The sequence below is a fragment of the Streptomyces sp. NBC_01446 genome, from assembly GCF_026340095.1.
In the GTDB taxonomy this organism is placed as follows: domain Bacteria; phylum Actinomycetota; class Actinomycetes; order Streptomycetales; family Streptomycetaceae; genus Streptomyces; species Streptomyces aureus.
In genome coordinates this window covers 6648358-6876585 of sequence record NZ_JAPEPO010000001.1, presented here as the reverse complement: position 1 = coordinate 6876585, position 228228 = coordinate 6648358, and the positions used below count along the sequence as shown (strand labels likewise).

The 228228-nt window shown below is 71.4% G+C and carries 207 protein-coding genes, 7 tRNA genes, 3 pseudogenes and 1 riboswitch (2 of these 218 cut by a window edge); of the genes and pseudogenes, 62 read left to right on the top strand and 155 right to left on the bottom strand.

Translation table 11 applies throughout. The annotated features are described in order from the left end of the window. Nucleotides 1-1829, bottom strand: partial view of a nitrate- and nitrite sensing domain-containing protein gene (locus OG456_RS30930; RefSeq protein ID WP_266566732.1) — the 5' portion only. Its footprint begins 1042 nt before the window's first position; 1829 of the gene's 2871 nt are visible here — the first part of the coding sequence; its start codon is at nt 1827-1829; its stop codon lies off the left edge, out of view. 414 nt (nt 1830-2243) lie between these two features. Between OG456_RS30930 and OG456_RS30925 the strand changes: the two genes are divergently transcribed. Next, nucleotides 2244-2681, top strand: coding sequence for a hypothetical protein (locus OG456_RS30925; protein ID WP_266569491.1), 438 nt, complete (start codon nt 2244-2246; stop codon nt 2679-2681). 141 nt (nt 2682-2822) lie between these two features. Here the strand turns inward: OG456_RS30925 and OG456_RS30920 are convergent, their stop codons facing one another. After that, nucleotides 2823-4010 (bottom strand): NAD(P)/FAD-dependent oxidoreductase, encoded by a 1188-nt coding sequence (locus OG456_RS30920; protein WP_266566730.1) that lies wholly within the window; start codon nt 4008-4010, stop codon nt 2823-2825. A gap of 32 nt (nt 4011-4042) precedes the next feature. Continuing rightward, a complete protein-coding gene (locus OG456_RS30915; protein ID WP_266566724.1) occupies nt 4043-4363 on the bottom strand; it encodes a bifunctional 3-phenylpropionate/cinnamic acid dioxygenase ferredoxin subunit in 321 nt (106 codons plus the stop codon). A 175-nt stretch (nt 4364-4538) separates the two neighbouring features. Here OG456_RS30915 and OG456_RS30910 point away from each other — a divergent pair, with 175 nt between their 5' ends. From OG456_RS30910 to OG456_RS30870, 9 genes and pseudogenes are all read left to right on the top strand, one after another. Next, a complete protein-coding gene (locus OG456_RS30910; RefSeq protein ID WP_266566716.1) occupies nt 4539-5357 on the top strand; it encodes an IclR family transcriptional regulator in 819 nt (272 codons plus the stop codon). Between the two features lie 203 nt (nt 5358-5560). Then, nucleotides 5561-6646, top strand: a complete 1086-nt coding sequence (locus tag OG456_RS30905) for an S-(hydroxymethyl)mycothiol dehydrogenase (RefSeq protein WP_266566714.1) — start codon at nt 5561-5563, stop codon at nt 6644-6646. Further along, nucleotides 6643-7263, top strand: coding sequence for an MBL fold metallo-hydrolase (locus OG456_RS30900; RefSeq protein ID WP_266566712.1), 621 nt, complete (start codon nt 6643-6645; stop codon nt 7261-7263). The genes OG456_RS30905 and OG456_RS30900 overlap by 4 nt, the downstream gene beginning before the upstream one ends. 33 nt (nt 7264-7296) lie before the next feature. After that, the gene (locus tag OG456_RS30895; RefSeq protein ID WP_266566710.1) at nt 7297-9765 is read left to right on the top strand and encodes an FAD-dependent oxidoreductase; all 2469 of its coding nucleotides are present in this window, start codon (nt 7297-7299) and stop codon (nt 9763-9765) included. Nucleotides 9766-9782: 17 nt separating this feature from the next. Continuing rightward, nucleotides 9783-10043, top strand: a pseudogene (locus OG456_RS30890) (N-methyltryptophan oxidase); the annotation flags it as partial. Between the two features lie 257 nt (nt 10044-10300). Then, nucleotides 10301-11401, top strand: a complete 1101-nt coding sequence (locus OG456_RS30885) for an aromatic ring-hydroxylating dioxygenase subunit alpha (protein WP_266569490.1) — start codon at nt 10301-10303, stop codon at nt 11399-11401. Then, complete coding sequence (locus OG456_RS30880; protein WP_266566708.1) at nt 11394-12896, top strand: aldehyde dehydrogenase family protein; 1503 nt, start codon at nt 11394-11396, stop codon at nt 12894-12896. The genes OG456_RS30885 and OG456_RS30880 overlap by 8 nt, the downstream gene beginning before the upstream one ends. Beyond that, nucleotides 12893-14464, top strand: coding sequence for an APC family permease (locus OG456_RS30875; RefSeq protein WP_266566706.1), 1572 nt, complete (start codon nt 12893-12895; stop codon nt 14462-14464). The genes OG456_RS30880 and OG456_RS30875 overlap by 4 nt, the downstream gene beginning before the upstream one ends. Before the next feature lie 8 nt (nt 14465-14472). Further along, entirely contained in the window at nt 14473-16023 is a 1551-nt protein-coding gene (locus OG456_RS30870) for a GMC family oxidoreductase (protein ID WP_266569489.1), read from the top strand. Between the two features lie 61 nt (nt 16024-16084). Here the strand turns inward: OG456_RS30870 and OG456_RS30865 are convergent, their stop codons facing one another. The 4 genes from OG456_RS30865 to OG456_RS30850 all read right to left on the bottom strand — a co-directional run bounded on the left by OG456_RS30865 (nt 16085) and on the right by OG456_RS30850 (nt 24202). Continuing rightward, the gene (locus OG456_RS30865; protein WP_266566704.1) at nt 16085-20782 is read right to left on the bottom strand and encodes a hypothetical protein; all 4698 of its coding nucleotides are present in this window, start codon (nt 20780-20782) and stop codon (nt 16085-16087) included. A gap of 66 nt (nt 20783-20848) precedes the next feature. Then, nucleotides 20849-21742 carry a hypothetical protein gene (locus OG456_RS30860; RefSeq protein ID WP_266566702.1) on the bottom strand — a complete coding sequence of 298 codons (894 nt, stop codon included), beginning with the start codon at nt 21740-21742 and terminating at the stop codon, nt 20849-20851. A 91-nt stretch (nt 21743-21833) separates the two neighbouring features. Then, complete coding sequence (locus tag OG456_RS30855; protein ID WP_266566700.1) at nt 21834-23360, bottom strand: hypothetical protein; 1527 nt, start codon at nt 23358-23360, stop codon at nt 21834-21836. Nucleotides 23361-23497: 137 nt separating this feature from the next. Then, the gene (locus tag OG456_RS30850) at nt 23498-24202 is read right to left on the bottom strand and encodes a GntR family transcriptional regulator (RefSeq protein WP_266566698.1); all 705 of its coding nucleotides are present in this window, start codon (nt 24200-24202) and stop codon (nt 23498-23500) included. An 84-nt stretch (nt 24203-24286) separates the two neighbouring features. On the opposite strand from OG456_RS30850, the pseudogene OG456_RS30845 reads away from it, so the two are divergent. Next, nucleotides 24287-24736, top strand: a pseudogene (locus OG456_RS30845) (allophanate hydrolase subunit 2 family protein); the annotation flags it as partial. Here the strand turns inward: OG456_RS30845 and OG456_RS30840 are convergent. From OG456_RS30840 to OG456_RS30820, 5 genes are all read right to left on the bottom strand, one after another. Beyond that, nucleotides 24726-25583 carry an SGNH/GDSL hydrolase family protein gene (locus OG456_RS30840; RefSeq protein WP_266566696.1) on the bottom strand — a complete coding sequence of 286 codons (858 nt, stop codon included), beginning with the start codon at nt 25581-25583 and terminating at the stop codon, nt 24726-24728. The pseudogene OG456_RS30845 and the gene OG456_RS30840 overlap by 11 nt on opposite strands. Further along, nucleotides 25580-26821 carry a glycosyltransferase gene (locus OG456_RS30835; protein WP_266566694.1) on the bottom strand — a complete coding sequence of 414 codons (1242 nt, stop codon included), beginning with the start codon at nt 26819-26821 and terminating at the stop codon, nt 25580-25582. Before OG456_RS30835 ends, OG456_RS30840 begins: the two co-directional genes overlap by 4 nt. Further along, the gene (locus OG456_RS30830; protein WP_266566692.1) at nt 26818-27942 is read right to left on the bottom strand and encodes a glycosyltransferase family 1 protein; all 1125 of its coding nucleotides are present in this window, start codon (nt 27940-27942) and stop codon (nt 26818-26820) included. Before OG456_RS30830 ends, OG456_RS30835 begins: the two co-directional genes overlap by 4 nt. Before the next feature lie 141 nt (nt 27943-28083). Next, complete coding sequence (locus OG456_RS30825; RefSeq protein ID WP_266566690.1) at nt 28084-29502, bottom strand: HEAT repeat domain-containing protein; 1419 nt, start codon at nt 29500-29502, stop codon at nt 28084-28086. A 278-nt stretch (nt 29503-29780) separates the two neighbouring features. Further along, nucleotides 29781-30173 carry an ankyrin repeat domain-containing protein gene (locus OG456_RS30820; RefSeq protein WP_266566688.1) on the bottom strand — a complete coding sequence of 131 codons (393 nt, stop codon included), beginning with the start codon at nt 30171-30173 and terminating at the stop codon, nt 29781-29783. A gap of 282 nt (nt 30174-30455) precedes the next feature. On the opposite strand from OG456_RS30820, the gene OG456_RS30815 reads away from it, so the two are divergent. Together OG456_RS30815 and OG456_RS30810 are read left to right on the top strand one after the other, a co-directional pair. Further along, nucleotides 30456-30650: a hypothetical protein gene (locus tag OG456_RS30815; RefSeq protein ID WP_266566686.1), complete on the top strand. Its 195-nt coding sequence runs from the start codon at nt 30456-30458 to the stop codon at nt 30648-30650. Nucleotides 30651-30685: 35 nt separating this feature from the next. Then, nucleotides 30686-32308: a hypothetical protein gene (locus tag OG456_RS30810; protein WP_266566684.1), complete on the top strand. Its 1623-nt coding sequence runs from the start codon at nt 30686-30688 to the stop codon at nt 32306-32308. Nucleotides 32309-32327: 19 nt separating this feature from the next. Here OG456_RS30810 and OG456_RS30805 read toward each other — a convergent pair whose 3' ends face one another. Continuing rightward, on the bottom strand, nt 32328-33827 hold the full coding sequence (locus OG456_RS30805; RefSeq protein WP_266566682.1) for a PLP-dependent aminotransferase family protein: 1500 nt from the start codon (nt 33825-33827) through the stop codon (nt 32328-32330). 99 nt (nt 33828-33926) lie between these two features. Here OG456_RS30805 and OG456_RS30800 point away from each other — a divergent pair, with 99 nt between their 5' ends. The 4 genes from OG456_RS30800 (at nt 33927) to OG456_RS30785 (ending at nt 37393) form a co-directional block, all read left to right on the top strand. After that, nucleotides 33927-34592 carry a YitT family protein gene (locus tag OG456_RS30800; protein WP_266566680.1) on the top strand — a complete coding sequence of 222 codons (666 nt, stop codon included), beginning with the start codon at nt 33927-33929 and terminating at the stop codon, nt 34590-34592. Beyond that, nucleotides 34592-35359: a glycerophosphodiester phosphodiesterase gene (locus OG456_RS30795; RefSeq protein ID WP_266566679.1), complete on the top strand. Its 768-nt coding sequence runs from the start codon at nt 34592-34594 to the stop codon at nt 35357-35359. Before OG456_RS30800 ends, OG456_RS30795 begins: the two co-directional genes overlap by 1 nt. A gap of 46 nt (nt 35360-35405) precedes the next feature. Beyond that, nucleotides 35406-36764 carry an MFS transporter gene (locus tag OG456_RS30790; RefSeq protein ID WP_266566677.1) on the top strand — a complete coding sequence of 453 codons (1359 nt, stop codon included), beginning with the start codon at nt 35406-35408 and terminating at the stop codon, nt 36762-36764. A 254-nt stretch (nt 36765-37018) separates the two neighbouring features. Then, nucleotides 37019-37393 carry an RNA polymerase-binding protein RbpA gene (locus OG456_RS30785; protein WP_164314920.1) on the top strand — a complete coding sequence of 125 codons (375 nt, stop codon included), beginning with the start codon at nt 37019-37021 and terminating at the stop codon, nt 37391-37393. Nucleotides 37394-37546: 153 nt separating this feature from the next. Here the strand turns inward: OG456_RS30785 and fxsA are convergent, their stop codons facing one another. The 4 genes from fxsA to OG456_RS30765 form a co-directional block, all read right to left on the bottom strand. Continuing rightward, nucleotides 37547-38134, bottom strand: a complete 588-nt coding sequence (gene fxsA / locus OG456_RS30780) for an FxsA family membrane protein (protein ID WP_266566675.1) — start codon at nt 38132-38134, stop codon at nt 37547-37549. A 69-nt stretch (nt 38135-38203) separates the two neighbouring features. Beyond that, a complete protein-coding gene (locus OG456_RS30775; RefSeq protein WP_266566673.1) occupies nt 38204-38971 on the bottom strand; it encodes a polyprenol monophosphomannose synthase in 768 nt (255 codons plus the stop codon). A 518-nt stretch (nt 38972-39489) separates the two neighbouring features. After that, on the bottom strand, nt 39490-41124 hold the full coding sequence (locus OG456_RS30770; protein WP_266566671.1) for an amidohydrolase: 1635 nt from the start codon (nt 41122-41124) through the stop codon (nt 39490-39492). A 69-nt stretch (nt 41125-41193) separates the two neighbouring features. Next, on the bottom strand, nt 41194-41634 hold the full coding sequence (locus tag OG456_RS30765) for an Lrp/AsnC family transcriptional regulator (protein WP_100597468.1): 441 nt from the start codon (nt 41632-41634) through the stop codon (nt 41194-41196). A 224-nt stretch (nt 41635-41858) separates the two neighbouring features. On the opposite strand from OG456_RS30765, the gene OG456_RS30760 reads away from it, so the two are divergent. After that, nucleotides 41859-42299, top strand: a complete 441-nt coding sequence (locus OG456_RS30760) for a hypothetical protein (RefSeq protein WP_266566669.1) — start codon at nt 41859-41861, stop codon at nt 42297-42299. 7 nt (nt 42300-42306) lie between these two features. Here OG456_RS30760 and OG456_RS30755 read toward each other — a convergent pair whose 3' ends face one another. From OG456_RS30755 to OG456_RS30745, 3 genes are all read right to left on the bottom strand, one after another. Beyond that, entirely contained in the window at nt 42307-43401 is a 1095-nt protein-coding gene (locus tag OG456_RS30755) for a phosphotransferase family protein (RefSeq protein WP_266566667.1), read from the bottom strand. 12 nt (nt 43402-43413) lie between these two features. Then, nucleotides 43414-44538 (bottom strand): hypothetical protein, encoded by a 1125-nt coding sequence (locus tag OG456_RS30750; RefSeq protein WP_266566665.1) that lies wholly within the window; start codon nt 44536-44538, stop codon nt 43414-43416. Nucleotides 44539-45007: 469 nt separating this feature from the next. Continuing rightward, entirely contained in the window at nt 45008-46180 is a 1173-nt protein-coding gene (locus tag OG456_RS30745) for an acyl-CoA dehydrogenase family protein (protein ID WP_266566663.1), read from the bottom strand. A 464-nt stretch (nt 46181-46644) separates the two neighbouring features. On the opposite strand from OG456_RS30745, the gene OG456_RS30740 reads away from it, so the two are divergent. Further along, nucleotides 46645-47886, top strand: coding sequence for a glycoside hydrolase family 18 protein (locus OG456_RS30740; protein WP_266566662.1), 1242 nt, complete (start codon nt 46645-46647; stop codon nt 47884-47886). A 194-nt stretch (nt 47887-48080) separates the two neighbouring features. Here the strand turns inward: OG456_RS30740 and OG456_RS30735 are convergent, their stop codons facing one another. Together OG456_RS30735 and OG456_RS30730 are read right to left on the bottom strand one after the other, a co-directional pair. Then, on the bottom strand, nt 48081-48227 hold the full coding sequence (locus tag OG456_RS30735) for an SCO1431 family membrane protein (protein ID WP_266566660.1): 147 nt from the start codon (nt 48225-48227) through the stop codon (nt 48081-48083). A gap of 281 nt (nt 48228-48508) precedes the next feature. Beyond that, nucleotides 48509-49876 (bottom strand): peptidase C39 family protein, encoded by a 1368-nt coding sequence (locus OG456_RS30730; protein WP_266566659.1) that lies wholly within the window; start codon nt 49874-49876, stop codon nt 48509-48511. Between the two features lie 201 nt (nt 49877-50077). Between OG456_RS30730 and OG456_RS30725 the strand changes: the two genes are divergently transcribed. Both OG456_RS30725 and OG456_RS30720 read left to right on the top strand, forming a co-directional pair. Further along, entirely contained in the window at nt 50078-50719 is a 642-nt protein-coding gene (locus OG456_RS30725; protein WP_266566658.1) for a uridine kinase, read from the top strand. Between the two features lie 433 nt (nt 50720-51152). After that, nucleotides 51153-53027, top strand: a complete 1875-nt coding sequence (locus OG456_RS30720) for an AAA family ATPase (protein ID WP_266566656.1) — start codon at nt 51153-51155, stop codon at nt 53025-53027. 54 nt (nt 53028-53081) lie between these two features. On the opposite strand, the gene OG456_RS30715 is transcribed toward OG456_RS30720, so the two are convergent. From OG456_RS30715 to OG456_RS30675, 9 genes are all read right to left on the bottom strand, one after another. Further along, the gene (locus tag OG456_RS30715) at nt 53082-54179 is read right to left on the bottom strand and encodes a hemolysin family protein (RefSeq protein WP_266566654.1); all 1098 of its coding nucleotides are present in this window, start codon (nt 54177-54179) and stop codon (nt 53082-53084) included. Further along, nucleotides 54176-55510 (bottom strand): hemolysin family protein, encoded by a 1335-nt coding sequence (locus OG456_RS30710; RefSeq protein ID WP_266566652.1) that lies wholly within the window; start codon nt 55508-55510, stop codon nt 54176-54178. Before OG456_RS30710 ends, OG456_RS30715 begins: the two co-directional genes overlap by 4 nt. A gap of 231 nt (nt 55511-55741) precedes the next feature. Beyond that, nucleotides 55742-56194: a PH domain-containing protein gene (locus OG456_RS30705; RefSeq protein WP_266566650.1), complete on the bottom strand. Its 453-nt coding sequence runs from the start codon at nt 56192-56194 to the stop codon at nt 55742-55744. 11 nt (nt 56195-56205) lie between these two features. Then, complete coding sequence (gene hisG, locus OG456_RS30700) at nt 56206-57054, bottom strand: ATP phosphoribosyltransferase (protein ID WP_266566648.1); 849 nt, start codon at nt 57052-57054, stop codon at nt 56206-56208. A gap of 62 nt (nt 57055-57116) precedes the next feature. Continuing rightward, nucleotides 57117-57389 carry a phosphoribosyl-ATP diphosphatase gene (locus OG456_RS30695; protein ID WP_100597453.1) on the bottom strand — a complete coding sequence of 91 codons (273 nt, stop codon included), beginning with the start codon at nt 57387-57389 and terminating at the stop codon, nt 57117-57119. 35 nt (nt 57390-57424) lie between these two features. Then, entirely contained in the window at nt 57425-57910 is a 486-nt protein-coding gene (ribH, locus tag OG456_RS30690) for a 6,7-dimethyl-8-ribityllumazine synthase (RefSeq protein ID WP_100597452.1), read from the bottom strand. A gap of 67 nt (nt 57911-57977) precedes the next feature. Next, the gene (locus tag OG456_RS30685) at nt 57978-59276 is read right to left on the bottom strand and encodes a bifunctional 3,4-dihydroxy-2-butanone-4-phosphate synthase/GTP cyclohydrolase II (RefSeq protein ID WP_266566645.1); all 1299 of its coding nucleotides are present in this window, start codon (nt 59274-59276) and stop codon (nt 57978-57980) included. Further along, nucleotides 59273-59917: a nicotinamide mononucleotide transporter family protein gene (locus OG456_RS30680; protein ID WP_266569488.1), complete on the bottom strand. Its 645-nt coding sequence runs from the start codon at nt 59915-59917 to the stop codon at nt 59273-59275. The genes OG456_RS30685 and OG456_RS30680 overlap by 4 nt, the downstream gene beginning before the upstream one ends. A 2-nt stretch (nt 59918-59919) precedes the next feature. Next, on the bottom strand, nt 59920-60528 hold the full coding sequence (locus tag OG456_RS30675; RefSeq protein WP_100597450.1) for a riboflavin synthase: 609 nt from the start codon (nt 60526-60528) through the stop codon (nt 59920-59922). A gap of 303 nt (nt 60529-60831) precedes the next feature. After that, nucleotides 60832-60962: riboswitch (FMN riboswitch) on the bottom strand. A gap of 130 nt (nt 60963-61092) precedes the next feature. Between OG456_RS30675 and OG456_RS30670 the strand changes: the two genes are divergently transcribed. Beyond that, entirely contained in the window at nt 61093-61974 is an 882-nt protein-coding gene (locus OG456_RS30670) for an RNA polymerase sigma-70 factor (RefSeq protein ID WP_266566643.1), read from the top strand. Nucleotides 61975-62077: 103 nt separating this feature from the next. Further along, nucleotides 62078-62824 (top strand): SDR family oxidoreductase, encoded by a 747-nt coding sequence (locus OG456_RS30665; RefSeq protein ID WP_266566641.1) that lies wholly within the window; start codon nt 62078-62080, stop codon nt 62822-62824. Nucleotides 62825-62844: 20 nt separating this feature from the next. Here OG456_RS30665 and OG456_RS30660 read toward each other — a convergent pair whose 3' ends face one another. Continuing rightward, nucleotides 62845-64035 carry an ROK family transcriptional regulator gene (locus OG456_RS30660; RefSeq protein ID WP_266566639.1) on the bottom strand — a complete coding sequence of 397 codons (1191 nt, stop codon included), beginning with the start codon at nt 64033-64035 and terminating at the stop codon, nt 62845-62847. A 141-nt stretch (nt 64036-64176) separates the two neighbouring features. Between OG456_RS30660 and OG456_RS30655 the strand changes: the two genes are divergently transcribed. After that, the gene (locus OG456_RS30655; RefSeq protein WP_266566637.1) at nt 64177-65397 is read left to right on the top strand and encodes an MFS transporter; all 1221 of its coding nucleotides are present in this window, start codon (nt 64177-64179) and stop codon (nt 65395-65397) included. Here OG456_RS30655 and OG456_RS30650 read toward each other — a convergent pair. Both OG456_RS30650 and OG456_RS30645 read right to left on the bottom strand, forming a co-directional pair. Beyond that, the gene (locus OG456_RS30650) at nt 65357-65815 is read right to left on the bottom strand and encodes a thioesterase family protein (RefSeq protein ID WP_266566635.1); all 459 of its coding nucleotides are present in this window, start codon (nt 65813-65815) and stop codon (nt 65357-65359) included. The two genes, OG456_RS30655 and OG456_RS30650, sit on opposite strands and share 41 nt — an antisense overlap. 98 nt (nt 65816-65913) lie before the next feature. Beyond that, nucleotides 65914-67194 (bottom strand): alginate lyase family protein, encoded by a 1281-nt coding sequence (locus OG456_RS30645; RefSeq protein ID WP_266566633.1) that lies wholly within the window; start codon nt 67192-67194, stop codon nt 65914-65916. Nucleotides 67195-67398: 204 nt separating this feature from the next. Here OG456_RS30645 and OG456_RS30640 point away from each other — a divergent pair, with 204 nt between their 5' ends. Further along, nucleotides 67399-68808: a uracil-xanthine permease family protein gene (locus tag OG456_RS30640; RefSeq protein ID WP_266566631.1), complete on the top strand. Its 1410-nt coding sequence runs from the start codon at nt 67399-67401 to the stop codon at nt 68806-68808. Here OG456_RS30640 and OG456_RS30635 read toward each other — a convergent pair. Continuing rightward, a complete protein-coding gene (locus OG456_RS30635) occupies nt 68790-69914 on the bottom strand; it encodes a glycoside hydrolase family 6 protein (RefSeq protein WP_266569487.1) in 1125 nt (374 codons plus the stop codon). The genes OG456_RS30640 and OG456_RS30635 overlap by 19 nt on opposite strands. A 180-nt stretch (nt 69915-70094) precedes the next feature. Between OG456_RS30635 and OG456_RS30630 the strand changes: the two genes are divergently transcribed. Continuing rightward, nucleotides 70095-70799 (top strand): DUF5995 family protein, encoded by a 705-nt coding sequence (locus OG456_RS30630; protein ID WP_266566629.1) that lies wholly within the window; start codon nt 70095-70097, stop codon nt 70797-70799. 104 nt (nt 70800-70903) lie between these two features. After that, nucleotides 70904-71833: an LLM class F420-dependent oxidoreductase gene (locus OG456_RS30625; RefSeq protein ID WP_266566627.1), complete on the top strand. Its 930-nt coding sequence runs from the start codon at nt 70904-70906 to the stop codon at nt 71831-71833. A 40-nt stretch (nt 71834-71873) separates the two neighbouring features. On the opposite strand, the gene OG456_RS30620 is transcribed toward OG456_RS30625, so the two are convergent. The 11 genes from OG456_RS30620 to fmt form a co-directional block, all read right to left on the bottom strand. Next, nucleotides 71874-73592 (bottom strand): NAD(P)/FAD-dependent oxidoreductase, encoded by a 1719-nt coding sequence (locus OG456_RS30620; RefSeq protein WP_266566626.1) that lies wholly within the window; start codon nt 73590-73592, stop codon nt 71874-71876. Between the two features lie 59 nt (nt 73593-73651). Continuing rightward, nucleotides 73652-74449 (bottom strand): carbon-nitrogen hydrolase family protein, encoded by a 798-nt coding sequence (locus OG456_RS30615; protein ID WP_266566625.1) that lies wholly within the window; start codon nt 74447-74449, stop codon nt 73652-73654. A 388-nt stretch (nt 74450-74837) separates the two neighbouring features. Continuing rightward, nucleotides 74838-75290 carry an Lrp/AsnC family transcriptional regulator gene (locus OG456_RS30610; protein WP_127828554.1) on the bottom strand — a complete coding sequence of 151 codons (453 nt, stop codon included), beginning with the start codon at nt 75288-75290 and terminating at the stop codon, nt 74838-74840. Between the two features lie 10 nt (nt 75291-75300). Beyond that, nucleotides 75301-76797, bottom strand: coding sequence for an amino acid permease (locus OG456_RS30605; protein ID WP_266566622.1), 1497 nt, complete (start codon nt 76795-76797; stop codon nt 75301-75303). A gap of 335 nt (nt 76798-77132) precedes the next feature. Continuing rightward, a complete protein-coding gene (locus OG456_RS30600; protein WP_266566620.1) occupies nt 77133-78578 on the bottom strand; it encodes a GuaB1 family IMP dehydrogenase-related protein in 1446 nt (481 codons plus the stop codon). Between the two features lie 109 nt (nt 78579-78687). Further along, on the bottom strand, nt 78688-79044 hold the full coding sequence (locus tag OG456_RS30595) for a barstar family protein (protein ID WP_227293621.1): 357 nt from the start codon (nt 79042-79044) through the stop codon (nt 78688-78690). After that, on the bottom strand, nt 79041-79469 hold the full coding sequence (locus OG456_RS30590) for a ribonuclease domain-containing protein (protein WP_266569486.1): 429 nt from the start codon (nt 79467-79469) through the stop codon (nt 79041-79043). Before OG456_RS30590 ends, OG456_RS30595 begins: the two co-directional genes overlap by 4 nt. A gap of 69 nt (nt 79470-79538) precedes the next feature. Beyond that, on the bottom strand, nt 79539-80582 hold the full coding sequence (locus OG456_RS30585; protein WP_266566616.1) for a sugar-binding transcriptional regulator: 1044 nt from the start codon (nt 80580-80582) through the stop codon (nt 79539-79541). 78 nt (nt 80583-80660) lie between these two features. Beyond that, on the bottom strand, nt 80661-81347 hold the full coding sequence (rpe, locus tag OG456_RS30580; protein WP_100597433.1) for a ribulose-phosphate 3-epimerase: 687 nt from the start codon (nt 81345-81347) through the stop codon (nt 80661-80663). Between the two features lie 80 nt (nt 81348-81427). Continuing rightward, nucleotides 81428-82894: an RsmB/NOP family class I SAM-dependent RNA methyltransferase gene (locus OG456_RS30575; protein WP_266566612.1), complete on the bottom strand. Its 1467-nt coding sequence runs from the start codon at nt 82892-82894 to the stop codon at nt 81428-81430. 34 nt (nt 82895-82928) lie between these two features. Then, nucleotides 82929-83873 carry a methionyl-tRNA formyltransferase gene (gene fmt / locus OG456_RS30570; protein ID WP_266566610.1) on the bottom strand — a complete coding sequence of 315 codons (945 nt, stop codon included), beginning with the start codon at nt 83871-83873 and terminating at the stop codon, nt 82929-82931. A gap of 261 nt (nt 83874-84134) precedes the next feature. Between fmt and OG456_RS30565 the strand changes: the two genes are divergently transcribed. Next, nucleotides 84135-84674 carry a hypothetical protein gene (locus tag OG456_RS30565; protein WP_266566608.1) on the top strand — a complete coding sequence of 180 codons (540 nt, stop codon included), beginning with the start codon at nt 84135-84137 and terminating at the stop codon, nt 84672-84674. A gap of 141 nt (nt 84675-84815) precedes the next feature. Here OG456_RS30565 and OG456_RS30560 read toward each other — a convergent pair whose 3' ends face one another. From OG456_RS30560 to pyrR, 14 genes are all read right to left on the bottom strand, one after another. After that, a complete protein-coding gene (locus OG456_RS30560) occupies nt 84816-86966 on the bottom strand; it encodes a primosomal protein N' (RefSeq protein ID WP_266566606.1) in 2151 nt (716 codons plus the stop codon). A 125-nt stretch (nt 86967-87091) separates the two neighbouring features. Continuing rightward, nucleotides 87092-88300, bottom strand: coding sequence for a methionine adenosyltransferase (gene metK, locus OG456_RS30555; RefSeq protein WP_266566604.1), 1209 nt, complete (start codon nt 88298-88300; stop codon nt 87092-87094). Nucleotides 88301-88549: 249 nt separating this feature from the next. Then, the gene (coaBC, locus tag OG456_RS30550) at nt 88550-89800 is read right to left on the bottom strand and encodes a bifunctional phosphopantothenoylcysteine decarboxylase/phosphopantothenate--cysteine ligase CoaBC (protein WP_266566602.1); all 1251 of its coding nucleotides are present in this window, start codon (nt 89798-89800) and stop codon (nt 88550-88552) included. A gap of 131 nt (nt 89801-89931) precedes the next feature. Then, the gene (rpoZ, locus tag OG456_RS30545) at nt 89932-90204 is read right to left on the bottom strand and encodes a DNA-directed RNA polymerase subunit omega (protein WP_005319902.1); all 273 of its coding nucleotides are present in this window, start codon (nt 90202-90204) and stop codon (nt 89932-89934) included. 91 nt (nt 90205-90295) lie between these two features. Further along, nucleotides 90296-90853 carry a guanylate kinase gene (gmk, locus tag OG456_RS30540; protein ID WP_266566600.1) on the bottom strand — a complete coding sequence of 186 codons (558 nt, stop codon included), beginning with the start codon at nt 90851-90853 and terminating at the stop codon, nt 90296-90298. A 58-nt stretch (nt 90854-90911) separates the two neighbouring features. Further along, complete coding sequence (locus tag OG456_RS30535) at nt 90912-91235, bottom strand: integration host factor (protein ID WP_026246651.1); 324 nt, start codon at nt 91233-91235, stop codon at nt 90912-90914. Between the two features lie 480 nt (nt 91236-91715). Continuing rightward, nucleotides 91716-92561: an orotidine-5'-phosphate decarboxylase gene (pyrF, locus tag OG456_RS30530; RefSeq protein ID WP_266566598.1), complete on the bottom strand. Its 846-nt coding sequence runs from the start codon at nt 92559-92561 to the stop codon at nt 91716-91718. Then, complete coding sequence (locus OG456_RS30525; protein ID WP_266566596.1) at nt 92558-93667, bottom strand: quinone-dependent dihydroorotate dehydrogenase; 1110 nt, start codon at nt 93665-93667, stop codon at nt 92558-92560. Before OG456_RS30525 ends, pyrF begins: the two co-directional genes overlap by 4 nt. Nucleotides 93668-93724: 57 nt before the next feature. Beyond that, on the bottom strand, nt 93725-97033 hold the full coding sequence (gene carB / locus OG456_RS30520; protein ID WP_266566594.1) for a carbamoyl-phosphate synthase large subunit: 3309 nt from the start codon (nt 97031-97033) through the stop codon (nt 93725-93727). Next, nucleotides 97026-98177, bottom strand: a complete 1152-nt coding sequence (carA, locus tag OG456_RS30515; RefSeq protein ID WP_266566592.1) for a glutamine-hydrolyzing carbamoyl-phosphate synthase small subunit — start codon at nt 98175-98177, stop codon at nt 97026-97028. The genes carB and carA overlap by 8 nt, the downstream gene beginning before the upstream one ends. Further along, complete coding sequence (locus OG456_RS30510; RefSeq protein WP_266566590.1) at nt 98174-98803, bottom strand: hypothetical protein; 630 nt, start codon at nt 98801-98803, stop codon at nt 98174-98176. Before OG456_RS30510 ends, carA begins: the two co-directional genes overlap by 4 nt. Continuing rightward, nucleotides 98800-100086, bottom strand: coding sequence for a dihydroorotase (locus OG456_RS30505; RefSeq protein ID WP_116503419.1), 1287 nt, complete (start codon nt 100084-100086; stop codon nt 98800-98802). Before OG456_RS30505 ends, OG456_RS30510 begins: the two co-directional genes overlap by 4 nt. Nucleotides 100087-100091: 5 nt before the next feature. Then, on the bottom strand, nt 100092-101069 hold the full coding sequence (locus tag OG456_RS30500) for an aspartate carbamoyltransferase catalytic subunit (RefSeq protein ID WP_100597419.1): 978 nt from the start codon (nt 101067-101069) through the stop codon (nt 100092-100094). Nucleotides 101070-101150: 81 nt separating this feature from the next. Next, a complete protein-coding gene (gene pyrR / locus OG456_RS30495) occupies nt 101151-101726 on the bottom strand; it encodes a bifunctional pyr operon transcriptional regulator/uracil phosphoribosyltransferase PyrR (protein WP_266566587.1) in 576 nt (191 codons plus the stop codon). Nucleotides 101727-101969: 243 nt separating this feature from the next. Here pyrR and bldD point away from each other — a divergent pair, with 243 nt between their 5' ends. Next, nucleotides 101970-102470, top strand: coding sequence for a transcriptional regulator BldD (gene bldD / locus OG456_RS30490; protein WP_100597417.1), 501 nt, complete (start codon nt 101970-101972; stop codon nt 102468-102470). Between the two features lie 297 nt (nt 102471-102767). On the opposite strand, the gene nusB is transcribed toward bldD, so the two are convergent. From nusB to OG456_RS30425, 13 genes are all read right to left on the bottom strand, one after another. Further along, on the bottom strand, nt 102768-103202 hold the full coding sequence (nusB, locus tag OG456_RS30485) for a transcription antitermination factor NusB (protein WP_100597416.1): 435 nt from the start codon (nt 103200-103202) through the stop codon (nt 102768-102770). Nucleotides 103203-103204: 2 nt separating this feature from the next. Further along, nucleotides 103205-103771, bottom strand: a complete 567-nt coding sequence (gene efp, locus OG456_RS30480) for an elongation factor P (RefSeq protein ID WP_266566568.1) — start codon at nt 103769-103771, stop codon at nt 103205-103207. A 51-nt stretch (nt 103772-103822) separates the two neighbouring features. Further along, complete coding sequence (locus OG456_RS30475; RefSeq protein ID WP_266566566.1) at nt 103823-104941, bottom strand: aminopeptidase P family protein; 1119 nt, start codon at nt 104939-104941, stop codon at nt 103823-103825. 102 nt (nt 104942-105043) lie between these two features. Next, nucleotides 105044-106000 (bottom strand): Pro-rich N-terminal domain-containing protein, encoded by a 957-nt coding sequence (locus OG456_RS30470; protein WP_266566564.1) that lies wholly within the window; start codon nt 105998-106000, stop codon nt 105044-105046. Between the two features lie 123 nt (nt 106001-106123). After that, a complete protein-coding gene (gene aroB, locus OG456_RS30465) occupies nt 106124-107218 on the bottom strand; it encodes a 3-dehydroquinate synthase (RefSeq protein WP_266566562.1) in 1095 nt (364 codons plus the stop codon). Beyond that, nucleotides 107215-107697 (bottom strand): shikimate kinase, encoded by a 483-nt coding sequence (locus OG456_RS30460; protein ID WP_323136413.1) that lies wholly within the window; start codon nt 107695-107697, stop codon nt 107215-107217. The genes aroB and OG456_RS30460 overlap by 4 nt, the downstream gene beginning before the upstream one ends. Before the next feature lie 29 nt (nt 107698-107726). After that, the gene (gene aroC / locus OG456_RS30455) at nt 107727-108911 is read right to left on the bottom strand and encodes a chorismate synthase (protein WP_266566558.1); all 1185 of its coding nucleotides are present in this window, start codon (nt 108909-108911) and stop codon (nt 107727-107729) included. Between the two features lie 144 nt (nt 108912-109055). Continuing rightward, nucleotides 109056-109880: a shikimate dehydrogenase gene (locus tag OG456_RS30450; RefSeq protein ID WP_266566556.1), complete on the bottom strand. Its 825-nt coding sequence runs from the start codon at nt 109878-109880 to the stop codon at nt 109056-109058. Continuing rightward, nucleotides 109880-111538, bottom strand: a complete 1659-nt coding sequence (mltG, locus tag OG456_RS30445) for an endolytic transglycosylase MltG (protein WP_266566554.1) — start codon at nt 111536-111538, stop codon at nt 109880-109882. The genes OG456_RS30450 and mltG overlap by 1 nt, the downstream gene beginning before the upstream one ends. Nucleotides 111539-111661: 123 nt before the next feature. Beyond that, complete coding sequence (gene ruvX / locus OG456_RS30440; RefSeq protein ID WP_266566552.1) at nt 111662-112126, bottom strand: Holliday junction resolvase RuvX; 465 nt, start codon at nt 112124-112126, stop codon at nt 111662-111664. After that, the gene (gene alaS, locus OG456_RS30435; RefSeq protein WP_266566550.1) at nt 112126-114795 is read right to left on the bottom strand and encodes an alanine--tRNA ligase; all 2670 of its coding nucleotides are present in this window, start codon (nt 114793-114795) and stop codon (nt 112126-112128) included. Before alaS ends, ruvX begins: the two co-directional genes overlap by 1 nt. Then, entirely contained in the window at nt 114795-115154 is a 360-nt protein-coding gene (locus OG456_RS30430) for a DUF6167 family protein (RefSeq protein WP_266566548.1), read from the bottom strand. Before OG456_RS30430 ends, alaS begins: the two co-directional genes overlap by 1 nt. Nucleotides 115155-115161: 7 nt before the next feature. Further along, nucleotides 115162-115632, bottom strand: coding sequence for a DUF948 domain-containing protein (locus OG456_RS30425; RefSeq protein ID WP_266566546.1), 471 nt, complete (start codon nt 115630-115632; stop codon nt 115162-115164). Between the two features lie 147 nt (nt 115633-115779). Between OG456_RS30425 and OG456_RS30420 the strand changes: the two genes are divergently transcribed. Continuing rightward, nucleotides 115780-117984: a regulator gene (locus OG456_RS30420; protein WP_266566544.1), complete on the top strand. Its 2205-nt coding sequence runs from the start codon at nt 115780-115782 to the stop codon at nt 117982-117984. 30 nt (nt 117985-118014) lie between these two features. Here OG456_RS30420 and rpsD read toward each other — a convergent pair whose 3' ends face one another. The 5 genes from rpsD to OG456_RS30395 all read right to left on the bottom strand — a co-directional run bounded on the left by rpsD (nt 118015) and on the right by OG456_RS30395 (nt 123296). Continuing rightward, the gene (gene rpsD, locus OG456_RS30415; protein ID WP_100597404.1) at nt 118015-118629 is read right to left on the bottom strand and encodes a 30S ribosomal protein S4; all 615 of its coding nucleotides are present in this window, start codon (nt 118627-118629) and stop codon (nt 118015-118017) included. Nucleotides 118630-119008: 379 nt separating this feature from the next. Beyond that, on the bottom strand, nt 119009-120379 hold the full coding sequence (locus OG456_RS30410; RefSeq protein WP_266566540.1) for a replication-associated recombination protein A: 1371 nt from the start codon (nt 120377-120379) through the stop codon (nt 119009-119011). A gap of 69 nt (nt 120380-120448) precedes the next feature. Further along, nucleotides 120449-121093 carry a vitamin K epoxide reductase family protein gene (locus tag OG456_RS30405; protein ID WP_266566538.1) on the bottom strand — a complete coding sequence of 215 codons (645 nt, stop codon included), beginning with the start codon at nt 121091-121093 and terminating at the stop codon, nt 120449-120451. Between the two features lie 217 nt (nt 121094-121310). Beyond that, nucleotides 121311-122573, bottom strand: a complete 1263-nt coding sequence (hisS, locus tag OG456_RS30400; RefSeq protein WP_266566536.1) for a histidine--tRNA ligase — start codon at nt 122571-122573, stop codon at nt 121311-121313. A gap of 12 nt (nt 122574-122585) precedes the next feature. Then, a complete protein-coding gene (locus OG456_RS30395; protein ID WP_266566534.1) occupies nt 122586-123296 on the bottom strand; it encodes an MBL fold metallo-hydrolase in 711 nt (236 codons plus the stop codon). A 216-nt stretch (nt 123297-123512) separates the two neighbouring features. Here OG456_RS30395 and OG456_RS30390 point away from each other — a divergent pair, with 216 nt between their 5' ends. Together OG456_RS30390 and OG456_RS30385 are read left to right on the top strand one after the other, a co-directional pair. Next, nucleotides 123513-124325: a peptidylprolyl isomerase gene (locus OG456_RS30390; RefSeq protein WP_266566532.1), complete on the top strand. Its 813-nt coding sequence runs from the start codon at nt 123513-123515 to the stop codon at nt 124323-124325. 134 nt (nt 124326-124459) lie between these two features. Then, the gene (locus OG456_RS30385; protein ID WP_266566530.1) at nt 124460-125692 is read left to right on the top strand and encodes a DUF349 domain-containing protein; all 1233 of its coding nucleotides are present in this window, start codon (nt 124460-124462) and stop codon (nt 125690-125692) included. A 63-nt stretch (nt 125693-125755) separates the two neighbouring features. On the opposite strand, the gene OG456_RS30380 is transcribed toward OG456_RS30385, so the two are convergent. The 15 genes from OG456_RS30380 to pgsA form a co-directional block, all read right to left on the bottom strand. After that, entirely contained in the window at nt 125756-128353 is a 2598-nt protein-coding gene (locus tag OG456_RS30380; protein ID WP_266566528.1) for a bifunctional (p)ppGpp synthetase/guanosine-3',5'-bis(diphosphate) 3'-pyrophosphohydrolase, read from the bottom strand. 169 nt (nt 128354-128522) lie between these two features. Continuing rightward, nucleotides 128523-129071, bottom strand: a complete 549-nt coding sequence (locus OG456_RS30375; protein WP_266566526.1) for an adenine phosphoribosyltransferase — start codon at nt 129069-129071, stop codon at nt 128523-128525. Beyond that, a complete protein-coding gene (gene secF / locus OG456_RS30370; RefSeq protein WP_266566524.1) occupies nt 129068-130195 on the bottom strand; it encodes a protein translocase subunit SecF in 1128 nt (375 codons plus the stop codon). The genes OG456_RS30375 and secF overlap by 4 nt, the downstream gene beginning before the upstream one ends. A gap of 1 nt (nt 130196) precedes the next feature. After that, entirely contained in the window at nt 130197-131978 is a 1782-nt protein-coding gene (secD, locus tag OG456_RS30365; RefSeq protein WP_266566522.1) for a protein translocase subunit SecD, read from the bottom strand. A gap of 139 nt (nt 131979-132117) precedes the next feature. Next, a complete protein-coding gene (yajC, locus tag OG456_RS30360; RefSeq protein WP_266566520.1) occupies nt 132118-132618 on the bottom strand; it encodes a preprotein translocase subunit YajC in 501 nt (166 codons plus the stop codon). 165 nt (nt 132619-132783) lie between these two features. After that, on the bottom strand, nt 132784-133857 hold the full coding sequence (gene ruvB / locus OG456_RS30355) for a Holliday junction branch migration DNA helicase RuvB (RefSeq protein WP_266566518.1): 1074 nt from the start codon (nt 133855-133857) through the stop codon (nt 132784-132786). 52 nt (nt 133858-133909) lie between these two features. Continuing rightward, nucleotides 133910-134518, bottom strand: coding sequence for a Holliday junction branch migration protein RuvA (gene ruvA / locus OG456_RS30350; protein ID WP_266566516.1), 609 nt, complete (start codon nt 134516-134518; stop codon nt 133910-133912). Then, the gene (gene ruvC, locus OG456_RS30345) at nt 134515-135063 is read right to left on the bottom strand and encodes a crossover junction endodeoxyribonuclease RuvC (protein ID WP_266566514.1); all 549 of its coding nucleotides are present in this window, start codon (nt 135061-135063) and stop codon (nt 134515-134517) included. Before ruvC ends, ruvA begins: the two co-directional genes overlap by 4 nt. 105 nt (nt 135064-135168) lie before the next feature. Further along, nucleotides 135169-135921 carry a YebC/PmpR family DNA-binding transcriptional regulator gene (locus OG456_RS30340; RefSeq protein WP_266566512.1) on the bottom strand — a complete coding sequence of 251 codons (753 nt, stop codon included), beginning with the start codon at nt 135919-135921 and terminating at the stop codon, nt 135169-135171. Nucleotides 135922-135996: 75 nt separating this feature from the next. Further along, nucleotides 135997-136602, bottom strand: coding sequence for a pyridoxal 5'-phosphate synthase glutaminase subunit PdxT (pdxT, locus tag OG456_RS30335; RefSeq protein ID WP_266566510.1), 606 nt, complete (start codon nt 136600-136602; stop codon nt 135997-135999). Next, nucleotides 136602-137507 (bottom strand): pyridoxal 5'-phosphate synthase lyase subunit PdxS, encoded by a 906-nt coding sequence (gene pdxS, locus OG456_RS30330; protein WP_266566508.1) that lies wholly within the window; start codon nt 137505-137507, stop codon nt 136602-136604. The genes pdxT and pdxS overlap by 1 nt, the downstream gene beginning before the upstream one ends. A 179-nt stretch (nt 137508-137686) precedes the next feature. Beyond that, nucleotides 137687-138232 carry a hypothetical protein gene (locus OG456_RS30325; protein WP_266566506.1) on the bottom strand — a complete coding sequence of 182 codons (546 nt, stop codon included), beginning with the start codon at nt 138230-138232 and terminating at the stop codon, nt 137687-137689. Nucleotides 138233-138332: 100 nt separating this feature from the next. Then, nucleotides 138333-139493 (bottom strand): glycosyltransferase family 4 protein, encoded by a 1161-nt coding sequence (locus tag OG456_RS30320; protein WP_266566504.1) that lies wholly within the window; start codon nt 139491-139493, stop codon nt 138333-138335. Then, nucleotides 139490-140395 (bottom strand): phosphatidylinositol mannoside acyltransferase, encoded by a 906-nt coding sequence (locus tag OG456_RS30315; protein ID WP_266566503.1) that lies wholly within the window; start codon nt 140393-140395, stop codon nt 139490-139492. Before OG456_RS30315 ends, OG456_RS30320 begins: the two co-directional genes overlap by 4 nt. Beyond that, entirely contained in the window at nt 140392-141066 is a 675-nt protein-coding gene (gene pgsA, locus OG456_RS30310; RefSeq protein WP_266566502.1) for a phosphatidylinositol phosphate synthase, read from the bottom strand. The genes OG456_RS30315 and pgsA overlap by 4 nt, the downstream gene beginning before the upstream one ends. Nucleotides 141067-141335: 269 nt before the next feature. Between pgsA and OG456_RS30305 the strand changes: the two genes are divergently transcribed. Then, nucleotides 141336-143543 (top strand): elongation factor G-like protein EF-G2, encoded by a 2208-nt coding sequence (locus tag OG456_RS30305; protein WP_266566500.1) that lies wholly within the window; start codon nt 141336-141338, stop codon nt 143541-143543. Nucleotides 143544-143733: 190 nt separating this feature from the next. Further along, nucleotides 143734-145401 carry a hypothetical protein gene (locus OG456_RS30300; protein ID WP_266566498.1) on the top strand — a complete coding sequence of 556 codons (1668 nt, stop codon included), beginning with the start codon at nt 143734-143736 and terminating at the stop codon, nt 145399-145401. A gap of 53 nt (nt 145402-145454) precedes the next feature. On the opposite strand, the gene OG456_RS30295 is transcribed toward OG456_RS30300, so the two are convergent. Continuing rightward, complete coding sequence (locus OG456_RS30295) at nt 145455-146021, bottom strand: HIT domain-containing protein (RefSeq protein ID WP_266566496.1); 567 nt, start codon at nt 146019-146021, stop codon at nt 145455-145457. Between the two features lie 66 nt (nt 146022-146087). Between OG456_RS30295 and OG456_RS30290 the strand changes: the two genes are divergently transcribed. Then, entirely contained in the window at nt 146088-146756 is a 669-nt protein-coding gene (locus OG456_RS30290) for a potassium channel family protein (RefSeq protein WP_266566494.1), read from the top strand. A gap of 31 nt (nt 146757-146787) precedes the next feature. On the opposite strand, the gene thrS is transcribed toward OG456_RS30290, so the two are convergent. The 3 genes from thrS to OG456_RS30275 form a co-directional block, all read right to left on the bottom strand. Then, nucleotides 146788-148764, bottom strand: a complete 1977-nt coding sequence (thrS, locus tag OG456_RS30285; RefSeq protein ID WP_266566492.1) for a threonine--tRNA ligase — start codon at nt 148762-148764, stop codon at nt 146788-146790. A gap of 163 nt (nt 148765-148927) precedes the next feature. Further along, nucleotides 148928-150145 (bottom strand): hypothetical protein, encoded by a 1218-nt coding sequence (locus tag OG456_RS30280; RefSeq protein WP_266566490.1) that lies wholly within the window; start codon nt 150143-150145, stop codon nt 148928-148930. A gap of 63 nt (nt 150146-150208) precedes the next feature. Continuing rightward, nucleotides 150209-150775 (bottom strand): DUF4365 domain-containing protein, encoded by a 567-nt coding sequence (locus OG456_RS30275; protein WP_266566488.1) that lies wholly within the window; start codon nt 150773-150775, stop codon nt 150209-150211. Nucleotides 150776-150944: 169 nt separating this feature from the next. On the opposite strand from OG456_RS30275, the gene OG456_RS30270 reads away from it, so the two are divergent. Beyond that, nucleotides 150945-151670 (top strand): 3'-5' exonuclease, encoded by a 726-nt coding sequence (locus OG456_RS30270; protein ID WP_116503337.1) that lies wholly within the window; start codon nt 150945-150947, stop codon nt 151668-151670. A 75-nt stretch (nt 151671-151745) separates the two neighbouring features. Here the strand turns inward: OG456_RS30270 and OG456_RS30265 are convergent. From OG456_RS30265 to OG456_RS30250, 4 genes are all read right to left on the bottom strand, one after another. Beyond that, a tRNA-Val gene (locus tag OG456_RS30265) sits at nt 151746-151817 on the bottom strand. 53 nt (nt 151818-151870) lie between these two features. Further along, nucleotides 151871-152317 (bottom strand): SRPBCC family protein, encoded by a 447-nt coding sequence (locus tag OG456_RS30260; RefSeq protein WP_266566480.1) that lies wholly within the window; start codon nt 152315-152317, stop codon nt 151871-151873. 327 nt (nt 152318-152644) lie between these two features. Beyond that, nucleotides 152645-152716: transfer RNA gene (locus OG456_RS30255), tRNA-Val, on the bottom strand. A gap of 85 nt (nt 152717-152801) precedes the next feature. Next, nucleotides 152802-153248 carry a TIGR02611 family protein gene (locus OG456_RS30250; protein ID WP_266566478.1) on the bottom strand — a complete coding sequence of 149 codons (447 nt, stop codon included), beginning with the start codon at nt 153246-153248 and terminating at the stop codon, nt 152802-152804. Between the two features lie 190 nt (nt 153249-153438). On the opposite strand from OG456_RS30250, the gene OG456_RS30245 reads away from it, so the two are divergent. Beyond that, nucleotides 153439-153852 carry an SsgA family sporulation/cell division regulator gene (locus OG456_RS30245; protein WP_003959770.1) on the top strand — a complete coding sequence of 138 codons (414 nt, stop codon included), beginning with the start codon at nt 153439-153441 and terminating at the stop codon, nt 153850-153852. Between the two features lie 253 nt (nt 153853-154105). Beyond that, nucleotides 154106-154666, top strand: a complete 561-nt coding sequence (locus tag OG456_RS30240; RefSeq protein ID WP_116503331.1) for a CGNR zinc finger domain-containing protein — start codon at nt 154106-154108, stop codon at nt 154664-154666. A gap of 13 nt (nt 154667-154679) precedes the next feature. Here OG456_RS30240 and OG456_RS30235 read toward each other — a convergent pair whose 3' ends face one another. Together OG456_RS30235 and OG456_RS30230 are read right to left on the bottom strand one after the other, a co-directional pair. After that, complete coding sequence (locus OG456_RS30235) at nt 154680-154859, bottom strand: hypothetical protein (protein ID WP_266566474.1); 180 nt, start codon at nt 154857-154859, stop codon at nt 154680-154682. A gap of 168 nt (nt 154860-155027) precedes the next feature. Then, nucleotides 155028-155465 (bottom strand): hypothetical protein, encoded by a 438-nt coding sequence (locus OG456_RS30230; RefSeq protein ID WP_266566471.1) that lies wholly within the window; start codon nt 155463-155465, stop codon nt 155028-155030. Between the two features lie 229 nt (nt 155466-155694). Between OG456_RS30230 and OG456_RS30225 the strand changes: the two genes are divergently transcribed. After that, nucleotides 155695-156216 carry a DsbA family protein gene (locus OG456_RS30225; RefSeq protein ID WP_266566469.1) on the top strand — a complete coding sequence of 174 codons (522 nt, stop codon included), beginning with the start codon at nt 155695-155697 and terminating at the stop codon, nt 156214-156216. A 19-nt stretch (nt 156217-156235) separates the two neighbouring features. On the opposite strand, the gene OG456_RS30220 is transcribed toward OG456_RS30225, so the two are convergent. From OG456_RS30220 to OG456_RS30210, 3 genes are read right to left on the bottom strand one after another with little or no spacing between them, the layout of a single operon-like run. Continuing rightward, nucleotides 156236-157060 carry a GNAT family N-acetyltransferase gene (locus OG456_RS30220; protein ID WP_266566468.1) on the bottom strand — a complete coding sequence of 275 codons (825 nt, stop codon included), beginning with the start codon at nt 157058-157060 and terminating at the stop codon, nt 156236-156238. 58 nt (nt 157061-157118) lie between these two features. After that, the gene (locus OG456_RS30215) at nt 157119-157940 is read right to left on the bottom strand and encodes an aminotransferase class IV (RefSeq protein ID WP_266566466.1); all 822 of its coding nucleotides are present in this window, start codon (nt 157938-157940) and stop codon (nt 157119-157121) included. Beyond that, a complete protein-coding gene (locus OG456_RS30210) occupies nt 157937-158992 on the bottom strand; it encodes a chorismate-binding protein (RefSeq protein WP_266566464.1) in 1056 nt (351 codons plus the stop codon). The genes OG456_RS30215 and OG456_RS30210 overlap by 4 nt, the downstream gene beginning before the upstream one ends. Before the next feature lie 145 nt (nt 158993-159137). Here OG456_RS30210 and OG456_RS30205 point away from each other — a divergent pair. The 5 genes from OG456_RS30205 to OG456_RS30185 all read left to right on the top strand — a co-directional run bounded on the left by OG456_RS30205 (nt 159138) and on the right by OG456_RS30185 (nt 159623). Continuing rightward, nucleotides 159138-159210 (top strand) — tRNA-Gly (locus OG456_RS30205). 37 nt (nt 159211-159247) lie between these two features. Then, a tRNA-Cys gene (locus OG456_RS30200) sits at nt 159248-159321 on the top strand. 1 nt (nt 159322) lies between these two features. After that, nucleotides 159323-159394, top strand: a tRNA-Val gene (locus tag OG456_RS30195). A 43-nt stretch (nt 159395-159437) separates the two neighbouring features. Then, a tRNA-Val gene (locus OG456_RS30190) sits at nt 159438-159509 on the top strand. Nucleotides 159510-159551: 42 nt separating this feature from the next. Next, a tRNA-Val gene (locus tag OG456_RS30185) sits at nt 159552-159623 on the top strand. Nucleotides 159624-159677: 54 nt separating this feature from the next. On the opposite strand, the gene OG456_RS30180 is transcribed toward OG456_RS30185, so the two are convergent. From OG456_RS30180 to OG456_RS30165, 4 genes are all read right to left on the bottom strand, one after another. Continuing rightward, on the bottom strand, nt 159678-159965 hold the full coding sequence (locus OG456_RS30180; RefSeq protein WP_266566462.1) for a zf-TFIIB domain-containing protein: 288 nt from the start codon (nt 159963-159965) through the stop codon (nt 159678-159680). A 69-nt stretch (nt 159966-160034) separates the two neighbouring features. Next, nucleotides 160035-160982 (bottom strand): phosphotransferase family protein, encoded by a 948-nt coding sequence (locus tag OG456_RS30175; RefSeq protein WP_266566460.1) that lies wholly within the window; start codon nt 160980-160982, stop codon nt 160035-160037. Nucleotides 160983-161182: 200 nt separating this feature from the next. Then, nucleotides 161183-161389 carry a hypothetical protein gene (locus tag OG456_RS30170; protein ID WP_116503303.1) on the bottom strand — a complete coding sequence of 69 codons (207 nt, stop codon included), beginning with the start codon at nt 161387-161389 and terminating at the stop codon, nt 161183-161185. Between the two features lie 209 nt (nt 161390-161598). After that, the gene (locus OG456_RS30165) at nt 161599-161874 is read right to left on the bottom strand and encodes a hypothetical protein (protein WP_266566457.1); all 276 of its coding nucleotides are present in this window, start codon (nt 161872-161874) and stop codon (nt 161599-161601) included. Nucleotides 161875-162070: 196 nt separating this feature from the next. Here OG456_RS30165 and OG456_RS30160 point away from each other — a divergent pair, with 196 nt between their 5' ends. Further along, on the top strand, nt 162071-163336 hold the full coding sequence (locus OG456_RS30160) for a serine/threonine-protein kinase (RefSeq protein ID WP_266566455.1): 1266 nt from the start codon (nt 162071-162073) through the stop codon (nt 163334-163336). A gap of 7 nt (nt 163337-163343) precedes the next feature. Here the strand turns inward: OG456_RS30160 and OG456_RS30155 are convergent, their stop codons facing one another. The 9 genes from OG456_RS30155 to OG456_RS30115 all read right to left on the bottom strand — a co-directional run bounded on the left by OG456_RS30155 (nt 163344) and on the right by OG456_RS30115 (nt 175106). Then, a complete protein-coding gene (locus OG456_RS30155) occupies nt 163344-164171 on the bottom strand; it encodes an RNA methyltransferase (RefSeq protein ID WP_266566453.1) in 828 nt (275 codons plus the stop codon). Between the two features lie 88 nt (nt 164172-164259). Next, entirely contained in the window at nt 164260-165495 is a 1236-nt protein-coding gene (cobA, locus tag OG456_RS30150; RefSeq protein ID WP_266566451.1) for a uroporphyrinogen-III C-methyltransferase, read from the bottom strand. Nucleotides 165496-165662: 167 nt separating this feature from the next. After that, a complete protein-coding gene (cobT, locus tag OG456_RS30145; RefSeq protein WP_266566449.1) occupies nt 165663-169157 on the bottom strand; it encodes a nicotinate-nucleotide--dimethylbenzimidazole phosphoribosyltransferase in 3495 nt (1164 codons plus the stop codon). A gap of 355 nt (nt 169158-169512) precedes the next feature. Next, entirely contained in the window at nt 169513-170724 is a 1212-nt protein-coding gene (gene cbiE, locus OG456_RS30140) for a precorrin-6y C5,15-methyltransferase (decarboxylating) subunit CbiE (RefSeq protein WP_266566447.1), read from the bottom strand. An 81-nt stretch (nt 170725-170805) separates the two neighbouring features. Then, nucleotides 170806-171453, bottom strand: coding sequence for a GNAT family N-acetyltransferase (locus OG456_RS30135; RefSeq protein ID WP_116503288.1), 648 nt, complete (start codon nt 171451-171453; stop codon nt 170806-170808). Between the two features lie 130 nt (nt 171454-171583). Beyond that, nucleotides 171584-172417, bottom strand: a complete 834-nt coding sequence (locus OG456_RS30130) for a MetQ/NlpA family ABC transporter substrate-binding protein (RefSeq protein ID WP_266566443.1) — start codon at nt 172415-172417, stop codon at nt 171584-171586. 22 nt (nt 172418-172439) lie between these two features. Beyond that, nucleotides 172440-173270, bottom strand: a complete 831-nt coding sequence (locus tag OG456_RS30125) for a MetQ/NlpA family ABC transporter substrate-binding protein (protein WP_266566441.1) — start codon at nt 173268-173270, stop codon at nt 172440-172442. A gap of 58 nt (nt 173271-173328) precedes the next feature. After that, nucleotides 173329-174072: a methionine ABC transporter permease gene (locus OG456_RS30120; protein WP_266566439.1), complete on the bottom strand. Its 744-nt coding sequence runs from the start codon at nt 174070-174072 to the stop codon at nt 173329-173331. Next, the gene (locus tag OG456_RS30115; protein ID WP_266566437.1) at nt 174069-175106 is read right to left on the bottom strand and encodes a methionine ABC transporter ATP-binding protein; all 1038 of its coding nucleotides are present in this window, start codon (nt 175104-175106) and stop codon (nt 174069-174071) included. The genes OG456_RS30120 and OG456_RS30115 overlap by 4 nt, the downstream gene beginning before the upstream one ends. 540 nt (nt 175107-175646) lie before the next feature. Between OG456_RS30115 and OG456_RS30110 the strand changes: the two genes are divergently transcribed. Beyond that, nucleotides 175647-176006, top strand: coding sequence for a hypothetical protein (locus OG456_RS30110; RefSeq protein ID WP_266566435.1), 360 nt, complete (start codon nt 175647-175649; stop codon nt 176004-176006). A 1-nt stretch (nt 176007) separates the two neighbouring features. Continuing rightward, nucleotides 176008-176439 (top strand): hypothetical protein, encoded by a 432-nt coding sequence (locus OG456_RS30105; RefSeq protein WP_266566433.1) that lies wholly within the window; start codon nt 176008-176010, stop codon nt 176437-176439. Between the two features lie 59 nt (nt 176440-176498). Here the strand turns inward: OG456_RS30105 and OG456_RS30100 are convergent, their stop codons facing one another. The 4 genes from OG456_RS30100 to OG456_RS30085 form a co-directional block, all read right to left on the bottom strand. Continuing rightward, nucleotides 176499-178079 (bottom strand): IS1182 family transposase, encoded by a 1581-nt coding sequence (locus tag OG456_RS30100; protein WP_266557237.1) that lies wholly within the window; start codon nt 178077-178079, stop codon nt 176499-176501. 115 nt (nt 178080-178194) lie between these two features. Continuing rightward, nucleotides 178195-178692, bottom strand: a complete 498-nt coding sequence (locus OG456_RS30095) for a GNAT family N-acetyltransferase (RefSeq protein ID WP_266566431.1) — start codon at nt 178690-178692, stop codon at nt 178195-178197. 37 nt (nt 178693-178729) lie between these two features. Beyond that, on the bottom strand, nt 178730-179248 hold the full coding sequence (locus tag OG456_RS30090) for an RNA polymerase sigma factor (protein ID WP_266566429.1): 519 nt from the start codon (nt 179246-179248) through the stop codon (nt 178730-178732). 102 nt (nt 179249-179350) lie between these two features. Further along, nucleotides 179351-180532, bottom strand: a complete 1182-nt coding sequence (locus OG456_RS30085) for a glycerophosphodiester phosphodiesterase (protein ID WP_266566427.1) — start codon at nt 180530-180532, stop codon at nt 179351-179353. A gap of 184 nt (nt 180533-180716) precedes the next feature. Between OG456_RS30085 and OG456_RS30080 the strand changes: the two genes are divergently transcribed. Continuing rightward, a complete protein-coding gene (locus OG456_RS30080; protein WP_266566425.1) occupies nt 180717-181490 on the top strand; it encodes a 1-acyl-sn-glycerol-3-phosphate acyltransferase in 774 nt (257 codons plus the stop codon). Nucleotides 181491-181623: 133 nt separating this feature from the next. Here OG456_RS30080 and OG456_RS30075 read toward each other — a convergent pair whose 3' ends face one another. From OG456_RS30075 to argH, 4 genes and pseudogenes are all read right to left on the bottom strand, one after another. Beyond that, nucleotides 181624-183174, bottom strand: coding sequence for an MFS transporter (locus OG456_RS30075; RefSeq protein WP_266566423.1), 1551 nt, complete (start codon nt 183172-183174; stop codon nt 181624-181626). Next, nucleotides 183171-183722 (bottom strand): TetR/AcrR family transcriptional regulator, encoded by a 552-nt coding sequence (locus OG456_RS30070; RefSeq protein ID WP_266566421.1) that lies wholly within the window; start codon nt 183720-183722, stop codon nt 183171-183173. Before OG456_RS30070 ends, OG456_RS30075 begins: the two co-directional genes overlap by 4 nt. Before the next feature lie 565 nt (nt 183723-184287). Beyond that, nucleotides 184288-186057: pseudogene (locus OG456_RS30065) on the bottom strand (DUF5682 family protein); the annotation flags it as partial. Nucleotides 186058-186142: 85 nt separating this feature from the next. Next, nucleotides 186143-187570, bottom strand: coding sequence for an argininosuccinate lyase (gene argH, locus OG456_RS30060; protein ID WP_266566419.1), 1428 nt, complete (start codon nt 187568-187570; stop codon nt 186143-186145). A gap of 243 nt (nt 187571-187813) precedes the next feature. Here argH and OG456_RS30055 point away from each other — a divergent pair, with 243 nt between their 5' ends. After that, nucleotides 187814-188401 (top strand): pyridoxamine 5'-phosphate oxidase family protein, encoded by a 588-nt coding sequence (locus tag OG456_RS30055; protein WP_266566417.1) that lies wholly within the window; start codon nt 187814-187816, stop codon nt 188399-188401. Nucleotides 188402-188404: 3 nt separating this feature from the next. Then, nucleotides 188405-189115 (top strand): L,D-transpeptidase family protein, encoded by a 711-nt coding sequence (locus OG456_RS30050; RefSeq protein WP_266566415.1) that lies wholly within the window; start codon nt 188405-188407, stop codon nt 189113-189115. Here the strand turns inward: OG456_RS30050 and OG456_RS30045 are convergent. Together OG456_RS30045 and OG456_RS30040 are read right to left on the bottom strand one after the other, a co-directional pair. Further along, nucleotides 189109-190578 (bottom strand): cell wall metabolism sensor histidine kinase WalK, encoded by a 1470-nt coding sequence (locus OG456_RS30045; protein WP_266566413.1) that lies wholly within the window; start codon nt 190576-190578, stop codon nt 189109-189111. The genes OG456_RS30050 and OG456_RS30045 overlap by 7 nt on opposite strands. Beyond that, nucleotides 190575-191303, bottom strand: a complete 729-nt coding sequence (locus OG456_RS30040; RefSeq protein WP_266566411.1) for a response regulator transcription factor — start codon at nt 191301-191303, stop codon at nt 190575-190577. The genes OG456_RS30045 and OG456_RS30040 overlap by 4 nt, the downstream gene beginning before the upstream one ends. Nucleotides 191304-191448: 145 nt before the next feature. Here OG456_RS30040 and OG456_RS30035 point away from each other — a divergent pair, with 145 nt between their 5' ends. The 4 genes from OG456_RS30035 (at nt 191449) to OG456_RS30020 (ending at nt 195081) form a co-directional block, all read left to right on the top strand. Beyond that, entirely contained in the window at nt 191449-192816 is a 1368-nt protein-coding gene (locus OG456_RS30035) for a ferredoxin reductase family protein (RefSeq protein ID WP_266566409.1), read from the top strand. A gap of 8 nt (nt 192817-192824) precedes the next feature. Then, nucleotides 192825-193289 carry an FMN-binding protein gene (locus tag OG456_RS30030; protein ID WP_266566407.1) on the top strand — a complete coding sequence of 155 codons (465 nt, stop codon included), beginning with the start codon at nt 192825-192827 and terminating at the stop codon, nt 193287-193289. Nucleotides 193290-193320: 31 nt separating this feature from the next. Beyond that, a complete protein-coding gene (locus OG456_RS30025; protein WP_266569485.1) occupies nt 193321-194013 on the top strand; it encodes an FAD:protein FMN transferase in 693 nt (230 codons plus the stop codon). Between the two features lie 96 nt (nt 194014-194109). Further along, complete coding sequence (locus OG456_RS30020; RefSeq protein WP_266566405.1) at nt 194110-195081, top strand: bile acid:sodium symporter family protein; 972 nt, start codon at nt 194110-194112, stop codon at nt 195079-195081. Nucleotides 195082-195155: 74 nt separating this feature from the next. On the opposite strand, the gene OG456_RS30015 is transcribed toward OG456_RS30020, so the two are convergent. The 6 genes from OG456_RS30015 to OG456_RS29990 all read right to left on the bottom strand — a co-directional run bounded on the left by OG456_RS30015 (nt 195156) and on the right by OG456_RS29990 (nt 200565). Continuing rightward, nucleotides 195156-195692, bottom strand: coding sequence for an arginine repressor (locus tag OG456_RS30015; protein ID WP_266566403.1), 537 nt, complete (start codon nt 195690-195692; stop codon nt 195156-195158). Nucleotides 195693-195709: 17 nt separating this feature from the next. Continuing rightward, entirely contained in the window at nt 195710-196912 is a 1203-nt protein-coding gene (locus OG456_RS30010; protein WP_266566401.1) for an acetylornithine transaminase, read from the bottom strand. Beyond that, on the bottom strand, nt 196909-197844 hold the full coding sequence (gene argB / locus OG456_RS30005; protein ID WP_266566399.1) for an acetylglutamate kinase: 936 nt from the start codon (nt 197842-197844) through the stop codon (nt 196909-196911). Before argB ends, OG456_RS30010 begins: the two co-directional genes overlap by 4 nt. Continuing rightward, nucleotides 197841-198992 (bottom strand): bifunctional glutamate N-acetyltransferase/amino-acid acetyltransferase ArgJ, encoded by a 1152-nt coding sequence (gene argJ, locus OG456_RS30000; protein ID WP_266566397.1) that lies wholly within the window; start codon nt 198990-198992, stop codon nt 197841-197843. Before argJ ends, argB begins: the two co-directional genes overlap by 4 nt. Before the next feature lie 88 nt (nt 198993-199080). Then, nucleotides 199081-200109: an N-acetyl-gamma-glutamyl-phosphate reductase gene (argC, locus tag OG456_RS29995; protein ID WP_266566395.1), complete on the bottom strand. Its 1029-nt coding sequence runs from the start codon at nt 200107-200109 to the stop codon at nt 199081-199083. A 135-nt stretch (nt 200110-200244) separates the two neighbouring features. Continuing rightward, nucleotides 200245-200565, bottom strand: a complete 321-nt coding sequence (locus OG456_RS29990; RefSeq protein WP_266566393.1) for a hypothetical protein — start codon at nt 200563-200565, stop codon at nt 200245-200247. A 168-nt stretch (nt 200566-200733) separates the two neighbouring features. On the opposite strand from OG456_RS29990, the gene OG456_RS29985 reads away from it, so the two are divergent. Next, on the top strand, nt 200734-201180 hold the full coding sequence (locus OG456_RS29985) for a DUF6314 family protein (RefSeq protein WP_266566391.1): 447 nt from the start codon (nt 200734-200736) through the stop codon (nt 201178-201180). Between the two features lies 1 nt (nt 201181). Here OG456_RS29985 and OG456_RS29980 read toward each other — a convergent pair whose 3' ends face one another. The 3 genes from OG456_RS29980 to OG456_RS29970 form a co-directional block, all read right to left on the bottom strand. Then, nucleotides 201182-201757: a histidine phosphatase family protein gene (locus OG456_RS29980; RefSeq protein WP_266566389.1), complete on the bottom strand. Its 576-nt coding sequence runs from the start codon at nt 201755-201757 to the stop codon at nt 201182-201184. Between the two features lie 79 nt (nt 201758-201836). Further along, nucleotides 201837-202286: a GNAT family N-acetyltransferase gene (locus OG456_RS29975; RefSeq protein ID WP_266566387.1), complete on the bottom strand. Its 450-nt coding sequence runs from the start codon at nt 202284-202286 to the stop codon at nt 201837-201839. Between the two features lie 67 nt (nt 202287-202353). Next, entirely contained in the window at nt 202354-203790 is a 1437-nt protein-coding gene (locus tag OG456_RS29970; protein WP_266566385.1) for a PLP-dependent aminotransferase family protein, read from the bottom strand. Between OG456_RS29970 and OG456_RS29965 the strand changes: the two genes are divergently transcribed. After that, nucleotides 203789-204766, top strand: coding sequence for a DMT family transporter (locus tag OG456_RS29965; RefSeq protein ID WP_266566383.1), 978 nt, complete (start codon nt 203789-203791; stop codon nt 204764-204766). The two genes, OG456_RS29970 and OG456_RS29965, sit on opposite strands and share 2 nt — an antisense overlap. 71 nt (nt 204767-204837) lie before the next feature. Then, nucleotides 204838-205032, top strand: a complete 195-nt coding sequence (locus tag OG456_RS29960) for a DUF1918 domain-containing protein (RefSeq protein ID WP_266566381.1) — start codon at nt 204838-204840, stop codon at nt 205030-205032. Nucleotides 205033-205047: 15 nt separating this feature from the next. On the opposite strand, the gene OG456_RS29955 is transcribed toward OG456_RS29960, so the two are convergent. Further along, the gene (locus OG456_RS29955) at nt 205048-206256 is read right to left on the bottom strand and encodes a glycoside hydrolase family 10 protein (protein WP_266566379.1); all 1209 of its coding nucleotides are present in this window, start codon (nt 206254-206256) and stop codon (nt 205048-205050) included. Between the two features lie 175 nt (nt 206257-206431). Here OG456_RS29955 and OG456_RS29950 point away from each other — a divergent pair, with 175 nt between their 5' ends. Further along, entirely contained in the window at nt 206432-207292 is an 861-nt protein-coding gene (locus tag OG456_RS29950; RefSeq protein ID WP_266566377.1) for a 3-hydroxybutyryl-CoA dehydrogenase, read from the top strand. Nucleotides 207293-207500: 208 nt separating this feature from the next. Then, the gene (locus OG456_RS29945; protein WP_266566376.1) at nt 207501-207758 is read left to right on the top strand and encodes a hypothetical protein; all 258 of its coding nucleotides are present in this window, start codon (nt 207501-207503) and stop codon (nt 207756-207758) included. 15 nt (nt 207759-207773) lie between these two features. Here the strand turns inward: OG456_RS29945 and OG456_RS29940 are convergent, their stop codons facing one another. The 10 genes from OG456_RS29940 to infC form a co-directional block, all read right to left on the bottom strand. Continuing rightward, nucleotides 207774-208319, bottom strand: a complete 546-nt coding sequence (locus OG456_RS29940) for an NUDIX domain-containing protein (RefSeq protein WP_266566374.1) — start codon at nt 208317-208319, stop codon at nt 207774-207776. Between the two features lie 74 nt (nt 208320-208393). After that, nucleotides 208394-209734 (bottom strand): transcriptional regulator, encoded by a 1341-nt coding sequence (locus OG456_RS29935; protein WP_266566372.1) that lies wholly within the window; start codon nt 209732-209734, stop codon nt 208394-208396. 284 nt (nt 209735-210018) lie between these two features. Next, nucleotides 210019-211152 carry a PP2C family protein-serine/threonine phosphatase gene (locus OG456_RS29930; RefSeq protein ID WP_266566370.1) on the bottom strand — a complete coding sequence of 378 codons (1134 nt, stop codon included), beginning with the start codon at nt 211150-211152 and terminating at the stop codon, nt 210019-210021. A gap of 170 nt (nt 211153-211322) precedes the next feature. Further along, nucleotides 211323-213833 (bottom strand): phenylalanine--tRNA ligase subunit beta, encoded by a 2511-nt coding sequence (pheT, locus tag OG456_RS29925; protein WP_266566368.1) that lies wholly within the window; start codon nt 213831-213833, stop codon nt 211323-211325. Further along, on the bottom strand, nt 213833-214957 hold the full coding sequence (gene pheS / locus OG456_RS29920) for a phenylalanine--tRNA ligase subunit alpha (protein WP_266566366.1): 1125 nt from the start codon (nt 214955-214957) through the stop codon (nt 213833-213835). The genes pheT and pheS overlap by 1 nt, the downstream gene beginning before the upstream one ends. Nucleotides 214958-215097: 140 nt before the next feature. After that, nucleotides 215098-216252: an ATP-binding protein gene (locus OG456_RS29915; RefSeq protein ID WP_266566364.1), complete on the bottom strand. Its 1155-nt coding sequence runs from the start codon at nt 216250-216252 to the stop codon at nt 215098-215100. A gap of 55 nt (nt 216253-216307) precedes the next feature. After that, nucleotides 216308-217150: an RNA methyltransferase gene (locus OG456_RS29910; RefSeq protein ID WP_266566362.1), complete on the bottom strand. Its 843-nt coding sequence runs from the start codon at nt 217148-217150 to the stop codon at nt 216308-216310. A gap of 172 nt (nt 217151-217322) precedes the next feature. After that, the gene (rplT, locus tag OG456_RS29905) at nt 217323-217706 is read right to left on the bottom strand and encodes a 50S ribosomal protein L20 (protein ID WP_266566360.1); all 384 of its coding nucleotides are present in this window, start codon (nt 217704-217706) and stop codon (nt 217323-217325) included. Between the two features lie 97 nt (nt 217707-217803). Further along, nucleotides 217804-217998 carry a 50S ribosomal protein L35 gene (gene rpmI / locus OG456_RS29900; protein WP_100597076.1) on the bottom strand — a complete coding sequence of 65 codons (195 nt, stop codon included), beginning with the start codon at nt 217996-217998 and terminating at the stop codon, nt 217804-217806. A gap of 116 nt (nt 217999-218114) precedes the next feature. Beyond that, a complete protein-coding gene (gene infC / locus OG456_RS29895) occupies nt 218115-218846 on the bottom strand; it encodes a translation initiation factor IF-3 (protein ID WP_266569484.1) in 732 nt (243 codons plus the stop codon). A 349-nt stretch (nt 218847-219195) separates the two neighbouring features. On the opposite strand from infC, the gene OG456_RS29890 reads away from it, so the two are divergent. Further along, complete coding sequence (locus OG456_RS29890) at nt 219196-219567, top strand: DUF1844 domain-containing protein (protein ID WP_266566358.1); 372 nt, start codon at nt 219196-219198, stop codon at nt 219565-219567. A gap of 13 nt (nt 219568-219580) precedes the next feature. On the opposite strand, the gene OG456_RS29885 is transcribed toward OG456_RS29890, so the two are convergent. Then, on the bottom strand, nt 219581-220312 hold the full coding sequence (locus OG456_RS29885; protein WP_266566356.1) for an SseB family protein: 732 nt from the start codon (nt 220310-220312) through the stop codon (nt 219581-219583). A gap of 95 nt (nt 220313-220407) precedes the next feature. On the opposite strand from OG456_RS29885, the gene OG456_RS29880 reads away from it, so the two are divergent. After that, nucleotides 220408-221376, top strand: coding sequence for a serine hydrolase (locus OG456_RS29880; protein ID WP_266566354.1), 969 nt, complete (start codon nt 220408-220410; stop codon nt 221374-221376). Nucleotides 221377-221387: 11 nt separating this feature from the next. Here the strand turns inward: OG456_RS29880 and mycP are convergent, their stop codons facing one another. Further along, a complete protein-coding gene (gene mycP / locus OG456_RS29875; protein WP_266566352.1) occupies nt 221388-222557 on the bottom strand; it encodes a type VII secretion-associated serine protease mycosin in 1170 nt (389 codons plus the stop codon). Beyond that, nucleotides 222554-223909 (bottom strand): hypothetical protein, encoded by a 1356-nt coding sequence (locus OG456_RS29870; RefSeq protein WP_266566350.1) that lies wholly within the window; start codon nt 223907-223909, stop codon nt 222554-222556. The genes mycP and OG456_RS29870 overlap by 4 nt, the downstream gene beginning before the upstream one ends. A 148-nt stretch (nt 223910-224057) precedes the next feature. Here OG456_RS29870 and OG456_RS29865 point away from each other — a divergent pair, with 148 nt between their 5' ends. Beyond that, nucleotides 224058-225260, top strand: a complete 1203-nt coding sequence (locus OG456_RS29865; protein ID WP_266566348.1) for an amino acid deaminase/aldolase — start codon at nt 224058-224060, stop codon at nt 225258-225260. Between the two features lie 13 nt (nt 225261-225273). Here the strand turns inward: OG456_RS29865 and OG456_RS29860 are convergent, their stop codons facing one another. The 3 genes in view from OG456_RS29860 to OG456_RS29850 are tightly spaced (at most 33 nt apart) and all read right to left on the bottom strand, a layout consistent with a single transcriptional unit that may run on beyond the window. Further along, nucleotides 225274-226233 carry a DUF2510 domain-containing protein gene (locus tag OG456_RS29860; RefSeq protein WP_323136365.1) on the bottom strand — a complete coding sequence of 320 codons (960 nt, stop codon included), beginning with the start codon at nt 226231-226233 and terminating at the stop codon, nt 225274-225276. A 28-nt stretch (nt 226234-226261) separates the two neighbouring features. Continuing rightward, nucleotides 226262-227551: a haloacid dehalogenase-like hydrolase gene (locus tag OG456_RS29855; protein ID WP_266566346.1), complete on the bottom strand. Its 1290-nt coding sequence runs from the start codon at nt 227549-227551 to the stop codon at nt 226262-226264. 33 nt (nt 227552-227584) lie between these two features. Continuing rightward, nucleotides 227585-228228, bottom strand: partial view of a 3-oxoacyl-ACP reductase gene (locus OG456_RS29850; protein ID WP_266566344.1) — the 3' portion only. It continues 136 nt past the right edge of the window; only the last 644 of its 780 coding nucleotides appear in the window; the start codon falls outside the window, past its right edge; the stop codon is at nt 227585-227587.

The window sequence follows — 228228 nt, the reverse complement described above, 5'->3', positions numbered from 1 at the left end:
GGCTGGAGCGAGACGCGGACGTTCTGGCGCTGGGCGAGCCGGCTGACCACGAAGAGGCCGAGCCGGTCGGTGTCGGAGAGTTCGAACTCGGGCGTCTCGGCGAGCCGCAGATTGGCGTCGAGGAGCGCGTCGGCCGCCATGCCGAGGCCCCTGTCGTGGATCTCCAGGGTGAAGCCGTTCGCGACACGCTCGCCGATGACGTGCACGGCGGTGTGCGGCGGCGAGAACACCGTGGCGTTCTCCAGGAGTTCGGCCACGAGGTGGGTGAGGTCGGCGACGGCGGGGCCGGTGACCGCGATGCGCGGCAGGCGCCGGACCTCGATGCGCTCGTAGTCCTCCACCTCGGCGACGGAGGCCCGGACGATGTCCATGAGCTGGACGGGCCTGCGCCACTGCCGGGAGGGGGCGGCCCCGGAGAGGATCACCAGGCCCTCCGCGTGACGCCGCATACGCGTGGTCAGGTGATCGAGGCGGAACAGGTCGGCGAGTTCGTCGGTGTCCTCGGTCCTGCGCTCCATCGTGTCGAGCAGGGTGAGCTGCTTGTGGAGGAGCACCTGGCTGCGCCGGGCGAGGTTGACGAAGACCTCGGAGACGCCGTGGCGCAGTTCGGCCTGTTTCACGGCCGCCTCCACGGCCGAGCGCTGAAGGGTGTTGAGCGCCTGACCGACCTGCCCGATCTCGTTCTTGTCGTACTCCAGGCGGGGGGCCTCGGTCTCCACATCGACGCGTTCGCCGGCCGCGAGGCGGCGCATCACGCTGGGCAGCCGGACACCGGAGGCCTCGTGGGCCTCCAGGCGCAGCCGCCGCAGGTCGCGGACGAGGCCGCGGCCGATGCGTACGGACAGGAACAGCGAGAGGAGCACCGCGAGCAGGCCGAGCACACCGGCGGCTCCGGCCTGCAGGAAGACATTGATCGCGACGGGGCGCGCCCGGTCCTGATAGCGCTCCGTGGCGGCGGTGTCGCGCTTGACCAGCTCGTCGAGCACCTGGCCCGAAGCATCGTTCCAGGCGCGTGCGGTGACGCCCCTGGGGGTGCCGGCCGTGGAGTCGGCGAGTGTGTTCTCCGCCGTGCGCAGGGTCGCCGTGTCGGCGCTTTTCCAGTAGCGCTCGAACTCGGCGCGGTCGTCGTCGGGGAGCAGCGCGAGGCTGGTGTCGTACAGAATGCCGCGCTGGGCGACGAGGTCGGACACCTGACGCAGTTCCTTGTGCGTGATCCTGCGGGCGACGAGCGCCGAGCCGACCAACGCGTCCTCGCGGGACAGCAGTTCACGCGCGCGCAGCACGCCGATGACGGCGCGGCCCTGGCGGTCCATCGTCGAGTTGTCGAAGGAGCTGAGCGTGAGCAGGAAGTCGTACGTCGGGTCGATGAGGCGGTTGTAGAAGTCGAGGGCCTGCTCGCGGGTGACGGTTCCTTCGTCGACGTTGCGGCGCAGGGACTCGATGCCGTCGAATCCCTCGACGACGGTGGAGATGCGGCGCCGGGAGTCGTCGCTCATGTCGTCGCGGATCCCGGAGTTCTCGGCCTTCGCCTTGATCTGGGCCATCGCCTCGTCGGAGGCGCTGCGGCGGCTGCGCAGCTTGGAGAGGGCGTCCGAGGCCCGGGGATCGGCCAGATAGACAAGGGTCTGGCGGCGCTCTTCCTGAAGGGTCCGGCCGGCGTCGGCGATCGGGTAGCCGATCTCGTCCGCGACCCTCCCCGACGACAGCAGTTGCGTCGCGGCGCGGCCCGTGATCACCGTGGAGAAAGCCCAGATGGCGGTCAGGGATACCAGCGGCACCAGGAGCAACGCCACGATCTTCCGGCGGATGGACTTCCCGCGAAAGCGCATGGCCTCCCCCAGATCGACCCCTGCGGTCAGGGGTACACATGTGCGGCAACAAACGGCGCGAGCCTACTACTGACGCAGGAGCAACTCGAAGGGCTGTCCGGATGCTGTCCGGTGGCAGGTGGAGTGGGACGTCAGCATGTGTCCGGGCATTGCGGGAGATTGCATCCCGCAAAGTGACGCTCGGAATCCGGCATCATCCGGCCTGGCGCGGGCGGCAGTTGGCCGGAATCGATCGATCTTCGGCGGGGCGGAAGTGACCGCCGCAATCCGGGGGAATCTTTCGACGCCGCCGTACGTCCTTCCTTACGGGTCATACGTGATGAGGCCCGCACGGGGTGAGCGGGCAGCGTAAAGCGGCGCAATCCGGGCAGCCATTGAAGAGCCCCGGTGCGGGAGCACTCAGGGCGGCGGGCTGTGACGGCGGTGGGGAGTGACGAACTGATGGGCACGGCAGAGCGGCGCGGGGAGTTGTGGGTCGAGGAGCCGGCGGGCCGGCGTCGGCTGCCTGATCCGGTGCGGACGGCGGCGGTACGGGCGGTGCTCATCGTCGCGCTGACCCTGATACAGGCGGTGATCGCGTTCCTGTGCACATTCGCCGACTCATGGCTGGCGTTCCCGATGGTGCTGAGCAGCGTGGGGAGCACGGTCGTGGCGACCTGGGGCGTGCTGGACGTCTGGGTGACCCGACAGGTGTGGAACCAGCGCAACGGCGTGGTGTCCGCGCCCAACAGCACGGCACGGCAGTTGCGCAGGGAGCGTCGCCAGGCCCGCCGGCAGGCACGCGCGCAGGGCCGTCCGGCCCCGGAACGCATACGGAGGCGTGGCAGGGCCGGACAGTTGACGCATACGTAGGTGCGTATAGATGGCGCGTCAGCAGTCAGGTGCGCCCGCGTGCGTCTGCGTAGGTACGTGGGAGCGGGATCGGTGGCGGTGGCGGTGGCGTAGCGCTGGGGCAGGTGTCGGCTACCTACGCGCGCGAAGCGCGAGCCATCGTCACAGCGCCACCGGCTCCGCGACGTTCTGCATGACCGGTCGCGCCTCGCAGCGCGCCAGTTCCCGGCGCACGCGGGTGAACGGTCGTGGCCGGTCCACCGCGAGCGCTGCCGTGGTCACGCCCGCGCGCTCGTAGAGTGCGAGGAAACTCCCGTCCTCCACGGCGCCTTCGACGACGCGGACCAGGTCCCCGTCCTTCCTGCGCCCGGCGAACTGGATGCGCGAGCCGTACTGGTCCGACCAGAAGTACGGCAGCGGCCGCACGGTCTCGACGGCGCGGCCCGCCAGCAGATTGCGTACGGCGACCCGCGGCTGGGCCGTGGCGCTCGTCCAGTGCTCGGCCCGCGCCCCGCCCACGCGGGCCACATCGCCCACCGCCACGACCTGTGGCAGCGCCGTGACGCAGCCGTCGTCGCAGAGCACGCCGTCGTGCAGCGCCAGCGTCGAACCGGCGAGCCAGCCCGTGTTGGGCACGGCCCCGATGCCCACGACGACCACGTCGGCGGGCAGCACACGCCCGTCGGCCAGTTCCACTCCGTGGACAGCGGTGTCGCCGCGCAGGGCCGCGACCCCGACGCCCGTGACCAGTTCCACCCCGCCGCGTGCGTGGAGCCCCGCGCACACCGCGGCCATCTCCGGCCCGAGTTGGGGCAGAAGCGGCAGCGGCGCCGCCTCCACGACGGTGACGAAGTGGCCGAGCGCCGCACAGGAAGACGCTGTCTCGGCGCCGATGAACCCACCGCCGATCACGACCACGCGCCGCGGCCCGCGCAGCAGTTCGGCACGCAGGGAGCGCGCGTCGTCCAGGGTCCTGAGCGTGTGCACGCCGGTGAGGGCGGGGCCGGGCAGCCGGTGGGCGCTCGCCCCGGTGGCGATGACGACCCCGTCCGTGGACACCGTGCGGCCGTCCTCCAGGAGGACGGTGCGACCGCGCGCGTCGAGCCCGCGGGCCCGCACGCCGAACATCCACTCGGCGCCCAGTTCCAGCGTCTCGTCGACGTCGGACAGGGCGAGCTGGTCCTCGCCGGCCTTCCCGAGGAGGAAGTCCTTGGACAGCGGCGGGCGGTCGTACGGACGGTGCGGCTCCTCGCCCACGATGACGAGCCGCCCGTCGAAGCCCTGGGCCCGCAGCTCACGGGCGGCGTACAGCCCGGCGAGCGAGGCGCCCACCACGGTCACGGTCCTCATGCCGGATCCCGTCCTCATTCCGTTGACAGTGCTCATGCGGCGGTACCTTCCTCGGCGGCAGGATGGACGTGGACCACGCCGTCGTCGACGGTCACCCGGTGGGTGCGTACAGGGCGGCGGGCGGGCAGGCAGGTCGGCCGCCCGGTGCGGAGATCGAATGAAGCCTCGTGGAGCGGGCATTCGACCAGGCAGCCCTCCAGCCAGCCCTCCGACAGGGAGGCGTCCTGGTGGGTGCAGGTGTCGTCGATGGCATACAGCTCACCGTCAGCATGGAAGACGGCGATGGGCGGTGCTGTGTCGATGCGGACGGATCCGCCCTCGGGGAGGTCTTCAAGGCGGCAGACGGGTATCACGGGCCCCCCTCTTGGTCCAAGGCTGTCTGACTCAGGACTGTTCGGTAACATGGCGTTCCGCATGGCGCACGAGGGAGCGCTATGCGCAACAGAATCCGGTCGAGGTGCCCGCCGCGTCAAGGGCTTCTCGAAGATGCGACCCGCCAAGGGGTCGCAGGGTGGTGAGAGTTGAGTGATGACCCGCAAGGAATCGCAGGCCGAACCAGGCACGACGGCACCGGAGAAGACCTCGAAGGGCGCGGCCGCCTCCGTCCAGTCCGTGGACCGCGCGGTGAGCGTCCTCGAGATCCTCGCCCGACACGGCGAGGCGGGCGTCACCGAGATCGCCGACGAGCTGGACGTGCACAAGTCCACCGCCTTCCGACTGCTCGGAGTACTGGAGAACCGGGGCCTGGTCGGGCAGGCCAAGGACCGCGGTAAGTACTACCTGGGGGCGGGTGTACTGCACCTCGCGGGGGCGGCGGCAGTGCGCCTGGACATCTCACAGGAGGGCGTGCCCGTCTGTCGTGAACTGGCCGACGAACTGGGCGAGACGGTCAACATCGCGATCCTCGACGACGATGTCGCCGTCAACATCATGCAGGCGCGCGGCTCGGCCTCCGTCACGGCGCAGAACTGGCTGGGCAGACGCACTCCCCTGCACGCCACATCGAGCGGCAAGGTGCTGCTCGCCCATCTGCCGTCCGCGCTGCGCGAGGGCCTGCTCGCCCGCCCGCTGGCGCGCTTCACCCCGCACACGGCGACCGGCACGGCGTCACTGCGGGCCGAGCTGGAGGCCGTGCTCGACCAGGGGTACGCCGTGGCCGTGGAGGAGCTGGAGGTCGGCCTCGCCGCGGTCGCGGCCCCCGTGTTCGCCCACGACGGAAAGGTCATCGGCGCGATCAGCGCGTCGGGTCCCGTGTACCGGCTGACCGAGGAACACCTCCCCGAGCTGGCCAAACGCACCGTCGCGGCTTCGACCGAACTGTCGCGCCGGATGGGATACGGCTTCTAGCAGGACGTTCGGCAGCACGGTTACTGAACGCGGGGTCAGGGAAACCTGGCCCCGCGTTCTGCGCGTGTCGACGACGTTTCGGTGCGGCCGATCGTTTTGCCAAGCATTAACTCCCACCCCTTGACGGGGCCTTGATGGCGTTTCCAAGATGTTCCTCATCGCGCAACCGGGCGTGCAGTGCGCAACAGCAGAGGAGTTTGGTCGTGCCACATGAGGTCCGCGCCGTCGTCGCTGTGAAAAAGGGCGCACCCGTCGAGGTGCAGACGATCGTCGTACCCGATCCCGGCCCGGGCGAGGTTCTGGTCAAGGTGCAGGCGTGCGGGGTCTGCCACACGGATCTGCACTACCGGGAGGGCGCCATCAACGACGACTTCCCGTTCCTGCTCGGCCATGAGGCGGCCGGCACCGTCGAGTCCGTCGGTGACGGAGTCACCGACCTCACCCCCGGCGACTACGTGGTGCTCGCCTGGCGCGCCCCGTGCGGCACCTGCCGTTCCTGCCGCCGCGGCCGCCCCTGGTACTGCTTCGACTCGCGCAACGCGACGCAGGCCATGACACTGCTCGACGGAACGCCGCTGAGCCCCGCGCTCGGCATCGGCGCGTTCGCCGAGAAGACCCTGGTCGCGGCAGGGCAGGCGATCAAGGTCGACCCTGCGGCGCGTCCCGAGGCCGCGGGCCTGATCGGCTGCGGCGTGATGGCCGGCTACGGCGCGGCCGTGAACACGGGCAACGTCCAGCGCGGCGACACCGTCGCCGTGATCGGCTGCGGCGGCGTCGGCAACGCGGCCATCGCGGGCGCCTGCCTCAACGGCGCGCGCCGCGTCATCGCCGTCGACATCGACGACAAGAAGCTCGACCAGGCCGAGAAGTTCGGTGCCACGCACACGGTCAACTCCCGTGGCACGGACGCGATCGAGGCGGTACGCGCGCTCACCGGTGGGTTCGGCGTCGACATCGCCATCGACGCGGTCGGCCGCCCCGAAACGTACAAGCAGGCGTTCTACATGCGCGACCACGCGGGCGTGCTGGTGCAGGTCGGGGTGCCCGAGCCGGACATGACGCTGGACATTCCGCTCATCGATCTGTTCTCGCGCGGCGGCGCCCTCAAGTCCTCCTGGTACGGGGACTGCCTGCCGAGCCGTGATTTCCCGGTCCTCATCGACCAGTACCTCTACGGGCTGCTCGACCTGAACGGGTTCGTGACCGAGACGATCGCCCTCGACCAGGTGGAGGAGGCGTTCACGAAGATGCACCGCGGCGACGTGCTGCGCTCGGTGGTGGTCCTGTGAGCCCTGCGGCCCGCGCCGAACGCGTCGTCACCTCCGGCACGTTCAGCCTGGACGGCGAGACGTTCGACGTCGACAACAACGTGTGGCTGATCGGCGACGACGAGGAGGTCCTGATCGTCGACGCGGCGCACGACGCGGGACCGATCACTGCCGCCGTCGCCGGGCGCCGCGTCACCGCGATCGTCTGCACCCACGGGCACGACGACCACATCGGCGCCGCGGCCGATCTGGCCGAGGCGACCGGCGCCCCCGTTCTCCTGCATCCCGCCGAGCACGAGCTGTGGGAGACGGTGCACCAGGACCGCAAGCCAGACGCGGAGCTCACCGACGGGATGCTCCTCACCGTCGCCGGGGTCGACGTCCAGGTTCTGCACACCCCCGGTCACTCCTGGGGCAGCTGCAGCCTCTACGTGCCGTTCCTCGACGCCGTGTTCACCGGCGACACTCTCTTCCACGGCGGCCCGGGCGCTACCGGGCGCTCGTATTCCGACGCCCCGACGATCGCGGTGTCCATCCGCAGCCGGCTCCTCACCCTGCCGGGCGGCACGGTTGTCCACACCGGCCACGGCCAGGACACGACCATCGCCGCGGAGCGCGCCAACATACCCGCCGCATAAGGCCATTCCATCCCCACCAGCATGAGGAGGGGCATGTCCAGCACGCCCGAAAAGCCCGGAACATCCAGCCCTCGCGTCGTCGTCATCGGCGCCGGAATCGTCGGCTGCTCCCTCGCCGACGAGCTCACGGCCCGCGGCTGGACCGACGTCACCGTCCTCGAACAGGGCCCGCTGCCGGCCCCCGGCGGGTCCACCTCGCACGCGCCGGGACTGGTCTTCCAGACGGGTCCGTCCAAGACCCTCACGGAGTTCGCCCGGTACACGGTGGAGAAGTTCAACACCCTTGAGGTGGACGGACTTTCCTGCTTCAACCCGGTGGGCGGCCTGGAGCTGGCGACCACCCCCGAACGCTGGGCCGACCTGCACCGCAAGGCCGGCTACGCCGCCTCCTGGGGCGTGCGCGGCGAACTCGTCAGCGCCGACCGGTGCAAGGAACTGTGGCCCCTCATCGACGAGTCGGTCGTACTCGGCGGCTTCCACACCCCCGACGACGGCCTGGCCCGTGCCCTGCTCGCCTCCCGCGCCCAGATGGAACGCGCCCGCGAGCGCGGCGCCACGTTCCTCGACCGGAACACGGTCACCGGCATCGAGCAGGAGGACGGCCGGGTCACGGCGGTGGTCACCGACCGCGGCAGCTTCCCGGCCGATCATGTCGTCTCCGCCGCCGGATTCTGGGGCCCGGTGATCGGCCGCATGGCGGGCGTGGACGTCCCTCTCCTGCCCCTCGCCCACCAGTACGCGAAGACCAGGCCCATGGCGGAGCTCGAAGGAGCCGACGACCCCCGCACGGAAGCCTCGAAGCCGATCCTCCGCTTCCAGGACCGTGATCTGTACTTCCGTGAGCACACCGACCGCATCGGCATCGGCAGTTACGCCCACAAGCCACTGCCCGTCGATCCGTTCACGGTCCTCGACTACGACGAGGCGCGGGCGAGTGAGCTGGACATGCCGTCGTCGCTGCCGTTCACCGAGGAGGACTGGGCGCCCAGCTGGAAGGACTGCCGGTGGCTGATCCCCGCGCTGCGCGGGACGGAGATCGAGGAGGGCTTCAACGGCGTCTTCTCCTTCACGCCCGACGGGATGCCGGTCCTCGGCGAGACCCGTGCCCTGCGCGGATTCTGGCTGGCCGAGGCAGTGTGGGTGACGCATTCGGCGGGCGTCGCCAAGGCGGTCGCCGAGTGGATGGTCGACGGACGGCCCTCCGTCGACGTGCACGAGTGCGACCTCACCCGCTTCGAGGACGCCCAACGCTCCCCCGCCTATGTGCACGACCGAGGGGCGCAGCAGTTCGTCGAGGTCTACGACGTCCTGCACCCGCTCCAGCCGGCAGAGCAGCCGCGGCCGCTGCGGGTGAGCCCCTTCCACGCCCGCCAGGAGCAGCTCGGCGCGTACTTCCTGGAGGGCGGCGGCTGGGAGCGGCCGCACTGGTACGAGGCGAACGCGGACCTGCCCACCGGTGACCTGCCCGAGCGCGACGCCTGGTCGGCCCGCTACTGGTCGCCCATCGCGGCCGCCGAGGCGAAGGCCACCCGCGAGAAGGTCGCCCTCTACGACATGACGCCGCTGCGCCGTCTGGAGGTCACGGGTCCGGGCGCCCTCGACTTCCTCCAGCGCATGACGTCGAACAATCTCGCGAAGAAGCCGGGCGCGGTCACGTACACGCTCCTCCTGAACGAGGCGGGAGGCATCCGGTCCGACCTGACCGTCGCCCGTCTCGCGCCGGACCTGTTCCAGATCGGCGCGAACTCCCCCGCCGACCTGGACTGGCTCACGCGCCACGCGCCCGGTGACCTACAGATCCGGGACATCACCTCCGGGACCTGCTGCATCGGCGTCTGGGGCCCGCTGGCCCGCGACCTCGTCCAGCCGCTGACCCGCGACGACTTCTCGCACGAGGGCTTCGGCTACTTCCGCGCCAAGCAGACCTACCTCGGCCACGTGCCCGTCACCGCGATGCGCCTGTCCTACGTCGGTGAGCTGGGCTGGGAGCTGTACACCACCGCCGACCTGGGGCTGCGCCTGTGGGACACGCTGTGGGAGGCGGGGCGGGAGCACGGCGTGATCGCGGCCGGACGCTCGGCCTTCAACAGCCTGCGCCTGGAGAAGGGTTACCGCTCCTGGGGCCACGACATGACCGAGGAGCACGACCCGTACGAGGCGGGCGTCGGCTTCGCCGTACGCATGGACCGCGGTGACTTCCTCGGCAGGGCCGCACTGGAGCGGAAGGGCGAGCGACCGGCCCGCAGGCTCACGCCGCTCCTCCTGGACGACCCCGCGGCCGTCGTCCTCGGCAAGGAGCCCGTGCACGTCGAAGGGGGCTCCGCCGGTTACGTCACCAGCGCGTCGTACGGCTACACGCTGGGTCGCTGTGTCGCGTACGCATGGCTGCCGCCGCTCGCCGCCGGTACCGGCGTCCACATCGAGTACTTCGGCGAGAAGATCCCCGCGACCGTCGCCGACGAGCCCTTGTTCGACCCGAAGATGACCCGCATCCGCCGCTGACCGTACGGAGGTTCGGACATGAGGTCACGGCCATGGCGGAGCACCTGGCGGGTCAGATCCCCAGCCTGCCCGGGACCTTCCTGAAAGCCGCCACCCGCATGTACTCCAACCCGCCCGACGAGCACTTCGTGATCGCCCGGCACCCCGCCCACTCCGAGTCCGCCACCGAGACCGCCGGGTTCTCCGGCCACGGCTTCGAGTTCGTGCCCGTCGTCGGCGAGATCGTCGCCGACCTCGCGCTCACCGGCACCATCGCGCACCCCATCGACCTCTTCGACCTCAGCCGCCCAGGGCCTCTCCGGCGGACCACGCCGGAGTCGCGGGGTCCGGCACGCACATCTGCGGCGTTGTCGTCGGTTGCCAACGCTCCGCGTCGACGCCCTCCTTCGCCTTGCAACTGCACGCACCAGACCCCACTCACCAGCACGGACCATGTACGGCCACCCAGTTCCGACCTGGTCCGCCGGACAGGCCCTACCGCCGCGCCCGCCTGAGGAGTCCGCACGTGACGACGCCCCCCATTGCCCCCAGCCTGATGGCCACGCTGCCCGGGCACTACTACACCGATCCGGAGATCTTCCGGCAGGAGCAGGAACACATCTTCGAATCGATGTGGTTCTGCGCCGTGCGGTCCGCCGACCTCGACAAGCCGGGCGCGTTCCGCACGGTCCAGGTCGGCCGCGAGAACGTCCTCATCACCCGGTCCCGCACCGGCGAACCACGGGCCTTCCTCAACGTCTGCCGCCACCGCGGCGCCCGCCTGTGCACCGAGGAGTCGGGCCAGGTCCGCCGCAACCTCCAGTGCCCGTACCACGCGTGGACGTACGACCTCGACGGCAAGCTCATCGCTGCGCCGAACCTCGTACAGATGCCGGACGTCGACCGCACCCAGTACGGCCTCGTCAAGGTCGCCCTGCGCGAGTGGCTCGGCTACGCCTGGGTCTGCCTGGCCGAGGAGCCGCCCTCCTTCGAGGAGACGGTGATCGGCGCTGCCGTCGAACGGCTCGGCGACACGGCATCGATCGAGCGCTACCACACCCAGGATCTCGCCCTCGGCAAGCGCATCTCGTACGACGTGAAGGCCAACTGGAAGCTGATCGTCGAGAACTTCATGGAGTGCTACCACTGCGCGACGATCCACCCCGAACTGACCGACGTCCTTCCGGAGTTCGCGGACGGCTACGCCGCCCAGTACTACGTGGGCCACGGCGCCGAGTTCGGGGACGGCGTGAAGGGCTTCACCGTCGACGGCAGCGAGGGCTTCGGCCGGCTGCCCCAGGTCGCCGACGACCAGGACCGCCGCTACTACGCGATCACCGTGAAACCGACGGTCTTCATCAACCTCGTCCCCGACCATGTGATCCTGCACCGGATGTTCCCGCTGGCCGAGGACCGTACGGTCGTCGAGTGCGACTGGCTCTACGCGCCCGAGGTCGTCGCGGCAGGCGCCGATGTCTCCAAGTCCGTGGAGCTGTTCCACCGGGTCAACGCCCAGGACTTCCAGGCCTGCGAGCGGACCCAGCCGGCGATGGGCTCCCGTGCCTACCGGCGCGGCGGCGTGCTCGTCCCGACCGAGCACCACATCGGGATCTTCCATGAATGGCTGACCTCGAAGCTGGGTGGTGCCCATGCCTGACCTGTTCATCGGCGGAGTGTGGACCACCGCCCGGGACGAGCGGACCCGTCAGATCCGCTGCCCCGCGGACGGCTCGCTCGTCGCAGTGGTCGACGAGGCGGGGGCCAAGGACACCGCCGACGCGATCGCCGCGGCCCGTCACGCCTTCGACGAAGGCCCGTGGCCCCGGATGACGGCGGCCGAGCACGGCGACCTCCTCGTGCGTGTCGCGGACCTGCTCGTGCGCGACAAGGACGCGCTGGCCCGTGCCGAGTCCCTGGACACCGGGAAGCGGCTGGTCGAGAGCGCGCACGACATCGACGACATCGCGAACTGCTTCCGCTACTTCGGGCGGCTCGCGGCCGCCGACACCGGACGCGTCGTGGAGACCGGGACGGAGGGCGCCGAGAGCCGCGTCGTGTACGAGCCGGTCGGGGTGTGCGCCCTGATCACCCCGTGGAACTACCCGCTCCTGCAGACCGCGTGGAAGGTCGCCCCGGCGCTCGCCGCCGGCAACACCTTCGTCCTGAAGCCGAGCGAGCTCACCCCGCACACGGCGATCCATCTGATGCGGCTGCTCGACGAGGCGGGACTGCCCGCGGGCGTCGCCAACCTGGTCCTCGGCGCGGGCCCGGAGGCGGGCGCGCCGCTCGGCGACCATCCGGACGTGGACCTCGTGTCGTTCACGGGCGGTCTGCGGACGGGACGGCTGCTCATGGCCGCCGCCGCGGGCTCCGTCAAGAAGGTCGCCCTCGAACTCGGTGGCAAGAACCCGAACATCGTGTTCGCGGACGCCGACTTCGACGCGGCCGTCGACATGGCGCTCACCGCGGTGTTCCTGCACTCGGGGCAGGTGTGTTCAGCCGGCGCGCGGCTCCTCGTGGAGGACTCGCTGCACGGCCGCTTCGTCGACGAGGTCGTACGGCGCGCCGAACTCATCCGACTGGGCGGCCCGTTCGACGAGGACGCGCAGACGGGGCCGCTGATCTCGGCCGCGCACCGCGCCAAGGTCGAGGCGTATGTCGCACAGGGCATCGAGGAAGGGGCGGTGCTGCGCTGCGGCGGCGCACGGCCGCAGGCGCCCGCGTACGAGCAGGGCTTCTACTATCTGCCGACCGTCCTCGACGCGTGCACGAGCGACATGTCCGTCGTGCAGGACGAGTCCTTCGGCCCGGTCCTGACCGTCGAGCGGTTCACCTACGAGGAGGAGGCGGTGCGCCTCGCGAACGACTCGATCTACGGGCTCGCCGGCGCCGTATGGACGAGCGACGAGGCGCGGGCCGCACGCGTCGCGGCCGGCCTGCGCCTCGGCACGGTCTGGATCAACGACTACCACCCGTACGTCCCCCAGGCGGAGTGGGGCGGCTACAAGCAGTCCGGCACCGGGCGCGAACTCGGCCCCTCGGGGCTCGCCGAGTACCGCGAGACCAAGCACATCTGGCGCAATACGCGGCCCGTCGCGCAGGGCTGGTTCGGCGCGCCGCCGGTGTGTCCCGAGGACGGTGAGCCGTCATGAGCCAGGACGACAGCACGCAGGAGAGCCGGAGCGGGGACGACGCCGAGCTCGCCGAGTTCGGCTACCGGCCCGAACTCAAGCGCACGCTGGGCAATTTCCACACCTTCGCCGCGGGCATCAGCTACATCTCCATCCTCACCGGCACCTTCCAGCTCTTCTACTTCGGATTCGCGAACGGCGGCCCCGCGTACTGGTGGTCCTGGCCGATGGTGTTCGGCGGCCAGTTCACGGTCGCCCTGTGCTTCGCGGAACTGGCCGCCCGTTACCCCGTCGCGGGTTCGGTCTACAACTGGGCGAAGAAGGTCGGCAATCCACACATCGGCTGGCTCGCCGGGTGGATGATGCTGCTCGCCTCGGTCGTGTCGATCGCGGCCGTCGCGCTCGCCTACCAGCTGACGCTGCCGCAGATCTCGTCGTCCTTCCAGTTCATCGGGGACGGCATCGGCCCGTACGACGTCGCGACCAACGCCGTCGCCCTGGCCGCCGTACTGATCCTCTTCACGACACTCGTCAACGCCTTCGGCGTGAAGCTGATGGCGACCATCAACACGGCCGGCGTCTTCCTCGAACTGATCGCGACCGTCGTCCTGATCGTCCTGTTCGCGGTGCACATCGTGCGCGGCCCGCAGGTCGTGACGCACACGGCGGGGGCGGGCCACGGCCAGCCCTTCGGCTACCTGAGCGCGTTCCTCGTCGCGTCGCTGGCCTCCGCGTACGTCATGTACGGCTTCGACACGGCGGCCTCGCTCGGCGAGGAGTCCCTCGACCCGACGCGGGGCGCGCCACGCGCCATCATCCGCGCGATCGTCGCCTCGTTCGTCCTCGGCGGGCTGATCCTGCTGCTCGCCCTGATGAGCGTGTCGAGCCTGACCGGCAAGAAGCTGTCGACGGACGGCCTGCAGTACGTCGTCCTCGACGTACTCGGCCCGACAGCCGGCAAGGCGATGCTGTGGTGCGTCCTGATCGCGGTCACGGTGTGCGCGCTCGCCGTGCACACGGCGGCGATCCGCCTCGCCTTCGCGATGTCGCGCGACAACAACCTGCCGGCGTCGTCGGTCCTCGGCCGGGTCAGCCCGCGCTTCAGGACACCGGTCGTCCCGGCCGTCGTCATCGGCGTCCTGGCGCTCGCGATCCTGGTCGTCAACATCCGCCAGCCGCAGATCTTCACCGTGGTCACCAGTATCGGCATCATCATGATCTACCTCGCCTATCTGCTGGTCACCGGCCCCATGCTGGTGGCCCGCCTGCGCGGCAAGTGGCAGCCGGCGGGCGACGGGAAGTTCTCCCTCGGCCGCTGGGGACTGCCCGTCAACATCATCGCCGTGCTGTGGGGCGGCGCCATGACCATCAACCTGATCTGGCCGCGCGAGGCTGTCTACAACGCCGCCGCCCCCTACCACTGGTACCTGCGCTGGGGCGCCGTCCTGTTCATCGGAGTGATCGCCGGCGGCGGCTTCGCCTACTACTGGTTCGTCCAGCGGCACCGCACCGGCGTCCTCGCCGAGCACGCGGCCCAGCCTGCCCCGTCCGATGATTCCGCCGCCCTGGAGGAGGTCACCACCCCGTGAACCAGCCCGTGAACTCTGATGTCTTCGACTACGTCGTCGTCGGCGGAGGCACCGCCGGAAACGTCGTCGCGGCGCGCCTGTCCGAGGACCCGTCCGTCACCGTGTGCGTTCTGGAGGCGGGACCGAGCGACGTCGGCGACGACAACGTCCTCCAACTGGACCGCTGGATGGCCCTGTTGGATTCCGGTTACGACTGGGACTACCCCGTCGAGCCGCAGGCCAGCGGCAACAGCTTCATGCGGCACGCGCGCGCCAAGGTCCTCGGCGGCTGCTCGTCCCACAACTCGTGCATCGCCTTCTGGGCGCCGGCCGAGGACCTGGACGACTGGGCGGCGGCGGGCTGCACGGGATGGAGCGCCGCGGACGTGTTCCCGCTGTACAAGCGCCTGGAGAACAACGACGCTCCCGGGGACCACCACGGCCGCTCCGGCCCGGTGAAGCTGCGCACCCTCAAGGGCGCGGACCCGTGCGGCAGCGCGCTGCTCGCGGCCTGCGCCGAGGCGGGCATCCCGACCACGGCGTTCAACTCGGGCAACACGGTGGTGCGCGGCGCCAACTGGTTCCAGATCAACTCCGACGAGAACAACATCCGCCAGTCGTCCTCGGTCGCCTATCTGCACCCGGTCATGGGCAAGCGGCCCAACCTGACGGTGCGGACCGGGGGACGGGCCAAGCGGCTCGTCTTCGAGAGCCGGCGCTGCGTGGGCGCCGACTACCTCGACCCCGATCTCATCCACACCAGGACGGTGCGGGCCCGCCGCGAGGTGATCCTCTCCTGCGGCTCCATCGACTCGCCCAAGCTCCTCATGCTGTCCGGGATAGGCCCGGCCGGCCATCTGCGCGAGGTGGGCGTGGACGTGCTCGTCGACTCCCCCGGGGTCGGCGAGAACCTCCAGGACCACCCCGAGGGCGTGATCATGTGGGAGGCGAAGCAGCCGATGACCACCACGTCCAGCCAGTGGTGGGAAGCAGGCGTCTTCTACGACACCGAGCCCGGCCTCGACCGGCCCGACCTGATGTTCCACTACGGCTCCGTGCCCTTCGACATGAACACCGCGCGGTACGGCTATCCGACGTCGGAGAACGCCTTCTGCCTCACGCCCAACGTGACGCGCGCGAAGTCACGCGGCACCGTACGGCTGCGCACCCGCGACTACCGGGACAAGCCGCTGGTGGACCCGCGGTACTTCACGCACGAGCACGACGCGCGCGTGATGACGTACGGGCTGAGGCTGGCGCGGCGCATCGCGGAACAGCCCGCGCTCAGCGGCTGGGCGGGCGCGGAGCTGGCTCCCGGGCGGGATGTGCGCACGGACGACGAGCTGCTCGACTACATCCACAAGACCCACAACACCGTCTACCACCCGGCGTGCACGGTGAAGATGGGCGCGGACGACGACCCCTCGGCCCCGCTCGACGCGCGGCTGCGCGTGAAGGGGACCGAGGGCCTGCGCGTCGCCGACGGCTCCGTGATGCCGGACCTCGTCACGGTCAACCCGTGCATCACGACGATGATGATCGGTGAGAAGTGCGCCGATCTGCTGCGGGCCGACGCCTAGGGCCCGAACGAGGGGCCCTGGCCGTCCGGTTCCGGGTCGGCCGGCTCTGACTCGGCCGGCTCTAACTCGGCCGGCCCGCGGGGCGCTTGTACATGCGCGTCGCCGTGATCTCCCCGTGCACGGTCTCCTCGGCCGGGTCCTGCTGCGGCAGGCCCGGCCGCAGGTGCTCCTCGACACTGATGTACTTCAGCCCGGCCCTGAGGTCCGCGTCGTTGCGCAACCTGATGACCAGCGGGAACTCGGCGAGTGCCGTCGTGTCGAACAAGCCGGTGGTGTACAGGAGCTGCACGCCGAGCGCGTCCGACACGGCCCGCTGGAGTTCGAGCAGGTACGTGGCGTTGGCGCGGCCGATCGGGTTGTCGAGGAACAGCGTGCCCGCGTGCCGGTGCTTGTCGCGGCCCCGGTCGTTCGAACGCAGGGCGGCCATCGTGCAGTACAGGGCGATGGCCGCGGTGAGCAGCTGGCCGCCGGAGAACACGTCGCCCATCTGTCCGACGGGGACCCGCTCGGCGCGCAGCACGGCGTCCGGCTTGAGGATCTCGACGGCGATGCCCTTGGGCTGGAGCGCGGCGGCGACGCCGCGCAGGAGCAGGGACATGCCGTCGCGGCGCAGGTCGGAGTTCTTCTTGAGAGCGGCGCGGGTCGCCTCGTCGACGACCTCGCCGAGCCGCTCCACGAGGGTCGCCTGGTCGGGCTCCTCGAAGCGGATGCGCACGAACTCCTGGCCCGACCACTCGCCGAGCCCCTCCGGGAGGCGGGACAGGCGCTGGGCGGAGCGCAGCGTGGCGAGCGCCGACTCGACGAGTCCGCGCAGCCGGTCCACGATCGAGTCGCGGTTGCGCTCCAGCTGCTCCAGCTCGTCGGTCAGGACGCGCAGCCGGGGCGCGAACGCATCGGCCCACTTCTGCGCGTGCTCCGGCAGCGACGAGGCGGGCAGCTCGCGGATCTGCTGCCGGGCGGGGGTACGCACCTGCTCGTAGCGCGTGGCGTTCGCATGCCGTACGAGGATGTCGCTCGCGTCGCGCACGGAGGCCTCGGCGGCTGACAGGTCGGCGGCGCACCCGCGCAGGGAGCGCCGGGCCTCGGCCGCCGCGTGCCGGGCCTCTTCCAGGGTGCCGGGGTAGGGCTCGGGCTCGTCCTGCTCGGACTCGTGCCGGTCGGGGTGGTCGCGCAGCAGGTCCTTGAGGAGCGCGGCGGTCTCCTCGAAGCCACCGGTCGCGTCTTCGGCAGCGCGGTGGGCGTCCAGGAGTTCGGTGTGGGCTGCGCGCGCCACCGTCAACGCATCGGTACGCGCGGCCAGTTCACCCGTGGCGGTGCGCAGGAGCGTCTGGGCGTGCTCGGCACCGGTGGGGACGAGGTCGTCGGGCAGCTCGGTGTGGGCGTCGTCGCCGTCCCCGGGCGCGTGCCGCTCGGCCTCGCCGCGCAGGCGTCCGAGCTGCTCGCTCGCCGTGGAGACGCGGGCCTCCAGGATCTGGACCAGCTCGTCGGCGCGCGCCGCGGCGGCCTGCCGTGACGGCCCGTCGGAGCCGTCGGGGGACTCCAGGAGCTGGGCGGCGCGGGTGCGGACCTTGTTGCTGAGCCGGTCGAGCTCGGCGAGCGCGGCGCTCTCGTCGCTCTCCGCGCGGGCCTGCTCGGCGCGCAGGTCGGCACCGACGCCGACCTTCTCGTAGACCTGGGACGCCGCGCGGTACGCCTCGCGCAGGGCGGGCAGCGACGGCTTCGGCGCGGCGCTCTCCGAAGCGGGCTGCTCCGGGTCCGCCGGTACGTCGTCGGGGGCGCCGGCGATCTCCGCGCGTTCGGCACGCAGGGCGCGCGCGGTTCGGCGGGCGTCGTCGGCGGCGCGCTGGGCCGCCCTGCGGTCCTCGTCGGCGGAGCGGGCGCGCTCCAGGCACGTCTGGGCGCGTGCCTCCGACTCGACGGCCTCGTCGGCGAGTTCGCGCAGCTTGACCTGCCAGCCGGATCGCTCACGCAGCCGGAACGCGAGGCCCGCGAGGGCGTCGGCGACGCGCCGCGCGCGCTGGGCCGCGTCCTGCCGCTCGTCGCGTACGCGGGTCGCCTCGACGGAGGTCTCGTCGGCCTCGGCGCGGACCGTGCGGGCCTCGGCGAGTTCCGCCTCGGCCTCATCGGCGAAGGCGCGTGCCTCCTGTGCGGCGGCGGTCAGTTCGGCGAGGCGTCCGGCCGGGCAGCCGGTGCGCCACGAGCCGATCCGGGCGGCGAGCTCGCGGTCCTTGGAGAGCCGGGCGGCCAGGGCACGGATCTCCTCGTCGCGCTCCGTCGCGCGCGTGCGCAGCGCCTGCCGCTCCTCGTCGGCGGCGTGCTCGTCGTGCATCGCCGGGTTCGGCGGCACGAGGAAGACGCCACTGTCGCCGGACTCCTCGTGGGGTGTCGGGGCGAGCAGGGCGGCCGCCGTGCCCACGGCTACGGCGGAGCGGGGCAGCAGGGCGGCGCCGCCGAGGGCTTCGCGGGCCCGGGCGTGCGTGTCGGGGTCGGTGATGACGACGCCGTCGACGAGCTCGGGGCGTGCGGCGAGCACGCGCGCGTGGTCCGCGGGGTCGACGGCCTGGGCGAGGTAGCGCCAGCCGGGCAGGGCGGGGATGCCGTGCTCGCCGAGGAACTCGACGGTGGCGAGGACGTCGGGTCCCGGCGGCAGGAGCCCGCCGTCGCCGAGCGCGCCCAGGATGCGGGCGTCATCGGCCGCGGCCGTGCGCAGGTCGAAGAGCTGGCGTTCGGCGGAGGCGACGCCGTCGTCGAGGAGTGCCTTGAGGTCGTCGGCCGCGCGGTCCAACTCCTCGGCCGTGAGCGGGGTTTCGGTGAGATCGCGGGGGGCGGTCGCCGCGCGGGCGTGCCCGGTCGCACCTCCGTCGGCCGCCGCGCCCCGGGGTGCGGGCACCCCCACGGCGGGGATTCCCGGGGCACCGGACAGTCCGAGCAGCTCGGCGACGCGCTCCTCGCGCGCGAGGGCACCGGCGGCGCGGTGCTCGGCCCCGTACGCGTGCTCGGCAGCCGTGGCGGCGTCCGCGGCGCGGGCCGCGGTGAGTTCGGCGCGGGCCTCGGCGCCCGCCGCCTCCCGGGCGTGCTCGCTCGCGCGCCGTGCGGCGTCACGCGCCGTGTCCCAGGCGGCGACCGTGGTCTTCTCCGCGTCGCTCGCGGCGAGCGCCGCGCGCGCGGGGTCGGCGTCGGGCGCCGTGTCGTCGAGCCAGCCGGCCCGCACCGCCTCGGCGGTCTCCTGCTCGACCTCGGAGAGCCGCTGCCGCAGGTGTCCGACCTCGCTGCGGGCGCGCTGCGCCTCCGTCGCGGCGACCGTCGCGTCACGGTGAGCGGTCTCGCCCGCCTCCTGGAGCGCGGCGGAACGCTCCTCACCCTCGTTGGCCAACTGCTCGGCGCTCTCGGCCGCTCCGTGCAGGGCGCGTACGAGGTCGGCGGCGGCTTTGGCGCGGGCGGCGAGGGCCGGGGCGGCGTCCCGCTCGGCCTCGCGGATGGCGACGGCCACGCGCGCGGAGCGGTCGGCGGCGGCGCGGTGGCGCAGGACGGCCTCGGCGGCCTGCCAGGCCGCGTGCAGGGTGCGCGCGTCGGCCAGCTCGCGCTTCTGTGCGGCGGCGGCCTTCTCTGCTCCGGCGAGCGCCAACGAGGCGTGCCGGTACGCCAGTTCGGAGGCGATGAGGGCGCTGCGGCCGCGGGCCTGCTCCGCCTCGCCGACGGTGTGCGCGGCGGCGGTGACCTGCTGGGCGAGGTCGGCGGCGCGGCCGCGCTCCAGAGCGGCGCGGGCGGCGAGCCTGCGGGCCAGGGTGCGGGTGCGGCGCTCGGCCCCGGCGTGCACGTCGCGCGCGCGGGCCCGGGTGTCCGCGGCATCCACGATGCGGCCGAGGAGGTCCACGGAGCCGGCGGTGAACTCGCGTTCGGCGATCAGCTCGGCGCGCCGCCCCAACTTGTTTCCGAACCCGCTGACCAGGTCGGCGAGCCCGTCCGTGTCCCGGGTGTCGGTGACGGCACGCAGGAGCAGGTCGGTGAAGTCGGAGTCCTTCTTGACGGCGAAGAGACCGGCGGCCTCACCCTCGTCCGCGTTCATCTCGCGCTGGTAGCGGAAGAGTTCGGGGTCGAGGCCGAGGTCGCCCAGGTGCTCGTTCCACCGGTCGTGGATCTCTTCCCAGTGCACTTCGAGGTGCGGATACGCCTTGCCCGCGTCCGTGAGTGCGTCCCGGAAGCCCTTCATGGTGCGCCGCCGCCCCTGCGCGCCCGACACGCCCTCGTCCGAGGCCCGTACGGCGGAGGACTCGGCGACGGGCAGCGAGTCCAGGCTCATGCCGGGCCCGGGCCGCAGCGAGTACCAGGCCTCGGCGAACTTCCGCGGGTCGTTCGAGACCTGCCGCCCACGCCACTCGCTGACCTTGCCGACGACGACGCACTCGCCCGTGAGCGTGTGCTGCCACTCCAGGGCCACGTGCCCGCAGTCGTCGGCGAGCAGGAACTTGCGCAGGACGCCGGAGCTGGCGCCGCCGAGCGTGTTCCGGTGGCCCGGCAGCATCACGGAGAAGATCAGCTTGAGCAGGACCGACTTGCCGCCGCCGTTCTCCAGGAAGAGCACGCCGGCGGGCGCGGGGCGGCGCGGCGGCCCGACGGGCTCGTCCTCGAAGAATTCCGCCTGGGTGGGCGCGGGGTCGGGCACGGGCTCGCCGACGCCCCGCAGGTCCAGGACGGTGTCGGCGTAGCGCGCACCGGCGGGCCCGATGGAGTAGAGGCGAATCCGGGACAGCTCGTACATGGCGGCGGACTCTCGTCGTAGTAAGTCGGTAAGGCGGTACGTCGTGGGGCAGTGGTGCGGGGCCGGTCAGGAGTGGAAGGGGAGTCCTGCGTCGGCCACGAGCTCCCCGTCGTCCTCGTCCGCGGGCGGCAGGAGGCTCGCGGAGCCGTCCGTGACGGGCACGATGCCGAGGTCCGCCAGCTCGGAGAGGGCTGCGGTGCCGGCCAGGTCGCGGACCTGGAGCTGGTAGCGGGCCGTGGTGCGGTAGGTGCCGCCCGAGTCGTCGCCGGTTCTCTGCAGGAACCCGGAGTCGGTGAGGAACGCGACGGCCTTGGCGACGATGCCGGTGGTGGATCCGGCGAGGCGGCGCGCGTCCTTGGTGGCGCCGGTCGAGCTGCGCCGGGCCCAGATGCGCCACGCGGCCTCGAGGCCCGGGGCGTGGGAGACCGGGTCGGTGTTCTCGCCCTGCTCCTCGGCGCGCTCCTCCAGACGACGGCAGGCCTGGCGGACGAAGGCATCCACGCCGTTGACCGTGACGCGGCCGATGTAGCCGTCGTCGGCGAGGTCCTCGGGGCGCGGGAACGCCATGGCGGCGACGGCGAGGTGCGCGAGGCCGTGCAGGAAGCGGTCGGTTCCGTCGGCGGAGGTGCGGCGCGCGTAGTCGCCCATCCGGACTGCGAAGACGGAGTCCTCGGCGGCGGTCACGGCCATCCCCGCGCGCGTGGAGACCTCCAGGACGACGAGGCCGAGCCCGGCGGCGACGGCGTCGGCGAGCCGCGCGAACGGCGGGTCCTCGCGGTAGCGCCGCAGCAGCTCGGCGTACTCCTGGTCGCGGGCGGGCTGCAGCTTGGGCTGGAGGCCGAAGGCCACGAGCCGGGCCGCGTCGGCGGCGTCGGCCGGGGTGACGGGCGCGCCGGCCGCCGGAGTCTCGGAGGGCTCCGCCTCGCCCCACGCGGCGTGCTCTGCGGGGTGGTCGGTCACGGCTGGTGCTCCTTGGTCAGGTCTGCTGCGAAGCTCGGGTGTAGCTCGGTGGAAGCGTGCGGCTCGGAAGCCCGGTGCGCTGTGATCGGCACTACGCGGCCTCCGTCCGGTCGGCCGCCATGCCCGCGGCGTCCAGCAGGGCCGTGCCGACGATGAGGTCGGCGCCGCCGAACTCGGGGTCGTCGAGCTCGGTGCCGTCGTCCACGGCGAACAGCAGCTTCTCCTCGCCCTGCCGGTAGGCCGTGCCGACCGGGGGACTGGCCGCGTGGACGGACAGCAGGGCGACCAGATAGGGCAGTTCGGGGTCACGGCGACGCGCCTCGGCGAGCAGTCCGGAGAGCCTGCGCGGCGCGTCGGAGGGGAGGTCGAGCAGCTCCATGGCGCTCGCGAGCTGCTCCTCGCTGAAGCGGCTGTCGTCCGGCGTCGCGATCAGGTCGGGCTCGGGCATTTCGACGCCGAGGTGCTCCCGCTCCTGGGGCGGCGTAAGCAGTATGTCGATGAGGTCCCCCACCCGTACGGACACGGGCGTCCGCATGCCCGTGCCGCGCGCGAAGAACGCGTCGGTGACGCGGCCCGCCTGCTCGACGGGCAGCGGCAGCAGGGGCGCGACGAGCTGCCCGTACAGATCGAGGCCCGCGCGCGCGGACGGCGCGGCGAAGGCCTGCCGGTCCTGCTCGGCGCGGAACAGCGGGCCCGCTTCGAGGAGGCGGGACTGCAGCTGCGTGTGGCGGCGGATGCAGTCCTTGACGATGTCGACGAGCTCGGCGGCCCGCCGCTTGTGCTCGGGGTCCTCGGACTCGTCGCGGGCCTTGCGGATGTTCGTGAGGATCGCGTTCTCGTGGCGGTACCGGTCGGCGACGTGGTCGAGCGCCTCAGCGATCATGTCCGGGACGGCGTTCAGCCAGTCCACCGCGCGCACGTTCCTCCGGGTCGCGTCCAGGGCCCTTCGGAGGGTCTCGGAGTACTGCACGGTCCGGTACCTGGCCTGCTCGGCGGCGAGCTGGGCGTCGGCGAGACGGCCGCGGTTGATCAGCACCTCCAGCTTCACCTCGGCGGCGATCTGGGCGCTGGTGACGTCGGTGTCGAGGGCGCCCACCAGGACGTTGACCGCTTCGTCCGTGGTGCGGAGGTAGACGCTGCCCCCGTAGCCGGGGACCTCCTCGATCAGCTTGAAGTCGTAGTCCCTGCGGACATAGGAGCCGTCGGGCGCGAACGTGCCGTACACGGCGCGGAAGCCGCGGTCGACGCTGCCGACGTTGATCAGGTTCTCCAGGACCCAGCGGGCCACGCGCTCGTGCTCGGCGGCGGGGCGCTGCGGAGCCTGTGCGCCGACGCGGGGGATGAGCCTGGCCACTATCTGCTCGTGGTCGGCGCCCGTGTCGAAGTCCATGTTGAGTGTGACGAGGTCGATGGCGGAGAGCGCCACCTCGGCCATGCCGTATCCGGAGTACTCGCCCGCGAGATTGGCCTTGCGCACGTCGAGGTCGTGCAGCGGCGCGGTGCAGGCGAGCGCGCGAAGGCGGCGCGCGAGCCCTTCGTCGGCGGCCGGGCCCGGTGCGGGCCGCGGCCCCACGCTGAGCTGGGGCGGAACGGATTCCGTGGTGGCAGGCGAAGTCACGGAGCACAGACTAGGTCCTAGGTCTGACAACGGTCGAAACGGCGCAGAAGCGACCGCCCGCACCACAGGCCCGCGACCGTCCGCACCGCAGGCCCCGCGGACGCCGCACCGCCGGGTGCGGAGCCCTCTGGCGGCCGTCAGCCGTCCAGCTGTTCGCCCTCGGCGACCCGTCGGCCGTACACGTCGACCAGACCCTCGCGGGAGTCGTCGAGGTACTGGGCGAGCAGCCGCTCGGCGTCGTCGCGGCGCCCCGCCTCCAGGGTCTCGAGGAGCTGCTGGTTGCGGGCGAGATAGGGCTCGTGCAGGCGGCGGGGGTCGTCCACGACATGGAACGCGAGGCGCAGTTCGGCGAAGACGCTGCGCATCAGCTCGTCGGTCCGCGCGCTGCCCGCGAGCGCCACGAGCTCCCGGTGGAAGTGGATGTTGGCGGTGGAGACGCCCTTCCACTCCCGCGCCTTTGCGGCTCGGAGCCCGTCGGCGACCGCGTCGGCCACCGCACCGAGGTCGTACGGGGGCCGGCCGAGGCCGCGTACGACGGCGCACTCGACGAGGCGGCGCGTGAGGTAGATGTCCTCGACGTCCTCGACGGTGAGTACGCGTACGAAGACGCCCCGGTTGAGCTGGTGCACCAGGAGCCGCTCATGGGTGAGCAGCCGGAACGCCTCGCGCAGCGTGTTGCGCGAGACGCCGAGTGCGCCGCCGATGCTGTCCTCCGACAGTCGCGTCCCCGGCGGGAAGTACCCCTCCGCGATGCGGCTCCTGAGGATGTCCGCGACCCGCTCGGCGGTGCTGGTGCGCCCAAGGAGCGCGCGATCGTCCGCCAGTCCGTTCAGTTCGGCCACGCCCGAATTCAAGCGCAGATACCAGAACGAAACAACATGGGTATCGAGGGATCGTTCAACGACCCTCTACCTTGACGGGCGGACGCGGGTGCGCTCGACCTCCCCGCGGCCTGCCTCGCCGACCGGCTCGTCGGCAACTCGCCCGGGGCCGCCCTCGTGGAGACCACACTCAACGGATGTGCGGTACGGCCGCGTTGCGAGGTGACGGGCGCCGTGGTGGGCGCGCCGTGCAGGGTGACCGTGGACGGACGGCCCGTCGCCCGGGGCGCGCATGCACGAGCCCCGGCCGGTCGCTCGAGCTCGGACCCGCGCTCTCCGGGGTACGCAGATACGCGGCGTTCGCCGGTGGGGTGGCCGTCGAGCCTGTCCTCGGCAGCCGGTCGACCGACCTCCTCTCCGGGCTCGGCCCGGCCCCCTCGCGGACGGCGCGGTGCTCCCCCTGGGCACGGTGTCGTCGGCGCACGCGCGCGTGGACCTCGCCCACAGCCGGGGCCGCCCCGTGAGCTGGTGCTGCGTCCGCCCCTCACGCCGCGTCCGCCTGTTCCACGGCTGCCAGCGCCGCGAGCGCCGAGACCACCGCGCTGGACGCCCGCAGGTCCAGACGGGCGCTGGTGCCACGCGCCCGGTGACGCAGCTCGTCCGCGGCGAGGGTGAGGAGCTGGGGAAGCAGGTCGGTGCACCGCCGCGCGACCCAGCCCGTGCCCGCCGTGGCGAGCCACACCAGGCTCGCCGAGCGCGTGGGCGCGGGCCGTTCGGGCTGCGGCGACGGCGGCGTTCCCTGGGCGCGCCCGTCGGCCGCGAGCAGGGCGTGGAACCGCGCGGCGAGCGTCCGGTGCCCCCGTTCGCCGGGATGCAGCCGGTCCGCGCTCCACATGGAGCGGTCGGCAACCCATGCCCCCTCGGCCGCGTGCAGATGCACGGCGCCGTAACGCTCGGACAGGGCGTGGACGACCGAGTTCACCGCCTGCTGGCGCCTCGCGAGAGGCCGGCCGAGCAGGCCGGGCAGCCCCAGCATCGTGCCGGGGTCGGGCAGGCACGCCGTGAGCAGGACCGCGCCCTGTTCCGTGAACGCCGCGTACACGTGGTCGAGGCGGGCGGCCACGGCGTGGATGTCGAACGTGCGGCGCAGCGTGTCGTTGACGCCGACGAGGACGGAGGCGATGTCGGGCCGCAGGGCGAGCGCCTGGGGCATCTGTCGGGCGAGGACGTCAGATGTCTGGGCGCCGCTCGCCGCGAAGTTGTGGAACTCCACGGGTGTGCCCTCGGGGGCGAGCCCGGCGGAGAGCAGTTCGGCCCAGCCGCGCCAGGCGCCGCCCACCGGGTCGCCGACCCCTTCGGTGAGGGAGTCCCCGAGAGCGACGAACCGCAGGACCTCGTTCATACGGCATCACGCCCGGTCACCCGTGTCGGCACGTCGGCCGTCCCCCGGACAGGCACCGCGACCGTCCCCCGGAGAGGAACGTCCACCGCCCCCTGGAGAGGAACGTCGGCCCTCACCCGTACCGCGTCGTGCGCCTGCAAGAAGGCGTCCACCGCGGCGCCCCACCCGAAGCACTCCGCACGCGCGCGTGCCGCCTCGCGGCGTTCGTCCCGCGGCCGTGCGACGAGCTCCGTCACCGCGACGGCGAACGCCTCGCCGGTGTCCTGTGCGACTCCCCCGGCGGCACCCACGACCTCGGGCAGCGCCGACGACGCGCTGGCGACGACGGGGGTGCCGCAGGCCATCGCCTCGAGCGCGGCGAGCCCGAACGTCTCCGCGGGTCCCGGCGCGAGGCACACGTCGGCGGCGGCCTGCAACGCCGCGAGCTGCCCGCGGTCCGCGACGTGTCCGAGGAACCTCACCGGCAACCTCCGTGCGCGCGCCTGCTGTTCGAGCCGCGCCCGCAACGGCCCGTCCCCGGCGACGACGAGCACCGCCTGCGTCCCTTGGCGACGGAGGGCGGCCAGCGCGTCGAGTGCGGTCCCGGGACGTTTCTCCACGGACAGACGCGAGCACATGACGAGCAGCACCTCACCCACGCGCGCGTACCGCTCCCGCACTGCGGGGTCCCGCAGGCCCGGGTGGCAGCGCTCCAGATCGACGCCGAGCGGGGCGCGTACGACGTTGCGCGCCCCGATGCGGATGAACTCGCGTTCGGCGTACTCCGTCGTGCACACCACGCGCGCGTAGGCGTGCGCGGTGCGGGAGTTGAGGGCGTCGGCGGCGCGCAGGGCGACCTTCTCGGGCAGGCCCCAGGTCCGCAGGACGCCGTCGGCCGTCTCGTGGGACACCATCACGGCGGGCACCCGGGCACGGCGCGCCCACTCACCCGTCCACCTCAGGGTCGTACGGTCGGACACCTCGATCCGGTCGGGGCCGAGACGCCCGAGCAGTTCGGCCACGCGCCGCCGGTCGGTGAGGACGCGGTAGCCACCGGTGCCGGGAAGCAGCGTCCCCGGCAGCGTGATGACGCGGCCCTGCGCGCTCTCGTGCTCGCCGGCCCGCTCCCCCGGCACGATCAGGACCGGCTCGTGCCCGGCGGCGCGGTAACCGGCCCCCAACTCCCGCAGGGCGGTCCGCAGGCCGCCCGATGCGGGCGCGACGAAGTTGGCGAGACGCACGATCCGCAGCCCGCTCATGCCGCCACCGCCGTCCGCGCGTCGAGGACCTCTTCGTAGTGGCCGACGAGCTGTTCGCCGACGGCCTCCCAGGTCCGTCCTTCGACCGTGCTGCGGCCGGCTGCCCCGTAGGCCAGGCGGCACAGCGGGTCCTCGGCGAGCGACCAGACGGCGTCGCGTACGGCGGCCGCGTCGCCGGGTGTGACGAGGAGCCCGGTCCGGCCGTGTGCGACGAGGTCCAGCGGCCCGCCGGCGGCGGGCGCGATCACCGGCACGCCGCTGGCCATGGCCTCCTGCACGGTCTGGCAGAACGTCTCGTAGGGGCCCGTGTGGGCGAAGATGTCCAACGAGGCGAAGATGCGGGCGAGTTCGGCACCGGTGCGCCGGCCGAGGAAGACGGCGCCAGGGAGTGCCTCGCGCAGGCCGGGCTCGCTGGGGCCGTCACCGACGACGACCACGCGCACGCCGTCGAGAGTGCACGCACCGGCCAACAAGTCGACTTGTTTCTCCGGGGCGAGCCGGCCCACGTAGCCGACGATCAGCTCGCCGTTGGGGGCGAGTTCGCGCCGCAGGGCTTCGTCGCGCAGGTCGGGCCGGAAGCGGACGGTGTCCACCCCGCGCGGCCAGAGCCGCACGCGCGGTACCCCGTGCACCTCCAGGTCGCGCACCGCGGCGCTGGACGGGGCGAGTGTGCGGTCGGCGGCACCGTGGACGCTGCGGATCCGCCGCCACGCGGTGGCCTCACCGGCCCCCATGTAGGTACGCGCGTAACCGGCGAGGTCGGTCTGGTAGACGGCGACGGCGGGGATCCGCAGCCGTGACGCGGCGGCCATGCCGCGCACGCCGAGGATGAACGGGCTGGCCAGATGGACGAGTTCGGCGCCGTGCGCGGCCACGGCGGCGGCGACCCTGCGACTCGGCAGCGCCACCCTGACCTGCGGGTAGCCCGGCAGGGGCAGGGACGGCACCCGTATGACGGGGCAGGGGGCGTCGGTGTCGGTGTCAGGGCCCGGCGCGGTGGCCGGGGCGATGACGAGGGGGTCGTGACCGCGGGCGGCGAGGTACCGGGCGGTCTGCAGGGCGCAGTGAGCCACACCGTTGATGTCGGGGGGAAAGGACTCGGTGACGATGACGACACGCATACCGGTGTTGTCGTCGCGCCGAGCGTGGCCACGTCAACGTGGATCTTTCCTGGCGAGGAACGTCCCATGAGCGTTGGCCCTCGCCGGGCCGGCGGCCGGGAGGCAGCGTCCTTTGAGCGTTGCCTCCCGGAAAGCCGTCGGTCACAAAGCCGTCGCGTCCGGTCCTATTCTGCTGCGCACCGCGGTCTGCACCTCGGCCTCCTCGGCCGGGTCGGCGGCGAGTCTGCGGAGCTGGTCCACGACGCGCGCGTCGCCCGTCTCCGCGTGGCGCGCGGCGACCTCGCGGGTCGATTCCTCGCAGTCCCACAGGCATTCGACGGCGAACCCCGCGGCGAAGGAAGGGTCGGTGGCGGCCAGGGCCTTGGCGGCGTGGCCGCGCAGATGGGACGAGGCGGTCTCTCTGTAGACGTGGCGCAGGACGGGGGCCGCACAGGCGATACCGAGGCGTCCGGCTCCGTCGACAAGGGGCCACAGGGTCGGTGCGTCGGCGCCTTCGCCGCGCACCGCCTCGCGCAACGCGGCCAGGACCAGTTCGGTGTCCTGGGCGCCGCCGCGGCAGGCGAGCATGCGTCCCGCGGCGGCGCCGAGGGCGTCGGGCCTCGGGGCCCAGCGGCGGGCGCGTTCCAGGGAGGCGACCGTCCGCATGCGTTCGAAGGCGTCGAGGGCGGCGTCCACGACGGCGTGCGAAGGGCTCTCCACGGCGGCTTCGATCAGATCGAGTACGTCGGGATCATGGGCGTCGGCGAGATAGCGCAGCGCCGTGCTGCGGGCGCCGTCGTGCCCGGTGAGCGCGGCCTGGACGATCTCGGCCCTGTCGCCGGGTCCGGCGACGGCGGTCAGGCAGCGCGCGGCGGGCACGTACAGGACGGCTCCCCGTTCGAGGCCTTCCTGGGCCCAGTCGAAGACAGCCCGCACGCTCCACCCGGGGCGCGGCCCGGAGGGGCGCATCTGGCGCTGCCACTGGTCGAAGGAGCCGCGTTCCTGGGCGGCGCGCACGCGGGCTCCGATGGCTTCCCTGGGGTCGTCGGCCCACAGCCGCCAGGGGCGCGGTTCGTAGGCGTCGCGCACGGCGGCGGCGAGTGCGGCGTCGCCCTCGGCGTCCTCGGGGAATCTGTCGAGGATGGGGGCGGCGAGCACGCGCAGTCCCGCGTCGTCGTCGCGCAGGGCCAGCTCGTCGAGCGCCCAGGCCCAGCTGGACCCGAAGGCGGCGTAGCGGCGCAGCAGCTCCAGGGCGTCGCGCCTGCCGTACGAGGCGAGGTGGCCGAGGACCGCGAGCGCGAGGCCTGTGCGTGACTCGTCCGTATTGAGGACGTCGTCGGGGTCGAAGAGGTGCCGCTCGATCTCCCCGAGCTCTCCGTGGAGGTCGAGGAAGAGACGGGCGTAGTAGAGCGAGCGGTTCTCCACCTGCCAGTCGTGGCGGGGGTCGCTCAGCACACAGTGATTGAGAGCCGCGAGCGCTTCGGCGCGCGGCGCCGTCAGCGCGTGCAGGGTGCCGTCGCCGCGGCCCCTCTGCAGCAGGCCGAGCAGCGTACCGCTGGGCGCTATGACCGGATCGAACATGGGAAACAGCCTCACATCAAGCGTCGACGCAACCGGGGGAACTGCACTACCTGGCCGCGCGACAACACTGCGGGGCGCCCGCCGTCTCTTGCTTGCTGTAGACCATCTTCCTCTGCCTCTCGTCTGTGGCCCGAATCGGACCGTTCACGGTCCACGCGGTGTGGCACCATCTGCCCCGCCGTCGCGTCCGTAAATCACGTCGTCATGATGACCCAGCGGTTCTTCCCGCCGCGACCACATTTCCTGCTCCCCCGTTCTGGCTGGTCAAAGCCGGTGTCTCAGGAAGTGCCGAAGAGCTCCAGAAGCTCCGCCTTGCCGAACATCCGGGCGGTGTCGACCGCCGACGGGGTCCCCGCCGCCGGGTCGGCGCCGCCGTCGAGCAGTGCCCGGATCACTTCGTCCTCGCCCTTGAAAACGGCGCCCGCGAGCGGGGTCTGGCCCCGGTCGTTGGCGCGGTCGGCGTCGGCGCCGCGCGCGAGGAGCGCGCGGACCGCCTCGGCGTGCCCGTGATAGGCGGCGAGCATCACGAGGGAGTCGCCACGGTCGTTCGTGAGGTTCGCCGATACGCCCGCGTCGACGTAGGAGGCGAGCTGTTCGCTCTCGCCCCGGCGCGCAAGATCGAAGATCTTGGTCGCCAGTTCCACGACCTCGGGGTCGGGGACTTCGCTCATCGGAACAGACCGCCTTTGCGTATACGGAGTGCTACGACCGTGCGGCCGTACGAGTGAATCGACAGAGTACTGCCCGGTTCGGCACATGAGCCGCGCCGACCGAGGCAAAGATCACGAAGAGCCCTGACGGCGGTACAGCACGCGCTCAGGAGGCTCATCGGACGCCTGCCGAACGGGTGAAATCAAGAATATTCCACCCATTTGCACCTTTTATCGTATAGATACATGCTGTGAGCCTGGAAGAACTCATGGTGACTGTCCCCATCGACCAGGAGAACTCAAATGATCCTGTCCATCTCAGGCGTGGTGCTGCTCGGAGTCATCGCCTTCCTCTTCTTCCGCAAAGACGGACTCAAGGCATCGCACGGCCTGACCTGCGCCCTCTTCGGGTTCTACCTCTCGGGCACCGCCATCGCCCCAAGCATCAAGGCCGGAGGCGCGAGCCTGGCCGGCCTGCTCGGCGGGATCAAGTTCTGACCCCCTCCCCTCGCACGCACCATCAGGAGACAGAAGTGGCTCGGCGCCCCCTCCCCCGCATTCTGAGCAACGGCAGCGCCCCCATCGCCCGGAGCCGGGAACTGGCACGGACGGCAGCCGACGGGGCGACCGACGTACTCCATCCCCTGATCACGATCACCAAGGGCCTGGGCCGCCTGGCATCCGCCGGGCGGCACAAGTGGGCCGACACCCCAAAGGACCGACGCGGACCGCTGTTGTTCCTGGTGGCGGCCTTGTTCCTGGTCGTGGTGCTGATTCCGTACGGGCCGCTGCTGGCGCTCATCACCCTGATGGCAGCGGCCGCATGGAAGGGCCGGGACCTCACCCCGCCGGCGCCGACCGGCCCCGACGAGTCCCAGGTCGAGCGGCTCACCGCGCTCTACGAGGCGCTCGTCCCGTACTTCTCCGTCCCAGAGGACCCGAGCCCACTCTTCGCCCACGGCGGCGAGTGGGAGAAGGCCTTCGAGTCGTACGACTTCGACGACGACGGGCGCGTCTCACGCATCGTGGTGCGCTACCCGGCGTACTTCACGGACGGCGAGGCCGACTCCCGCGCCCGCATCGAACAGCTCCTGCACGCCAAGTCGGGCCGGGGCCGCGAGTACCACTTCGAGTGGGACGAGGAGGGCAACCGGCTGGCGGTCACCGTCCTGCCCCCGCTGCCCACCGACATCGCCGCCCAGCGCTTCGTCACGGCACCGGGCGAAACGGTCCTCGGCTTCACCGACGAGAGCGGCACCCAGCGGACCCTCCCCCTCGGTGACGGCGACGAGCAGCGCGACGTGCCGCCCGTCGTCTGGCGTACAGGCATGCGCTCCACCGAGCCGCATCTCCTCGCCGTCGGCCACCCCGGCAGCGGGACCACCTCACTCCTGCGCTCGATCGCTCTCCAGGCCCTCCAGCACGGTGACGTCCTCATCGTGGAGGGCAACGGAACGGGCGACTACGCGTGCCTGACCGGACGCAACGGTGTCCTGGCCGTCGAGTGCGGGCTCGCCGGCGCGCTGGCCAGCCTGGAATGGGCGGCCCACGAGACGGAGCGGCGCCTGATCACCGCGAACCGGGCGCGCCAGGCCGGCCACCCCGCGCCCGAAGACACCCGGCGCCCCCTGTGGATCCTGTTCGACCGGCCCAGCGTTCTCAGTCATCTGGCCGCGGCCGACGGACGCAAGGACCCGCAGACGCTGCTCCAGGTCCCCCTGCGGCACGGGCGCGCGGCCAACGTCACGGTCGTCGTGGCCGACCAGTTCGACAGCCTCGACTCCCTCACCGACGCCGTCTGTCAGCACACACGCGCGCGCGTGGTGCTCGGCCCGGCCACGTACGACCAGATCGAGGACGTCCTCGGGGTCGCGCCCCACACGACGCCCACCCCGGACGTCCCGGCGGGACGGGGCTACGCGCGCCTCGGCGCGGGGGCCGTCCACCGCCTCCAGGTGCCGGCCACCCCCGACCCCTACGACGACGCGACGAGTGACGCGGACCGGCAGGCGGTGCTCGCACTGCTCCCGCAGCGGACGACGTCGGCCGACGACAGCCCTGAGGCCGAACCGGTCGTCGAAGCGGCCGAGCCGGTCGAAGCCGTCGAAGCGGTCGAAGCGGTGGGTACGGTGCGGACGGTCGCCGCCGAGGGGTGACGGCCGGGCCCCACCGGCCCTATGCGATGAGCGTCCGCGGCGGCTCCGCCCCGGACGCTCCGCCTTCCCGCACGAGCCGCGCCGCCGCCGCGAGCCGCACCGCCGCCTCGTCGGCGACCGCCCCGGAAACGGTGAACGGCAGCCGCACATAACCCTCGAAGGCGCCGTCCACCCCGAAGCGAGGCCCCGAGGGCACCCGTACGCCGACGCGTTCGCCGACCTCCGCGAGCCGGGACCCCGACAGACCTCCGGCGCGCACCCACAGCGTCAGCCCGCCGACCGGCACGTCGAACTCCCAGTCGGGCACCTCGCGGCGCAGCGCGGCGACCAGCGCGGCACTGTTGTCCCTCGCCTGGCTGCGGCGCAGCTCCACGGCCTCCTCCCAACCGCCCGTGCTGAGCAGCCAGTTCACGGCCAGCTGCTCCAGGACCGGCGTGCCGAGGTCGGCGTAGGCGCGCGCGGCCACGAGGCTGCGGATCACATCGGGCGCCGCCCGCACCCAGCCGATGCGCATGCCCGCCCAGAACGCCTTGCTCGCCGAGCCGACCGTGATGACGGTGGAGCCCGCCGGGTCGAAGGCGCAGACGCGGCGGGGCATGTCCAGGTCGGGGTCGAAGTGGAGTTCGGTCATGGTCTCGTCGACGACGAGCACCGTGCCGGCCGAGCGCGCCGCCTCGACGAGCTGCCTGCGCTGGTCCTCGTCGGCGAGCGCCCCGGTGGGGTTGTGGAAGTCGGCGACGACGTAGGCGAGGCGGGGCGCCGCGTCGCGCAGGACCTGCCGCCAGCGGTCGAGGTCCCATCCCGCGAGCCCCTCGGCCATGGCGACCGGGACGAGCCGGGCGCCCTCCTCGCGCATGAGCTGGAGGATGTTGGCGTACGAGGGCGACTCGACGGCGATGCGCTCGCCGCGGCCCGCGAACAGATGACAGATCGCGTCGATCGCGCCCATCGCGCCGGTGGTCACCATGATCTGCTCGGGCATGGTCGGAATGCCGCGGGCGGTGTAGCGCTCGGCGAGCATCTCGCGCAGCGCGGGCAGGCCCGCCGGGTAGTCGCCGTGAGTGTGCGCGTAGGGCGGGAGTTCGCCGAGCGCGCCCTGGACGGCGCGGGTCAGCCAGGGCTCGGGGGCGGGCAGGGCCGCGGTGCCGAGGTCGATCATCGAGCCGAGGGCCTCGGGCGGCAGGGGCTCGAGGCCGCGCGCGGGCAGCGGGTTTCCGGCGGGCACGGCCGTCCAGCTGCCCGCTCCCCTGCGGGATTCGAGGAACCCCTCGCCGCGCAGCGCCTCGTAGGCGGCGGCGACGGTCGTGCGGCTGACGGCCAGGGAGACGGCGAGCTCGCGTTCGGCGGGCAGGCGCGCCGCGACGGGCACGCGCCCTTCGAGGACGAGGAGGCGGATGCCGTCGGCCAGGGCCCGGTAGGCGGGCGGACGGCGGTTCCCGGCGCCCGGAGGGCGCGTCTGCTGGGAGGTGAGCAGCCGGGCGAGCTGAGCCGCGCCGACCGCCGAAGTCCACTGAGCCATGGAGTCCAGTCCACCTTCCCCGAATTGGCCATGGTTGGCCTGCGTTCCCAAGCCACAGAGTGTCACGCGACAGGCCACTACCACCACAGGGGGCTCCACTTGTCCGCGTCGTCCACGCCACCCGGCCCGGGTCTCACCCGTCGCCTTCTCCAGCTCTACGTCGGCCTGGCGCTGTACGGCGTGAGTTCCGCCCTCCTCGTGAAGGCGGGGCTCGGCCTGGAGCCGTGGAACGTGCTCCACCAGGGCCTCGCCGAACTCACGGGGCTCTCGATCGGCGTCGTGTCGATCATCGTGGGTGCCCTGGTGCTGCTCCTGTGGATCCCGATCAAGCAGCGCCCCGGCCTCGGCACCGTCTCGAACGTCTTCGTGGTCGGCATCGCCATGGACGGCACGCTGGCCGCCGTCCCCGATGTGCACGCCCTCGGGATCCGGATCCCGCTGATGGCGGCGGCGATCGTCCTGAACGGCGTGGCTACGGGGCTCTACATCGCCGCCTCCTTCGGGCCCGGCCCGCGCGACGGCCTGATGACGGGGCTGCACCGGCGTACCGGCCGCTCGCTCCGGCTGGTGCGCACGACCATCGAGATCGCGGTGGTCGTGACGGGCTTCGTCCTCGGCGGCACCATCGGCGTCGGCACGGTCGTGTACGCCGTGGCGATCGGCCCGCTGGCCCAGGTGTTCCTGAAGGTCTTCGCCGCCCCCGCGTCGCCCGAGGCACCCACCTCGGTCGCCGGCGCGTCACCCGAAGGGGCGATAATTCCGTAGTGACCACGCGCGTACGCCATCCGTATCTCGACCGTTCCGGACCGCTGGCCTTCGCCCATCGCGGCGGGACGGCCGACGGTCTGGAGAACACGATGGCGGCGTTCCGGCGCTCCGTGGACCTCGGCTACCGCTACATCGAGACCGATGTACACGCCACGTCCGACGGCACGCTCGTGGCCTTCCACGACGCGACGCTCGACCGGGTCACCGACGCGGCGGGCCGGATAGCGGACCTCTCTTGGAGCGATGTGCGCCACGCGCGCGTGGCGGGCCGCGAACCGGTGCCGCTCTTCGAGGAACTCCTGGAGACCTTCCCCGACGTTCACTGGAACGTGGACGTCAAGGCCGAACCCGCGCTGCTCCCGCTGCTCGATCTGATCGGCCGCCTGGACGCGTGGGACCGGATCTGCGTCGGCTCGTTCTCGGAGGCCAGGGTCGCCAGGGCGCAGTCCCTCGCGGGTCCCCGCCTCGCCACGTCGTACGGCACGCGCGGCGTGCTCGGCCTGCGGCTGCGGTCCCTCGGGCTGCCCGCGGCGCTGCGCCCTTCGGCGGTGTGCGCCCAAGTGCCCGTGGCCCAGTCGGGGATACGCGTCGTCGACCGGCGCTTCGTCCGCGCGGCCCACGCGCGCGGACTCCAGGTCCACGTGTGGACGGTCAACGACCGCGCACAGATGGGTGAACTCCTCGACCTCGGCGTGGATGGCATCATGACCGATCACATCGAGACGCTGCGTGACGTGCTCAAGGACCGGGGAGCCTGGACCTGACCGCCCGCCGACCGCGTCCGGACACGGGGACAGCGAGGGGGCGCGGGTGGGCAGCGACACCGTGCGGGCGGAGCCGGCGGGCGACGAGGCGGCGCAGCGGCGCCGGGAGCAGCGCGGCTGGTACTTCTACGACTGGGCGTGCTCGGTCTATTCGACGAGCGTCCTCACGGTGTTCCTCGGGCCGTATCTGACGGCGGTCGCCAAGTCGGCGGCGGACGCGGACGGCTTCGTGCACCCGTTGGGGATACCGGTGCGGGCCGGCGCGTTCTTCGCGTACACCGTCTCCGCCTCGGTGATCATCTCGATCCTGGTGATGCCGCTCGCGGGTGCGGCCGCCGACCGTACGGGCCGCAAGAAGCCGCTGCTCGCGGTCTCGGCGTATCTGGGGGCCGCGGCGACCGCCGGGATGTTCTTCCTGGACGGGGACCGCTATCTGCTGGGCGGGTTCCTGCTCGTCGTCGCCAATGCCTCGCTCGCGGTGTCGATGGTCCTCTACAACTCGTATCTGCCCCAGATCGCGCCCCCCGAGGAACGCGACGCGGTCTCCTCGCGCGGCTGGGCGTTCGGCTACGCGTCCGGGGCGCTCGTCCTCGTGGCGAACCTCGTCCTGTACTCCGGCCACGACTCCTTCGGCGTGTCCGAGTCGACGGCGGTACGGATCTGCCTGGCCTCCGCGGGCGTGTGGTGGGGCGCGTTCACGCTCGTACCGCTACGGCGCCTGCGGGACCGGCGCACGGCACCCTCAGGTGACGAAGCGGCCACCGTGCCCGGCTGGCGTCAACTGGCGTCGACCGTGCGCGACATGCGCCGCCGCCCGCTGACGCTCTCGTTCCTGCTCGCCTATCTGGTCTACAACGACGGCATCCAGACGGTGATCTCGCAGGCATCCGTGTACGGCTCGGAGGAGCTCGGGCTCGACCAGTCGACGCTGATCGTGGCGGTGCTGCTGGTCCAGGTCCTTGCCGTGGCGGGTGCGCTCGCGATGGGGCGCCTCGCCCGCACGTACGGCGCGAAGAACACGATCCTCGGCTCGCTGATCGCCTGGACGGTCACGATCGGAGCCGGTTACTTCCTGCCGTCGGGGGCGCCGGTGTGGTTCTTCGCGCTGGCGGCCGGGATCGGGCTCGTGCTCGGCGGCACGCAGGCGCTGTCCCGTTCCCTTTTCTCGCATCTGGTGCCGGCCGGCAAGGAGGCCGAGTACTACTCCGCATACGAGATGAGCGACCGGGGAATGAGCTGGCTCGGACCGCTCGTTTTCGGCCTCGCATACCAGCTGACCGGCAGTTATAGGGACGCCATCGTGTCCCTGGTGGCGTTCTTCATGATCGGCTTTATGCTGCTTGCCCGGGTTCCGGTGAGGCAGGCGGTGCGCGACGCGGGAAATCCCGTACCGACCCGGATTTAGCACCTGAAGCCAAAGGCCGGTAGTGTACGCGTTTGGCCTGCCAGGCGTACCGTTACTGCACGTCAAGAACGCAAAACGCAGGGTGACATCTGCTGGCAGATGTGACAAACCGGGCGCCGGTGGGTACAACAAGGGGCGGCTACGACGGCGACGCATGACCCGGAACGGGAATCTTTACCGCCGACCGGACGTTGACCGGATGACGACGACAGCGACACCTGTCCTGTGGGCGACAAGCCCGGGAGGCACGATTCATGAGTGAGCGAGCTCTTCGCGGCACACGCCTCGTAGTGACCAGCTACGAGACGGACCGCGGCATCGACTTGGCTCCGCGCCAGGCCGTGGAGTACGCATGCGAGAAGGGACATCGTTTTGAGATGCCCTTCTCGGTGGAGGCCGAGATTCCGTCGGAGTGGGAGTGCAAGGTCTGCGGGGCCCAGGCACTCCTTGTCGACGGTGACGGCCCTGAGGAGAAGAAGGCCAAGCCCGCGCGTACACATTGGGACATGCTGATGGAGCGGCGCACCCGCGAGGAACTCGAAGAGGTCCTCGAGGAGCGGCTCGCCGTTCTCCGATCGGGCGCCATGAACATCGCGGTGCATCCGCGCGACAGTCGCAAGTCCGCCTGACCCCTCGGGAGCAGCGGGAGCGGGACTGACAAAGCCGTGGGCCGGACACACATCACGTGTGTCCGGCCCACGGCTTTTCGCATGTGTCCGGCGCCGGCCTTCGCGTGCCCGGCGCCGGACGGGGCTCAGTGAGCTTCTGAGCCCCGCACGGACTCAGGGAGCGATCGGGGGGCGCGGACCGGCGTCGGGGCGCTGTGCGGGCCGCCCATCGTCCTTGATCACCTCGCCCTGGATGACCGTGCCGTCGGGCCGGTGCATCCGGGCTTGCTGGAAGGCGTCGCCGAGGGTCCCGGGGCCGGCCGACTGCATCTTCCGCTCGATGGTCCGCTCCGTGTAGCGGCTCAGGGCCGAGCGGACGGGCGGGACGAGCAGGAGAAGGCCCAGGGCGTCGGAGATGAGGCCGGGGATCATAAGGAGCAGGCCGGCCAGCATGAGCAGACCGTTGCCCCCGGAACGCTGCTCGCCGGCCGGGACCGCGCCGCTCTGCTGCTGTTGCTGTTGCAGCGTCTCGCTCAGATTCTTGAAGGCCCGGCGCCCGGCGCGCTTGATCACGACGGCGCCGAGCACGATCCCGGCGAGCCCCAGCAGGAAGACAGTGAACCCGCCGGCCGCGCCCGCCACCACGGTCAGCAGCCAGATCTCCAGGACCAGCCATGCGGCGATACCGAGCGGCAGGAACGTGCGGACCCGGGAGCGCCGGGGCGTGGCGGAGCGCGAAGGGGGCGGTGTGCCTGTGGTCATGCCCCCAGTGTGCCTGGGCCCCGGCGCGAGTGGCGTAAGGGAGAGATCAAGATCGACAAAGGCTCCGGCTCAGGGCTGCTTGCGGCCGATCACACGCCCCACGCGCTCCCCCACGCCCCATGCGGTGACCCGCCACAGTGCCTCGACGACGATGTCACGGCTCATCTTGGAGTCGCCGAGCTCGCGCTCGACGAACGTGATGGGCACTTCGACGACGTGATAACCGGCCCTGACCGCACGTCGCGCGAGGTCGACCTGGAAGCAGTAGCCCTGGGAGGAGACCTCGCCGAGCCCGAGGCCTTCGAGGGTCTCGCGGCGGAAGGCGCGGAAGCCGCCGGTGACGTCCCGGATCGGTACGTCGAGCAGCAGCCGCGAGTACGTGCTGCCACCGCGGGAGAGGAACTCGCGCGACTTGGGCCAGTTGACGACCCGTCCGCCCGGCACCCAGCGCGAGCCGAGCACGAGGTCGGAGCCCTTCAGCGCGGTCAGCAGCCGGGGCAGTTCCTCGGGCTGATGGGAGCCGTCGGCGTCCATCTCCACCAGGACGCCGTAGCCGTGCTCCAAACCCCAGCGGAAACCCGCGAGATAGGCCGCGCCGAGACCCTCCTTGCCCTGTCGGTGCAGGACCTGGACCTGGTCGTCGGCCGAGGCGAGCTCGTCGGCGAGCTTTCCCGTGCCGTCGGGGCTGTTGTCGTCGGCGACGAGGACATGCGCCTCGGGCACGGACGCGCGCACCCGGCCGACGATCGACTTGATGTTCTCCGCCTCGTTGTAGGTCGGGATGATCACCAGCGCCGTACCGAGAGGACCGAACTGCCGCCCACCGCCGTCGTTCACAGCTTCCCCTTAAGACTCCTGTACGAGGGGACCACCATAGCGAGGCCGCCTGTCGGCGCAGGTAAGGCGCCCTGCACGAAGCTGCGGGATCGGGGCCCGGTGCCCTTCGGGCCGACCTGGGACCCGCTGGCTGCGGGTCTACCGAGAGCCGTTGTCTACTGAGCTTCCGGGCCCCACCCGGGTCGCACCGTCCCCCGTGCTCCCGCGGAGCAGGGAGGGACCGCCATCCGGCCGGAACGTTCCAGCGCCCCATGGCGCGGGTGCTGGGCCTGGCTCCCAGTGGCGGTGCGCCGGTGCGGCACACCGCCCCATGACCCAGCGGCGTTCATCGACTGCGCGGAGGTTCCCCGGTCGGACGTCCAGTGGTGGACCCGGCAGAACCTACCCGTCGACCGCGCCCAGCTGTCAACACCCGTTTGAGCTGCGGTGATTGGGGAAACCGCCTGGTCAGTGCCGAGGATCCGCAGGTCGCGCGAACCTGCGGCGGACCGCGATCGGCGGTACGGCGACCGCCGACATCACTCGTCCGGCCCTACGTACACGGTCCGCCCGCCGACCACCGTGCGCAGGCAGAGCGGCAGTTGGGCCCCCGGTGTGAGATCGGGGAGGCCCGGGGTCCCCGAGCGCGGGTCGGTCGACCAGCGCGCGACGCGGTCGTCCGGCGCCTGGACGACGAGCTCCTCGGTGCGCCACACGGCGTAGTCCGCCGGGGCGCCCGGGACCAGGATGCCCGCGTCGTCCCGGCCGACGGCACGCCAGCCGCCGCGGGTGTGCGCGGTGAACGCGGCCCGCACGGACACCCGGTGCTCGGGCGTGCGGTGGAAGGCAGCGGCACGGAGCGTGCCCCACGGGTCGAGCGGGGTGACCGGGCTGTCGGAGCCGAAGGCCAGCGGGACCCCGGCGCGCAGGAGGGCGGCGAACGGGTTGAGGGCACGGGCCCGTTCGACGCCGAGACGATCGGCGTACATGCCGTCCTCGCCGCCCCACAGGGCGTCGAAGGCGGGCTGCACGGACGCGGTGAGGCCGAACTCGGCGAAGGAGGCGATGGTCTCCGGCGACAGCATCTCGGCGTGCTCGACGCGGTGCCGTGCCGCTCTGACGCGGGCGAGGCCGACCTTCTCGGCGGCGGCGCGCACGCCGTCCACCACGGCCGTCACCGCGGCGTCCCCGATGGCGTGGAATCCCGCCTGGAGCCCCGCCTCGGTGCAGGCGACGACGTGAGCGGCGACGGCGTGGGCGTCCAGGTAGGAGGTGCCGGTGTGCCCGGCGGCCGCGTCTGCGTACGGCTCGTGCAGGCAGGCCGTGTGGGAGCCGAGGGCGCCGTCCACGAAGAGGTCACCGGCGGCGCCGACGGCGCCCAGCGCGCGGGCCCGCTCGATGTCCAGGTCGGCCCAGTAGCCGACGACCCGGGGGCCGGACTCCTCGGCGGCCAGGCGCAGCAGGCCCGTGAAGTCGTCCTCGGAGGAGATTTCGGGGCCGCCGCACTCGTGCACGGAGCCGATCCCCAGGGAGGCCGCGTGTCGCAGGGCCGCGCGCTGGGCCTCCGTGCGCTGCTGCGGGGTGACGGCGGCGTGGGCGGCGGCGCGCACGGCGTGGTGGGCGTCGCGGGTGAGCGGCCCGTCGGGGGTGAATCCGGGGCGGTCCGCGATGCCGGGGACGAGGTCGAGCAGGGCCGTGGTGACGGCGGCCGAGTGGACGTCGATACGGGAGAGGTAGAGCGGGCGGCCGCCGGTTGCCTCGTCGAGCTCGGCGCGCGTGAGGGGCTCGCCGTCGGGCCAGCGGGCGGCGTCCCAGCCGTGGCCGAGGAGGATCCGGTCCGTGGGTCGGGCGGCCGCGTGGGCGCGGACGAGGGCGAGCGCCTCGCCCCGGTTGCGGGCCGTGGAGAGGTCGAGGCCGGACAGGGCGAGCCCCGTCGACGTGGTGTGGACGTGGGCGTCGGTGAACGCGGGAGTGACGAGGGCGCCTTCGAGGTCGACGACCTCGTCGACCCCCTCGGCGAACGCGTCGGCCGCGCCTTCGGAGCCGACCCAGGCGACGTGCCCCCGCTCGACGACCATGGCCGTGGCGAAGGGGTCGGCGGGGCTGTGGACGTCGCCACCGCGCAGAAGGACGGTGCGGGACTCTGCCGGTGCGGGCGTGGGGGTCGTACTCATAGGGACAGTTTCCCGCGTTTGTGCCCCCGGGCCGCACCCGGGGGCCCGAAGCGGTCGGACGCGTCCCGGTCAGACGCGGGGCGGCCGTGCCTCGTACGGGGTGGAGAGGACCACGGTCGTGCGGGTGGAGACGCCGGCCAGGGAGCGCACCCGCGCGAGCAGGTTCTCCAGGTCGTGCGGGGTCTCCACGCGGACCTTGAGGATGTAGTTCTCGTCGCCGGCGACGCTGTGGCAGGCCTCGATCTCGGGCACACCGGCCAGGCGTTCCGCGATGTCGTCGGGGGCGCTGGGATCGAACGGTTTCACCGAGATGAAGGCGGTGAGCGACAGGCCGACCGCCTCGGGGTCGACAACTGCGGCATAGCCGCGGATGACCCCACGCTGTTCGAGGCGACGCACGCGCTGGTGCACCGCGGACGTGGACAGGCCCGTGGCCTTGCCCAGGTCGGTGTAGCTCATCCGCCCGTCCTTGACGAGCAGCTGCACGATCTGTCGGTCGAGCTCCTCCATGGCGCAGAACCTACAGGGCCCTTGATCCCCGCGGATACCCGAGCGGACCATGGGGGCGGGTACGCCTACCTGCCGCCGGGCATCCGCAATCGCCATGTGACGAAGACCACACCTGTCGAACCGTGTCCAGGCGCGTGCCACGATTACCCCCACGACGGGACGGGAAGTGCTTGCTGTGGTCGAGGCCGCAGCGCCTTGTCGGCCCACCCGAGGGGGAGAGTCCCATGCAGAATGTGAAGCGTCCCGGTCGTCCTGCCCGCAGTCGGCAGCAGCCGGCGATCGAGCCCGAGCCGGAGGGTGTCGAACCGGAGGACACCGGAATCGACGCGTTCGACGCGTACGACACCTTCGAGATGTACCGGGTGTTCTGCCCGGACTGCGCACAGCCGATCGCGCTGCTCGCCGACGAGGACGTGCTGCCCGAGCACGCGCTGTGCGCCTCGCCGTGGAACCCGTTCGGTCTCACGGTCTGTGCCGGTACGGGCCGCGCGGCGGCCGACGCCCGGCCCGCCGACGATTCGACGGAGGCTCAGGAGCAGGACGCCGCACTCCTGTTGACGCTCCCTCAGGGTCTTGACTGGCGGATGCAGCCCTTCTCTCACGTGGCCGGCCCGGGTTCGCGCCCGCTGCGCATCCCCGAGCAGGTGCGCCGCACGGCCGCCTGATGACGCCTCAACTCCAGTAACTGCCCTGCACCATGGCCCGCAGACTGGCGTGGTGCAGGATCAGTGTGTCCGGATCGTCCGGCACGGCCACCTCTTTGAAGTACACCTGCCGGTAGGCGACGCGCAGCATCACGATGGCGTGACGCAGGGCGGCGTACAGAGTGTGGAAGTCCATGTCGCGCGGTGTGTGGCCGGTGAGTTGGGCGTAGCGCCGCTCGATGTCCGCGCGGCGCAGGAAGCCGGGCAGGCCGGCCTGGCCGAAGCTCTCCGTCAGGTCCTGGAAGAAGCGGTGCAGGTACACGGTCCAGCCGAGGTCGACCTCGCGCGGGGCCAGGGCCGCCATTTCCCAGTCGAGCACAGCGGCCGGTTCGAAGCCGTCGTAGATGATGTTCCCGATGCGGGCGTCGCCCCAGTTGAGAACGGGTTCGCCCTCGTCGGCGGGCCAGAGTTCGGCGAGCCGGTCGAAGGCGCTCTCGATGAGCGGCGAGGTCGGCAGCCCGTCCACCACCCAAGCGTAGTAGGCGCGTTGGGCCTCGACGTGGCGGCACAGGGCGCTTCCCCGGCCGGGTGCGGCGAGGAACTCGGCCTCGGACGCCGGGACTCCGTCGTGCAGGCGGGCGATGAGGCCCACGGTCGCATCCTGGAGCCGCGCTCGCTCGGCGTCCGTCGCGGAGTGCAGCCAGTTGCCTTCGTACGTGTAGGGCATGACGTCCGGCGGTACGCGGCCCTCGACGCGCTCCATCACGAAGAACGGGGCGCCCAGGGGCCCGGGGTCCTCCTCGAGCCAGAGAACCCGCGGCACCGGCAGCCCGGTGCGCTCGGCGGCGAGCCGCATCGTGCGGTACTGCCGCGGCATGTCGTAGTCGGGGAAGATCGTGTACGCGGACGGGTCGGCGGCGAGTCTCAACGCGCAGGCGTGGACCGGGGGTTCGGGGTATTCGATGTCGAAGAGCAGGGTCTCGCTGGACATGCCGTTGGACTCGGGGACGCTTACGTTCACCGCTTTGGCGCCCGGTAGACGGACGGCCAGCCACGAGGTGAGCTTCCGGGCCACCTCCTCCGGGTCGCGGGTGCTGGTGCGCGGTCGGGGTGCTGTCGCCATCGCAGGCTCCTTTCAGGGCGCCACGGAGTCGTAGCCGGTGAAGCCGCTCGGGTCGTGCCTGCCGAAGCTGCCGTGCTCGAAGATGCCGTGGCCGACCTGGCCGTCCAGGGTGAAGCGCGCCGCGTGGTCGATGACGCCGTAGGCGGCCAGCGGGTGGGCGGCGGGGTCGGAGAGGTCGTAGCTGCGGCGGTCGGTCCAGTCGCGGCCGCGCCAGGTGCCGTGCTGCCAGTCGTCCGCGGGCGGGTACCCGGCGCCGACGGCGAGCGGGGACGAGGCGAGGATCTCGACGCCGAGTTCCAGGGGTTTGCGGGAGAGCGGGTCGGTGAGGTGGACGACGGCGCTCTCGGGGTGACGGGTACCGGTCCGGTAGGCGATGTCGGCCTGGGGCCAGCCGAGTTGGAGGTCCGGGTGGCCGTCGCGGACGAGGGTGGCGTCGTTGAGGGTGCGGTACCCGTCCGCGTCCTCCTGCACGATCACCATCAGGAAGCGGTCGTCGAAGCGGACCGGCGACCAGATCCAGTGGAAGCCCTCGGTCCTGTTCTCCTCGGCGAGCCGGCCGCCCTCCTCGCCGGGGACCGGGCGCACGCCCCAACTGCGGTCGCGGGTGCCGGTCCAGCCGTCGAGGGACACCGCGCGCCCGCCGATGCGGAGCCGGCCGTCACAGCGCCCGGCCTGCACGAAGCGCCTGCCCTCAAGGGTGAGGCGGCCGCCGCGCCGCTGCGTGTGGTGGGGCTCCCAGAGGGCCGGAAAGGCCGCCGACCAGTTGATCTCGTACGAGAGTCCGTCCGGGTCGTCCGGGTCGGCCTCGCAGGTCAGGATGAAGTCCTTCAGGGGACGTTCCACCTGGATCCGGAGGGGGCCGACGGCGAGTTCCATGCGGGTGTCGTCGCGCAGGGCGTCGGAGGCGCGGACCGCGTGGAGGGTGTCGCCGACGCGCAGGGTCGCGTACGCGTCGATGACGCCGAGGTTCGGGTAGACGCCGAGGCCGAGGATGAGCAGGAACTCCCCGGTGGGGTCGACGAGGTGGAAGATGCAGCGGTCGTAGGCGTTGCGGTCACCGGTCGCGACGTGCTTCATGGACAGCGGGACCTGATGGACCGGGTATTCGTCGAGCGCGACGGGGCGGTCGTCTGCCACGCGTTTCCTCCCTGGGCGTACGGCGGTTGACGTCGCCCGGAGGGGTGCGGCCCCCGGCGGCGGAGTTGACGGTACGTCAGCTGAGCCGCCGGAGCCAGATGCGTGCGCCGACCCGGATGCGGTGACGGCCGGATCGGGCCGGGCCCGCGGGGCCGGTGATCCGGCCCGGTCCGAACGGGGGCCCTAGAACGCACGCCCCCATGCCCCGAAGGGTGACCTGCCCGCCGCGGGCGCGTTGGCCTGGGCATGACCCTTACGCAGACCGCAACCGGCCGTCGCCGGCGCCTCCTGGTCCCCACCACCGCAGAATCGGTTCCGCAGCCGCCGCCCCCGGAGCGCCCCGCGCCCCAGGACCCACCGATCTACCGCGCCCTGGTCAGCCACTGGGCCGACCGCGGCAAGACCCTGCCGGGACGCCACGATCCGGAGTGGGCCCGGCTGGTGGCGTCTCCGGTCAGAACCGGGCAGTTCAGCGGGTTTCAGGACCGGCGAGGTGCCGCGCGATGACCATGCGCTGGATCTGATTGGTGCCCTCCACGATCTGCAGCACCTTGGCCTCGCGCATATAGCGCTCGGCCGGGAAGTCGGCCGTGTAGCCGTACCCCCCGAGTACCTGCACGGCGTCCGTGGTGACCTTCATCGCCGTGTCCGTGCACATCAGCTTGGCCATGGCCGCCTGCTTGGAGAAGGGCCGGCCCGCGTCGCGCAGGCGCGCCGCCGTCAGATAGAGCGCTCGACCGGCCTCTATCTGCGTGGCCATGTCGGCGAGCATGAAGCGCAGGCCCTGGAAGTCGGCGATGGGCCGCCCGAACTGCTCGCGCCCCGTGGCGTACGAGACGGCCTCGTCGAGGGCCGCCTGGGCCACGCCGATCGCGCAGGCGGCGATGCCGAGCCGGCCCGAATCGAGGGCGGAAAGCGCGATCGCGAAGCCCTGCCCCTCGTCGCCGATCCGGCGCGCGTCGCTCACCCGCACCCCGTCGAAGTGGACCTGCGCCGTGGGCGAGCCCTTCATCCCCATCTTCTTCTCGGGCGCCGCCGCGCTCAGCCCCTCGGCGTCACCCGGGACCAGGAACGCGGTGATGCCACGCGCCCCCTCGCCGCCGGTGCGCGCCAGAACCGTGTAGAAGTCGGCGACGCCGCCGTGCGTGATCCAGGCCTTGGTGCCGGTGATCACCCAGTCGTCGCCTTCACGGACCGCCTTGGACCGCAGGGACGCGGCGTCCGATCCCGAGGACGGCTCGGAGAGGCAGTACGCGCCGAGCAGACCGCCGCCGAGCATGGCGGGCAGGTGCTCGGCCCGCTGCTCCTTGGTGCCGAAATTGGCCAGTGCGTGGCAGGCCAGCGAGTGAACGCTGACGCCGAGGCCGACGGTGAGCCGGGCGGCGGCGAGCTCCTCCAGTACCTGGAGGTAGACCTCGTACGGCTGGTTGCCGCCGCCGAAGTCGGAGTCGTAGGGGAGGCCGAGCAGACCCGACTCGGAGAGCAGTGAGAACGTCCCGCGCGGGAAGCGTCCGGCGTCCTCCTCCTCGGCCGCGCTCGGGGCGATCTCGCGCTGCACGAGCTCACGTACGAGCGAGAACAGATCCCGGGCCTCGTCCGTGGGCAGTTGACGGTCCACCGGCTGCGGGGCGCGGTCGGGCATATCGACGCTCTCCTCCCTGTCGGGCGCTGCGGCGGTCGCGCGCGGGGTGGTGCGGCGGCGCCGTGTTCGAGCCGCCGCCGAGGGCTCCCCTCCGGGTCTCGGACGGGCGCTGACCAGCGGCTGCGGCCCGTTGAGTATGCCTGTTCGACGGCGGCCAGTCACCAGTTAACGACCGCTTACTTCAAAGATACCGAAAAGACGGCGGAGAGGCGGCCGGGGCGGCCCGGAGCCCCCATGGGAAGCCACGGGGACCCCGCCCCGAAGCCGCCGCCCGCGGGAACCGGGGGCCGTCGAGCCCCGAGCACATTGGTCCGCACCATTGACCCCACTGGTCTAGTCCTCCTAAGGTCCCCTGCAACGTCTTAACGCGTTCATGCCAAAGACTCATGGCACGGATCGCGCGACGACGCCCACGAGGTCCACAGCAAATCCCCCCACGCTCCCCTCCCCCACGAGGAGACACGATGCTCAGACCGCACCGTCCACGCGCCTCCTTCCGGGCGCTCCTGTCCGCCGCGTGTTGCGCCGTTCTCGGCGCCGGACTGCTCGCCTCCGCGGGCACCGCCGCGGCGCAGAACGACGACGGCCCCCAGGAAGCCGCAGCCGGTTCGAAGGTCGTCGGCTACTTCACCGAATGGGGTGTCTACGACCGGAACTACCACGTCAAGAACATCGAGACGTCCGGCTCGGCCGACAAGCTCACGCACATCAACTACGCCTTCGGCAACGTCACCGGCGGCAAGTGCGCGATGGGCGACTCGTACGCCGCCACCGACAAGGCGTACACCGCCGACCAAGCGGTGGACGGCGTCGCCGACACCTGGGACCAGCCGCTGCGCGGCAACTTCAACCAGCTGCTCAAGCTGAAGAAGCTGCACCCGAACCTCAAGATCCTCTGGTCCTTCGGCGGTTGGACCTGGTCGGGCGGGTTCACCGACGCCGCCAAGGACCCGGCCGGGTTCGCGCAGTCCTGCTACGACCTGGTCGAGAACTCCAAGTGGGCCGACGTCTTCGACGGCATCGACATCGACTGGGAGTACCCCAACGCCTGTGGCCTGTCCTGCGACACGAGCGGGCGCGACGCCTACAAGAACCTGATGAGCGCGCTGCGTTCGAAGTTCGGCTCCAGCGCGCTGATCACGTCCGCGATCCCGGCCGACGCCTCCGACGGCGGCAAGATCGACGCCACCGACTACGCCGGTGCCGCCCAGTACGTCGACTGGTACAACCCGATGACGTACGACTACTTCGGGGCCTGGGACGCGCAGGGGCCGACCGCCCCGCACTCGCCCCTGACCTCGTACAGCGGTATCCCCAAGGCGGGCTACAACACCGACGCCACCGTCACCAAGCTCAAGGGCCTCGGCGTCCCGGCGTCGAAGCTGCTGCTCGGCATCGGCTTCTACGGGCGCGGCTGGACCGGCGTCACGCAGTCGGCGCCCGGCGGCACGGCCACGGGCCCGGCGGCCGGCAAGTACGAGCAGGGCATCGACGACTACAAGGAGCTCAAGTCGAAGTGCCCGGCGACGGGCACGGTCGGCGGCACCGCCTACGCGTACTGCGGCAACAACTGGTGGAGCTACGACACCCCGGCCACCATCGCCGGGAAGATGGACTACAAGAACCAGCAGGGCCTCGGAGGCACCTTCCTCTGGGAGCTCAGCGGTGACACGACGAACGGCGAGCTGATCAAGTCGGTCAACTAGCCACTCAGGTAGGGCACTTGGGGCGGGGGATGCGCGGCGTCCCCCGCCCCTTCGCGTCGCGTCAGGGCCTCGCGGGCTCCCGGCAGTCCGGCTCGAACCGCTCGCTCACCCGCAGGGTCTCGCGGTGGCTCCACGGGCTCATGGGCTCCCGGACCGGCCCTGGTGCGTCGAGCCCGGCGCCGGGGAGAGCCGGGTCACATCAGGCCGGCCTGCGTGACGAACATGGCCAGGACCACGACGAAGGTCCAGCCGAGGATGTGCTCAAGGATCTTGGGGCCGTTGTCCTTGGGGCCGCCGGTGCGGGTCCGGGCGGCGCGGTTCGTGACGGTGGTCGCGGTCATGGCATCTCGCTGAGGTCGTCCGGCAGTGGCATCCCCCCACTGACCCGTCCACCATGCCACCGCCGCAGCCGGTTGTGGGCGAGAGCTTGCTCACGCACAACTACCCTGTGGCGCCGTGCGGCTCACATCTGTGACACACCCGCGGGGAAAGACCGCCGGCACCGATGCCGGGCCACCCGGACCCGGGCGTGGATCCGGTCCCGGGCCGATCCGCCCGTGGAATCGTCGCGGACATGCCGCGGCCCCTCCCGGTCGCGTCGGGAGGGGCCGTGGCGGGTGCCTCAGCGGACACCGACCGCCTCGAGCGCGCGGCGCTGCTTCGAGGTCGGGTGGGCCGGGAAGTACAGGTAGCAGACGCCGCCGGTGCCGGACACGACCTTGCCGGTGGCGTTGTACCGCTTGGTACGGAGCCAGATCTTCTCCCACTCCGCCCTCTTGTAGACGCGGCGCACGGCCGTGTCACTGGGCGACGCCGGGTCGTTGGCGATCACGTCGCCGTCCGCCGTGAAGCCGATCACCGTCATGAGGTGTCCGGACGTCCCGTACCCCGCCCCCGTCAGCTCCTCCTTGAGGAACGACTGCGACGTTATGGCCGGGATCCCCGCCGCGATCAGGGTCTCCAGATCGCTGAGCGAGCCGAGCCGCGTGACGACTCCCTGGAGGTCCTTGTACGTCGCCGCGTAGGCCGCGTTGAAGGGCCAGTTGCCGCAGCCCTCGTACTGGTAGTCATACGTGAAGCGGGCCGCGTGGCAGACCTCCGGGTCCGCGTAGTCCGGGTTGACCCAGGACAGGTCGTCCGCGGAGGGCTTGCGACCCCAGTACTCGATGATCATCTGCGAGGAGGTGGGGCTGCACCAGGCCTCGCCGCCGTTGTCGTACTCGGGGTACTGGCCCGCGTGGACGTTCTGCGAGAAACGCGGAACGGACAGTTCCTTGGCGAGCCCCGGCTGCGAGGCCGGGACCGAGAAGCGGTCGGGGACGTCGGAGCCCATGGCACCGAGCCGCCACACGAGGGGCGAGGCCGTGGAGCCCGGCGCGCGATACAGGGTCAGCCGCAGTTGGTACGAGACGAGGCGCAGGCCCGAGGCCGCGTCGTCGATCGAGAAGGTGTCCGTCCAGATACTGGACTTACCGTCCGACTGGTCGTCGACGGAGGTCCGCCGGATGTCCTGGTCTCCCGCGGCCCAGCGGCCCATCACGTACCAGGGCGTCGCCGCGCCGTCGGAGTACGTGCCCTGGAGTTCGATCTGGATCCAGGTGCCGGCCGGGGTGCGCGCGTTCCAGGAGGCGATGACCTCGGTGGCGGGCACCGACAGACGGTGGGCCGGCGAGGTCCACCGGCCGTACTCCCAGGTGGCGGTCTTGCCCGTGTGCGGATCCGTGTAGTCGGTGCGGCCCTCGGGCGTCGCGAGCGTCAGGCCGGGGCGGGACCCGGCGACCGCGCGGGTGCCGGCCGCCGTTCCGGAGCGCCAGTCCGAGTGCGAGGTCCAGGCGTGGTTGTCCACGAGGCGCGGGGCCGCGTGAGCGGGGGCCGGTGCGCCGGTGCCCGCGACGGCGGTACCCGCGGTCGTGGCGAGCGCCGCTGCGCCCGCGGTGGCCGCGGCGGCGGTGAGCAGGGTTCTGCGGGACAGAGGTTCGGGTCGGGTCATGGGCGGGGCTCCCCCAGTCGACGAGGTATCCGTAAAGGGGCGGGTGAGGTGCACGACAGTGCGCCAACTATGGCCGGTACCCGCTGACTTCCACCAGCGTTTCCGGGCCTGTCGTGGCTACCAATATTGGCCTGTACCACTGGCATGACCTGCGGCGGCGCGCGGGAAACCGGCCGGGCGCCTCCCGTACCCTTGCGGGCGATGACCTTCCAGCACATGCCGCTCCCCCGGCTCGCCGCGACTCTGCGCGCCCTGCCGCCCTCCTGCGGCCCGGTCCGGCTGATCGCCGTCGACGGCCACGCGGGCTCCGGCAAGTCGACGTTCGCCGCCAAGCTCGCCGAGGCGCTCGGTCAGGCGCCCGTCCTGCACCTCGACGATCTCGCCAGCCACGACGCCCTCTTCGACTGGACGGCACGGCTGCGCGAGCAGGTCATCGATCCGCTCTCCCGCGGCGAGAGCGCCAGGTACGAGCCGTACGACTGGAACGCCCGGCGCTTCTGCCCGGCGCGCGCCCTGACGCCCGCGCCGGTGGTCCTGATGGAGGGCGTGGGGGCGGGCCGGCGCGCCGTGCGGCCCTTCCTGGCGTGGCTGTTGTGGATGGACACGCCGGAGGAGGTGTCCTGGGAACGGGGGCGGCGACGGGACGGACCGGCGCAGAGCGATTTCTGGGACGGCTGGATCCGTGCGGAGCGCGCGCACTTCGCCGACGACCCCTCGCGCCCCTTCGCCCAGACATTGGTACGCGAGTGTTCTGAGGGCTACGAGGCACGCCAGATGCCTTCCGGGACCGGACTTTCGACGCCTTCCGTCACTCACCGTGAAGGACCGTCGGCAGCGCGCTGACCCCTCCCGAAGCGCCTTCCGTCAGTTTCCGCGAGTGCCTCAACTCGGCTTGACCGAGGGGCCGTACAGGACTTACGTTCTGAATGTGCGGCCTTTCGGGGCCGCCGGCAGACGCGAAGCCCCCGGTTGTTCCCCCGTGATCGGGGGCTTCGTTCTGCCCTGTTCACCCCTTCGGGGGTGCGGTGAGCCCTGATTCGTTCACCCTCGGTCACCGTCCGGCCTCGCCCCCACCTGCGCCGTCCGCCTCGGATCCGGCCCTGCGGCGCCCTCGGCCGACGACTGCTGCGCAGGTACGATGCCTCTCGGTGCGGCTTACGGACGGCTCGCGGTCCGCACCATGGCAACTCCCGTCCACAGCACATCGGTTCGGCGCAGGAGCCGGCGGGCACAGGCCCGACGGCGTACCACGGGGGCACGGTTTGTGGGGGACGTGATGGACTTCGGCACACAGGGCTCGCCCGGCCCGGCCGACCTCGCCTGGGTGCGTGGCGTGGACGCCTACACCATGGGCGCCTATCCGCAGGCCGAGGAGGAGTTCCGGGCCGCGGTCCGGATGGACCCCGGCATGGCCGACGGCTGGCTGGGGCTGCACGCGTTACGCATCGACACGACGACGGCGCTGCTGCGCATGTTCCGGCACCGCGACCGGTTCGGCGAGCAGCGCACCCGGCACCGGCGCACCCTGAACTCCTGGTACTGGCTCGGCTGGTGGGTGCAGCCCGTGCTGGAGCGGCCGCGCGATCTGCTGCTCGCCCACGCGTCGCACTGGCTCGACGGGCGCCATGTCCCGGACCTGGACGGGGCGTTGGCGACGCTGCCGCGGGTGGACGCCGATCCGCAGGTGCGGTTCCTGCACGCCTGCCGCGCCTACCTCGTCAAGGACTGGGAGCAGCTGGTCCGGCACACGGACCCGCTGCTCGACGACGGGCTCCTCGGCATCGAGGCCGGGCTCTTCGGCGGGATGGCCCGCGTGCGCCTGGAGATGTACGGGCAGGCCGAACCGCTCCTGTCCGCCGCGCTGATGCGCTGCCGGAGCGAGCAGCCCCAGCGCAAGGAGCTGCGCTACTGGCTGGCCCGCGCGCACGAGGGCACCGGACGCTCCGCCGCCGCGCTCCCCCTGTACCGGGCCGTGCACCGCGTGGACCCCGCCTTCATGGACACCTCGGCCCGCCTCGCGGCCATCGCCGAGGGCGACGGCTACGGCGACTTCGGCGACGGCACGGACCTCAGTCCCCTCACCATGACCGGGCTCGGCCAGGACGTGCTGGACGGCTCCGAGTCGATGGACCCGCTGTACGAGGGCGACGGCCGGGACCTGAAGGTGAGCGAGCCCGATCTGCCGCCGCCCGGCGCCGTGTCCGCCGAGACCGACGCGGTCCGCGAGAAGGCCGTCGTACCGATCACGCAGCAACTGCCCGCCGGCCCCGCCGACCCCGCACTGCTCGAAGAGGCCCTCGCCGAGCTGGAGCGGATGGTCGGCCTGGAACCGGTGAAGCGGCAGGTGAAGGCTCTCTCGGCCCAGCTGAACATGGCGCGCCTGCGCGCCGGGCAGGGCCTTCCCGTGCAGCCGCCGAAACGGCACTTCGTCTTCTCGGGCCCCTCCGGCACCGGCAAGACCACCGTGGCCCGCATCCTCGGCCGCGTCTTCTACGCGCTCGGGCTGCTCGGCGGCGACCATCTCGTGGAGGCCCAGCGGGCCGACCTGGTCGGCGAGTATCTGGGCCAGACGGCCGTGAAGGCGAACGAGCTGATCGACTCGGCGATCGGCGGCGTCCTGTTCGTCGACGAGGCGTACGCCCTGTCGAACTCGGGCTACGGCAAGGGCGACGCGTACGGCGACGAGGCGCTCCAGGTCCTCCTGAAGCGCGCCGAGGACAACAGGGACCACCTCGTGGTGATCCTCGCCGGCTACCCGGAGGGCATGGACCGCCTCCTCGCGGCGAACCCCGGACTGTCCTCGCGCTTCACGACGCGGGTCGACTTCCCCTCGTACCGGCCCCTCGAACTCACCTCGATCGGCGAGGTGCTCGCCGCGGAGAACGGGGACGTGTGGGACGAGGAGGCGCTCGACGAGCTGCGCTCCGTCAGCGGACACGTCGTCGACCAGGGCTGGATCGACGAGCTCGGCAACGGAAGGTTCCTGCGGACGCTGTACGAGAAGTCGTGCGCCTACCGGGACCTGCGGCTGACGGGGTACACGACGACTCCGACGCGGGACGACCTGTCGACGCTGCGGCTGCCCGATCTGATGCAGGCGTACGGCGAGGTCCTCTCGGGGCGCGGGCCCCAGGATCCGTCCGCGATGTGACATGGGCGAAGGGGCGGGCCCGATCCGGGACCCGCCCCTTCGCGTGCGCTCCTGTCAGCCGGCCAGCGCCTCCTCCGGCGCCTCGGCCCGCGGCTCCGTCACCCTCGCCCCGGGCGCGGGAGCGTCCCGGTGCGCGGGGTCACGGACCTCGCCGACGAGCATCTCCAGGACGTCCTCCAGGGCGACCAGGCCGAGGACCCGGCCCGAGGCGTCGGCGACCTGTGCGAGGTGCGTCGCGGCGCGGCGCATCACCGTCAGGGCGTCGTCGAGCGGGAGTTCGGCGCGCAGCGTCGTCATGGGACGCCAGATCTGCTGCGGCACCGCGCGGTCGTGGTCGGCGGAGTCGATCAGGTCGAGGACGTCCTTCACGTGCAGATAGCCCATGAAGGCGCCCCCCTCCGCGCAGACCGGGAAGCGGGAGTAGCCCGTCCTGCCGGTCAGCTCGATGACCTGGCCGGGAGTGACCGAGGGACCGACCGTGACCAGGGACGCCCGGTCGAGCAGGACGTCGGTGACCGGGCGCGAGCCCAGCTCCAGGGCGTCCTCCAGGCGTTCCTGCGCCTCGGGTTCGAGCAGCCCCGCCTGTCCGGAGTCCTCGACGAGACGGCCGAGCTGCACGCTGGTGAAGACCGCCTCGACCTCGTCCCTCGGCTCGACCCCGAACAGCTTCAGCACGAGCCGGGCACAGGCGCCCAGGGCGACGGTGACCGGCCGGCACAGCCGGGCGAAGGCGACGAGGCCGGGGCTGAACCAGAGGGCGGTCTTCTCCGGCGCCGCCATCGCGAGGTTCTTCGGGATCATCTCGCCGATGACGAGGTGGAGGCTGACGACGGCGGCGAGCGCGATGACGTAGCCGAGAGGGTGGATCATTCCCTCGGGCAGGTGCATCGCCTCGAAGAGCGGCTCCAGCAGATGGGCGACCGTCGGCTCGGCGACCGCGCCGAGCGTCAAGGAGCAGACGGTGATGCCGAACTGGGCCGCCGCCATCATCTGCGGCAGGTGCTCCAGGCCGTACAGGACCTGGCGGGCCCGCTTGGTGTCCAGCGGCTCGATCTGGCTGCGGCGCACGGACACGAGGGCGAACTCGGCACCCACGAAGAAACCGTTGGCCAGCACGAGGAGAAGGGCGAAGAACAGTTGGAGCGCGCTCATCGGGCGGCCTCCGCCAGCTGGGCGGCGTCCACGGTCCGTACGATCCGGACGCGCTCCGCGCGGTAGTGGTCGACCTGACGCACCGCGAGCCGCCAGCCGGGCAGCTCGGCCCGGTCACCGGGCGCGGGGATCCGGCCCAGCAGATCGGCGACGAGACCTGCGACGGTCTCGTACGGGCCTTCCGGTACGTCGAGTCCTATGCGGCGCAGGATGTCGACCCGGCAGCTGCCGTCGGCGTCCCACGCGGGGCGGCCGTCCTCGGACGGGGCGACCGCGAGCTCGGGCAGGTCGAGGCGGTCGTGCTCGTCGCGGACCTCGCCGACGAGCTCCTCAACGATGTCCTCCAGGGTGACGACCCCGGCCGTGCCGCCGTACTCGTCGACGACGACGGCTATGGGCTGCTCGCTGCGCAGGCGCTCCAGGAGGGGCTGCACGGGCAGCGTCTCCGGGACGAGCAGCGGGGCCTGGGCGATGCGGCTCACGGGAGTGCGCAGCCGCTCGTGCGCGGGCACCGCCAGCGCGTCCTTGAGGTGCACCATGCCGACGACCTCGTCGATCCGCTCGCGGTAGACCGGAAAGCGGGAGAGGCCGGTGGCGCGCGTGAGGTTGACGACGTCCTCGGCGGTCGCCGAGGACTGGAGCGCGCTGACCTTCACGCGCGGCGTCATGACGTGCTGGGCGGTGAGCTCACCGAGGGACAGGGTGCGGACGAACAGGTCCGCCGTGTCCTGCTCCAGAGTGCCCGCCTGCGCGGAGTGCCTGGCCAGGGAGACGAGTTCACCGGGGGTGCGGGCCGAGGCCAGCTCGTCGGCGGGCTCGACGCCCAGGGCGCGTACGGCGCGGTTGGCCACGGCGTTGAGCAGCGCGATCACGGGCCTGAAGAGGCGCGAGAACACGTGCTGGGGGCCCGCGACGAACCGTGCGACCTGGAGCGGCTTGGACACCGCCCAGTTCTTCGGCACGAGCTCGCCGATCACCATCTGCACGGCGGAGGCCAGGAGCATGCCGAAGACGACGGAGACGCCGCCGACGGCGCCTTCCGGTACACCGACGGCGGTGAAGGGCCCCGCGAGCAGCGTCGCGAGCGCCGGTTCGGCGAGCATGCCGACGACCAGTGAGGTGATGGTGATGCCGAGTTGGGTGCCGGAGAGCTGGAAGGACAGCTCCTTGAGGGCGTTCACGACGGTACGGGCCCGTCGGTCGCCGTCGGCCGCGGCCTTCTCGGCGTCGGCGCGCTCCACCGTGACGAGGCCGAACTCGGCCGCCACGAAGAAGCCGTTGGCCAGGATCAGCAGGAATGCCGCTCCGAGGAGCAACAAGGGGATGGTCATGCCGCCGCCTCCGCGCACATAACGCGCAATTCGGTCGCGCTATGTCGGGAGGGGGCGGCGCATGTACTGCAGGACGAACCGTCCATCGCCGGAGGGAGTCACTCCTCGGTTAGCAGGAAACCCCCGGGGCCCTGGCGGACCCGTGGTCGGGAGCGGGGCGGCGATGTGCGCGCGCCCCGCCACCAGATTAATCAAGACAGGGCTGGAAGCGTCAGGGCGTGCGGCCCCGAGTCAGCCCCGAAGTTCCCCGGAGGCCGTGGAACGGGCCTCGGTGAGGGCGCGCAGGGCACGCGCGTCGGCGAGGGCACGCTCCTTGGCCATGGCGGGCTGGATGCCCATGGCGGCCAGGCTCGTGCCGTCGCTGAGGTTGAGGAACACCCAGGGGTCGCCGGGCCGCAGGGTGACCTGGACGATCTCCGCCCAGGCCAGGCGGCGGCTGCGTGCGATGTTCACCACAGTGACGCCCTCGTCGTCCGCCACGACCTTGGGCCGGGCGAGCAGGACGAGCCCGCCGACGAGGAGCGCCCCGGTGAAGATGAAGGTGAGTCGGTCGCCCGGGTTGAGGCCGCCCAGCATGAGGGCGATGGCGGTGAGAGTGACGAACATCGCGCCGCCGAGGCCGAGCAGGACGGCCCGGGTGCGGGCCGGCCGGAAGGTGACGGGCAGCGTGGGGACTTCGGACATGGGTGCGGTCCTCAGAGGCGGCAGGCGTGGATGGCCGTGGTCAGGATGGCCCGCGCGCCGAGCTCGTACAGGTCGTCCATGATCCGCTGGGCGCCCTTGGCGGGGACCATCGCGCGGACGGCGACCCAGCCCTCGTTGTGCAGGGGCGAGACCGTCGGCGACTCGAGACCCGGGGTGAGGGCGACGGCCTGCTCCAGGTGCTCGGCGCGGCAGTCGTAGTCCATCATCACGTACGTCCTGGCGACCAGGACGCCCTGGAGGCGGCGCAGGAACTGCTGGACCTTGGGCTCTTCGGCAGCCGCGCCGGAGCGGCGGATCACGACGGCCTCGGACTTCATGATGGGCTCGCCGAAGACCTCGAGGCCCGCGTTGCGCAGGGAGGTACCGGTCTCGACGACGTCGGCGATGACCTGGGCGACGCCCAGCTCGATGGCCGTCTCGACGGCGCCGTCGAGGTGGACGACGGACGCGTCGACACCGGACTCGGCGAGGTGCTTGCCGACGATGCCCTCGTAGGAGGTGGCGATCGTCTTGCCCGCGAGGTCCTCGAGGCCGGAGACGGTGCCCGGCTTGGCCGCGAAGCGGAACGTGGAGCGGGCGAAGCCGAGCGGCAGGATGACCTCGGCGTTGACGCCGGAGTCGATCAGCAGGTCCTCGCCGGTGATGCCGATGTCGAGCTTGCCCGAGGACACGTAGATCGCGATGTCCTTGGGCCGCAGGTAGAAGAACTCCACCTCGTTGACCGGGTCGACGAGGACGAGCTCCTTGGACTCCTTGCGCTGCTGGTATCCGGCCTCATGGAGCATCGCCGACGCAGGTCCGGACAGTGAACCCTTGTTGGGGACGGCGATGCGCAGCATGAGGTCGGATTCCTTTGCGTTCAAGAGGGGTGTGACGTGCGAGTGGGAACTTGACGCCGGCTCTAGAGGTGGGCGTAGACGTCGTCGAGGGAGATTCCCCGGGCGACCATCATCACCTGGACGTGGTACAGCAGCTGCGAGATCTCCTCGGCAGCGGCCTCCTTGCCCTCGTGCTCGGCTGCCATCCAGACTTCGGCGGCCTCCTCGACGACCTTCTTGCCGATGGCATGAACGCCCTTGTCCACCAGTTCGGCGGTGCGGGACGTCGCGGGGTCGCCGTTCTTGGCCTTGAGCTGAAGCTCGGCGAAGAGCTCTTCGAAGGTTTTGTTCGCCATGATGGTCCTAAGACTACGGGGTTCCGCCCGGCCACTCAGCGCCAGGGTTCGCTGACCGAGCGCAGTGTGGCCGCCGTGGCGACGGCCGCCGTGACGGCCTCGTGGCCCTTGTCCTCGTTCGAGCCCTCGATTCCGGCGCGGTCGAGGGCCTGCTCCTCGGTGTCACAGGTCAGCACGCCGAAGCCGACGGGGACGCCGGTGTCGATGGTGACCTGGGTGAGCCCCATGGTGACGCCCTGGCACACGTACTCGAAGTGCGGGGTGCCGCCCCGGATGACGACGCCGAGGGCGACGATCGCGTCGTAGCCGCGGCCCGCGAGGACCTTGGCGACGACGGGGAGTTCGAAGCTGCCCGGGACCCGGAGAAGGGTCGGCTCGTCGATGCCGAGCTCGTGCAGGGCGCGCAGGGCGCCGTCCACGAGGCCGTCCATCACCTTCTCGTGCCACTGCGCCGCGATGACGGCGACGCGCAGGTCACCGCAGTTGCGTACGGACAGTTCGGGTGCGCCCTTGCCACTCACGTTGCTCCTCAGTGCTCGTGTGGTGCTGTGTTCGGTGTTCGGTGTGTGTTCTGAAGGGGGGTACGGGCTACTGGCTCGCGCAGGTCGTGGACGCGGGGGCGTCCAGCCAGGGCAGGTCGTGGCCCATCCGGTCCCGCTTGGTGCGCAGGTAACGGAGGTTGTGCTCGCCCGCCTGGACCGGCATGGACTCGCGGGCGACGACCTTGAGGCCGTGCCGCAGGAGCGCGTCGGTCTTGTCCGGGTTGTTGGTCAGCAGGCGCAGGCCGCGCACGCCGAGGTCCTCGAGGATCTGGGCGCCCGCCGCGTAGTCCCGCGAGTCGGCCGGAAGGCCCAGTTCCAGGTTGGCGTCCAGCGTGTCGCGGCCGCGCTCCTGGAGCTCGTAGGCGCGCAGCTTGGAGAGCAGGCCGATGCCGCGTCCCTCGTGGCCGCGCAGGTAGACGACGATGCCGCGCCCCTCCTCGGTGATGCGCCGCATCGACTCCTCCAGCTGGGGGCCGCAGTCGCAGCGCAGCGAGTGGAAGACATCTCCGGTGAGGCATTCGGAGTGGACCCGCACGAGGACGTCGTCGCCGTCGCCGATCTCGCCGTGGACGAGGGCGACATGCTCGACACCGTCGACCGTGGAGCGGTAGCCGTACGCGGTGAAGTCGCCGAAGGCGGTGGGCAGATTGACCTCGGCCTCGCGGCGGACCGTCGGCTCGGAGGAACGGCGGTAGGCGATCAGGTCCTCGATGGAGATGATCGTCAGGCCGTGCTTGCGGGCGAACGGGATGAGCTCGGGCAGGCGCAGCATCGTGCCGTCCTCGCCCGCGATCTCGACGATCGCGCCGGCGGGGCGCAGGCCCGCGAGCCGGGCGAGGTCGACGGCGGCCTCGGTGTGGCCGTTCCTGACCAGGACACCGCCGGCTTTGGCGCGCAGCGGGAAGATGTGGCCCGGCCGCACGAAGTCGCCGGCCTCGGCGGTGCCGCCGGCCAGGAGCTGGAGCGTGGTGGCGCGGTCGGCGGCGGAGATGCCGGTGGTCACGCCGTGCGCGGGGCCCGCGTCGACGGAGACCGTGAAGGCGGTGCGCATCGACTCGGTGTTGTTCTCGACCATCTGCGGCAGCTGGAGGCGCTCCAGCTCGTCGTTCTCCATGGGAGCGCAGATCAGGCCGCGGCACTCGCTCATCATGAAGGCGACGATCTCGGGGGTGGCCTTCTCGGCCGCGATGACGAGGTCGCCCTCGTTCTCGCGGTCCTCGTCGTCGACGACCACGACGGGCCGGCCGTTCGCGATGTCGCGGATCGCCTGCTCGACGGGGTCGAGCGACAGGTCCGAGGTGTCCTCGTCGTGCGAGGTGCTGTACCAGACGGGTGCCGTGGTCATGCCGGTGCTCCTTCCAGGGCGGGCTGCGAGGCCGAGCGGGACCGCAGCCACCAGTCGCGCATGCCCCACAGGACGAGCGCGCCGTAGATCACGTAGACGAAACCGGAGAAGGCGAATCCGTTGGCGAAGTTCAGCGGTACGCCCACCAGGTCGACGAGCAGCCAGGCGAACCAGAACTCGACCATGCCGCGCGCCTGGGCGTACATGGCGACGATCGTGCCGACGAAGATGTACGCGTCCGGCCAGGGGTCCCACGAAAGCGTGGGGAAAGCGGTGAACAGGCCGCCGACCGCCAGGGTGCCGAGTGCGGCGGCGCCCAGCAGGTAGCCGCGCTCGCGCCAGGTGGCGAACCGGACGGCGAGGGAGCCGTCCTGGGCCTGCCCCTTGCCGCGGTTCCACTGCCACCAGCCCCACCCGGCGACGACGATGACCACGAGCTGCTTGCCCGCGCTGCCCGAGAGGTGGGCGGTCGCGAAGGCCGTGAGGAGGATGAGGCCGGAGACGAGCTGCGCGGGCCAGGTCCAGATCGAGCGGCGCCAGCCGAGCGCGAGGGCGACCAGACCGACGGTGTTGCCGATCATGTCGGACCACATGATGTGCTGGCCGAAGAGCGTGAACGCCTCGGAGTTCAGCCAGTTCAGGCTCACTTGGTGGCCTCCTGGGCACGGTCGCCGAGCAGCCGCTCGACGTACTTGGCGATGACGTCGACCTCGAGGTTGACCGGGTCGCCGGCCTGCTTCAGGCCGAGCGTGGTCAGGGCGAGGGTGGTGGGGATCAGGCTGATGGTGAAGTAGTCGGGGCCCGCGTCGACGACCGTGAGGCTCACTCCGTCGACGGTGATGGAGCCCTTCTCGACGACGTAGCGCGCGAGGTGCGCCGGGAGCGAGACCTTGACGATCTCCCAGTTCTCCGACGGCTTGCGCTCGACGATGCTGCCCGTGCCGTCGACGTGTCCCTGCACGATGTGTCCACCGAGGCGCGCGCCGACAGCGGTGGGGCGCTCCAGGTTGACCCGGGAGCCGACCGCGAGGGCGCCGAGGCTGGACCGGTCGAGGGTCTCCGCCATGACATCGGCGGTGAACTCGTCGCCCTCGTGCTCCACGACCGTCAGACAGACGCCGTTGACGGCGATGGAGTCGCCGTGGCGGGCCCCTTCGGTGACGACGGGGCCGCGCAGCCTGAAGCGGGAGGCGTCGCCGAGTTCCTCGACGGCAGTGATCTCGCCCAGCTCTTCGACGATTCCGGTGAACACTTCAGTGCTCCTTCGCTGCAGGGGCCGCGGGGCCGACAAGGGCGGCAGTGAGGCGCAACGCCTCAGGGCCGGCGGGGATTCCTGAAGGAGCGAAGGACGCGCGCGGGCGCACGGCTGCTCGCCGGGCGGGCACTACGGAAGTGGTGGCCACCGGGTCCTCCTGCCTCTTCGGGCACGGACTCCGGGGCACTGTCGCGATAGGGCGACAGAACGTACGGGCGAGAACACCGAGGACGACGCCGAATGAGACCTGTCCCTGAGGACAAGTCGAAACAGACGGCGGCGCGCACGAATGCCCGCCCGCCGCGCACTGCCTCCCATCCGGACTTTAACCGTCGGTCCAGGAATTTCACCTGGTCAACCGGCCGCTGGAAGCGACCGGGTCGCGGACTGTAACCGCCGGTTCGGACTTTCACCGACCCCGGAGTGCGCTGCTTCTGGTACAGGGCCAGTGTGCCACGTCCACGCGTGGGCCAAACGGGTGATCGCCTGTGGGCTGGCTCACAGGCCGTGTGCGTGGACTCGCGCAGCGTTCCGGGCGGTCGCCTCTGCCAGGGTAAGAGCGTGACGATCGCAACCGCCGACGAGTTCGAGTCCCACCGTCCGCGCATGTTCGGGCTCGCGTATCGGATGCTCGGTTCGGCCGAGGAGGCCGAGGACACGGTGCAGGACGCGTATCTGCGATGGAGCGGCGCGGACCGGGGCGCGATCGGCCGGCCGGCCGCCTGGCTCGCGAAGGTGGTCACGAACCTCTGTCTCAACCGGCTCACCTCGGCCAGGGCGCAGCGCGAGCGGTACGCGGGGCCGTGGCTGCCGGAGCCCGTGCTCACCTCGGACGGCACCCTCGGCCCACTGGAGTCGGCGGAGCGGCGCGACGCCGTCTCGACCGCCCTTCTGGTGCTGCTCGAACGGCTGAGCCCGGCGGAGCGAGCGGTCTATGTGCTGCGGGAGGCGTTCGCGTACAGGTATCGGGAGATCGCCGGGGTGCTCGACCTGGGTGAGGCCAACTGCCGTCAGCTGTACCGGCGGGCAGTGGATCGTGTCGCGGCTGAGGAGGCCAGGTTCGAGCCCACGCCCGAGGTCCGGCGTGGGCTGATCGACTCGTTCGTGGCGGCGGCCCGTGAGGGCGATGTCGCCGGTCTGGAGAGGCTGCTCGCGGCCGATGTGACCTGGTGGGCGGACGGGGGCGGCAAGGTCACCGCGGCCCGGCGGCCGATTCTCGGGCGCGAGAAGGTTCTGCGATTCCTGGCCGGCGGGTCCGTGCGGGCGGGTCTCGACTTCACCGTGTCGCAGATCAACGGCGCGCCCGCGCTCGTGGCGTGGGTGGGCGACGTGCTCGTCGGGGTCGTCTCGTTCGAGGTACGCGGCGGGCTGATCGCACAGATGCGGGCCGTCATGAACCCCGACAAGCTGGTGTTCGTGGGGCGTCAGCTGGCGCGTTCCTGAGCCGTCCCGCGGGCGCTGTCACATTCTCGGGCTGTCGCCGGTTCTGAGCGGGCGAGGGACATTCCACCGGGGAGCGTCCTGGGTGCGAAGGAGCTGAACTGCGATGACCACGATCCTGGTGACCGGCGGCACGGGGACCCTCGGCAGTCTCGTCGCCGAGCGGTTGCGCGGGGACGGGCACGAGGTGCGGGTGCTCAGCCGGCATGCGCGGCCGTACGCGGTGGACCTGCGGGAGGGCGGGGCCGGGCTGGACGAGGCCGTCGCGGGCGTGGACGCGATCGTGCACTGCGCGAGCACGCCGCGCGGCGGTGACGAGAAGGCGGCAGGGCATCTGATCGAGGCGGCGCGGCGGGCCGATGTGCCGCATCTGCTGTACATCTCGATCGTGGGCGTGGACCGGGTGCCGCTCGGCTACTACAAGGCCAAGCTCGCGGTCGAGAAGCTGATCGAGGGGTCGGGGCTCGGCTGGACGGTGCTTCGCACGACGCAGTTCCACGACCTGGTGTTCCAGGGCCTTCAGGCGCTGGCCAAGCTGCCGGTGATGCTCCTTCCGGCGGGGGTCGCCGACCAGCCCGTCGAGGTCGCCGAAGTGGCCGACCGCCTGGCGGAGTTGGCGACCGGCGAACCTGCGGGACGCGTGGCGGACATGGGTGGTCCGGCGGTGCGGACGGCGTCGGATCTGGCCCGCGCCTACCTGCGGGCGAGCGGTCGGCGCCGGCGGCTCCTCGAGGTCCGCCTGGCCGGGAAGGCCTACAAGGGCATGCGGGGCGGCGGGCATCTGACGCCCGAACGGGCCGTGGGCAAGGGCACGTTCGAGGAGTTCCTCGCGCGGCGGTTCCCCGCCAGCTGACCCGGGACCGTGCGCGGGGTTCAGCGGTCCGTCGGCGCGAAGAGGTCGTCCTGCGCCCCGTCCCGCGCCATCAGCAGCGCTCCCCGCAGCACCGCGGCGCCGCCGAGGGCGCCGGCCCGTACCTCGGTGGGCAGGGGGGACATGGCGGCGAGGCGGGTGGCGACCAGGGTCGCGAGGCGGTCGCCTCCCGCGCGGCCGACCTCACCGCCCAGAACGAGGCAGCCGGGGTCGAGGACGGCGACGACGGAGGCGGCCCCGAGGACGAGCCGGTCGGCGAGTGCGTCGAGGAAGCGGGCTGCGGGCGTCCCGGGCTCCGCCCGTACCGCTTCGCGGACGAGCGCCGCGGCGGCCGGCTCCCCCGGTGCGGCGGTGCGGCCCACCAGGCCGTGGGCGCGGGCGAGTTCGGCGATGGCGGCGGATCCGGCCAGCGAGTGGAAGCCTCCGTCGCACCCGGTCGCGGACGGCAGTCCCGCCGTGCCCGGCACGGGCAGGAAACCGATCTCGCCGGTGCCGCCGGAGGCCCCGCGGCGCAGGACGCCGTCGAGGACGACCGCGGCACCGATGCCGTGGCCCAGCCAGAGCAGGGCGAACGTGTCGCGGTCGCGGGCGGCGCCGTCGCGCTGTTCGGCGAGGGCGGCGAGGTTGGTCTCGTTCTCCACCAGGACGCGGGCCGGCAGGCGTTCATGGAGGGCGGCGACGAGGCGGCGGTGCCACTCGGGCAGGCCCGACGAGTCGCGGAGTTCACCGGTGACGGGGTCGATGAGGCCGGGGGCGCCGATTCCCACGGTGTGCAGGGGCTCGGCGCCCGCCTCCTTGGCGGTGCGCTCGACCAGGGCGACGGCCCGTTCGACAGCGGGGCCGGTGCCCTCCTCGCCGTCGATGGGCGCGGACGCCTCGGCGAGGACGGTGCCCACGAGGTCGGCGACGGTGAGGGTGACGCCCTCCGTGCGGACGTCCAGCGCGGCGAGATGGGCGAGCCCGGAGACGATCCCGTGGAGTTTGGCGTTGGGGCCGCGGCGCTGGGCGCCGGCTTCGCCGACGACCTCGATCAGGCCCTGGGCCGTGAGCCGCTCGACGAGGTCGGCGACGGAGGGCCGGGACAGGCCGGTGCGCTCTTTCAACTGCCCGGCTGTCAGGGGGCCTTCGCTCTGGAGGAGGCGCAGCGCGAGCCGGTCGTTGATGGCCCTGGCGGTACTCGGTGATGCGGGCATGGCGCGGATCCTTCCAGATCGCCTTCGCTGCCGGGGCCGGGGCCGTACAGGGAGACCGGTGGGAAACCGGCTATTTATCAGGCAGGGTTCCTGATAGTTTACGCCAGCAGCCTGGGGACGGTATCGGGAGGGTCACGCCGGATGAGCGAAGTCGGTTACGGGGCAAGGGAGTTGAAGCGCGCACGCTATGCGGTCGCGACCGTCTTCTGCGTCCATGGAGCGGTCACCGGGTCCTTCGCGACCCGGGTGCCCTGGATCCAGGACCACGCGGGGGTCAGCGCGGGCCAGCTCGGTATCGCGCTCGCCTTCCCCGCGCTCGGCGCCTCGGTGGCGATGCCGCTCGCGGGCTGGGTGAGCCACCGGTTCGGCGCGCGCACGGCGCTGCGCGGCCTGCTCGCCCTGTGGACGCTCGCGCTGATCCTGCCCTCACTCGCGCCGAATCTGGTCGTGCTGTGCGTGACGCTGTTCGCGTACGGCGCCACGGCGGGCATGTCGGACGTGGCAATGAACGCACTGGGCGTCGAGGTCGAGAACCGCCTCGACCGGTCGATCATGTCGAGCCTGCACGGCATGTGGAGCGTGGGCGCCCTCATCGGTTCGGCGGCCGGCACGCTGGCCGCGCACCTCGGCTCCGACGCGCGTCTGCACCATCTGCTCGCCGCGGCGACCCTGACGGTCGTGGGCCTCATCGCGTGCGGCGGCGTGCTGGACCTGCGCCCCACGGAGGACGAGGAGCCGCCGCCGCGCTTCGCGCTGCCGCCCAGGTCGGCGCTGCTGATCGGCGCGGTCGGCTTCTGTGCCGTCTTCGCCGAGGGGGCGAGCCTGGACTGGTCGGCGGTCTATCTGCGGGACGTCCTCGACACGTCCGCCGGACTCGCGGCAGCGTGCACCACCGCGTTCACGCTGACGATGGCCGTGGCGCGGCTCGCCGGCGACAGGATCGTGGACCGGTTCGGCGCGGTGCGCACCGTGCGGGTGGGCGGGGTCGGCGCCGCGCTCGGCGGACTGCTCGTGGTGGTGGCGCCGAACCCGGCGGTCGCGATGGCCGGTTTCGGCCTGATGGGCCTCGGGATCGCGGTGGTCGTGCCGCTCGCCTTCGCGGCGGCGGGGCGCAGCGGACCGAATCCGAGCCAGGCCATCGCGGGCGTCGCGACGATCACGTACACCTCGGGGCTCGTCGCGCCCTCCGCGATCGGGACGGTCGCCGACGCGACGAGCCTGGTGGTGTCGTTCGGCCTGGTGACGTTCCTGGCGTGCGGGCTCGCGGTGTTCGCGGGGGTGCTGCGCACGGGGGACCGCACGCGGACGAAGCAGGCCGAGGTCAGTCCCGCGTCCGCAGGAGCTCACGGCCAAGGGTCCTGAACATCTCGCTCCAGGGGGCGGGGCGCAGGGTGGCCGGGTCCAGGCGGACGAGTACGCGGGTGCCGTGGGCGTAGGTCGTCCCACCGTCCGCCGAGCAGAAGCGGAAGCCGTACGTCAGGCCGGTGGTGCCGAGCCGGTCGAGCCAGAGGTGCACGGCGTACGCGCCGGGACGGTTGACCGGCGCGTCGTAGGTGATGCGCAGTTCCTTGACCGCGTTGCAGAAGTCGCCGGCCGCCACCCAGTCGCCCTCGAAGACGAGGCCGCGCTCCGCCCACAGCGCGGTCCAGGCCCGCTCGACCATCACCGGGTAGCGGGCGTTGTGGAGCAGGCCGAGCGCGTCCAGATCGTCGAAGTGGACGGTGACGGGGACGAGCTGTCCGTGGGACTGGGCGGGGCGGGCGAGGGCTTCGGCGGTCACGGGTGGGGCTCCTGATGCGGTACGTACAAGAGCCCCATCGTACGACCTTTGACTAAGCAAACGCTCAGCAGGCCGGACCGGGGCGTGACGCGGCCAATTCAGCCCGCGATCGAGTCGAGCTGTTCGGCCGCCGGGCGCAGTGCCCACAGATCCCCGCCGGGCGGCGTCTCCAGATGCGGGACCGCCCGCTTCGCCGCCGCGCTCCCGGCGTCGGCGGCGGCGTGCACGATGTCGCTCGCCGCGAACCGGTGGAACTCCAGCTCGGGGTGCGGCCACGCCGTCGCCCCGGTGGCCGCGGGCAGCAGATAGTCGACGGCCTTGAACAGGCTCTGCCCGTCCGGGCCCCGGTACGACCACAGGTCCACGCCGACATGCCGCCCGATCGCGGCGAGCCGGGTGTAGGCGACCAGGTCGAAGGTCGAGTAGTGCCAGCTGCGGGTTCTGGCGAGCTCCTGCGGCTGGCTGCCGTCGCCCGCGATCTGCGGGGCCATGCGCTTGGTGCGGGTGTCGAGGACGGTGCGGCGGGCGAGGGCGGTGTCGCCGGTGGCGTAGGCGAGGGCGGCGACCTGCATGTCGTAGAACGTGCCGTGGTTGTTCTGGGCGGCGCCCTCCTCCTTGCCGAAGTCGCTGTTCACGAGCCAGCCGAGGAAGTCCTTGTTCCACTCCCCCATCGCCGTGCGGTCGCCCTTCGACCAGCCGGGGGCGCCCGTGCCGAGGAGGGCGACGGCGTCGGTGACGCTCGTGTACGACTGCGAGAAGTCGATGATGCCGATGGCCCGGCCGTCGTACTTGCAGGGGATGAACTGGGCGTGGTCCAGGTTCGGGTTCATGCGCGTGTCCGGGTCGAGGAACCAGGTGCGCAGCACCGTGGCGGCCTTCTCCGCGTACTCCTTGCGGCCCGTGTAGTACCAGGCGAGGGCGAGGTCGTACGTCGAGTCGAAGACCTTCTCCACGTCCTGGCGGTCGGTCCCGGTGTCGACCTCGGGGTTGCGCTGCCCGTCGCGCTGGACGTAGGGGCAGCCCCAGGGGTTGTCGGCGGTGGGCGTCTGTGAGGGCCACCAGTAGGGGGCCTGGCTCAGGTAGTCGTGGACGTCGCCGCCGGGCGCGGGCTTCGGTTTGTCGACGACGGTCCAGGGGCCCTGATCCAGCCAGGTGTCGGCGCGGGCCGTCAAGTCCCCCACTGCGCGCTTGAGTTGGGGGTCGCCGTGGTCGAGGCGCTGCTTGGTCCGCAGCAGGCGCTCGCCGTCGAGGACGGCGGTCCGCGGCGCGCTCACGCCGGCCGTCGCGGACTGGGCCGACACGGGGACGGCGGCGACGGCGGCGAGGGCCGCAGCCGCGGTGAGCAGGGCACCGAGACGCACACGGAATCTGGCACGCATCACAACTCCCATCACATATCTGAACAATGTTCATGGATCAAGCCGTGCGAGCGTAGGGCGCCGAGGTGAGCGTGACAATGCCCCTGGCACGGATTCACGCATGGGATCGAGGCCGTCGACCGTGGCGCGAAAGGGGCCTTACGGCGCATTAACATGGCGGCGATCATTTCGAGCCACGGAAGCACCACAGAAAGCAGAACTCATATGGACCTCGGTGTGCGCTGGAAACTTCACGGCGACGGGCGCACCCCGGCTCCGGGCGCCGTCGTGCGCCCGGACGAGCGGCTCTCCTGGCCGCGCACGTTCGGGCTCGGCGCCCAGCACGTCGTCGCGATGTTCGGCGCGTCCTTCGTGGCGCCCGTCCTGATGGGTCTCGACCCGAACCTCGCGATCATGATGTCCGGCGTCTCCACGGTGATCTTCCTGCTCGCCACCCGCGGCCGCGTGCCCAGTTATCTGGGCTGTTCGCTCTCCTTCGTGGGCGTCGCCGCGGTGATCCGGGCACAGGGCGGGACCAGCGCCACGGTGACCGGAGCCGTCTTCGTGGTCGGCGCCGCGCTGTTCCTGGTGGGGCTCGCGGTGCAGAAGTTCGGCGCGCGGATCATCCACGCCGTCATGCCGCCGGTCGTCACCGGTGCGGTCGTCATGCTGATCGGCTTCAACCTCGCGCCGGTGACGGCGTCGACGTACTGGCCGCAGGACCAGTGGACCGCGCTTCTCGTGATGCTGTTCACCGGTTTGGCCGTGGTGTGCCTGCGCGGTTTCTGGTCCCGCATCGCGATCTTCCTCGGGCTGCTCTTCGGCTACGGCATCTCCTGGGCCTTCGACCGGATCTTCGGCCGGATCCACTCCGCGACCGGCGGCGCCGAGGCCATCGACCACTGGCGCCTGAACCTGTCCGGCGTCGGCAAGGCCGAATGGATCGGCCTGCCCTCCTTCCACGCCCCGTCGTTCCAGTGGTCGGCGATCCTCGTCGCGCTGCCCGTCGTGATCGCGCTGATCGCCGAGAACGCCGGACACGTCAAGGCCGTCGGCGAGATGACCGGCACCAACCTCGACGACAAGCTCGGCACCGCGATCTCCGCCGACGGCGTCGGCTCCATGCTCTCCACCGCGGTCGGCGGCCCGCCCAACACCACGTACTCCGAGAACATCGGCGTGATGGCCGCGACCCGCGTCTACTCGACCGCCGCGTACTGGGCGGCGGCCGGTTTCGCCCTGCTCTTCGGCGTGTGCCCGAAGTTCGGCGCGATCGTGGCCGCCATCCCGGGCGGCGTCCTCGGCGGCATCACCGTGATCCTTTACGGCATGATCGGCCTGCTCGGCGCGCAGATCTGGATGAACGCCGGGGTGGACCTGCGCAATCCCCTGAATCTGGTGCCGGCCGCGGCGGGCATCATCATCGGCATCGGCAACGTCTCCCTGAAGTTCACCGACAACTTCTCGCTGAGCGGCATCGCCCTCGGCACGCTCGTCGTCATCACCGGCTACCACGCACTGCGCGCCATGGCTCCCGCGCATCTCAAGACGCAGGAGCCGCTGCTCGACGAGGGGACCTCTTCGTACGACGATGCGGCCGGCGACACTGCCGACGGTCAGTCCGCCAAGTCGTAGGCGTAGTCGGGGGCGAACGATCCCGGCTCGCCCTTGCAGCCGTCCGACTCCCCCGGCAGCTTCACCCACAAGTAGGCGTCGATCCCGCGCTCCCCGGTGCGCAGGGTCGGCGCCTGCCCCAGTTTGCGGCCCGAGGGGTCGCACCACGCGCCGTTCGCCGGGGCGCCGTTGCCGTTGCGGCTGGTGTCGATCACGGCGCCCAGGGACGGCGGACCGCCCATCGCCGCCAGGACCCGGCGGGCGTAGGCCACTTCGGCGGAGGTGCGGTTGAAGTTGGAGACGTTCGTGAAGACGCCGTCGGACAAGGCCGGCGACGCTGCGCCCGCCGCTCGCAGCCGGGCCGCCTGGGTACCGGCGGGGTTCCAGTCGGAGTGCCCGGCGTCGTAGTACACCCGGGCCCTGCGATTCGCCGACTTGAAGGCGCGGCCCGCACGGGCCAGCGCCGCGTACCGGTCGGCGAGCTGCCCGCCGGAGAGGCACTCGGTCTGGGAGAGCGCGTCGGGTTCGAGGATCACGACGACCTCGCCGGAGCCGAGGCCCGCCGCGAACTTCCGCACCCAGCTGTCGTACGCGGCGATGTCCGGCGCCCCGCCCTCCGACGCGCCCCCGCAGTCGCGCTCGGGAATCGCGTACGGCACGAGCACCGGCACCCGGCCCTCGCGCGCAGCCGTGGACGTCACCGCCCGCACCCGGGACGTGATGGTGTCGGGCGTGAAGTCGGCGAACCAGACGGCGGCGGGCCGGTCGGCGATCCGGGACTCGATGAGGGGGCGCCGCGGGTCCGAGCGGTTGGCCCTGACCCAGTCGAGCACCTGGGAGTCGGCGTGCCGGTACAGGCGCGTGGAAGCGGGCGCCACGGGCCGCCCGGTGGACGCTCTCGGAGTGGGCTTCGGCTTCTTCTTCGCGGTCTTCGAATCCGACGGCGAGGGCGACGGGCCGGGCGAGGCCGAGGCGGATGTCGCGGTCGGTACGGCGGGCAGCGGAAGCAGGTCGGGCGACCGCGTCAGCCGGGGCCGCGCCACATCGCCGCCCTCGGACCCGTCGAGCGCCGACACCATCCCGGCGACCGTGCCGACCGCCGCGACCAGCGACGCGACCGCCGCCATGGCCCCCCGGCGGGCCGCGCCCCTGCGCTCGGCGCGACGCTCGGCCAGTCGCTGAGCACGTAAGCCTGACACGCTGTTCTCCCCTTCCCCCCACGCACAGTGCCCGGCCCGTTCCCCCGTTCTGGGGAAGCCCCGGGCCAGGCGGCACGCGCGCCAGCCTAGGCTTGAGAGCCTGCCCCCATGTCGCAGTTGGAACGGTTCGCGAAGTGCACGCCCGCCGCGCGCGGGGTCGACTCCGTGGTGGCCCGGATGCGTGAGCTGGCCGCGTCCTGGCCCGCCTGCGACGGTGTGGCCGTCTTCAACCGGGTCTATCTGTCCGTCACGGAAGAGGTCGACCGGCACATCGACGGCGGCCGGTTCGCCGACGCCGAAGCCGCGACCACGCTGGACGTTCGGTTCGCCGGGCGCTATCTGGCGGCCGTCGGGACCCGCTCCCCCGACCACCGTCCGCCCGCCTGCTGGCGTCCCCTGCTCCAGTATCGCCGCCATCCAGGCGTACGCCCGCTGCAGTTCGCCCTCTCGGGCATCAATGCGCACATCGGCCACGATCTGGCGCTGGCCGTCGTGGACACCTGCCGTACCCTCGGCTGCGAACCGGCCGACGTGGAGGATGAGTTCGACCGCGTGGGCGATCTCCTCGTCTCGCTGGAGGAGCGCATCCGCGAAGATCTGATGCCGGGCCCCGATCTGCTCCAGATCGCCGACCCGCTGACCCATCTGCTCGGCTCGTGGACCCTGGAGCGCGCCAGGGACGGCGCCTGGGCGGCGGCCCGCGCCCTGTGGGTGCTGCGTGAATTCCCGGACGTCACGGAGGAGTTCGTCCGGCGCCTCGACACCTCTGTTGGGCTGGTCGGCCGCATGATGCTCACACCTCTGCCGGACTGATCCGGCCACGCGTCCGCCTTCGCCGTGGAACTCCCCCGTGATCGCTGTACGTTGACGAGGAGTTACGCGAGCGATCCCTGATGCGAACGCGAAGGAGCACCGGCATGGCGACCCGACTCGGCCTCAGCCTCCCCCAGATGAAGCAGTACGACATCGGGCGCGACATCCCGGCGGTGGCCCGCGCCGCCGAGGAGATCGGCTACGAGAGCCTGTGGGTCTTCGAGCGGATCCTGTTCCCCGAGCCCGCCCGCCAGGGCCTGTACGGGATCCCCGGCCTCCCCTGGCCGGACCAGTACCGCTCGGTCGCCGACCCGCTGGTCTCCCTCACCCTGGCCGCCGCCGTCACCGAGCGGGCCAGGCTCGGCACCAGCGTGCTGGTCGGCCCGCTGCACGTACCTTTCCAACTGGCGCGCGCCCTGGCCTCGTTGGACGCGGCGAGCGGCGGCCGCGTCGTCGCCGGCATCGGCACGGGGTGGTCCCACGACGAGTACGCGGCCGCTTCCGTGGCCCCGTTCGAGAAGCGCGGCCAGGTCCTGGACGAGCTGCTCGACGTGTGCCGGGCCGTGTGGGGCCCCGACCCGGTGAGTTACGAGGGTGAGCTGACGACGATCGCGCCGTCCGTGGTGGGGCCGAAGCCGGCAGGGCCGATCCCGGTGCTGCTGCCGGCGAACAGCCCGAAGGCCGCGCGCCGGCTCGTGGACCGCGCGGACGGCTGGATGCCGGGAGCCGCGGGTGCGAAGGAGCTCGCGAAGCAGTGGCGCGGTCTGCAGGAACTGGCCGAGGAGCGCGGCCGCAAGGAGCCCATCCAGAGCGTGCTGCGGGTCAACACGATCTACACGCGCGACGAGTACAAGGGCGACGACCGCCGCCCCTTCCAGGGCAGCGTCGCGCAGATCGTCGAGGATCTGGTCGCGCACGACGCGGTGGGCCTCGAGGAGATCCTGATCGACCTCCAGGGTCTCGTCCGCGACGCGGACGAGCTGACGGATGTCGCGGCCGAGGTGTTCACGGCCGCGCGCGAGGCCGGGGTCTGAGCGTTGCGGGCCCCGGCGTCCGCCGGGGCCCGCACGCCGATCAGTCCTCGGGCAGCTCGACCGGCGCGATCTCGTCGTACACGTCGCCGGGCCCGGGGTTGGTGCCGTCCGTCGCGCCGCCGAGCTGGTGCATGACGCCCCAGACCGCGTTGAGAGCGGTCTGCACGGCGCCCTCGGCCCAGCCGGCCGTCCAGGAGATGTCGTCGCCCGCGAGGAAGATGCCCCGCTTGTCCTCGGGGAGGCGGTCCTGCATGAAGTGCGTGAACAGGCGGCGCTGGTAACGGTAGTGACCCGGCAGGTTCGCCTTGAACGCGCCCATGAAGTAGGGCTCGTTCTCCCAGGACACGGTCACCGGGTTGCCGATGATGTGCTTCCGGATGTCGACCTTCGGATAGATCTCGCCGAGCGACTTGAGCATGACCTCCATGCGCTCGTTCGCCGACAGGGGCAGCCACTTCAGGCTGTCGTCGCACCAGGTGTACGACAGGCAGATGGTGGCCGGCTTGTCCGGGCCGTCGTCGAGCAGGTAGGTGCCACGCGTCATGCGGTCGGTGAGCGTCATGGACATCGTGTCCCGCCCGGTCGGGTTTCCCCTGTCGTCGACGGCCTTGTCCAGCCAGAACGGCCGGTCCACAGGCACGAAGAGCTTCGAGCTCTCCATGTAGTGGGTGCGCTCGATCGCCGTCCAGTGGTCGATCGGGAAGAGCGAGTCGTCGCACGCGACCTTGGACAGCAGCATCCAGGACTGCGCGGTGAAGATCGCCGCCTGATAGGTGCGGATGTCACCCGACGCGTCGGTGACCGTGATGTGGTTGCCCGCGGTGCGGTGCAGCCGGGTCACGGCCGGGCGCGGCTTCCGGCTGTCGTGCAGCTCGGCGAGCGAGGTGCCGTACGCCCAGTGGACGATCTTCTCCGGCTCGCGCTCCCACAGGCGCAGCGGCAGCTGCTGGGAGCCGCCGACGATGCCGCGGTGGTGGTCGTCGGCCTCGGTGTAGACGACGCGCAGGATCTCCAGGATGGAGTTCGGGAAGTCGGTGTCCCAGCCGCCGGTGCCGAAGCCGACCTGGCCGAAGATCTCGCGGTGCCGGAAGGACTTGAAGGACTCGGAGTCGCAGAGGAACCCGTAGAACGTCTGGTTGTCGAGCTTGTCGACGAGCTTCGACCAGATCTCGCGGATGCGCGGCACGTCGCGCTCGCGCATCGCGCGGTTCATGTCGGAGAAGTCGGCGCCCTCTTCGAGGCAGGCGTTCCACGCGTTCATGACGTCGCGGTAGACCTGCGGCAGGTCGTCGACGGTGGTGGCGTAGTGGGACTCGCCCTTGAGGTCGACGACGGTCGACGGGGTCTCGGGGGCGAGCGGGTTGGGGAAGGGCCGCGTCTCCAGGCCCACCAGGTCGATGTAGTGCTGGAGCGCGGTCGACGACGGCGGGAAGCGCATCGCGCCCATCTCCGCGGTCAGCCCGGCGGCCTCGGCGGGGGTGCCCTCGAAGCCGACCGTGCGCAGCCGGCCACCGATCTCGTCCGCCTCGTACACGACGGGCTTGAGGCCCATCTTCATCAGCTCGTACGCGGCGACGATCCCGGAGAGGCCGCCGCCGATGACCGCGACCTCGGTGCCGTGCTCGGTCGCCGGTATCTGGCCGAGGCCCGCGGGGTGCGCGAGGAAGTCGTCGTACGCGTACGGGAAGTCCGGCCCGAACATCGTGATGGGGGGCTGCGCGTCGGTGTGCTGGACGGCGTTGGGCACCGTGGACGTCATGGGGTACGGACTCCTTGCGGGAACTGAGGTACTGAAGGTTCGGGGCGGCGGCTCGGGGCTCAGACCAGTGGCGTGTACAGGCCGGGGCGGCGGTCGCTGAGGTACGGGTTGGCGTCGCGGGACGCGGCCAGGAAGGCGGGGTCCACGTCGGCACAGATCAGCTCGTCACCGCGGCCGGCGCGCGCCCTGGCGACCCCCTCGGGCCCGGCGAGCGTGGAGAGCCCGACGAACTCGAACTCCCCTTCCTGGCCGACCCGGTTGACGTACGCGACGTACATCTGGTTCTCGAAGGCCCGCACGGGCACGACCGATTCGGCGACGAACTGGTACGGGTGCATCTGGGCCGTCGGTACGAGCAGCAGGTCGGTGCCGGCGAGGGCGTGCGCGCGCACGTTCTCCGGGAACTCGACGTCGTAACAGATCATGAGGCCGATGCGGACGCCGTCGAGCTCGGCCTGGACGACGACCCGGTCGCCGGGCGTGAACGAGTCGCGCTCGAAGCAGCCGAAGAGGTGGGTCTTGCGGTAGTTCGCGAGGCGGCTGCCGTCGGGGGCGATCAGCTGGGCCGAGTTGAACACCAGCTCCCCGTCGCGCTCCGGATAGCCGTAGGCCACGGCGACGCCGTGCCGGGCCGCGATCTCGGCGATGGCCTGCGCGGAGGGTCCGTCGGCGGGCTCGGCGAGGCGGGCCACGTCGTCGCCGATCGCGTACCCGGTCAGGAACATCTCGGGGGCCGCCAGGAGCCGGGCTCCGGTCGCGGCGGCGCGGCCCGCGGCCTCGTCGAGCACCTTGAGGTTCTCGGCGACGGACCCGGGGCGGCCGGAGCTCTGGAGCAGGGCGGTGCGCAGCGGCGGCATGGGCGTCCTAGGGAGCGTGCGAAAAAGGGGAGGGGGATCGGATAAGACGGTACGTTTCCGCGGACCGGCGGGACAAGACGGGACTGTTGCGTCTTCTCGTACGATCCGTTGCGCCTGATGGGTCGGCGACGGCGATTTGTTGCGCGTCCGGGTGAGCCGTCGGTCGCAGTCCGTACGGGGCGGCCTCCGCCGTCCGGCGGAGGGCGAAGCCGACCGTGGTCCGACGTGCCGGGTGGGGATCCTGGGCTGCACCTGGCTGAGCCCCGGCACGGAAAAGACGAAGGTGCCGCGGAGCCTGGGCTCGGCGGCACCTTCGAGGCGGTCAAGCAGGGCACCGGCGACTTCACGGTGCTGCCGTGGCGCCCGGTGGATCCCACGAAGTGAGGCGTTACGCGGGCGAGCCCGATGTGTAGCGCCGCATCAGCGGCGACAGGACCAGCACCGACTTGGTCCGCTCCACGAACGGCTCCCCCGCGATCCGTTCCAGGACCCGCTCGAAGTGCCGCATGTCCGAGGCGAAGACCTGGACGATCGCGTCCGCGTCACCGGTGACGGTGGACGCGGACGCGACCTCGGGGTAGCGCTCGAGGCCGCGCTTGATGGCCTCGGGCGAGGTGTTGCGCCGGCAGTACATCTCGATGAACCCCTCGGTCTCCCAGCCGAGCGCGGCCGGGTCGACCCTGACCGTGAAGCCCGTGATGGCTCCGGTGGCCCGCAGCCGGTCCACGCGCCGCTTGACGGCGGGCGCGGACAGGCCGACGATCTGGCCGATGTCGGCGTAGGAGCGGCGGGCGTCCTCGGCGAGGGCGTGCACGATGCGTTCGTCGAGATCGTTCAGCAAGGCTGGTGTTTCACTTCTCTTCGGCAGGCGCGCCGGCGAACTGCTCGGCGGGCGCGGTGGCGAGTCGGGAGCGACGCGCTCCGTAGAGGAAGTAGAACACGAGGCCCGCCGCCATCCAGCAACCGAAGACCACCCAGGTGACGGCGTCGAGGCTGAACATGTTGTACGCGCAGAAGACGAAGCCGAGGACCGGGAAGACCGGACCGAGCGCCACCTTGAAGGTGCGCGGCATGTCCGGGCGGGTGTAGCGGAGCACGATGACCGCGATGTTGACCAGGCCGAAGGCGAACAGGGTGCCGATGCTGGTGGCGTCGACGAGCTTGCCCAGCGGGATGAGCGAGGCGAGCACGCCGCAGAAGAGCGACACGATGACCGTGTTCACGCGCGGGGTGCCGGTCTTGCCGCTGACCTTGCCGAAGACCTTCGGGACCAGGCCGTCGCGGGACATCGCGAAGAGGATGCGGGTCTGGCCGTAGAGGACGGTGAGGACGACGCTGGCGATGGAGATGACCGCGCCGGCGGCGAGCATGGTGCCCCAGAAGGTCTGCCCGGTGACGTCGTTCATGATCGCCGCGAGGGTGGCCTCGGAACCCGCGAACTTCTTCCAGTTCCACGCCCCGACCGCGACCGCGGCGACCAGGACGTAGAGGACGGTGACGATGAGCAGCGAGAGCATGATCGCGCGGGGCAGGTCACGCTTCGGGTTCTTGGCCTCCTCGCCGGCCGTGGAGGCGGCGTCGAAACCGATGTACGAGAAGAACAGGCTGGCGCCGGCGGCGCTGACGCCCGCCGTGCCGAGCGGCATGAAGTCGCGGTAGTTGCCGGACTTGAAGCCCATGAAGCCGATCGCGCAGAACAGCGCGAGCGCGACGATCTTCACCGCGACCATGATCGTGTTGACCACGGCGGACTCGCGGGCGCCGCCCAGCAGGAACACCATCGCGAGCAGGACGACGACCAGACCGGGCAGGTTGATGACGCCGCCCTCACCCGGGGCCGACGAGATCACGTCGGGGAGGGTCACACCGATGGTGCCGTCGAGCAGCTCGTTGAGGTACTCGCCCCAGCCGACGGCCACGGCGGCGACGGAGACGCCGTACTCCAGGACCAGACACCAGCCGCAGACCCAGGCGACGAGTTCGCCCATCGTTGCGTACGCGTACGAGTACGAGGACCCGGCGACCGGTATGGTGCCGGCCAGCTCGGCGTACGAGAGGGCCGAGAACAGGGCCGTGAGGCCGGCGATGACGAAGGCGATGGTGACGGCGGGGCCGGCCTTCGGGACGGCGTCGCCGAGGACGACGAAGATGCCGGTGCCGAGCGTGGCGCCGATGCTGATCATGGTCAGCTGCCACATGCCGAGCGAGCGGCGCAGAGTGCCGCCCTCCCCGTGGCCGCCCTCCGCGACCAGGTGTTCCACCGGCTTGCGCCGCATCAGCCGGGCTCCGAGCCCCGGGGCGGGGGTCTCGGTGGGGAGGGTGCGCGGTGGTGCGCCGTGGTCGAGCACGGGCTGGCTCCTTCATCGCTGCCGGTCAGGGTGACGGAGGCCGACAAGCAGCGGCAACCCGCACCCGGAACCGGGGGGACCGCCGAGCAGGCCGTCCCCGCCACGCCACGTACAGCGCCTGACTCTAAGGGGTTTCTCTTCCCAGCTGTAATGCAGCAACCTTGCGTATACGTGCATGAACGTTGCGTGGTGCGCGCCGGTGCGGACGAACGTTGCGCGGTCCGTTTCGTCCGTTGCGTTCCGGTCCCCCGGAGGGAACGCCGGCGACGCCTCCCGGAAACGCCGACGGCCCCCGCGGAACGAGTCCGTGGGGGCCGTCACAGAGACGCCGGGCATTAACTCCAGCTGGCATGCAGCGGCTTGCCCTCCGCATAACCGGCGGCGGACTGGATGCCGACGACGGCCTTCTCCTCGAACTCCGCCAGGGAGTTCGCACCGGCGTAGGTGCAGGAGGAGCGGACGCCCGCGATGACCGAGTCGATCAGGTCCTCGACGCCCGGACGCTGGGGATCGAGGAACATGCGCGAGGTGGAGATGCCCTCCTCGAACAGCGCCTTGCGGGCGCGGTCGTAGGCGGACTCCTCGGAGGTCCGGTTCTTGACGGCGCGGGCCGAGGCCATGCCGAAGGACTCCTTGTAAGCGCGCCCCTGGGCGTCGTGCTGGAGGTCGCCCGGGGACTCGTACGTGCCCGCGAACCAGGAACCGATCATGACGTTCGACGCACCGGCGGCGAGCGCCATGGCGACGTCGCGCGGGTGCCGGACGCCACCGTCGGCCCAGACGTGCTTGCCGTACTTCTTCGCCTCGGCGGCGCACTCCAGGACGGCGGAGAACTGCGGCCGGCCGACGCCGGTCATCATGCGCGTGGTGCACATGGCGCCGGGGCCCACGCCGACCTTGATGATGTCGGCGCCGGCCTCGATGAGGTCCCTGACGCCCTCGGCGGCGACGATGTTGCCCGCGACGATGGGCACCTGCGGGTCGAGGCCGCGGACGGCCTTGATCGCGGAGATCATCGACTCCTGGTGGCCGTGCGCGGTGTCGACCACGATGGTGTCCGCGCCGGCGTCGAGGAGCAGCTTGGCCTTGCCCGCCACGTCGCCGTTGATGCCGACGGCGGCCGCGATGCGAAGCTTGCCGTTCGCGTCGGTGGCCGGGGTGTAGAGCGTCGCGCGCAGGGCGCCCGTGCGGGTCAGGATGCCCGCGAGGCGGCCGTCGGCGCCCACGGCGGGGGCGTAGCGGCGGTTGGCGTGGTCCAGCTTGTTGAAGGCGTCGCGCGGGTCGATGTCCGCGTCGAGCAGGAGGAGGTCCTCCTTGGACATGACCTCGGACAGCTGCGTGAACCGGTCGACGCCGGTCAGATCGGCGTCCGTGACGACACCGACGGGCCGCTGCTCCTCGTCCACCACGACACCGGCGTTGTGCGCGCGCTTGTTCAGCAGGGCGAGGGCGTCGGCGACGGTCTGGTGCGGGACGAGGACGATGGGGGTGTCGAGGACCAGGTGGCGGGTCTTCACCCAGGAGATGACCTCGGTGACCACCTCGATCGGGATGTCCTGCGGGATGACGACGAGGCCCCCGCGGCGGGCGACGGTCTCGGCCATGCGGCGCCCGGCGATCGCGGTCATGTTGGCGACGACCAGCGGAATCGTGGTGCCGGTGCCGTCGGGGGACGCCAGGTCGACCGCCTGACGGGAACCCACGGCGCTGCGGCTCGGCACCATGAAGACGTCGTCGTAGGTCAGGTCGTACGCAGGCTGGATGTCGTTGAGGAAACGCACGTGCTGCTCATCCCAGTCGATCAGAGGTGGCCCCCGGGCAGGTCAGCCCGTGGGGGAAAAGCACGTACTTCAGTGTCCCATGCCGCCGCTACCACATGCCCACGGACGATTACACAGGCGGCTGGGAGGGGGTGTGGTCAGATCCTCCAAGGGTCAGTGCGATCACGAGCCTCGGGTTCCGGCCACGCCTGCGGTCGACCGCGTCGGTGAACACGTCGAGCGCGGTCTCCCAGTCCTCGGGCCTGGCACTGGCGTAGGGCCGCCAGCCCACGACGGACAGGAGCAGCGCCTGCTCACTGCCGTCGGGCCAGAAGGAGACATCGGTCAGGACGTCGAACAGCGCGTCCCAGTTGCGGCCGAACCAGTCCGGCAGCTCCAGGTCGCGCACACACCGGTCCATGAACCCGGCCTTGTCCTTGACGCCTTCGAGGTCGAGGACACGGATCCTGTCGGGACCTCCGGTCATCTCAGCACCGCCTTGAACGACTCGTAATGGTCATCGGTGTAGTACGTCTCGTGGCTCTGCCCCATGACGATGCGCCGGGCGCCACGGTCCCGCTCGCCGGGGGTGGGGACGGTGTACTCGTGGTAGTAGCCGCGGCTTTGCCGGGGCAGCTCCCGCTCGAAGTTCCCGAAGACGGCACCGTCCTTGGCGTACGGGAACGGCCCGCCCTTGTCGATGAGGGTCAGGGTCGTACGGGCCTCGGCGGGGAGCCCGGACTCGGGGACCGTGGACATGCTCCGCGCCCAGGCGGGCGTGGAGCGGCCCGGGGCAGCCGTTGTGTCCTGTTGCGTGTCCTGGGCGGAGCACCCGGTGACCAGCAGGGCGAGGGCGACGAGCAGCGCCCCCACGAGGCGGGTGGGGAGGTGGGTGAGAAGCCGCGGCAGCATGCCGCCGATGCTGCCACAGCCGCCCCCGGTGAGCGCGGTACGCGACATGAGTACCGCGCCCTACAGGGCCTAGGCCCCGTCGGGGTCCGCGCGGTTCAGCGCCGGCTTCGGCGTGGGGCCCGCGGTGAGGAGGAAGTCCGCGGCGGCCGTGTCCGTGACGAGGCTGGTGACGAGCCCCGACCTGAGCACCGCGTCGATCGCGGCGGCCTTGCGCTGACCGCCCGCGATGGCGACGACCTCCGGTATCCGCCGTAGGCGGTCCGCCTCGACCGTGATGCACCGCTCGCCCAGGTCACGGCCGACCCGGCGGCCCTCGGCGTCGAAGAGGTGCGCGGACATTTCGGCGGCGACGCCGAGCGAGGCGTAGTGGGCCCGCTCCTCGTCGCTGAGCATGTCGTGGACGGTGGAGATGCCCGGCTCCCAGGAGCCGATGGAGACGCAGGCGACCGTGACCTTGTCGAAGTACTCGAAGGCGCGGGCGATGCCCGTCTGGTTGCGCAGCGCGGCCGCGGTGGCCGGGTCGGGCAGGAGCATCGGCGCGTAGATCGGGTGGGCCTCGCCGCCGGAGACCTGGGCGGCGCGCCGCACGGCCTCGACGGAGCCGCGCTCGGCGGTCCCGGCGTCGTACACGCCCGTGAGCTGCACGACCGTGCAGGGCGGCAGCCGGTCGAGCGCGGCCGCCATGTGGATGGTCGAGCGGCCCCATGCCAGGCCGAGCACATCGCCCTCGGAGACCAGCTCGCCCAGGAGGTCGGCCGCGACCTCGCCGAGGTTCTCGGGGTCGGGCGACTCCTCGGCCTCGGCCGGGGACTCGACCACCACGGCGTGCCGCAGGCCGTAGCGGGCGCGCAGCGCGTCGGAGCGCTCCGCGTCGAGCTCGGCCGGTACGCGGATCTCGATGCGTACGAGATCCCGTTCGAGCGCGGTCTCCAGGACCCTGGCCACCTTGAAGCGGCTCACGCCGAACTCCTCGGCGATCTGGATCTTGGATTTGCCCTCGAGATAGAAGCGGCGGGCCATGGCCGCCGCCTGCACCAGCTCCGCGGGTCCCATCCGCATCGCTGAGCGACCCGGCGACAGTGCCGACACGGCGATCTCCTCACTGCTGTTCACAACCTGGACTCACCGTTCATCCTTGCAGATGTGGCGGACTTGATCTGCCCTGATGGGCGGCGTTCACGTTCCCGTGGCTCAGTGGCCGCATGCCCAGGCCGCGGCGGCCGACACCGTCTCCGCCTGCGTGCGCAGTGCACGTACTGCCTGGGCGGGGTCGGCGGCGCCGTAGACGGCGGAACCGGCGACGAAGACGTCGGCGCCCGCCTCCGCGCAGCGCTCGATGGTGGAGGCCGAGACGCCGCCGTCGACCTGGAGCCAGAGTTCGAGGCCGTGCTTGCTGATCAGCTCACGGGTGCGGCGGATCTTCGGCAGCATGAGGTCCAGGAACGCCTGCCCGCCGAATCCCGGCTCAACCGTCATGATCAGAAGCATGTCGAGCTCGGGGAGCAGGTCCTCGTACGGCTCGATGGGGGTCGCCGGCTTGAGCGCCATGGAGGCGCGGGCGCCCTTGGCGCGGATCTCGCGGGCCAGCCGGATGGGGGCGGCCGCGGCCTCCGCATGGAAGGTGACGGACCCGGCGCCCGCCTCGACGTACTGCGGCGCCCAGCGATCGGCGTCCTCGATCATCAGATGGCAGTCCAGCGGGATGTCCGTAGCCCGCGCCAGGGACTCCACGACCGGCACCCCGAGGGTCAGGTTCGGGACGAAGTGGTTGTCCATGACGTCCACATGGAGCCAGTCGGCGCCCTCGACGGCCTTTGCCTCCTCGGCAAGGCGGGCGAAGTCCGCGGACAGGATGCTGGGGTTGATCTGCACGGCCATGACCCAAGACTGCCATGCCCGGCGCCGGTTGCTCCCCCCGGTCCAGACCTGTCTCGCTCCCCGGATGCCGCGCCCTGGTGTCAGGCGGTGCGCCGGATCAGCGCCAGGTACATCGCGTCCGTGCCGTGCAGATGCGGCCAGAGCTGGATGTCGGGGCCGTCCCCGAGCGCCGGTACGCCGGGCAGCAGCGGGCGCGCGTCGACGAGTTCGGCGCCGGGGTGGTGCTTCATGACGTCGTCCACGACGGCGCGGGTCTCGGCGAGGTGCGGCGAGCAGGTCACGTAGCCGACGACGCCCCCCACCCGTACGGAGTCGAGGGCGGTGGTCAGGAGCGAGCGCTGGAGCGGCGCGAAGCCCTCCAGGTCCTCGGGGCGCCGCCGCCAGCGCGCCTCGGGCCTGCGGCGCAGCGCACCGAGACCGGTGCAGGGCACGTCCATGAGGACGCGGTCGAAGGTCGCGGGGCCCCACGGCGGGCGGGTGCCGTCGGCCGCGATGACCTGGTACGGGCCGGGGTTCCCCGCGAGCGCGTTCGCCACGAGGCGGGCGCGGTGGGGCTGCTTCTCGGCGGCGAGCAGGGCCGCACCCCGTTCGGAGGCGAGGCCGGCGAGCATGGCCGCCTTGCCGCCGGGGCCGGCACAGCCGTCGAGCCACTTCTCGTCCCGGCCCTCCAGGGGCGCGTTCGCGAGGGCGATCGCCACGAGCTGGCTGCCCTCGTCCTGGACACCGGCCCGGCCGGTCCGTACGGGATCGAGCGACCCGGGCTCACCGCCCTCGGTGAGCCGCACGGCGTACGGCGACCAGCGCCCCGGCAACGCCGACTCCTCGCCGACCTCGTCCAGGACGACGTCCGCGGTCGTCCGGCCCGGCCGCGCCACGAGCGTCACCTCGGGCCGCTCGTTGTCAGCCTCCAGCAGGTCCTCGATACCCGCACGGCCGCCGCCGAGCGAGTCCCACAGCGCCGACACGATCCATCGCGGATGCGAATGCACCACGGCGAGATGGTCCTCGGCGTCCTCGTCGTACGGGGGCGCGACCTTCTCCACCCACCCGTCGAGGTCGTCCTGCGCCACCTTGCGGAGCACGGCGTTCACGAACTTGGCGCGCCCGTCACCCAACACGACCCGTGCCAGCTCCACGGAGGCCGACACAGCCGCGTGCGTGGGGATCCGCGTGCCGAGCAGCTGGTGGACGCCCATGTTCAGCACGTCGAGAACCGGCGGATCGACCTCCCGCAGCGGCCGGTCGATACAGGCGGCGACGATCGCGTCGTACGTGCCCTGCCGACGCAGCGTCCCGTACACCAGCTCCGTGGCGAGCGCCGCGTCACGGGCGTCGAACTTTTCGGGCCCCTCCTTCTCCCGGGCCTTGCGCAGCAGCGGCGGGAGCACGAGGTTCGCATACGCATCGCGCTCGTCCACGGCCCGCAGCGCCTCGAAGGCGAGATAGCGGACCGGGTCCTTCTGCGGGCGGCGGTACGGCTTTCCCTGCTTCCCGGGGGTGCCGGGCTTACCTGACTTCTGGGGACGCCGGCCGGGCTGGTCGTTCAAAGGTGCTCCGCTGCTGGTATCGGCTCGAACCCGTTCAGCCTACGTCGGTCCCGCCCAGGCGCTCGCCCGGGGCGATCCGCACCCCGCGCGCCCAGTCGGCCGCGGCCATCGGCTTCTTGCCCTGGGCCTGTACCCACAGCAGCTCCACCGCGTACGAGCCGGTCCCCACGTACAGGTTCTTCTTGCCGACGGCGAGCTCACCGGGCGCGAGATCGGTGCGGTCCGGGACCGGGACGGCCTGGATGAGCTTGAGGCGCTCGTCCCGGAAGACGGTCCAGGCGCCGGGCGCGGGCGTGCAGCCGCGGACCACGCGGTCGACGCGCAGGGCGGGTGCCGACCAGTCGACGTGCGCGTTCTCGACGGTGATCTTCGGTGCGACCGTGATGCCGTCGGCGGGCTGCGGCAGGGCCTTCAGGGAGCCGTCCTCGATGCCGTCCATGGTCGCGGAGAGCAGTCCGGCGCCCGCGAAAGCCAGCCGGGTGAGCAGGTCGCCGCTCGTGTCGGTGGGGCGCACCATCTCCGTCACCGTCCCGTAGAGCGGCCCGGAGTCGAGCCCCTCCTCGATCAGGAACGTGGACGCACCGGTGATCTCGTCGCCGGCCATGATCGCGTGCTGCACGGGGGCGGCGCCGCGCCAGGCGGGCAGCAGCGAGAAGTGCAGGTTGACCCAGCCGTGCGCGGGGACGTCGAGGGCGACCTTCGGCAGCAGCGCGCCGTAGGCGACGACCGGGCAGCAGTCGGGGGCGATCTCGCGCAGCCGGGCCAGGAACGCCTCGTCGCGCGGCTTCGCGGGCTTGAGGACCTCGATCCCCGCCTCCTCCGCGCGATCGGCGACCGGACTGGCGACGAGCCTGCGGCCGCGGCCCGCCGGAGCGTCCGGCCGGGTGACGACCGCGGCGACCTCGTGACGGTCGGAGGCGATCAGGGCGTCCAGAGCGGGAACGGCGACCTCGGGGGTGCCTGCGAAGACGAGCTTCATAGGTGTCTTTCGGCCTCTCGGGGCAGGGAGTTGACGGGCAGCACACCAGTCTATGGCCGTTCCACGGTCCCGTTCCCTCCGGTATTCGGGGCCCGCCTGCCCCCGGGAGCGTACGCATCGACGCGCGCCCTGCGCATATGCGCATACGCCCCTCCAGCGTGACCCCTCACCAACTGGCGCGTTGGTCAAGGAAGAGTTGACCAATCAAGGGCCACAGATGCGGCCCGATCCGTTTCAACGCCGGTCTCGAGAGGCTTGTTCATGGCCGACCACGCAACCCACGACGCCCAGGCACGGGCCAGCCTGCACCTCCTGGTACGGGACATCGAGCGGGTCCGCCGGCAGGTGGACGCACTGCGCACCCTCACCGCCCAGCTCGGCAACGTCTACCGCCCACGCCGCTCCGGCCCCTCCGCGGGCTTCGTCGTCTACGGGCGCGCTCCCGCCCCGACCGTCCGCCTGGCCCAGGAGCTGCGCGACAGCGTCGAGACCCTGGTGACCGCGGCCGTCGACTTCGACCGCTCGCTGGGCTTCTCGTGGGACGCCGTGGGCTCCGCGCTCGGGGTCACGAAGCAGGCCGTACACCGCCGTTACGGGGCCCGCAGGGCCGCGGCGCAGGCGGCGGCCGACGCCGAGCGCGCCACGGAGACGGCGGGGACGCGGCCCCCCGTCCCCATCGGCACGGCGACGATCCCGTCCGTCCCCGCCGCCCGCTCCATGCCCACGCAGCCGACGGCGGGCAGCCAGGTGCTCCGCGAGGACCCCCGCCCAACGGCCTTCCCCGGCCCGCGCAACGGCTGACCTCGCGCACCGCCTCTCCGCGGGTCAAGTGCGGGGAGGCGGAGGTGTGTTGGGGGCGCATTGCGTTGTTCCGGGGCGGCACCCGGGCCAGGCCGATTGCCACCGGCCCTCCGGGCGAGCCCCCGCCCCACGCACACCACGTCAGCCGATGTCCGGCGGATCCACCCGCACCCGTACCGGCTCCGTGCCGCCGCGGGCCATCCGGGCCGCCTGCGCGTGCTTCAGCGCCGACGCGAGTGCCGCGCCGCTGCCGGGCGGGACCCTGACCAGGACGCGCTCCCAGTGCTCCCCCGGCGGTGGGGCCCCGGGGCGGCGAGACGGTCCCGGCGCCGCGTCCGGCACCGGGACAGGGCCCAACACTTCGGCGTCACCCGGCAGTTCCACCGCCGCCAGGAACCCGGCGAGCGCCTCGGGCGCGCCCGAGACCGCCGCCATCCGCGACACCGGCGGGAAGCCCAGCTCGGCCCGCTCGGAGAGCTCCCGCACGGCGTGCCCCACCGGGTCCCACCGCACCAACGCCTGCACGGGACGCAGTGTCGGCTCGGCCACGATCACCACCGTGCCGCCCGTCCCCTGCGGTCTCACGAGCGAGGCCGCCGCGATCCAGCGCCGCAGCGCGTCCTCCCCCGCCCGCAGATCGGGGCGGCCCAGCATCGCCCAGCCGTCGAGCAACAGCGCGGCCGCGTACCCGCCTTCGGCCACGGGCTCCGCGCCCGGCGTACTCACCACCAGGGCCGGCGCCCCCGGCACCGTGTCGAGGACCTGCTCCCGCCCGGACGTGCGCACCGGCACCGCCGGAAACGCCCGCCCCAGCTCCTCCGCCGTCCTGCGCGCCCCCACGACCTGCGCCCGCAGCCGGAACCCCCCGCACTCCTGGCAGTGCCAGGCACTCTCCTCCTTCCCGCACCAGCCGCACGTCAGGCTGGACGTCCCCTCACTCGCCTCCAGCGGCCCGGCGCAGCGGCGGCAGCGCGCGGGCTCGCGGCACCGCTCGCACGCGAGCCGCGGTACGTAGCCGCGCCGCGGCACCTGCACGAGAACCGGCCCGCTCTTCAGCCCTTCCCGCACCACCTGCCACGCGAGCGAGGGCAGCCGCGCGGCCCGCGCCGCCTCGTCGCGCGCGAGATCCCCGTCCCCCACCGTCCGTACGAGGGGTGCGGCGCCCCGGACCTGCTCACGCCCCGCGATGAGGGGCGCGGCCCAACCGCCCTCGACGAGCTGTGCGGCCTCGACCGTGCAACTCCAACTCCCCAGCAGAAAAGCACACTTGTCGTGCGCGGCCCGCAACAGCAGCACATCGCGCGCATGCGGCTGCGGAGCATGCGGCTCCGCGTGGCTGGAGTCGCCGTCGTCCCAGATGACCACGAGACCCAAATCCCGCACGGGGGCGAACATCGCGGCCCGGGTACCCACGACCGCCCGTACCGACCCACGCCGCACCCCGAGCCACTCGCGGTACCGCTTCTCGGGACCCGCGTCGGCGGTCAGCACGGCATGCCGTCCCTCCCCGAGTACGGTGCCCAGCGCGGCGTCGACCCGCGCGACCGCGCGACCGTCGGGCACGACGACCAGGGCCCCGCGCCCGGAGGAGAGGGTCGCGGCGACGGCGCGCGCCACTTCGTCGGCCCACTCGGGCCCGGGCAACGCGGTCCAGGCGGCACGTGGCGCGCCGCCCGACGCGAGAGCCTCCAGGAATCCGGCCCCGCGCTCGTACCGCCGCCAGCTGCCCGCGTCCGGCGCCGGCGGAGGCGGGAGTGGCTCGGGAGACGGCTTCTTCTCCGCGCGTGCGTTCCGCGGCGGGACGGCCAGCTGGAGCACGTCGGCGAGGCTTCCCGCGTACCGGTCGGCGACGGCGCGGGCGAGACCGAGCAGCTCCTCCCCGAGCACGGGCTCGGGCGATACGACCTGCGCGAGGGCGGCGAGCGGCCCCTGGTACTCGGACGCGGCGACCCGCGCGACGACGAACCCGTCGATCAGACCGCCCCCCTCGCGGCGCCCGTCCCGCACCGAGTGCTTCCCGGCGCCGAACCGCACGCGCACCCGCACCCCCGGCTGCGCGTCGGCGTCGAGCTCCTCGGGCACCGCGTAGTCGAAGTACCGGTCGAGATGCAGCACGCCCTTGTCCACGAGCACCCGCGCCACGGGCAGCTCCTTGGCGAGGGCGGCCCCGCGCCACGTACGCGGCTTGGCCCGCGGCACCTTGGCCTGGCGCACGGTCTCCCGAATCAGCGCAAGCTGCTCGGGCGGCGCACCCTCACCGCCGCCGTCGCCCTGCCCGTTCTCGCTGCTCACAGCCAAATTCCTACCAGACCGCACTGACAGCGGCCGCCGCGATGGGGGCGAGGACGCGCGACGGCCCCGGACCGAACCGGTCCGGGGCCGTTCACGTACAGGCGTCGTCCGCCGTGCGGTCCCGCTTAGAGGCCCGCGGCCTTGCGCAGCGCCTCCACGCGGTCCGTGCGCTCCCACGTGAAGTCGGGGAGCTCGCGGCCGAAGTGGCCGTACGCGGCGGTCTGCGCGTAGATCGGGCGGAGCAGGTCGAGGTCGCGGATGATCGCGGCGGGGCGGAGGTCGAAGACCTCGGTGATCGCCTGCTCGATCTTGTCCGTGTCCACCGCGGCCGTGCCGAACGTCTCGACGAAGAGGCCCACCGGCTCGGCCTTGCCGATCGCGTACGCGACCTGGACCTCGCAGCGCGTGGCGAGGCCGGCCGCGACGACGTTCTTGGCGACCCAGCGCATCGCGTAGGCGGCCGAGCGGTCGACCTTGGACGGGTCCTTGCCGGAGAAGGCGCCGCCACCGTGGCGGGCCATGCCGCCGTACGTGTCGATGATGATCTTGCGACCGGTCAGGCCGGCGTCGCCCATCGGGCCGCCGATCTCGAAGCGGCCGGTGGGGTTCACCAGAAGGCGGTAGCCCTCGGTGTCCAGCTTGATGCCGTCCTCGATGAGCTGGCCCAGGACGTGCTCCACGACGAACTCGCGGATGTCGGGGGCGAGCAGCGACTCGAGGTCGATGTCCGACGCGTGCTGGGAGGAGACCACGACCGTGTCGAGGCGGACGGCCTTGTCGCCGTCGTACTCGATGGTGACCTGGGTCTTGCCGTCGGGGCGCAGGTACGGGATCGTCCCGTTCTTGCGGACCTCGGACAGGCGCCGCGAGAGGCGGTGCGCGAGGTGGATCGGGAGCGGCATCAGCTCGGGCGTCTCGTCGCACGCGTAGCCGAACATCAGGCCCTGGTCGCCCGCGCCCTGCTTGTCGAGCTCGTCCTCGTCACCCTCGACACGCGACTCGTAGGCCGTGTCGACGCCCTGGGCGATGTCGGGGGACTGAGAGCCGATGGACACCGACACGCCGCAGGAGGCGCCGTCGAAGCCCTTCTTCGAGGAGTCGTAACCGATCTCGAGGATCTTCTCGCGCACGAGCTGCGCGATCGGCGCGTACGCCTTGGTCGTGACCTCACCGGCGACGTGCACGAGGCCCGTGGTGATGAGCGTCTCCACGGCGACCCGGGAGGTCGGGTCCTCCCGCAGAAGCGCGTCGAGAATGGTGTCGCTGATCTGGTCAGCGATCTTGTCGGGGTGACCCTCGGTCACGGACTCCGAGGTGAACAGGCGACGGGACACAACGCTCCCTGTGGTTGCAGCGGCTGCTGGCTGATCATTTGCGGACGGCCGGGGGCTGCGCCCGGCGTCGTCCGTGACCAGTTTATCGGTCACTCTCGGCCGTCGGACCACGCGTCTCGCCACTTGGGAGCGCTGTGACCAGCGGCACTGCATTCTGCGGTACGACGATCGCTCTTAGGAAGAGGCGAAGGTGTCCGAATTGTAAGTGTTCTATGCGGTTCGGGGCCTCCGCTGGAGCGAAAGTGGCATTCACTCGCCGTCGTAGATCCCCTCCTGGGCCCGCGCGTCGCCGATGGGCAGCAGCCGGACGACCTCGTCCCAGATCGTGTCGGAGAGCACTTCCTTCGGGCCGTACGGAACCGGGGTCTCGCTGCCGTCCGCGCCGAGCAGGACGGCCTCGTTCTCCTCGGAGCCGAAGGTCTTGCGCTCCCCCACCTCGTTGACGACGAGCAGGTCACAGCCCTTGCGGGCCAGTTTCTTGCGGCCGTTGGCCAGGACGTCGTCCGTCTCGGCGGCGAATCCGACGACGATCTGCCCGGGGCGCGGCCGGTCCGCCGAGAGCTCGGCGAGGATGTCCGGATTACGGACCAGGACGATGGGCTCCGGCTCCTGCCCGTCCTTCTTCTTGATCTTTCCTGTGGCGTACGTCTCGGGGCGGAAGTCGGCCACCGCCGCCGCCATGACCACCACGTCCGCCTCCGGCGCCGCCTCGAGGACGGCCTCGCGCAGCTGTACGGCCGTCCCGACGTGGACGACGTCGACGCCGGCCGGGTCGGGCAGCGTCGCGTTCGCCGCCAGGAGAGTGACGCGGGCACCGCGAGCGACCGCCGTGCGCGCGAGGGCGTACCCCTGCTTGCCCGAGGAGCGGTTGCCGAGGAAGCGGACCGGGTCGAGGGGCTCGCGGGTGCCGCCGGCGCTGATGACGACGTGACGTCCGGCGAGGTCCTGGACGGTCGCGTGAACGCCGCGCGCGAGGACCCGGCGTACGCATTCGAAGATCTCCACCGGGTCGGGGAACCGGCCCTTGCCCGTGTCGACGCCGGTGAGGCGGCCGACGGCGGGTTCGATGACGAGGGCGCCGCGGCGGCGGAGCGTGGCCACGTTCTCCCGCGTCGCCGGGTGCTCCCACATCTCCGTGTGCATGGCGGGGGCGAAGACGACCGGACAACGGGCGGTCAGGAGCGTGTTCGTGAGGAGGTCGTCGGCCAGGCCGTGCGCGGCCTTGGCAAGCATGTCGGCGGTGGCGGGCGCGACGATCACGAGGTCGGCGTGCTGCCCGATGCGGACGTGCGGGACCTCATGGACGGACTCCCACACCTCGGTCGAGACCGGGTTGCCCGACAGCGCCGACCAGGTCGCCTCGCCCACGAAGTGCAGGGCGGACTCGGTCGGCACGACGCGTACGTCATGTCCCGACTCGGTCAGCCGGCGCAGGAGTTCGCACGCCTTGTAGGCGGCGATTCCGCCGCTGACCCCCAGAACGACCTTGGGCTTGTCCACCGTCCGTGCCTCCCCGCACTCGGATTCCCGCACCCGGGAACCTACGACTCCCCTCGGAGACGTACGACTCCATGACACACCACAGGCCCGACAGTCGCACTGCCGAGCCTGCGATGAAGAAACTTGATTGATTACTGAGCCGGACCCTCGATGGCCTCGGACGTCAGCAGCCCCGCGTTGATCTCGCGGAGCGCGATCGAGAGCGGCTTCTCGTGGACGTGGGTGTCCACCAGCGGGCCGACGTACTCGAGCAGGCCCTCACCGAGCTGCGAGTAGTACGCGTTGATCTGGCGCGCGCGCTTGGCGGCGTAGATCACGAGGCTGTACTTCGAGTCGGTCGCCTCGAGCAGCTCATCAATCGGCGGGTTGATGATGCCCTCGGGCGCGGTAATGGAAGAGGACACTCTCTGCCTTCCGATGGGATTGAAGATCACATGTGATCAGGAAAACGCGGGATTGCTCCGGCGCAATTCGAGATCACAAATAGATCGAAGATCAAACAACTCTCATCAAGGCTAGCAGCTCGCGGGCCACGTCCTCGACAGAGGTGTTGACCAGGGTCGTATCGAACTCGGCCTCGGCGGCGAGCTCGATCTTGGCGGCCGCGAGTCTGCGCTCGATCACCTCGGGAGCCTCGGTCCCCCGGCCGGTGAGCCGGCGGACCAGCTCCTCCCAGCTCGGCGGGGCGAGGAAGACCAGCTGGGCTTCCGGCATCGACTCGCGGACGAGCCTGGCGCCCTGGAGATCGATCTCGAGGAGGACGAGTTCGCCCGACTCGAGACGGTCCAGTACGGCCCGGCGGGGGGTCCCGTACCGGTTGCCCGCGAACTCGGCCCACTCCAGCAGCTCGCCGTTGGCGATCAGCTTGTCCATTTCCTCGTCGGTGACGAAGAAGTAGTGGACACCGTGCTTCTCGCCGGGGCGCGGCTTGCGGGTGGTGGCTGAAACCGACAGCCAGACCTCGGGGTGTTCCTTGCGCATATGAGCGACGACCGTGCTCTTGCCGACCCCGGAGGGGCCGGAGAGCACGGTCAGCCGCGGACGTTCACTCATGCAGCGATTATTCCAGCTATCCCCGCGTGCCCGGACCAGTCGGTCCGGGCACGGAGGACTAGGCGCCGGTGCTGCCGAACTCGCGCTCCAGGGACGCGATCTGGTTGGAACCGAGTCCGCGCACACGGCGGCTCTCGGAAATTCCGAGCCGCTCCATGATCTGCTTGGCGCGGACCTTGCCCACGCCCGGGAGGGACTCAAGGAGGGCGGAGACCTTCATCTTGCCGATGACGTCGTTCTCCTGACCCTGCTTGATGACCTCGTGCAAGGAGGCGCCGGAGTGCTTGAGTCGATTCTTGACCTCGGCCCGCTCCCGGCGAGCCGCGGCGGCCTTTTCGAGCGCGGCTGCGCGCTGTTCAGGGGTAAGGGGCGGAAGAGCCACGCCTACGTCACCTCGGATGTCGAACTGTCGGATACGGACCGTGAGGAACCTAGTCGCCCCTCACCTGCGGAGCAACGAGCAAAGTGCTCGCCCGTTTCTCCCCCACTGCCTTGAGAGCGTGGGAGGTGCCCCCACTCGACGGAGACTAGCGGCCAGGACCGCCTGAGTCAGCGAGAACAGACGAAAAGTCCTGGTCAGCCTCCGTCGAGCCAGACATTACAGACATATGACCCCGGATTTCTGCCCGGATCCGGATGCGAGGCCCTCCCCGAGGCCCCACTGAAACATCACGGAATGGTCAAGGAGGCTCTCGACGGCCCCCGCGAGGACCGTTTTCGCACCTCGGCAGCACCTCTCAGCGCCTCTCAGCACCAAGAACAGCTGCGAATCCGTGACCTGGTGCCCGCATTCCGGATGCCTCACGGGCATGCAGAAGGCCCCCGCACGCGCGTGCGGGGGCCTTCTGGCGTTCGGAGCGGGTCAGGCGGCGACGACCGCCGCGCGGACCTCGTCGGCGAAACGGACCGACGCCTCGCGCAGGGCGGCGACCGACGGGCCGGCCTTCAGGACGGCGCGGCTGACGTTCGGGACGACGTTGCGCGCGGCCGAGCCGAAGACGCCGGGCAGATCCGCCGGGGTCGCGCCCTGGGCGCCGATGCCCGGGGCGAGGAGCGGACCGTTGATGTCCAGGTCGTAGGAGGACAGGTCCCCGAGCGTCGCCCCGACGACGGCGCCGAACGAGCCCATGGGCGTCTCGTCGGCGTTCTCCTCGGCGAGGTGGGCGAGCATCGTCGCGCCCACGTTGCGCCCGTCGGCCCGTACGGCGTGCTGGACCTCGCCGCCCTCCGGGTTCGAGGTGAGGGCGAGGACGAAGAGCCCGGCGCCGGACTCGCGGGCCAGGTCGACGGCCGGCTTCAGGGACCCGTAGCCGAGGTACGGCGAGACGGTCAGGGCGTCCGAGAAGAGCGGGGAGTCCTTGTGCAGGAAGGTCTCCGCGTACGCGGCCATGGTGGAGCCGATGTCGCCGCGCTTGGCGTCCATGACGACGAGCGTGCCGGCGGCGCGCAGGTCCGCGACGGCGCGCTCCAGGACGGCGACGCCGCGCGAGCCGAAGCGCTCGAAGAACGCCGACTGCGGCTTGACGACGGCGACGGTGTCGGCGAGCGCCTCGACCGAGATCCGCGTGAAGCGCTCCAGGCCGTCGATGTCGTCGTTCAGGCCCCACGCCGACAGCAGCGCCGCGTGCGGGTCGATGCCGACGCAGAGCGGGCCACGCTCGTCCATGGCGCGGCGCAGGCGGGCGCCGAAGGGTTCGAGAACCGTCATGCGTGGGCCTTCTTCACGTCGGCGCCGACGGCGTCGGCGAGGGTGGCGTACGGCGAGGTGTTCAGGCGGGCGGCGAGGCCCTTGTGGAGGGCGCGGGCGTAGAACGGGCCCTCGTAGATGAAGGCGCTGTAGCCCTGGACGAGGGTGGCACCGGCGAGGATGCGCTGCCAGGCGTCCTCGGCGTTCTCGATGCCGCCGACGCCCACCAGGGTGATCCGGTCGCCCACGCGCGCGTAGAGGCGCCTGAGGACCTCCAGGGAGCGTGCCTTGAGGGGCGCGCCGGACAGGCCGCCGGTCTCCTTCACGAGGGACGGGTCGGAGGTCAGACCGAGGCCGTCGCGCGCGATGGTGGTGTTCGTGGCGATGATCCCGTCGAGGCCGAGCTCCACCGCCAGGTCGGCGACGGCGTCGACGTCCTCGTCGGCCAGGTCGGGGGCGATCTTCACCAGGAGGGGGACGCGGCGCGAGGTGACGGTGCGGTCGGCGGCCTCGCGCACGGCGGTCAGGAGCGGGCGCAGCGCCTCGGTGGCCTGGAGGTTGCGCAGGCCGGGCGTGTTCGGCGAGGAGACGTTCACGACGAGGTAGTCGGCGTGGGCGGCGAGCCGCTCGGTCGACTTCACGTAGTCGCCGGCCGCCTCCTCCTCGGGCACGACCTTGGTCTTGCCGATGTTCACGCCGACGGTGGCCCTGAAGGCGGGCTTGCGGGCCGCCAGGCGCTCCGCCACGGCCGCGGAGCCCTCGTTGTTGAAGCCCATGCGGTTGATCAGCGCCCGGTCCGGCACGAGGCGGAACAGGCGCTTCTTGGGGTTGCCGGGCTGCGGCTCGCCCGTGACGGTGCCGATCTCGATGTGGTCGAAGCCGAGCATCGTCATGCCGTCGATCGCGACGGCGTTCTTGTCGAAGCCGGCGGCGAGCCCGAACGGGCCGTGCATGCGCAGGCCGAAGGCCTCCGTGCGCAGTTCCTTGTGGCGGGGCGCGAGGACGGCCGCGACGAACGTGCGGAGCACGGGGACGCGGGCCGCGAGGCGGATCCAGCGGAAGGCCAGGTAGTGGGCCTTCTCCGGATCCATGCGCTTGAAGACGAGGTTGAAGAAGAGTTTGTACATCGTGGGTGTCCTCACACGGAGGGGGACACCGTTTCCGATGTCCCCCTCAGTGGGCTGCTAGTCGCGGGCCGCGGTCAGGTGTTCCGCGTGTTCCTGGAGTGAACGGACGCCCACGTCACCGTGGTTGAGGGCGTCGATGCCCTGTACGGCGGCCGCGAGGGCCTGCACCGTGGTCAGGCACGGGACGCTGCGCGCCACCGCCGCCGTACGGATCTCGTAGCCGTCGAGGCGGCCGCCCGTGCCGTACGGGGTGTTGACGATGAGGTCGACCTGGCCGTCGTGGATGAGCTGGACGATCGTCTTCTCGCCGTTCGGGCCCTCGCCCTCGCTGAGCTTGCGCACGACCGTGGCGTTGATGCCGTTGCGGCGCAGCACCTCGGCGGTGCCGGACGTGGCGAGCAGCTCGAAGCCGTGCGCGACGAGCTCGCGCGCCGGGAAGATCATCGTGCGCTTGTCCCGGTTGGCGACCGAGATGAACGCGCGGCCCTTCGTCGGCAGCGGGCCGTACGCGCCGGCCTGCGACTTGGCGTACGCCGTGCCGAAGACCGAGTCGATGCCCATGACCTCGCCGGTGGAGCGCATCTCCGGGCCGAGGACGGTGTCCACGCCGCGTCCGTGGACGTCGCGGAAGCGGCTCCACGGCATCACGGCCTCCTTGACGGAGATCGGCGCGTCCAGCGGCAGGGTGCCGCCGTCGCCGGTCTTCGGGAGCAGGCCCTCCGCGCGCAGCTCGGCCACGGTCGCGCCGAGCGAGATGCGCGCGGCGGCCTTGGCGAGCGGCACCGCGGTCGCCTTCGAGGTGAAGGGGACGGTGCGCGAGGCACGCGGGTTCGCCTCGAGGACGTACAGGATGTCGCCGGCCATGGCGAACTGGATGTTGATCAGGCCGCGGACGCCGACGCCCTTGGCGATGGCCTCGGTGGAGGCGCGCAGGCGCTTGATGTCGAAGCCGCCCAGCGTGATCGGGGGCAGGGCGCATGCCGAGTCGCCGGAGTGGATACCGGCCTCCTCGATGTGTTCCATGACGCCGCCGAGGTAGAGCTCGTGACCGTCGTAGAGCGCGTCCACGTCGATCTCGATCGCGTCGTCGAGGAAGCGGTCGACGAGGACGGGGCGGGACGGCGAGATCTCCGTGGACTCCTCGATGTACGAGGCGAGGCGGGTCTCGTCGTACACGATCTCCATGCCGCGGCCGCCGAGGACGTACGACGGGCGGACGAGGACCGGGTAGCCGATCTCGTCGGCGATGGCCTTGGCCTCGGAGAAGGTGGTCGCCGTGCCGTGCTTGGGCGCGGGCAGTCCGGCCTCGGCGAGGACGCGGCCGAAGGCGCCGCGGTCCTCGGCGGCGTGGATGGCCTCGGGCGGGGTGCCCACGACCGGTACGCCGTTGTCCTTGAGCGCCTGCGCCAGGCCCAGCGGGGTCTGGCCGCCGAGCTGGACGACGACGCCCGCGATCGGGCCCGCGAGGGACTCCGCGTGGACGATCTCCAGGACGTCCTCGAGCGTCAGCGGCTCAAAGTACAGGCGGTCGGAGGTGTCGTAGTCCGTGGACACGGTCTCCGGGTTGCAGTTGACCATCACGGTCTCGTAGCCGGCGCCGCTCAGGGCGAAGGAGGCGTGGACGCAGGAGTAGTCGAACTCGATGCCCTGGCCGATGCGGTTCGGACCGGAGCCCAGGATGATCACCGCGGGCTTGGTGCGCGGCGCGACCTCGGTCTCCTCGTCGTACGAGGAGTAGAAGTACGGGGTCTTCGCGGCGAACTCGGCGGCGCAGGTGTCGACCGTCTTGTAGACCGGACGGACGCCGAGCGCGTGCCTGACCTCGCGGACGACGTCCTCGCGCAGGCCGCGGATCTCGGCGATCTGGGCGTCGGAGAAGCCGTGCCGCTTGGCCTCGGCGATCAGGTCGACGTCGAGGCGCTCGGCGGCGGCCAGCTCGTCGGCGAGCTCCTTGATGAGGAAGAGCTGGTCGACGAACCAGGGGTCGATCTTCGTGTACTCGAAGACCTCTTCCTGGGTGGCGCCGGCGCGGATGGCCTGCATGACGGTGTTGATGCGGCCGTCGGTCGGGCGGACGGCCTCGGCCAGGAGCGCGGCCTTGTCGCCGGGCTCGCCGACGAAGGTGAACTGGCTGCCCTTCTTCTCCAGGGAGCGCAGCGCCTTCTGGAGGGCCTCGGTGAAGTTGCGGCCGATCGCCATGGCCTCGCCCACCGACTTCATGGTGGTGGTGAGGGTGGAGTCGGCGGACGGGAACTTCTCGAAGGCGAAGCGCGGGGCCTTCACGACCACGTAGTCGAGCGTCGGCTCGAAGGAGGCCGGCGTCTTCTCGGTGATGTCGTTCGGGATCTCGTCGAGCGTGTAGCCGACGGCCAGCTTGGCGGCGATCTTGGCGATCGGGAAGCCGGTGGCCTTCGACGCGAGCGCCGAGGAGCGGGAGACGCGCGGGTTCATCTCGATGACGATGATCCGGCCGTCGGCCGGGTCGATCGCGAACTGGATGTTGCAGCCGCCGGTGTCGACGCCGACCTCGCGGATGATCGCGATGCCGATGTCGCGCAGCCGCTGGTACTCGCGGTCGGTGAGCGTCATCGCCGGGGCCACGGTGATCGAGTCACCCGTGTGGACGCCCATCGGGTCGAAGTTCTCGATGGAGCAGACGACCACGACGTTGTCGTTCTTGTCGCGCATCAGCTCGAGCTCGTACTCCTTCCAGCCGAGGATGGACTCCTCCAGGAGCACCTCGGTGGTGGGAGACAGGGTCAGGCCCTGGCCGGCGATGCGGCGCAGCTCCTCCTCGTCGTGCGCGAAGCCGGAGCCCGCGCCGCCCATCGTGAAGGAGGGGCGGACGACGACAGGGTAGCCGCCGAGCGTGTCGACGCCCTTGATGACGTCGTCCATGGTGTGGCAGATGACCGAGCGGGCGGACTCGCCGTGGCCGATCTTGGCGTTGACGGCCTCGACGACGCCCTTGAAGAGGTCGCGGTCCTCGCCCTTGTTGATGGCCTCGACGTTGGCGCCGATGAGCTCGACGCCGTACTTCTCGAGGACGCCGTTCTCGTGCATGGAGATCGCGGTGTTGAGCGCGGTCTGGCCACCGAGGGTGGGCAGGAGCGCGTCGGGGCGCTCCTTGGCGATGATCTTCTCGACGAACTCGGGGGTGATCGGCTCGACGTACGTGGCGTCGGCGATCTCCGGGTCGGTCATGATCGTCGCCGGGTTGGAGTTCACGAGGATGACCCGCAGGCCCTCGGCGCGCAGGATGCGGCAGGCCTGGGTGCCCGAGTAGTCGAACTCGGCGGCCTGGCCGATGACGATCGGTCCGGAACCGATGACCAGGACGGACTGGATATCGGTGCGCTTAGGCACGCTGGGCTCCCTTTTCTGACATGAGCTCTACGAAGCGGTCGAACAGGTAGGCCGCGTCGTGCGGGCCCGCCGCTGCCTCGGGGTGGTACTGGACGCTGAATGCCGGCTGGTCGAGGAGGTGGAGCCCCTCGACGACCTGGTCGTTCAGGCAGACGTGGGAGACCTCGGCGCGGCCGAAGGGGGTGTCGGAGACCTTGTCGAGCGGGGCGTCGACGGCGAATCCGTGGTTGTGCGCGGTGACCTCGACCTTGCCCGTCGTGCGGTCCTGCACCGGCTGGTTGATGCCGCGGTGGCCGTACTTCAGCTTGTAGGTGCCGAAGCCGAGGGCGCGGCCGAGGATCTGGTTGCCGAAGCAGATGCCGAACAGCGGGGTCTTCCGGGAGAGGACCTCCCGCATGACCGCGACGGGGCCGTCGGCGGTGGCCGGGTCGCCCGGGCCGTTGGAGAAGAACACGCCGTCGGGCTGGACGGCGTAGATGTCCTCGGCCGTGGCCGTCGCGGGCAGCACGTGCACCTCGATGCCGCGCTCGGCCATCCGGTGCGGGGTCATGCCCTTGATGCCGAGGTCGACGGCGGCGACGGTGAAGCGCTTCGCACCGATCGCGGGGACGACGTACGTCTCCTTGGTGGCGACCTCTGCGGCGAGGTTCGCGCCCTTCATCTCGGGCGCCTGGCGCACCTCGGCGAGCATCGTGCCGTCGTCGGGCAGCGCGTTGCCGGAGAAGATGCCGACGCGCATGGCGCCGCGCTCGCGCAGGTGGCGGGTGAGGGCGCGGGTGTCGATGCCGCTGATGCCGACGACGCCCTGCTTGCGCAGCTCCTCGTCGAGGGAGCGCCGCGAACGCCAGTTGGAGGGCACGCGCGCGGGGTCCCGCACGACGTAACCCGCGACCCAGATCTGCTTCGACTCGGGGTCCTCGTCGTTCACGCCGGTGTTGCCGACGTGCGGGGCGGTCATCACGACGACCTGGCGGTGGTACGACGGGTCGGTCAGCGTCTCCTGGTAACCGGTCATGCCGGTGTTGAACACCGCCTCGCCGAAGGTCTCCCCCACGGCCCCGTAGGCGCGGCCGCGGAAGATGCGGCCGTCCTCCAGGACGAGTACGGCGGGAGCGTTGGCGGCTCCCCGGGTGGAGGTCGTCATCGTGCGGTGCCTTCCGTCGTGATGGTCGTGCTGTTCATGCTGCTTGTGTTGTTCGTACTGCTGGTGCTGTTCGTATCGATCACGTTGTTGAGGGTCTCGACCCACTCGGCCTGCTCCGCTGCGTGGTCGGAGCGGAAGCCGGAGTCGATCAGCTTGTCCCCGTGCCCCCAGGTGACGATCAGGAGACCGCCCTCCGTGAGGACCTTGCCGGCGATGCCCTTGTCGAGCCGGGCCTCGCGCAGCTGTGCGCCGGGGATGAAGAAGTCCGTGGCTCCGGGGCGTACGACGTCCAGACCCGCGTCCGTGAGCGTGAGCTCGACGCGGCTGCGGGTGCCGAGGCCGTGCGCCACGATGCGGTCGAGCCACTGCCCCGCGGTCGTGGAGCCGTGGTACCGGCCGCTCAGCTCAAGTCTGGCCGGACCCGGCGCGGACGGCGCGGCGGGGAGCGGCGGCAGGTCGCCCTGGAGGGTGCCGCGCCACGTCCACCCCTGGCGCATCAGCCAGTAGACGAGCGCGATGAAGAGGAGCAGTCCGACGATCCAGCCGATCCGGTCGGGCCAGTCCGTCACGTCCGCCGACTTCTGTTCGGCGGCGAGCACTGCCAGTGGTTGCGTCAGTCGTGTCACGCGAGCTTCCCGTCGACGAGCGTGGCCTTGCCCCGCAGCCACGTGTGCGTGACGCGCCCGGGCAGCTCACGCCCTTCGTAGGGCGTGTTGCGGCTGCGCGAGGCGAAGCCGGCGGGGTCCACGGCTCCACGGTAATCGGCGTCGACCAGGACGAGGTTCGCGGGCTCACCTGCCGAGACGGGCCGTCCGTGGCCGTTGGCCCGGCCGATCTGCGCCGGCTTGACGGACATGCGGTCGGCCACGCCGGCCCAGTCGAGCAGCCCGGTCTCGACCATCGTCTGCTGCACGACGGACAGGGCGGTCTCGAGCCCGACCATGCCCATGGCGGCCGCGGCCCACTCGCAGTCCTTGTCCTCGTGCGGGTGCGGGGCGTGGTCGGTGGCGACGATGTCGATCGTGCCGTCGGCGAGCGCCTCGCGCAGGGCCATGACGTCGCGCTCGGTGCGCAGCGGCGGGTTGACCTTGTAGACGGGGTTGTACGTGCGCACCATCTCGTCGGTGAGGAGCAGGTGGTGCGGGGTGACCTCGGCGGTCACGTCGATGCCGCGGGACTTGGCCCAGCGCACGATCTCGACGCTGCCGGCCGTGGACAGGTGGCAGATGTGCACGCGGGAGCCGACGTGCTCGGCGAGCAGCACATCGCGGGCGATGATCGACTCCTCGGCGACGGCGGGCCAGCCGCCGAGTCCGAGCTCGGCCGAGACGATGCCCTCGTTCATCTGGGCGCCCTCGGTGAGACGGGGCTCCTGCGCGTGCTGGGCGACGACGCCGCCGAAGGCCTTCACGTACTCCAGGGCGCGGCGCATGATCACCGCGTCGTCGACGCACTTGCCGTCGTCGGAGAAGACGGTGACGCCGGCGGCGGACTCGTGCATGGCGCCGAGCTCGGCGAGCTTCTTGCCCTCCAGACCGACGGTGACGGCGCCGATGGGCTGTACGTCGCAGTAGCCGGACTCCTGGCCGAGCCGGTAGACCTGCTCGACGACGCCGGCGGTGTCGGCGACCGGGAAGGTGTTGGCCATGGCGAACACGGCGGTGTAGCCACCGGAGGCGGCGGCCCGGGTGCCGGTGAGGACGGTCTCGGAGTCCTCGCGGCCCGGCTCGCGCAGGTGGGTGTGCAGGTCGACGAGGCCCGGCAGGAGGACCTTGCCGCCGGCCTCGACGACCTCGGCGCCCTCGGCGGACAGGCCGGTGCCGACCGCCTCGATGACGGAGCCGTCGATCAGGACGTCCTGCTGCTCGCCGCCGAGCACCTTCGCACCACGGATAAGGATCTTGCTCATGGTTCTTACTTCTCCTCGGTACGGGTGTGGGTGACGGCGGGCTCGTTGCCGCCCAGAAGCAGGTACAGGACGGCCATGCGGATGGAGACGCCGTTGGCGACCTGCTCGATGACCGTGCAGCGGTCGGAGTCGGCGACCTCGGCGGTGATCTCCATGCCGCGGACCATCGGGCCCGGGTGCATCACGATGGCGTGCTCGGGCATCTTCGCCATGCGGTCGCCGTCCAAGCCGTAGCGCCGCGAGTACTCGCGCTCGGTCGGGAAGAAGGCGGCGTTCATCCGCTCGCGCTGGACGCGCAGCATCATGACGGCGTCGGACTTCGGCAGGGTGCTGTCGAGGTCGTACGAGACCTCGCAGGGCCAGGTCTCGACGCCGACCGGGACGAGGGTGGGCGGGGCGACGAGGGTGACCTCGGCGCCGAGGGTGTGCAGCAGGTCCACGTTCGAGCGGGCGACGCGGCTGTGCAGGACGTCCCCGACGAGCGTGATGCGCTTGCCCTCGAGGTCCTTGCCGAGTCCGGCGTCGCGGCCGACGAGGCGGCGGCGCATCGTGAACGCGTCGAGGAGTGCCTGCGTGGGGTGCTGGTGGGTGCCGTCGCCCGCGTTGATGACCGGGGCGTCGATCCAGCCCGAGGTGGCGAGGCGGTAGGGCGCGCCGGAGGCACCGTGCCGGATGACGACGGCGTCGACGCCCATCGCCTCCAGGGTCTGGGCGGTGTCCTTGAGGGACTCGCCCTTGGAGACGCTGGACCCCTTGGCGGCGAAGTTGATGACGTCCGCGGAGAGGCGCTTCTCGGCGGCCTCGAAGGAGATCCGGGTGCGGGTCGAGTCCTCGAAGAAGAGGTTGCAGATCGTGCGGCCGCGCAGGGCGGGCAGCTTCTTGATCGGCCGGTCGGCGACCCGGGCCATCTCCTCGGCGGTGTCGAGGATGAGGACGGCGTCGTCGCGGGTGAGGTCGGCGGCCGAGATGAGGTGTCGCATCATCGGGGAGGCTCCGTAGGAAAGTTCAGGAGTATTCGGGCATACGGGCGCGCGGTGGCACCCTCAGGGTCGGGCTGAGGGTGGCTACTGCTCGCCGGCCGGAGCGGTCCGCTTGGCGCCGAGCAGCACGGAGTCGCGTCCGTCCTCCTCGGCGAGCTGGACCTTGACCGTCTCCCGCAGCGACGTGGGGAGGTTCTTGCCGACGTAGTCGGCTCGAATGGGGAGTTCGCGGTGGCCGCGGTCGACGAGGACCGCGAGCTGCACGGCGCGGGGGCGCCCGATGTCGTTCAGGGCGTCGAGTGCGGCGCGGATGGTGCGGCCGGAGAAGAGCACGTCGTCGACGAGGACGACGAGGCGGCCGTCGATGCCGTCGGCGGGGATCTCCGTGCGGGCCAGCGCACGCGGCGGGTGCATGCGCAGGTCGTCGCGGTACATGGTGATGTCGAGGGAGCCGACCGGGATCTTCTGTCCGGTGATCTCTTCGAGCTTGTCCGCGAGCCGGCGGGCCAGGAAGACGCCGCGGGTGGGAATGCCCAGGAGCACGACGTCTTCGGCGCCCTTGGCGCGCTCGACGATCTCGTGAGCGATGCGGGTCATTACCCGCGCGATGTCGGGGCCCTCGAGTACGGGGCGTGCCTCATCGGAGCTGCTGATGTCCATAAAAAACGGACCCCCTTCTCCGCCTCACGGGACGGACCTTAAAGGACGTCGGATTTGCGCCATCAACGGTACCAGGCCCGCAACGCCACTGATCACCCCCCTGGAGGTGCGAGACACGCCGTTCCGAGGGATGGTCGGTAACGGACCACTCGGCTTGACGCAGCCAAGTAACGCTGCGTAACCTCACAGTGAGTTACCAGCCACGCGGCGGAGCCGCACGTTGATACAGCGTCCGGGAGCTATATGTCCAGCGAATACGCCAAACAGCTCGGGGCCAAGCTCCGCGCCATCCGCACCCAGCAGGGCCTTTCCCTCCACGGTGTCGAGGAGAAGTCCCAGGGACGCTGGAAGGCGGTCGTGGTCGGTTCGTACGAGCGCGGCGACCGTGCCGTGACCGTGCAGCGCCTCGCCGAGCTGGCGGACTTCTACGGGGTGCCGGTGCAGGAGCTCCTGCCGGGCACCACGCCGGGCGGTGCGGCCGAGCCCCCGCCGAAGCTCGTTCTCGACCTGGAGCGCCTGGCCCACGTCCCGCCGGAGAAGGCGGGTCCCCTGCAGCGCTACGCGGCGACGATCCAGTCCCAGCGCGGTGACTACAACGGCAAGGTGCTGTCGATCCGCCAGGACGACCTGCGCACCCTCGCCGTCATCTACGACCAGTCGCCCTCGGTTCTCACCGAGCAGCTCATCAGCTGGGGCGTCCTGGACGCCGACGCGCGTCGCGCTGTCGCTCACGACGACCTCTGACAGACAGAAGTCGGCAGAAACGTCACGCCGGAGGGGCGGGCCCGCGTTTTCGCGGCCCGCCCCTCCGGCGCTCTCGTGCCCTGCCGCACCGTGTCCCGCAGCCGCCCCCGTGCGCCGCAGTCCGGCAGTGTCCCGGGGTCCCGGAGTCCCGGAGTCCCGGAGTCCCGGAGTCCCGGAGTCCCGGAGTCCCGGAGTCCCGGAGTCCCGGAGTCCCGGAGTCCCGGAAAAGCATCAGGCCCGGAGCGGAACACTGTTCAGTGTTCCGCTCCGGGCCTGATGGCTGTCGCTGTCTGCCTGCTACGCCTCGTCGCGGCGCAGCGTCGGCTTCAGGTCCTTGAAGCGGCCCAGAAGCCCGTTGACGAAGGCCGGGGAATCGTCCGTGGAGAACTCCTTGGCGAGCTGCACGGCCTCGTCGAGCACCACGGCGTCCGGGGTGTCGTCGACCCAGACGAGCTCGTAGGCGCCCAGGCGCAGGATGTTGCGGTCGACGACCGGCATCCTGTCCAAGGTCCACCCGACGGCGTACTGCGAGATGAGCTCGTCGATACGCGCGGTCTTGCGCGCGTATCCCTCGACCAGCTCCATCGTGTACTCGCTGACCGGCGGCTGCCGGGTGTCGGACCGGGAGTGCCGGATCCAGTCCGCGAGGACCGTCTGGACGTCGACTCCGCGCTGGTCTGCCTCGAAAAGGATCTGGAAGGCGCGCTTGCGGGCCGTGTTGCGAGCAGCCACGGTTAGCTGTTCACCCGGCCGAGGTAGTCGCTCGTGCGGGTGTCGACCTTGATCTTCTCGCCGGTCGTGATGAAGAGCGGCACCTGGATCTGGTGGCCGGTCTCCAGCGTGGCGGGCTTGGTGCCACCGGTGGAGCGGTCGCCCTGGACGCCCGGCTCGGTCTCCTGGACGACGAGCTCGACGGCGGCCGGCAGCTCGACGAAGAGCACCTCGCCCTCGTGCTGCGCGACGGAGGCGGTGAAGCCCTCGATCAGGAAGTTGGCGGCGTCACCGACAGACTTGCGGTCGACCATGAGCTGGTCGTACGTCTGCATGTCCATGAAGACGAAGTACTCGCCGTCCATGTACGAGAACTGCATGTCGCGCTTGTCGATCGTGGCCGTCTCGACCTTGACGCCGGCGTTGAAGGTCTTGTCGACGACCTTCCCGGAGAGCACGTTCTTGAGCTTGGTGCGCACAAAGGCAGGGCCCTTGCCGGGCTTGACGTGCTGGAACTCGACGACGGACCAGAGCTGGCCCCCGTCGAGCTTGAGCACCAGGCCGTTCTTGAGGTCGTTCGTGGAAGCCACGGTTGCGGAATCTCCTGGACTGACGATGGACGACCCCGGGGGCGCGCGCCGTTACAGCGCGAGCAGCTCCTTGGTCGTAATGGTGAGTAGCTCGGGTCCGCCGTCCGCCTCGGGGCGCACGACGAGCGTGTCATCGATCCGGACACCGCCCCGGCCCGGGAGGTGGACCCCCGGTTCGACGGTGACCGGCACACAAAGGTCCAGTTTACCCATGGCCGCGGGGGCCAACTGCGGCTCCTCGTCGATTTCGAGTCCGACACCGTGTCCGGTGAGCTGTGAGAGGCCGTCCGCGTACCCCGCGGAGTCCAGTACGTGGCGTGCCGCACGGTCCACCTCACGGCACTCGGCGCCGGGTGTGAGGCTCTCCCGGGCGGCCCTCTGGGCTGCGAAGACCAGGTCATACAGGTCGATCTGCCAGTCCGCGGGCGAGGTGCCGATGACGAACGTACGGCCGATCTCACAGCGGTATCCGCGGTAGGCGGCGCCGAGGCAGACCGAGAGGAAGTCGCCCTCTTCGACGCGGCGATCGGTGGGGCGGTGGGCGCCACGGCCCGAGTTCGGCCCGGTACCGACCGAGGTCGGGAAGGCGGGGCCGTCGGCGCCGTGGTCGACCAGGCGGCGCTCCAGTTCCAGGGCGAGATGGCGTTCGGTGCGGCCGACGAGGATCGATTCGAGCAGTTCACCGAGGGCCTGGTCGGCGATCTCGGCGGCGATGCGCAGGCAGGAGATCTCTTCCTCGTCCTTGACGAGCCGCAGCTGCTCCACGGCGCCGCCCAGGTCGGCGAGGCGCAGCCGGGGAGCCACGGAGCCGAGCGCTCGGTGCCTGGCCACAGTCAGATGGTGTTCCTCCACGGCCAGCGAATCCGCCCCCAGGGAGAGCGCGACCTCGGCGGCGGCGACGGCGGGGTCCCCGCCGGGCGCATCGAGCACCTGGATGCGCAGCGACTCGTCGGGCCGCCCCTCGGCGGGCTGCTCGCTGGGCGGCGTCCCGCACATCAGGACGTCGCCTTCGGCGTCGGGGCCCTTCCCCAGCAGGACCACGGCGCCGTGGGGCGCCGCGCCCGCGAGATAGCGAACGTTGGCGGGGCGCGAGACGAGGACGGCCGCACTGCCGCCCGCCGCAGCGCGCTCCCTCAGCCGGTCCCTACGGGCCGCGTACACCTCTGACATGAACCGAGCGTACGAGCGGTGGGGGAACGCGGCCCGGTCAGCGCGTCCGGACGAGCGGCGAGGAGGCCCGTCCAGGGGGCTGTGCGGCGGGCCGAGGGCCCACTACCACTGGGGCGGGCTCGCGATCGAGCGGGCGAGTACGTCGTCCAGGACGCGGGCCGTGGTGGGCACGTCCATCTGGGAGTTGTCGATGATGGGCAGGCCCGAGCCGTACCAGCCGGCCATGCGGCCGTGGATGCGGGCGACCTCCTCGTCCGTGAGGCGGCGGTTCCCGCTGCGCTCCGCGTTGCGCTCGAGGACGATCTCCAGGCCGGGGAGCAGCACCACGGGCAGCAGGCCGGGGCCCACGTGCCGCTTCCAGCCGCCGAGACCCACGACCGGGCGGTCCGGGAAGACGGCGTCGTCGAGGACGCACGAGATGCCGTTGGCCAGGAAGTTGCGCGCGGCGAAGCCGCAGGTGCGGCGGGCGAGGCGGTACTGGGCCTCGGAGTGGTCGTTCCACCCCGACTGCGGGTCGGCGAAGCCGGAGCGCACCCACTCGCGTACGTCGTCGAGGCTGATGTGGGCCGTGGGGACGCGGCGCTGATCCGCCCAGTACTTGGCGACGCTCGTCTTGCCGGCGCCGGCGGGGCCGATGAGCAGGACGGCGAGCGTCGTGGCGGTGGCGTCGGCGGTGCCGGCCGCGGGCGGCGGGCTCGGCATGGCGACGGGGCCGCCGGGCGGGAGCTGCACATGCCCCGTGGTGTCCCGCGAGGGGGGCGGGGCGTGCTGAGGGACGCCCGGATGCGGGTGCTGCCCCTGCGGCGGCGGGCTGTGCGGGGCCTGGGGATGCGGGGCGGGTTGGTGCGGGGCGGGCGCCGGAGCGTGCGGCGCGGGTGCGTGCGGGGCCGGGCCCGAGGGGCCGGGTGGGCCCGCGAAGCCCGGCGCAGGCGGTGGCGGACCCGCCGGTCCGGGGCCCGGGTGGGCGCCCGGGTGATGCGCGGCCTGGGACCAGCCGGCGGCCGGTCCGTGCCCCGGCTGAGGGGGCGGCGGCAGCGGCGAACCCACTGCGTGCTGCATCCGGTGCGACTCCGTCTCGTACAGGCAACTGGCGCCGGCGAACAAGGCGCTACCGAACGGTACCTTCCCCGGCCGCCGTTGTGTGAACGGCCGGGGAGGTCGCGAAGTGCCCGATGACGGGCGCTATTCGGCCACTTCGCCGTACGCCGCGAGGAGCACGGCCGGGTCGGGTCCTTCGAGGACCGTCGGCTTGGCGAGGCCGTCGAGGACGATGAACCGCAGCAGGTTGCCGCGGGACTTCTTGTCGACCTTCATGTTCTCCAGGAGCTTGGGCCACTGGTCGTAGCGGTAGCTCAGGGGCAGCCCGACCGACTGGAGGACGGTGCGGTGCCGGTCGGCGGTCGCGTCGTCCAGGCGTCCGGCGAGACGGCCGAGTTCGGCGGCGAAGTGCATGCCGACGGAGACGGCGGCGCCGTGCCGCCACTTGTAGCGCTCGTTCTTCTCGATGGCGTGCGCGAGGGTGTGCCCGTAGTTGAGGATCTCGCGCAGGCCCGACTCCTTGAGGTCACCGGAGACGACCTCGGCCTTGACCTTGATGGAGCGCTCGATGAGCTCGGCGGTGTGCGGGCCCTGCGGGGAGCGCGCCGCCTCGGGGTCGGACTCGATCAGGTCGAGGATCACCGGGTCGGCGATGAAGCCGGCCTTGATGATCTCCGCGAGGCCGGACACGAAGTCGTTGACGGGAAGCGAGTCGAGGGCCGCGAGGTCGCAGAGCACGCCGGCCGGCGGGTGGAAGGACCCCACGAGGTTCTTGCCCTCGGCGGTGTTGATCCCGGTCTTGCCGCCGACGGCCGCGTCCACCATGCCGAGCACGGTGGTCGGCACGGCGATCCAGCGCACCCCGCGCAGCCAGGTCGCGGCCACGAACCCGGCGAGGTCCGTGGTGGCGCCGCCGCCCACGCCGACGATGACGTCGGTGCGGGTGAAGCCGGACTGGCCGAGCGCCTTCCAGCAGTAGGCGGCGACCTCGGCGGTCTTGGCCTCCTCGGCGTTGGGCACCTGGATGGCGACGACCTCGAAGCCCTGGTCGGCGAGGTCGCCACGCAGCGCCTCACCGGTCTCGGCGAGCGCCTCGGGGTGGATGATCGCGACGCGCTGGGCGGACTCGCCGATCAGACCGCCGAGTTCGCCGAGGAGCTGACGTCCGACGAGGACCTCGTACGGGTCGGTGCCCGCCGTGCCGCCGACCTGGATCCGGGTCACCTGTTGTTCGGTCATGCCTTCTTCAACTCCAGGGCGTCGAGGACCGCGCGGGCGACCTCTTCGGGGGTGCGGTCGTCGGTGGGTACGACGACGCGGGCGACTTCGGTGTACAGGTGGCGGCGGGCCTCCATCAGCTCGCGCCACTGGCGGCGCGGGTTGACGGCGAGCAGCGGCCGGGCCGTATTGAGGCCGGTCCGCTTGACCGCCTCCTCGACGTCCATCGACAGATAGACGACGGGGAGCGAAGCCAGCAGCGCGCGCGTCGACTCGTCGAGGATCGCTCCGCCGCCGAGCGCGAGCACACCTTGGTGCTCGGCGACGGCTTCGCGTACGGCCTGCCGTTCGAGTTCGCGGAAGCGGGGCTCGCCCTCGTCCACGAAGATGTCCGCGATGGGGCGGCCCTGGGCGGCCACGATGTCCGCGTCGGTGTCCCGGTAGGGGGAGCCCAGCCACTCGGCGAGCAACTCCCCCACCGTGGACTTGCCGACGCCCATGGGGCCGACGAGTACGACCAGCGGGCCGGTCACCGGATCTGGAGGTTGTCGAGGTACGACTGCACGTTGCGCCGGGTCTCGGGGACGCTGTCGCCGCCGAACTTCTCCGCGACCGCGTCGGCGAGCACGAGCGCGACCATGGCCTCGGCGACGATGCCGGCGGCCGGGACCGCGCACACGTCGGAGCGCTGGTGGTGGGCCTTCGCGGCCTCGCCGGTCGCCACGTCGATGGTGGCGAGCGCCTTCGGGACCGTCGCGATCGGCTTCATCGCGGCGCGCACACGCAGCAGTTCACCGGTGGTGAGGCCGCCCTCGGTGCCGCCGGAGCGGCCCGACGTGCGCTTGATGCCGTCGTCCGTGGTCACGATCTCGTCGTGCGCCTTCGAACCGGGCACGCGCGCGAGCTCGAAGCCGTCGCCGACCTCGACACCCTTGATGGCCTGGATGCCCATGAGGGCCCCCGCGAGCCGGGCGTCGAGACGCCGGTCCCAGTGCACGTGCGAGCCGAGGCCCACCGGCACGCCGTAGGCGAGGACCTCGACGACGCCGCCGAGGGTGTCGCCGTCCTTGTGGGCCTGGTCGATCTCCGCGATCATCGCCTTCGACGCGTCCGCGTCCAGGCAGCGCACCGGGTCGGCGTCGAGCTTGTCGACGTCGGCCGGGGTCGGGTACACGCCGTAGGGCGCCTTGGCGCTCGCCAGCTCGGTGACGTGGCTGACGATCTCGATGCCGGCCGTCTCCTTGAGGTAGGAGCGGGCGATGGCGCCGAGCGCGACGCGGGCCGCCGTCTCACGGGCGGAGGCGCGCTCCAGGATCGGCCGGGCCTCGTCGAAGCCGTACTTCTGCATACCGGCGAGGTCGGCGTGACCGGGGCGGGGCCGGGTCAGCGGCGCGTTGCGCGCCAGACCGGCGAGGATCTCGGGGTCGACCGGGTCGGCCGACATGACCTGCTCCCACTTGGGCCACTCGGTGTTGCCCACCATGACCGCGACCGGCGAACCCATGGTCAGGCCGTGGCGCACGCCGCCGAGGAAGGTCACCTCGTCACGCTCGAACTTCATCCGCGCGCCGCGTCCATAGCCGAGCCGCCGCCGGGCCAGGTGGTCCGCCACCATCTCCGTGGTGATCGGCACGCCGGCGGGAAGTCCCTCCAGCGTCGCGACAAGTGCGGGTCCGTGGGACTCCCCAGCGGTCAGCCAGCGCAACCTGCTCAACGGTGCTCCTCTTGCTCGCGCCTCGAACTGCGATGGCGCGGCCGGGTGCGCGGCCCTGGCCCGCCACCCCCGATCCTCCCACGTCCGCGCACCCGACCCGGCCCCCGGTCCATCAGACGGACGCCGGGGCGGACACGGCCCGGGTCAGGCGGCGAGCGCCCGCTCCCCGGCCCGGCGCATCGCACCGAGCGGCGCCGGGGCGCGTCCCGTCATCTGCTCGACCTGGAGGACGGCCTGGTGCACCAGCAGGTCGAGCCCGCTGACGACCGCCCCGCCGTACCCGGACCAGCGGGCCGCGAGCTGTGTCGGCCAGGGGTCGTAGAGGACGTCGAAGAGGGTGCCGGGCCGTTCGGGGATGTCGGCGGCGAGGGCGTCCGTGGTCCCGGCGGGCGTCGTGGCGACGACCAGCGGCGCGGTAAGGGCACGCGCCGCGTCCGACCACTTCCCGATCTTCACGTCCACGTCGAGCCGCTCGCCCCACTCCCGCATCTCGGCGGCACGGGCGTCACTGCGTACGTACGCGACGATCTCGCCGGTGCAGATCCGCGACAGGGCGGCGAGCGCGGAGGAGGCGGTGGCACCCGCGCCCAGGATCGCGGCGGACTCGACCTTGTCGATGCCGCGCTCGGCGAGGGCGGCGACCATGCCGGGGATGTCGGTGTTGTCACCGACCTTGTGCCCGTCCTCGGTGAGGACGACGGTGTTGACGGCCTCGACGGAGGCGGCCGTGTCACTGATCGTGTCGAGCAGCGGGATCACCGCGCGCTTCAGCGGCATGGTCAGCGAGAGGCCCGCCCACTCGGGCCCGAGCCCGGCCAGGAAGTCGGGCAGGGCGACCTCGTCGACCTCGAAGCGGTCGTAGGACCAGTCCGTCAGGCCCAATTCCTCGTACGCGGCGCGGTGCAGCACCGGGGAAAGGGAGTGAGCGATGGGCGACCCGAGTACGGCCGCCCTTCTGCTTGCTGACATCAGTTCTTCCTCGACGCGTTCCACTTGTCGACCAGCTTCTGGTGTTCCTCGTTCGTCTTCGTGAACTCGCTGGTCTTGCCGTCCATCGAGATGAAGTAGTACCAGCCGTCGCTGGTCGGGGCGACCGCGCCCTTCAGAGCCTCCTCACCCGGGTTTCCGATCGGCCCGGGCGGCAGGCCCTTGTAGTAGTACGTGTTGTAGCGGTTGTCGTACTTGCGCAGCGCGGTGAGGCTCAGGTCGATCTTGCTCTGGTTCTTGACGTAGTTGTATGTGGAGTCGAACTCCAGCATTCCGTTCGTCTGCTCGTTGCCGGGCTTGAGACGGTTGTAGACGACCTCGGCCATCTTGCGGAAGTCGTCGTGGCTCGTGCCCTCGGCCTGAGCGAGGCTCGCCACCGTGATCAGCTGCCACGGACTGTCGAGGCCAAGGCTCTTGGCCTTCTTCTCGACGCCGTAGGCCTCGTACGTCTCGGTCGCCCGCGACACCATCTGCTTCAGGACCGTCTCGGGCTTTGCGCCCTTGGCGACGCCGTAGCTGGACGGGTAGAGGAACCCTTCCAGGGGGTCCTTCACATTCGGCTCGTTCATGGCCCAGGAGGGCAGTCCGAGCTTCTTGTAGTCCTTCTTCGCGACCTTTTGCGTCGTGCCCTTGGCGACGCCGAGCCGCCTGTCGATCTGCTCGTAGACCCACACGTTGCGGCGGCCCTCGGCGATGATCAGGTTGTTCCGGCTGCCCGGGCTGAGCATCATCTCGACCGCGCTTTGGGCCGACATTTCCTTCTCCAGCGTGTATCCGCCGTCCTGAATGGACTTGCCCCGCGGATTCTGCTCCTGCGCCGATACGAAGGCGTCCACGCTCTTGATGACACCCGCGTCCTTCAGGCGCTGGCCGATGACATACCCGCCCGCGCCCTTGGGAATGTCCACGGAAACGTGTTCGCCATTTCCGGACCCCGCGTAATCCGGCGCCGATCCGAAACGGTTCTGATAGAACTGATAGCCGAAATAGCCGACACCGCCGACACCGCCCACGAAGATCACGGTGAGGACCAGGCAGGCGCATCCGCTGCGCCGCTTCTTCGGCTTCTTGCCGCCCCGGCCACGGCGGCCGCCCCGGTCGCGCGGGTCGTCGTAGTCGTCGCCGTCGTCATCGCCGCCACCGGCGAAGAAGGCGTGCTCGCCCTGGTCGGGGCCCGGGTCCCAGTTCGTCTCCGGCTCCGCGGCGGCCCCGCGCCGGCCGGGCGGCTCCGGCGGCGGGTACGCGTCGGGGGTGCCGTAGAGATCCGGCTGCTCACCGCCGTACGCGGCAGGCTGCGGCTGACCGCCGTACGGGTCCACCGGGTCGGCGTTGTACGGGACATGGCCGTGCTGACCGGTGTCCCAGCCGCCACCCTGCGGCTGACCGCCGTACTGCTGACCGCCGCCGTACTGCTGCTGGCCGTACTGGTCGTGCTGACCGGTGCCCCACTCGCCGCCGTACTGCTGCGGCTGCTGCTGGTGGGACTGAGGATGCTGCTGCGGCTGCTGAGGGTGGTACTGCCCCTGGCCGCCGTAGGCAGGCTGGCCGTCGGCGGCCTGCTGCCCCCACCCCTGGTCCCCGTACAGCGGGTCCTCGGGGTGCCACGGTTCGGAGCCAGGGCCCCGGCCATACTCAGTCATCGATCCCCTACAAGCCGCGAGGCGGCGGCCGCGTCTGGGTGGCAGGGCAACCGTTCCGCCTCTTGATGCTGTGCGGCAGCTGTTCGAACGCCGCCGGTCGCGCGGAACGTTACCGTATCGCGATCAGATGACCACTTCGACGCCCTCGCCCGGAGCTTTACCTGACGCCCGTTCGGACTCCAGTGCCTGCTGGAGAATGACGACCGCGGCCGCCTGGTCGATGACAGACCGGCCCTTTTTGGACTTCACGCCCGAGGCGCGAAGCCCCTGACTGGCCGTCACTGTGGTCATCCTCTCGTCCACGAGCCGCACGCCGACGGGGGCGATCCCGTCGGCCAGCTCCTGGGCGAACGCGCGGACCTTGACCGCGGCCGGCCCCTCGCCCCCCTTGAGGGAGCGAGGGAGTCCGACGACGACCTCGATCGGCTCGTACTCCTCCACGAGTTGCCGCAACCGCCGGTGGGCGGCCGGGACATCGCGTCCCGGCACGGTCTCCACCGGGGTGGCGAGGATCCCGTCGGGGTCGCACGAGGCGACCCCGATCCGGGCGTCCCCGACGTCGATCGCGAGCCGTCGGCCGCGTCGCATCAGGCGGTTTCCGCGACGAGTCGCTCGACGGAGGCCACGGCGTCACCGATGGCGGCCGGGTTCTGGCCGCCGCCCTGGGCGACGTCCGGCTTGCCGCCACCGCCGCCGCCGAGGGTCTTGGCGGCCGTGCGGACCAGGTCACCGGCCTTCAGACCGCGCTCACGAGCGGCCTCGTTCGTGGCGATGACCGTCAGCGGCTTGCCGTTGACCGTCGTGAACAGGGCCACCACGGCGGGGCGTCCGCCCTGGATGCGGCCGCGTACGTCGAGGACCAGCTTGCGCAGGTCGTCGGCGCCGGTGCCGTCCGGGACCTGGCCGGTGACCAGGGCGACCCCGCGCACGTCGGTGGCGCCCGCGGCAAGACCGGCGGCGGCCTGGAGGACCTTCTCCGCGCGGAACTTCTCGATCTCCTTCTCGGCGTCCTTCAGCTTGCCGAGCATCGCCGAGACCTTCTCCGGGAGCTCCTCGGAGCGGCCCTTGACCAGCTCCTGGAGCTGGGCGACGACCGTGTGCTCACGGGCGAGGAAGTTGTACGCGTCGACGCCGACCAGGGCCTCGATGCGGCGCACGCCCGAGCCGATGGAGGACTCGCCGAGCAGCTTCACAAGTCCCAGCTGGGCGGTGTTGTGCACGTGTGTGCCGCCGCACAGCTCCTTGGAGAAGTCGCCGATGGTGACGACGCGGACGCGCTCGCCGTACTTCTCGCCGAACTCGGCGATGGCGCCCTGCTTCTTGGCGTCGTCGATCGACATGACCTCGGCCTGCACGTCGAGTTCGCGCGAGAGGACCTCGTTGATCTTCTGCTCGACGTCCGTCATCACGGCCGTGGGAACGGCGGACGGCGAACCGAAGTCGAAGCGGAAGCGGCCGGGCTGGTTCTCGGAACCGGCCTGGGCGGCCGTCGGGCCGAGCGCGTCGCGCAGCGCCTGGTGGGTGAGGTGCGTGGCGGAGTGGGCGCGGGCGATGGAGCGGCGGCGCGCCACGTCGATGACGGCCTGGGCCGGGGCGCCGACGGTGACCTCGCCGACCTGGACGACGCCCTTGTGGACGTAGACGCCCGGGACGGGCTTCTGGCAGTCGCGGATCTCGATCACCGCGCCGTTGTCCAGCTTGATGCGGCCGGTGTCGCCGATCTGGCCGCCGCCCTCGGCGTAGAAGGGGGTGCGGTCGAGGACGACCTCGACCTCGTCGCCCTCGGACGCGGCCGGGGAGGAGACGCCGTTGACCAGCAGGCCGACGATCGTGGACTCGCTGTCGGTCGACGTGTAGCCGATGAAGTCCGTGGCACCGGCGGCGTCCGCGATCTCGCGGTAGACGCCGACGTTGGCGTGGCCGGTCTTCTTGGCCTGGGCGTCGGCCTTGGCGCGCTCCCGCTGCTCCTTCATCAGGCGCCGGAAGCCGTCCTCGTCCACGGACAGGCCCTGCTCGGCGGCCATCTCCAGGGTGAGGTCGATCGGGAAGCCCCAGGTGTCGTGGAGCAGGAACGCCTTGTCGCCGGCGAGGACCGTGCCGCCCGCGGCCTTGGTGTCGATGACGGCGGTGTCGAGGATGTTCGTGCCGCCCTTGAGGGCCTTGAGGAAGGCTGCCTCTTCGGCGAGGGCGACGGTCTCGATGCGCTTGCGGTCGGTGATGAGCTCCGGGTACTGCTGGCCCATCGTGTCGATCACGACGTCGACGAGGTCCTTGACGACCGGACCGGTGGCGCCCATGAGGCGCATGTTGCGGATGGCGCGGCGCATGATGCGGCGCAGCACGTAACCGCGGCCCTCGTTGCCGGGGGTCACGCCGTCGCCAATAAGCATCACGGACGTGCGGATGTGGTCGGAGACGACGCGCATCGAGACGTCGGTGCCGTGCTTCTCGCCGTACCGGACACCGGTGAGTTCGGTGGCCTTGTCCATCACGACGCGCAGGGTGTCCGTCTCGTACATGTTCTGTACGCCCTGCAGGATCATGGCGAGACGCTCGAGGCCGAGACCGGTGTCGATGTTCTGCGACGGCAGGTCGCCGAGGATCTCGAAGTCTTCCTTGCCGATGCCGGCGCCGCGCTCGTACTGCATGAAGACCAGGTTCCAGATCTCCACGTACCGCTCGTCGTTGGCGGCCGGGCCGCCCTCGACACCGAACTCGGGGCCGCGGTCGTAGTTGATCTCGGAACACGGGCCGCAGGGGCCGGGGACGCCCATGGACCAGAAGTTGTCCTTCTTGCCCAGGCGCTGGATGCGCTCCTTGGGTACGCCGACGACGTCGTGCCAGATGCGCTCGGCCTCGTCGTCATCGAGGTAGACCGTGATCCAGAGCTTCTCCGGGTCGAGGCCGTAACCACCGTCCGCCACGGAGCTGGTGAGCAGCTCCCAGGCGTACTTGATGGCGCCTTCCTTGAAGTAGTCGCCGAAGGAGAAGTTGCCGCACATCTGGAAGAACGTGCCGTGGCGGGTCGTCTTGCCGACCTCTTCGATGTCCGGCGTGCGCACGCACTTCTGCACCGATGTGGCGCGCGGGGCGGGCGGCTTGACCTCGCCGAGGAAGTACGGCTTGAACGGGACCATGCCCGCGTTGACCAGCAGCAGAGTCGGGTCGTCCGCGATGAGCGACGCCGAGGGCACGACCTTGTGGCCACGCTCCTCGAAGAAGCTCAGCCAGCGGCGGCGGATTTCAGCCGACTCCATCAGTGGTCCTCATTCCGGTTGTACGAGTACGTCGTGTTCTCGAGGTACTTGGGGTTGTTCTTCACGTGGTTGTTCTTCACGTGGTTCTCGATGACGGCGAAGCGGCGCTGCGCGGGGAGTTCGGCGTCCACCGGGGCGTTGAGGCCCAGTGCGTCGTCGAGTTCGGCCTCGCGCTCGGCCATGCCGTCGCGGACGTCGAGGGCGAAGTCCTTGAGGCGGTGGCCCGCCTCGACCGCCTTGTTCGCGGCCTGCGCGGCGAGGCTCTCCGGCGTCAGCTTCTTCAGCTTGCGGTTGACCTTGGTGGTGGCCCATACGCCGGCGGCTGCGCCCGCGGTGAACCAGAACGTACGGCGGAACATCGCTGCGTCAGTCCCTCTTGTTCGGGTTGTCCCGCGTGACCCGCTTGCTGCGCCGCGCCGACGGGACGGTGCGGCCCACGATCACGGTACGGCGGGACGGCTTGGCGGGCGCGTCGGCTGCGGAGGCACCCGTGGACTTGCGACCGATCGCCCGGCGCACGCCGTAGCCGAAGGCGGCCACCTTGACGAGCGGGCCACCGAAGGTGGAGGCGACGGTGGAGGACAGCGCCGACGCGTTCGACGTGACCTCCTGGACGTCCGATGCGATGGCGTCGACCCGGTCGATCTGCGTCTGCGCGGAACGCACGGCGGCGGAGGCGTCGGCAAGCAGCGGGACCGCCTGCTCGGTCACATCCGCCACGAGCTTGGTGGTCGCCCTGAGCGTCTGGGCCAGCCTCGCCAGAGCCACCGCGAGGAAGGAGACCAGGATCGCCCAGAAGACGGCCACCAGGATCCCGGCCACCTCTCCACCGGACACTTAGCACCGCTTCCTGAACATCGAAAAGTCGTCCCCCGAGCCTATCGCGCCGGGGTCCGCGCTCCGTACCGGATTACCGCTCGCCGCGGGCGGAGTTGCGCGTACCGACTGTACGGACCGCTTACGGCTGAGTACGCTCCGTACCTGATGCGACGCGAACTGCGCCCTGCCGACAGGCCCGAGGGTCCCACCCCGCCCGGCAACCTCCCCTTCGAGCTCAACCGCTTCGTCGGTCGGGCCGACGAACTCGCGGAGCTCACGCGGGCTCTCGAGGCGGCTCGCCTGGTCACCGTGACCGGTGCCGGCGGAGTCGGCAAGTCCCGCTTCGCCGCGAGAGCGGCCGCCCTGGCCGCGGGGCACCTGGGCTGCGACGCCGTCCGGCGGGTGGACCTCGCCGCGGTGCGCGAGCCGAAGCTGGTCGAGTACGCGCTCGCCACGGCCCTCGAACTGACCGACCACACGAGCCGCCCGCAGCGCGAGGTCCTCCTCGACCATCTCGGGCAGCGCCAACTCCTGCTCGTCATCGACGGGTTCGAGCATCTCGTCGACGCGTGCGCCTCGCTCGTGACCGAACTGCTCGGTGCGGCGCCGGATCTGCGGATCCTCGCGGTGGGGCGCAGGCCCCTGTCCGTAGAAGGGGAGAAGATCTTCCCGCTGGCGCCGCTCGGCACCGCGGACGCGGCCGACCTCTTCGCCGACCGGGCCGCCGCACTGCTGCCGGGCTTCGCCCTGGACGACGGGAACCGGACGGATGTCGTCGAGGTGTGCGAGCGGCTCGACTGTCTGCCGCTCGCGGTGGAACTGGCGGCGGGGCGGCTGCGGGCGCTGTCACCGGCGGACCTGCTCGGCCGGCTCGACGACCGGTTCAGGCTGCTGACGGGCGGCACGCACGGCGCGCTGCCGCGGCATCAGACACTGCGGACGGCGATCGGCTGGAGCCATGAGCTGTGCTCGGCGCAGGAGCGGCTGCTGTGGGCGCGGCTGTCGGTGTTCTCCGGGCAGTTCGACCTGGACGCGGCGGAGTACATCTGCAGCGGGGACGGACTGCACGCCGACGCGGTCCTCGATGTGCTCTCCGAGCTGATCGCGCAGTCCGTGGTGATCCGCGAGGAGGCGGACTCCGTGGTGCGTTACCGGATGCTCGACACGGTCAGGGCGTACGGCGCCGACTGGCTGGAGGTGTCGGGCGACACCGCGCGCATGCGGCGCAGGCACCGCGACTGGTACATGGGTCTCGCCACGTGGTGCGAGCTCGACTGGTTCTCGCCCCGGCAGGCGCAGGTGGCGGCACAGATCGGGACGGAGCTGCCGAATCTGCGGGCCGCGCTGGAGTTCTGCCTGACGGAGCCGGGCGAGACGCATCTGGGGCAGTACCTCGCGGGCACGCTGTGGTTCTACTGGGCGGGCTGCGGCCACCTGTCGGAGGGACGGCTCTGGCTGGAGCGCAGCGTGGAACTCGACGCGGAGACCGAGGACGGCGACTACGCCCGGTCGCGCCTGAAGGCCCTGTGGGTGCTCGGCTATGTGGCGATCCTCCAGGGCGACACGGTGCCCGCGCTCGCGGCACTCCAGGAGTGCCGCGACGAGGCGGACCGTATCGGCGACGCCACTGCGGTCGCGTACGCGGTGCATCGCAGGGGCTGCCTGGCCCTGGTCACGGACGATCTGCCGCGCTCCGAGGAGCTGCTGCGGACGGCGCTGGCCGGGTACCGGGAGATCGGTGAGCTGAACAGCAGCGTGCTGATGGGCCAGGTCGAGCTGGCGATGGCCGTGGCGTTCCAGGGGGATCTGGCCGCGGCGGTCGAGCTGTGCGAGGACGTGCGGCTGGTCTGCGAGGACCACGGCGAGCGGTGGACGCTGGCGTACGCGCTGTATGTCCTGGCGTACGCGGAGTGGACCAAGGGCGATCTGGTGCGGGCGCGGCAGCTGCTGCGCGAGTGCCTGGTCATCGGGGACACGTTCCACGACCTGCTGGGCACGGTCCTGACGATCGAGCTGCTGGCACTCGTCACCGTGACGGAGGGCGACGCGGGTGAGGCGGCGCTGCTCCAGGGCGCGGCGGGCCGGATCTGGCCCTCCGTGGGGCTGCCGCTGTTCGGCTCGGCGCACTACAACGCGCCGCACGAGCGGTGTGCGTCGGACGCCCGGGCCATCCTCGGCGACGCGCGGTTCGAGTCGTTCGTGGCAGCCGGGGCGCGCCTGGAGCTCGGGGAGGCTGTTCAGCGGGCGCTCGGACGGGACACCGCGTCCCGGCCGGCTGTGGTGCCGGGACCGCGTACCGCGCATCCGGCCCCGGAAACGCGCGAACCCGCCGCCTCCCCGACCGTGCAGGGCGGGGAGACGACGGGCTGAAACGCAGGAAGTGCTACGTCCGCCGGATGATCAGCGGGCGTAGTACTCGACGACGAGCTGCTCGTCGCAGATCACGGGGATTTCCTTGCGGTTCGGGTCACGGTCCAGACGGAAGGCCAGGGCCTTCAGGTTGACCTGGAGGTAACGCGGGATCTCGCCGTCGGGGGCGAAGCCACCCTCACGCGCGACCTGGAACAGCGGCTTCTCGCGGCTGCGCTCGCGGACCATCACGACGTCGTCGGGACGGACACGGTACGACGGCTTGTCGACCTTGCCACCGTTGACCTCGATGTGGCCGTGAACGACCATCTGGCGGGCCTGGTAGATCGTGCGGGCGATGCCCGAACGCAGAACCAGGGCGTCGAGACGACGCTCCAGCTCGATGACCAGGGCCTCACCGGTCTTGAGCTGCGTCTTGGCGGCACGCTCGTAGGCGCGGACGAGCTGGCGCTCGGACACGTCGTACTGCGCGCGCAGACGCTGCTTCTCGAGCAGACGGACCTTGTAGTCCGAGTTCTGCTTGCGGCCGCGGCCGTGCTCGCCCGGCGGGTAGGGGCGGGCCTCGAAGTACTTGACGGCCTTCGGGGTCAGCGCGATACCGAGGGCACGCGACTTCTTGACCTTGGGGCGGGACTGGTTCGTCATGAACCAAACACCTCATTGTTCTGTGTGGATACGGCTTCACCAGGGTTAAGGGAGGTCGCATCCGCAGCCGGGGAAACCCGCCTTGTCCTTACGGACGGGGCAGGCAGCCGCTCCCTGGTCTGGGCACATACGTGCAGCACGCGAGTGGCCCACCGACCGCTCCCGGAGGTCCGGGATGGTGGTGGGCTGCCCGCGACACCTATCGACGGTGCGCGACGCTCCTGGATCCCCATGCCTTGCGGCGTCGAGGTTCCGGCTGCATGTCCCGCTCTGGTGGTGCCGGCCGGGGCCGGACGCGAGACGCAGCGCTTCGGGAAGTTTACAGGGTGGCGAGGAGTGCTGCGGACCGAGGTCACGACCTCCGAGGGGTCGCTGGGCGTCAGCTGTCCGTCGCGCCCGGCTGCTCCCCAATGAGGCGCTCGCGGACGCGCTCGGCCACGTCCGCGTACCGGGCCTCCGCCCCGTACCGGGTGGGCTGGTAGTAGCGCTTGCCCTTGACCGCGTCCGGCGCGTACTGCTGGGCGGCGATGCCTCCGGGGACGTCGTGCGGATACACGTATCCCTGCGCGTGGCCGAGCTTGGCCGCGCCCTTGTAGTGGCCGTCACGCAGATGGGGCGGGACGGGGCCCGCGAGGCCCTTGCGGACGTCCTCCATGGCGGCGCCGATCGCCGTCGTCGCGGAGTTCGACTTCGGGGCCAGGGCGAGGGCGATCGTCGCGTGGCTGAGGGTGAGCGCAGCCTCCGGGAAGCCGATCATCGCGACGGCCTGGGCCGCCGCGACGGCCGTGGGCAGCGCCGTCGGGTCGGCGAGGCCGATGTCCTCGCTCGCGGAGATCATCAGGCGGCGGGCGATGAAGCGGGGATCCTCGCCGGCCTCGATCATGCGGGCCAGATAGTGCAGGGCCGCGTCGACGTCCGAGCCGCGGATGGACTTGATCAGGGCGCTTGCGACGTCGTAGTGCTGGTCGCCGTCCCGGTCGTACTTGACCGCGGCGCGGTCGACCGACTCCTCCAGGGTCTGGAGGGTGATCTCCTTCTCCTGCTTGGCGAGGGCCGATCCCGCGCCCGCCTCCAGCGCGGTGAGGGCCCGGCGCGCGTCACCGCCCGCGATGCGCAGCAGGTGGCCCTCGGCCTCATCGGGCAGCGTGACCGCGCCGCCGAGGCCGCGCTCCTCGGTGAGGGCCCGTCGGAGCAGGGCGCGCAGGTCTTCGTCCGTGAGGGATTCGAGGGTGAGGAGCAGGGAGCGGGACAGGAGCGGGGAGATGATCGAGAAGTACGGGTTCTCGGTGGTCGCCGCGATCAGCGTGACCCAGCGGTTCTCGACGGCCGGCAGCAGGGAGTCCTGCTGGGCCTTGCTGAAGCGGTGGATCTCGTCGAGGAAGAGGACGGTCTCCTTGCCGTGGCCGCCCAGCGCCCGGCGGGCACCGTCGATGACAGCCCGCACTTCCTTGACGCCCGCGGTGATCGCGGAGAGCTCCACGAAGCGCTTGTTCGTGGCCTTGGACACGACGTACGCGAGGGTCGTCTTGCCGATGCCGGGCGGGCCCCAGAGGATCACCGACGAGGGGCCTGCGGGGCCTCCGCCGCCCTCCCCCACGAGGCGGCGCAGGGGTGAGCCGGGCTTCAGCAGATGCTGCTGGCCGACGACTTCGTCGAGGGTGCGCGGGCGCATCCGGACGGCCAGGGGACTGCTGGACGGGTCCTTTTCCTGGCGGTCTTCGGCTGCGGCGGTGAAGAGGTCGGGCTCCACGTCGAAAACCCTATGTCACCCCACTGACAATCCCGCCCGGCCCCGTGAAGCAGGGGCCCCGGCCGCGGCTCAGCTGGTCCAGAAGTCCCACCAGCGCGTCAGGATCAGCATCCCGATGATCCCGACGTGCAGCACAGGCACGACCCACGTGAACTCACCGAAGAACGAGCGCAGCCAGGACGGCGCGGGCAGGAACCCGTTGCGCACATTGAACGACGTCACGTACCAGAACATGACGATCGTGGCGACCCACGCCAGAGAGCACCACAGGCACAGCGAGTTGATCCGGTACAGCGACTGGAACTGCAACCACGTGCAGAATCCGACCCCGAACAGCGTGCCCGCGTTGAACGTCAGCCAGTACCAGCGCGGGAACCTCGCCCGCCCCAGCAGACTCATCCCGACACAGATCACGACGGCGTAGGCCGCGAGCCCCAGCATCGGGTTCGGGAAACCGAACACCGACGCCTGGTCGCTCTTCATGATGTTCCCGCAGGACACCACGGGGTTGAGGCTGCATCCCGGCGTGAAGTTCGGGTCCTCGAGCAGCTTGAACTTGTCGATCGTGATGACCCACGCCGCGAACAGCCCCGCCGCACCGGTGATCACCAGAAGCAGCGCGAAACCCAGGGAACCCCCGGCACTGCGGGCAGCGCCCGCTCCGTCGTCGCCGGTGGAGGACGCGCTGTCGCTTGCCGTGGTCGTCTTGCTCATCACGCCGTTCCGTCGCTTGGGGTGGTGGCCTGCTGGCAGCCTCATTCTGCCGCACGCTCCTGTGTGTCCACCGTTCGATGGTCATAACATGTACGGCCGACGGTCGCGAAGTGTTCGCCCCGAGGGGACGCTCCCCGACATGACGACACACGGCGCGAGCAGTCGAAGGAGCGGGGCACGCGCGTGCCCCGCTCCTTCGACTGCTCCGGAGGCCCGGCTACGCCAGCTTGGCCTTCAGGACGGCCACGATCTCGTCGACCGCCACCGCGTCCTGCTCGCCCGACTCCATGTCCTTGAGCTGGACGACGCCGTCGGCGAGGTCGCGTTCGCCGGCGACGATCGTGAAGCGGGCGCCGCTGCGGTTCGCGTTCTTCATCGCGCCCTTGAGGCCCTTGCCGCCGTACGAGAAGTCGGCGGAGACGCCGGCCCGGCGCAGCTCCGTCACCTTGGAGAAGAGGACGCGGCGCGCCTCGTCACCGAGCGGGACCGCGAACACGCTGGTGGCGGAGGGGATTTCGAGCTCCACGCCCTCCGCCTCGAGCGCCAGGACCGTACGGTCGACGCCGAGCGCCCAGCCGACGGACGGCAGTGACGGGCCGCCGATCATCTCGGAGAGGCCGTCGTAGCGACCGCCGCCGCCCACCGCGGACTGCGAGCCGAGACCGTCGTGGACGAACTCGAAGGTGGTGCGCGTGTAGTAGTCGAGGCCGCGGACCAGCTTCTCGTCGTCCTCGTAGGCGACGCCCTCGGCGGTCAGGAGCTCACGGACCTGCTCGTGGTACGCCTTGCAGCCGTCGCACAGGTAGTCGCGCAGCGAGGGCGCGCCGACAAGCTGCTTCTGGACCTCGGGGCGCTTGTCGTCGAGGACGCGCAGCGGGTTGATCTCGGCGCGGCGCAAGGTGTCCTCGTCGAGGTCGAGACCGCGCAGGAAGTCCTGGAGCGCGGCGCGGTAGACCGGCCGGCACTCCTTGTCGCCGAGCGAGTTCAGCAGGATGCGGAAGTCGCGCAGCCCGAGCGAGCGGTACGCCTGGTCGGCCAGGATGATCAGCTCGGCGTCGAGCGCCGGGTCCTCTGCGCCGATCGCCTCGGCGCCGACCTGCGAGAAGTGCCTGTAACGGCCCTTCTGGGGGCGCTCGTAGCGGTAGTACGAGCCGGAGTACCAGAGCTTCACCGGGAGGTTGCCGGCCTTGTGGAGGTTGGCCTCCAGGGCGGCGCGCAGCACGGACGCGGTGCCCTCGGGGCGGAGGGCGAGCTTGTCGCCGCCCTTCGTCTCGAAGGCGTACATCTCCTTGGTGACGATGTCGGTGGACTCACCGACACCGCGCGCGAACAGCTCGACGTTCTCAAAGCCGGGCGTCTCGACGTAGCCGTAGCCGGAGTTCCTCAGCGGGGTGGAGATGGCGTCGCGCACCGCGAGGTACTGCGCGGAGTCGGGGGGAAGCAGGTCGTACGTGCCCTTGGGGGCCTGAAAGGTGCTCACGGAAGTCTCTCGTCACATTCCTCGTCGGGGAGCCTCGAAGGAGGTTCCCTGGCCGGCGGCCACCTGCCGCAGATACGGGTTGGTGGCGCGCTCCTGGCCGATGGTCGTCTGGGAGCCGTGCCCGGAGAGCACCACGGTCGAGTCGTCGAGCGGCAGGCACACGCGTGCCAGCGATTCGAGCATGTCGTCCATGGAGCCACCGGGCAGGTCGGTGCGTCCGATGGAGCCGGCGAAGAGCAGATCCCCGGAGAAGAACACGGACGGGATGTCCGCGCTCTCGGGCATCTTGAAGGCCACCGACCCCTTGGTATGACCCGGCGCGTGCGCCACGGTCAGGTCGAGACCCGCCAGCTTCAGTTCGGTGCCGTCGCTCAGCTCCCGCACGTCGTCGGGCTCCCCCACGGTCAGCTCGCCCATCAGCGGCATACCGATGGAGCGGCCGATCCCCTTCTCCGGGTCGCTCATCATGTAGCGGTCGGAGGGGTGGATCCACGCCGGGACGTCATGGGCCCCGCACACGGGGACGACGGAGGCGACGTGGTCGATGTGGCCGTGCGTGAGGATGACCGCGACCGGCTTGAGCCGATGCTTCTTGAGCGCGTCCTCGACTCCCTGAGCGGCCTGGTGGCCGGGGTCGATGATCACGCACTCCTCACCCGCGGCGGGGGCAACCAGGTAACAGTTGGTGCCCCAGGCCCCGGCGGGGAACCCGGCAATCAGCACGATCGTCCTTCGTATGTCGTCCGGCGGAAGTGTGTCCGCAGAAGAATGCGGCAGATCAGAGCCTACCGGCGCTGCCGATTCCACAGCTAACCCATATACGGTACGGGGCACACAGCAGGCGGTCGTAACAGGTCCAGTTCAGACCAGGTTCGTCCCGTTCGGATCACTTCGAATGGGTTCGGAATCAGGTCTCGCGACGTACGAGGAGTAGACCCGGTGGTCAGCAACGATCAGCGGCGGCGGCAGCTCGCCCGGGAGAAGTTCTTGCGGCAGCAGCAGCGGCGGGAGTCCGCGCGGCGCAGGGCGCGCACACGCAACACGGTGATCGCGTCGGCGTTGGCCGTGGTCGTGGTGGCGGGCGCCGGCGCGTTCGCCGCCGGGGCCTTCGACGGCAAGGACAAGAAGGACTCAGCGGCCTCCAAGCCGAGCGCGAGCCCCTCCAAGGCCGCCGACCCGTGCAAGAGGCCCGCCGCGGGCAAGGTGAAGCCGCTCAGCTGGAAGAAGGAGCCGGCGCTCACCGTCGACAAGGCGGCGGACTACACGATGAACCTCGCGACGACGTGCGGCGACATCGGCATCGACCTCAAGACGAAGGAGGCGCCGCACACGGTGAACTCCTTCAACTTCCTGGCCGGCAAGGGCTTCTTCGACCACACCAAGTGCCACCGGCTCACCACCAACGGCATCTACGTCCTGCAGTGCGGTGACCCGAAGGGCACCGGCGCGGGCGGCCCGGGCTACACGATCCCGGACGAGAACCTGAAGGACAAAAGCCTGAAGGGGAACGTCTACCCGGCGGGCACGATCGCGATGGCGAACACGGGCCAGAAGCACACCGGTGGCAGCCAGTTCTTCCTCGTGTACCAGGACAGTCAGTTGCCGCCGAGCTACACACCGTTCGGGACCATTTCCGATTCCGGCATGAAGGTGCTCAAGAAGATCGCCGCCGCTGGTGAGAGCACCGGACAGGGCGACGGCGCCCCGAACGCCACCGTCGTGATCGACAAGGCGACCGTGAAGAAATCCTGACCGCCGGCGGTGAAATTTCGGTCGCGCGGGATGCGGACAGCCGCCCCGCCGGTCGCCTATGTTGGCCGTGACGAAACTGTGGACGATGCCCGGGGCCCCAAGGCGCCCCGCAGGCATCATGTGGAGGAGGCGCTGTGAGCAGCGACCCGTGGGGCCGCGTCGACGAGACGGGGACCGTGTACGTGCGTTCGGCCGACGGCAGCGAGCGTGAAGTCGGTTCGTGGCAGGCAGGTTCTCCTGACGAGGCCCTCGCCTACTTCAAGCGCAAGTACGACGGCCTGGTCGTCGAGATCGGGCTCCTCGAGCGCCGGGTGCAGACGACCGACCTGTCGGCGAAGGACGCCACGACCGCCATCGAGCATCTGCGCGAGCAGGTGACGGACGCGCACGCCGTCGGCGATCTGGAGGCTCTGGGCAAGCGCCTGGACAAGCTTGTCGAGACCGTCGACGCGCGCCGCGAGGAGCGCAAGGTCCAGAAGGCGAAGCAGTCCGACGAGGCGCGGCACGCCAAGGAGGCCCTGGTCACCGAGGCCGAGGAGCTCGCTCAGAGCGAGCAGTGGCGCGCGGCCGGTGAGCGGCTGCGGGCGCTGGTGGACACCTGGAAGGGTCTGCCGCGTCTGGACCGCAAGTCGGACGACGAGCTCTGGCACCGCTTCTCGCACGCGCGCTCGGCGTTCTCGAAGCGCCGCAAGGCGCACTTCGCCTCGCTGGACGCGCAGCGCGAGGACGCCCGCCAGGCCAAGGAGAAGCTGGTCGCCGAGGCCGAGTCGCTGTCGGGCTCGACCGACTGGGGCACCACGGCCGCCCGGTACCGCGAGCTGATGACGGACTGGAAGGCCGCGGGCCGCGCCCAGCGCGAGCACGAGGACGACCTGTGGAACCGCTTCCGCGGCGCCCAGGACGTGTTCTTCGCGGCGCGCAGCTCGGTCTTCGCCGAGCGGGACGCCGAGCAGGGCGAGAACCTCAAGCTCAAGGAGGAGCTCGCCGACGAGGCCGAGAAGCTCCTGCCGATCGGGGACCTGAAGACGGCCCGCGCCGCCTTCCGCTCGATCAACGAGCGCTGGGAGGCCATCGGCCACGTGCCGCGCGACGCGCGTCCGAAGGTCGAGGGCCGGATGCAGGCCGTGGAGCGGGCCCTTCAGGAGTCCGAGGAGACCGAGTGGCGCCGTACGAACCCGGAGGCACGCGCGCGTGCCGAGGGGCTCACCGGTCAGCTCCAGGCCGCGGTCGACAAGCTGCGGGGCCAGATCGACGCGGCCCGCGCGCAGGGCAACAACGCGAGGGCCGACAAGCTCGAACGTGAGCTCAACGGCCGTCAGGCGCTGCTCGACCAGGCGCTCAAGGGCCTGCACGAGTTCGGCGGCTGAGCAGTCATCACATGAGAGGGGCCCCCGGCGCTGAGCGCCGGGGGCCCCTCTCATGTCGGTCGGCTACGGCCTGCGCGCCGATGTCACGCGGTAGACGTCGTAGACGCCCTCCACTCCCCTGACCGCCTTCAGGACGTGACCGAGGTGCTTGGGGTCACCCATCTCGAAGGTGAAGCGGGAGGTGGCCACCCGGTCGCGGGACGTCTGCACGGCCGCGGACAGGATGTTGACGTGCTGGTCGGACAGGACCCTGGTGACGTCCGAGAGCAGTCGCGAGCGGTCGAGGGCCTCCACCTGTATGGCGACCAGGAAGACCGAGGACTGCGTGGGCGCCCACTCGACCTCGAGGATCCGCTCGGGCTCGCGGGACAGCGACTCGACGTTCACACAGTCGTTGCGGTGCACCGATACGCCGCTGCCGCGCGTGACGAAGCCGATGATGGGGTCGCCGGGGACGGGCGTACAGCAGCGGGCCAGCTTGACCCACACGTCCTCGACGCCCTTGACCACCACGCCGGGGTCGGCGTTCGCACGGCGCTTGCGGCCGCGCGACGGGGGTGCGCTCTCGGCGATGTCCTCGTTGGCGGCGTCCTCGCCGCCGAGGGCCTGCACGAGCTTCTGGACGACGCTCTGCGCGGTGACGTGGCCTTCGCCGATCGCCGCGTACAGGGACGAGATGTCGGGGTAGCGCATCTCGTGCGCGAGCGTGACGAGGGAGTCGCCCGTCAGGATGCGCTGGATCGGCAGGTTCTGCTTGCGCATGGCGCGCGCGATGGCGTCCTTGCCCTGCTCGATCGCCTCGTCGCGGCGCTCCTTGGAGAACCAGGCGCGGATCTTGTTGCGCGCGCGGGGCGACTTGACGAAGCCCAGCCAGTCCCGCGAGGGGCCGGCGCCGGCCGCCTTGGAGGTGAAGACCTCCACCAAGTCGCCGTTGTCCAGGGTCGATTCGAGCGGTACGAGCCGCCCGTTGACCCGCGCCCCTATGGTGCGGTGGCCGACCTCGGTGTGGACCGCGTAGGAGAAGTCGACGGGGGTCGCTCCGGCCGGGAGCGCTATGACGTCGCCCTTCGGCGTGAAGACGAAGACCTCGTTGCGCGAGAGGTCGAAGCGCAGGGACTCCAGGAACTCGCCCGGGTCCTCCGTCTCCTTCTGCCAGTCGAGCAACTGGCGCAGCCACGCCATGTCGTTGAGGTGGTCGTCCTTGCCGGTGGCCTTCGGCTGGTCACTGCGCACCTTGGAGGCGCCGGCGACGGCCTCCTGCTTGTACTTCCAGTGCGCGGCGATGCCGTACTCGGCGCGGCGGTGCATGTCGAAGGTTCGGATCTGGAGTTCAACGGGCTTGCCGTTGGGGCCGATCACCGTCGTGTGCAGCGACTGGTACATGTTGAACTTGGGCATCGCGATGTAGTCCTTGAACCGGCCGGGGACCGGGTTCCATCGCGCGTGCACCGTGCCGAGGGCTGCGTAGCAGTCCCTCACCGTGTCGACAAGGACACGGATGCCCACCAGGTCGTAGATCTCCGCGAAGTCACGGCCGCGGACGATCATCTTCTGGTAGACGCTGTAGTAGTGCTTCGGGCGGCCGGTGACGGTCGCCTTGATACGGGCGGCGCGCAGGTCGCTCTGCACCTCGTCGGTCACTATGGCGAGGTACTCGTCGCGCTTGGGCGCGCGCTCGGCCACCAGACGCACGATCTCGTCGTACATCTTGGGGTAGAGGATCGCGAAGGCGAGGTCCTCCAGCTCCCACTTGATGGTGTTCATGCCCAGGCGGTGCGCCAGCGGAGCGTAGATCTCCAGCGTCTCGCGGGCCTTCTTCTCCTGCTTCTCGCGCTTGAGGTACCGCATCGTGCGCATGTTGTGCAGGCGGTCGGCGAGCTTGATGACCAGGACGCGCGGGTCCTTGGCCATCGCGACGACCATCTTGCGGACGGTCTCGGCCTGAGCGGCCTCGCCGAACTTGACCTTGTCGAGCTTGGTGACGCCGTCGACGAGGAGGGCGACCTGGTCACCGAAATCGCGGCGCAGGGTGTCCAGGCCGTACTCGGTGTCCTCGACGGTGTCGTGCAGCAGGCCCGCCATGAGCGTCGCGGGGTCCATACCGAGCTCGGCGAGGATCGTCGTCACCGCGAGCGGGTGCGTGATGTACGGGTCGCCGCTCTTGCGCTTCTGGCCGCGGTGCCAGCGCTCGGCGACCTGGTAGGCGCGCTCGACCTGGCGGAGCGTGGACGTCTCGATCTTCGGGTCGTTGCTGCGCACTATCCGCAGCAGCGGCTCGAGAACGGGGTTGTACGGGTTGGAGCGCTGCACGCCGAGACGGGCGAGGCGGGCGCGGACGCGGTTCGAGGAGCCGGAGCGGGCGGGCTGGCCTGCCGCGGGGCGCACCACGGGCGGCGTGGGCGGAGCGGCCGGAGCCGGGGCGGCGGCAGCCGGGCCGGGGGCGGGGCTCTTGCCGGCGGCGGGCTTGGGGCGCGGCTGCGGCTCGGCCCTCTTGCCTTCCGGGGTACCGGTGGAGCTCGGCCCGGTCTGGCCGGTCTTCCCGGGCTTCGCGGGCACGCCTGCGGGGGCCGCGGCCTGGTCGGCCTTCTGGTCCGGCTTGGCGGCTGTGGGTACCCCCACGCGCTCGGCGCTGGGGGAGAGTGGCTTGGCCTCGTCTGGCAACGGCGCTCCTCGTGCGCGACGGGTCCCCCGTTCAGGTCCCGGAGACCCCATGGTATCGACACTGGGCCGCCCGCTCGCCTTCGGCCGGTGGGACGGCTTTCAACAGGGCAAACGCAAAAGGCGGGCACCGGATTCCTCCGGGCCCGCCCTTACGCCTGTGACCAGGTGTTCAGACCATGAGCAGTGCGTCCAGCGGAGCGCCGTCAAGGGCCGGAAGCAGCCTTTCGCGGCCACCCAGGAAACCCAGCTCCATCAGGACGGCGATGCCTGCGACCTCGGCGCCCGCGCGCCGGATGAGCCGCACCGACGCCTCGGCCGTGCCGCCGGTGGCGAGGACGTCGTCGATCACCATGACGCGGTCGCCCGCGACCAGGTCCTCGGCGTGCACCTCGATCTCGGCCGACCCGTACTCCAGGTCGTACGACTGGCTGAGCGTCGCCCCGGGGAGCTTGCCGGCCTTGCGTACGGGGATGAAGCCGAGCCCGGCGCGTACGGCCACGGGGGCGCCCAGGATGAACCCGCGCGCCTCCAGGCCGACCACCTTGGTGGCGCCGTTCGCGACGCAGAACTCCGCGAGGGCGTCGGTGAGTGCCGTGAAGGCCGACGGGTCCGCCAGGAGCGGGGTGATGTCCTTGAACATCACGCCCGGCTCCGGGTAGTCCGGCACATCGCGGATGCGGCTGTGGAGCAGCGCCGAGAGTTCTGCGAGCTCGGTCATCGACGCTTCCCCGAGGGCCGGCCGCGGCCGCGGTTGCGCGACGCGGGCTGGTGGCGGGGGCCGACGACCGCGGCGGCCTCGTCGTCCGACGGGTCGTCGTCGAAGTCGTCGCCCTCGCCCTGTGCCTCCGGGGCCTCGGCGGACTCGCCCTTGGCGGCCGCCGCCGCGCGCTTGGCGAGCACGCGCTTCTTCAGGGCCTTGATCTGCGGGTCGCGTTCCTTGAGGTCGGCGACGAGCGGAGTGGCGATGAAGATGGACGAGTACGCACCGGCCGCGAGACCGACGAACAGCGACAGCGAGATGTCGTTCAGCATGCCGGCGCCGAGGAAGCCGCCACCGATGAACAGCAGGCCCGCCACCGGCAGCAGCGCGACGATCGTGGTGTTGATCGAACGCACCAGTGTGCCGTTGATGGAGCGGTTGGCGATCTCGCTGTACGTGTAGCGGGTCTGCTTGGTGATGTCCTTCGTGCCCTCCTTCAAGGAGTCGAAGACGACCACCGTGTCGTAGAGCGAGTAACCGAGGATGGTCAGCAGACCGATCACCGTACCCGTGGTGACCTCGAAGCCGACCAGGGCGTAGATCCCGACCGTGATCGTGATGTCGTGGATCAGTGCGACCAGGGCCGCGATGGCCATGCGCCACTCGAAGGCGATGGCCAGATAGATCACCACGAGGATCATGAACACGATCAGGCCGGTCCATGCCTTGTTGGCGATCGTCTCGCCCCAGCTGGGTCCGACGAGGTCGGCGTTGATCTTCGCCTCGGGGACGTTCAGGTCCTTGGCGAGTTCGGTCTTGATCTGGTCGGACTTCGCGGTGTCCACGCCGGAGATCTGGATGCGCAGACCGCCGGTGCCGAGCTCCTGGACGATCGCGTCGTGCCCGGAGGCGGCTTCGGCGGAGCGCTCCGCCGTGCCCGCGGAGACGCTGGTCTTCGGGGTGGTGAAGACAGCGCCGCCCTCGAACTCGATGCCCATGTTCAGACCACGCACCGCCAGGCCGACGATGGCCGTGATGGTGATCAGGATCGAGATGCCGTACCAGATCTTGCGCTTGCCGATGAAGTCGTAGCCGACTTCACCGCGGATGAGCCGGGCGCCGAGATGGCCGAGCTTCGACATCTCACGCCTCCTTCGTGTCGACAGGGCCTACGGAAGAGCCGGGGGCACGGCGCGTGCGGCGCAGTGGCGGCTTGGCGCCGAGGCGCTTCGGGTCGAGCCCGGACCAGGGGTGTCCGCTCGCGAAGAACTTCTTGCGGGCCAGGATCGTCATCAGCGGCTTGGTGAACAGGAAGACGACGACCACGTCGAGCACGGTGGTCAGGCCGAGCGTGAACGCGAAGCCCTGGACCTTGCCGACGGTGACGACGAACAGCACCGCGGCGGCGAGGAACGACACGAAGTCGGAGACCAGGATCGTGCGCCGGGCTCGCGGCCAGGCGCGCTCGACGGAGGGCCGCAGCGAGCGACCCTCACGGATCTCGTCCCTGATGCGTTCGAAGAACACGATGAACGAGTCGGCCGTGATACCGATCGCCACGATCGCGCCGCAGACGGCCGGCAGGTTCAGCGCGAAGCCGATGGCCGGGCCGAGGAGCGTCATGATCACGTAGGTGAGGACCGCGGACACGAGGAGCGAGGCGAGCGCGATCAGCGACAGGCCGCGGTAGTAGACCACCAGGTAGATCACGACGAGCAGGAGGCCGATGGCACCGGCGATCAGGCCGGCGTGCAGCTGCTCACCACCGAGGGCAGCGGTGACCGTCGTGACGCTCTGCTCCTGGAAGGAGAGCGGGAGCGCACCGTAGGACAGCACGTTGGCGAGGTCCTGGGCGGACTGCTGGTCGAAGCTGCCGGAGATCTCCGCGCTGCCGCTCAGGGTCGAGCTGACGCTGGGGGCCGAGACCACGTCGCCGTCGAGCACGATGGCGAACTGGTTCATCGGCGGCTGCTGCTGCGAGAGCTTGCTGGTGATCTTCGCGAACTTCTTCGAGCCGCCGCCCGTGAAGTCCATGTTGACGACCCAGGCACCGGTCTGCTGGTTGATCGTGGCCTGCGCCTTGTCGACGTCCTTACCGTTCACCTCGGCGGGGCCGAGGATGTACTTCTCCCACTGGCCGGACGAGTTCTTGCCGCACGCCACGGCGGTGTCCTCGGGCCTGACGCCCGAGGTGACCTGGCTGCGGGCGGCCTTGTCGGTGCAGTCGAGGTCCGTGAACTTCTTCTGCAGCGCGGCGGTGGCCGGGTCCGGGGTGGAGCTCGCCGAGGGGGTGGGCTTGCCGCTCGCGGAGGAGCTCGCGCTCGGCGTCGGGGAGGAGTCGGCCTTCAGGGCGTCGGTGACAGCACGGCCCTGCGAGGTCTGGGAGGCGGTCGGCGTGGGGGTCGGCGTGCTGGACGCCTTGCCCGTGCCGCCGTCCGTGGCCTTGTCGGCCGCCTTGTCGGTCGCCTTGCCCTTGTCCGAGCCCGAAGGGCTGGCGGACGGCTCGGGAGTGGGCGCACCGGCGGCCACGGTGATCACGGGGCGGAAGTAGAGCTGGGCGGTCGTGCCGACCTGCTCGCGCGCCTGCGCCTCGTTCGTCCCCTTGGGGATGTTGACGATGATGTTGTCGGAGCCCTGGGTCTGGACCTCGGACTCCGTGACACCCAGACCGTTGACGCGGCGCTCGATGATGCTCACGGCCGTGTTCATGTTGGTCTGGTTGACCGCGTTCTTCTGACCCGGCTCACTCTTCGCCTTGAGCGTGATGCTCGTACCACCGGCGAGGTCGATGCCCAGGCGCGGCGTGGTGTGGCCGGACAGGAACATCCCGCCGGTCAGCGCCACCATCGCGATCAGGATGAAAGCCAGTGTGCGGCCCGGCCTGCTCTGGGCGCCGTGACTTCGGCCCTTCTTGGGTGCTGCCACCTTCTCGTTCTCCCTCTCCATCCGTCCAGCAGCGGGGTACGTGCCCGGACGGCCATGAAATGGTGTCGAGAATCCGTGCGGAAATCACACGTCCGGGACCGCGGAGCGCGAGCGGGCGCGCGCGGTCCTGGGGGCGTGACTACTTCGCGTCGGACTCGCCGTCGGTCTTCTTCGGCTCGGCGCCGTCGGCCTCGGGGGCTGCGTCAGTGGCAGCAGCCTCGTCCTTCTTGCCGAGGTCGATGCGCGAGTCGTCGGAAGCGCCGGCGGGCTCGTCGGTCTCGGTGAGGGAGGAAGCGTCGTCCGGCACGATCGCACCATCGGCGCCGAGGGCGTCGTGGTCATCGTTGTCATCACTCTCGGTGCCGTGGACGATGCGGTTGTACTCGTCGTCGCCGAGGACGGCGCCGATCGAGTTCTTCGCGTAGACGGCGTGGACGCCGGGGGCCACCTCCAGAAGGACCATCTCGTCGTGGACCTCCTTGACGGTGGCGTACATGCCCCCGATCGTGCGGACGCCGGAACCGGGCTGCATCTGGTCCCGCATCTGGCCTGCCGCCTGCTGCTTCTTCTTGGCGGAGCGGGTCATCAGGAACATGGCCCCGATGAGCACGATGAACGGGAGGAGGGTCACGATATTCACGGGACGGAAATTCCTTCGCACGACCGCGCACGTAAGCGGCCTGTTGGATGGGGGTGGGCACGCCGTCCACAAGGGCGGCATCGGCGGAGTCTAAGCGAGTCCACGCTCAAGGAACAACGCTCGACATGGCACCGGGGTTCCTGACCTCACGACTACGCTGCGCGATCAGGTCCCGAACAGGTCCTGTTGTCCGCTTGTGCCTCTTATCTGCTGGGGCGGCGTGAGGCCGAGATGCGCCCAGGCCGCGGGGGTGGCGACCCGCCCGCGCGGAGTACGGGCCAGCAGGCCTTCGCGTACGAGGAAGGGTTCGGCGACCTCCTCGACCGTCTCGCGCTCCTCCCCCACGGCGACCGCGAGGGTGGAGAGGCCGACGGGGCCGCCGCCGAAGAGCTTGATCAGCGCTTCGAGGACGGCGCGGTCGAGCCGGTCGAGGCCACGACCGTCCACCTCGTAGACGCCGAGGGCCACCCCGGCGATGTCACGGGTGATGTGCCCGTCGGCCTTGACCTGCGCGTAGTCACGGACCCGGCGCAGCAGTCGGTTGGCGATACGGGGGGTGCCTCGGGACCGGCCGGCGATCTCGGCGGCGCCCTGGGCGTCGATCTCCACCTCGAGGAGGTTCGCGGAGCGGTGGATGACGCGCTCCAGCTCGGCCGGCTCGTAGAACTCCATGTGCGCCGTGAAGCCGAAGCGGTCGCGCAGCGGCGGGGGCAGCAGGCCCGCGCGGGTGGTGGCACCGACGAGGGTGAACGGGGGCAGTTCCAGCGGAATGGCCGTGGCGCCGGGGCCCTTGCCGACGATGACGTCGACCCGGTAGTCCTCCATCGCCATGTAGAGCATTTCTTCGGCGGGGCGGGACATGCGGTGGATCTCGTCGAGGAAGAGGACCTCGCCCTCCTGGAGGGACGAGAGGATGGCGGCCAGGTCGCCGGCGTGCTGGATGGCCGGGCCGCTGGTGATCCGGATGGGGGCGCCCATCTCGGCCGCGATGATCATGGAGAGCGTGGTCTTGCCGAGGCCGGGCGCTCCGGAGAGCAGGACGTGGTCGGCGGTGGCGCCACGCGCGCGTGCCGCCCTGAGGACCAGGTCGAGCTGTTCGCGGACCTTCTCCTGGCCGATGAACTCGCCCAGGTCCTTGGGGCGCAGGGCGGCCTCGACCGCCTGGTCCTCGTGGTCGGCGACAGAGCCCACGAGCCGCTCGGTGTCGGGCGTCGCGTCGGTCGTGTCGTCCCAGTTCATGAGGTGTGCCTCGCGGTGGTGGTGGTTCGGGCGGGGAGCGGGCGCGGCCCGGTCAGCGGGTGCGGTTCAGCGTCTGGAGCGCGGCCTTGAGGAGCTTGCCGACCTGCGGCGTACCGCCCTCCGCCTCGGCCTGCGGGGCGACCGCCTCGATGGCCTCGTCGGCCTCGCGGGTGGCGTAGCCGAGCCCGATGAGCGCGGCGTGCAGCTGGTCGCGCCAGCCGGAGGTCACGGGGGCGCCCACGCCCGTGCCGGTGCCGAGGGGCGCGCCGAGCCGGTCCTTGAGTTCGATGAGCAGCTTCTGGGCGCCCTTCTTGCCGATGCCGGGCACGGCGGTGAGCGACTTCTCGTCGCCGGAGGCCACCGCGCGGCGCAGGGCGTCGGGGCTGTGCACGGCGAGCATGGCCTGCGCGAGCCGGGGCCCGACGCCGCTGGCGGTCTGGAGCAGCTCGAAGGTCTGCCGCTCGTCGTCGTCGGCGAAGCCGTAGAGCGTGAGCGAGTCCTCGCGTACGACGAGGGAGGTGGCGAGCTTGGTCTGCTGGCCGATGCGGAGCCCCGAGAGCGTGTTGGGGGTGCACTGGACGGCCATGCCGATGCCGCCGACCTCGACCACCGCGGTGTCAGGGGCGAGGGCGGCCACCGGGCCGCTGACGAAGGCGATCATGCGATACGGCCTTTCGGTGCTGTGGCGGGTTTCGATGCGTGCAGCGCGACGGCCTGCTGGAGTCTGTTCTGCGCGGGGGCGCGCCAGATATGACAGATGGCGAGGGCCAGGGCGTCGGCCGCGTCGGCGGGCTTGGGGGGTGCGTCCAGCCTCAGCAGGCGTGTCACCATGGCGCCCACCTGCGCCTTGTCGGCCCGTCCGCTGCCCGTCACGGCGGCCTTGACCTCGCTGGGCGTGTGGAGGGCCACGGGAATGCCGCGGCGGCTGGCGCAGAGCATGGCGACCGCGCTCGCCTGAGCCGTCCCCATGACCGTCCGCACGTTGTGCTGGCTGAACACCCGCTCCACGGCGACGAATTCGGGCTTGTACTGGTCGAGCCACTGCTCGATGCCCTGCTCGATGGCGACGAGGCGGTGGCCCAACTCCGCGTCGGCCGGGGTCCGTACGACGCCGACACCACGCATCGTCAGGGGCCGCCCCGCGACCCCCTCGACCACGCCGACACCGCACCGGGTCAACCCCGGGTCCACGCCGAGTACGCGCACCCCGCCCCTCCTTCGATAGCCAGTTTGTGCAGGCTATCGGGTACCGCTGACAATGCGACGGGCCGACGGGGCGTGTGTCCCGTCGGCCCGTGCGCTGCCTGCGTGTCAGGCGTCGACCTTCTCCATGACCTCGTCGCTCACGTCGAAGTTGGCGAAGACGTTCTGCACGTCGTCGCTGTCCTCGAGCGCGTCGATGAGCTTGAAGATCTTGCGCGCGCCCTCCTCGTCCAGCTCGACCTGCATGGTCGGGACGAAGTTGGCGTCGGCCGAGTCGTAGTCGATGCCGGCCTCCTGGAGCGCGGTGCGCACCGCGACCAGGTCGGTGGCCTCGCTGAGCACCTCGAAGGACTCACCGAGGTCGTTGACCTCTTCGGCGCCCGCGTCGAGCACCGCACCGAGGACGTCGTCCTCGGACAGCTCACCCTTGGGGACGATCACGACACCCTTGCGGTTGAACAGGTACGAGACGGAGCCGGGGTCGGCCATGTTGCCGCCGTTGCGGGTCATGGCGACACGCACGTCGGACGCGGCACGGTTGCGGTTGTCGGTGAGGCACTCGATGAGCACCGCGACGCCGTTGGGACCGTAGCCCTCGTACATGATCGTCTCGTAGTCGGCGCCACCGGCCTCGAGCCCGGCACCGCGCTTGACCGCGGAGTCGATGTTCTTGTTAGGGACCGAGCTCTTCTTGGCCTTCTGGATGGCGTCGAAGAGCGTCGGGTTGCCGGACACGTCGGAGCCGCCCGTGCGGGCAGCGACCTCGATGTTCTTGATCATCTTCGCGAAGAGCTTGCCGCGCTTGGCGTCGATCACGGCCTTCTTGTGCTTCGTCGTAGCCCATTTAGAGTGGCCGGACATCTGCCTGTCTCCTTCGCGTAACCAACCCAGTACGAACTCCCCCTGGCCTCAAGGGCCGGGGGACCCCCCGAGATCCTACAAGGACCCGGCCGCCAGCTTCGCCCGAACCATGTCGACGAACAGTGCGTGCATCCTGTGGTCGCCGGTCAACTCCGGATGGAAGGACGTGGCGAGGGCGTTTTCCTGCCGTACAGCGACTATGTGCCCGTCGTACTCCGCGAGTACCTCGGCACGGGCACCCACCGACTCGACCCAGGGGGCGCGGATGAAGACGCCCTCCACGGGGTCGCCCTCCACTCCGCGTACGTCGACCGCCGCCTCGAAGGACTCGTTCTGACGTCCGAAGGCGTTGCGGCGCACGATCATGTCGATCCCGCCGATCGTCTCCTGGCCCGAACGCGGGTCGAGAATCTTGTCGGCGAGAAGGATCATGCCCGCACAGGTGCCGTACACCGGCATGCCTTCACGCACACGCGCGCGAAGAGGCTCCATGAGCCCGAACAGGACGGCCAGCTTGGAGATGGTGGTCGACTCCCCGCCGGGCAGGACGATGCCGTCCACCTCGGCGAGTTCCTCGGGCCGCCGCACGGGCCTGGCCACGGCGTCCGCCGTGGCCAGGGCGACGAGGTGCTCCCGTACGTCGCCCTGGAGCGCAAGGACGCCCACTACGGGAGAGGTCATTACCAGCCCCGGTTCGCGTAGCGCTCGGTCTCGGGGAGGGTGTCGCAGTTGATGCCGACCATGGCCTCGCCCAGGTTGCGGGAGGCGTCCGCGATGATCTTGGGGTCGTCGTAGAAGGTGGTGGCCTTCACGATGGCGGCGGCGCGCTTGGCGGGGTCGCCGGACTTGAAGATGCCGGAGCCGACGAAGACACCCTCGGCGCCGAGCTGACGCATCAGGGCGGCGTCGGCGGGCGTGGCGACACCACCGGCGGAGAACAGCACCACCGGCAGCTTGCCGAGCTCGGAGACCTCCTTGACGAGCTCGTAGGGGGCGCGCAGCTCCTTGGCGGCGGCGTACAGCTCGTTGTTGTCGAAGCCGCGCAGCCTGGCGATCTCGTTCTTGATCTGGCGCAGGTGGCGGACGGCCTCGACGACGTTGCCGGTGCCGGCCTCGCCCTTCGAGCGGATCATGGCCGCGCCCTCGGCGATGCGGCGCAGGGCCTCGCCCAGGTTGGTGGCGCCGCACACGAAGGGGGTCGTGAACGCGAACTTGTCGCTGTGGTTGACCTCGTCGGCCGGGGTCAGCACCTCGGACTCGTCGATGTAGTCGACGCCGAGCGACTGCAGGACCTGGGCCTCGACGAAGTGACCGATGCGCGACTTGGCCATGACCGGGATGGAAACGGCCTCGATGATCTCTTCGATCATGTTCGGGTCGGACATCCGGGCCACGCCGCCGTCCTTGCGGATGTCGGCCGGCACCCGCTCCAGCGCCATGACGGCCACCGCGCCGGCGTCCTCGGCGATCTTCGCCTGCTCGGCGTTGACGACGTCCATGATCACGCCGCCCTTGAGCTGCTCGGCCATGCCGCGCTTCACTCGTGCGGTGCCGGTGGTTTCGACGGACTGGGGGGTGCTGGACACGGGTGACCTCGCTCGGTGGAAAAAGGGGGATTGCTACTCCACAGAGGAAACGCCCCGCGACCAGTCCACATCAAGGGCCAATGTCCGACCGGTGGCTCATTCTTCGCGAAACGCGCCTGGTGACCACGTCTTACGTGGTGGACCGGTCGGCCGCCATACGTGGCGGGCCCGTCGAGCGCTCATGTGGTGGGCCGGTCGGCGAGCGCGACGGGCGGTTCGTCGTCCATCTCGAAGGCCAGGGGGAACGGCGCGTGGCCCGCGAGCCGGAACCAGCGCACCGTGCGGTGCCTGCGCAGGGCGCGTGCGGCCCGTACGGCGTCGTTGTGGAAGCGCCGGGCCATGGGCACCCTGCGGACGGCCTGAGCGAGCTCCTCGGCCGCGTCGGGGCCGCCCGGGGCGGCGCGCACCGCCTCCATCTGCCCGGCCTCGCCGAACACGGCGCGCAGCGCCTGGCTCAGCTCGCTCTCGGCGACCTCACGGTGGTCCTCCTCAGCCTGCCGCGCCGCGTGCGCGGCCTCGTACAGGACGATCGAGGCGGCGGGGTCGAGCACTCCGGAGGTGGCCAGCTCCTGTGCCACCGAGGCGCGGCGCAGCAGTTGGGCGTCGAGGGCGGCGCGGGCCGCGTCGATCCGGGCGTGCAGCCGGTCGAGACGGCCCGCTGTCCAGCTCAGGTAGAGGCCGACCGCGATGAGGAAGACCGCGATCCAGATCAAAGTGGAGGTCACGGGCGCAAAGGCTACAGCCGTGCACCGCACGGGCGATCAGCCGCGTGCGGGACGGGAGGGGACGTACCGGTTTGTGCGCGTGGCGCGCCGGTACGTCCCGTCAGTCGCGGGCGAGCCCGAACCGGGCCCGCAGTCCGCTGCGTTCGTCGGTGGCCACGGCCGCCGCGCCCGTGGTCACCGTCTCGTACACGGACAGGATGTCCGCCCCCACGGTCGACCAGTCGAAGCGCCGCACGTGCTTGCTGCCGCGCTCGCGCAGCTCCTCGCGCCGGCCGGCGTCGCCCAGGAGCCGGACGGCCGAGTCCGCCAGAGCGTTCGCGTCCTCGTTGGCGAACAGCTCCCCCGCGCCGCCCTGGTCGAGGACCTGGGCGAACGCGTCGAGATCGGAGGCCAGGACGGGCGCGCCCGCCGACATGGCCTCGACCAGGATGATGCCGAAGCTCTCGCCGCCGGTGTTGGGGGCCACGTACACGTCGACGCTGCGCAGCAGCCGGGCCTTGTCCTCGTCGCTGACCATGCCGAGGAACACGACCTGTTCGCGCATCTCGGCGGGCAGGCTCTCGACGGCCTCCTCCTCGTCACCGCGTCCGGCCACGAGCAGCCGGGTCCCGGGCCGCTCGGCAAGGATCCTCGGCAGGGCCTTCATCAGTACGGGAAGACCCTTGCGGGGCTCGTCGATGCGCCCGATGAAGCCGATGGTGCCTCCCTGCCACTCGGCCTTGGGCTCGGCGCGGGCGAAGAAGTCCACGTCGACGCCGTTCGGGATGACGACGGCGTCCCCGCCGAGGTGCTCCACGAGCGTGCGGCGCGCGTACTCGCTCACCGCGATCCGCGCGCTGATCTTCTCCAGCGCGGGCTGGAGGATCGGATACGCGGCGATCATGGCGCGGGACCGCGGGTTCGACGTGTGGAAGGTGGCGACGATCGGGCCCTGCGCGGCCCAGCAGGAGAGCAGCCCCAGCGAGGGCGAGGCCGGCTCATGGATGTGGATCACGTCGAACGTGCCGTCGTGCAGCCACCGGCGCACGCGCGCGGCGCTCAGGAAGCCGAAGTTGAGCCGGGCGACCGAGCCGTTGTAGGGCACGGGGACGGCCCGGCCCGCCGAGACGACGTACGGCGGCAGCGGGGTCTCGTCGTCGGCCGGGGCGAGGACGGACACCTGGTGCCCCAGGGCGATGAGGTGTTCCGCGAGGTCGCGGATGTGGAACTGGACGCCGCCCGGCACGTCCCAGGAGTACGGGCAGACGATGCCGATCTTCACGGTCGGCGCTCCTCGAGGTCAGCGAGCCACAAGCGCTGCAGCATGTGCCAGTCCTCCGGGTGGTCGGCGATCCCTGTGGCGAAGGAGTCGGCCAGCGCCTGCGTCATGACAGACGTCTTTTCGGCGCGGGTGCCTGTCTCGGGCACCTCGATGGGGGCGTGGATGCGTCCGTGCATGACGGGCGACTCGTCGTACCAGAGGGTGACCGGGAGGAGCAGGGCGCCGGTCTGCTGGGCGAGTATCGCCGGGCCCGCGGGCATGCGCGCGGTGTCGCCGAAGAACTTCACCTCGACGCCGGACTCGGACAGATCGCGGTCGGCGACCAGGCAGACCAGGCCGCCGGCGCGCAGCCGGCGCGCGAGCGTGCCGAAGGCGGATCCGCCCTCGTGCGGCAGGACCTCCATGCCGAGGCTCTCGCGGTAGGCCACGAAGCGGTCGTAGAGGGTCTCGGGCTTGAGTCGCTCGGCGACCGTCGTGAACGGGGTCTCCAGCTCGGTGGTGACCCAGGCGCCCGCGAGGTCCCAGTTGCCCAGGTGGGGCAGGGCGAGGATGACGCCCCTGTCGGAGGCGAGGCCGTCGGTGAGGTGGTGGACGTCTTCGATGTCGAAGCCGTTCCTGACCCGGTCCGCGCTCCAGGAGGGCAGCCGGAACGACTCCATCCAGTACCGCAGGTACGAGCGCATGCCCGCCTTGGAGAGCTGCTTGAGGCGCTCCGGGGAAGCGTCGGGCACCACGCGCGCGAGGTTGGACTCCAGGCGCAGGACGCTCTTGCCGCGCCGCCTCCACGTGAGGTCGGCGATGGTGCGGCCCAGGCGGAGCGCGACGGGCTCGGGGAGCTTCTTGACCGTGCTCCAGCCCGCTCCGTAGAGGGCGTCGATGAGTCGTTCGCGCGCGTTGCTCACGATGCGGCCCCGCTCTCCTGGGAGGCCTCGGCGGCGGCCTCCGCGTCGGCCTCGGCCGACTCCCTGCGGACGGTCACCATCCGCTGGATCAGCGTCACGAGGCTGCCCGCGGCGACGGCCCACAGGGCGATCGGCAGCAGGACCTGGATGCCGGGCACACCGAACGTGTGCAGCCCCGCTAGGCCGGCGGCGACGAGAGTGATCACGAGCCGCTCGGCGCGCTCCACCAGGCCGTTGACCGCGACGGGCAGGCCGATGGCCTCACCGCGGGCCTTGGTGTACGACACGACCTGGCCGCTGGCGAGGCAGAAGATGGAGACGGCGCACAGCATGTTGTCGTCGCCGGATCCCGCGTACCAGAGGGCGAGGCCGCCGAAGATCGCGCCGTCCGCGACGCGGTCGAGCGTGGAGTCGAGGAATGCGCCCCAGCGGCTGGTGCGGCCGAGCTGGCGCGCCATGTTGCCGTCCACGAGGTCCGAGAACACGAACAGCGTGATGACGATCGTGCCCCAGAAGAACTCCCCGCGGGGGAAGAAGACCAGCGCGCCCGCCACGACCCCGGCCGTACCGAGGAGCGTGACCGCGTCGGGGCTGACCCCGCGACGGATGAGAAACGCGGCGAACGGTGTGAGGACACGCGTGAAGAATGCACGCGCGTACTTGTTCAGCATGGCCTTCCCGAGGGTCGGATGGCCGCGCGGCCCTGCTGGCCACCGGCTGGCCCATCGTAGTCACGCGCGCGCGTGGACGACCTACGGGCACCCGCGTGCCCCGGGGGATCACGTACGACGTATGGACGCACCGTGACGCGAGTGGAAAGCTCGAAGACACCGCGGGCGTCGTCGGAGCCGCCATCGCGGGTCCCGCGTGTCCGCGCCCAATGGGACCCCCTCTTCAGCAGGGGTGCCACCTCACCGTGCAAGTAACCGGGAGGCAAGGCATGGGCGACAAGGCGAACACACACACCGGAGCCGCCGGCAGGGCTACGGCGGCCGACCACCCCGCGTCCGTGAGGAATGTGGTGCTGGTCGGCCACAGCGGATCGGGCAAGACGACGTTGGTGGAGGCTCTCGCACTGACCGCGGGGGCGGTGAACAGGGCGGGCCGGGTGGAGGACGGGACCGCCGTTTCCGACTACGACGAGATCGAGCACCGGCAGCAGCGGTCGGTACAGCTCTCCCTGGTGCCCCTCGAATGGGACGGGTACAAGATCAATCTTCTGGACACCCCGGGATACGCGGATTTCGTCGGGGAGCTGAGGGCCGGTCTGCGGGCAGCGGATGCGGCCCTCTTCGTCGTCTCGGCGTCCGACGGGCCCGAGACCATGGCGGGCGCGACGCGCATGGTGTGGGAGGAGTGCGCGGCGGTCGGCATGCCGCGCGCCATCGTGGTGACGCATCTGGAGGCGGCGCGTTCCGACTTCGAACAGATGACGCGGACCTGTGAGACGTTCTTCGGCGGCGACGACCCGGACGCCGTCATCCCGCTCTACCTGCCCCTGCACGGCGAGCCGGGGCCCGACGGGCACGCGCCGGTCACCGGCCTCGTCGGCCTCCTGTCGCAGCGCGTGTTCGACTACGCGTCGGGCGAGCGCAAGGAGTCGGAGCCGGACCCCGATCAACTGCCGCTCATCGAGGAGGCACGCAACCGTCTGATCGAGGGGATCATCGCCGAGAGCGAGGACGAGACCCTCATGGACCGCTATCTGAGCGGCGAGGAGATCGACTACAAGACGCTGGTCGGTGACCTGGAGCGGGCCGTCGCGCGCGGTGTCTTCCACCCGGTGCTCGCCGCGGCCCCCGCCGCTCCGGGCGCCCGCCAGGGCATCGGCACGGTCGAGCTGCTCGAACTCATCACGGGCGGCTTCCCCACTCCCCTGGAGCGCGCGGCCCCCGTGGTCACCACCCCGTCGGGCGCCGCGCGCACGGTGAACGTCTGCGATCCGGACGGCCCCCTGGTCGCCGAGGTGGTGAAGACGGCGTCCGATCCGTACGTGGGCCGGATCTCGCTGGTACGGGTCTTCTCCGGAACCCTGCGACCCGACGACACGGTGCATGTGTCGGGGCACGGCCTCGCCGATCGCGGCCACGAGGACCACGACATCGACGAACGCATCGGCGCCCTCACGTCGCCTTTCGGGAAACAGCAGCGCGTGCTCTCCCACTGCATCGCCGGTGACATGGCGTGCGTGGCCAAGCTCGGCAGGGCGGAGACCGGCGACACCCTCTCCGCCAAGGACGACCCGCTCCTCATGGAGCCGTGGGACATGCCGGACCCACTGCTGCCGCTGGCGATCCAGGCACACAGCAAACCGGACGAGGACAAGCTCTCGCAGGGCCTGTCCCGGCTGGTCGCCGAGGACCCGACGATGCGGCTCGAACAGAACCAGGCCACCCACCAGGTCGTCCTGTGGTGCCTCGGTGAGGCGCACGCGGACGTCGCCCTGGAGCGGCTGCGCAACCGGTACGGCGTCCAGGTCGACGTCGTCCCCCACAAGGTCTCGCTGCGGGAGACGTTCGCCGACAGGTCGGCAGGGCGCGGGCGCCATGTGAAGCAGTCCGGCGGGCACGGGCAGTTCGCGATCTGCGAGATCGAGGTGGAGCCGCTGCCGAACGGCTCCGGCATCGAGTTCGTGGACAAGGTCGTCGGCGGCGCGGTGCCGCGGCAGTTCATCCCGTCCGTGGAGAAGGGCGTACGGACACAGGCCGCGAAGGGCGTGGCCGCGGGCTATCCCCTCATCGATGTGCGGATCACGCTGCTCGACGGCAAGGCGCACTCGGTGGACTCCTCCGACGCGGCGTTCCAGACGGCGGGCGCGCTGGCGCTGCGGGAGGCGGCGGCGGACGCGAAGATCCATCTCCTGGAGCCGGTCGCCGAGGTGCAGGTGCTCGTCGCGGACGACTACGTGGGCGCGGTGATGAGCGACCTGTCGGGGCGGCGCGGCCGTGTGGTCGGCACGGAACAGACGCCGGGGTCTCGCACACTCGTACGTGCCGAGATCCCGGAGATCGAGATCGGCCGGTACGCGGTGGACCTGCGGTCGCTGTCGCACGGCACGGGGCGCTTCAGCCGGGCGTACGCGCGGCACGAGCCGATGCCTTCGCAACTGGGCGACAGGATGCGCGAACAGGCGCAGGGCGTCTCGTAGTTGACCGTCCCCCGGCCACCCGACGGCCAGGCCGCCCGCCCGGTCCCCTTCCGGGCGGGCGGCTTCGGCCGTCCTCTGACAGATGTCGGTGTGCCCGGATACGCTGATGACCTGATCAAGCCGATGACCTGATCAACAGGTGTGCGGGGCAAGGAAGTCGGGAAAGCCGCAGGAGCGAAGGCGCGCGGCGATGGGGGCGGCAGTGGCGGACGACGTATTCGACTTCAGGCCCGGAGCGCAGGTGCCGCTGCACGGCTCCGCGGGCCAGACCGCGGCCACGTACGCCCTCGCTTCGGCGGCGTACCGGGACGCGAAGGTGGACGATCTGCTCGCCGCCAACAGCGAGTGGCACAAGTCCGAAGTGAAGAAGGGCATTTGGTCGCTGGCCGCGCCGAATCTGGGCGAGGCGTTCTCGCGGGCCGTCCAGGGCCGGCTGCTCGGCGGCGCCCGCAAGCCGCTCATCCAGTCCTTCGGCACCGAGCCGCAGGTCGTCGTCGAGCACTGTCTCGCGGCGAACCGGATCCGTAAGCAGCGGGACAGCTGGCTGACGGCCGTGACGGCGCTGTGCGGCCTGCTCTTCCTGCCCGGCCTGATCGCGTGGCTGCTCGTCTTCCAGATCCGCCGCATGATCGGCAAACACGCGAACAAGCGCACGGCCGCCCTGTTCACGGCGCTGATGGTGGCGGTCGCGGCCGTCGCCGTGATCTTCCTGGTCCGGCTGCCGTTCACCGGCTTCTGGGCCTGGTATCTGCGGGCGGCGATCGTGGCGCCCGTGGTCGGCTGGCTGTGGGCCCGGCAGATCTGCGAGCGCACGGCACAGGACATGCGGGAGCGCTGGGACAGCCTGCTCGCGGGCGGCGGCATCGGCGCCAAGATCCCCGAGGCGGTGCCCGGCAGCCCCGGCGAGACGGCCGCCGAGCGGCTGCGCCAGAGCCTCGCCAAGCTGACCGCCGAGCAGCAGTCGAACGCAGTGTTCTACGCGGGCCCCAAGGGCATCCTCGGCATGGGCACCCGCTGGGGCAGCTGGCAGCTCGCCGAGGAGCTGATTCCCCGCGACGAGGGCGCGGAGATCCACCCGTTCCGCAGCTGGGACGTCATACGGGCGGTCCACGACAAGCTGCGGCTCCTGGAGCGCGGCCCGCTGCACACGGGCGGATTCCCGACGCCGTCGATCAAGCACTGGATCGTCTCGCCGATCGGGGAGAACGCGAAGAAGGTGGCCCGCCCCAGCGGCACCGACGTCGAGGCCTTCCAGATCAAGAACCACGAGATACAGCGGATCTGCAACGAGCAGCAGTTCGGCAGCGGCGACCGCCACTACCTGGGCGTGCAGTTCACGCTCTGGGACGGCCAGTTGGTCATCACGATGCTGATCACGGTGACGGTGCTGCACGAGACGCTGCGCATCGAGATCACGGGCCATGCGCTCGGCCCGGTGCACTCCCTGTTCACGACGAAGCCCGAGCCGAAGACGAAGGAAGTCGCCAAGGCCATCAAGTTCTGGGAGACGGTGGAGAAGAAGCTCCCCCTCATCGAGCCCGACGAGGTGGTCCGCCTCGCGGTGCGCGCGCCCTTCACCTGGTACCCGCCGCTCCTGGACTTCATCGGCGGCAAGCTGATCCTGCCCGAGCCCTTCGGACTGCGGCACGCCTGGGCGGACAAGCCGTGGCGGCACCGCTTCATGGCGGACGACGCACTGCGCACAGCCACCCCGGTCCTGCGCGTGGTGCACGCGGCGGCGATCAAGGTGCTTGAGGAGAACGGCGTGGACGCGGAGAAGTTCGGTACGCGCTCGTCGTTCCTCAGCAACCTGGTCCAGGCCCCGACGCCCACGACAGCCGACGTGTACGACGCGTAGCCGGGCGCGGCCGGCCCGGGACGTAAGCGCCCGGCCGGCCGGTCACGATCGGCTCAGCCGGCGTCCGGCCAGGCCTTGGCCAGCGCGGTCCTGGTGTCGCCGAGCAGCTGCGGCAGCACCTTGGTGTGACCCACCACGGGCATGAAATTGGTGTCGCCGCCCCAGCGCGGAACGATGTGCTGGTGCAGGTGCGCGGCGATACCGGCCCCCGCCACCGCGCCCTGGTTCATGCCGATGTTGAAGCCGTGCGCCCCGGACGCGGTGCGCAGCGCGGCCATCGCGCGCTTGGTGAAGAGGGCCAGCTCGGCGGTCTCGCCGTCGTCCAGATCCGTGTAGTCGGCGACGTGCCGGTACGGCAGCACCATCAAGTGGCCGCCGTTGTACGGATAGAGGTTGAGGATCGCGTAGACGCTCGCGCCGCGCGCCACGATCAGCGCTTCCTCGTCGGTCATGCCGGGTGCGGCGCAGAACGGACAGCCGTCGTCGGCTCCCGGTCCGGTCGGCTTGTTCTCCCCCTGAATGTAGGCCATCCGGTGCGGCGTCCAAAGGCGCCCGAACCCGTCCGGCTCACCCACCGGCCCCGTGTGCTGCTCCGGCTCACTCGTCATGAGATGCAGCATATGGCTTCGCCCGTTCGGAGCGTGTCGGCGGGGCAGGTCCCGGCCCCCGCCCGTGATCCTTGACCGATGGACGAGAGACGGCGCACGCCGTGGGAGCACCGGATGGAGACCCCGCTGACGCTGGCGGCCCTGCTGTTCCTCGCGTCGTACGCGGTCAGAGTCCTGGGGCGCGGGCTCCCGGACGCGGTGCGCGACGCGTGTCTCGCGGTGACCTCCGCCGCCTGGGCCGTCTTCGTGCTGGACTTCGCCATCCGATGGCGCCACAGCGGCAAGGGGCTCTCGTTCGTGCGCCACCACTGGCTGGACGCGGTGGTCGTGGCGCTGCCGCTGCTGCGCCCACTGCAGGTCGTGCGGACCTACGACGCCGTGCGGCGGCGGCACGAACAACCGCGGCTCAGCCTGCACGCGCGCGTGGCGACGTACGCCGGGATGTCCGCCACGCTGCTCGGATTCGCGGCGGCGCTGGCCGTGTACCAGGTCGAGCGCGGGCAGCCGCACGCCACGATCCGTACCTTCGGGGACTCCGTGTGGTGGGCCTGCTCGACGCTGGCGACGGTCGGATACGGGGACGTGGTGCCGGTGACCCCACTCGGGCGTCTGGTGGCGGTGGCGCTGATGGCGTGCGGTCTGGCGCTGCTCGGAGCGATCACGGGCTCGTTCTCGTCCTGGATGTTCCAGGTGTTCCGGCGCGACGACGACGAGAGGCCCCCGGGAGAATTCCCGGGGGCCTCTTGATGTCGTACGTCGCTGCCGTCAGCGGCGGGCGTCAGACCTGCACGCGCTCCTCGACGACCTTGACGATCTTCTCGATCGCCTCGTCGACGGGGATGCCGTTCTCCTGCGAGCCGTCGCGGTAGCGGAAGGAGACGGCGCCGGCCGCCATGTCCTCGTCGCCCGCGATGATCATGAACGGCACCTTCTGCTTCTGCGCGTTCCTGATCTTCTTCTGCATACGGTCCGACGAAGAGTCCACGTCGACGCGCAGCCCCTTCCGCTTCGCCTTGGCCGCGAACTCCTCGAGGTACGGGATGTGCGCGTCGCCGATCGGGATGCCGACCGCCTGCACCGGCGCGAGCCAGGCCGGGAAGGCACCCGCGTAGTGCTCGAGGAGCACCGCGAAGAACCGCTCGATGGAGCCGAACAGCGCACGGTGGATCATGACCGGGCGCTGCTTGGTGCCGTCGGGGCCGGTGTACTCCAGGTTGAAGCGCTCCGGCAGGTTGAAGTCGAGCTGCACGGTCGACATCTGCCAGGTGCGGCCGATGGCGTCCTTCGCCTGGACGGAGATCTTCGGGCCGTAGAACGCGGCGCCGCCCGGGTCCGGGACCAGCGGGAGGCCCTGCTTCTCGGCGACCTGGCGCAGCGTCTCGGTGGCCTCTTCCCAGACCTCGTCCGAGCCGACGAACTTCTCCGGGTCCTTGGTGGACAGCTCCAGGTAGAAGTCGGTGAGGCCGTAGTCGCGCAGCAGGCCGAGGACGAAGGTGAGCGTCTTGTCGAGCTCCTCCGCCATCTGCTCCTTGGTGCAGTAGATGTGCGCGTCGTCCTGCGTGAAGCCGCGGGCGCGGGTGAGGCCGTGCACGACGCCCGACTTCTCGTACCGGTACACGGTGCCGAACTCGAAGAGGCGCAGCGGCAGTTCACGGTAGGAACGCCCGCGCGCATCGAAGATCAGGTTGTGCATCGGGCAGTTCATGGGCTTGAGGTAGTAGTCCACGCCCTCGTCGAGCTGCATGGGCGGGTACATGCCGTCGGCGTACCAGTCCAGGTGGCCCGAGGTCTCGAAGAGCTTCCCCTTCGTGGCGTGGGGGGTGTAGACGAACTCGTAGCCCTCCTCCTCGTGCCGGCGGCGCGAGTAGTCCTCCATGACCCGGCGGATGATGCCGCCCTTGGGGTGGAAGACGGCCAGACCGGAACCGATCTGGTCGGGGATGGAGAACAGGTCCAGCTCGTTGCCCAGCTTGCGGTGGTCGCGCTTCTCGGCCTCGGCGAGGAACTCCAGGTGCGCCTTCAGCTCGTCCTTCGACGGCCAGGCGGTGCCGTAGATGCGCTGGAGCATCGGGTTCTTCTCGCTGCCGCGCCAGTACGCCGCCGCGTTCCGCATCAGCTTGAACGCGGGGATGTTGCGGGTGGTGGGCAGGTGGGGACCGCGGCAGAGGTCCTTCCAGCACAGGTCACCGGTCTTGGCGTCGAGGTTGTCGTAGATGGTCAGCTCGCCGCCGCCCACCTCGACATTCGCACCGTCGTCGGTGGACGCGGAGCCCTTGATGCCGATGAGCTCCAGCTTGTACGGCTCGTCGGCCAGCTCCTCGCGGGCGGCCGCGTCGGTGACGACACGGCGCGAGAAGCGCTGCCCGCGCTTCTGGATCTCCTGCATCTTCTTCTCGATGGCCTTGAGATCCTCGGGCGTGAAGGGCTTCTCCACGTCGAAGTCGTAGTAGAAACCGTCCTTGACCGGCGGGCCGATGCCCAGCTTGGCGTCGGGGAACAGCTCCTGCACGGCCTGCGCCATCACGTGGGCGGTGGAGTGGCGCAGGATGGCCAGGCCGTCCTCGGAGGAGATCTCGACGGGCTCGACCTCCTCGCCGTCCCGCACGGCGTACGCGAGGTCCTTCAGCTCGCCGGCCACACGGGCGGCGACGATGGTGCGCTCGCCGGCGAAGAGCTCGGCGGCCGTAGTGCCCGTCGTCACCACGCGCTCTTCCCGCTCGGAATCGCGTTGGATGATCACACGGACGTCTGACACCGGACTCTCCTGCCTGAAGGGGGCACGCGATGATCTGGCCACGCGCGCAATACACAGGGGATCGTACCGAGCCCGGGGCCCGACTCGCGAAACGGCATCAACGCGGCCCGCGCCGCGATCCCCGTGCACACGCCGGGAACCCCCTGCTCACGAGCCAGTGAGCTCAGTCGTCCCCGCTGCACGCCTCCTCGAAGAAGTCCAGATTCTCCTGGAGCGACTTCATCAGCCGGTCCCGCTCGGCCTCCTCCACCTGTACGGGCACCACCTCGCTCGCCCCGGTCAGCCGCCGGAAGCCGCCCCGGCTCTCCAGCCGCCCGTGCACCCTGATCGGCAGCCCCACGAGATGCGCGTGCCCCGCCGTCCGGTACGCCTCCTCGTCCAGCGTCATCCGGACGTGCGGCACATCGGCGCCCCCTATGACGTGCAGCCGCACCGTACCCTCTCCGCGCGGCCCCGATCTGCGCATGCGCACGACGGTCCCGGTGACGCGGACGGCGATGGACGGCTCGGCCTGCAGATAGCGGGCGCTCGCCTCCCGCAGGACGGCCAGGTCGCCGGGCGAGAACTCGACGGGCGCGTCCCCGGCCGTGCACTCGTCGGGCACCCCGGCCGCCGGTGACCACTCGACGCCGACCCGGGCTCCCTCCGTACCGCGGACGAGGGCGACGAGCGCTTCGACGAGCTCGTGGCTCACCCCCGCCTCGACCGCGCCGTCGAAGGCGTCCATGCCGCCGGTGGCCCGCCGGTAGTCGATGGCCTCGCGGGCCGCGTACAGCGCCTGGTGGAGACGGACTGCGAGCGCGCGTCCCGCGGCGACGGGCACGAACGCGGTGAGCCTGCGGCCGCCGGGGGCGTCACCGACGAGGACGGTCTCCAGCGACGCGGCGGCGGGCCTGCGGTGGCGGGCGCCGTAGTAGCCGGCCCTGCCGCGGGCGGCGAGCGCGGCGGCGAGCAGCATCCGCCGGGCGGCGGCGCGCAGTTGCTCCTCCACCGGCCACGCGGCGCTGCCCGCGGGCCCGGCCGGCACATCGCGCCACCAGCGGATCTCGTCGCTCGGCACGGCGAGCGAGACGAGGACCTCCCGCGCGGAGGGCGACCCGCTGCGCTCCAGGGCCTCGAGCGCCTCGCCGAGCAGGTCGTCGCTGTCGGGAAAGGCGCGGGTCTCCGGCACGAGCAGGCTGGTGCGCCCGGAGGCGCCGGGCAGCGTCCAGCGCACATAGCGCCCGGTGGCGCCGCCGCGGCGTTCCCAGCCGTGCCGGTCGAGCAGTGCGTTGAGCACGACCGGGTCGACCTGCTCCGGTCCGGGGCCTTCGAGGTCGGCGGGGTGGGATCGGGCGGTGTTCAGGGCGCGAAGGCGATCGTCGGTCGGGCGGTGCTGCATCAGGGGTCTCCCTCCCTGTCCGTCAGGGCCTCGCGCGTTGCCCGTCAGGGCCTCCCGCGTCCTTCAGGGCCTTCCGCCCGTCCCGATCCGCGTCATGATCTCGCAGAGCGCACGGTCGTCGAAGATCCGCGAGGTCGGGATGCGCACGGTGGTGCGGCGCCGTCCTGTCACGGGGTGGCCGGCCAGGTTGGTCCAGTAGCAGCAGTGCCGCAGGTCGAGCCGGTCGTGGCCGGCCCGCAGCCAGTCGTCCTGCGAACGCGGCACGATCATCACGACCAGGATCTTGTGCACCGACACCGGCGTGCGGGCGAGCTTCTCCAGGTGTGCGTTGTCGAGCGTGAAGGAGAAGGACGGCCCCGGCGGCTTCGGCGGGAGCTGGTACGTGCACTTGAGCTGCACCTTGATGGTGACCTCGTCGTCGACCGTGTGCCCGGGGGCGCTGTGGCTGACGTGCCAGTCGATTCCGTTGTCAGGGAACGGCTGAGAGAGCGAACAGCCCGCGGCTGCCGCTACGGCGTGCAGATAGCCCACCTGGAGTGTCTCCATGCAGGCGGTGGTGGCGAGTGTGCCGCGCGGCGGTGCGATCCCCTCGGGCAGCAGCCCACCCTGTTCGGGCTGCGCGAGCGCCATGTCCAACTGACCTTCCGAAACAGATGAATTCCCTGGGCGGGCCGCTGAACTGCCGTGACCCGTATCTGTGTTGTCTCCGGTCGGCGTACGACGCAAACAGCCCGGGTATCACCGAAACGGGCAGCAGCGAGGGGCCATCTGCCAGGTGTGAACGAGGAGTTGCATTGACATGACGTGCTGGTACGAGGGTCCTCTGGCCGCCTTCGACACCGAGACCACCGGCGTGGACGTGGAGAGCGATCGCATCGTGTCGGCCGCGATCGTGGTGCAGGACGCCGCGGGCAGCCGGCCGCGGGTCTCACGCTGGCTCGTGAATCCGGGAGTGCCGGTGCCGGCCGGGGCGACTGAGGTGCACGGCCTGACGGACGAGCACCTCCAGCGCAACGGCCGCTGGCCCGCACCCGTCATGGAGGAGATAGCCCGGCTGCTGGGCGAGCAGGCGGCGGCGGGCCGCCCGCTCGTGGTGATGAACGCGCCGTTCGATCTGACGCTCCTGGACCGGGAGTTGCGGCGACATCGCGCCTCCGCGCTCGGCCGCTACATGGAGAGCTCGTCGCTGTGCGTCCTCGATCCGCGCGTCCTCGACAAACACCTGGACCGCTACCGCAAGGGCCGCCGCACCCTGACGGACCTGTGCGCGCACTACGAGGTGGAGCTGGAAGGCGCGCACGACGCGGCCGCGGACGCGCAGGCCTCCCTGGATGTCGTACGGGCCGTGGGGCGCCGCTTCGCGTCCCGCCTGGAGCGTCTGTCCCCCGCCGAGCTGCACACGCTTCAGGCGGTGTGGCATGCCGCGCAGGCGCGTGGGCTGCAGGCGTGGTTCGCGCGCAGCGGCAATCCGGAGACGGTGGATCCGGCGTGGCCGATGCGCACGGAACTGCGGGAGGCCGCCTGACAGTTGCCCGTACGGGCTCAGGGCCGGGGCGCAGAAAAGCCGGTCCGTCTGCTGACGGACCGGCTTTCTTCCGGGTGGGCGATACTGGGTTCGAACCAGTGACCTCTTCGGTGTGAACGAAGCGCTCTCCCACTGAGCTAATCGCCCGGGAACGGGTTGAACCATACAGGCCCCGGCGGGTTTCCAACAAACCGGTTCGGTCACCGCCGCCGCAGATGCGCGACGAGCCCGCGCCGCCCACCCCGCATCATCAGCGCGTGGTTGACGAGGAACACCGGCCTGCCGACGAGGGCGAACCGCCGCAACAGGGGTTTGCACACCTCCACCTCCTGCTCGTACACCGCGCGCGTCCCGCCCTCTTGCGCGCGCACGGTCCACCGCACCCAGCCCTCCAGGTCGCCGGAAACGGTGATCTCCAGGACCCCGGCCTCGGTGTCACGGCGCAGGGCGGTGGCCGTCACGAACAGGTCGTACGGGAGGAGCGAGCGGAAGCGGGCGGTGCCGCGGCGCTCGTCAAGGGGTGTCGCCTCGCGCACTTGGGGCCACCACAGGGGGTAGTCCTCGGCGCGCTCCAGGGCCGCGAACACGTCGGCGGGCTCCTCGGGCAGGTCCCAGACACTGCGGAAGCGGTAGTGGTTCCAGTCCATGGTGCGAGTCTCCCCCGTTACGCGGTGACTCACCTGAACGTGAATTGGCCTGATGCCGACGGTCATTGATTCACCGTCAGAACTTCCGGATTCCCGGTGAAGTCCGGAAACTCTGAAACGGGGTCAGGTCCGCCCACCCATCGAATTACCGAAGGGGCCCGCGGGGATTTATATCCCAGGCATCCGTACGGATTATGGGATTCCTGTTCCGGTCGCCGGACACCAGGAGCGCGCCGCAGCCAGAAAGCGCTTGCAGATCATGGCGGCCGGACGCGGAAACGCCGAGTGCCCCGGAGGCTTGAAGCCTCCGGGGCACTCGGTCCGGGGTGGGCGATACTGGGTTCGAACCAGTGACCTCTTCGGTGTGAACGAAGCGCTCTCCCACTGAGCTAATCGCCCGGGCGCAGAGAGAACATTACCGCATGTCAGCAGGTGCTCCGACCAGCCCTGACACCCCCGGCGCGACCCTCGCGGGCCACCCCGCTCACTCCTTGATCTTCCACGGCATCTCGAAGCCGAACTTCCACACGTAGATCGCCACGAGCACCGCGATGATCACCACGCCGACCGACGTCAGGATGATGTTCCGCCGGCGCACCGCGGGGTCGAGCGCGCGCCGCGTGGCCTCGGTGACCTTGCGCTTCGTCCAGCGGAGCACGAGCTGCGCCCAGACGAACTCGGTCGCCCAGATCGCCATGCCGCCGAAGATCACCAGCCAGCCCGGGCCCGGCAGCGGCAGCATGATCACGCCCGCCACCACCACCGCGAGCCCGACCACGAAGACGCCGACCTGCCAGCTCAGATGCAGGGCTCTGCGGGCCTTGATGAACTCCGGCGCCCGCGAGCCGAGCTCCGGCTCGACCTTCGCCCCGCCCCCCGTCGTCGCGGCCCCGGATTCAGACTCGGCCGCCTCGTCACTCCCCGTATTCATACAACCAAACCTACCCGACGGAATCCCGTCACCGGAATGGACGCTCCGGACCGAGAAACACTCCGCCGTCCGAGCTACCTAAACGCACTCAAAACACTCAGAGGGGTTTACAACGGCACCGTAGGTGGCATGTCGATTTCGCCGACGTGCGAATCCCCGAGCGCACACTGAGCGAAAGGCCCTGGCGCTTATGAACACCACGGTCAGCTGCGAGCTGCACCTGCGCCTCGTTGTGTCGAGCGAATCCTCACTGCCTGTACCCGCAGGACTGCGGTATGACACGGCCGATCCCTACGCCGTGCACGCCACCTTCCACACAGGAGCAGAAGAGACGGTCGAGTGGGTGTTCGCCCGCGATCTGCTCGCCGAGGGCCTGCACCGGCCCACCGGCACCGGCGACGTCCGAGTCTGGCCATCCCGTAGTCACGGCCAAGGCGTCGTCTGCATCGCTCTGAGTTCCCCTGAGGGCGAGGCTCTGCTCGAAGCCCCTGCGAGGGCGCTGGAGTCGTTCCTGAAGAGGACCGACGCGGCCGTGCCACCCGGCACGGAACACCGCCACTTCGATCTCGACACGGAGCTCTCACACATCCTGGCCGAAAGCTAAGGCCTGGAGCCGACGCCGGCACACCGCCGGAGTCACGCACCGCGAGAGCCGCTCGATGCCGTCCACTCGGGGAGACGGACCGAGCCACAACAACTGCATATGGCATACACCGGCGCCGCCGCCGTGGGGATCCCACGGCGGCGGCATCGGCGCGTCCATGGGCCGGCGGCCAGGCGCCACGCGGACGGGCGGACCTATAACATCGGCCAGCATCGGCGGGCACAGGCCCGACCCCCAGGCCAGGGAGCAAATCGTGCTGATCACCCACGACACCCGGTGCGCCCTCGACACCGTGGTCGATCTGGTGAACACCGCACCGGACGACGAGCAGGCCGTCGACGGGCTGGCCGATGTGGCAGCCCTGGGCGAGTTCGTACGAAGGAACGACATCAGTGACGTCGGGGTGCTCACGGAACGTGACCTCGACGGCGTACAGAGTGTGAGGGGACGGTTCGCCGCCGTGTTCGCGGCGCCCGACCCGCACGCCGCTGCCTCGCTCATCAACGAGCTGGTCGCCGCCGCGGGCACCACGCCGCGCCTGACGGACCACGACGGCTACGACTGGCACGTGCACTACTTCGCACCCGGCGCGTCCGTGGCCGACCACCTGGCGGCCGACTGCGGGATGGCGCTCGCCTTCTTCGTGGTCGCCGGGGAGCAGGAGCGGCTGCGGCGGTGCGAGGCCCCGGACTGCCGACGGGCCTTCGTGGACCTCTCCCGTAACCGGTCGCGCAGGTACTGCGACAGCCGCACCTGCGGAAACCGCTTGCACGTGGCGGCATACCGGGCGCGCCGCAAGGAAGCGGCGGGCTGACCCGCCCGGGGCATCACAGCAGGAACAGATCGTGCAGCGAAGCCAGGAGCAGCAGGCAGCCGATCACCGCCAGAAAGATCATCAAAGGCGGCTGTGACAGTGCGAAGAGGCAGCCTCGGCGTTCGTCGGCCATGAGGGCGTCGTGTCGCTCGTCGGCCTGCGGGGCGGAACCGCCCTGTGTTGTGTCCAGCATCTCGCGGCGATGATGACGCAGCCGGCACACCGCAGTCGATCAACACGCTCAAAAGAAGCGGGAGTTCGCCGGATCCCGTGACGTGGGTGGTACGAGGTCGACCGGGAAGAGTCCGGCGGCTTCCGCTTTCCGACCGGAGTCGACCGACCGCCTGAGAGATTCCTCGGGTCAGATCCCGTGCTTCTTCAGAATCGCCTCGATGTCGCTGAAGTCCTCGGAGGCGGGCTTCGCGGCAGGGCCGGCCGCCGCGGGCCGGGCGGTCTGCCCCAGCGAGGGGGCGGAGGCCGCGGGTGCCACGGCCTGGGTCTCGGCGGCGGCCTTCGCCGCCTTGCGCTCCTTACGGGTGCCGCCGCTGCGGCGCTCCAGCGCGCGGGTCACCATGAACAGGAGCCAGGCGCCGCCGAGCACGACGAATCCGGCCCACGCCGTGGGGCTGAACGCGGTGTCCGCCAGCCAGCCGACCGCACCGGTCATCACCAGACCGATCGGCACCAGCGAATACGCCGCTATGCGCGCGGCCGTGAGGAAACGCTTCCGGTACGCGGTGACCGCGGCGATGCCCAGCCCGGCCACGGAAACGGCGGAACAGACGGTCTCGGCAATCATCCGGTCCTCCTGGCGTGGGCAGCGGGCGACGGAGCATTCCGTCCTCTCCATCGTGCACCGCCCCGGGGTCGGGAAGCCACGGTCCAGCCCGACCTCAGGGACATTTCCGGGTACGGCCTCCTCCGCAGGTGCCGGTCCGGTGCCTGTCAGGGGTCCTGCCAGGGTCTGATCAGGGGTCTGTCGCAGGTGCCGGTTGGGGTCCCCGGCGCCCTGCTGGAAGACTGGTCCCATGAACGACGCCTCTCCCGCCTCAGCCCCTCAGGGCCGCCCCGTCCTCGACGTCTGGTGCGAGCTCCAGTGCCCCGACTGCCGCACCGCTCTCGACGACGTGCGCGCGCTGCGGGCCCGCTACGGCGACCGCATCGACCTGCGTCTGCGGCACTTCCCGCTGGAGAAGCACAAGCACGCCTTCGCCGGCGCGCAGGCCGCGGAGGAGGCCTTCGAGCAGGGGAAGGGCTGGCCGTACGTGGAGGCGGTGCTCGGCCGGGTCGAGGAGCTCGACCGCAAGGGCGAGCCGTTCCTCGTCGAGGTCGCGCGTGAACTCGGCCTGGACGCCGAGGAGTTCGACACCGCACTCATCGACGGCAGGCACATCCTGATCGTCGACGCGGACCAGGCCGAGGGCACGGCGATCGGCGTCACGGGCACACCCACGTACGTCATCGACGGCGAGCGGCTCGACGGCGGCAAGAGCCAGAACGGCCTGCGCGAGCGCGTCGAGGAGATCGCCGACCGGCTGCTCGGCTCGTAGCCGGCGACCCGCGGGCCGCTCAGAGCAGCGGCTTGTACAGGTGGAACTCGGTCGCCCGGTATCCGAGTGACTCGTACAGCCGGACGGCCGGGATGTTGCCCGCGAAGACGTTGAGCCCCAGGCGGGCGACGCCCGCGGCGTGCGACTCGGCCTCCGCGAGGAGCATCAGCGACCGCCCGTGGCCGTGCCCGCGGTGCTCGGCCGCGACCTCGACGTCGTAGACGTAGGCGCTCTCGCCGCGCAGCGCCACCCACAGCGTGCCCACGACCGCGCCGTCCGTCTCGAGCACGCTCAGGACCGCGTCCCGTGTGGCGAGCCCTTCCGCGAGCGTCGCCGCGTGATCGGCCTCGGCCTTGGAGCGTGCCTGGGCCTCCGGGACGCCCCGCTCGACCAGGGTGCGCACGTAACCAGCCTGCGTGTGCGTCTCCCACGCGGTGAACTCGGGGCCGGTCATGCGCCGTCCCGCGCTGCCCGCCGGGAGCGTGGGGGGCTCGGCCGGGAGCTCCTTCTCCATGTTCCGGTTGCGCTCGACGTAGCCGAGGGCGGTGGCCAGGGCGAGGGCACGCTCCGCCGGCGCGGGGATCGAGACCTCCATCCGGCCGCAGCCCCAGCCGCGCGCCACCTCCTCGGCGGCGAGCGCGGCGACGGTGCCGCGGCCCCGCCCGCGGTCCTCCTCGTCGATCCGCAGATCACGGATCCGGGCCACCCCCTCGCCGTAGACGGGGTGGGTGCCCAGACGCAGCTCGCCGACGGGGCGGCTGTTCACGCACACCTGGTAGTGGCGTGACCGCGTCCCGTCGGCATCGCGCTGAAGCGGCTCGGTCGGCCGCAGAGTGGTGGTCATCAGGGGTGTTCTACCCGCCCTGTGACCACCGCGTCACCCGGATTAGGGGTCGTCCTGTCTACGGGTCGAGGTCGTCCGCCGCGCGCTCGTCGAAGACGCGCATCGCCTTGGCGGTGACGGGCCCAGGCGCGCCAGGCAGCTCGCGCCCGTCGACCCGATGCACGCCCTGCACGTCGCGCAGCGTGGACGTCAGGAAGATCTCGTCGGCCCGCTCCAGGACGTCCAGCGGCAGATCGGTCTCCTTGGCGCCGGTCCACTCGGCGGTCAGCGCGCGGGTGATGCCCGCCAGGCAGCCGGAGGCTACCGGCGGGGTGTGGATCTCGCCGTCCAGGACGACGAAGACGTTCGACCCCGTGCCCTCGCAGAGCTGACCCACCGTGTTGGCGAACAGCGCCTCGGAAGCTCCCTGTTCGCGCGCGCGGGCGAGCGCGACGACGTTCTCCGCGTACGAGGTGGTCTTCAGACCGGTGAGCGCGCCGCGTTCGTTGCGCGTCCACGGGACCGTGACCGTGGCGGTGGAGTCGGGGCGCCGGGCGGCCTCGCCGAGGGCGACCACCAGCGTGGGCCCGTGCTCACCGCGGTCGGACCCCAGCGGGGAGAGCCCTCCAGTGTACGTGATCCGCAGCCGGCCGAGCGGCATCGGGTTGGCCTCGAGGACGGCGTCGCAGGCCCGGCGCACCTCGTCGAGGTCGGGCTCGGGCAGACCGAGACCGCGCGCGGAGCGGGCGAGCCGGTCCAGGTGGCGGGTCAGCGCGAACGGCTTCCCGTCGACCGACTTCACCGTCTCGAAAATGCCGTCGCCCACGGTCAGGCCGTGGTCGAACACCGAGACACGGGCGGCCTCGAGGTCCTGCAGTGTGCCGTCGAGCCAGATCTTCACGTAGGGATCCCTCCACTTTCCTGGTACGTACCCGACGCTACCGCTAGCAGCCGAGAAGCCTTCAGTTCGGTCTCCCGCCACTCACCTTCGGGGTCCGATCCCCAGGTGATTCCGGCGCCCGTGCCGAACCGCAGGACGCCCTCGGCCCGGTCGGCCCAGAACGTGCGGATGCCGACGGCCAGCTCGCCTGTGCCCCGGTCGGCGTCGACCCAGCCGATGCCGCCGCAGTACGGACCTCGGGGCGCCGTCTCCAGGGCGTCGATGATGCGCAGGGCGCTGGACTTGGGCGCTCCGGTGACCGAGCCGGGCGGGAACGCGGCGGCGAGCAGGTCACGCCAGCCCGCGCCGTCGCACAGTTCACCGCGGACGGTGGAGACAAGGTGGACGAGGCCCGGGTGCTTCTCGACGACGCACAGCTCCGGGACGGTCACGGAACCGGTCGCGCAGACGCGTCCGAGATCGTTGCGGACCAGGTCCACGATCATCACGTTCTCCGCGTAGTCCTTCTCCAGGAGGTCCGCCTCGGTCCGGCCCGTGCCCTTGATCGGCCCGGACTCGACGGTCCGGCCGGTGCGGCTCAGGAAGAGCTCCGGGGACGCGGTGGCTATCTCCACGCCGTGCTCGGGAAGGCGGATGGTCCCCGCGTAGGGGGCCGGGTTGCCGCGCGCGAGGAGCGCCGTGAGTGCGTCCACGTCCGCGCGCGGGGGAAGGGGCGCGGACAGGACACGGCAGAGGTTGGCCTGGTAGACGTCGCCGGCCGCGATGCGGTCGCGGATCCTGCGGACGCCGTCGGTGTACGCGGCCCGGTCGAGGGACGACGTCCAGTCACCGGCCGCGGGCCCCTGCCAGGCCCCGGGGACCGGGGCGGGCACGGGCTCCTCCCGTACGGAGTCGAAGCGGGCACACACAAGGCGGCCCTCGAAGTCCGCGGACACGGCCCAGAAGCCGGCGGAGTCCAGGGCCTCGGGATCGCTGGTCACGTCGCGCAACTCGGTCGCTACGAGACCGCCGAAGCGGGCCAGAGGGGGCAGGTCGTGAGGGAGGTCGCGCACGTCTTCGAGTCTATGGCGGGTGTCCCCCGCGTGACCTGGGGTGGTCGCACCGCAGCACGCTGCGCAAACGCGTTTTTGTACTGGCCCAGGAATCCGCTAGAGTTCAACACGTCGCCGGGACGCGCAAGCGAAACGGAAACGACAAGCGGACGTAGCTCAGTTGGTAGAGCGCAACCTTGCCAAGGTTGAGGTCGCCAGTTCGAACCTGGTCGTCCGCTCAGGAAGTGGGGGATCTTCCCGAACCCCCACACTCCTGGTGGAGTGGCCGAGAGGCGAGGCAACGGCCTGCAAAGCCGTCTACACGGGTTCAAATCCCGTCTCCACCTCCAAGGACGATTAGCTCAGCGGGAGAGCGCTTCCCTGACACGGAAGAGGTCACTGGTTCAATCCCAGTATCGTCCACTGGATCATCGCGAAGATCACCTTTCCGACGGTCCGAAACCCCGCGCGATTAGCTCAGCGGGAGAGCGCTTCCCTGACACGGAAGAGGTCACTGGTTCAATCCCAGTATCGCGCACGCAGTACCACTCACGGGTCCTGATACAGTCTGGTCCGTCCCGCGCGATTAGCTCAGCGGGAGAGCGCTTCCCTGACACGGAAGAGGTCACTGGTTCAATCCCAGTATCGCGCACACTCAAGAAGCCCCCGGCCTTTCGGCTGGGGGCTTCTTCATGTGCTGGGCGGCTCAGGAGGAGAAGAGCATCCGGCCGAAGCCGCCCTTGTGGTGGCCGTGGTGACCGCCGTGGTGCCCGCCATGGTGCGGGGCACCCCAGGCCGGGGCGGGGGCCGACGGGTACGCCTGCGGGGCCGGAGGCGCCGGCGGCACCTGCTGCTGCCACTGGGACTCGAGGCGTGTCAAGGACTCCAGCTCGCCGTAGTCGAGGAATATCCCCCGGCAGCCGCTGCACTGCTCGATCTGGACGCCATTGCGGTTGTACGTGTGCATCGGTGCATGACACTTGGGGCACTGCATGGTCGGCTCAACTCCTCGCCGTTCGGCACTTCTTCGCCGGAAAACTTCCCGGCACCGGTCCGTTGCACCCTACTTCGCCACGCCGTGTGCCAACTCGGCCGGTACCGCTGCCATTCGGTCACAGGCGTCGACCAATGCCTCCTCTGCCTCGTCGAGTACCCGGCCGGCCGCGACGGCCTTGGCCACGGCGAGGGCCGCGGTCTGGACGGTGAGGGCGCGGGCCGGGGCGTCGAGAGCGGGCCACGGGTCGCCCTGGAGCGACGGTGCGCCGCCCGCCTCCTGGTACGCGGTGAGGAACCTCGTCCACTCCTGTGCCGGAAGCAGGCCGCACGCGAACCACGCGGCGGGGCGGGCGAGGTCCCAGGCCGGGTCTCCGGTGCCGAGATCGTCGACGTCGATCAGGAGCCAGGGGCCGGTGCCGGCGGGGCGGCGGACGAGCTGACCGAGGTGCAGGTCACCGTGGCACAGGGCCGACACGTGCCCGCCGGGGGTCTCGGCGCGGGCCCAGGGCGGCAGGCCCGACCAGGCGCGCAGGATCGGGGCGGACGCCGCGTGAGGGCCGGCGGCCAGGAGCCGCGCGACGGCGAGGGCCGCCTTGGCCGGGCCGCGCATCGGCGGGAGTGGGCCCGGGAGTTGCGCCGTGGGCACCGCGTGGAGGCGGGCCAGGAGCGTGGCCGCGTCCTCCCACGGCGCGCGTTCGGGGGCGTCGGGGTCCACGGGGCTGCCGTGCGGCCAGAACGTGACGAGCCGGTCGTGCAGATCCGCCGCGACCGGCGTGAGGGGCGGCAGCAGGATGCCGGGGAGCGCGGCCGCCGCGGCGAGGCGGGCGTTGAGCTCGGCGGGATCCGTGCCGGGGGCGTGGGCCTTGGCGACGATGTCTCCGTGGCGCACGACCGTGCCGTCCGCCCGGTCGGCGAGTACGGCGCCCGCGGCCGGGCAGGCGCAGGGCCCCTGGCCGGGGTGCGCCGCGCCGCGTGCCGTGGCGGTGAGTGCGGACAGCAGGACGGATGCGGTCATTGGTGGTTCCCCCCGGGTGGTGTCACCGCGAGCGTACGCAGAAATCGGCGGGTGGGTCCTACCGGTGCGCGGGCAGAACAATGGCCGCGCAGCTCCCCAGCTGCGCGGCCATCATGTGCCGTCCGCCGCACCCCCGTCCCCACGGGGTTTCATGGCCGGATGTCCCCGCCCGGACCGCTCTTCCGGGCCTGGGGCGCCGCTCAGCGCCCCAGCATCACGCCCACGGACGACGCTTGTGTGACCACTGCTTCCCAGCCGCCGAAGACGACTACGAGCAGGGCCGCCAGGGGAAGAACCATGGCCGTCGCCACCAAGGGGTGACGGCGCTCGGAACGACGGCCGCCGAACGCGGCGAATGCCCTGCGTCCCTGCGTGCGGACCATCGTCCGCGGTGCCGTGTCCGCCATGGTTCCTCTCCCGGTCAAGATCTTCGGTTTGGCAGCGGCGGGTACCTGACCTCGGGGGACGAGTGCTTGCACCCGCCGCTTGACCTCAAATCTAGGCGCGTCAGGAGCCACGGTCGTCATGCCCTCGTACCGATTGCCGGGCCTCCCGGAGGATGACCGCCACTCCCTCGCCTACTCCCCTGGGTGGAGAAGAGGACCTAGGTCTCGGGCTAGGTCTCGGGGTCTTCCCGGAGGGGACGCGCGGCGCGGGCCGCCGCCTCCGAGGGCTCCTCCCTGGGTACCGGCTGCTCGACCAGGGCGAGTACCCGGGTCGCCATGAATCGTGCCGTACGCACGACAGAGCCGGAGCGGGTGACTTCGCTCACTTCCACCACGCCCCTGCGGACCGCCGTCTCGACCCGGCGGCCCGCCCGGCTCGCCACCACCTCGTACGTGCGCGTCGTGTCCCCCGCGTCCACGACTATCTCCACTCGGTCACCCTTCACAGGCCCAATCCCCCTTCTACGACGGATGGTTGGCGATCAGGGCAGGCGCGGGCCGCACCGCTCCCGCTTTCCCTGACCACCTCTCAAGTTTCCCACCGGGCACTGACAATCGATCGGATCGCGAGGGCGCGGCCTATGCGCGCACCCGGCCGTGGAAACGTAAGCTGTCGCTCGTCAAACGGACCGGGCAGCGGGGATGGACATGGCGATGATGCGCCTGAGGCGCGAGGACCCGCGTGTCGTCGGCTCGTTCAGGATTCACCGGCGGCTCGGCGCGGGCGGGATGGGCGTCGTCTATCTGGGCTCCGACCGCCGTGGCCAGCGGGTCGCGCTGAAGGTGATCCGGCCCGATCTCGCGGAGGACCAGGAGTTCAGGTCGCGCTTCGCGCGCGAGGTCTCCGCGGCCCGCAGGATCAGGGGCGGCTGCACGGCCCGCCTGGTCGCGGCCGATCTCGACACCGACAAGCCGTGGTTCGCCACCCAGTACGTCCCCGGGCCCTCGCTGCACGACAAGGTCGCCGAGGAGGGGCCGCTGGCCGCCTCCGACGTGGCCGCGGTCGGTGCGGCGCTGTCCGAGGGGCTCGTCGCCGTGCACGAGGCGGGCGTCGTGCACCGCGACCTCAAGCCGTCGAACATCCTGCTGTCGCCCAAGGGCCCGCGCATCATCGACTTCGGCATCGCCTGGGCGACCGGCGCCTCCACGCTCACCCATGTCGGTACGGCCGTCGGCTCCCCCGGGTTCCTCGCCCCCGAGCAGGTGCGGGGCGCCGCCGTCACGCCCGCCACGGACGTCTTCGCCCTCGGCGCCACCCTCGCGTACGCGGCGATGGCCGACTCGCCCTTCGGGCACGGCAGTTCCGAAGTGATGCTCTACCGGGTCGTGCACGAGGAGGCCCAGCTGCACGGCGTACCGGACGCCCTGTCCCCGCTGATCCGGGCCTGCCTCGCCAAGGACCCCCAGGAGCGCCCCAGCACGCTCCAACTGTCGCTGCGGCTCAAGGAGATCGCGGCCCGCGAGGCGCAGGGCCTCGGCGACGCCAGGCCGCCCGCCCCGCGCGGGGACACCGACCGGCCCACGGGCCGGCTCGCCGAGCAGTACGCGGAACAGCGCACGCAGCGCCGCGCTCCGCAGGGCACTCCCCCGCCCCGGCCGAGCAACGGTTCCTCACGGACCGGCGGCAGCACGCGGCCGGGCGCGCCCCGCAACACGACGCGTTCGGGCTCGCGCCCCGCGCCCCGCAGCAACGGCGGGCGGCAGGGTCCGCGTACGACGGGGACGGGGAAGCGCCGGCCCGCCAATCCGCGGCTGCTGCGCCAGCGGCTCTTCGTGTTCGTGGTGGTGACGCTGCTCGTGGCGCTCGGGATCGCGGCGGCACAGGGCTGCCAGGGGCCGTCGCGCGGGCTCGGTGAGCCGCGCGACGGTGTGCACGCGCAGGAGACGCTGCCCCGCCCCTACCTCTGAGGTCCGGTCAGGACCGGGGGCGGCCGGTGGCCACCGCGTAGAACGCGACCGCGGCCGCCGCTCCCACATTGAGCGAGTCGACGCCGTGGGCCATCGGGATGCGCACCCATTCGTCGGCGGCGACCAGGGCCTGGGTGGAGAGGCCGTCGCCCTCGGCGCCGAGCATCAGGGCCACGCGGTCCATCTTGTGCGGCGCCACCTCGTCGAGGCTCTTCGCCTTCTCGTCGGGGGTGAGCGCGAGCAGGCTGAAGCCCGCCTCGCGCACCGACTCCAGGGACTTGGGCCAGGATTCGAGGCGCGCGTACGGGACCGAGAAGACGGCGCCCATGGAGACCTTCACCGAGCGGCGGTAGAGCGGGTCGGCGCAGTCCGGGGAGAGCAGGACCGCGTCCATGCCGAGCGCGGCCGCGCTGCGGAAGATGGCGCCGATGTTCGTGTGGTCGTTCACCGCTTCCATGACGACGACGCGGCGCTGCGTGGCGAGGAGTTCGTCGGCGGTCGGGAGGGGCTTGCGCTGCATCGAGGCGAGGGCGCCGCGGTGCACGTGGTAGCCGGTGACGCGCTCGGCGAGGTCCGGGCTCACGGCGTAGACCGGGGCCGGGACCTCGTCGATGACGTCGCGCATGACGTCGACCCACTTGGCGGAGAGCAGCATGGAGCGCATCTCGTACCCGGCCTGCTTGGCCCGTCTGATCACCTTCTCGCCCTCGGCGATGAAGAGGCCCTCGGCGGGCTCGCGCCTGCGGCGGAGCTCGACGTCGGTCAGGCCCGTGTAGTCGCGCAGGCGCGGGTCGTCGGGATCTTCGATGGTGATGAGACCTTGAGCTTCAGCCACAGGTTGATACTGCCTTGTCCTGGGTGCGGTGCCAACGGCTCGGAGCGAGTTCTGTTACCGCTGGTTACGTGTGGGGGGGCGTGACGGGTCACACGGTGTGCTGCGGGCCCACCGTGACGACGTCGCCGACGACGATGACGGCCGGGGGCCTCACCTCGTGGGTGCGGACGGCTTCCTCGACCGTCTCCAGGGTCGCGTCCACGCGGCGCTGGGCGGCCGTGGTGCCCTCCTGGACCAGGGCGACCGGCGTCTGCGCGGACCTGCCGTGCGCGATGAGGGTCTCGGCGATCCTGCCGATCTTGTCGACGCCCATGAGGACGACGAGGGTGCCGCGCAGCTTCGCGAGGGCGGGCCAGTCGACGAGAGAGCGCTCGTCGTCGGGCGCGACATGGCCGCTGACCACGGTGAACTCATGGGCGACGCCACGGTGGGTGACGGGGATGCCGGCCGCGCCGGGCACGGAGATCGAGCTGGAGATGCCGGGGACGACCGTGTACGGAATGCCCTCGGCCTCCAGCGCGAGGGCCTCCTCCATGCCGCGGCCGAAGACGTACGGGTCGCCGCCCTTGAGGCGTACGACGGCCTTGCCCTGCTTGGCGTGCTCGACGAGCGCGTTGTTGATGGCCTCCTGGGCCATGTAGCGCCCGTAGGGGATCTTGGCCGCGTCGATCACCTCGACGTGCGGCGGGAGTTCGTCGAGCAGGTCGCGGGGGCCGAGCCGGTCCGCGATGACGACGTCCGCCTCGGCGAGAAGACGGCGGCCGCGGACGGTGATCAGGTCGGGGTCGCCGGGTCCGCCGCCGACCAGGGAGACGCCGGTGGTGCGGGTGCGGTGGTGCGGGGCGACGAGCGTGCCGTCGCGCAGGCCCTCGACGATCGCGTCGCGCACGGCCGCCGTGTGGCGGGGGTCGCGGCCGGCGGCGTCGGTGGTCAGGACGGCGACCGTGACACCCTCGGAGCGGCCGGTGGCCGGCGTCCAGGCGGTGGCCGCGTCGGCGTCGTCGGAGCGGACGCACCAGACACGGTGGCGCTCGGCCTCGGCGGAGGCCGCCTCGTTCGCTGTGCGGTCGCCGGTGGCGATGAGGGCGTACCAGGCCTCGGCCAGGTCCCCGTCCGCGTACGGGCGCCGCGACCAGGTGAGTTCACCGCCGTCCGCCATGGCCTCCACCGAAGGCGTCGCGGTGGGCGAGACCAGGTGGATGTCGGCGCCCGCCGCGATGAGGGCCGGGAGACGGCGCTGGGCGACCTGGCCGCCGCCGAGCACGACTACGCGGCGGCCGGTGAGACGGAGGCCTACGGGGTACGCGGGGTGTTCTGCGGCCATGGGCGTGCGGCTCCTCGTGCGGGTGGCGCGTGTGACGGGTGATGCCTGTACGAGGCTCGCTTCGGCGCTGGAGCGGGCCTTTGACGTGCGGGTTCAGCGTACGGCGCGGGCGGGACCCGTGTCCCGGCCCGCCCCTGTGGCAGTGAGGGCTGCCGCCCTCGGCCCTGCTACTTCTCCGTGACGCCCGCCGAGTCGAACGTCGCCACCTCGTGCATCGCACGGGCCGCGCTCTGGACGATCGGCAGGGCCAGGAGCGCTCCCGTGCCCTCGCCGAGGCGGAGGTCCAGGTCGATCAGGGGGCGCAGGCCCAGCTTGTTCAGGGCCGCCACATGGCCGGGCTCCGCGCTGCGGTGGCCCGCGATGCAGGCCGCGAGGACCTCGGGGGCGACGGCGCGGGCGACGAGGGCGGCCGCTCCGGCGCTGACGCCGTCCAGGATCACCGGGGTGCGCAGCGACGCGCCGCCCAGGAGGAGACCGACCATCGCCGCGTGCTCCAGACCGCCGACTGCGGCCAGGACGCCGATCGGGTCGGCGGGGTCCGGCTGGTGGAGGTCGAGCGCGCGTCGGACGACCTCGACCTTGCGGGCGTGGGTCTCGTCGTTGATGCCCGTGCCGCGGCCGGTCACCTCGGACGGGTCGACGCCCGTGTAGACCGAGATCAGAGCGGCCGACGCCGTGGTGTTGGCGATGCCCATCTCGCCGGTGAGGAGCGCCTTGTTGCCGGCCGCGACGAGGTCACGGGCCGTCTCGATGCCGACCTCGATGGCCGCCTTGACGTCTTCACGGCTCAGGGCGGGCCCCGTGGTCATGTCGGCGGTGCCGGCCCGGACCTTGCGGGGCAGCAGGCCCGGGGTCGCCGGGAGTTCGCTCGCCACGCCCACGTCGATGACGCAGACCTCGGCGCCGACCTGGTTCGCGAACGCGTTGCAGACCGCGCCGCCGCCCAGGAAGTTGGCGACCATCTGGGCCGTGACCTCCTGCGGCCACGGGGTGACGCCCTGGGCGTGCACGCCGTGGTCGCCCGCGAAGATCGCGACGGCCGCGGGCTCGGGGATCGGGGGCGGGCACATCCGGGACAGGCCGGAGAGCTGGGCCGAGATGATCTCCAGCATGCCGAGCGCGCCGGCCGGCTTCGTCATCCGCTTCTGCCGCTCCCACGCCTCGCCGAGCGCCTTGGCGTCCAGCGGGCGGATGTTGGAGACGGTCTCGGCGAGCAGGTCGTGCGGGTCCTCGCCGGGCAGGGCGCGGCGGCCGTACGTCTCCTCGTGGACGACCCAGGACAGCGGGCGTCGCTTGGACCAGCCGGCCTGCATCAGCTCGGGCTCGTCCGGGAACTCGTCGACGTAGCCCACGCAGAGGTAGGCGACGACCTCGAGGTGGTCGGGCAGGCCGAGGGTGCGGACCATCTCGCGCTCGTCGAAGAAGCTGACCCAGCCGACGCCGAGACCCTCGGCGCGGGCCGCGAGCCACAGGTTCTCGACGGCGAGCGCGGAGGAGTACGGGGCCATCTGCGGCTGTGTGTGGCGGCCGAGCGTGTGGCGGCCGCCGCGCGTCGGGTCGGCGGTGACGACGATGTTCACCGGGGTGTCGAGGATGGCCTCGATCTTCAGTTCCTTGAACTGCTTCGCGCGGCCCTTGGGCAGGGACTTGGCATACGCGTCCTTCTGGCGCATGGCCAGTTCGTGCATCGTGCGCCGGGTCTCCGCGGAGCGGATGACGACGAAGTCCCAGGGCTGCGAGTGGCCGACGGACGGCGCCGTGTGGGCGGCCTCCAGGACACGGAGCAGCACGTCGTGCGGGATCGGGTCGCTGCGGAAGCCGTTACGGATGTCGCGGCGCTCGCGCATGACGCGCAGGACGGCCTCGCGCTCGGCGTCGTCGTAGCCGGGAGCGGCCGGGCCCGCGAGGTCGCCGGCCGGGGCCGGCAGCGTCTCGGGCGCCGCGTCCGTCACGTCCTGGAGGGCGGGGTCGGCCTCGCGGGGGGCGGGGACGAGGGTCTCCGGCTCAGCCTCCACGAACGCCTGCTCCGTCTCCGCCACGGGCTCGGCGGCCTCGGGAGCGGTCTCCGGCTGCGCCTCGGCCGGGACGGGGGTCTCGACGACGGCGTCGGGGAGCACGGGAGAGACCTCGGCGGGCGCCTCGAACGCCTCGGGTGCCTCGTTCGCCGCGGCGGTCCCGGAGAGCTCAGCCGCCTCGGGGATCTCAGCCACCTCGGGGGCTTCAGAGGCTTCGTGCGTCGCCTGCGGCTCGTTCGTCGCGTGCGTTTCGTTCATCGCGTGCGCCGCGTCGTCGACCGCGTGCGCTTCGTGTGTCTCGGGTACCACGTGGACTTCGTGTGCTTCTTGCGCTTGGGGGACCTGGTCCGCGTCGGGTGTTTCGGGGGCCTCGTCGATGAGGACGGGGGCCGGGGCGGCGGGCGCCACCGGTTCGGGCAACTCGGCCGCGGGCTCGGGCAGCGGTGGCACGACCATGTGCTGCGGCGGCGTCGGCGCCAGGTGCGGCGTGGTGGGGATCGTCCCCTCGACGGGCACGAACTGGCCGAGCGGCTGCGCCGCCTGGTCCGCCGGACCCTCGGCGGGAGCCTGCGGGAAGTGCTGGCCCTGAACCGCCTCGGGCGCCATGGCGAACTGGCCGGAGTGCGGGTCGACGGGCAGTTCAACGGGGTGCGCGGCCATCTGCTGATGCCCTGCGTAGGCGGCCACCGGCTCGGGCTGCACCGCGAACTGCGCGTTCTCGGGGCCCTGCGGCGCGAACTGCACACCGTTCGGGGCGGAGGAGTAGTCGACGGCGTACTCGGCCGGCGCGGCCTGCTCCTCGGCGAACAGCACACCGTCGGGAGCCGCCGCGTACACCGGCACCTTCTCCGGGACGGCGAACTCCGGGGCCACCGCGCCCTCCGGCGTCTGCTCGGCCTGCACGGCGTGCGGGTCCTGCACGTCCTGCAGATGCTGCTGATGCTGCTGATGCTGGGGCGCCTGGGCGAACACGGGGGCGTCGCCGACGGTCCGCCGCGTCGGGGCGGCCGGTGTGACGGGAGTGGCGTCCGGGACGACCGTTTCTGCTGCGACCTCTGGGGCGAGCTCCTGTGCGACCTCTGCGGCGGGTGCCTCGAAGCCCTGCTGCGGAGCCTGTGCGCCCCAGGGAGCGGCGCCCTGCGGCGGGATCTCACCGGGCTGCGGCACCGGGGCGCCCGTCTCGTCGCGCGGGATGTCGAGGTACTCGGGCTCCGTGGTGGGCGGGCCCGCCTGACGTACCGGCATGGGGTTCGGCGGTGTGTGCGCGGGGCCCCGGTCGGCGAGCGAACGGACAGGGCTGCCCGTGCCGTCCGGCACCGGCGGACCCATGTGCAGCGGACGACGCGCGGGCCCGGGGTGCGGGGCGGGCGAGGGCCCCGGCACTCGGACGCCGTTCAGGTCGACCTGGCCGCTGTCCCGGCCCGCCGTCTCGTGCGGGCCCGGCTCGTGCGGGGCGGGCATCGGGGCGGCCTGCGGCTCGCCCCAGGCGCCCTGCGAACCCGGCATCAGCAGCAGATCGTCGTCTTCGGCGGGGGTTTCGGAGGGGTCGAGGAAGGTGTACGCACCCGGGGCGGGGACGCCCGGCTGTTCCACCGTGCCTGCGTTCTCCGGCAGCCCCTCGCCCGGAACCTGGCCGGTGTCGGTCATGCGTACCCCTCGCCCATCGGTTAGTGCTTCTTCGGCAGCCCCCGGCCGTCGGCCGGGGATGCGACCCCAGTGACCGGAGCGGCGCACCGACCGCCCGTCATGAAGAACGAGCGTGAGTGCCGTGCGGCACGAGCCGGCTGAGGACAACAGGTATTGTCCCGGTCGGCCGGCTGCCACCGCACCTGGATCGGGCACGGCCCGCTGTGGACTGCGCCACGTTGCGCATCCTCCGGTCCTGCCGTACCACACGCACCCCAAAAGTGGCGCGTTTTCCGGACATTGACCGACGGAAAGCCGGACGTCCGGGTGCAGTACAACGATCGGCCAGCCTACAGCGCGCCCCGGAGCGACGTGGTCACGGGTTGCGGTCGGGCAACTCCCCGGAGAGCAGGAACCCCACGGTCCGCTCCTTCTCGGTCCAGGCGCGAGTGTCCAGCTCGACGGACTGCAGGAGCGAACACTCGACCCGGTAGCCGTGCTCCGTCAGGTCCCTGCCGATGAGTTCGGCGGCATCGCGTGTCGCGGCGTGCGTCACGATGCGTTCGGGACGCCGGTCGGCGACGGCGGAGACGACGGCCGCTCCCCCGCCCCCGATGCGTACGACATCGGGTTCGGGCAGGTCTTCGAGGATGTGGGGCGCCGTGCCGTGCACGATCTGCGGCTGCACTCCGAAGCGGCGGGCGGTGGCGAGGGTGCGGGCGCAGGCGTCGGGGTCGCGGTCGACGGCGATGACGGCGGCGCCGAAGCGGGCGGCCTCCGCGGTGAAGGCTCCGTTGCCGCAGCCGATGTCCCAGACGAGGTCACCCACGCGCGGTCCGGTGCGGGCGAGTTGGGCGGCGCGCAGGGGCTCGGTCTCGCCCTCGCCGAGGCGGCCGCCGTACTCGGCGGCGGGCAGTGCCCAGCCGCGCGGGGCGGCCGAGGGGGCGCCTCCGGCGAGCCAGGCGCTGTCGTCGGACGGGGCGGCCGGGCCGCCGATGACGATGACGACGTTCGGGTCGCGCCAGGTGTGGTCGGCGGCGTTGTCGCTCGTCACAACGGTGACCTGCTCGCGGTCGGTGCCGAGTTCCTCGCAGATGACGAAGGTGCGGTGGACGCCGTCGAGCAGCAGTCCGAGTTCGGCGGGGCCCGCTCCGGGCGAGGTGAGGACGGCGACCTTGGGGTGGGCGCGGCAGACGTTGACGGCGCGGCGCAGGGTGCGGCGCTGGGCGACGACGACCTGGGCGTCGTCCCAGGGCATCCCGGCACGGGCGAAGGCCTGGGCCACGGAGGAGACGGCGGGGACCACTTCGACCTCGAGGCCGAACTCGGGCGCGCGCAGCGTGCGTACGACTCCGAAGAAGCCGGGGTCTCCGTCGGCGAGGACGACGGCGGTGCCGCGGTGGGCGGCGATGCGGCGGGCGGCGAGCGAAACGCTGCCGAGCCTGATCCGCTCGGCGCGGCCCGGGACCTGGGGAAGCGCGAGGTGGTGGCCCGCGCCCGCCACGAGGGTGGCGGCGCCGAGGGCGGAGCGTGCCGTCGCGGTCAGGGGCGAGCCGTCCCAGCCGATCACCGTGACCCGGTCGGCCATCGTCGTCAGTCTCCTGGGGGTTCTCGCGGGTCGAACGGGCTCGGTGAGCGTACCTGGTGTACCTGGGTGCGGCCTTTGGGGTCAGTTCCAGTCCGAGAAGGCCGTGTATCCGCCGGTCTCGGCGAACTCGTCGGAGACGCCGTCGAGGTCCTCGGGCAGCAGGCTCCACACGATGAAGTCGGTCCGCAGGTCCTCCCAGCCGCCGTCCTCGGTACGGGTACGCGCTATGCACGCGTTGCGCAGGACGCCCTCGCTGATGCAGCCGATCTTCTGGGCGACCTGCTGTGAGGCGGTGTTGTCGGCCGCGGTGCGCAGCTCAAGGCGCTCCAGGCCCTGCTCGCGGAAGAGCCAGCGTGCGGTGGCGAGCGCCGCCTCGGAGGCGTAGCCCTCGCCGCGGGCCCAGGGCGCGATGATGTACGACAGCTCCGTGGAGCCCACGTGCCAGTTCGTCTTGCCGAGCTGGACGATGCCGACCAGGCGCTGGGTGAGGAACTCGGTGACGGCCAGGTCGAGGCCGCGGCCCGCGATGCGCTCGGTGGGGGCGTACTGGGTGATCCAGGTGCGGGCCTGGTCCTCACCGAAGGGCTGGGGCACCGAGGTCCAGGCGGCGACCATCTCGTCGTTCATCATCTCGGCGAGGGCGGGGGCGTCGTCCTCCTCGAGGGCGCGCAGGACCAGCCGCTCCGTGCTGATGGAGATGTCCGGGAAGCCCCGAGTACCAGTAGTCATGGCGCCGCTCCGTAACCTTCATGGCCTGGTGAAGTGCCCAGCATGCAGCATGAAGGCACGTAACTGCACCACGGGGTCCTCTCCCGATGTGGAAGAGGACCCCGTGAAGGTGCGGCGGCTGCGGGTGGTGTCAGCCGGCGGCGACCGGAAGCACCGAGCCCTGGTACTCGTCCTCGATGAACTTCCTGACCTCGGGCGAAGTCAGCAGCGTGGCAAGCTTCTTGACCCGGGGGTCGCCCTCGTTGCCCTTCTTGACGGCGAGGACGTTGTTGTACGGGTTGCCCTTCGCCGACTCCACGAGGATGGCGTCCCTCTTGGGGCTCAGGTCCGCGTCGAGCGCGTAGTTGTTGTTGATGACGGCCGCGTCGACGTCGCCCAACGAGCGGGGCAGCTGGGCCGGTTCGAGCTCCTTGAAGACGAGCTTCTTCGGGTTGGACGCGATGTCCTGCGGGCTCGCGTTCGCGCCGGCGCCCTTGCTGAGCCCGATGACGCCCTTGGAGGCCAGGAGTTCGAGCGCTCTGCCCTCGTTGGTGGTGTCGTTCGGCAGCGCCACGGTCGCCCCGTCACGGAGCTCGGTGACGTCGTCGACCTTCTTGGAGTAGACCCCCATGGGCGGCAGGTACACCTCGGTGACCGCGCTCAGGGTGGTGCCCTTGGACTTGTTGAAGTCGTCCAGGTAGGGCTTGTGCTGGTACAGGTTGGCGTCGAGGGCGCCGTCCTGGAGGGCGGTGTCCGGCAGGACGTAGTCCGTGAACTCCTTGATCTCCAGGTCGAGTCCGGCCTTCTTCGCCAGGTGCTGCTGTACGTACGTGAGGACTTCGCCGGCCGGCGTCGGGGTGGCGCCGACGACGAGCTTGCCGCTCCTGTCGCCGGAGCCGGACCCCGAGTCGCCGGACCCGCAGGCCGTCAGGCCGAGCGCGAGGGCTCCGGCGATGACGGCTGCGGGAATCGTGACGGTGCGCATCAGTAGGTACTCGTGTCCCGGATCAGAAGGAGGGGAGCACGGAGCCCTTGTACTTGTCCTCGATGAACTTCTTCACCTCGGGCGACGTCAGCAGCTTCGCGAGCTTCTTCACGCGCGGGTCGTCCTCGTTGCCCTTCTTCACGGCGAGGACGTTGTTGTACGCGTTGTTCTTCGTGGACTCCAGGGCGAGGGAGTCCTTGGCGGGATTGAGGTGGGCACCGATCGCGTAGTTGCCGTTGATCACCGCGGCGTCGACGTCCTGCAGGGAGCGCGGGGTCTGGGCCGCCTCGACCTCCTTGAACTGGAGGTCCTTCGGGTTCTTCGCGATGTCCTGCGGGGTCGCGGTGGCCTCGGAGCCGCTCTTGAGCGTGATGAGCTTGTTGGCGGCGAGGAAGCGCAGGGCGCGGCTCTCGTTGTCGGCGTCGTTCGGGAGGGCGATGGTGCCGCCCTTCTTCAGGTCGCCGAGCGCCTTGGCCTTCTGGGAGTAGAGGCCGAGCGGCTCGAGGTGGACCGTGGCGACCGACTCGAGGTGCGTGGCGTTCTTCTTGTTGAAGTCTTCCAGGTACGGCTGGGTCTGGAAGTAGTTGGCGTCCACGGACCCGTCCTCGGTCGCCGTGTTCGGCGTGACGTAGTCGGTGAACTCCTTGACCTCGAGGTTGAGGCCGGCCTTCTTCGCCAGGTGGGCCTTCACGTACTCGAGGATCTCGGCGTGCGGGACGGGGGTCGCCGCGACGACGAGCGGGTCGGACGCCTTGGCCTTGGTGTCGCCCTTGTCGGAGCCGCAGGCGGTCAGGCCCAGCGTGAGGGCGCCGGTGGCGAGGACAGCAGCGGTGATCTTGGTGGTGTTACGCACGAAAAGTGCCTTTCTCCATGGGTGGTGCAACCCGCCGGTCGGGGCGGGGAGACAGGGGTCAGCGGGTCTTGGTGGTGGCGCCCGCGGTACTCACGGCCGGCCGGCCGACGAAGAGGCTGAAGCGGAGCGGCTCGCCGCCCTTGCCCGCGCGGCGGTGCAGGACGCGGGCACCGCTGTCGCCGCCGAACTGGATGATCGCGATGACGACGGCGAGGATCGCCACGATGGTCCACATCATCCCGGTCTCGAAGCGCTGGTAGCCGTAGCGGATCGCGAGGTCGCCGAGGCCGCCCGCGCCGACGGTGCCGGCCATGGCGGAGTAGCCGATGATGGCGACGATCGTCGTGGTGGTCGCCGAGATCAGCGAGGGCAGCGACTCGGGCACGAGCACCTTGCGTACGACGGTCCAGGTGTTGCCGCCCATCGACTGCACGGCCTCGATCAGGCCGCCGTCGACCTCGCGTACGGAGGTCTCGACGAGGCGCGCGAAGAACGGGATGGCGCCGATGGCCAGCGGCACGATGGCGGCCTCGCGGCCGATGGTGGTGCCGACGATCGCGCGTGTGAAGCCGATCAGGGCGACCATCAGGATGATGAAGGGCATCGAGCGGACGATGTTCACGATCTGCCCGATGATCTTGTTCACCACGGCGTTCTGCAGCAGGCCGCCGCGGTCCGTCAGGACCAGCAGGATGCCGAGCGGAAGACCGCCGACGACGGCGATCAGCGTCGACCAGCCGACCATGTAAAGGGTGTCCCAACACGCCTGGGACAGCAGCGGCTGCATCTCCGACCAGGTCACTTGGTGACACCTTCCTTCAGCAGTACGGGCTCGTGACCCTGGATCTCGACCTGGAGGCCCTGCTCGCGCAGGAAGCCGATCGGGACGACGTTCTCGTCGAAGCGGCCGGGCAGCTCGATGCGCATGCGGCCGACCTGCTTGCCCGCGACGGTGTCCATCGCGGCGCCGAGGATCGAGATGTCGATGTTGTACGTGCGCGACAGCTGCGAGATGACCGGCTGGGTCGTCGACTCCCCGTGAAAGGTGACGTCGATGACCGTACGGTCCGCGCCGGAGGCGTCGCCGCTGACCGGGAAGAGCGCGGCGGCGAGCTCGGAGCCGGGCGTCGCGAGCAGCTCGCCGACGGTGCCGGACTCGACGATCCGTCCGCGCTCCATGAGGGCGGCGGAGTCGCAGACCGTCTTGACGACGTCCATCTCGTGCGTGATGAGCAGGACGGTCAGGCCGAGCTGCTGGTTGAGGTCGCGCAGGAGCTGGAGTATCGAGCGGGTGGTCTCGGGGTCGAGGGCGCTGGTGGCCTCGTCGGAGAGCAGCACCTTCGGGTCGCCGGCCAGGGCGCGGGCGATACCGACGCGCTGCTTCTGGCCGCCGGAGAGCTGGGCCGGGTAGGACTTGGCCTTGTCGGCGAGCCCGACCAGGTCGAGAAGTTCCAGGGCCTTGCGGGACCGCTCGTTCCCCGACTTGCCGAGGATTTCGAGCGGCAGCTCGATGTTGTCCTGGACCGTGCGCGACGACAGCAGGTTGAAGTGCTGGAAGACCATGCCGATGCGGCTGCGGGCCTCGCGCAGCTCCTTGCCGGCGCGGGAGCCGCGGCCGACGAGGGCGGTGAGGTCCTGCCCGGCGACCGTCACGGTGCCGGAGGTGGGACGCTCCAGGAGGTTGACGCAGCGGATGAGGGAGGACTTGCCGGCGCCGGACTGGCCGATGACGCCGTACACCTCGCCCTCGCGGACATGCAGATCGACGCCGTCGAGGGCGGTGACCTCTCGACCGCGCGAGCGGTAGACCTTGGTGAGGCCCTGGGTGGTGATCACGTGGGATTCCGTCACTGTCGATTGCGCGGCGCGGGTGAGCGCCTGCGGCGGGCATTCATGGTCGGGATCGGCCTGGACGCAGCACGGTTCTCGCTGTGGCGGTGGAACCGGGGGGAGACTGTGCGCGGGGCGGCCCGGTCACGTACGGCACAAGCACGGACAGGGCGCGGCGTTTCGCTTCGGGGCGCGAGAAACAGGCGGTGCGGGGGCCCTCAGAAGGCGCACATTCGACACATACAACGAGCACCGGGCGTCATCGTCGCCTCGGTCGCAAGGGTGCGGCTGCTCGTCGTGGTCATGCGAAAAGTAAAGCAGAAGTGCGCCCGGATCCCCGAACCGCTGTCCGAATAGCGGACAGCCCTGGACGGTGGACGCCCGGCCCGCACGCCGCCCGAGTGAGCAGTGCGGCCAGTGCGGGCAGGGGCAGGAGGTGGTTCCCGCCGTCGTCCACGCCCGGCCCGGCGCGCGCCGCGCTGTGGCCAACGCCACGGTGGCGGGGCCGCGCGCAGCGGGCCTTTTCGGCCGTAATAGGGTCTCGGCATGCTTGATGCCCTGACGGTCGCGACCGCTGTCGCCGCGCTCGCGCTCGCCGCCTGGTGCGGCTTCGCCGCCTACCGCGACCAGCCGACCAAGGACTGGCACTTCATCGGTATGGCGGTGGTGTCACTGCTCGCCACGGTCCAGCTGATCGTCGGCATCGTGCTGCTGGCGCGCGGCGAGAAACCCGACCAGGGCACGACGATCTTCGTGGCCTATCTGATCGGCGCGTTCGCGTGCATCCCGGCGGCCGGCTTCATGTCGCTCGCCGAGCGCACCCGCTGGGGTTCGGTGACGGTGGCGGCCGGCGGCATCGTGCTGGCCGTCCTGCAAGTGCGGCTCTACGACATCTGGGGAGGCTGAGGTGTCCGTGACCTCACAGAGCGAGAGCGGCATCAAGCCGCAGAAACTGACCAGCGGCCCCGGCACGCTGCTGGTGTGGCTGTACGGCGTGATGGTGGTCGGCGCGGTCTCGCGCTCGGCCGTCCAGATCTCGACGGAGTTCGGCCACGCGCCGCTCGCCTACTCGCTGTCGGCGCTCGCGGGCATCGTGTACGGCTTCATCACGTACTCCCTCGTGCGCGGCGGGGAGAAGGCCCGCAGGGCGGCGCTGGTGTGCTGCGCCGCCGAGCTCCTGGGCGTACTGACCGTGGGGACGTGGACGCTGGCGGACCCGTCGGCGTTCCCGGACGCCACGGTCTGGTCGGACTACGGCATGGGCTATCTGTTCATTCCGGTACTGCTCCCGGTGACTGCCATGTTCTGGCTCAACAAGGCGCGCAGGGCTGCCGCCTAGAAGACTCATGAAGATCTTGCTGAGGGGTTGTCCGGCCGCAGGCCGGGCGGCCCCTCCGGCTATGTATTGACCGGGGTGAGGTGCCAGGTTCCGTTGGTTCGGGTGAGTCCGAGGTTGATCAGTCGGCGGAGGTTGAGGGCGGCTGCTCGGGTGTGGAGCCAGGCGTCGTTCTTGATGGTGCCGCGGTAGCGGAGTTTGCGGTTGTTGTGGTGGACGAGCCAGGCGACGGCGCGTTCGACTGGTGGTCTCCAGCGCCGGTAGTCAGCCTGCCAGTCGGGATCGGTGGCGGTCTGGTGGCGAGCGGCGGCGAGCAGGTCGTGGTGCGGACGGATGGTCAGGATCCGCCCGGCCTTGGCCTTGGTGCACCGCTCACGAAGGGGGCATCCGGCGCACACGTCCTTGAACGAGGCTTTGCGCTGGTGGTGCTGCCCGGCGGGAGCGGATAAAGGGACGGTGTGTCCGGCGGGGCAGGTCACGGTGGCGGCGCCGGTGTCGATGATGAAGTCGTCGAGGGTGAAGCCGCCAGGGACGGCGGGCCGCAGTGGTGCGGGTTTGAGGAACAGCCGGTGACCGGCAGTTTCGAGGCTGTGGCGGGCGTCGCCGGTGGAGTAGGCGGTGTCACCGAAGGCGTCAACGGGCTCGTCCTCGTCGGTGAGCAGGTCGATTCCGACCATCGCCTCGTGGTGCTCGGGACCGGCTCCGGGCCGCAGGGCGACGGCGGTGTATAACCCGGTCTCGGGCTCCATGGCGAGGTGGGCCTTGAAGCCATCCTGTTGGTGGGTGCGGGTCTTGTGCACGTGCCGGGCTTCGGGGTCGACAGTGGAGACCATCCGGTTTGGTGCGGTGCCCTGGGTGATGCGCCAGCGCCCGTCGCGGCCGTCGGAGTCCTCGGCGGGCTCCACGTCCTGACCTGCGACCAGGGCCAGGATGCCGACCGCGTTCGCGGCCTTCTCGTCGAGCTGCTGCTCGGGCAGATGGCCCAGCAGCCGCAGTGCGTCACCGACCAGGGCGTCGACCAGGTCGGCACGGGCCTGCTCGTCGTTCCAGGCGATCCTCGGCTTGCCCGGGTCGTTGTAGTCGTGCGCGGTGCACTGCACGGCTGCCACCTCGCCGGCCCCGGGGACTTCCCGGATCACCGCCCGGATGGCGGCGATGATCTGGGTGACGGTGTCCTGGGTGGCCACCGCGTCGTCCAGCACAGTGGAATCCAGCGCCCGGCGGTGCTTGCCCTTGAGGACACCGGTGGCCTTCACGACCTCACGCACAGCCTCGAATACCCGGTTCGGCCGGGCGGAACGGGCCAGCCGGCGGCGGAAGTAGGCCAGCAACGACGGATCGAACGCCATGTCATGAAGGCCCAGTCCACAGGCGGCCTTCCACCGCAGGTCGCACCGCAGCTCCTGGACCGTCTCGAAGTCCGAAAGCCCGTGCAGGGCCTGTAGCGTGATCGAAGCGGCCAGGATCTGCGGCGGCATGCTCGGCCGCCCGTTCGCCGACGGGTACATGTCCGCAAACATCTCCGCTTCGAACAGCGCGCTGCGATGCTCGGCCAGGAACGCGAACACACTCCCTGCCGGGATCAAATCCCGGCAGGTCTCCCATACATCCGGCCCGATCGTCTCCCCGGCCCATTCCCCCATCACCACAACAAACAGTCTGGCCCCGCCGCTCACGCGGCGGGGCCAGAACCCAAGATCTTCATGAGTCTTCTAGGGCTTGTCGGCAAGCCCCAGGCGTCTGCCACCCGCCGGCCCCCTAAGCGACGAAGGCGCCCGCTTCCGCGTCCTTGGCGAGCGTCACCACGGTGAGCCGCTCGTCGACGCGCTTCGTGGACACGGCCGCATAGCCGTGCTTCCGGTAGAGACGCAGGTTGTGCTCGCTGCGGTGACCGGTGAACAGCTGGAAGCGCTTGGCGGCGCCGTCCGCGCCGAGCTTGGTCTCGACGGCGTCGAGCAGCCGCCCGCCCAGGCCGTGGCGCTGCATGCGCGGGTGCACGACGAGCTTGCCTATCCGGGCCGTGCCGTCCGCGTCCATGGCGCCCCGCACCGCGGCCACGACCTCCTCCCCGAGCCGGGCCACCAGGACCGTGCCGCCCGCGAGTTCGGCCCTGACCGAGTCGAGCGGTTCCGTCAGCGGCTCGATCGAGTAGTCGCCGTAGAGCTCGGCCTCGCTCTGGTAGCACAGGTACTGAAGTTTGAGGATCTTCTCGGCGTCCTGCTCGGTCGCCGCAGAGATGATCACGCTCATGCCCATGTGTGCATGCCTCCCGCTCACCTGCTCCGCCGGTTGTCTACCGCTCCATTCCCCAGGGTTCAGGAGCCGCAACCTCTGCTGCCAGCATTCTGCGCAGGCATCCCAGACATCTGGAACGTTCCGGACCGAGGCTGCCCTGTGAGATACCCAACTCGCCTGCGATCTCTCGGTAGGTGAGGTCCTGCGGCGACAGGAAGGCGGCCACGACGCGGGGGCAGCGCCCGGGCAGTCGGCGCACGGCGGCGTGCAGCGCGCGGTGGCGGTCGCCGGCCAGCGCCCGCTGTTCCGGGCCGTGTTCGAAGTCGTCGGCGGGCTCGGTGACGTACGGGATCTCCCGCAGCCCGGCGTGGCGGGTACGGCGGGCCTCGGATCTGACGGCGGCGGTGAGCCAGGCGGCGGGGTCGGCGGGCGGGCCGTCGGTGTCGATGCGCTCCAGCAGGCGCAGCCAGACGGCCTGTTCGAGGTCGCCGGGTTCGCCCGCGCCGGCGTGGGCCTCCGCCGAGACCTCGGCGGCGATGAGCGGGCGCAGGGTGTCGATGACCAGGTCGTACGTCATGCCGGGCGGGACGCGGCCGCCCGGGCGTGTGGTTGCCGGGGCGGCCGCGCGTCACCCCAACCGGGGCCGGGGTGCGCGGTGTTGACGGCGTGCTGACGGAGGTCAGGCCTTCAGGAAGTCCTCGCGGGCGAGGAGCGCCGTGTCGCAGTTGTCCGAGAAGATGCCGTCGATACCGGTGGCCAGGTAGGCCTTGAAGGCGCCGAACGCGTCGCCGTAGGCGTTCGGGTCGGTGCCCTTCTTGAAGTCGGCGGGCAGGAAGGTGTTCTCGTTGCGCATCGTGTACGGGTGCAGGATCAGGCCCGCGGCGTGCGCGTCCTTGACGAGCGTGGTGGGCGCGAGGAGCTTGCCGTCCTTGTCCTTGGGGATGACGAGGTCGAGCGTGGGGCCGATGCCCTGGGCGTACGAGGCGATCTCGTCGAGGCCCTTGGGGGTGATGAGGTCGGCGACGGTGCGCGGGTCACCTGCGTCGACGAAGTCCCAGGGGCGGGAGCTCGCGGTCGACAGGAGCACGACGAGCGGGTTGTCGACCAGCTTGTTCAGGCGCTGGATGCTGGTCGGTTCGAAGGACTGGAGGAAGACCGGCGAGTTCTTCTTGTTGACGCCGTACTTGCGCAGGAGCGTGGCGACGCGCTCCTCCAGGCCGAGGCCGAGCTTGCGGAAGTAGGTGGGGTGCTTGGTCTCGACATGGATCCACACCTCCTTGCCGCGCTCGCGGCTCTGCCGCTCACGCCACTTGAGGACCTCTTCGAACGTGGGGATCTCCCAGCGGCCGTCGTAGAGGGTGTTGCGCTGGCGGTTGGCCGGGATGCGCTCCTTGGCGCGCAGGGTCTTCAGCTCGGCGAGCGTGAAGTCCTCGGTGAACCAACCGGTCGTGGCGACCCCGTCGAGGCTCTTCGTGGTCTTGCGGCCGGCGAACTCGGGGTGCGCGGAGACGTCGGTCGTCCCGCCGATTTCCGGCTCGTGACGGCATACGAGGTGACCGTCCTTGGTGGGCACGAGGTCGCCCGCCTCGATGACGTGCGCGCCCATCTCCAGGGCCAGCTGGTACGAACCGAAGGTGTGCTCCGGCCGGTAGCCGCTCGTGCCCCGGTGGGCGATGACGGTCGGCACAGGCAGGCTCTTGTAGCCACCGCCACCGTGATGTCCGCCACCACTCCGCTCGTCGGCGCTCGCCACGCCGGGCGCGCCCAGGACGGCTCCGCCCGCTCCGAGCACCGCCGCACCCAGTACCGAACGGCGGCCGAGCTGCGACCCCCGGGACTCCTGTGACTTCCGCATCCCCATTGAGCACTCCTCCCACATCGCTGCCTTGCACCTGTCAAAGCGCACCGATCGTAGGTGTGCGGGAGTGACCAATGGGAGACCCTGGGCCGAACGGAAGGGTGATGCGGGGTGACTCCTGTGCGCCGGATGAGGGCCAACGGAGCGTAAATGCGGGTCAACACTGCGTATCGAGTGCGTGAACCCGATGTGCAACGGGCCGGGGGCCGCGAGTATCGTCCTCACCTGCACAGACTTCAGCTCATCCAGCCACGGCTTAGGCCGCCACCCCTTGACACCGGAGGGCCCGTTGTCCCGTTTCGCGTTCATCAAGGCAGTGCTCTCACCGATCATGCGCCTGATGTTCCGCCCCCGGGTGGAGGGCGCCGAGAACATCCCGGGCACCGGTCCGGTCATTCTCGCGGGCAACCACCTGACCTTCATCGACTCGATCGTGCTGCCGATCGTGTGTGACCGTCAGGTCCTGTTCATCGGCAAGGACGAGTACGTCACCGGCAAGGGCATCAAGGGCCGTGTCATGGCGTGGTTCTTCACCGGCGTCGGCATGATCCCCGTAGACCGGGACGGCGCGAACGGCGGTGTCGCGGCGCTCATGACGGGCCGTCGCGTCCTGGAGGAGGGCCAGGTCTTCGGCATCTACCCCGAGGGCACCCGCTCCCCCGACGGCCGGCTCTACCGCGGCCGCACCGGCATCGCCCGGCTGACCCTGATGACGGGCGCGCCCGTCGTCCCGTTCGCGATGATCGGCACGGACAAGCTCCAGCCGGGCGGCAGTGGCCTCCCGCGGCCCGGCCGCGTCACCGTCCGCTTCGGCGAGCCGATGGAGTTCTCCCGCTACGACGGCATGGGCCGCGACCGCTACGTGCTGCGCGCCGTGACGGACTCGGTGATGGCGGAGGTCATGCGCCTGTCCGGCCAGGAATACGTGGACATGTACGCGACCAAGGCGAAGGCCGCCTGAGCGGGTCGCACTTGGACATGACGAAGGGCCGCACCCGGTGGGTGCGGCCCTTCGTCACGCGTACGGACGCCTCGACGCCCGGTGAAGGCGCGTCATCCGTACGGCCGTGTCGTCATCCGTACGGCCGCGTCCGTCACGGGTGTTCGACGCCGTCCTCCAGCTTCTGGCCGCGCAGCAGGAACCACGCCGCCACCGCCGTCGCGAGGAGTACCGCCGCGCCGACCCCCGCGGCCGCCCGCAGCCCGTCGACGAAGGCGTTCTGCGCCGCCGAGATCAGTTCGCTCGCGGTGTGCGCGGGCAGCGCCGAGACGGAATCGACCGCGCCGCCCAGGGATTCGTGGGCGGCCGACGCCACCTCGGGCGGGGTGCCGGCCGGGGCCGTGAAGTCCCGGTAGACGCCCGTGACGATGGAGCCGAGCAGGGCGATACCGAGGGCCGCGCCCAGCTCGTACGCCGTCTCGGAGACCGCCGAGGCCGAGCCCGCCTGCTCCTTCGGCACGTTGGAGAGGATCACGTCGGCCGTGACGGTGAACGAGAACCCTGCGCCGACGCCGACGATCAGGAGCACCGACCCGAGCAGCGGATAGCCGGTCGACTGACTGAGCCCCGTCAGCCCGGCCAGGGCGAGGCCCACCGCGGCGAGGCCGCCCGCGACGACGGAGCGCACGGAGAACCGGCGCGCGACCCTGCCGGCGACCAGTCCGGCCGCCACCGCGCCGATGGCGGCGGGCAGTTCGGCGAGACCGGCCTCGAACGGGCCGCGCCCCTGGACCAGTTGCAGGAACTGGGAGAGGAAGAACACCAGGCCCGAAAGGCCGAGGATGGTGAGCAGGTCGGCGAGGACCGCGGCCGAGAATCCGCGGTGGCGGAACAGACGCATGTCGAGGAGCGGCGCGGGCAGCGTGAGCTGGCGTCGGACGAACCACGCCAGATCGGCCAGTCCGAGCACGCCGGACGCAAGCACCTGCCAGCCGAAGCCGTGCGACGCGGCCTCCTTGACCGCGTAGACGACGCCGATCATGCCGACGAGGGACAGGACGACGCTGATCAGGTCCCACGGCCCGCCCGCCGGGTTCTTCGACTCGGGCAGCAGCTTCACGCCGACGACGACGAGGACCGCCATCACGGGCAGGTTGATCAGGAAGACCGAGCCCCACCAGAAGTGTTCGAGCAGGAAACCGCCGACGACGGGACCCACGGCCGCGCCCGCGGACGCCGCCGCACCCCAGATGCCGACGGCGAGGGAACGCTCGCGCGGGTCGGTGAAGATGTTGCGGATCAGGGCGAGGGTCGAGGGCATCAGGGTGGCACCCGCGACGCCGAGCAGGGCGCGGGCCAGGATCATCATTTCGGGGCTCGTCGCGTACGCGTTGAGCACCGAGACGGCACCGAACGCGACCGCGCCGGTGAGCAGCAGCTTCTTACGGCCGATGCGGTCGCCGAGGCTGCCCATGGAGACCAGGAGTCCCGCGATCACGAACGAGTAGACGTCGCCGATCCACAGGAGCTGCGTACCTGTCGGCTCCAGGTCCTCGCTGATGTACGGCGTCGCGAGACCGAGCACCGTCGCGTCGACCGCGACCAGGAGCACCGCGAGCACGAGGACGGAGAGCGCGAGCCATCGTCCTCGTCCGGGCCTCGGCTCCACCTCCGCCGCGAATGTGCGCTGGTGTGTGCTGGTCATGGTTCCACTCTCCGTCTGGCGCCGCCGAGCAGAAGCTCGACGATCATGTGTTGGAAGTCCTTGGCGGCCACCCGGCCGTCCTGTACGGCCCAGGCACCCCCGCCGATCAGGCTGTAGAGCGCCTCCGTGAGCCACGCGGGTGTCAGGTCGATACGGAACTCGCCGCGCTGCTGGCCGCGCGTGAACAGCCCGGCGATACGGGCGTCGAGCCGGGCCCAGCCCTCGTTCTGCGACTCGCCCTCGAAGAGCTGGTTCTCCGTGACGAGGAAGGCGAGGAGTCCGGCGCACGGCTGGATCTCCGACACGAGCCGGCGTACGGCGTCGTCCGCGCTGCCCTCGTCGAGCCGGGCGGCGTCGAGAGCCGCCTCGCACTCCTGGATCCCCAATTCCTCGAGGGCCCTGACGAGTGCGTCCCGGCCCGCGAAGTGCCGGTGCAGCGTGGCGCGGCTGAGACCGGCTGCCCTGGCCACCTCGTCCATCGTGGCCGTGGCCTTGCGGGTGAGCAGGGCAGCTGCGGTGCGCAGCACCTGGTCTCGGTCGACTGACATGAGACAAGGGTAGACCATGTGAGACATGTCTGTCTCATGCAGGGCGTGGGCGTCTCATAGGTGGCTGGATATAGGCCTGCCACAGGGCTTCGGCGGCGGCGGCTTGGGGCGGGGTGGTGGGCGGCGGAGAGGTGCGGGCTTCGGTCGGCTCGGTGGGGGGTGTGGTGGTGTCCACCTCGTCCGGGGTCGGCGGGGGCGGCTGATCGGGCGCGTCGGAGGGGGCCGGCGTGAGGGTGTCGTCCGCGATCGGTGCGAGGGTCGCCGCCGCGGCCCGGTGGACGCAGGCCGGGGCGAGCAGGCAGCCGCAGCGGATCGCGCCCTCGGCCGTGACCGTGCCGCCGGGAGCGTGCAGTTCGACGAAGGTCTCGTCGTCCACCGCGATACGGCAGATGCCGCCGTCGGACGTCACCGGTCGCGCGGCGAGCTTCTCGACGGCCGCGTCGAGGCGCTTGCGCAGGCGTGGGGAGAGTGCGGCCACGACGGCGGCGGTGACCTCGGGCGGTACCGGAGGAAGCTGCGGCGTCGGGTGAGACGGCGGCTGAGAGTGCGTCGGAGTCAACGGATCTTCTCCCCATACCCAGCGGGCGAGTTCGAGCGGGCTGAGTGCGGCGACCGGCATGCCCGCGGCGACGAGCTGTCCCGCGATGCCGGTGGAGTAGCGGGGGCGCCCGGCGTCGTCGAGGCTCGCGCAGCCCAGTACATGGCAGCCCGCGCCGACGAGTTCGCGTACCTCGGCGAGCATTCCGCCGACGGGGTAGCCCTCCTCGAAGTCGCTGACCACGACGACGAGGGTGCGCGAGGGCGCGGTGACGAGCGTGCGCGCGTGGCGCAGTCCGGCGGCGATGTGGGTGCCTCCGCCGACACGGGCCTCCAGGAGGAGGGCCAGAGGGTCGTGGACGTGTTCGGTCAGGTCGAGGACCGTCGTCGAGAACGCCAGGAAGTGCGTGGACAGCGCGGGCACGCCGGCCAGGACCGACGCGGTGAGCGCCGACCAGATGGTGGAGGCCTCCATCGAGCCGGACACGTCCGTGAGGATGATCAGCCGCCAGTCCGCCGAACGCTGGGCCCTGCCGTGGAACACGGGGTGCTCGGGGGTGACGTGGATACGTCCGTCGTCGGTGCGCCGGGCCGTGGCGAGGTTGGCGCGCAGGGTGCGGGCGAGGTCGAGTCTGCCGCCGGGGCGCCGGGTCGGGCGGGCGGTCGCCGCGCCGGTGAGTGCGGGGCGCAGGCGGGTGGCGAGAGTACGGGTCAGCTCGTCGACGAGGCGCCGTACGAGGGGTCGCAGGGCGGCGAGCTTGGCCTCGGGCAGGCCGCCCGCGTGCTGGAGCACGGTGCGCAGCAGTTCCACGGAGGGGCGTACGGCTTCGGGGTCGAGCGCGGACACGACGTCCGTGCGGCCACAGGTGGCCGCGGCGGCGAGGACCTCCTCGCGGATGCCGGGGCCGAAGAGCGCCGTGAGTTCCTCGGCCCATTCGCGTACGCCGGGGTACGGCGCCTCTCGCCCGCCCCGGCCGACCGCGCCGCCGGGCAGATCGCCGCGCGCTCCTTCACCGCGGCCCTTCCCGTACAGCTCGTCCAAAGCGGTCGCCAACGGGGCGATGTGTCGCGGAAGTTGATCCCCTCGCCGGCCGAGGACGAGACGCCACCGCTCGGCGGCGGCGATGCGGGCGTCGCCGGCCGGTGGGGCGGGAACGGGGGCGGGAGCGGACGGGGATGCGGGGTGAGGCCGGCCGGACGTGTCCGGCGCCGTGGGCAGGAGGCCGAGCGCGGCCAGCGCCTCGCGGGCGGCGAGGTCCGCGGTGGTCCACGCCGCCAATGTCCGCGCGTCCGTGTCCGGGGGGAGGTCGGCATCGAGGGTGCCGTCGATGCGTTCCTCGATGACGGTGAGCAGCCGGTCGCGGGCGGCCGGGCTGAGCGTGTCGAATCCGCCGCGCAGGGCGGGGAGCCGTTCGAGGAAGGGGCTGTCGGGCGGTTCGCCGACGCGGTCGAGCAGCGGGGCGAGCGCCTCGGGAGCGGTCTCCAGGAGGGATCCGGTGGCGGTGAGCAGGCCGGTCAGCCGGGCGGTGAGTTCCGCGCGAGTACCGGGGTCGGTGGCCGTGTCGACCCAGGACGCCGCGCGTGCGCCGAGGGCGGTGGCCGGGGTGTACCCGAGCAGAACGCGCACTGCGGCCGCGGCGCCCCGCATGAGCGGCGTGCCTCCGTCGGCCAGCCGCGCCAGCGAGTCAGCGAGCCGCATTCCCCCGAACACGTCGGCGCGCCGCGCGAGTTCGACCAGAACGCGGGCGTCGTCCGGGCCCTCGGACCCGGCAAGCCCATCGAGACTGCGGACGGCGGCGACGGCGCCCTTCTTTAGAGGCAGCCACTGACATTGACGCGATGTGGCCCAGCCCCTTGAAGGGCCGGGCCACACAAAAGGCAGGTCAGGACTTGGCGTCGGCCCACGCGCGCTGCACGGCGAGGTCGTCCTTCACCTCGGCGAGCTGCACCGCGACGGCCGAAGGAGCGGTGCCGCCGCGCCCGTTGCGCGAGGCGAGCGCGCCCGGCACGTCGAGGACGGTGCGCACCTCGGGCGTGAGGTGCTCGGAGATCTTCGCGAACTGCTCGTCCGTGAGCTGGTCGAGCTCGATGCCGTGCTGCTCGCACTCCTTGACGCACTCACCGGCGACCTCGTGCGCGACGCGGAACGGCACGCCCTGCTTGACGAGCCATTCGGCGATGTCGGTGGCGAGCGAGAAGCCGGCCGGGGCGAGCTCCTCCATCCGCTCCCGGTTGACCGTGAGCGTGGCCATCATGCCGGTGAACGCGGGCAGCAGGACCTCGAGCTGGTCGCAGGAGTCGAAGACCGGCTCCTTGTCCTCCTGGAGGTCGCGGTTGTACGCGAGCGGGAGGGCCTTGAGCGTGGCCATGAGGCCGGTCAGGTTGCCGATCAGGCGGCCGGACTTGCCACGGGCGAGCTCGGCGATGTCCGGGTTCTTCTTCTGCGGCATGATCGACGAGCCGGTGGAGAAGGCGTCGTGGAGGGTCACGAAGGAGAACTCCTTCGTGTTCCAGATGATGATCTCCTCGGCGATGCGCGAGAGGTTCACACCGATCATCGCGGTGATGAAGGCGAACTCCGCGACGAAGTCCCGCGACGCGGTGCCGTCGATGGAGTTGCCGGCCGAGCCGTGCTCGAAGCCGAGGTCCTTCGCGACGGCCTCCGGGTCGAGGCCGAGCGACGAACCGGCCAGGGCGCCGGAGCCGTACGGCGAGACCGCCGTGCGCTCGTCCCACTGCCTCAGCCGCTCGGCGTCCCGGGACAGGGACTGGACGTGCGCGAGGACGTGGTGCGCGAACAGGACCGGCTGGGCGTGCTGGAGGTGCGTACGGCCGGGCATGGCGACGTCGGCGTGCGCCTCGGCGAGGCCGACGAGCGCGTCCTGGAGGTCGGCGACGAGGCCGCCGATGACGCGCGCGTGGTCGCGCAGGTACATCCGGAAGAGCGTGGCCACCTGGTCGTTGCGGGACCGGCCCGCGCGCAGCTTGCCGCCGAGGTCGACGCCGAGCCGCTCCAGCAGTCCGCGCTCCAGCGCCGTGTGGACGTCCTCGTCGGCGATGGTCCCGACGAACGAGCCGTCCGCCACGTCCGCTTCGAGCTGGTCGAGGCCCGCGAGCATGCGGGTCAGCTCGTCCTCGGTAAGCAGGCCCGCCTTGTGCAGCACGCGCGCGTGTGCGCGGGAGCCGGCGATGTCGTACGGCGCCAGGCGCCAGTCGAAGTGGACCGAGGCGGAGAGTTTCGCCAGGGCCTCGGCGGGGCCGTCGGCGAACCGGCCGCCCCAGAGGCGGACATCGCCGGTGTTGCTGCTCACGGTTGCTCCTAGATGTGCGGTGACGCGGGGCGGGTTTTCTCTTCCCCGTCCCGCCCCTTCCCGTAACGGGTATCAGGCGAGGTCGCGCTTCGCCGCGCTCTTCGACGACGGGGCGAAGACGTCGATGACGTCATGCATGAGTATGCATTGCACTGCATGATTCGTCAATCGATCCCTCCACGGACCGAGACGCGCGCGAAATCCTTAGACAGGCGAACGATATCGGGCCGATAATCCAGAACCATGGGAAAGACCTACGAACGCATAGACGGCAGGCTCCGCACCTTCATCGAGGAGCAGCCGATGTTCTTCACCGCGACCGCACCTCTCTCCGGGGACGGCACTGTGAACCTCTCACCCAAAGGGCTGACGGGATCCTTCGCCGTGCTCGACGAGCGGACCGTCGCCTATCTCGACTTCGCCGGCAGCACCGCCGAGACCATCGCGCACCTGCGCGAGAACGGCCGCATCACCCTCATGTGGTGCGCCTTCCAGGGCCCTCCGAACATCGTCCGGGTGCACGGCCACGGAGAACCCGTCTTCCGTGACGACCCACGGTTCAAGGACCTGCTCGAACACTTCCCCGATATCGACCCCAGCCTCCACGGGCTGCGCGCGATCGTCGTCGTGACCGCCGACCTCATCCGCGACAGCTGCGGATACGCGGTGCCCTTCATGTCGTACGACGCCGACCGCGACCTGCACGGGAAGCGGTTCGCGCGCGAGGACGACACCTCCCTGAGCGAGTACTTCAAGAAGAAGGAGCACATCGAGCGCAGCATCGACGGACTTCCGGGGCTGCCGCTCCCGCTGCCCCCGACTACCGTCTGACACATGCGCTCACGAGCCGTCACCATCGCGTCCCTGATCGCGGCGATCGCCCTGCTGATCCTGGGCGCGGCACCGCCCGGCGGGCCCGCGCCGCTGCCCGAGCGGATGGCCGACACGGGCGGCGGCTCCCAGCTCGTCACCGCGCAGGCCGCCGGCACGGGCTCCACCACCGGCACCGTCACCTGGTGGGACCGACGCGGCGGCCGGTGGGTCGCGGCGGGTTCGGCGGCGGCGCGGTTCGGCGCGAAGGGCCTCGCCGACGGCGGCTCGCGCAAGCAGGGCACGTACACGACACCCACGGGTCTGTACGGCCTGCCCTACGCCTTCGGGATCGAACCCGCGCCGGCCGGCACGACCGCCCCCTACCGGCGCGTGCACCAGGACTCCTGGTGGTGCCAGGACAACGACTCGCGGTCCTACAACCGCTGGACCGAGCCGCGTCCGGCCGACTGCCGCGCCGCCGAGTCCGAGCACCTCGTGTCGTACGCGACCCAGTACGCGCACGCCTTCGTCATCGCCTACAACTACGACCGGCCGGTGCGCGGGCGCGGCGCGGGGATCTTCCTGCATGTGAACGGGCGCGGGGCGACGGCCGGGTGCGTGTCGGTCCCGGCGGACGCGATGCGGCGCATCCTGCGCTGGGCCGAGCCCGGCCGGCGGCCGCACATCGCGATCGGAACGGCGAGCGGCTCGACCGCGATCACGCGCTACTGAGGCGGCGCCTTCGGAAGGTGGACCGTGAACACGGTCTCGCCGGGCTCGCTGCGCAGCGTCGCGGTGCCGCCGTGCGCCTCCGCGACCGCCGTGACGATGGCGAGGCCGAGTCCGGTGCCGCCGCCCGCCCCGGCCTGCCTGGGCCGGTCGCCGTGGGTGAAGCGTTCGAAGATCCCGTCACGGATCTCCTCCGGGACGCCGGGGCCGTCGTCCCGTACCGACAGCGACACCCCTAGCTCGTCGGCGTCGATGCGGGCGGTGACACGGGTGCCGTGCGGGGTGTGCAGGCGGGCGTTGGCCAGGAGGTTGGCGACGGCCTGGTGGAGGCGGTGCGCGTCGCCCGTTACGGTGACCGGTTCCTCCGGGAGCTCCATGGCCCAGCGGTGGTCCGGGCCTGCCGCCCGGGCGTCGGTGACCGCGTCGAGCACGAGGCGCGTGAGGTCGACCGGCTCGCGTTCCAGGGGCCGGCCCGCGTCCAGGCGGGCGAGCAGGAGCAGGTCCTCGACCACCTCGCCCATCCGTCCGGACTCCGCGGCGATGCGCTCCAGCGCACGGCGGACCTCGGCGGGTACGGGCCCCCGGTGCAGGAGAGCGAGTTCCGCGTGGCCGCGGATGGAGGCGACGGGGGTGCGCAGCTCGTGGCTGGCGTCGGCGGAGAAGCTGCGCAGGCGTTCCTCGGAGGCGTGCCGTCGGGTGAGCGCGTCCTCGACGTGGCCGAGCATGCGGTTGAAGGCGGACGCCACCTGGCCGACCTCGCTGCGCGGGTCGGACTCGGGGGCGCGCGGCGGCAGGACCACCGCGCCGCTCGCGAGCGACAGTTCGCTGACACGGGTGGCGGTGGCGGCGACCCGGCTCAGCGGGCGCAGGGACCAGCGCACCCAGAGTGCGCCGGCGACGCCGGTGGCGGCGAGCGCGATCCCGAAGACGCCCGCCGCGACGAGTTCGAGGCGGCGCACGGTGGCTTCCAGGGGTTCCAGCGGCAGGCCCGTGACGAGGACGTCGCCGTCCCTCCCCTCGGAGGCCTCGACCCGGTAGCGGTCCAGGGACGCCAGCCGGACGGTGTGACCGCGCCCGTCGACGGGCAGGCGGGCGAGGGTCCTGCGGTCCGCGTCGGACAGGCGCACGCCCAGGTCGGCCGGGTCGGAGCCCGCCCGGACGACGGCGGCGCTGGTGACGGCGCCGCCGACGAGCCGGACCCCGAGGGTGCCGGTGGCCTGGCGGCGGGTGTCGGCGTGCTCGTCGCCGTCGTGGTCGTCGGGCCCGCGGCCGCTGTGTTCGAGGCTCTCCGGCAGGGCGCTCCCGGCGTCGTGGAGCTGCTGGTCGAGGCGCCCGGTGAGGAAGCCGCGCAGCTCGACGACCGCGGCCACGCCGACGGCCGCGCAGCTGACGGCGAGCAGCAGGACGAGCCCGGCGGTGAGCCGGGCGCGCAGGGTGTGCGGGACGCGCGGGCGCGGCCGGTTCATCGGCCGGCCGGCTTCAGGACGTACCCGGCTCCGCGCACCGTGTGGATCATGGGTTCACGGCCCGCGTCGATCTTCTTGCGGAGGTAGGAGACGTAGAGCTCGACGACATGGGCCTGGCCGCCGAAGTCGTAGGACCAGACGCGGTCGAGGAGCTGGGTCTTGCTGAGGACGCGGCGGGGGTTGCGCATCAGGCAGCGCAGGAGCTCGAACTCGGTCGGCGACAGGTCGATGCCCGTGCCGCCGCGCGTGACCTCGCGGGCGTCCTCGTCCATCACCAGGTCGCCGACGGTGAGCTGGGCGCTCTCGGCGAGATCTCTGGTCATGCCGGCGCGGCGCAGCAGGCCGCGCAGCCGGGCCACCAGTTCCTCCAGGCTGAACGGCTTGGTCACGTAGTCGTCGCCGCCCGCGGTGATGCCGGTGACCCGGTCCTCGACGGTGTCGCGGGCCGTGAGGAAGAGCACACAGACGTGCGGCTGCGCGGCGCGCAGTTCGCGCAGGACGGACAGGCCGTCGCGGTCCGGCAGCATGATGTCGAGGACGACGGCGTCGGGACGGAAGTCGAGTCCTTCGCGCACGGCGTCACGGCCGGTCCCGGCGGTGCGGACGTCCCAGCCCTCGTAGCGCAGGACTCCCGTCACGACCTCGGCGATGTCGGGTTCGTCGTCGACGACGAGGACGCGCACGGGGGTGCCGTCGGGGCGGGTGAGTGCGGTGCGTTCGTTCATCTCGTCCCAAGACTCTCTCGGATTGCTGTGAGTTCGCTCTGAACAACGGGCGGCGCCTCCCGTTCAGAGCCCGCTCAGAGGTTCGGGCCGCAGAGTTGCGTTCTGTCCGGCCCGCCCGACCCCGATCCGACGAGGAGCCGCTCCGGTGACCACCACGCACAGCCCACCGCCGCTGCGTCACCGCGCCCCGCGCCCGGCGCGTCGCCACTCCCCCGCGGTGCCGCTGCTGGCCGCCGCGGGCGCGGGCGGGGCCGCGGTGCTCGCCCTGTGGTGGCAGGGCACCGGCGTCGTGTCCGGCGCCGACGGCTGGCTGACGGGGGCAGGCCGGATCCTGGGCCTGATGTGCGGCTACATGTGCGCGCTCCTCGTCGCCCTGATGGCGCGTGTGCCGCTTCTGGAGAAGGGGCTGGGCAGCGACAGGACGGCGCGCTGGCACGCCTCGGCCGGCCGCTGGACGGTCGGTCTGCTCCTCGGCCACATCATCCTGATCACTCTCGGATACGCGGCGCAGAGCCGTACCGACCCCGTGTCGGAGCTCGGCACGATCGTCCTCGACTACCCCGAGATGCTGAAGGGCACGGCGGGCGCGGCCGTGCTCGCGCTGGTGGGCTTCGTGTCGGCACGGGCGGTGCGCCGCCGGATGCGGTACGAGACCTGGTACTACCTGCACGTCCTGACGTACGCGGCGATCTTTCTCGCGTTCGGGCACCAGCTGGCGCTCGGCGCCGACTTCGCGGGCGGGGCAGCCGCCCGCGCGGCCTGGTACGCCCTCTATCTGGGCGTGGCCACGCTCGTGCTGTGGTTCCGGGTTCTGGTTCCGGTGCGGCTCAACGTCCGGCACCGGCTGCGCGTCGAGGCCGTCGTGCGGGAGGCGCCGGGGGTGACGTCGGTGTGGGTGAGCGGCCGGCGCCTCGAAGCCCTGGGCGCGAAGCCGGGTCAGTTCTTCCGCTGGCGCTTCCTCACGCCCGGCATGTGGGGAGCCTCGCACCCGTACTCGTTGTCGGCGGTGCCGCGCGGCGGGTTCCTGCGGATCACGGTGAAGGCGCTGGGCGACCACAGCGCGTCCGTCGCTGGCCTGACGCAGGGCACGCGGGTGTGGGCGGAGGGGCCGTACGGGGCGCTCACGGCGGGTCTGCGGCGCTCGCGCCGGGTGCTGCTGCTCGCGGGCGGCACGGGCATCACGCCCCTGCGCACGCTCTTCGAGACGCTGCCGGCGGCGCCGGGCGACCTGACGCTGCTCTACCGGGCGCGCACCGCCGAGGAGCTGGCGCTGCGCGGTGAACTGGAGTCGATCGCTGCCGGACGCGGCGCCCGCCTCGTGTACGTCCTGAACGACGCCGACGGCGGACGGAGGGACGTCACGGCGGACGGTCTGCGCCGGATGCTCCCGGACATCGCGGCCCACGACGTGTACCTGTGCGGGCCGCACGGCCTCGCACTCGCCTCGTACGACGCCCTGCGCGAGGCCGGAGTGCCCGCTTCCCGTGTCCACTACGAGTCCTTCGAGCTGTGAGCCGCGCCATGAGAGCCCATCCGATCCGCCGTACCGTCCTGACCTGCGTCGCGACCGTCTCCGTGACGACGCTGGCGCTCGCGCTCAAGCCGCACTCACAGCCGGTCACGGCGGGCCCGCAGGCCCCGAGATCCAGCCAGTCCCCGTCGGTCCCGGGCGGCACGGGGTCCGGGACCGGGTCCGGCAGCGCGACCGGACAGCGGACTCTCACCGGCGAGACCGTGCAGACGCGTTACGGCCCCGTCCAGGTCGAGATCACCGTCGACGGCGCGAAGATCACCGCCGCCCGTGCCGTCAAGACCCCGTCGGGCGACCGGCGCAGCCAGGACATCGCCTCGTCCTCGGTCCCGACACTCGTGCAGGAGACCCTGGACGCCCAGAGTGCCCGGATCGACACGGTCTCCGGTGCCACGTTCACCAGTGAGGGCTACATGACGTCGCTGCAGAGCGCGCTGGACCAGGCCCGTGGGTGACGCCGCCGGGCTGCACCGGGTCGTGCACACCATGGGCACGGTGTTCTCGATCACGGTGCGCGGCGCGGACGTGGGTCCGCGGGCGCTCGACGAGGCGGAGGCGTGGCTGCGTCACGTGGACGCCGTCTTCTCGACGTACCGCGAGGACAGCGCGGTCAGCCGCATCGCCCGGGGCGAGCTCGCGCCCCAGGACTGTGCGCCCGAGGTCCGCGAGGTGCTGCGACTGTGCGAGCGGGCGCGGGAGCACACCGGCGGCTGGTTCACGGCGGGGCACTCCGGGGGCTTCGACCCGAGTGGCCTCGTCAAGGGGTGGGCGGTGGAGCGGGCGGCCGAGGCGCTGCTCTCCGCGGGCGCGACCGGCGTCTGCCTGAACGGCGGCGGCGACGTCCAGCTCCACGGCGGCCCGTGGCGCGTGGGCGTCGCGCATCCGTTGCGCCCGGGTCAGGTGGCGGCGGTCGTCGAGTCCCGGCAGGGCGCGCTCGCGGTGGCCACGTCGGGTCCCGCGGAGCGCGGCTGCCACATCGTCGACCCGCACACCGGGCAGGCGCCCGTCGGCGGTCTCGCCTCCCTGACCGTCGTCCACGAGGGGCTCACCGACGCGGACACCTGGGCGACCGCCGCGTACGCGATGGGTCCGGGGGCGCGGGCGTGGCTGGAGGCGCAGCCCGGTGTCACGGCGTTCGCGGTGACGGCGGACGGGGAGACCTGGTCGGTGACTCCCTGACGAGGGCGGGGAAGATGTGGGGACCCCATGAAGATGTAGGGACCACATAACGAGACGGAGTTGCGGGCACGCAGGGCGGCGGCGTTGCATCGCCCGGTGCAGACCGAACAGTTGATCCCCCAGCCGACGGACACCGGCAACCGCGCCGCGCGCCTGGCCGTGACCGTGTTCCCCGTACTCGTGCTCGCGGCGGGCGGTATCGGGCTCGCCCTGCCGGACGCCTTCGTGAGCTGGAAGACGAACGTCCCGTACCTGCTGGGTGTGGTGATGTTCTGCATGGGGCTCACGATGACCCCGCACGACTTCAAGGGCGTCGCGAAGCGGCCGTGGGCCGTCGGCCTCGGCCTCGTCGCGCACTACGTGATCATGCCGGGGCTCGGCTGGCTGATAGCCAACGCCCTGGACCTGCCGCCCCAGTTGGCGGCGGGCGTGATCCTCGTGGGCTGCGCCCCCAGCGGCACGGCCTCCAACGTGGTGACCTACCTGGCGCGCGGCGACGTGGCCCTGTCCGTCTCCGTCGCCACCGTCTCGACCGTGCTCGCCCCGCTCGTCACACCGCCGCTGACCCTGCTCCTCGCGGGTGAGTTCCTGCCCGTGGACGCGGGGTCGATGGTCACGGACATCCTCAAGACCGTGCTGCTGCCGGTCATCGCGGGGCTCGTCGTGCGCCTGGTCCTCGGCCGGTACGTCGACCGGGTGCTCGGCGTCCTGCCCTGGCTCTCGGCGCTGACGATCGCCGTCATCGTGGCCGTGGTCGTCGCGGGCAGCGCGACGGCGATCAAGTCGGCGGCCGGGCTCGTCCTGCTCGCCGTCGTCCTCCACAACGGCCTCGGCCTCGCACTCGGTTACGGCGCCGGAAAGCTGGCCCGCCTCGGGGCGCCCGCGTCCCGCGCGATGGCGTTCGAGGTCGGCATGCAGAACTCGGGGCTCGCCGCTTCGCTCGCCACGGCCCACTTCAGCCCGCTCGCGGCGCTCCCCGCGGCGGTGTTCTCCGTCTGGCACAACGTGTCGGGCGCCCTGGTCGCGGCCTGGATGTCGTACCGGGCGCGCCGTGCCGAGCAGCCCTGAGAAACACGCAAGCGCCCCGGACCACCCGTGAATCCCGGGCGGTCCGGGGCGCGAGCCCGAACGATTCAGCGCACTCAGTGGTTCTGGGCGAGCCGCAGCAGATGGTCGGCGAGCGCCTGCCCGCCGGCCGGGTCGCGGCTGATCAGCATCAAGGTGTCGTCACCCGCGATCGTGCCGAGGATGACCTGGAGTTCCGCCTGGTCGATCGCCGACGCGAGGAACTGGGCGGCGCCGGGCGGGGTGCGCAGGACCACGAGGTTCGCCGAGGCCTCCGCGGAGATCAGCAGTTCCCCCGCGAGCCGCCGCATCCGCTCCTCCTTGGCCGAGCCGCCGAGCGGGGCCTGCGGGGTGCGGAAGCCGCCCTCGCTGGGCACCGCGTAGATCAGCTCGCCGCCGGTGTTGCGGATCTTGACCGCGCCCAGCTCGTCCAGGTCCCGGGAGAGCGTCGCCTGCGTGACCGTGAGGCCGTCGTCGGCGAGCAGCTTCGCCAGCTGGCTCTGTGAGCGCACCGGCTGCCGGTTGAGGATGTCCACGATCCGGCGGTGGCGCGCGGTGCGGGTCTGCGGCACGGCGGGTCCCGCGGCGTGCTCGTTGTCCTGCGCCTGACTCATCGTCGTCGTCCCATTCCTCAGGATCGTCCTTCCCCGTCGGCCCCTTCGAGGGCCTTGTCCAGGACGCCGGGCAGCGCCTGGAGCAGGGTGTCCACCTCGTCGTCGTGGAGGTTGAGCGGCGGCATGAGCCGTACGACATCGGGGGCGGGCGCGTTCACCAGGAGGCCGGCATCCTGAGCCGCCTGCTGCACCTGGGGCGCGAGCGGCTCGGTGAGCACGATACCCAGGAGGAGCCCGGCGCCCCTTACGTGGCCGACGAGCGGGTGCCGGAGTGACGCGATCCCGTCCCTCAGCCGCGCCTCGGCACGCTTGACGTTGTCCAGGAGGCCCTCGCCCGCGACGGTGTCGAGCACCGCGAGGCCGGCCGCGCAGGCGACGGGGTTCCCGCCGAACGTCGTGCCGTGGTGACCGGGCTTGAGCAGCTGGGCCGCCTCGCCGAACGCGACGGTCGCGCCGATGGGCAGTCCGCCGCCGAGCCCCTTGGCGAGCGTGACGACATCGGGGTCGATGCCTTCCTCCGCCTGGTACGCGAACCAGTGGCCGGTCCTGCCGATGCCGGTCTGCACCTCGTCGAGGACGAGGAGGGTGCCGGTGGCCCGGGTGATCTCCCTGGCCGCCCTGAGGTAGCCGGCGGGCGGCACGACGACACCGTTCTCGCCCTGGATCGGCTCGATGATCACGAGCGCGGTCTCTTCAGTGACCGCCGCCCGCAGCGCCTCGGCATCGCCGTACGGGACATGCGTGACGTCGCCGGGCAGCGGTACGAACGGCTCCTGCTTGCCGGGCTGGCCCGTCAGCGCGAGGGAGCCCATCGTCCGGCCGTGGAAGCCGCCCTGGGTGGCGACCATGTGCGAACGGCCCGTCAGGCGGCCGATCTTGAAGGCGCCCTCGTTGGCCTCGGCGCCCGAGTTGCAGAAGTACACGCGGCCGGACCGGCCGAAGAGCTGGAGGAGCCGTTCGGCGAGCGCGACGGGCGGCTCGGCGACGAAGAGGTTCGAGACATGGCCGAGGGAGGCGATCTGCTCGGTGACCGCCCGGACGACCGCGGGGTGCGCGTGCCCGAGGGCGTTGACCGCGATGCCGCCGACGAAGTCGATGTACTCCTTGCCGTCGGCGTCCCACACCTTGGCGCCCGCGCCGCGGACGAGGGGCAGCCGGGGCGTGCCGTAGTTGTCCATGAGCGCGCCCTGCCAGCGCGCGGTCAGCTCCTGGTTGCTCATGACTCCCCCTGTACGTCGATGGCGCTCACGTCGGTGGCCTCGGGGGCGTCCGGCACGACCATCGTGCCGATGCCCTCGTCGGTGAAGATCTCCAGCAGGATCGAGTGCGGGACCCGGCCGTCGATGACGCGGGCGGTCGTCACGCCGCCCCGCACGGCGTGCAGGCAGCCTTCCATCTTGGGCACCATGCCGCTGGCCAGCTCGGGAAGGAGCTTCTCCAGCTCCTTGGCGGTGAGCCTGCTGATGACCTCGTCGGAGTTCGGCCAGTCCTCGTAGAGGCCCTCGACGTCGGTCAGGACCATCAGGGTCTCGGCGCCCAGCGCCGCAGCGAGGGCCGCAGCCGCCGTATCGGCATTGACGTTGTAGACGTGTCCGTCGTCCTGGGAGCGGGCGATCGAGGAGACGACCGGGATACGGCCGTCGGCGAGCAGGGCCTCGATGGCGCCGGTGTCGATCTCGGTGATCTCGCCGACCCGGCCGATGTCGATCAGTTCGCCGCCGATCTCGGGCCTGTGCTTGGTGGCGGTGATGGTGTGCGCGTCCTCGCCGGTGAGGCCGATGGCGAGCGGGCCGTGCTCGTTGAGGAGCCCGACGAGCTCGCGCTGCACCTGGCCGGCCAGCACCATCCGCACGACGTCCATCGCGTCCTCGGTGGTGACCCGCAGACCCGCCTTGAACTCGCTGACGATGCCGTGCCGGTCGAGGGCCTTGCTGATCTGCGGTCCGCCGCCGTGCACGACGACGGGCTTGAGGCCCGCGTGGTGCAGGAAGACGACGTCCTGCGCGAAGGCGGCCTTGAGGTCCTCGTCGATCATGGCGTTGCCGCCGAACTTGATGACGACGGTCTTGCCCTGGTGCCGGGTGAGCCAGGGCAGCGCCTCGATGAGGATCTGTGCCTTGGGCAGCGCGGTGTGCTTCCGCGTCGTACTCATGAGCTGTACGCGCTGTTCTCGTGGACGTAGTCCGCGGTCAGGTCGTTCGTCCAGATCGTCGCGGTCTCGGAGCCGGCCGCCAGGTCGGCGGTGATGACGACCTCCCGGAAGCGCATGTCGACGAGCTCGCGGTCCTCGCCGACGCCGCCGTTCTTGCAGACCCAGACGCCGTTGATGGCGACGTTCAGCTGGTCGGGCTCGAAGGCCGCGGACGTCGTACCGATCGCGGACAGCACCCGGCCCCAGTTGGGGTCCTCCCCGTGGATCGCGCACTTGAGGAGGTTGTTACGGGCGATGGAGCGGCCCACCTCGACGGCGTCGTCCTCGCTCGCGGCGTTGATGACGTCGACCCTGATGTCCTTGCTGGCGCCTTCGGCGTCGCCGATGAGCTGCCGTCCGAGGTCGTCGCAGACCGTGCGGACGGCCTCGGCGAACTCGGCGTATTCGGGGGTCACTTCGGCAGCGCCGGAGGCCAGGAGCAGCACGGTGTCGTTCGTCGACATGCAGCCGTCGGAGTCGACGCGGTCGAAGGTGACCTTGGTGGCGTCCCGCAGGGCCTTGTCCAGGACGTCGGCCTCCAGGTCGGCGTCCGTCGTCAGGACGACGAGCATGGTGGCGAGGCCGGGGGCGAGCATGCCCGCGCCCTTGGCCATGCCGCCGACCGTCCATCCGTCGCCCTCGAACACCGCGGTCTTGTGAACGGAGTCGGTGGTCTTGATGGCGACGGCGGCCTTCTCACCGCCATGCGGGCCGAGCTGCGCGACCGCCGTGTCGACGCCCGGCAGAAGCTTGTCCATGGGGAGCAGTTCGCCGATGAGGCCGGTCGAGGCGACGGCGACCTCGCCCGCGTTCAGGCCGAGCGCCTCCGCGACCTTCTCCGCCGTGGCGTGCGTGTCCTGGAAGCCCTTGGGACCCGTACAGGCGTTGGCGCCACCGGAGTTGAGGACGACGGCGGACACGATCCCGCCCTTGAGGACCTGCTCCGACCAGAGCACCGGTGCGGCCTTCACGCGGTTGGAGGTGAAGACGCCCGCGGCGGCCAGGCGGGGCCCGCTGTTGACCACGAGGGCCAGGTCCGGGTTGCCGTTCTGCTTGATCCCGGCGGCGATGCCCGCGGCCGTGAATCCCTTGGCTGCCGTCACACTCACTGGGACTCCTTGTTCGCTTCTCCGCCCGCGCGGCACAGCGGCGCGGCTTTCGTACCCGTCTGCGGCCCGGCGGCCGCGCGTGCGTCGCTCACGGCGCGACTCCGATCGTGGTGAGCCCGGTGGTCTCGTCGAGGCCGAGGGCGATGTTCATGCTCTGGAGGGCGCCGCCCGCGGTGCCCTTGGTGAGGTTGTCGATGGCGCTGATCACGATGATCCTGCCGGCCGCCGAGTCGTACGCGACCTGCACCTGCACGGCGTTCGAGCCGTACACCGAAGAGGTCGCGGGCCACTGCCCCTGCGGGAGCAGGTGCACGAACGGCTCGTCGGCGAAGGCCTTCTCGTAGACGGCCCGTACGCTCTCGGCGCTCACGCCCGGCTTCGCCTTGGCGCTGCACGTGGCGAGGATGCCGCGCGGCATCGGGGCCAGCGTCGGAGTGAAGGAGACGGAGACCGGCACACCGGCGACCGCGCCCAGGTTCTGGATCATCTCGGGAGTGTGCCGGTGACCGCCGCCCACGCCGTACGGGGACATGGAGCCCATGACCTCGGAACCGAGCAGGTTCGGCTTGGGCGCCTTGCCCGCGCCGGACGTCCCGGACGCGGCGACGATCACGGCCTCCGGCTCGGCGAGCCCGGCCTGGTACGCGGGGAAGAGCGCGAGGGAGACGGCCGTCGGGTAGCAGCCGGGGACCGCGATGCGCTTGGTGCCCTCCAGCGCGGCGCGCGCACCGGGCAGCTCGGGGAGCCCGTAGGGCCAGGTCCCGGCGTGCGAGCTGCCGTAGAACTTCTCCCAGTCGCCCTCGTCCTTCAGCCGGAAGTCGGCGCCCATGTCCACGACGAGCGTGTCCTCGCCGAGCTGCTCGGCGACGGCGGCGGACTGCCCGTGCGGCAGCGCGAGGAAGACCACGTGGTGGCCGGAGAGCACCTCGGCGGTCGTCGGCTCGAGGATCCGGTCGGCCAGCGGCACCAGGTGCGGCTGGAGCGCACCGAGGGGCTGCCCCACGTTCGAGTTGCCGGTCAGGGCGCCGATCTCCACATTGGGATGAGCGAGCAGCAGACGCAGCAGCTCTCCGCCCGCGTATCCGCTTGCCCCTGCCACTGCTACGCGTACCGCCATGGAACCCTCCTCTTGGATGGCATGACTATACGCATGAATGCACGTTTATGCAATGCGAGTGATCACCGCGGCCGGGGGCGATGCCGGTGCCGCCGTGTTCGGGGTGGATGAGACAGGCGACGGCGGTGTTCTCGATCATGCCGAGCGCGAGGCCCGTGGGGTCGGCGACGCGGTCCGTCCAGAGGCAGGCGCCGTCATCCGCGACGAGGGTGTGCGGATCGCCGCCAGCGGCGCCGCGCAGGAGCTCGCTCCCGGCCGCCGGGACACGCCGAGCCGGCGGTACAGGCCGGTGACGGCGGCTTCGGCGCGCGCCCGGTCGACGGGGCGCGTGGACAGTGCGTGGCGGAGCCGGTCGGCAGCGGCGATCTGCGCCGGCTCGACGCGCTCGCCGGAGTCGCCGGAGGAGCGGGGAGGGGTGGACGTGATCTTCGAGGGTCCCCTGCGGGGACGCGTCACCGGGCTCACCGGAGGGTGGCGGTGTCCGCCTTTCCAGTCGTCATGCGGCAGGGCGTGGCAGAGGCCGCGCGGGTGGCGCAGGGGATTTCCGGCGGCGCGACCCCGTCGCCGGGCGGTCCCGGCAGGCGGCAAAATGGGGAACCCGGGCAACGAGATGGGTGGGACGACATGAGTGAGGCCTGGCCGGTTCCCGACGTGCTGGCCCATCTGGCGGGCCGGTGGCACGTCGAGCGGACGGTGCGGGACCTCGCAGGCGACGCGGTCGGCACCTTCTCCGGCACCACGCAATTCACGTCCGACGACGCGGGCGGGCTGCTGCACCACGAGGCGGGCACCTTCGTGTGGCACGGCACCGCCCGGCCCGCCGAGCGCAATCTGCTGTTCCTGCCGGGCGACGCTCCCGGCACGGCCGTCGTGCGATTCTCCGACGGCCGCTTCTTCCACGACCTGGACCTGCGCACCGGCCGCCACACGGCGGACCACCCCTGTGCGGCGGACCTCTACCGCGGCGCGTTCGAGGTGACAGGACCGGACGACTGGCGGATGGAGTGGCGGGTCAGGGGCCCGGCGAAGGACCTGGTGCTCACCACCGCGTACACCCGCGCCGCGCCCTGACTCACACCGCGGCGTCGAGCCGCACGCTCCAGCGGCCCGCGCTCCCCGTGAGGACGGCGGCCGACAGGGGGCGTACGTCGATGTTCCAGTACGTCGACGGGGGCGCCTTGAGCGCGTAGACGAGCGCCGCCCGCACGACGGCCGGCTCGGCGACCGCCACGACGGTCGCGCCGTCGTCGTTCGGCCGCGTGTCGAGCCAGCCGCCGACCCGCGATATGAACGCGAGCAGCGACTCCCCGCCGTGCGGCGCCGCTCGCGGGTCGCGCAGCCAGGCGTCGACGGCGCCCGGCTCGACGGCCGTCACCTCGGCGAGCGTGCGCCCGCGCCAGCGGCCCATGTCGCAGTCCCGGAGGGCGAGTTGGGCCAGGGGCGCGAGGCCGAGCGCCTCGGCGGTGCCGCGGCTTCGGGCGGTGGGCGCGCAGTAGCGCAGCTCCGCCGCGGCGAGTGGCACCAGCGCGGGGGAGGCCAGCTCCACCTCGTGCCGGCCGGTGTGGTCGAGGGGCCGGTCGTCGTCGAAGCGCTCGGCGAGCAGCGAGGCGCTGCGCGCGGCGGCGAGAAGCGTCACGCGAACGGGCATGCGGTGATCGTGGGGCGTGCCACGGCTGCGGTCAAGAGTCCACGGGGCGTATGCCGGCCGCATGCGCCCCGCCGCGCGCTCACCGCAGGGTCAGCACCATCCAGTTCTCCGGCTCGGCGAGCGCCGCGAAGCCCACCTTGTCGTACACCCCGTGCGCGTCCCGTGTGGCGAGCATGATGCGGCGCAGGCCGAGCGGCTCCAGGTGGCCGCGGACGGCGGCGACGAGCGCAGTGCCCACGTTCTTGCCGCGGACGGCCCGGTCCACGTAGACGTCGCAGAGCCAGGCGAACGTGGCGTGGTCGGTCACGACACGGGCGTACGCGACCTGCTCGCCCGAGGTGGCGTCGTACACCCCGAAGTTCAGCGAGCCCGCGATCGCCCGGTCCTGGTGTTCGCGGGCGCGGCCCATGGCCCAGTAGGCGTCCGTGGAGAGCCATTGGTGCACGCGGGCGGAGTCGACGCGGGCGGCGTCGGTCGAGATCTCGTAGCCGTCGGGGAGCACGGGGGCCGTGGTGTGTGTGTCGGTCATGACGCGAGATTTGCAGGCGTCGCCGGTGTCCGTCGAGCAGGTTTCGGGCGCTGGTACCTCCCGTCGCCTACTCGAATACCTCGTCGCACGCGGTCCGCAGCCGGCGGACGCCCTCCGTGATCTCCGCGGGCCCGGCGACCGCCGCGAAGCTCAGCCGGATGTGCGGGGCCGGTGGCTCGGCGGAGAAGTAGGGGCGCCCGGGCGCGACGGCGACGCCCGCGCGCAGCGCCCCCGCGACGAGCGCCGCCTCGTCCGTGCCGTCGGGCAGCCGCGGCCACAGCAGATAGCCGCCCAACGGCACGTACCCCACCGTGAGTTCGGGCAGGGTGGTGCGCAGGGCCGCCGTCATGGTGTCGCGGCGCACCTTCAAGTGGGCGGCCACCGTGCGCAGATGGCGCGGCCAGGCCGGCGAGCCGACCAGTTCGAGGGCGGCCTCCTGGAGCGGGCGCGGCACGAAGAAGTGGTCGACGACCTGAATCGCGCGCAGCCGTTCGAGGACGGGGCCGCGCGCGGCGAGGCAGCCGATGCGGAAGCTCGGCGAGGTCGCCTTGGTCAGGGAGCAGACATGGACGACGACCCCGTCGTGGTCGTCGGTGGCCAGCGGCCTGGGCAGCGGTCCCGCGTCCTCGTGGACGAGGCGGCGGACGAAGTCGTCCTCGATGATGAACGCACCGGCCTCGCGCGCGATCCTCAGCACCTCGGGGCGCCGCTGAGCGGAGAGGACCGCGCCCGTGGGGTTCTGGAACAGCGGCTGGCACACGAACACACGCGCCCCGGTCGCCCGGAACGCCTCGGCGAGCAGCTCCGGACGCACCCCGTCCGTGTCGACCGGCACGGGCACGGGCCGCAGCCCCGCCGCGCGCGCGATCGCCAGCATGCCCGGATACGTCGGTGATTCGACGAGGACGGGGGCGCCGGGCGGGGCCAGGGCGCGCAGCGCGGTGGCCAGGGCGGACTGACCACCGGACGCGATCAGTACCTCGGCGGCGGTGATGGCGCCGCCGATGCCGCGGGCGAACCACTCGCGCAGTTCGGGGATGCCGTCGACCGGGGGCCGACCCCACGCGCCGGGGCGGCGGCCCGCGCGGGCCAGAGCTGCGGCCATGGCGCGTTCCGGCTGGAGCGAGGGGTGCAGATAGCCGCCGTTGAACTCGACGACACCCGGTGGCGGGGCGGAGAGCGTGACCAGGACTCCGGAGGCATCCACGGCCCTCGGCACCAGTTCGGTCGCGGAGTCGGCGCTCAGCGCCAGCGCCTGCCAGGAGGTGTCACCGGCCGGGTGTGTCGCGGCGCGGGGCTCCGCGCGGAACGCCCCGGCCCCCGGACGTGTCACGACAAGGCCCTCCGCGGCGAGCTGCGCGAGCGCGCGTGACACGGTCACCGGGCTCACCCTGAACCGTTCGACGAGAGCCCGGCTGGACGGCAGCTTTCCACCGGGAGAGTAGCGATCCAGCTCCTCCCGCAGCCGTTCCGCCAGCTCACCCACACTGCTACGCTCATGCATGAGGACAGAGAATAGCGCTACTACCGCCACCCGGATAGCAGTTGACGCGAACGCGGCCCCCGCCGCGGGCACCGCGACACGTCCTGGCCCCACCCCCACCACTCCCCTCACCGCGAAGGCGACCCGTGGTGGGACCGTCCTCGCCGCGCTCGGCGTCACCGCCTTCTCGCTCACCTTCCCCGCCACCGCCTGGGGACTCGAAGGGTTCGGGCCCTGGAGCCTGGTCACCGTGCGGAGCGTCCTCGCCGCCGTGATCGCCGGCTCCTGTCTGCTCGCGCTGCGCGTCGCCGTCCCCGAGCGCCGCCACTGGGCCGGTCTCGCCGTGGTGGGCGCGGGCGTCGTGCTCGGGTTCCCGCTGCTCACGACCCTCGCCCTGGAGACGGCCACCACCGCGCACTCCGCCGTCGTCGTCGGCCTGCTGCCCCTGACGACGGCCCTGTTCTCGGCGCTGCGCACCGGCGCGCGGCCCTCGCGCAGCTTCTGGATCGCGGCGTGCGCGGGCGCCGCCGCCGTGATCGCGTTCACCGTGCAGCAGAGCGGGGGCACGCTCACGACCGCCGACCTGTACCTCTTCGGCGCGCTCCTCATCTGCGCCGCCGGCTACACGGAGGGCGGCCGCCTGGCCCGCGTGATGCCGGGCTGGCAGGTCATCGCCTGGGCACTCGTGATGTGTCTGCCGCTCACCGTGCCGGGGGCGCTCGTCGCGCTGAGCCACGAGCCGGTGCACCTGACGGGGCACGCCGTCGCGGGGCTGCTCTGGGTGGCCGTGGGCTCGCAGTTCGTGGGCCTGGTCGTCTGGTACCGCGGCATGGCCGTCATCGGCATTCCCAAGGCCAGCCAGCTCCAGCTGGCCCAGCCCCTGCTCACCCTGGTCTGGTCGGTGTTCCTGCTCGGCGAACACCTCTCCCCCGCCGCGCCCCTGACCGCGGCGGCCGTTCTCGTGTGCATCGCGGTGACCCAACGATCCCGCGGCTGAGGGTCCCCAACCCCGGAACCCGGTCCTACCCTTGAGGTACGGGTCGACGAGGGACGAGGAGGTCACTCACGATGCGAGCCACCAAGGGCGACCATCTGCGGGTGCACGGCAGGACCGTGGGCGAGCACGACAAGGTCGCGGAAATCGTCGAAATCATGGGCCACGACGGCGAGCCGCCGTTCAGGGTCCGCTTCCAGGACGGCCACGAGGCGGTGATGTCACCGGGTCCCGACTCCGTCGTGCAGCACGAGGAGCCGGCCCCCTAGTCACACCCGGCCCTCTCAGTAGTGGTTCTCGACCACCCGGGCCATGGCACCGATCCGGTCGGCGCCCACCTCCTTCGCCGAGAAGAACACATGTCCGTTCACCTGCGGATAGCGCTCGGCGAAGGTGAGGTGGCGGGAGAGTTCGGCCGGATCCTGCCACGCGGCGGGCTGCGCCGGATCGCCCGCCTTGTAGAGCGCCTCGCCCGCGTAGAGGCGCACGCCCGTCCCACGTGCGACGTCCGACCACCAGGGCACGAGCTTCGCGTAGTCCGCGGCGGCGAAGCCGATGTTCCAGTAGATCTGCGGGCAGATGTAGTCGATCCAGCGCTCGCGCACCCACTTGCGGGTGTCGGCGTGCAGGTCGTCGTACGTCTGCACCCCGGCCCGGGTGTCCGAGCCGAGCGGGTCCGTCGCGGCGTTGCGCCACACACCGAAGGGGCTGATCCCGAACTGGGTGCGCGGCCTGATCCGCTTCACGCTCGCGGCCATCTCGCGCACGAGCCGGTCGGTGTTGTCGCGCCGCCATGAGGCCCGGTCCGGGAAGTTCCCGCCGTGGGCCGCGTAGGCGTCGTCGTCGTCGAAGACCTGGCCCGCGACCGGATACGGGTAGAAGTAGTCGTCCCAGTGCACGGCGTCGATGTCGTAGCGGCGGACGGCGTCGAGCATCGCTTCCTGGACGAACTCGCGAACGTCGGGCAGGCCCGGGTTGTAGTAGAGCTTCCCGCCGTAGGGGACGACCCAGTCGGGGTGCCGGCGGGCCGGGTGCGTGGACACGAGGCGGGAGAGGTCCGTGTGGTTCGCGATGCGGTAGGGGTTGAACCAGGCGTGCAGTTCGAGCCCGCGCCGGTGCGCCTCCGCGACGGCCGTGCCGAGCGGGTCCCAGCCCGGACTCTCGCCCTGTACCCCCGTGAGGACGTCCGACCAGGGCTCGTACGGGGACGGCCACAGCGCGTCGGCCGTCGGCCGTACCTGGAAGACCACGGCGTTCAGGTGCCTGCCCACCGCCGTGTCGAGGTGGGCGATGAGCTCCGTACGCTGCTGCGCGGCGCTCAGGCCCGCCTTCGAGGGCCAGTCGAGGTTGGCCACCGTCGCCAGCCACATGCCCCGCATGTCGCGGGCCACCGGAGCGTGACGGGACCCGGCGGCGGCCGCGTCCCCTGCGGCGAGCCCGGTCAGCGCGGCCGCCGCCGCGACTGTGAAGCCCCTGCGTGACAAATGCCTCATCCGCCCACCCGATGGCCAACAGGCCCGGCCGTTCCGGGCCGCACTGGGGACAGCATGCCCGACCCGGCCCGCCGTGTACGGGAGGTTCCGAGTAACGTGCAGGGCCGAGGCAGGCGCCGGAACCCGGGGGTCCTGCCGGCCGGAGAACAGCGAAAGGCACGAGGTGACCGACCCTATGGGGGACATCCAGCGCGTCGGAGTGGTGGGCTGCGGCCAGATGGGAGCCGGGATCGCAGAGGTCTGCGCCCGCGCCGGTCTGGACGTCATGGTGGCTGAGACCACCGGCGAGGCCCTGGAGATCGGCCGTACCCGGCTGCACAACTCCCTCTCCAAGGCGGCCGAGCGCGGCAAGATCAGCGCCGAGGAGCTGGCCGAGACCCTGGCCCGCCTGAGCTTCACCACCGACCTCGGGGAGTTCTCCGACCGGGACCTCGTCATCGAGGCCGTCGTCGAGAACGAGCAGGTCAAGACCGAGATCTTCCAGGTGCTCGACCAGGTCGTCACCCGGCAGGACGCCATCCTGGCGTCCAACACCTCCTCGATCCCGCTGGTCAAGCTGGCCGTGGCGACCTCGCGCCCCGACCACGTCATCGGTATCCACTTCTTCAACCCGGCGCCCGTACAGAAGCTCGTCGAGCTGATCCCGGCCCTCACCACCTCCGAGGGCACCATCAGCCGCGCCCAGTCCCTCGTCGAGAAGATCCTCGGCAAGCACGCGATCCGCGCCCAGGACCGCTCGGGCTTCGTGGTCAACGCGCTGCTGATCCCGTATCTGCTCTCCGCGATCCGGATGTTCGAGTCGGGCATCGCCAGCCGCGAGGACATCGACAACGGCATGGAGCTCGGCTGCGCCCACCCCATGGGCCCGCTCAAGCTCGCCGACCTCATCGGCCTCGACACCGTCGCCTCGGTCGCCGACTCGATGTACGCGGAGTTCAAGGAGCCCCTGTACGCCGCTCCCCCGCTGCTCCAGCGGATGGTCGACGCGGGCCGTCTCGGCCGCAAGACGGGCTCGGGTTTCTACCAGTACTCGTGACCGCGCGCGGTTCCGCACCGCGTTGACTCTGCGTAGTCGAAAGTTCGGGCCCGGCACTCTTCGGAGTGCCGGGCCCGAACCGTTCGCACACCGTGTGCGCACCGGGCCCGCATATGCCCATCGCACACTCTCCCGCCGTACCCACCGGGCGAGTTGACTTCCCGTGCGTAAGGCAACGGATCTGCCGACTACGGAAAGGAGCCGACCCGTGACCGCCGACCCCGAGCGTCCCGTGGTCCCGGAAGAACTCGCGGAGTTACGCCGCAGCCTCGATGTGGGTCTCGCCCGCGTCGACGGCAAGCTGGCGTTGCTCACCCAGCGCGATGAACAGAGCGTCAAGGACCAGGACGATCTGAGCACCCGGGTCGCCCAGCTCGAGCACACCCGATGGCCGCTGCAGGCCGTCGCCGCGATCACCGCGGCCGGCGCGCTCGCCCTTGCCGTCTGGCAGGCGTTCGGACGCTAGCGCCTTTCCTCCGGGTCAGGCCGGGGTGTCCTGCCCCAGCCTGAGATGGTGCAGCATCAGCAGTGCGGCCGCCATGTTGGCGGCCGGGACCTCGCCGCGGGCGACCATGTCGGGGACGAGCTTGAGAGGGACCCACTCCCTGCGGTCCGACTCGAAGTCGTCCTCGGGATGGCCGACGTACGAACCCTCCTCGGCCCAGTAGACGTGGTGCCTCGCGTCCTCGAGACCGTTGGACGGCTCCACGCTCATCAGATGGCGTAAGGGTCCCGGCCGCCAGCCGGTCTCCTCCTCCAGTTCCCTGGCGGCCGCGGCGGCGATGTCCTCGCCGTCCTCGATCACCCCCGCCGGGAGCTCCCAGCCCCAGCTGTCGGTGATGAAACGGTGCCGCCACAGGAGCAGCACCTCGTTGGCCTCATTGACCACGGTGGCCACGGCGACCGGCCGCAGCCGTATGACGAAGTGGTCGAGATGCCGGCCGTCCGGGAGCTCGACATCCGCGAGATTGACCCGGAACCAGCGGTTTTCATACACCGTCTGTTCGTTCTGTTTCGTCCACTGCACGGTTCTGCCACCTTCCGCCGAGTTAGATGGCAATATCGCAGCAGCGGAGCGTGAGAGAGCGGTGCAGGTCGGACTCAGAGCGGTACGCGCAGTGCCCCGTCGATGAGTTCGGCGGCCTCGGCCGTGCCGGCACAGCCGTTGCGCACCAGGTGTTCGCGTACCGCCCGGAGTCTGTCGCGCAGCCGCTGGGACTCCATTCCCCGCGCCCGTTCGGCCATCTCCACGGCGATCGCGACGGCCTTCTCGGCGTTGCCCTGTCTCAGCTCGATCTGGCTGAGCATGGCGAGGCGGTGCACCCGCCCCCGGTCGTGGGCGGGGTTGTGCACGGCCGCCGCCGCGTGTTCACGTGCCGAGGTGAGGTCGCCGAGGCTCAAGAGGGCCTCCGCCACCTGCACGTTGACGAGTCCGGGCTGGACATAGCCCGTCTCGTCCGGTTCATGGCCGCGCCGGATGCGGTCGGCGGCCGACTCGGCACGCCGGATGCAGGACAGGGCGCTGCTGCCGTCGCCGAGGTGTGCGTACGCCTTGGCCTGCATCGCGTACAGATCCGAGGCGAGCGCCGGCGTGATGTGCCGCCCGGCGGCCCGCAGCGCGGCCTCCGCGAAGGCCACCGACTGCCGGTACTGCCTCATGTGGAGCGACTGGTTGACCAGGAGGGCGATGACATAGGCGCCGAGACCGCGGTCACCGCTCGCCTTGGCGAGGCGTAGGGCCTGGTGGAAGTAGCGCTGGGCGAGGCCGTGCGCGTCGGAGTCGTAGGCGCAGATGCCCGCGATGGCGACCAACCCGCCGGTGGCGCGGTGCAGTTGGCGGCCCGTCTCGTCGGTGTAGCTGCCGCGCAGCAGAGGCGCCGCCTCCGTGTTGAGGAAGCCGACGATGCGGGTGCGCGTCGCGATGCCGCCGGCCTTGCGGTACATCTGCTCGTAGTGCGTGCGGGCCGAGCGCATCATCTCCAGGTCGGCGGCGCTGACCCGGTGGCGCCCGCCGCGCGACACGTCGGTGTCCTCGGGCGGGTTCTCCCACTCCCATACGGGCATCACGGCCGGGGTCCCCGTGACGGCGGGGGCGCCCAGTATGTGGGGCCGCTGCTGTTCGTCCGAGCGCCACAGGGCGGTGGCCCGCTCGACGAATCCGGACAGACTCTGGCCGTGCGGGGTGGCCGGTTCGCCGGGCATGCCCAGGCCGATGTCGTCGAGGGTGACGGGGCGGTGCAGGCGGGCGGCGAGGACCTCGCAGATGAGGTCGGGCACCTGGCCGCGTGGCCGCTGGCCCTTCAACCACCGTGCGACGGCGGTGTGTTCGTAGCGCAGGGCGAGCCCCCTGGCGCGGCCCGCCTGGTTCACATGTGCGGCGAGGCCCGCATGGGAGATCCCGGCCTCGTCGAGTATCGCGTCGAGCAAGGTGTTGGGCTGCATGGAGGGCCCTCCGGTGGCTCGGTGCCGTCAGCGTAGTGGAGCGGGCTTCACACGGGGTGTGAACGGAGTGCCCGAATCCGGGTGTTGCGCACTCTTTTGTGGTGTGATGCAACTCGATTGACTGAACTGCCTCGCAAGAGGCCGGCCGGGCCGCCGGCTCCCCCTCGTACAGTGCGGCGGCCCGTTTTGCGCCGTCCGACCGGCTGCCTGCCCGACACTCCGCGGCCGGCGGACGGCGCGCCCCGGGAGGAGAGCCCCGGGGTCAGGTCACGCGGTGTCCACGTTCACTTGGCAGCACTGTGGACGCGGAGCTCCCCGTGCTGCAAGGGGACTCGCTTGCGGTCGTTGCGCAGGACGAGGAGCGCGGCGTCGTCGTCCTGCAACCCGCCTGTGTGGCACAGGAGTTGGGCGTACACGGCACGGATGACGGCCTGGGGGACGACCGGCTGGACGCGGACGGCCTCGGCGAGCGCGGCGGGCAGCGGGAAGAACCGGCCGCGGGCGTCCCGCGCGTCCTCGAGCCCGTCGGTGTGGAGCAGCAGCCCCTCCCCGGGAAGAAGCCGCCCGCACGCGACGACCGGCAGTTCGGCCGGCAGCGGGAACGGGCCGAGCGGCGGCAGGGGTTCACCGCCCCCGACCAACTCGGCGTAGCCACGCGCCACGGCCGCGGGACCCGCATGGCTGCGCAGCAGATACGGCCACGGGTGCCCGCAGTTGAGGGCGAGCACCTCCCCGTCCTGCCGGATCTCCAGGAGCAGCACGGTGACGAACTCCTCCGCGACCGGACTGACCGGCTCGGCGCCGCCGGCCGCGGGGTGCTCGTCCCGCGACCGCTCGCGCAGATGCCGGGCCATGGCCCGCTCGAGTCGCCTCAGTACGCAGGTCAGTTCGGCCTCGTCGTGCGCGGCCTCGCGGAAGCTGCCGAGGACGGCGGCGACGGTCGCCAGGGCGGCGAGGCCGTGCCCGCGGACGTCCCCCATGACCACGCGCACGCCGTGGTCGGTGGCGATGACCTCGTAGAGGTCGCCCCCCACGGTGGCGCCCCGGTCGGCCGAGAGATGTCCTGCCGCGATGGCCAGGCCGTCGATGCGGGGCGGCAGCGGGCGCAGCAGCACGTTCTGTGCCGCCCCCGCGATCCTGCGCAGCTGCCGCAGCTCACGCTGGAGGCCGCGCCGCACATGGAGTATCAGACCGGTGCCGACGGCGAAGAACACGGCGCTCGACGTGATGCGCGCGCCGAGTCCGGTCTCCTGCGCGAGCGGGCACGCCAGCTTGAAGGTGATCGCCACGGCGCCCCAGGCCGTGGGCAGCGCCAGATCGAGCGCGCGGCGCACGCGAAGGGAGCGGGAGCGGGTGAGCCGGGATCTGAAGGAGGTGCGGGGTGGTCGGGAGGGCGTCCTCGGATGGTTACGGATCATGCCGACGGCCTCCCTAAGGCCCTGTTCAGCGCGGTCGGCCCTGCGGCCGCAATGATTCTGTCGAGCGTCTGCCCCGCTCGGAGCGGATCACCGCCACTTCTCACCCGAACGAGTGAGGGGCACCTCCGGTGGTCCGGAGGTGCCCCTCACTGCGTCTCGCTCTGCCGGGATCAGGCCCCGCGCAGCACCGCCCCGGTGCGCTCGGCGGCCAGCGCCACCGCCGCGTCGCGGGCCGCGGACGCCTCGTCGACGGTCAGCGTGCGGTCGGTGGCACGGAAGCGCAGCGCGTAGGCGAGGGACTTGCGGCCCTCACCGAGCTGCTCGCCCGTGAACACGTCGAACAGGCGGAGGGACTCGAGGAGTTCACCCGCCCCCTCGCGCAGCGCCTTCTCCACGTCGGCGGCCGGCACGGAGGCGTCGACGACGAGCGCGACGTCCTGCGTGGCCACGGGGAACGTGGAGATCCGCGGCGCCTGGAGCGCGCCGGTGCCGGCCCGCTCGACCAGGTCGAGGTCGATCTCCATGGCGCAGCTGCGCTCGGGCAGGTGCAGCGCCTTGATGACACGCGGGTGCAGCTCACCGGCGTGGCCGACGAGCGTCTCCGCGCCGTCCACCACGGCGAACAGCGCGGCGCACCGGCCCGGGTGCCAGGGCGCGTGCTGGTCGCCGCGCACGATCAGCTCGACACCGGCCTCGCGGGCGATGGTGCGGGCCGCCTCGACGGCGTCCGCCCAGTCGGCAGGCCGGCCGTTGCCCCACCAGCCGGCCTGCTCGCGGGCGCCCGTGAGGACGACCGCGGCGTGGCGCGGCTGACGCGGCAGCGCGGCGTCGAGGCCGGCGATCTCCTCGTCGGTGGGACGCCGGTCGACGGGCAGGCGGACGGCCTGCGGCTCGTCACCGGTCGGCCGGAAGACCAGGCCGGTCTCGAACAGCGCCAGGTCGTGCGAGCCGCGGCCGTCGTTGCGGCGCAGCGCCTCCAGGAGGCCCGGCAGCATTGTCGTACGGAGCGCGGGCTCCTCGTCGGAGAGCGGGTTGACCAGCTTGACCGTGGTGCGGCGCGGGTCGTCCTGCTCGATGCCGAGCTTGCCAAGCGTCTCGTCGCTGATGAACGGGTAGTTCAGCGCCTCGACGTAACCGGCGCCGGCCAGGGCGCGGCCCACGCGGCGGTGGAGCCGCTGGCGCTCGGTCAGGCCGCGGCCCGCCGGGGGCCTCGGCAGCGTCGAGGGCAGGTTCTCGTAGCCCTCGAGCCGGATGACCTCTTCGGCCAGGTCGTTCGGCTCGACCAGGTCGGGACGCCACGACGGCACGGTGACCGTCAGGTTGTCCTGGCCGTAGACGTCGCAGCCGACCTGCTGGAGGCGGCGCACCACGGTCTCGCGGCCGTACGTGACACCCGCGACCTTGTCGGGGTGGTCCGCCGGGAGCGTGATGGTGTGCGGCGCGGAGGGCGCGATGACCTCGGTGACGCCGGGGTCGGCGGTGCCGCCCGCGAGGAGCACGAGGAGGTCGACGGTGCGCTGGGCCGCGGCGGACGCGGCCTGCGGGTCGACGCCGCGCTCGAAGCGCTTGGACGCCTCGGAGGACAGCTTGTGGCGGCGCGCGGTGCGGGCGATGGAGACGGGGTCGAAGTGCGCGGCCTCGATGACGACGTCGGTGGTCCCGGCGTCGGCGTCGTGGTCGGCGATCTCCGTGTTGGCTCCGCCCATGACGCCCGCGAGGCCGATGGGGCCGCGGTCGTCGGTGATCACCAGATCCTCGGCGTCGAGTACACGCTTGGCGCCGTCGAGGGTGGTGAACTTCTCGCCCTGCTCGGCCCGGCGCACGCCGATCGCGCCCTGGACGAGGGAGCGGTCGTAGGCGTGCAGGGGCTGGCCGAGCTCCAGCATCACGTAGTTGGTGATGTCGACGGCGAGCGAGATCGGGCGCATGCCCGCCTTCTGCAGCCGGCGCCGGAGCCAGATCGGGGAGCGGGCCTCGGGGTTGAGGCCGGTGACGGTGCGCGCGGTGAAGCGGTCGCAGCCGGCCGGCTCGGAGATCCGGACCGGGTAGCCGTTCGCGTTGGGCGCGGGCACGTCGAGGAGTGCCGGGTCGCGCAGCGGCAGGCCGTACGCGATGGCGGCCTCGCGGGCGACACCGCGCAGGGACAGGCAGTCGCCGCGGTTGGCGGTGACGGCGATGTCGAGAACCTCGTCGACGAGCTGCAGGAGCTCGATCGCGTCGGTGCCGACCTCGTGCTCGGGCGGCAGGACGATGATGCCACCGGAGCCGTCGTCGCCCATGCCCAGCTCGTCGCCGGAGCAGATCATGCCGTGCGAGGTCTTGCCGTACGTCTTGCGCGCGGCGATCGCGAAGTCGCCCGGGAGCACGGCGCCGGGCAGGACCACGACGACCTTGTCGCCGACGGCGAAGTTACGGGCGCCGCAGACGATCTCCTGCGGCTCGCCCGTGCCGTTGGCCCGGCCGACGTCCACGGTGCAGAAGCGGATGGGCTTCTTGAAGCCCTCCAGCTCCTCGATGGTCAGCACCTGACCGACGACGAGGGGGCCCTTGAGGCCTGCGCCGAGCTGCTCGACGGTCTCGACCTCGAGGCCGGTGGCCACGAGCTTCTCCTGCAGGTCACGGCCGGTCTCGGTGGCGGGGAGATCGACGTACTCCCGCAGCCAGGAAAGCGGGATACGCATCAGATCTCCATCCCGAACGGCCGGGTGAACCGGATGTCACCCTCGACCATGTCTCGCATGTCTTCGACGTTGTGGCGGAACATCAGCATCCGCTCGATGCCGAACCCGAAGGCGAATCCGCTGTACTTCTCGGGGTCGATGCCCGCCGCGGTCAGCACCTTGGGGTTGACCATGCCGCAGCCGCCGAGCTCGATCCAGCCCTCGGAGGAGCAGGTGCGGCACGGCCGGTCCGGGTTGCCGACGGACTCGCCGCGGCACACGTAGCAGACCATGTCCATCTCGGCGGACGGCTCGGTGAACGGGAAGAAGTTCGGCCGCAGGCGGGTCTTCATGCCCTCCCCGAAGAGCGCCTGGACCATGTGGTCGAGGGTGCCCTTGAGGTCCGACATCGTCAGGCCCTCGTCGACGGCGAGCAGCTCGACCTGCATGAACACCGGAGTGTGCGTGGCGTCCAGCTCGTCGGAGCGGTACACGCGGCCCGGGCAGATCACGTAGACCGGCGGCTCGCGGTCGAGCATGGACCGGACCTGCACGGGGGACGTGTGGGTGCGCAGGACGACGTTCGACTCGGTCTCGCGGCCCTTGGGGCCCTCGACGAAGAACGTGTCCTGCATACCCCGCGCCGGGTGGTCGGGGCCGATGTTCAGGGCGTCGAAGTTGAACCACTCCGCCTCGACCTCGGGGCCCTCGGCGACCTCGTAGCCCATGGCCACGAAGACGTCCTCGATGCGCTCCGAGAGCGTGGTCAGGGGGTGGCGGGCGCCGGCCGGGGTCCGGTCGTAGGGCAGCGTGACGTCCACGGCCTCCTCGACCAGGACGCGCGCGTCGCGCTCGGCCTCGAGCTCAGACTGGCGGGCGGCGAGCGCCTTGCTGACGGCGCCGCGGGCCATGCCGACGCGCTTGCCGGCCTCGGCCTTGGCCTGCGGGGGCAGGGCGCCGATCTCGCGGTTGGCGAGCGACAGGGGCGAGGTGCCGCCGGTGTGGGCGACCTTGGCCTCCTGGAGCGCGCCGAGGGAGTCCGCGGCCGCGAAGGCGGCGAGCGCCTCGTCCCGCATGCGCTCGATCTCTTCCGGTTTCAAGGCCTCGACCTCAACAGGGTCGTACGACTTATTCGGTGCCGACATCTCTTCCCGTGCTTCCGGTTGGTTTGGCGGATGGTCCCCGTCCACGACTCGGAGACGATTCGTCTCAGGATTGGGACGCAAAGTGCCAAACACCGAGTCTAACGGGGGTGGGGTGTGCCGATGTGCCCGTGGGGGCCCGCTCAGGCGTTCAGGTACGCCGGGGCCCCCACGGGCAACGTAAATCGGAACTGTGCGCCGCCGCCGGGCGCGCGACCGACCGTGATGGTCCCGCCGTGGGCCTCGACGATGCCCTTGACGATGTACAGGCCGAGTCCGGTGCCGCCTCGCTTGCTGCCCCGCCAGAAGCGGGTGAAGACGCGGTTCATGGACTCCTCCGGGATGCCTGGCCCCTCGTCGCTCACGGTGACCGACGTGCCGGCGCACTCCCGCTCGCGGGGTGATGCCGAGGGCATGACGTCGATGGTGACCGTTCCCTCGCCATGGCGCACGGCATTTTCCAGAAGGTTGCTGAGCACCTGGTCGATCTTGTCCGGGTCGGCCCAGAGGTCGGGCAGGGGCTGTTCCACCCGGACGAGGAAGCGGTCGGCCGGCTGTCCTGAGGCGACGTGGGCCTGGACGTGGCGGGCCACAGCGGCGCCGATGTCGACGGGCTGGCGGCGCACTTCGAGGCGTCCGGAGTCGATGCGGGAGATGTCGAGGAGCTCGGCGATGAGGCGCGTGACGCGGTTCGCGTCGGCGTCGACGGTCTCCAGCATCAGCTTCTTCTGGTCGTCGGTGAACCGCTCCCACTTCGCGAGCAAGGTCGCGGTGAAGCCCTTCACCGACGTGAGGGGCGAGCGCAGCTCGTGGGCGACGGTCGCGATCAGCTCGGCGTGGCTGCGCTCGGTGCGGCGGCGGGCCTCGGTGTCACGGAGGGAGACGACGACGCGACGGACGGGGCCGGTGGGCGCGGTGCGGACATAGCGCGCGGAGACGAGGACCTCTCGCCCGCCGGGCAGCAGCAGATTGCGCTCGGGCTGGGCGAAGCGGGTGGCGAGGCCGCCGTACGGGTCGGTCAGCTGCCACCAGCGGCGGCCTTCGAGGTCCTCTAAAGGGAGCGCGCGCTCCAGGGGGTGGCCGAGGGCGTCGGCGGCGGGGACGGCCGTGATGCGGACGGCCGCCGCGTTGAAGCAGATGACGTGCCCGGTCTCGTCGGCGACGACGAGTCCGTCGGGCAGGTCGTCCGGGTGGAGGCCGCTGTCGGCGAGGGTGGTGAGGTCGTCGGGGCCGCATCGGGGCGCGGGCCGGCGCAGGGTGTCCCGTGCCCCCGGTGCTCTGCTCGTGCCGACGCTCATATCCCCGTATCCCACCTCTCGGAAGGGCGCTGTGGCCTCCGAGCTCGCCACACTACTAGCTGGGGGTGACGGAGCGGCACCCTCCGGGGGCTCGCTGTGCGCGCGCGGAGGCGTACAGGCAGACGGCGGCGGCCGTGGCGAGGTTCAGGCTCTCGGCCTTGCCGTGGATCGGGACCCGCACCACGGCGTCGGCGAGCTCGCGGGTCTCCTCGGGGAGCCCCCAGGCCTCGTTGCCGAAGATCCAGGCGGTGGGGGTGCCCATGGTGCCGCGGTCCAGCTCGGTGTCGAGGTCGTGCTCCCCCGCGCCGTCGGCGGCGAGGATGCGTACGCCCGCGTCCTTGAGCCCCTGCACGGCCCGCTCCACGGGTACGCCGACGGCGACCGGCAGGTGGAACAGCGAACCGACGGACGCCCGCACCGACTTGGGGTTGTACAGGTCGACGGACGCGTCGGTCAGGACGACGGCGTCGGCGCCCGCGGCGTCGGCGCAGCGCAGGACGGTGCCGGCGTTGCCGGGGTCGCGGACGTTGGCGAGGACCGCGACGAGCTTGGGGCGGGCGGCGAGGACGTCCTCGAACGGCGTGTCCAGGAAGCGGCAGACCCCGACGAGGCCCTGCGGGGTGACGGTCGTCGAGATGTCGGCGATGACGTCCTCGTCGGCGAGGTGCACCCGGGCGCCGGCGTCGCGCGCCTCCGCGACGATGTCGGTGTAGCGCTCGGCGGCATCGAGGGTGGCGAACAGTTCGACGAGAGTGTCCGCGTGCCCGGCGGCCTCCCGCACGGCCTGTGGCCCCTCGGCCAGGAACAGCCGCTCCTTGCCCCGGAAGTTCCGCTTGGCAAGCCGTCGCGCGGCACTGACGCGGGACGACTTGGGGGAGATCAACTCGGGGCCGACCATGAACTCACCTTCGGGGGGCAGAAGTTGAACAGGGGCGGGGCGACGGGCCCCGGAAGGGGCGCGGGGAACTGCGCGAACAACCCCCACCACCCCGCAACCGACAACGGACGCACTCGGACCCGCAAGCCAAGTGACTTGCGGGTCCGAGGAGCATCCGGCTGAAAGCGGAGCGTCACGCAGCCTTGGGCGCGTTCACGTCGGCCGGAAGGGCCTTCTGCGCAACCTCGACGAGCGCGGCGAACGCGTTCGGGTCGTTGACGGCCAGCTCGGCGAGGATCTTGCGGTCCACCTCGATGTTGGCGGCATTCAGACCCTGGATGAGGCGGTTGTACGTCATTCCGTTCTCGCGGGCAGCGGCGTTGATGCGCTGGATCCACAGACGGCGGAAGTCGCCCTTGCGCTTCTTGCGGTCGTTGTAGTTGTAGACCAGGGAGTGGGTGACCTGCTCCTTGGCCTTGCGGTACAGGCGCGAGCGCTGACCGCGGTAACCCTTGGCGGCCTCGAGGACTGCCCTGCGCTTCTTGTGGGCGTTCACTGCCCGCTTGACGCGTGCCACTTGTTAACTCCTTGTAGCGGGGCCGCGGTTGAACTCACACGACCCGAAAACGAATTGGTCCCGGTCCGAGCTCCGGCGCGCTGGTGCGCGCCTGAACTCACTTGCCGAGAAGCTTCTTGATCTTCTTGGCGTCGCCCGGGGCCAGCTCGACCGTGCCGGTGAGGCGGCGCGTCACGCGGGACGACTTGTGCTCGAGCAGGTGGCGCTTGCCGGCGCGCTCACGGAGCACCTTGCCGGAGCCGGTGATCTTGAAGCGCTTGCTGGCACCGCTGTGCGTCTTGTTCTTCGGCATAGCGCCGTTCTCTCCTCGTCAGTGGCGCTCCCTGCCGGTCCGGGGTGCGGACCGGCATGCGGAACGTCCAGATGTATCGGTTGGCATCCGGTCCGTACGGGCTGTACGTGGCCGGATCAGGCCTCGGCGGAAGCCTCGGCCGTGGCCTCGTCGGCAGGGGCTTCGTCGCTCGCCTCGGCCGGGGCCTCTGACTCCGACTCCGACTCCGCGGCGTCGTCGCTCGCCCGCTGCGTGCGGCCGTGCGTCGGCAGCGCCTTCTGCTCGGCCTTGCGGGCCTCCTGGGCCTCACGAGCCTCGGCCATGGCCTCGGTCTTCTTCTTGTGAGGACCCAGAACCATGATCATGTTGCGGCCGTCCTGCTTCGGGTTCGACTCGATGAACCCGAGGTCCTCGACGTCCGAAGCGAGACGCTGCAGCAGTCGGTAGCCGAGTTCCGGCCTGGACTGCTCGCGACCACGGAACATGATCGTGATCTTGACCTTGTCGCCCTGCTTGAGGAACCGGACGACATGACCCTTCTTGGTGTCATAGTCGTGCGGGTCGATCTTCGGCCGGAGCTTCATCTCCTTGATGACCGTGTGCGCCTGGTTCTTGCGCGCCTCACGGGCCTTCATGGCCGACTCGTACTTGAACTTCCCGTAGTCCATGAGCTTGCAGACAGGGGGACGGGCTGTCGCCGCCACCTCGACGAGGTCGAGGTCGTACTCCTGAGCGAGCTCAAGGGCCTTGGCAAGCGGAACAATCCCGACCTGCTCGCCGCTGGGACCGACAAGTCGCACTTCGGGAACGCGAATCCGGTCGTTGATGCGGGGCTCGGCGCTGATGGATCCTCCTCGGTAGCACCACACGACGGTCTGGCGGACCGCCGCGTAACGTCTGTTTCGTAGTACCAACCGCACCGAAACACAAAAAATGCCCCGGACGGTACACAGGCGGGGCTCCAAGGACTACCGGAGCACCGACGCGTATGACCGCGGGGCGCACATCGGACGGCTCCATCGTCCGTACGGAACGATGGGGGCCATCTGACCGGTGACCCGCCGCCCCTGAGGAGCAGCAAGGTGGGAGATCGGAGCCTCCACTTGTGGGCCGGTCACTCAAGCCAGTGGCATGCGTGTCCGGCCGGTCGTTACACAAGGTTAGCAGCTCTCGGGGGGTGGGCCCAACCGAGTGCGCGGGCGGCATATCGTGGGGCACATGAATGACGCCACCCCCGCCGCCGAAAACGCCGAAAACACTGATTACGACGCCCTGACCCGGGACATCGCCGAGGTCCCCGCCGTCGAGGTGATCGTGACGGTCGCGGTCAACCTGATGAGCGCCGCCGCGGTGAAGCTCGGCCTCACCGAGGAGGGCGACGCCCACAAGGACCTCGACGAGGCCCGCAAGCTCGTGCACGCCCTCGCCGGCCTGCTCGACGCGAGCACGACCGAGATCAGCTCGTTCCACGCGGCCCCGCTGCGCGACGGTCTGAAGTCCCTGCAGCTGGCGTTCCGCGAGGCGTCCTTCGTGCCGGACGAGCCGGGCCAGGGCCCCGGCGAGAAGTACACGGGCCCGGTCTACGGCTGATCGTCCCGGTAGTTCACGCGCGTACGTAGAGGGGCTCGCCGGGTGGCGTGGTCCCGGCCGGCAGAAGTGCCAGGTCGAGACCCCGCACCAGGCGGGCCCTCAGTGTTTCGTCGGCGGCGATGCGCCCGGCGACGGCGCGGGCGGTCTCGGCGGGGGCGGCCGACGGGTCGAGGACGAGCGCGAGGATCCCGTCGGCGCTGCCCGGGCCCAGGTGGGCGCGCAGGACGCCCGGCTCGGCGGCTACTGCGGCACGGATCGCCTCCGTGACGGCCGGGTCGGCGCGGGGGTCGGCGGTGGTGCGGCCCTCGTTCGCGGCGCGCAGGGCGGCGCCGCTGAGCTCGTACGCGACCGGGCCCGCGAGGTCGATGACGACGGTGTCGGCCTGCTCGTGCGCGGCGGCCTGGAGCGCCTGGTGCAGGGGGACGGCGACGGGGCGCGCCTCGGGGTCCCACAGCGCGAGGGCCGCGGTGGAGGTGAACGCGGGCAGGGCCTTGCGGTCGCCGGCCTTGAGGGTGGGCACGGCCATGTCGCTGGTCTTCTCGCGGCGCAGCCCGTTCTCGTCCTCCTCCACCTCGCCGAGTACGGCGACGACGGGGACGAGGAGCCGGGCTTCCTTGAGTGCCGCGAGGACCGGGCCGTGCGCGGTGCGGTCCTCGGCCCACGCCGCGAGGGCCGCGCTCAGACGCGGGTCCGCGGAGCCGTCGTCGTCGGAGAAGCCGGGGTCGGGAATGTTCTTGTTCGCCACGTTCACCGACCCTACCGACCCGGCGGCGCGATCTTCTCAGCGGACCCAGAGCCTGGTCTCACGGTGCGCACAGGACGGGCGCCGAGCATCCGGGCATGCACCGGAACGGACTCGCGGCGTGGGCCGCCCTTCTCACGGGAACGCTCGTGGGGACCCTCATAGGCTGCTCGCCGGGCGGGGCGGGGCAGGCGGTTCCGGTCGCCGCCACCGCGTCGGCGCCCTCTTCCGGGGTGGCCTCCGCATCCGCACCCGCACCCGCCGAGGAGGCCTCCGTGGACCGTGACGACGCGCTCGCCAAGACACTGAAGCCCCTGCTTCCGGAAGGTGACGCGCGGGTCTCCGTGGCGGTGGCCGCGCTGGACGGGGCGACGGACCGCGCCGTGTACGACGGCACGTCCGCGTTCGACACCGCGAGCATCGTCAAGGTCGACATCCTCGCGGCGCTGCTGCTGCGGGCGCAGGACGCGGGGCGGGCCCTGACCCCGCAGGAGCGCGCGTACGCGACGGCGATGATCGAGAACAGTGACAACGCGTCGGCGACGGCCCTGTGGGAGGCGATCGGCGGCGCGGACGGGCTCGACGCGGCGAACCTGACGCTGGGGCTGACCGGGACGAGGGCGGGCGCGGGCGGCGAGTGGGGTCTGACGCAGACGACGGCGGAGGATCAACTGATGTTGCTGCGGGCCGTGTTCGGCACGGAAGACACGAAGAGCACAGAGGGCGCGGCGGGCGCGGAGGGCGCAGAGGGGGGCACAGAGGGCGCGGACTCGGGGCTGAGCGAGGCGTCGCGCGCGTACGTCGCCGGGCTGATGGGGCGGATCGCGTCGGACCAGCGGTGGGGTGTGTCCGCGGCGGCCGACTCCGCGTCCGTGTGTGCGCTGAAGAACGGGTGGCTGCCGCGCAGCGCTACCGGGCTGTGGGACATCAACAGCGTCGGGCGGGTGTCCGTGGGCGGGAAGCGGTATCTGGTCTCGGTGCTCTCCGACGGCAGTACGACCAAGGAGGCGGGGGTGGCGCTGGTGGAGGGGGTCGCGAAGGCGGCCGTCGCCGTCCTCAGCGGCTGAGGCCCGGCAGGTCAGCGGACCGTGCGACGCCCGCGCCACAGATAGACGGCGGCCGCGAGGAGCACGACGCCGAGGCCTCCCGCGAGGGGGCCCACCCAGCCGGTCGAGGCGTCGGCGTCTGGGGTGTCGGGTCCCGTGCCGAAGAACTTCTGCGAGTACGTGGTCGAGCGCAGGCCCTCGGGCTTGAGGGAGTCGCCCTTGCGGATCGCGGCCGCCGGGTCGACGAAGCCGAAGCCGAGGGAGTCGTCGCGGCCGCCCGAGGGGGCGTCGCGGGCGGTGCCCTCGAGGAGCTGCTTGATCTGCGCGGGCGTGAGCCCCGGGTGGGCGGCGCGGACCAGCGCGACGGCTCCGGAGACGAAGGCGGAGGCGGCGCTGGTGCCCCAGCCCGAGTAGTACGTGCGGTCGGGGTCGGCGATCGCGATGGCGTTGCCGGGGGCGCTGACGGAGGCGTACCAGCGGCGGGTGGAGAAGGGGGCGCGGTGGAGGTAGCGGTCGACGGCGGTGGCCGTGATCACTCCGGGGTACGCGGCCGGGTAGGAGATGTGGTCGCCCTTCTTGCCGCCGTTGCCCGCGGAGGCGACGACGACGGAGCCCTTCTTCAGTGCGTACTGGACGGCGGCGTCCTCGGTGGCTTCCGGGTGGGCGGTGACGGAGTCGTCGCCGAGGGAGAGATTGATGACGTCGGCGCCGTGGTCGGCGGCCCAGCGGATGCCGTCGGCGAGTGCGCTGCCCCGGCTGGAGCGGGCTTCCTTGCGGGCCGGGTCGCCGTCCTCGAGGATCACGCGGACGGGCAGGATCTTCGCCTCGGGGGCGATGCCGAGTACGCCGTCGTCGCCGCCCGGGCCGTGGCCGTGACCGGCGATGATCCCGGCCATGGCGGTGCCGTGCCGCGCCCAGGAGCGGTCGCCCCGCTTGGCTCCGAAGCCGACGAAGTCCTTGGCGGGCAGGACGTTGCCCTTGAGGTCGGGGTGGGTTTCGTCCACACCGGTGTCGAGGACGGCGACCGTGATGCCCTTGCCCTTGGTCGTGCGCCAGGCCTCCTCGGTGTGCATGGCGTCCAGGCCCCACTGCTGGGCGCGGACGGAGTCGGCGTGGGCGGTGGTCGACGGGAGCAGCGCGAGGGCCGCGGCGGCCGTGAGCGCGGTGGCGGCGTTCCGCCAGGCGGCGGCCGTGCGGGTCACGACGGCTCCTCGGTGGCCTTGGCGACGGCGGCGCGCAGGCTTCGTTCGACGCGGTCGGCGATGCCCTGTGCCTCGTGGCCGAGACCGGCCTGCGCGGGGGTCGTGACGCTGCCGGACTTCATGGCCTCGGCGGCGGGCTGCGGGTCGGTGACGGTACGGGCGTCGGCGAAGCCGGAGACGGCGTAGGCGACGACCGGGGCGTCGGTGAGGACGGAGATGGTCCAGGAGGCGCGCTGGGCGTCGCCGAACCCGGCGGCGAGGGTGCCCTTGGCCGCGTACGGGTGGGGCATGAGGTCGTTCCTGCGGTCGAGGCCGTCCTCGGTGAACCGGGTGCGCAGTGCCTTCATGGCCTCGGTGTCCGCCTTGGTGAACAGCAGGCCGACGGTGGTCACATGGCTGCGGGTGGCGTCGGTGTAGGTGGCGCGCAGGAGGCGCAGGCAGCCGGCGGGCGCGAGCGCCTTTTGCAGCAGCGGGTCGAAGGCGTTGTCGCAGGTGCTGTCGGGGGCGACGGCGATGCGTGTCCAGGTCCGGTCGGCGCCGCCGGGTCCCGCTCCGTCGCCCTTGATGACGGGCGGGAAGAGCCGGTCGACGGGGACGCTGTGCCAGAGGGTTCCGGCGGCGGCGTACGAGCTCGGCGAGCCGATGCTGCCGCCGCTGTCGCCGGTCAGCCAACTCCCGGTCGCCGCGCCGCCGATGAGGCCGAGCCCGAGTACGGCGCACGCCGCGGCGGTCGCGACGCGGGGCCGTATCCGGGAGCCGATGGGGCGCAGGCGGGTGGTGCTGTCGTCGTACGAGGCGGGGCGGGCGAAGAACACGAAGGGGCGGCCGGTGCCGGGTCCCGGGGTGAGGTCGACGGCTCCGACCGGGCGCCTACCGACGGGGGGCTCGCCCGGGATGCGCGGGGGCGCGGCGGGGCGGGGGACGGTGGCGTGCGGTTCGCCGGGAGCGCGCGGCGGCGGGGCGGGGTGGCGGGGGGCGGCTGCCGCGGGGGGTGTGGCGGGGCGGGGCGGGAGCGGGCCGTCGGCGCTCTGCACGGCGGTGTCCCTGATCGGGCGCAGCCGGGTCGTGGTCTCCGTCGGGCGCTCGGGCGGCAGGGGGCCGGCCCCGGGGCGCGTGGCGGGCGCCGGCCTGTCGGACGCGGGGGCCGCGGGCGCGCCCGGCACGGGCGGGGTGTCCGGGAAGCGGGCCGAGGCCGGGGGCGGCGGAGGCGTGTGGTCCGGCGCCGGGGTGGGCGCGGGGCGCGGGGGTATCGACGCGTCCTGGCCGACGGAGGCATCGGCCAACTCGTCGCGCGGCGTGGGCGGCTGGGAGGGGCGCGGCGGGATCGGCGCGCGGCGCGCTTGCGTGCTCATGCCTCCCCGTTTCCGTCCCGTTCTCGTCCTGCGTGCGCGTCACTCTACGGGCTGACGCGGCTTCGCAGGGAACCCGTATCGCAGGTCAGGACGATCTGCCCGGATCCTCCCCCTACCCCGCGGTAATCGTGTCTGGCAGGCTTCGGTCATGACACCCCGCGCAGCCGACAGGGCCCGCTACGACCGGGCCACCGCTCATCTCGACGCCCCGGTCGCGATCGTCGATCTGGACGCGTTCGACGCCAACGCGGACGACCTGGTGAGGCGGGCGGGCGGAAAGCCGATCCGCGTCGCGAGCAAGTCGGTGCGCTGCCGGACCCTTCTCGAACGGGTACTGGCCAGGGACGGTTTCGCCGGGATCATGTCGTTCACGCTCGCGGAGTCCCTGTGGCTGGCGCGGTCCGGTTTCGAGGACGTGCTGCTCGCGTATCCGTCGGCGGACCGGGCCGCTTTCGCGGAGCTCGCGCACGACCCGAAGCTGGCGGCGGCGGTCACGGTGATGGTCGACGACCCGGCCCAACTGCGGCTGATGGACGACGCGCGGGACGGCGGGCGCGAGGAGATCAGGGTCTGTCTGGAACTGGACACCTCGTGGCAGGTGCTCGGCGGCCGGGTGCGGGTCGGCGCCCGCCGCTCCCCGCTCCGCTCCCCCGCCCAAGTCGCCGACATGGCACGCTCCGTGGCCCGGCGGCCGGGGTTCCGGCTCGTGGGTCTGATGGCGTACGAGGGGCATGTCGCGGGTGTCGGGGACGCGGTCGCGGGGCGGCCGGTGCGGTCGCGGGCGATCCGGCTGATGCAGGCGGCGGCCCGCAAGGAGCTCGCGGTCAGGCGGGCCGAAGTGGTGCGCGCGGTACGGACGGTGGCGCCGGACCTGGAGTTCGTGAACGGCGGCGGCACGGGCAGCGTGCAGCACACCGCGGCCGAGCGCGCGGTGACCGAGATCGCGGCGGGGTCCGGTCTCTATGTGCCGCGCCTGTTCGACAACTACACGTCGTTCACGGGCCGGCCCGCCGCCCTGTTCGCGCAGCCCGTGGTGCGCAGGCCGGGCGTCGGGGTCGTGACCGTGCTCGGCGGCGGTTATCCGGCGTCGGGCGCACCGGGAGCCGACCGGCTGCCGGTCCCGTATCTCCCGGAGGGCCTGCGCTACGACCCGCAGGAGGGTCCGGGCGAGGTGCAGACACCGCTGCTCGGGGCGCCCGCCGACGATCTGCTGATCGGCGACAAGGTGTGGTTCCGGCACGCGAAGGCCGGCGAGTTGTGCGAGCGGTTCGACGTGCTGCGCCTGGTGGAGGGCGACACGGTGACGGCGACCGTGCCGACGTACCGCGGCGAGGGCTACACGTTCCTCTGAGTCCCTGAAGACGCTAAGGCGTGACGGTGGGGCCGATGCTGCTGCCCACGCCGCCGTCCGACCCGCTGTCGCCGGCCACCTTGATGCCCTTGACGATGCGGTCCATGTCGGAGAGCGGCGGCGCGTCCTCGCCTGCGTCGACGGTGATGCGGACGGTCACCAGGGACTCGGAGCCGACGCTGGAGGGGAAGACGACGGACTGGACGTAACCGCCGGGCCCCTTCGCGGTCTTCACCTTCCAGCGGACGAGGTAGCCGGCGCGCCCGGCGACCGCGGTCTGGCGGGCGGCGATCTGCTGGTGCGACTCGATGCCACCGAAGGGCTGCTGGTTGATGCCGTTCTTGTCGTACGAGGCGTTCGCGGCGTCCTTGATGTCCCGTTTGGCAATGACTTCGGGTGAGGTCTCGTCGGTCCCGGTGACGGTGCGGGAGACCACGGTGCCGTGCCGGCACAGACCCGAGTCGCCGGGGCAGTCGTAGGTGCGCGGTGTGGTGATCAGCATGTCGTCGTCGACGACGTTCTCGGCCTTCTGCCAGCCGTCGAGGACGGGGAGCGTGATGCCGTCGAGCTGGTCGACGGCGGTGGACGCGTCCTCGGTGGGGGTGGGCTCGGCGCTGCTCGCGGTGGCGGTCGGGTCCTTGGGCGTCGAGGCGCTCGTGGTGGGTGCCGTGCGGGTGTGGGGGTCGTCGCCGCCGCGGCCGAGCAGTACGGCGCCGGTGGCGATGGAGGCGACGAGCACGATGCCGGCGGCGGCCAGGGCGATGGTCCTGGCGCGGCGGCCCGGTGCGGCGGGCGGGCGCTGCGGGCCCGTGGCCGGGAGCGGGGGCTCGACGGGCGGCCCGAAAGCCTGTGGCGCGGCCGGGGTGTTCTGCGGCTGCCGCCGGTGCTCGGTCCACGCGGCCCCGTCCCACCAGCGCTCGGTGGGCGGGGCCGTGGGGTCCGGGTACCAGCCGGGCGGGGGCGTCATGCTCATCCCGGCACTCTAAATTGCGCGGGGAAGGTCAGTACACCGAGTCCGCCTGGTCGGGCACGACGGAGCCGTCCGGGCGCAGGACCGGGCCGAAGCCGCCCCCGGGCCTGTTGTACGCGGCCGTGGAGCAGGGGTAGCTGCCGGTCTTGCGCGGGAGCGGTTCGATGAACATGGGATTCACGACCCAGCGTCCGTCGGTGTTGTCGTAGGCGCGGCACATCACCTCGTTCTTGTTGCGGTTGAGCACGAGGTGCGCGCCGGTGGCGTCGCCGACGAAGGTGACGTCGGTGTCGGCGTCGCCGCCGCCGAGGGCGATGCGCTTGCTCCAACGCTGCTTCTCCCAGGCAGACTTGCCCTTGATGTGGAAGATGTCCTGGTTGATCCAGCAGCGCTTGCCGTCGATGTAGGGGATGGCCTCGCCCTGGGTGCGCCCGGCCCCGCCGCAGCCTTCGTTGTACGTGGTGATGCGGCCCTTGCCGTCGAGGACGGAGCGGATGGCGACGGTGTGGGCGCGGTCGATGCCGACGCCGCCCCTGCCGCTCGACCACACCTCGGTCACCGGCTCGGACCCGGCCGACACGATGTAGACGTCGAACCCGGCCTTCTGGAGCGTGCGGATGAGATCGCGCTGCTGCTCGTAGTAGCGGACGTACCCGGGAATGGTGTGCGTGCCGAGCGTCTGGGTCGAGCCGACAGGTGCGGCCAGCGCCTCGCGGCGGGCCTGCGCGGCGTACGACTCCAGTTCGGGGACGGTGTGTCCGGCGAACAGCTGCGGCACCCAGGCGTACTGGGGCACGGTGCGGCGGTGGTTCCACTCACCGGCGAAGGCGGCGGCGCCGCTCATGGTCCTGCCGGACTCACGGATGTTGAAGATCTCGTCCGTGCAGTCGGTGTCGGTGGAGGTCGGCAGGGGCGCACCGACGGGTACGGCGGTGCCGCAGGCGGCGGTCAGGGCCTTGTCGGCCTCGCCGGTCAGCCACTTGCTGGTCTTCTTCCAGTTCGCGGGCCGCAGGATCTTGTCGTGCTTGAGCGACCAGGCGATCGTCGCGTCGGTGACGTCGTTCTTGGAGACGGTGTTGTCCCAGTCGAACGCGGCGACGGGCCGGGGCCCGTGGTGGCCGGAGCAGGTCCCGCGCTCGTCGATCACGCGCTGGAGCCGGGCCCGGTTCTGGCCGTACCACGACAGCTTCTTCGAGAGCTGCGGGCAGGCCCGGTCGGTGGTGGGAGCGGACGTGGCTGCGGCCGCAGGAGAGACGAGAGCCGTGGCCACCAGGACGGTGACCACGGCTGAAGTCCACGCGGCAACATCTCTGTTACGCATGCCTGGGGACCGTACACCTACATGACGCGTCCCCTACAGAGGCGTGACGTACGCCCCCGAGATGCCGCCGTCGACGAGGAAGTCGGTGGCGTTCACGAACGAGGAGTCGTCGCTCGCGAGGAAGGCCACCGCGGCGGCGATCTCGTCGGCGTCCGCGAAGCGGCCGACCGGGATGTGCACGAGGCGGCGCGCGGCTCGCTCGGGGTCCTTGGCGAACAGCTCCTGGAGGAGCGGGGTGTTGACCGGGCCCGGGCACAGGGCGTTGACCCTGATGCCCTCGCGGGCGAACTGCACGCCGAGCTCGCGCGACATGGCGAGGACGCCGCCCTTGGACGCCGTGTACGAGATCTGGGAGGTCGCCGCGCCCATCCGGGCCACGAACGAGGCGGTGTTGATGATGGATCCCCTGCCCTGCTGCCGCATGTAGGGGATGGCGGCCTTGCAGCACAGGAAGACGGAGGTGAGGTTGACCTCCTGGACGCGCTTCCAGGCCTCCAGGCCCGTGTCCAGGATGGAGTCGTCGTCGGGGGGCGAGATCCCGGCGTTGTTGAAGGCGATGTCGACCGAGCCGTAGGTGTCGTACGCGGTCTTGAAGAGGGCCTCGACCTGTTCGCCGTCGGTGACGTCGACCTGGACGAAGGTGCCGCCGACCTCCTCGGCGGCCTTCTTGCCGGCGC

Bases quoted from the DNA above. Each gene is read 5' to 3' on its own strand.
- OG456_RS30880 (WP_266566708.1), top strand. From the start codon at position 11,394: ATGCCTGACCTGTTCATCGGCGGAGTGTGGACCACCGCCCGGGACGAG.
- OG456_RS29960 (WP_266566381.1), top strand. From the start codon at position 204,838: ATGCGAGCCACCAAGGGCGACCATCTGCGGGTGCACGGCAGGACCGTG.
- pyrR (WP_266566587.1), bottom strand. From the start codon at position 101,726: ATGGACATCAGCAGCTCCGATGAGGCACGCCCCGTACTCGAGGGCCCC.
- OG456_RS29950 (WP_266566377.1), top strand. From the start codon at position 206,432: ATGGGGGACATCCAGCGCGTCGGAGTGGTGGGCTGCGGCCAGATGGGA.
- OG456_RS30645 (WP_266566633.1), bottom strand. From the start codon at position 67,194: ATGCGTGCCAGATTCCGTGTGCGTCTCGGTGCCCTGCTCACCGCGGCT.
- OG456_RS30225 (WP_266566469.1), top strand. From the start codon at position 155,695: ATGAACGACGCCTCTCCCGCCTCAGCCCCTCAGGGCCGCCCCGTCCTC.
- OG456_RS30685 (WP_266566645.1), bottom strand. From the start codon at position 59,276: ATGACCACGGCACCCGTCTGGTACAGCACCTCGCACGACGAGGACACC.
- OG456_RS30525 (WP_266566596.1), bottom strand. From the start codon at position 93,667: ATGTACAAACTCTTCTTCAACCTCGTCTTCAAGCGCATGGATCCGGAG.
- OG456_RS29980 (WP_266566389.1), bottom strand. From the start codon at position 201,757: ATGCCCGTTCGCGTGACGCTTCTCGCCGCCGCGCGCAGCGCCTCGCTG.
- pgsA (WP_266566502.1), bottom strand. From the start codon at position 141,066: ATGCTGAACAAGTACGCGCGTGCATTCTTCACGCGTGTCCTCACACCG.
- OG456_RS30180 (WP_266566462.1), bottom strand. From the start codon at position 159,965: ATGCAGTGCCCCAAGTGTCATGCACCGATGCACACGTACAACCGCAAT.
- OG456_RS30085 (WP_266566427.1), bottom strand. From the start codon at position 180,532: ATGGGGATGCGGAAGTCACAGGAGTCCCGGGGGTCGCAGCTCGGCCGC.
- OG456_RS30760 (WP_266566669.1), top strand. From the start codon at position 41,859: ATGCAGAATGTGAAGCGTCCCGGTCGTCCTGCCCGCAGTCGGCAGCAG.
- OG456_RS29855 (WP_266566346.1), bottom strand. From the start codon at position 227,551: ATGCGTAACAGAGATGTTGCCGCGTGGACTTCAGCCGTGGTCACCGTC.
- OG456_RS30755 (WP_266566667.1), bottom strand. From the start codon at position 43,401: ATGGCGACAGCACCCCGACCGCGCACCAGCACCCGCGACCCGGAGGAG.
- OG456_RS30590 (WP_266569486.1), bottom strand. From the start codon at position 79,469: ATGCTGCCGCGGCTTCTCACCCACCTCCCCACCCGCCTCGTGGGGGCG.
- pheS (WP_266566366.1), bottom strand. From the start codon at position 214,957: ATGTCGGCACCGAATAAGTCGTACGACCCTGTTGAGGTCGAGGCCTTG.
- OG456_RS30725 (WP_266566658.1), top strand. From the start codon at position 50,078: ATGACCTTCCAGCACATGCCGCTCCCCCGGCTCGCCGCGACTCTGCGC.
- OG456_RS30010 (WP_266566401.1), bottom strand. From the start codon at position 196,912: ATGAGCAACCAGGAGCTGACCGCGCGCTGGCAGGGCGCGCTCATGGAC.
- OG456_RS30770 (WP_266566671.1), bottom strand. From the start codon at position 41,124: ATGAGTACGACCCCCACGCCCGCACCGGCAGAGTCCCGCACCGTCCTT.
- OG456_RS30305 (WP_266566500.1), top strand. From the start codon at position 141,336: ATGGGCGACAAGGCGAACACACACACCGGAGCCGCCGGCAGGGCTACG.
- OG456_RS30475 (WP_266566566.1), bottom strand. From the start codon at position 104,941: ATGTCAGAGGTGTACGCGGCCCGTAGGGACCGGCTGAGGGAGCGCGCT.
- OG456_RS30280 (WP_266566490.1), bottom strand. From the start codon at position 150,145: ATGCAGCACCGCCCGACCGACGATCGCCTTCGCGCCCTGAACACCGCC.
- OG456_RS29890 (WP_266566358.1), top strand. From the start codon at position 219,196: ATGAATGACGCCACCCCCGCCGCCGAAAACGCCGAAAACACTGATTAC.
- fmt (WP_266566610.1), bottom strand. From the start codon at position 83,873: ATGAAGCTCGTCTTCGCAGGCACCCCCGAGGTCGCCGTTCCCGCTCTG.
- OG456_RS30175 (WP_266566460.1), bottom strand. From the start codon at position 160,982: ATGACCGCATCCGTCCTGCTGTCCGCACTCACCGCCACGGCACGCGGC.
- OG456_RS30055 (WP_266566417.1), top strand. From the start codon at position 187,814: ATGGGAAAGACCTACGAACGCATAGACGGCAGGCTCCGCACCTTCATC.
- OG456_RS30295 (WP_266566496.1), bottom strand. From the start codon at position 146,021: ATGCTGCATCTCATGACGAGTGAGCCGGAGCAGCACACGGGGCCGGTG.
- secF (WP_266566524.1), bottom strand. From the start codon at position 130,195: ATGTCGAAGCTCGGCCATCTCGGCGCCCGGCTCATCCGCGGTGAAGTC.
- OG456_RS30405 (WP_266566538.1), bottom strand. From the start codon at position 121,093: ATGAGCAAGACGACCACGGCAAGCGACAGCGCGTCCTCCACCGGCGAC.
- OG456_RS30340 (WP_266566512.1), bottom strand. From the start codon at position 135,921: ATGTCCGGCCACTCTAAATGGGCTACGACGAAGCACAAGAAGGCCGTG.
- hisG (WP_266566648.1), bottom strand. From the start codon at position 57,054: ATGCTGCGCATCGCCGTCCCCAACAAGGGTTCACTGTCCGGACCTGCG.
- OG456_RS30015 (WP_266566403.1), bottom strand. From the start codon at position 195,692: ATGAGTCAGGCGCAGGACAACGAGCACGCCGCGGGACCCGCCGTGCCG.
- pdxT (WP_266566510.1), bottom strand. From the start codon at position 136,602: ATGACCTCTCCCGTAGTGGGCGTCCTTGCGCTCCAGGGCGACGTACGG.
- OG456_RS30220 (WP_266566468.1), bottom strand. From the start codon at position 157,060: ATGACCACCACTCTGCGGCCGACCGAGCCGCTTCAGCGCGATGCCGAC.
- OG456_RS30420 (WP_266566544.1), top strand. From the start codon at position 115,780: ATGCGACGCGAACTGCGCCCTGCCGACAGGCCCGAGGGTCCCACCCCG.
- OG456_RS30300 (WP_266566498.1), top strand. From the start codon at position 143,734: ATGGGGGCGGCAGTGGCGGACGACGTATTCGACTTCAGGCCCGGAGCG.
- OG456_RS30825 (WP_266566690.1), bottom strand. From the start codon at position 29,502: ATGTTCGATCCGGTCATAGCGCCCAGCGGTACGCTGCTCGGCCTGCTG.
- OG456_RS30715 (WP_266566654.1), bottom strand. From the start codon at position 54,179: ATGAGCGCGCTCCAACTGTTCTTCGCCCTTCTCCTCGTGCTGGCCAAC.
- OG456_RS29910 (WP_266566362.1), bottom strand. From the start codon at position 217,150: ATGGTCGGCCCCGAGTTGATCTCCCCCAAGTCGTCCCGCGTCAGTGCC.
- OG456_RS29970 (WP_266566385.1), bottom strand. From the start codon at position 203,790: ATGCATGAGCGTAGCAGTGTGGGTGAGCTGGCGGAACGGCTGCGGGAG.
- OG456_RS30815 (WP_266566686.1), top strand. From the start codon at position 30,456: ATGATCCTGTCCATCTCAGGCGTGGTGCTGCTCGGAGTCATCGCCTTC.
- OG456_RS29965 (WP_266566383.1), top strand. From the start codon at position 203,789: ATGAGGACAGAGAATAGCGCTACTACCGCCACCCGGATAGCAGTTGAC.
- OG456_RS29935 (WP_266566372.1), bottom strand. From the start codon at position 209,734: ATGCAGCCCAACACCTTGCTCGACGCGATACTCGACGAGGCCGGGATC.
- OG456_RS30840 (WP_266566696.1), bottom strand. From the start codon at position 25,583: ATGAACGAGGTCCTGCGGTTCGTCGCTCTCGGGGACTCCCTCACCGAA.
- argC (WP_266566395.1), bottom strand. From the start codon at position 200,109: ATGGCGGTACGCGTAGCAGTGGCAGGGGCAAGCGGATACGCGGGCGGA.
- OG456_RS30615 (WP_266566625.1), bottom strand. From the start codon at position 74,449: ATGCCGCCGCTGCGCACCGCCCTGCTCCAGAGCTCCGGCCGCCCCGGG.
- OG456_RS30075 (WP_266566423.1), bottom strand. From the start codon at position 183,174: ATGACCAGCACACACCAGCGCACATTCGCGGCGGAGGTGGAGCCGAGG.
- OG456_RS30660 (WP_266566639.1), bottom strand. From the start codon at position 64,035: ATGCCCGCATCACCGAGTACCGCCAGGGCCATCAACGACCGGCTCGCG.
- OG456_RS29955 (WP_266566379.1), bottom strand. From the start codon at position 206,256: ATGAGGCATTTGTCACGCAGGGGCTTCACAGTCGCGGCGGCGGCCGCG.
- OG456_RS30260 (WP_266566480.1), bottom strand. From the start codon at position 152,317: ATGGACTGGAACCACTACCGCTTCCGCAGTGTCTGGGACCTGCCCGAG.
- OG456_RS30130 (WP_266566443.1), bottom strand. From the start codon at position 172,417: ATGCGCACCGTCACGATTCCCGCAGCCGTCATCGCCGGAGCCCTCGCG.
- OG456_RS30470 (WP_266566564.1), bottom strand. From the start codon at position 106,000: ATGCAGCACGCAGTGGGTTCGCCGCTGCCGCCGCCCCCTCAGCCGGGG.
- OG456_RS30635 (WP_266569487.1), bottom strand. From the start codon at position 69,914: ATGGCGGCGGTCGCGTCGCTGGTCGCGGCGGTCGGCACGGTCGCCGGG.
- OG456_RS30275 (WP_266566488.1), bottom strand. From the start codon at position 150,775: ATGGCGCTCGCGCAGCCCGAACAGGGTGGGCTGCTGCCCGAGGGGATC.
- OG456_RS30835 (WP_266566694.1), bottom strand. From the start codon at position 26,821: ATGAGCGGGCTGCGGATCGTGCGTCTCGCCAACTTCGTCGCGCCCGCA.
- OG456_RS30375 (WP_266566526.1), bottom strand. From the start codon at position 129,071: ATGACCGAGCTCGCAGAACTCTCGGCGCTGCTCCACAGCCGCATCCGC.
- OG456_RS30640 (WP_266566631.1), top strand. From the start codon at position 67,399: ATGGACCTCGGTGTGCGCTGGAAACTTCACGGCGACGGGCGCACCCCG.
- carA (WP_266566592.1), bottom strand. From the start codon at position 98,177: ATGACGACCTCCACCCGGGGAGCCGCCAACGCTCCCGCCGTACTCGTC.
- OG456_RS30875 (WP_266566706.1), top strand. From the start codon at position 12,893: ATGAGCCAGGACGACAGCACGCAGGAGAGCCGGAGCGGGGACGACGCC.
- mltG (WP_266566554.1), bottom strand. From the start codon at position 111,538: ATGACTGAGTATGGCCGGGGCCCTGGCTCCGAACCGTGGCACCCCGAG.
- OG456_RS30745 (WP_266566663.1), bottom strand. From the start codon at position 46,180: ATGCCCGACCGCGCCCCGCAGCCGGTGGACCGTCAACTGCCCACGGAC.
- OG456_RS30100 (WP_266557237.1), bottom strand. From the start codon at position 178,079: ATGGGGGAATGGGCCGGGGAGACGATCGGGCCGGATGTATGGGAGACC.
- OG456_RS30450 (WP_266566556.1), bottom strand. From the start codon at position 109,880: ATGTCAGCAAGCAGAAGGGCGGCCGTACTCGGGTCGCCCATCGCTCAC.
- OG456_RS30135 (WP_116503288.1), bottom strand. From the start codon at position 171,453: ATGACTACTGGTACTCGGGGCTTCCCGGACATCTCCATCAGCACGGAG.
- OG456_RS30230 (WP_266566471.1), bottom strand. From the start codon at position 155,465: ATGATTGCCGAGACCGTCTGTTCCGCCGTTTCCGTGGCCGGGCTGGGC.
- aroB (WP_266566562.1), bottom strand. From the start codon at position 107,218: ATGACCGAACAACAGGTGACCCGGATCCAGGTCGGCGGCACGGCGGGC.
- OG456_RS30730 (WP_266566659.1), bottom strand. From the start codon at position 49,876: ATGACCCGACCCGAACCTCTGTCCCGCAGAACCCTGCTCACCGCCGCC.
- OG456_RS30785 (WP_164314920.1), top strand. From the start codon at position 37,019: ATGAGTGAGCGAGCTCTTCGCGGCACACGCCTCGTAGTGACCAGCTAC.
- OG456_RS30460 (WP_323136413.1), bottom strand. From the start codon at position 107,697: ATGGGCGTCGGCAAGTCCACGGTGGGGGAGTTGCTCGCCGAGTGGCTG.
- fxsA (WP_266566675.1), bottom strand. From the start codon at position 38,134: ATGACCACAGGCACACCGCCCCCTTCGCGCTCCGCCACGCCCCGGCGC.
- OG456_RS30025 (WP_266569485.1), top strand. From the start codon at position 193,321: ATGGGCACGGTGTTCTCGATCACGGTGCGCGGCGCGGACGTGGGTCCG.
- OG456_RS29870 (WP_266566350.1), bottom strand. From the start codon at position 223,909: ATGAGCACGCAAGCGCGCCGCGCGCCGATCCCGCCGCGCCCCTCCCAG.
- OG456_RS30290 (WP_266566494.1), top strand. From the start codon at position 146,088: ATGGACGAGAGACGGCGCACGCCGTGGGAGCACCGGATGGAGACCCCG.
- OG456_RS29915 (WP_266566364.1), bottom strand. From the start codon at position 216,252: ATGAGCGTCGGCACGAGCAGAGCACCGGGGGCACGGGACACCCTGCGC.
- alaS (WP_266566550.1), bottom strand. From the start codon at position 114,795: ATGGAGTCGGCTGAAATCCGCCGCCGCTGGCTGAGCTTCTTCGAGGAG.
- OG456_RS29880 (WP_266566354.1), top strand. From the start codon at position 220,408: ATGCACCGGAACGGACTCGCGGCGTGGGCCGCCCTTCTCACGGGAACG.
- OG456_RS30070 (WP_266566421.1), bottom strand. From the start codon at position 183,722: ATGTCAGTCGACCGAGACCAGGTGCTGCGCACCGCAGCTGCCCTGCTC.
- OG456_RS30080 (WP_266566425.1), top strand. From the start codon at position 180,717: ATGTGCAACGGGCCGGGGGCCGCGAGTATCGTCCTCACCTGCACAGAC.
- OG456_RS30505 (WP_116503419.1), bottom strand. From the start codon at position 100,086: ATGAGCAAGATCCTTATCCGTGGTGCGAAGGTGCTCGGCGGCGAGCAG.
- OG456_RS30170 (WP_116503303.1), bottom strand. From the start codon at position 161,389: ATGGCGGACACGGCACCGCGGACGATGGTCCGCACGCAGGGACGCAGG.
- OG456_RS30245 (WP_003959770.1), top strand. From the start codon at position 153,439: ATGAACACCACGGTCAGCTGCGAGCTGCACCTGCGCCTCGTTGTGTCG.
- OG456_RS30235 (WP_266566474.1), bottom strand. From the start codon at position 154,859: ATGCTGGACACAACACAGGGCGGTTCCGCCCCGCAGGCCGACGAGCGA.
- OG456_RS30865 (WP_266566704.1), bottom strand. From the start codon at position 20,782: ATGTACGAGCTGTCCCGGATTCGCCTCTACTCCATCGGGCCCGCCGGT.
- OG456_RS30500 (WP_100597419.1), bottom strand. From the start codon at position 101,069: ATGATGCGACACCTCATCTCGGCCGCCGACCTCACCCGCGACGACGCC.
- rpmI (WP_100597076.1), bottom strand. From the start codon at position 217,998: ATGCCGAAGAACAAGACGCACAGCGGTGCCAGCAAGCGCTTCAAGATC.
- rpe (WP_100597433.1), bottom strand. From the start codon at position 81,347: ATGGCCGTGCAGATCAACCCCAGCATCCTGTCCGCGGACTTCGCCCGC.
- OG456_RS29930 (WP_266566370.1), bottom strand. From the start codon at position 211,152: ATGATCCGTAACCATCCGAGGACGCCCTCCCGACCACCCCGCACCTCC.
- OG456_RS30695 (WP_100597453.1), bottom strand. From the start codon at position 57,389: ATGGCGAACAAAACCTTCGAAGAGCTCTTCGCCGAGCTTCAGCTCAAG.
- argB (WP_266566399.1), bottom strand. From the start codon at position 197,844: ATGAGTACGACGCGGAAGCACACCGCGCTGCCCAAGGCACAGATCCTC.
- pyrF (WP_266566598.1), bottom strand. From the start codon at position 92,561: ATGACGGTTCTCGAACCCTTCGGCGCCCGCCTGCGCCGCGCCATGGAC.
- OG456_RS30625 (WP_266566627.1), top strand. From the start codon at position 70,904: ATGGCGACCCGACTCGGCCTCAGCCTCCCCCAGATGAAGCAGTACGAC.
- OG456_RS30050 (WP_266566415.1), top strand. From the start codon at position 188,405: ATGCGCTCACGAGCCGTCACCATCGCGTCCCTGATCGCGGCGATCGCC.
- OG456_RS30820 (WP_266566688.1), bottom strand. From the start codon at position 30,173: ATGAGCGAAGTCCCCGACCCCGAGGTCGTGGAACTGGCGACCAAGATC.
- OG456_RS30045 (WP_266566413.1), bottom strand. From the start codon at position 190,578: ATGAACCGGCCGCGCCCGCGCGTCCCGCACACCCTGCGCGCCCGGCTC.
- ruvA (WP_266566516.1), bottom strand. From the start codon at position 134,518: ATGATCGCCTTCGTCAGCGGCCCGGTGGCCGCCCTCGCCCCTGACACC.
- cbiE (WP_266566447.1), bottom strand. From the start codon at position 170,724: ATGGCCGACCGGGTCACGGTGATCGGCTGGGACGGCTCGCCCCTGACC.
- bldD (WP_100597417.1), top strand. From the start codon at position 101,970: ATGTCCAGCGAATACGCCAAACAGCTCGGGGCCAAGCTCCGCGCCATC.
- rpsD (WP_100597404.1), bottom strand. From the start codon at position 118,629: ATGACGAACCAGTCCCGCCCCAAGGTCAAGAAGTCGCGTGCCCTCGGT.
- OG456_RS30805 (WP_266566682.1), bottom strand. From the start codon at position 33,827: ATGGCTCAGTGGACTTCGGCGGTCGGCGCGGCTCAGCTCGCCCGGCTG.
- OG456_RS30655 (WP_266566637.1), top strand. From the start codon at position 64,177: ATGAGCGAAGTCGGTTACGGGGCAAGGGAGTTGAAGCGCGCACGCTAT.
- OG456_RS30665 (WP_266566641.1), top strand. From the start codon at position 62,078: ATGACCACGATCCTGGTGACCGGCGGCACGGGGACCCTCGGCAGTCTC.
- ruvX (WP_266566552.1), bottom strand. From the start codon at position 112,126: ATGCGACGCGGCCGACGGCTCGCGATCGACGTCGGGGACGCCCGGATC.
- OG456_RS30430 (WP_266566548.1), bottom strand. From the start codon at position 115,154: ATGTTCCGCCGTACGTTCTGGTTCACCGCGGGCGCAGCCGCCGGCGTA.
- OG456_RS30885 (WP_266569490.1), top strand. From the start codon at position 10,301: ATGGCCACGCTGCCCGGGCACTACTACACCGATCCGGAGATCTTCCGG.
- OG456_RS30250 (WP_266566478.1), bottom strand. From the start codon at position 153,248: ATGAATACGGGGAGTGACGAGGCGGCCGAGTCTGAATCCGGGGCCGCG.
- OG456_RS30030 (WP_266566407.1), top strand. From the start codon at position 192,825: ATGAGAGCCCATCCGATCCGCCGTACCGTCCTGACCTGCGTCGCGACC.
- OG456_RS29975 (WP_266566387.1), bottom strand. From the start codon at position 202,286: ATGACCGACACACACACCACGGCCCCCGTGCTCCCCGACGGCTACGAG.
- OG456_RS30720 (WP_266566656.1), top strand. From the start codon at position 51,153: ATGGACTTCGGCACACAGGGCTCGCCCGGCCCGGCCGACCTCGCCTGG.
- OG456_RS30110 (WP_266566435.1), top strand. From the start codon at position 175,647: ATGCTTGATGCCCTGACGGTCGCGACCGCTGTCGCCGCGCTCGCGCTC.
- OG456_RS30160 (WP_266566455.1), top strand. From the start codon at position 162,071: ATGGACATGGCGATGATGCGCCTGAGGCGCGAGGACCCGCGTGTCGTC.
- pheT (WP_266566368.1), bottom strand. From the start codon at position 213,833: ATGCGTATCCCGCTTTCCTGGCTGCGGGAGTACGTCGATCTCCCCGCC.
- OG456_RS30620 (WP_266566626.1), bottom strand. From the start codon at position 73,592: ATGACGTCCACGGTGCCCAACGCCGTCCAGCACACCGACGCGCAGCCC.
- OG456_RS30710 (WP_266566652.1), bottom strand. From the start codon at position 55,510: ATGACCATCCCCTTGTTGCTCCTCGGAGCGGCATTCCTGCTGATCCTG.
- OG456_RS30920 (WP_266566730.1), bottom strand. From the start codon at position 4,010: ATGAGGACCGTGACCGTGGTGGGCGCCTCGCTCGCCGGGCTGTACGCC.
- OG456_RS30895 (WP_266566710.1), top strand. From the start codon at position 7,297: ATGTCCAGCACGCCCGAAAAGCCCGGAACATCCAGCCCTCGCGTCGTC.
- OG456_RS30910 (WP_266566716.1), top strand. From the start codon at position 4,539: ATGACCCGCAAGGAATCGCAGGCCGAACCAGGCACGACGGCACCGGAG.
- OG456_RS30090 (WP_266566429.1), bottom strand. From the start codon at position 179,248: ATGACGTACGACCTGGTCATCGACACCCTGCGCCCGCTCATCGCCGCC.
- cobA (WP_266566451.1), bottom strand. From the start codon at position 165,495: ATGGCCGCAGAACACCCCGCGTACCCCGTAGGCCTCCGTCTCACCGGC.
- OG456_RS29860 (WP_323136365.1), bottom strand. From the start codon at position 226,233: ATGAGCATGACGCCCCCGCCCGGCTGGTACCCGGACCCCACGGCCCCG.
- ruvB (WP_266566518.1), bottom strand. From the start codon at position 133,857: ATGAACTGGGACGACACGACCGACGCGACGCCCGACACCGAGCGGCTC.
- OG456_RS30705 (WP_266566650.1), bottom strand. From the start codon at position 56,194: ATGTCCGAAGTCCCCACGCTGCCCGTCACCTTCCGGCCGGCCCGCACC.
- OG456_RS30095 (WP_266566431.1), bottom strand. From the start codon at position 178,692: ATGGGCATGAGCGTGATCATCTCTGCGGCGACCGAGCAGGACGCCGAG.
- OG456_RS30630 (WP_266566629.1), top strand. From the start codon at position 70,095: ATGTCGCAGTTGGAACGGTTCGCGAAGTGCACGCCCGCCGCGCGCGGG.
- OG456_RS29985 (WP_266566391.1), top strand. From the start codon at position 200,734: ATGAGTGAGGCCTGGCCGGTTCCCGACGTGCTGGCCCATCTGGCGGGC.
- gmk (WP_266566600.1), bottom strand. From the start codon at position 90,853: ATGAGTGAACGTCCGCGGCTGACCGTGCTCTCCGGCCCCTCCGGGGTC.
- OG456_RS30735 (WP_266566660.1), bottom strand. From the start codon at position 48,227: ATGACCGCGACCACCGTCACGAACCGCGCCGCCCGGACCCGCACCGGC.
- OG456_RS30740 (WP_266566662.1), top strand. From the start codon at position 46,645: ATGCTCAGACCGCACCGTCCACGCGCCTCCTTCCGGGCGCTCCTGTCC.
- OG456_RS30565 (WP_266566608.1), top strand. From the start codon at position 84,135: ATGGCCGACCACGCAACCCACGACGCCCAGGCACGGGCCAGCCTGCAC.
- OG456_RS29865 (WP_266566348.1), top strand. From the start codon at position 224,058: ATGACACCCCGCGCAGCCGACAGGGCCCGCTACGACCGGGCCACCGCT.
- cobT (WP_266566449.1), bottom strand. From the start codon at position 169,157: ATGACCGACACCGGCCAGGTTCCGGGCGAGGGGCTGCCGGAGAACGCA.
- OG456_RS30040 (WP_266566411.1), bottom strand. From the start codon at position 191,303: ATGAACGAACGCACCGCACTCACCCGCCCCGACGGCACCCCCGTGCGC.
- OG456_RS30270 (WP_116503337.1), top strand. From the start codon at position 150,945: ATGACGTGCTGGTACGAGGGTCCTCTGGCCGCCTTCGACACCGAGACC.
- OG456_RS30765 (WP_100597468.1), bottom strand. From the start codon at position 41,634: ATGGAGGAGCTCGACCGACAGATCGTGCAGCTGCTCGTCAAGGACGGG.
- OG456_RS30595 (WP_227293621.1), bottom strand. From the start codon at position 79,044: ATGACCGGAGGTCCCGACAGGATCCGTGTCCTCGACCTCGAAGGCGTC.
- OG456_RS30830 (WP_266566692.1), bottom strand. From the start codon at position 27,942: ATGCGTGTCGTCATCGTCACCGAGTCCTTTCCCCCCGACATCAACGGT.